222 protein-coding genes and 7 pseudogenes (2 of these 229 cut by a window edge) are annotated in these 226173 nt (G+C 70.3%); 108 read left to right on the top strand and 121 right to left on the bottom strand.

The window, feature by feature from the left end:
* The 4 genes from ACQEWB_RS31325 to ACQEWB_RS31310 all read right to left on the bottom strand — a co-directional run.
* On the bottom strand, positions 1 to 742 hold the 5' portion of the coding sequence (locus ACQEWB_RS31325) for a hypothetical protein (protein ID WP_432836858.1). 332 nt of this gene lie to the left of the window's left edge; only the first 742 of its 1074 coding nucleotides appear in the window; the start codon lies at positions 740 to 742; its stop codon lies off the left edge, out of view.
* Positions 743 to 918: 176 nt separating this feature from the next.
* Complete coding sequence (locus tag ACQEWB_RS31320; RefSeq protein WP_432844115.1) at positions 919 to 1638, bottom strand: DUF317 domain-containing protein; 720 nt, start codon at positions 1636 to 1638, stop codon at positions 919 to 921.
* A 45-nt stretch (positions 1639 to 1683) separates the two neighbouring features.
* The gene (locus tag ACQEWB_RS31315) at positions 1684 to 1965 is read right to left on the bottom strand and encodes a hypothetical protein (protein WP_383828478.1); all 282 of its coding nucleotides are present in this window, start codon (positions 1963 to 1965) and stop codon (positions 1684 to 1686) included.
* A gap of 107 nt (positions 1966 to 2072) precedes the next feature.
* Positions 2073 to 2444, bottom strand: coding sequence for a DUF317 domain-containing protein (locus ACQEWB_RS31310; protein ID WP_432836856.1), 372 nt, complete (start codon positions 2442 to 2444; stop codon positions 2073 to 2075).
* Between the two features lie 349 nt (positions 2445 to 2793).
* Between ACQEWB_RS31310 and ACQEWB_RS31305 the strand changes: the two genes are divergently transcribed.
* Positions 2794 to 3132: a hypothetical protein gene (locus ACQEWB_RS31305; RefSeq protein ID WP_432836854.1), complete on the top strand. Its 339-nt coding sequence runs from the start codon at positions 2794 to 2796 to the stop codon at positions 3130 to 3132.
* On the opposite strand, the gene ACQEWB_RS31300 is transcribed toward ACQEWB_RS31305, so the two are convergent.
* Positions 3127 to 3858: a hypothetical protein gene (locus tag ACQEWB_RS31300; RefSeq protein ID WP_432836852.1), complete on the bottom strand. Its 732-nt coding sequence runs from the start codon at positions 3856 to 3858 to the stop codon at positions 3127 to 3129. The two genes, ACQEWB_RS31305 and ACQEWB_RS31300, sit on opposite strands and share 6 nt — an antisense overlap.
* Positions 3859 to 3867: 9 nt before the next feature.
* Positions 3868 to 4398, bottom strand: a complete 531-nt coding sequence (locus ACQEWB_RS31295) for a hypothetical protein (RefSeq protein ID WP_432836850.1) — start codon at positions 4396 to 4398, stop codon at positions 3868 to 3870.
* A 198-nt stretch (positions 4399 to 4596) separates the two neighbouring features.
* Here ACQEWB_RS31295 and ACQEWB_RS31290 point away from each other — a divergent pair, with 198 nt between their 5' ends.
* Together ACQEWB_RS31290 and ACQEWB_RS31285 are read left to right on the top strand one after the other, a co-directional pair.
* Complete coding sequence (locus tag ACQEWB_RS31290) at positions 4597 to 4764, top strand: hypothetical protein (protein WP_432836848.1); 168 nt, start codon at positions 4597 to 4599, stop codon at positions 4762 to 4764.
* Positions 4765 to 4996: 232 nt separating this feature from the next.
* Positions 4997 to 5620, top strand: coding sequence for a hypothetical protein (locus ACQEWB_RS31285; RefSeq protein ID WP_432836846.1), 624 nt, complete (start codon positions 4997 to 4999; stop codon positions 5618 to 5620).
* Between the two features lie 70 nt (positions 5621 to 5690).
* Here the strand turns inward: ACQEWB_RS31285 and ACQEWB_RS31280 are convergent, their stop codons facing one another.
* The 21 genes from ACQEWB_RS31280 to ACQEWB_RS31180 form a co-directional block, all read right to left on the bottom strand.
* On the bottom strand, positions 5691 to 6701 hold the full coding sequence (locus tag ACQEWB_RS31280) for a SpaA isopeptide-forming pilin-related protein (protein ID WP_432836844.1): 1011 nt from the start codon (positions 6699 to 6701) through the stop codon (positions 5691 to 5693).
* 139 nt (positions 6702 to 6840) lie between these two features.
* Positions 6841 to 7317, bottom strand: coding sequence for a hypothetical protein (locus tag ACQEWB_RS31275; protein WP_432836842.1), 477 nt, complete (start codon positions 7315 to 7317; stop codon positions 6841 to 6843).
* Positions 7318 to 7346: 29 nt separating this feature from the next.
* On the bottom strand, positions 7347 to 8222 hold the full coding sequence (locus tag ACQEWB_RS31270; RefSeq protein WP_432836840.1) for a DUF317 domain-containing protein: 876 nt from the start codon (positions 8220 to 8222) through the stop codon (positions 7347 to 7349).
* Positions 8223 to 8271: 49 nt separating this feature from the next.
* Positions 8272 to 8925, bottom strand: a complete 654-nt coding sequence (locus ACQEWB_RS31265) for an HAD family hydrolase (RefSeq protein ID WP_432836838.1) — start codon at positions 8923 to 8925, stop codon at positions 8272 to 8274.
* A complete protein-coding gene (locus ACQEWB_RS31260) occupies positions 8922 to 10085 on the bottom strand; it encodes an MFS transporter (protein ID WP_432836836.1) in 1164 nt (387 codons plus the stop codon). Before ACQEWB_RS31260 ends, ACQEWB_RS31265 begins: the two co-directional genes overlap by 4 nt.
* Positions 10082 to 11302, bottom strand: a complete 1221-nt coding sequence (locus ACQEWB_RS31255) for an ATP-grasp domain-containing protein (protein WP_432844113.1) — start codon at positions 11300 to 11302, stop codon at positions 10082 to 10084. Before ACQEWB_RS31255 ends, ACQEWB_RS31260 begins: the two co-directional genes overlap by 4 nt.
* 94 nt (positions 11303 to 11396) lie before the next feature.
* The gene (locus ACQEWB_RS31250) at positions 11397 to 11735 is read right to left on the bottom strand and encodes a hypothetical protein (protein WP_393542031.1); all 339 of its coding nucleotides are present in this window, start codon (positions 11733 to 11735) and stop codon (positions 11397 to 11399) included.
* Positions 11736 to 11776: 41 nt separating this feature from the next.
* The gene (locus tag ACQEWB_RS31245; protein ID WP_432836834.1) at positions 11777 to 13018 is read right to left on the bottom strand and encodes an MFS transporter; all 1242 of its coding nucleotides are present in this window, start codon (positions 13016 to 13018) and stop codon (positions 11777 to 11779) included.
* A complete protein-coding gene (locus ACQEWB_RS31240; RefSeq protein ID WP_432836832.1) occupies positions 13015 to 13530 on the bottom strand; it encodes a hypothetical protein in 516 nt (171 codons plus the stop codon). Before ACQEWB_RS31240 ends, ACQEWB_RS31245 begins: the two co-directional genes overlap by 4 nt.
* Positions 13527 to 14417, bottom strand: coding sequence for a winged helix-turn-helix transcriptional regulator (locus tag ACQEWB_RS31235; protein WP_432836830.1), 891 nt, complete (start codon positions 14415 to 14417; stop codon positions 13527 to 13529). The genes ACQEWB_RS31240 and ACQEWB_RS31235 overlap by 4 nt, the downstream gene beginning before the upstream one ends.
* A gap of 30 nt (positions 14418 to 14447) precedes the next feature.
* Positions 14448 to 14870 (bottom strand): hypothetical protein, encoded by a 423-nt coding sequence (locus tag ACQEWB_RS31230; RefSeq protein WP_432836828.1) that lies wholly within the window; start codon positions 14868 to 14870, stop codon positions 14448 to 14450.
* A gap of 11 nt (positions 14871 to 14881) precedes the next feature.
* The gene (locus ACQEWB_RS31225; protein ID WP_432836826.1) at positions 14882 to 15322 is read right to left on the bottom strand and encodes a hypothetical protein; all 441 of its coding nucleotides are present in this window, start codon (positions 15320 to 15322) and stop codon (positions 14882 to 14884) included.
* Positions 15319 to 15777 carry a hypothetical protein gene (locus ACQEWB_RS31220; RefSeq protein ID WP_432836824.1) on the bottom strand — a complete coding sequence of 153 codons (459 nt, stop codon included), beginning with the start codon at positions 15775 to 15777 and terminating at the stop codon, positions 15319 to 15321. Before ACQEWB_RS31220 ends, ACQEWB_RS31225 begins: the two co-directional genes overlap by 4 nt.
* Positions 15778 to 15838: 61 nt before the next feature.
* Complete coding sequence (locus ACQEWB_RS31215; protein WP_432836822.1) at positions 15839 to 16183, bottom strand: SH3 domain-containing protein; 345 nt, start codon at positions 16181 to 16183, stop codon at positions 15839 to 15841.
* Between the two features lie 201 nt (positions 16184 to 16384).
* Positions 16385 to 17101: a hypothetical protein gene (locus ACQEWB_RS31210; protein WP_432836820.1), complete on the bottom strand. Its 717-nt coding sequence runs from the start codon at positions 17099 to 17101 to the stop codon at positions 16385 to 16387.
* 54 nt (positions 17102 to 17155) lie between these two features.
* The gene (locus ACQEWB_RS31205) at positions 17156 to 17836 is read right to left on the bottom strand and encodes a hypothetical protein (protein ID WP_432836818.1); all 681 of its coding nucleotides are present in this window, start codon (positions 17834 to 17836) and stop codon (positions 17156 to 17158) included.
* On the bottom strand, positions 17833 to 18294 hold the full coding sequence (locus tag ACQEWB_RS31200) for a GNAT family N-acetyltransferase (protein ID WP_432836816.1): 462 nt from the start codon (positions 18292 to 18294) through the stop codon (positions 17833 to 17835). The genes ACQEWB_RS31205 and ACQEWB_RS31200 overlap by 4 nt, the downstream gene beginning before the upstream one ends.
* Positions 18295 to 18323: 29 nt before the next feature.
* Complete coding sequence (locus tag ACQEWB_RS31195; protein ID WP_432836814.1) at positions 18324 to 19043, bottom strand: DUF3631 domain-containing protein; 720 nt, start codon at positions 19041 to 19043, stop codon at positions 18324 to 18326.
* Entirely contained in the window at positions 19040 to 19528 is a 489-nt protein-coding gene (locus tag ACQEWB_RS31190; RefSeq protein WP_432836812.1) for a hypothetical protein, read from the bottom strand. Before ACQEWB_RS31190 ends, ACQEWB_RS31195 begins: the two co-directional genes overlap by 4 nt.
* Entirely contained in the window at positions 19525 to 20139 is a 615-nt protein-coding gene (locus ACQEWB_RS31185; RefSeq protein ID WP_432844111.1) for a DUF4913 domain-containing protein, read from the bottom strand. Before ACQEWB_RS31185 ends, ACQEWB_RS31190 begins: the two co-directional genes overlap by 4 nt.
* A gap of 258 nt (positions 20140 to 20397) precedes the next feature.
* Positions 20398 to 21153, bottom strand: coding sequence for a DNA-methyltransferase (locus tag ACQEWB_RS31180; RefSeq protein WP_432836810.1), 756 nt, complete (start codon positions 21151 to 21153; stop codon positions 20398 to 20400).
* Between the two features lie 523 nt (positions 21154 to 21676).
* Between ACQEWB_RS31180 and ACQEWB_RS31175 the strand changes: the two genes are divergently transcribed.
* From ACQEWB_RS31175 to ACQEWB_RS31140, 8 genes are all read left to right on the top strand, one after another.
* Complete coding sequence (locus ACQEWB_RS31175; RefSeq protein ID WP_432836808.1) at positions 21677 to 22804, top strand: C40 family peptidase; 1128 nt, start codon at positions 21677 to 21679, stop codon at positions 22802 to 22804.
* 137 nt (positions 22805 to 22941) lie between these two features.
* Entirely contained in the window at positions 22942 to 23259 is a 318-nt protein-coding gene (locus tag ACQEWB_RS31170; RefSeq protein WP_432836806.1) for a DUF6112 family protein, read from the top strand.
* Positions 23259 to 23939, top strand: coding sequence for a hypothetical protein (locus tag ACQEWB_RS31165; RefSeq protein ID WP_432836804.1), 681 nt, complete (start codon positions 23259 to 23261; stop codon positions 23937 to 23939). The genes ACQEWB_RS31170 and ACQEWB_RS31165 overlap by 1 nt, the downstream gene beginning before the upstream one ends.
* Positions 23940 to 23974: 35 nt before the next feature.
* Positions 23975 to 25324, top strand: coding sequence for an SCO6881 family protein (locus tag ACQEWB_RS31160; protein ID WP_432836802.1), 1350 nt, complete (start codon positions 23975 to 23977; stop codon positions 25322 to 25324).
* A gap of 89 nt (positions 25325 to 25413) precedes the next feature.
* Positions 25414 to 26886 carry an SCO6880 family protein gene (locus tag ACQEWB_RS31155; protein WP_432836800.1) on the top strand — a complete coding sequence of 491 codons (1473 nt, stop codon included), beginning with the start codon at positions 25414 to 25416 and terminating at the stop codon, positions 26884 to 26886.
* Positions 26887 to 26947: 61 nt separating this feature from the next.
* Complete coding sequence (locus tag ACQEWB_RS31150; protein WP_432836798.1) at positions 26948 to 27412, top strand: DUF6238 family protein; 465 nt, start codon at positions 26948 to 26950, stop codon at positions 27410 to 27412.
* A 23-nt stretch (positions 27413 to 27435) separates the two neighbouring features.
* The gene (locus ACQEWB_RS31145) at positions 27436 to 27975 is read left to right on the top strand and encodes a hypothetical protein (protein ID WP_432836796.1); all 540 of its coding nucleotides are present in this window, start codon (positions 27436 to 27438) and stop codon (positions 27973 to 27975) included.
* A 45-nt stretch (positions 27976 to 28020) separates the two neighbouring features.
* On the top strand, positions 28021 to 29535 hold the full coding sequence (locus ACQEWB_RS31140; RefSeq protein ID WP_432836794.1) for an ATP-binding protein: 1515 nt from the start codon (positions 28021 to 28023) through the stop codon (positions 29533 to 29535).
* Here ACQEWB_RS31140 and ACQEWB_RS31135 read toward each other — a convergent pair.
* The gene (locus tag ACQEWB_RS31135) at positions 29464 to 29898 is read right to left on the bottom strand and encodes a hypothetical protein (protein ID WP_432836793.1); all 435 of its coding nucleotides are present in this window, start codon (positions 29896 to 29898) and stop codon (positions 29464 to 29466) included. The two genes, ACQEWB_RS31140 and ACQEWB_RS31135, sit on opposite strands and share 72 nt — an antisense overlap.
* 163 nt (positions 29899 to 30061) lie before the next feature.
* Between ACQEWB_RS31135 and ACQEWB_RS31130 the strand changes: the two genes are divergently transcribed.
* The 25 genes from ACQEWB_RS31130 (at position 30062) to ACQEWB_RS31010 (ending at position 48377) form a co-directional block, all read left to right on the top strand.
* On the top strand, positions 30062 to 30829 hold the full coding sequence (locus ACQEWB_RS31130) for a hypothetical protein (RefSeq protein ID WP_432836791.1): 768 nt from the start codon (positions 30062 to 30064) through the stop codon (positions 30827 to 30829).
* A 92-nt stretch (positions 30830 to 30921) separates the two neighbouring features.
* On the top strand, positions 30922 to 31695 hold the full coding sequence (locus ACQEWB_RS31125) for a hypothetical protein (RefSeq protein WP_432836789.1): 774 nt from the start codon (positions 30922 to 30924) through the stop codon (positions 31693 to 31695).
* Complete coding sequence (locus ACQEWB_RS31120; RefSeq protein ID WP_432836787.1) at positions 31598 to 32290, top strand: hypothetical protein; 693 nt, start codon at positions 31598 to 31600, stop codon at positions 32288 to 32290. Before ACQEWB_RS31125 ends, ACQEWB_RS31120 begins: the two co-directional genes overlap by 98 nt.
* Positions 32291 to 32455: 165 nt before the next feature.
* Entirely contained in the window at positions 32456 to 33379 is a 924-nt protein-coding gene (locus ACQEWB_RS31115) for a hypothetical protein (protein WP_432836785.1), read from the top strand.
* A gap of 14 nt (positions 33380 to 33393) precedes the next feature.
* A complete protein-coding gene (locus ACQEWB_RS31110; RefSeq protein WP_432836783.1) occupies positions 33394 to 33912 on the top strand; it encodes a hypothetical protein in 519 nt (172 codons plus the stop codon).
* A gap of 473 nt (positions 33913 to 34385) precedes the next feature.
* Positions 34386 to 35102 carry a hypothetical protein gene (locus tag ACQEWB_RS31105; RefSeq protein ID WP_432836781.1) on the top strand — a complete coding sequence of 239 codons (717 nt, stop codon included), beginning with the start codon at positions 34386 to 34388 and terminating at the stop codon, positions 35100 to 35102.
* Between the two features lie 79 nt (positions 35103 to 35181).
* On the top strand, positions 35182 to 35922 hold the full coding sequence (locus tag ACQEWB_RS31100) for a glycosyltransferase family 2 protein (RefSeq protein WP_432836779.1): 741 nt from the start codon (positions 35182 to 35184) through the stop codon (positions 35920 to 35922).
* Positions 35923 to 35968: 46 nt separating this feature from the next.
* Positions 35969 to 36775 (top strand): DUF317 domain-containing protein, encoded by an 807-nt coding sequence (locus tag ACQEWB_RS31095; RefSeq protein ID WP_432836777.1) that lies wholly within the window; start codon positions 35969 to 35971, stop codon positions 36773 to 36775.
* Between the two features lie 519 nt (positions 36776 to 37294).
* Positions 37295 to 37696 (top strand): hypothetical protein, encoded by a 402-nt coding sequence (locus ACQEWB_RS31090; protein ID WP_432836775.1) that lies wholly within the window; start codon positions 37295 to 37297, stop codon positions 37694 to 37696.
* Entirely contained in the window at positions 37693 to 38043 is a 351-nt protein-coding gene (locus tag ACQEWB_RS31085) for a hypothetical protein (RefSeq protein WP_432836773.1), read from the top strand. The genes ACQEWB_RS31090 and ACQEWB_RS31085 overlap by 4 nt, the downstream gene beginning before the upstream one ends.
* A 91-nt stretch (positions 38044 to 38134) precedes the next feature.
* On the top strand, positions 38135 to 38356 hold the full coding sequence (locus ACQEWB_RS31080) for a hypothetical protein (RefSeq protein WP_432844109.1): 222 nt from the start codon (positions 38135 to 38137) through the stop codon (positions 38354 to 38356).
* 206 nt (positions 38357 to 38562) lie between these two features.
* The gene (locus ACQEWB_RS31075) at positions 38563 to 39705 is read left to right on the top strand and encodes an AAA family ATPase (RefSeq protein WP_432844107.1); all 1143 of its coding nucleotides are present in this window, start codon (positions 38563 to 38565) and stop codon (positions 39703 to 39705) included.
* Positions 39702 to 41501 (top strand): hypothetical protein, encoded by a 1800-nt coding sequence (locus ACQEWB_RS31070; protein ID WP_432836771.1) that lies wholly within the window; start codon positions 39702 to 39704, stop codon positions 41499 to 41501. Before ACQEWB_RS31075 ends, ACQEWB_RS31070 begins: the two co-directional genes overlap by 4 nt.
* 34 nt (positions 41502 to 41535) lie before the next feature.
* The gene (locus tag ACQEWB_RS31065; RefSeq protein ID WP_432836769.1) at positions 41536 to 42033 is read left to right on the top strand and encodes a hypothetical protein; all 498 of its coding nucleotides are present in this window, start codon (positions 41536 to 41538) and stop codon (positions 42031 to 42033) included.
* Between the two features lie 107 nt (positions 42034 to 42140).
* Positions 42141 to 42557, top strand: a complete 417-nt coding sequence (locus ACQEWB_RS31060; RefSeq protein WP_432836767.1) for a hypothetical protein — start codon at positions 42141 to 42143, stop codon at positions 42555 to 42557.
* Positions 42554 to 43327, top strand: coding sequence for a hypothetical protein (locus ACQEWB_RS31055; RefSeq protein WP_432836765.1), 774 nt, complete (start codon positions 42554 to 42556; stop codon positions 43325 to 43327). Before ACQEWB_RS31060 ends, ACQEWB_RS31055 begins: the two co-directional genes overlap by 4 nt.
* Positions 43324 to 44235: a hypothetical protein gene (locus ACQEWB_RS31050; protein WP_432836763.1), complete on the top strand. Its 912-nt coding sequence runs from the start codon at positions 43324 to 43326 to the stop codon at positions 44233 to 44235. The genes ACQEWB_RS31055 and ACQEWB_RS31050 overlap by 4 nt, the downstream gene beginning before the upstream one ends.
* 20 nt (positions 44236 to 44255) lie before the next feature.
* The gene (locus ACQEWB_RS31045) at positions 44256 to 44957 is read left to right on the top strand and encodes a hypothetical protein (RefSeq protein ID WP_432836761.1); all 702 of its coding nucleotides are present in this window, start codon (positions 44256 to 44258) and stop codon (positions 44955 to 44957) included.
* 26 nt (positions 44958 to 44983) lie between these two features.
* Positions 44984 to 45739 (top strand): hypothetical protein, encoded by a 756-nt coding sequence (locus ACQEWB_RS31040; RefSeq protein WP_432836759.1) that lies wholly within the window; start codon positions 44984 to 44986, stop codon positions 45737 to 45739.
* Between the two features lie 27 nt (positions 45740 to 45766).
* Positions 45767 to 46162, top strand: a complete 396-nt coding sequence (locus tag ACQEWB_RS31035) for a hypothetical protein (RefSeq protein WP_432836757.1) — start codon at positions 45767 to 45769, stop codon at positions 46160 to 46162.
* A complete protein-coding gene (locus tag ACQEWB_RS31030; protein ID WP_432836755.1) occupies positions 46159 to 46521 on the top strand; it encodes a hypothetical protein in 363 nt (120 codons plus the stop codon). Before ACQEWB_RS31035 ends, ACQEWB_RS31030 begins: the two co-directional genes overlap by 4 nt.
* 155 nt (positions 46522 to 46676) lie before the next feature.
* Entirely contained in the window at positions 46677 to 46805 is a 129-nt protein-coding gene (locus tag ACQEWB_RS31025) for a hypothetical protein (RefSeq protein ID WP_432836753.1), read from the top strand.
* 29 nt (positions 46806 to 46834) lie between these two features.
* Positions 46835 to 47224, top strand: a complete 390-nt coding sequence (locus ACQEWB_RS31020) for a hypothetical protein (RefSeq protein WP_432836751.1) — start codon at positions 46835 to 46837, stop codon at positions 47222 to 47224.
* Positions 47221 to 48027 carry a DUF317 domain-containing protein gene (locus tag ACQEWB_RS31015; protein ID WP_432836749.1) on the top strand — a complete coding sequence of 269 codons (807 nt, stop codon included), beginning with the start codon at positions 47221 to 47223 and terminating at the stop codon, positions 48025 to 48027. The genes ACQEWB_RS31020 and ACQEWB_RS31015 overlap by 4 nt, the downstream gene beginning before the upstream one ends.
* The gene (locus ACQEWB_RS31010) at positions 48024 to 48377 is read left to right on the top strand and encodes a hypothetical protein (RefSeq protein WP_432836747.1); all 354 of its coding nucleotides are present in this window, start codon (positions 48024 to 48026) and stop codon (positions 48375 to 48377) included. Before ACQEWB_RS31015 ends, ACQEWB_RS31010 begins: the two co-directional genes overlap by 4 nt.
* Before the next feature lie 110 nt (positions 48378 to 48487).
* Here ACQEWB_RS31010 and ACQEWB_RS31005 read toward each other — a convergent pair whose 3' ends face one another.
* Positions 48488 to 48688 (bottom strand): hypothetical protein, encoded by a 201-nt coding sequence (locus ACQEWB_RS31005; protein ID WP_432836745.1) that lies wholly within the window; start codon positions 48686 to 48688, stop codon positions 48488 to 48490.
* A gap of 192 nt (positions 48689 to 48880) precedes the next feature.
* Here ACQEWB_RS31005 and ACQEWB_RS31000 point away from each other — a divergent pair, with 192 nt between their 5' ends.
* The 15 genes from ACQEWB_RS31000 (at position 48881) to ACQEWB_RS30930 (ending at position 60785) form a co-directional block, all read left to right on the top strand.
* Positions 48881 to 49228: a hypothetical protein gene (locus tag ACQEWB_RS31000; protein WP_432836743.1), complete on the top strand. Its 348-nt coding sequence runs from the start codon at positions 48881 to 48883 to the stop codon at positions 49226 to 49228.
* Positions 49225 to 50115, top strand: coding sequence for a DUF317 domain-containing protein (locus ACQEWB_RS30995; RefSeq protein WP_432836741.1), 891 nt, complete (start codon positions 49225 to 49227; stop codon positions 50113 to 50115). Before ACQEWB_RS31000 ends, ACQEWB_RS30995 begins: the two co-directional genes overlap by 4 nt.
* Positions 50112 to 50711, top strand: coding sequence for a hypothetical protein (locus tag ACQEWB_RS30990; protein WP_432836739.1), 600 nt, complete (start codon positions 50112 to 50114; stop codon positions 50709 to 50711). The genes ACQEWB_RS30995 and ACQEWB_RS30990 overlap by 4 nt, the downstream gene beginning before the upstream one ends.
* Positions 50708 to 51478 (top strand): DUF317 domain-containing protein, encoded by a 771-nt coding sequence (locus tag ACQEWB_RS30985; RefSeq protein ID WP_432836737.1) that lies wholly within the window; start codon positions 50708 to 50710, stop codon positions 51476 to 51478. The genes ACQEWB_RS30990 and ACQEWB_RS30985 overlap by 4 nt, the downstream gene beginning before the upstream one ends.
* A 48-nt stretch (positions 51479 to 51526) precedes the next feature.
* Entirely contained in the window at positions 51527 to 53317 is a 1791-nt protein-coding gene (locus ACQEWB_RS30980; RefSeq protein ID WP_432836735.1) for a TraM recognition domain-containing protein, read from the top strand.
* Positions 53318 to 53376: 59 nt separating this feature from the next.
* Positions 53377 to 53652, top strand: a complete 276-nt coding sequence (locus ACQEWB_RS30975) for a hypothetical protein (RefSeq protein WP_432836733.1) — start codon at positions 53377 to 53379, stop codon at positions 53650 to 53652.
* On the top strand, positions 53649 to 54413 hold the full coding sequence (locus ACQEWB_RS30970; RefSeq protein WP_432836731.1) for a hypothetical protein: 765 nt from the start codon (positions 53649 to 53651) through the stop codon (positions 54411 to 54413). Before ACQEWB_RS30975 ends, ACQEWB_RS30970 begins: the two co-directional genes overlap by 4 nt.
* 67 nt (positions 54414 to 54480) lie before the next feature.
* The gene (locus ACQEWB_RS30965; RefSeq protein WP_432836729.1) at positions 54481 to 55287 is read left to right on the top strand and encodes a hypothetical protein; all 807 of its coding nucleotides are present in this window, start codon (positions 54481 to 54483) and stop codon (positions 55285 to 55287) included.
* Positions 55284 to 55565 carry a hypothetical protein gene (locus tag ACQEWB_RS30960; protein WP_432836727.1) on the top strand — a complete coding sequence of 94 codons (282 nt, stop codon included), beginning with the start codon at positions 55284 to 55286 and terminating at the stop codon, positions 55563 to 55565. The genes ACQEWB_RS30965 and ACQEWB_RS30960 overlap by 4 nt, the downstream gene beginning before the upstream one ends.
* A complete protein-coding gene (locus ACQEWB_RS30955; protein ID WP_432836725.1) occupies positions 55562 to 55942 on the top strand; it encodes a hypothetical protein in 381 nt (126 codons plus the stop codon). The genes ACQEWB_RS30960 and ACQEWB_RS30955 overlap by 4 nt, the downstream gene beginning before the upstream one ends.
* Before the next feature lie 104 nt (positions 55943 to 56046).
* The gene (locus tag ACQEWB_RS30950; protein WP_432836723.1) at positions 56047 to 56916 is read left to right on the top strand and encodes a hypothetical protein; all 870 of its coding nucleotides are present in this window, start codon (positions 56047 to 56049) and stop codon (positions 56914 to 56916) included.
* Positions 56913 to 58187 (top strand): DNA cytosine methyltransferase, encoded by a 1275-nt coding sequence (locus ACQEWB_RS30945; RefSeq protein WP_432836721.1) that lies wholly within the window; start codon positions 56913 to 56915, stop codon positions 58185 to 58187. The genes ACQEWB_RS30950 and ACQEWB_RS30945 overlap by 4 nt, the downstream gene beginning before the upstream one ends.
* Complete coding sequence (locus tag ACQEWB_RS30940; protein ID WP_432836719.1) at positions 58187 to 59311, top strand: DnaB-like helicase N-terminal domain-containing protein; 1125 nt, start codon at positions 58187 to 58189, stop codon at positions 59309 to 59311. Before ACQEWB_RS30945 ends, ACQEWB_RS30940 begins: the two co-directional genes overlap by 1 nt.
* A 67-nt stretch (positions 59312 to 59378) precedes the next feature.
* On the top strand, positions 59379 to 59666 hold the full coding sequence (locus tag ACQEWB_RS30935) for a hypothetical protein (RefSeq protein WP_432836717.1): 288 nt from the start codon (positions 59379 to 59381) through the stop codon (positions 59664 to 59666).
* A gap of 258 nt (positions 59667 to 59924) precedes the next feature.
* On the top strand, positions 59925 to 60785 hold the full coding sequence (locus ACQEWB_RS30930; protein WP_432836715.1) for a nucleotidyltransferase domain-containing protein: 861 nt from the start codon (positions 59925 to 59927) through the stop codon (positions 60783 to 60785).
* Positions 60786 to 60901: 116 nt separating this feature from the next.
* Here the strand turns inward: ACQEWB_RS30930 and ACQEWB_RS30925 are convergent, their stop codons facing one another.
* The 5 genes from ACQEWB_RS30925 to ychF all read right to left on the bottom strand — a co-directional run bounded on the left by ACQEWB_RS30925 (position 60902) and on the right by ychF (position 69557).
* Entirely contained in the window at positions 60902 to 63979 is a 3078-nt protein-coding gene (locus tag ACQEWB_RS30925) for a type I restriction endonuclease subunit R (protein WP_432836713.1), read from the bottom strand.
* 3 nt (positions 63980 to 63982) lie between these two features.
* Positions 63983 to 65179, bottom strand: a complete 1197-nt coding sequence (locus ACQEWB_RS30920) for a restriction endonuclease subunit S (RefSeq protein WP_432836711.1) — start codon at positions 65177 to 65179, stop codon at positions 63983 to 63985.
* Positions 65172 to 66743, bottom strand: coding sequence for an N-6 DNA methylase (locus tag ACQEWB_RS30915; RefSeq protein ID WP_432836709.1), 1572 nt, complete (start codon positions 66741 to 66743; stop codon positions 65172 to 65174). The genes ACQEWB_RS30920 and ACQEWB_RS30915 overlap by 8 nt, the downstream gene beginning before the upstream one ends.
* Before the next feature lie 494 nt (positions 66744 to 67237).
* Positions 67238 to 68128, bottom strand: a complete 891-nt coding sequence (locus ACQEWB_RS30910; protein WP_432836707.1) for a transporter — start codon at positions 68126 to 68128, stop codon at positions 67238 to 67240.
* Positions 68129 to 68468: 340 nt separating this feature from the next.
* A complete protein-coding gene (gene ychF / locus ACQEWB_RS30905; RefSeq protein WP_432836705.1) occupies positions 68469 to 69557 on the bottom strand; it encodes a redox-regulated ATPase YchF in 1089 nt (362 codons plus the stop codon).
* A 197-nt stretch (positions 69558 to 69754) separates the two neighbouring features.
* Between ychF and ACQEWB_RS30900 the strand changes: the two genes are divergently transcribed.
* Positions 69755 to 70318: a DUF6542 domain-containing protein gene (locus ACQEWB_RS30900; RefSeq protein ID WP_432836703.1), complete on the top strand. Its 564-nt coding sequence runs from the start codon at positions 69755 to 69757 to the stop codon at positions 70316 to 70318.
* A 48-nt stretch (positions 70319 to 70366) separates the two neighbouring features.
* Here the strand turns inward: ACQEWB_RS30900 and ppgK are convergent, their stop codons facing one another.
* Together ppgK and ACQEWB_RS30890 are read right to left on the bottom strand one after the other, a co-directional pair.
* Positions 70367 to 71113 (bottom strand): polyphosphate--glucose phosphotransferase, encoded by a 747-nt coding sequence (ppgK, locus tag ACQEWB_RS30895; protein ID WP_432836701.1) that lies wholly within the window; start codon positions 71111 to 71113, stop codon positions 70367 to 70369.
* Between the two features lie 29 nt (positions 71114 to 71142).
* Entirely contained in the window at positions 71143 to 72144 is a 1002-nt protein-coding gene (locus ACQEWB_RS30890; RefSeq protein ID WP_432836699.1) for a 4-hydroxy-3-methylbut-2-enyl diphosphate reductase, read from the bottom strand.
* 114 nt (positions 72145 to 72258) lie between these two features.
* Between ACQEWB_RS30890 and ACQEWB_RS30885 the strand changes: the two genes are divergently transcribed.
* From ACQEWB_RS30885 to ACQEWB_RS30870, 4 genes are all read left to right on the top strand, one after another.
* Entirely contained in the window at positions 72259 to 73614 is a 1356-nt protein-coding gene (locus ACQEWB_RS30885) for an APC family permease (protein ID WP_432836697.1), read from the top strand.
* Positions 73615 to 73818: 204 nt separating this feature from the next.
* Complete coding sequence (gene xseA / locus ACQEWB_RS30880; protein ID WP_432836695.1) at positions 73819 to 75027, top strand: exodeoxyribonuclease VII large subunit; 1209 nt, start codon at positions 73819 to 73821, stop codon at positions 75025 to 75027.
* A 9-nt stretch (positions 75028 to 75036) separates the two neighbouring features.
* Positions 75037 to 75273 (top strand): exodeoxyribonuclease VII small subunit, encoded by a 237-nt coding sequence (locus ACQEWB_RS30875; RefSeq protein WP_432836693.1) that lies wholly within the window; start codon positions 75037 to 75039, stop codon positions 75271 to 75273.
* Between the two features lie 146 nt (positions 75274 to 75419).
* Entirely contained in the window at positions 75420 to 76010 is a 591-nt protein-coding gene (locus ACQEWB_RS30870; protein WP_432836691.1) for a malonic semialdehyde reductase, read from the top strand.
* Positions 76011 to 76077: 67 nt separating this feature from the next.
* Here the strand turns inward: ACQEWB_RS30870 and ACQEWB_RS30865 are convergent, their stop codons facing one another.
* On the bottom strand, positions 76078 to 76599 hold the full coding sequence (locus ACQEWB_RS30865) for a DUF4245 domain-containing protein (RefSeq protein ID WP_432836689.1): 522 nt from the start codon (positions 76597 to 76599) through the stop codon (positions 76078 to 76080).
* Between the two features lie 127 nt (positions 76600 to 76726).
* Between ACQEWB_RS30865 and glpX the strand changes: the two genes are divergently transcribed.
* Complete coding sequence (glpX, locus tag ACQEWB_RS30860) at positions 76727 to 77761, top strand: class II fructose-bisphosphatase (protein WP_432836687.1); 1035 nt, start codon at positions 76727 to 76729, stop codon at positions 77759 to 77761.
* 78 nt (positions 77762 to 77839) lie between these two features.
* Here glpX and ACQEWB_RS30855 read toward each other — a convergent pair whose 3' ends face one another.
* Together ACQEWB_RS30855 and ACQEWB_RS30850 are read right to left on the bottom strand one after the other, a co-directional pair.
* Positions 77840 to 78214, bottom strand: a complete 375-nt coding sequence (locus tag ACQEWB_RS30855) for a WhiB family transcriptional regulator (protein WP_432836685.1) — start codon at positions 78212 to 78214, stop codon at positions 77840 to 77842.
* A 106-nt stretch (positions 78215 to 78320) separates the two neighbouring features.
* Positions 78321 to 78992 carry a DUF1707 SHOCT-like domain-containing protein gene (locus tag ACQEWB_RS30850; RefSeq protein WP_432836683.1) on the bottom strand — a complete coding sequence of 224 codons (672 nt, stop codon included), beginning with the start codon at positions 78990 to 78992 and terminating at the stop codon, positions 78321 to 78323.
* 165 nt (positions 78993 to 79157) lie between these two features.
* On the opposite strand from ACQEWB_RS30850, the gene ACQEWB_RS30845 reads away from it, so the two are divergent.
* Positions 79158 to 80825 (top strand): fumarate hydratase, encoded by a 1668-nt coding sequence (locus ACQEWB_RS30845; protein WP_432836681.1) that lies wholly within the window; start codon positions 79158 to 79160, stop codon positions 80823 to 80825.
* A gap of 66 nt (positions 80826 to 80891) precedes the next feature.
* Here ACQEWB_RS30845 and ACQEWB_RS30840 read toward each other — a convergent pair whose 3' ends face one another.
* Entirely contained in the window at positions 80892 to 81170 is a 279-nt protein-coding gene (locus tag ACQEWB_RS30840; RefSeq protein WP_432836679.1) for a hypothetical protein, read from the bottom strand.
* 267 nt (positions 81171 to 81437) lie between these two features.
* On the opposite strand from ACQEWB_RS30840, the pseudogene ACQEWB_RS30835 reads away from it, so the two are divergent.
* The 3 genes and pseudogenes from ACQEWB_RS30835 (at position 81438) to ACQEWB_RS30825 (ending at position 85991) form a co-directional block, all read left to right on the top strand.
* Positions 81438 to 82822, top strand: a pseudogene (locus ACQEWB_RS30835) (class II fumarate hydratase).
* A gap of 72 nt (positions 82823 to 82894) precedes the next feature.
* Entirely contained in the window at positions 82895 to 83590 is a 696-nt protein-coding gene (gene fomD / locus ACQEWB_RS30830; RefSeq protein WP_432836677.1) for a cytidylyl-2-hydroxypropylphosphonate hydrolase, read from the top strand.
* 280 nt (positions 83591 to 83870) lie between these two features.
* Positions 83871 to 85991, top strand: a complete 2121-nt coding sequence (locus ACQEWB_RS30825; protein ID WP_432836675.1) for a SpoIIE family protein phosphatase — start codon at positions 83871 to 83873, stop codon at positions 85989 to 85991.
* Positions 85992 to 86072: 81 nt separating this feature from the next.
* Here ACQEWB_RS30825 and ACQEWB_RS30820 read toward each other — a convergent pair whose 3' ends face one another.
* A complete protein-coding gene (locus ACQEWB_RS30820; protein ID WP_432836673.1) occupies positions 86073 to 88460 on the bottom strand; it encodes a transglycosylase domain-containing protein in 2388 nt (795 codons plus the stop codon).
* A 236-nt stretch (positions 88461 to 88696) separates the two neighbouring features.
* On the opposite strand from ACQEWB_RS30820, the gene ACQEWB_RS30815 reads away from it, so the two are divergent.
* The 4 genes from ACQEWB_RS30815 (at position 88697) to ACQEWB_RS30800 (ending at position 93492) form a co-directional block, all read left to right on the top strand.
* Positions 88697 to 89614: an SPFH domain-containing protein gene (locus ACQEWB_RS30815; protein WP_432836671.1), complete on the top strand. Its 918-nt coding sequence runs from the start codon at positions 88697 to 88699 to the stop codon at positions 89612 to 89614.
* 340 nt (positions 89615 to 89954) lie between these two features.
* On the top strand, positions 89955 to 90479 hold the full coding sequence (locus ACQEWB_RS30810; RefSeq protein ID WP_133044406.1) for a PadR family transcriptional regulator: 525 nt from the start codon (positions 89955 to 89957) through the stop codon (positions 90477 to 90479).
* Positions 90476 to 91162, top strand: a complete 687-nt coding sequence (locus ACQEWB_RS30805; RefSeq protein WP_432836668.1) for an ABC transporter ATP-binding protein — start codon at positions 90476 to 90478, stop codon at positions 91160 to 91162. The genes ACQEWB_RS30810 and ACQEWB_RS30805 overlap by 4 nt, the downstream gene beginning before the upstream one ends.
* Complete coding sequence (locus tag ACQEWB_RS30800) at positions 91159 to 93492, top strand: ABC transporter permease (RefSeq protein ID WP_432836666.1); 2334 nt, start codon at positions 91159 to 91161, stop codon at positions 93490 to 93492. The genes ACQEWB_RS30805 and ACQEWB_RS30800 overlap by 4 nt, the downstream gene beginning before the upstream one ends.
* A gap of 57 nt (positions 93493 to 93549) precedes the next feature.
* Here ACQEWB_RS30800 and ACQEWB_RS30795 read toward each other — a convergent pair whose 3' ends face one another.
* The 7 genes from ACQEWB_RS30795 to ACQEWB_RS30765 form a co-directional block, all read right to left on the bottom strand.
* Positions 93550 to 93978, bottom strand: coding sequence for a hypothetical protein (locus ACQEWB_RS30795; protein ID WP_432836664.1), 429 nt, complete (start codon positions 93976 to 93978; stop codon positions 93550 to 93552).
* A gap of 4 nt (positions 93979 to 93982) precedes the next feature.
* On the bottom strand, positions 93983 to 94369 hold the full coding sequence (locus ACQEWB_RS30790; protein ID WP_242766020.1) for a roadblock/LC7 domain-containing protein: 387 nt from the start codon (positions 94367 to 94369) through the stop codon (positions 93983 to 93985).
* A 112-nt stretch (positions 94370 to 94481) separates the two neighbouring features.
* The gene (locus tag ACQEWB_RS30785) at positions 94482 to 95309 is read right to left on the bottom strand and encodes a MarR family transcriptional regulator (protein WP_432836662.1); all 828 of its coding nucleotides are present in this window, start codon (positions 95307 to 95309) and stop codon (positions 94482 to 94484) included.
* A gap of 190 nt (positions 95310 to 95499) precedes the next feature.
* On the bottom strand, positions 95500 to 96882 hold the full coding sequence (locus ACQEWB_RS30780; RefSeq protein ID WP_432836660.1) for an AI-2E family transporter: 1383 nt from the start codon (positions 96880 to 96882) through the stop codon (positions 95500 to 95502).
* A 151-nt stretch (positions 96883 to 97033) separates the two neighbouring features.
* Positions 97034 to 97717 carry a transglycosylase SLT domain-containing protein gene (locus ACQEWB_RS30775; protein ID WP_432836658.1) on the bottom strand — a complete coding sequence of 228 codons (684 nt, stop codon included), beginning with the start codon at positions 97715 to 97717 and terminating at the stop codon, positions 97034 to 97036.
* 415 nt (positions 97718 to 98132) lie between these two features.
* Complete coding sequence (locus ACQEWB_RS30770) at positions 98133 to 99458, bottom strand: PhoH family protein (protein WP_432836656.1); 1326 nt, start codon at positions 99456 to 99458, stop codon at positions 98133 to 98135.
* Between the two features lie 326 nt (positions 99459 to 99784).
* Complete coding sequence (locus tag ACQEWB_RS30765) at positions 99785 to 100558, bottom strand: isoprenyl transferase (RefSeq protein WP_432836654.1); 774 nt, start codon at positions 100556 to 100558, stop codon at positions 99785 to 99787.
* 571 nt (positions 100559 to 101129) lie between these two features.
* Here ACQEWB_RS30765 and ACQEWB_RS30760 point away from each other — a divergent pair.
* The gene (locus ACQEWB_RS30760) at positions 101130 to 102356 is read left to right on the top strand and encodes a winged helix DNA-binding domain-containing protein (RefSeq protein WP_432836652.1); all 1227 of its coding nucleotides are present in this window, start codon (positions 101130 to 101132) and stop codon (positions 102354 to 102356) included.
* Positions 102357 to 102373: 17 nt separating this feature from the next.
* Here ACQEWB_RS30760 and ACQEWB_RS30755 read toward each other — a convergent pair whose 3' ends face one another.
* The 3 genes from ACQEWB_RS30755 to ACQEWB_RS30745 all read right to left on the bottom strand — a co-directional run bounded on the left by ACQEWB_RS30755 (position 102374) and on the right by ACQEWB_RS30745 (position 105031).
* Complete coding sequence (locus ACQEWB_RS30755; RefSeq protein ID WP_432836650.1) at positions 102374 to 103141, bottom strand: class I SAM-dependent methyltransferase; 768 nt, start codon at positions 103139 to 103141, stop codon at positions 102374 to 102376.
* A gap of 385 nt (positions 103142 to 103526) precedes the next feature.
* The gene (locus ACQEWB_RS30750; protein WP_432836648.1) at positions 103527 to 104426 is read right to left on the bottom strand and encodes an LLM class flavin-dependent oxidoreductase; all 900 of its coding nucleotides are present in this window, start codon (positions 104424 to 104426) and stop codon (positions 103527 to 103529) included.
* Positions 104423 to 105031 carry a dihydrofolate reductase family protein gene (locus ACQEWB_RS30745; protein WP_432836646.1) on the bottom strand — a complete coding sequence of 203 codons (609 nt, stop codon included), beginning with the start codon at positions 105029 to 105031 and terminating at the stop codon, positions 104423 to 104425. Before ACQEWB_RS30745 ends, ACQEWB_RS30750 begins: the two co-directional genes overlap by 4 nt.
* Positions 105032 to 105147: 116 nt before the next feature.
* On the opposite strand from ACQEWB_RS30745, the gene ACQEWB_RS30740 reads away from it, so the two are divergent.
* Positions 105148 to 105546, top strand: coding sequence for a DUF192 domain-containing protein (locus tag ACQEWB_RS30740; RefSeq protein WP_432836644.1), 399 nt, complete (start codon positions 105148 to 105150; stop codon positions 105544 to 105546).
* On the opposite strand, the gene ACQEWB_RS30735 is transcribed toward ACQEWB_RS30740, so the two are convergent.
* The 14 genes from ACQEWB_RS30735 to ACQEWB_RS30670 all read right to left on the bottom strand — a co-directional run bounded on the left by ACQEWB_RS30735 (position 105521) and on the right by ACQEWB_RS30670 (position 117015).
* Complete coding sequence (locus ACQEWB_RS30735; protein ID WP_432836642.1) at positions 105521 to 106153, bottom strand: OmpA family protein; 633 nt, start codon at positions 106151 to 106153, stop codon at positions 105521 to 105523. The genes ACQEWB_RS30740 and ACQEWB_RS30735 overlap by 26 nt on opposite strands.
* An 8-nt stretch (positions 106154 to 106161) precedes the next feature.
* Positions 106162 to 106743 carry a hypothetical protein gene (locus tag ACQEWB_RS30730; protein WP_432836640.1) on the bottom strand — a complete coding sequence of 194 codons (582 nt, stop codon included), beginning with the start codon at positions 106741 to 106743 and terminating at the stop codon, positions 106162 to 106164.
* 34 nt (positions 106744 to 106777) lie between these two features.
* Entirely contained in the window at positions 106778 to 107368 is a 591-nt protein-coding gene (locus tag ACQEWB_RS30725) for a pilus assembly protein TadG-related protein (RefSeq protein ID WP_432844105.1), read from the bottom strand.
* Entirely contained in the window at positions 107365 to 107595 is a 231-nt protein-coding gene (locus ACQEWB_RS30720; protein ID WP_432844103.1) for a hypothetical protein, read from the bottom strand. Before ACQEWB_RS30720 ends, ACQEWB_RS30725 begins: the two co-directional genes overlap by 4 nt.
* A 118-nt stretch (positions 107596 to 107713) precedes the next feature.
* Positions 107714 to 108538: a response regulator gene (locus ACQEWB_RS30715; RefSeq protein WP_432836638.1), complete on the bottom strand. Its 825-nt coding sequence runs from the start codon at positions 108536 to 108538 to the stop codon at positions 107714 to 107716.
* Between the two features lie 59 nt (positions 108539 to 108597).
* Positions 108598 to 110136, bottom strand: coding sequence for a histidine kinase (locus ACQEWB_RS30710; protein ID WP_432836636.1), 1539 nt, complete (start codon positions 110134 to 110136; stop codon positions 108598 to 108600).
* Positions 110137 to 110181: 45 nt separating this feature from the next.
* Complete coding sequence (locus ACQEWB_RS30705) at positions 110182 to 111069, bottom strand: DUF5936 domain-containing protein (RefSeq protein ID WP_432836634.1); 888 nt, start codon at positions 111067 to 111069, stop codon at positions 110182 to 110184.
* A gap of 16 nt (positions 111070 to 111085) precedes the next feature.
* Positions 111086 to 112030 carry a type II secretion system F family protein gene (locus tag ACQEWB_RS30700; protein ID WP_432836632.1) on the bottom strand — a complete coding sequence of 315 codons (945 nt, stop codon included), beginning with the start codon at positions 112028 to 112030 and terminating at the stop codon, positions 111086 to 111088.
* A gap of 5 nt (positions 112031 to 112035) precedes the next feature.
* On the bottom strand, positions 112036 to 113373 hold the full coding sequence (locus ACQEWB_RS30695; RefSeq protein ID WP_432836630.1) for a CpaF family protein: 1338 nt from the start codon (positions 113371 to 113373) through the stop codon (positions 112036 to 112038).
* A gap of 17 nt (positions 113374 to 113390) precedes the next feature.
* A complete protein-coding gene (locus ACQEWB_RS30690) occupies positions 113391 to 113768 on the bottom strand; it encodes a TadE/TadG family type IV pilus assembly protein (RefSeq protein WP_432836628.1) in 378 nt (125 codons plus the stop codon).
* A 1-nt stretch (position 113769) separates the two neighbouring features.
* On the bottom strand, positions 113770 to 114093 hold the full coding sequence (locus ACQEWB_RS30685; RefSeq protein ID WP_432844101.1) for a pilus assembly protein: 324 nt from the start codon (positions 114091 to 114093) through the stop codon (positions 113770 to 113772).
* Positions 114094 to 114152: 59 nt separating this feature from the next.
* Entirely contained in the window at positions 114153 to 115412 is a 1260-nt protein-coding gene (locus ACQEWB_RS30680; protein ID WP_432836626.1) for an AAA family ATPase, read from the bottom strand.
* Between the two features lie 9 nt (positions 115413 to 115421).
* Positions 115422 to 116129 carry a Flp pilus assembly protein CpaB gene (gene cpaB / locus ACQEWB_RS30675; protein WP_432836624.1) on the bottom strand — a complete coding sequence of 236 codons (708 nt, stop codon included), beginning with the start codon at positions 116127 to 116129 and terminating at the stop codon, positions 115422 to 115424.
* A 67-nt stretch (positions 116130 to 116196) separates the two neighbouring features.
* Positions 116197 to 117015 (bottom strand): hypothetical protein, encoded by an 819-nt coding sequence (locus ACQEWB_RS30670; protein WP_432844099.1) that lies wholly within the window; start codon positions 117013 to 117015, stop codon positions 116197 to 116199.
* A 331-nt stretch (positions 117016 to 117346) separates the two neighbouring features.
* Between ACQEWB_RS30670 and ACQEWB_RS30665 the strand changes: the two genes are divergently transcribed.
* Entirely contained in the window at positions 117347 to 119038 is a 1692-nt protein-coding gene (locus tag ACQEWB_RS30665) for a chitinase (RefSeq protein WP_432836622.1), read from the top strand.
* Positions 119039 to 119050: 12 nt separating this feature from the next.
* On the opposite strand, the gene ACQEWB_RS30660 is transcribed toward ACQEWB_RS30665, so the two are convergent.
* Positions 119051 to 120943, bottom strand: coding sequence for a hypothetical protein (locus tag ACQEWB_RS30660; RefSeq protein WP_432836621.1), 1893 nt, complete (start codon positions 120941 to 120943; stop codon positions 119051 to 119053).
* 124 nt (positions 120944 to 121067) lie between these two features.
* On the opposite strand from ACQEWB_RS30660, the gene ACQEWB_RS30655 reads away from it, so the two are divergent.
* Both ACQEWB_RS30655 and ACQEWB_RS30650 read left to right on the top strand, forming a co-directional pair.
* Entirely contained in the window at positions 121068 to 121577 is a 510-nt protein-coding gene (locus ACQEWB_RS30655; RefSeq protein WP_432836619.1) for a SigE family RNA polymerase sigma factor, read from the top strand.
* 51 nt (positions 121578 to 121628) lie between these two features.
* Entirely contained in the window at positions 121629 to 122876 is a 1248-nt protein-coding gene (locus tag ACQEWB_RS30650) for a hypothetical protein (protein WP_432836617.1), read from the top strand.
* 60 nt (positions 122877 to 122936) lie between these two features.
* Here ACQEWB_RS30650 and ACQEWB_RS30645 read toward each other — a convergent pair whose 3' ends face one another.
* The 4 genes and pseudogenes from ACQEWB_RS30645 to ACQEWB_RS30630 form a co-directional block, all read right to left on the bottom strand.
* On the bottom strand, positions 122937 to 123419 hold the full coding sequence (locus ACQEWB_RS30645) for an ATP-binding protein (RefSeq protein ID WP_432836615.1): 483 nt from the start codon (positions 123417 to 123419) through the stop codon (positions 122937 to 122939).
* 78 nt (positions 123420 to 123497) lie between these two features.
* Complete coding sequence (locus ACQEWB_RS30640; RefSeq protein WP_432836613.1) at positions 123498 to 124406, bottom strand: anti-sigma factor RsbA family regulatory protein; 909 nt, start codon at positions 124404 to 124406, stop codon at positions 123498 to 123500.
* Positions 124407 to 124502: 96 nt separating this feature from the next.
* A complete protein-coding gene (locus ACQEWB_RS30635) occupies positions 124503 to 125918 on the bottom strand; it encodes a LuxR C-terminal-related transcriptional regulator (protein WP_432836611.1) in 1416 nt (471 codons plus the stop codon).
* Between the two features lie 638 nt (positions 125919 to 126556).
* A pseudogene (locus ACQEWB_RS30630) lies at positions 126557 to 126721 on the bottom strand (hypothetical protein); the annotation flags it as partial.
* 442 nt (positions 126722 to 127163) lie between these two features.
* On the opposite strand from ACQEWB_RS30630, the gene ACQEWB_RS30625 reads away from it, so the two are divergent.
* Positions 127164 to 128507 (top strand): M14 family metallopeptidase, encoded by a 1344-nt coding sequence (locus tag ACQEWB_RS30625; RefSeq protein WP_432836609.1) that lies wholly within the window; start codon positions 127164 to 127166, stop codon positions 128505 to 128507.
* A 1-nt stretch (position 128508) separates the two neighbouring features.
* On the opposite strand, the gene ACQEWB_RS30620 is transcribed toward ACQEWB_RS30625, so the two are convergent.
* The 5 genes from ACQEWB_RS30620 to ACQEWB_RS30600 form a co-directional block, all read right to left on the bottom strand.
* Complete coding sequence (locus tag ACQEWB_RS30620) at positions 128509 to 129126, bottom strand: hypothetical protein (RefSeq protein WP_432836607.1); 618 nt, start codon at positions 129124 to 129126, stop codon at positions 128509 to 128511.
* A gap of 181 nt (positions 129127 to 129307) precedes the next feature.
* Complete coding sequence (locus ACQEWB_RS30615; protein ID WP_432836605.1) at positions 129308 to 130789, bottom strand: GntP family permease; 1482 nt, start codon at positions 130787 to 130789, stop codon at positions 129308 to 129310.
* Positions 130790 to 130892: 103 nt separating this feature from the next.
* On the bottom strand, positions 130893 to 131303 hold the full coding sequence (locus ACQEWB_RS30610; RefSeq protein WP_432836603.1) for a RidA family protein: 411 nt from the start codon (positions 131301 to 131303) through the stop codon (positions 130893 to 130895).
* Positions 131304 to 131314: 11 nt separating this feature from the next.
* Positions 131315 to 132076, bottom strand: a complete 762-nt coding sequence (locus ACQEWB_RS30605) for an IclR family transcriptional regulator (RefSeq protein ID WP_432836601.1) — start codon at positions 132074 to 132076, stop codon at positions 131315 to 131317.
* On the bottom strand, positions 132073 to 133095 hold the full coding sequence (locus tag ACQEWB_RS30600; protein ID WP_432836599.1) for a sugar kinase: 1023 nt from the start codon (positions 133093 to 133095) through the stop codon (positions 132073 to 132075). Before ACQEWB_RS30600 ends, ACQEWB_RS30605 begins: the two co-directional genes overlap by 4 nt.
* A 111-nt stretch (positions 133096 to 133206) precedes the next feature.
* Here ACQEWB_RS30600 and ACQEWB_RS30595 point away from each other — a divergent pair, with 111 nt between their 5' ends.
* Positions 133207 to 134475 (top strand): amino acid deaminase, encoded by a 1269-nt coding sequence (locus ACQEWB_RS30595; RefSeq protein WP_432836597.1) that lies wholly within the window; start codon positions 133207 to 133209, stop codon positions 134473 to 134475.
* Between the two features lie 10 nt (positions 134476 to 134485).
* Entirely contained in the window at positions 134486 to 136117 is a 1632-nt protein-coding gene (locus ACQEWB_RS30590) for an N-acyl-D-amino-acid deacylase family protein (protein WP_432836595.1), read from the top strand.
* Position 136118: 1 nt separating this feature from the next.
* Here the strand turns inward: ACQEWB_RS30590 and ACQEWB_RS30585 are convergent, their stop codons facing one another.
* Together ACQEWB_RS30585 and ACQEWB_RS30580 are read right to left on the bottom strand one after the other, a co-directional pair.
* Positions 136119 to 136958 (bottom strand): trypsin-like serine peptidase, encoded by an 840-nt coding sequence (locus ACQEWB_RS30585; protein ID WP_432836593.1) that lies wholly within the window; start codon positions 136956 to 136958, stop codon positions 136119 to 136121.
* Positions 136959 to 137089: 131 nt separating this feature from the next.
* On the bottom strand, positions 137090 to 138880 hold the full coding sequence (locus ACQEWB_RS30580) for a P-loop NTPase fold protein (RefSeq protein WP_432836591.1): 1791 nt from the start codon (positions 138878 to 138880) through the stop codon (positions 137090 to 137092).
* 157 nt (positions 138881 to 139037) lie between these two features.
* Here ACQEWB_RS30580 and ACQEWB_RS30575 point away from each other — a divergent pair, with 157 nt between their 5' ends.
* From ACQEWB_RS30575 to ACQEWB_RS30545, 7 genes are all read left to right on the top strand, one after another.
* Complete coding sequence (locus ACQEWB_RS30575; protein ID WP_432836589.1) at positions 139038 to 139658, top strand: hypothetical protein; 621 nt, start codon at positions 139038 to 139040, stop codon at positions 139656 to 139658.
* Positions 139659 to 139927: 269 nt separating this feature from the next.
* Complete coding sequence (locus tag ACQEWB_RS30570) at positions 139928 to 141139, top strand: pyridoxal phosphate-dependent aminotransferase (RefSeq protein WP_432836587.1); 1212 nt, start codon at positions 139928 to 139930, stop codon at positions 141137 to 141139.
* 85 nt (positions 141140 to 141224) lie between these two features.
* Positions 141225 to 141641, top strand: coding sequence for a hypothetical protein (locus ACQEWB_RS30565; RefSeq protein WP_432836585.1), 417 nt, complete (start codon positions 141225 to 141227; stop codon positions 141639 to 141641).
* A 197-nt stretch (positions 141642 to 141838) separates the two neighbouring features.
* Positions 141839 to 142903 (top strand): hypothetical protein, encoded by a 1065-nt coding sequence (locus ACQEWB_RS30560; RefSeq protein ID WP_432836583.1) that lies wholly within the window; start codon positions 141839 to 141841, stop codon positions 142901 to 142903.
* 19 nt (positions 142904 to 142922) lie between these two features.
* Positions 142923 to 144134, top strand: coding sequence for a toxic anion resistance protein (locus tag ACQEWB_RS30555; protein ID WP_432836581.1), 1212 nt, complete (start codon positions 142923 to 142925; stop codon positions 144132 to 144134).
* Positions 144131 to 145684: a substrate-binding and vWA domain-containing protein gene (locus ACQEWB_RS30550; RefSeq protein WP_432836579.1), complete on the top strand. Its 1554-nt coding sequence runs from the start codon at positions 144131 to 144133 to the stop codon at positions 145682 to 145684. Before ACQEWB_RS30555 ends, ACQEWB_RS30550 begins: the two co-directional genes overlap by 4 nt.
* Complete coding sequence (locus ACQEWB_RS30545) at positions 145671 to 146264, top strand: hypothetical protein (protein WP_432836577.1); 594 nt, start codon at positions 145671 to 145673, stop codon at positions 146262 to 146264. Before ACQEWB_RS30550 ends, ACQEWB_RS30545 begins: the two co-directional genes overlap by 14 nt.
* A 6-nt stretch (positions 146265 to 146270) precedes the next feature.
* On the opposite strand, the gene ACQEWB_RS30540 is transcribed toward ACQEWB_RS30545, so the two are convergent.
* The 7 genes from ACQEWB_RS30540 to ACQEWB_RS30510 form a co-directional block, all read right to left on the bottom strand.
* Positions 146271 to 147437 (bottom strand): hypothetical protein, encoded by a 1167-nt coding sequence (locus ACQEWB_RS30540; RefSeq protein ID WP_432836575.1) that lies wholly within the window; start codon positions 147435 to 147437, stop codon positions 146271 to 146273.
* Positions 147434 to 148258, bottom strand: coding sequence for a PP2C family serine/threonine-protein phosphatase (locus ACQEWB_RS30535; protein WP_432836573.1), 825 nt, complete (start codon positions 148256 to 148258; stop codon positions 147434 to 147436). Before ACQEWB_RS30535 ends, ACQEWB_RS30540 begins: the two co-directional genes overlap by 4 nt.
* 11 nt (positions 148259 to 148269) lie before the next feature.
* The gene (locus ACQEWB_RS30530; RefSeq protein ID WP_432836571.1) at positions 148270 to 149031 is read right to left on the bottom strand and encodes a vWA domain-containing protein; all 762 of its coding nucleotides are present in this window, start codon (positions 149029 to 149031) and stop codon (positions 148270 to 148272) included.
* A gap of 24 nt (positions 149032 to 149055) precedes the next feature.
* Complete coding sequence (locus ACQEWB_RS30525; protein ID WP_432836569.1) at positions 149056 to 149961, bottom strand: hypothetical protein; 906 nt, start codon at positions 149959 to 149961, stop codon at positions 149056 to 149058.
* Positions 149962 to 150053: 92 nt separating this feature from the next.
* On the bottom strand, positions 150054 to 150338 hold the full coding sequence (locus ACQEWB_RS30520) for a hypothetical protein (protein WP_242765965.1): 285 nt from the start codon (positions 150336 to 150338) through the stop codon (positions 150054 to 150056).
* Between the two features lie 157 nt (positions 150339 to 150495).
* The gene (locus tag ACQEWB_RS30515) at positions 150496 to 151482 is read right to left on the bottom strand and encodes a serine/threonine-protein kinase (RefSeq protein WP_432836566.1); all 987 of its coding nucleotides are present in this window, start codon (positions 151480 to 151482) and stop codon (positions 150496 to 150498) included.
* 280 nt (positions 151483 to 151762) lie between these two features.
* Complete coding sequence (locus ACQEWB_RS30510; RefSeq protein ID WP_432836564.1) at positions 151763 to 153586, bottom strand: phosphoenolpyruvate carboxykinase (GTP); 1824 nt, start codon at positions 153584 to 153586, stop codon at positions 151763 to 151765.
* Between the two features lie 343 nt (positions 153587 to 153929).
* Here ACQEWB_RS30510 and trhA point away from each other — a divergent pair, with 343 nt between their 5' ends.
* The 4 genes from trhA to ACQEWB_RS30490 all read left to right on the top strand — a co-directional run bounded on the left by trhA (position 153930) and on the right by ACQEWB_RS30490 (position 157746).
* Positions 153930 to 154676 (top strand): PAQR family membrane homeostasis protein TrhA, encoded by a 747-nt coding sequence (gene trhA / locus ACQEWB_RS30505; RefSeq protein WP_432836562.1) that lies wholly within the window; start codon positions 153930 to 153932, stop codon positions 154674 to 154676.
* A gap of 113 nt (positions 154677 to 154789) precedes the next feature.
* Positions 154790 to 156349 carry an MFS transporter gene (locus ACQEWB_RS30500; RefSeq protein ID WP_432836560.1) on the top strand — a complete coding sequence of 520 codons (1560 nt, stop codon included), beginning with the start codon at positions 154790 to 154792 and terminating at the stop codon, positions 156347 to 156349.
* A gap of 2 nt (positions 156350 to 156351) precedes the next feature.
* Positions 156352 to 156996: a TetR/AcrR family transcriptional regulator gene (locus ACQEWB_RS30495; RefSeq protein WP_432836558.1), complete on the top strand. Its 645-nt coding sequence runs from the start codon at positions 156352 to 156354 to the stop codon at positions 156994 to 156996.
* A gap of 33 nt (positions 156997 to 157029) precedes the next feature.
* Entirely contained in the window at positions 157030 to 157746 is a 717-nt protein-coding gene (locus tag ACQEWB_RS30490) for a Mut7-C RNAse domain-containing protein (protein ID WP_432836556.1), read from the top strand.
* On the opposite strand, the gene ACQEWB_RS30485 is transcribed toward ACQEWB_RS30490, so the two are convergent.
* From ACQEWB_RS30485 to ACQEWB_RS30460, 6 genes are all read right to left on the bottom strand, one after another.
* Positions 157743 to 160145: a galactose oxidase-like domain-containing protein gene (locus ACQEWB_RS30485; protein WP_432836554.1), complete on the bottom strand. Its 2403-nt coding sequence runs from the start codon at positions 160143 to 160145 to the stop codon at positions 157743 to 157745. The two genes, ACQEWB_RS30490 and ACQEWB_RS30485, sit on opposite strands and share 4 nt — an antisense overlap.
* Positions 160142 to 161296 (bottom strand): glycosyltransferase, encoded by a 1155-nt coding sequence (locus ACQEWB_RS30480; RefSeq protein WP_432836552.1) that lies wholly within the window; start codon positions 161294 to 161296, stop codon positions 160142 to 160144. The genes ACQEWB_RS30485 and ACQEWB_RS30480 overlap by 4 nt, the downstream gene beginning before the upstream one ends.
* A complete protein-coding gene (locus tag ACQEWB_RS30475; RefSeq protein WP_432836550.1) occupies positions 161293 to 162933 on the bottom strand; it encodes an ArnT family glycosyltransferase in 1641 nt (546 codons plus the stop codon). The genes ACQEWB_RS30480 and ACQEWB_RS30475 overlap by 4 nt, the downstream gene beginning before the upstream one ends.
* Entirely contained in the window at positions 162930 to 164198 is a 1269-nt protein-coding gene (locus tag ACQEWB_RS30470) for a glycosyltransferase (RefSeq protein ID WP_432836548.1), read from the bottom strand. Before ACQEWB_RS30470 ends, ACQEWB_RS30475 begins: the two co-directional genes overlap by 4 nt.
* Positions 164199 to 164357: 159 nt before the next feature.
* Positions 164358 to 166412, bottom strand: coding sequence for a thioredoxin domain-containing protein (locus ACQEWB_RS30465; RefSeq protein ID WP_432836546.1), 2055 nt, complete (start codon positions 166410 to 166412; stop codon positions 164358 to 164360).
* On the bottom strand, positions 166393 to 166983 hold the full coding sequence (locus ACQEWB_RS30460; protein WP_432836544.1) for an ArsR/SmtB family transcription factor: 591 nt from the start codon (positions 166981 to 166983) through the stop codon (positions 166393 to 166395). The genes ACQEWB_RS30465 and ACQEWB_RS30460 overlap by 20 nt, the downstream gene beginning before the upstream one ends.
* A gap of 113 nt (positions 166984 to 167096) precedes the next feature.
* Here ACQEWB_RS30460 and ACQEWB_RS30455 point away from each other — a divergent pair, with 113 nt between their 5' ends.
* Together ACQEWB_RS30455 and ACQEWB_RS30450 are read left to right on the top strand one after the other, a co-directional pair.
* The gene (locus ACQEWB_RS30455; protein WP_432836542.1) at positions 167097 to 167552 is read left to right on the top strand and encodes a hypothetical protein; all 456 of its coding nucleotides are present in this window, start codon (positions 167097 to 167099) and stop codon (positions 167550 to 167552) included.
* 144 nt (positions 167553 to 167696) lie between these two features.
* Positions 167697 to 170909 (top strand): tetratricopeptide repeat protein, encoded by a 3213-nt coding sequence (locus ACQEWB_RS30450; RefSeq protein WP_432836540.1) that lies wholly within the window; start codon positions 167697 to 167699, stop codon positions 170907 to 170909.
* Positions 170910 to 170991: 82 nt separating this feature from the next.
* Here the strand turns inward: ACQEWB_RS30450 and ACQEWB_RS30445 are convergent, their stop codons facing one another.
* From ACQEWB_RS30445 to mca, 3 genes are read right to left on the bottom strand one after another with little or no spacing between them, the layout of a single operon-like run.
* Positions 170992 to 172131, bottom strand: a complete 1140-nt coding sequence (locus tag ACQEWB_RS30445; RefSeq protein ID WP_432836538.1) for a Fic family protein — start codon at positions 172129 to 172131, stop codon at positions 170992 to 170994.
* 59 nt (positions 172132 to 172190) lie between these two features.
* A complete protein-coding gene (locus ACQEWB_RS30440; RefSeq protein ID WP_432836536.1) occupies positions 172191 to 172433 on the bottom strand; it encodes a hypothetical protein in 243 nt (80 codons plus the stop codon).
* The gene (gene mca, locus ACQEWB_RS30435) at positions 172426 to 173286 is read right to left on the bottom strand and encodes a mycothiol conjugate amidase Mca (RefSeq protein ID WP_432844097.1); all 861 of its coding nucleotides are present in this window, start codon (positions 173284 to 173286) and stop codon (positions 172426 to 172428) included. Before mca ends, ACQEWB_RS30440 begins: the two co-directional genes overlap by 8 nt.
* A gap of 149 nt (positions 173287 to 173435) precedes the next feature.
* On the opposite strand from mca, the gene ACQEWB_RS30430 reads away from it, so the two are divergent.
* Positions 173436 to 173834 (top strand): DUF4307 domain-containing protein, encoded by a 399-nt coding sequence (locus tag ACQEWB_RS30430; protein ID WP_432836534.1) that lies wholly within the window; start codon positions 173436 to 173438, stop codon positions 173832 to 173834.
* 168 nt (positions 173835 to 174002) lie between these two features.
* Entirely contained in the window at positions 174003 to 174503 is a 501-nt protein-coding gene (greA, locus tag ACQEWB_RS30425) for a transcription elongation factor GreA (RefSeq protein WP_432836532.1), read from the top strand.
* A gap of 119 nt (positions 174504 to 174622) precedes the next feature.
* On the opposite strand, the gene ACQEWB_RS30420 is transcribed toward greA, so the two are convergent.
* The 3 genes from ACQEWB_RS30420 to ilvA all read right to left on the bottom strand — a co-directional run bounded on the left by ACQEWB_RS30420 (position 174623) and on the right by ilvA (position 177880).
* Entirely contained in the window at positions 174623 to 175480 is an 858-nt protein-coding gene (locus tag ACQEWB_RS30420; RefSeq protein ID WP_432836530.1) for an ABC transporter permease, read from the bottom strand.
* On the bottom strand, positions 175477 to 176493 hold the full coding sequence (locus ACQEWB_RS30415) for an ATP-binding cassette domain-containing protein (RefSeq protein WP_432836528.1): 1017 nt from the start codon (positions 176491 to 176493) through the stop codon (positions 175477 to 175479). Before ACQEWB_RS30415 ends, ACQEWB_RS30420 begins: the two co-directional genes overlap by 4 nt.
* A gap of 157 nt (positions 176494 to 176650) precedes the next feature.
* The gene (ilvA, locus tag ACQEWB_RS30410) at positions 176651 to 177880 is read right to left on the bottom strand and encodes a threonine ammonia-lyase (protein ID WP_432836526.1); all 1230 of its coding nucleotides are present in this window, start codon (positions 177878 to 177880) and stop codon (positions 176651 to 176653) included.
* Positions 177881 to 178042: 162 nt separating this feature from the next.
* Between ilvA and ACQEWB_RS30405 the strand changes: the two genes are divergently transcribed.
* The 3 genes from ACQEWB_RS30405 to ACQEWB_RS30395 all read left to right on the top strand — a co-directional run bounded on the left by ACQEWB_RS30405 (position 178043) and on the right by ACQEWB_RS30395 (position 179498).
* A complete protein-coding gene (locus ACQEWB_RS30405) occupies positions 178043 to 178549 on the top strand; it encodes a MarR family winged helix-turn-helix transcriptional regulator (protein ID WP_432844095.1) in 507 nt (168 codons plus the stop codon).
* Between the two features lie 126 nt (positions 178550 to 178675).
* Positions 178676 to 179179, top strand: a complete 504-nt coding sequence (locus ACQEWB_RS30400; protein ID WP_432836524.1) for a sigma factor-like helix-turn-helix DNA-binding protein — start codon at positions 178676 to 178678, stop codon at positions 179177 to 179179.
* A 70-nt stretch (positions 179180 to 179249) separates the two neighbouring features.
* Positions 179250 to 179498, top strand: coding sequence for a hypothetical protein (locus ACQEWB_RS30395; protein ID WP_432836522.1), 249 nt, complete (start codon positions 179250 to 179252; stop codon positions 179496 to 179498).
* A gap of 36 nt (positions 179499 to 179534) precedes the next feature.
* On the opposite strand, the gene ACQEWB_RS30390 is transcribed toward ACQEWB_RS30395, so the two are convergent.
* Complete coding sequence (locus ACQEWB_RS30390) at positions 179535 to 180689, bottom strand: cystathionine gamma-synthase (RefSeq protein ID WP_432836520.1); 1155 nt, start codon at positions 180687 to 180689, stop codon at positions 179535 to 179537.
* A 186-nt stretch (positions 180690 to 180875) separates the two neighbouring features.
* On the opposite strand from ACQEWB_RS30390, the gene ACQEWB_RS30385 reads away from it, so the two are divergent.
* Positions 180876 to 181994 carry a hypothetical protein gene (locus ACQEWB_RS30385; protein ID WP_432836518.1) on the top strand — a complete coding sequence of 373 codons (1119 nt, stop codon included), beginning with the start codon at positions 180876 to 180878 and terminating at the stop codon, positions 181992 to 181994.
* Between the two features lie 80 nt (positions 181995 to 182074).
* Here the strand turns inward: ACQEWB_RS30385 and ACQEWB_RS30380 are convergent, their stop codons facing one another.
* The 4 genes from ACQEWB_RS30380 to ACQEWB_RS30365 all read right to left on the bottom strand — a co-directional run bounded on the left by ACQEWB_RS30380 (position 182075) and on the right by ACQEWB_RS30365 (position 185915).
* Positions 182075 to 182893, bottom strand: a complete 819-nt coding sequence (locus ACQEWB_RS30380; RefSeq protein ID WP_432836516.1) for an SDR family NAD(P)-dependent oxidoreductase — start codon at positions 182891 to 182893, stop codon at positions 182075 to 182077.
* A 212-nt stretch (positions 182894 to 183105) separates the two neighbouring features.
* On the bottom strand, positions 183106 to 184338 hold the full coding sequence (locus tag ACQEWB_RS30375) for a hypothetical protein (protein WP_432836514.1): 1233 nt from the start codon (positions 184336 to 184338) through the stop codon (positions 183106 to 183108).
* A 144-nt stretch (positions 184339 to 184482) separates the two neighbouring features.
* Positions 184483 to 185178, bottom strand: coding sequence for a hypothetical protein (locus ACQEWB_RS30370; protein ID WP_432836512.1), 696 nt, complete (start codon positions 185176 to 185178; stop codon positions 184483 to 184485).
* Positions 185175 to 185915 (bottom strand): RNA polymerase sigma factor, encoded by a 741-nt coding sequence (locus ACQEWB_RS30365; RefSeq protein WP_432836510.1) that lies wholly within the window; start codon positions 185913 to 185915, stop codon positions 185175 to 185177. Before ACQEWB_RS30365 ends, ACQEWB_RS30370 begins: the two co-directional genes overlap by 4 nt.
* Before the next feature lie 177 nt (positions 185916 to 186092).
* On the opposite strand from ACQEWB_RS30365, the gene ACQEWB_RS30360 reads away from it, so the two are divergent.
* Positions 186093 to 187199 (top strand): serine hydrolase domain-containing protein, encoded by a 1107-nt coding sequence (locus ACQEWB_RS30360; RefSeq protein WP_432836508.1) that lies wholly within the window; start codon positions 186093 to 186095, stop codon positions 187197 to 187199.
* Positions 187200 to 187275: 76 nt separating this feature from the next.
* On the opposite strand, the gene ACQEWB_RS30355 is transcribed toward ACQEWB_RS30360, so the two are convergent.
* Positions 187276 to 187992, bottom strand: coding sequence for an SDR family NAD(P)-dependent oxidoreductase (locus ACQEWB_RS30355; protein WP_432836506.1), 717 nt, complete (start codon positions 187990 to 187992; stop codon positions 187276 to 187278).
* Between the two features lie 77 nt (positions 187993 to 188069).
* Between ACQEWB_RS30355 and ACQEWB_RS30350 the strand changes: the two are divergent.
* Positions 188070 to 188867, top strand: a pseudogene (locus ACQEWB_RS30350) (helix-turn-helix transcriptional regulator); the annotation flags it as partial.
* Between the two features lie 326 nt (positions 188868 to 189193).
* On the opposite strand, the pseudogene ACQEWB_RS30345 reads toward ACQEWB_RS30350, so the two are convergent.
* Positions 189194 to 189292, bottom strand: a pseudogene (locus tag ACQEWB_RS30345) (NAD-dependent epimerase/dehydratase family protein); the annotation flags it as partial.
* A 281-nt stretch (positions 189293 to 189573) separates the two neighbouring features.
* Positions 189574 to 189957, bottom strand: a complete 384-nt coding sequence (locus ACQEWB_RS30340; protein ID WP_432836504.1) for a VOC family protein — start codon at positions 189955 to 189957, stop codon at positions 189574 to 189576.
* A gap of 82 nt (positions 189958 to 190039) precedes the next feature.
* Here ACQEWB_RS30340 and ACQEWB_RS30335 point away from each other — a divergent pair, with 82 nt between their 5' ends.
* From ACQEWB_RS30335 to ACQEWB_RS30325, 3 genes and pseudogenes are all read left to right on the top strand, one after another.
* Positions 190040 to 191089: an ABC transporter substrate-binding protein gene (locus ACQEWB_RS30335; RefSeq protein ID WP_432836502.1), complete on the top strand. Its 1050-nt coding sequence runs from the start codon at positions 190040 to 190042 to the stop codon at positions 191087 to 191089.
* A 4-nt stretch (positions 191090 to 191093) separates the two neighbouring features.
* Positions 191094 to 192079: pseudogene (locus tag ACQEWB_RS30330) on the top strand (FecCD family ABC transporter permease).
* A 47-nt stretch (positions 192080 to 192126) separates the two neighbouring features.
* Complete coding sequence (locus ACQEWB_RS30325; protein ID WP_432836500.1) at positions 192127 to 193239, top strand: FecCD family ABC transporter permease; 1113 nt, start codon at positions 192127 to 192129, stop codon at positions 193237 to 193239.
* Between the two features lie 43 nt (positions 193240 to 193282).
* On the opposite strand, the gene ACQEWB_RS30320 is transcribed toward ACQEWB_RS30325, so the two are convergent.
* Positions 193283 to 194323 carry an NAD(P)-dependent alcohol dehydrogenase gene (locus tag ACQEWB_RS30320; RefSeq protein WP_432836498.1) on the bottom strand — a complete coding sequence of 347 codons (1041 nt, stop codon included), beginning with the start codon at positions 194321 to 194323 and terminating at the stop codon, positions 193283 to 193285.
* A gap of 170 nt (positions 194324 to 194493) precedes the next feature.
* Here ACQEWB_RS30320 and ACQEWB_RS30315 point away from each other — a divergent pair, with 170 nt between their 5' ends.
* Positions 194494 to 195429, top strand: a complete 936-nt coding sequence (locus tag ACQEWB_RS30315; protein WP_432836496.1) for a helix-turn-helix domain-containing protein — start codon at positions 194494 to 194496, stop codon at positions 195427 to 195429.
* Here ACQEWB_RS30315 and ACQEWB_RS30310 read toward each other — a convergent pair.
* The 7 genes from ACQEWB_RS30310 to ACQEWB_RS30280 all read right to left on the bottom strand — a co-directional run bounded on the left by ACQEWB_RS30310 (position 195407) and on the right by ACQEWB_RS30280 (position 207461).
* Positions 195407 to 196186: a group II truncated hemoglobin gene (locus ACQEWB_RS30310; protein ID WP_432836494.1), complete on the bottom strand. Its 780-nt coding sequence runs from the start codon at positions 196184 to 196186 to the stop codon at positions 195407 to 195409. The two genes, ACQEWB_RS30315 and ACQEWB_RS30310, sit on opposite strands and share 23 nt — an antisense overlap.
* 80 nt (positions 196187 to 196266) lie before the next feature.
* Positions 196267 to 199584, bottom strand: coding sequence for a S8 family peptidase (locus tag ACQEWB_RS30305; RefSeq protein WP_432836492.1), 3318 nt, complete (start codon positions 199582 to 199584; stop codon positions 196267 to 196269).
* Positions 199585 to 199827: 243 nt separating this feature from the next.
* Positions 199828 to 203064 carry a S8 family peptidase gene (locus ACQEWB_RS30300; protein WP_432844093.1) on the bottom strand — a complete coding sequence of 1079 codons (3237 nt, stop codon included), beginning with the start codon at positions 203062 to 203064 and terminating at the stop codon, positions 199828 to 199830.
* A 243-nt stretch (positions 203065 to 203307) separates the two neighbouring features.
* Positions 203308 to 203991 carry an ABC transporter ATP-binding protein gene (locus ACQEWB_RS30295; protein ID WP_432836490.1) on the bottom strand — a complete coding sequence of 228 codons (684 nt, stop codon included), beginning with the start codon at positions 203989 to 203991 and terminating at the stop codon, positions 203308 to 203310.
* 38 nt (positions 203992 to 204029) lie between these two features.
* On the bottom strand, positions 204030 to 205508 hold the full coding sequence (locus tag ACQEWB_RS30290; RefSeq protein WP_432836488.1) for an ABC transporter permease: 1479 nt from the start codon (positions 205506 to 205508) through the stop codon (positions 204030 to 204032).
* 135 nt (positions 205509 to 205643) lie between these two features.
* The gene (locus tag ACQEWB_RS30285; RefSeq protein ID WP_432836486.1) at positions 205644 to 206891 is read right to left on the bottom strand and encodes a L,D-transpeptidase; all 1248 of its coding nucleotides are present in this window, start codon (positions 206889 to 206891) and stop codon (positions 205644 to 205646) included.
* 213 nt (positions 206892 to 207104) lie between these two features.
* Complete coding sequence (locus ACQEWB_RS30280; RefSeq protein WP_432836484.1) at positions 207105 to 207461, bottom strand: hypothetical protein; 357 nt, start codon at positions 207459 to 207461, stop codon at positions 207105 to 207107.
* Between the two features lie 109 nt (positions 207462 to 207570).
* Here ACQEWB_RS30280 and ACQEWB_RS30275 point away from each other — a divergent pair, with 109 nt between their 5' ends.
* Positions 207571 to 207885, top strand: coding sequence for an LPXTG cell wall anchor domain-containing protein (locus ACQEWB_RS30275; RefSeq protein ID WP_432836482.1), 315 nt, complete (start codon positions 207571 to 207573; stop codon positions 207883 to 207885).
* A gap of 22 nt (positions 207886 to 207907) precedes the next feature.
* Here the strand turns inward: ACQEWB_RS30275 and hutH are convergent, their stop codons facing one another.
* The 3 genes and pseudogenes from hutH to ACQEWB_RS30260 all read right to left on the bottom strand — a co-directional run bounded on the left by hutH (position 207908) and on the right by ACQEWB_RS30260 (position 211540).
* Complete coding sequence (gene hutH / locus ACQEWB_RS30270; protein ID WP_432844091.1) at positions 207908 to 209446, bottom strand: histidine ammonia-lyase; 1539 nt, start codon at positions 209444 to 209446, stop codon at positions 207908 to 207910.
* A gap of 64 nt (positions 209447 to 209510) precedes the next feature.
* Positions 209511 to 210658, bottom strand: a pseudogene (locus ACQEWB_RS30265) (diguanylate cyclase domain-containing protein).
* An 81-nt stretch (positions 210659 to 210739) separates the two neighbouring features.
* Complete coding sequence (locus tag ACQEWB_RS30260; protein ID WP_432836480.1) at positions 210740 to 211540, bottom strand: enoyl-CoA hydratase/isomerase family protein; 801 nt, start codon at positions 211538 to 211540, stop codon at positions 210740 to 210742.
* Positions 211541 to 212068: 528 nt separating this feature from the next.
* Between ACQEWB_RS30260 and ACQEWB_RS30255 the strand changes: the two genes are divergently transcribed.
* Positions 212069 to 212557, top strand: a complete 489-nt coding sequence (locus ACQEWB_RS30255; protein WP_432836478.1) for a hypothetical protein — start codon at positions 212069 to 212071, stop codon at positions 212555 to 212557.
* A gap of 314 nt (positions 212558 to 212871) precedes the next feature.
* Here the strand turns inward: ACQEWB_RS30255 and ACQEWB_RS30250 are convergent, their stop codons facing one another.
* Positions 212872 to 213966, bottom strand: coding sequence for an adenylate/guanylate cyclase domain-containing protein (locus tag ACQEWB_RS30250; protein ID WP_432836476.1), 1095 nt, complete (start codon positions 213964 to 213966; stop codon positions 212872 to 212874).
* Between the two features lie 131 nt (positions 213967 to 214097).
* Positions 214098 to 214958: a biotin--[acetyl-CoA-carboxylase] ligase gene (locus tag ACQEWB_RS30245; protein ID WP_432836474.1), complete on the bottom strand. Its 861-nt coding sequence runs from the start codon at positions 214956 to 214958 to the stop codon at positions 214098 to 214100.
* A gap of 111 nt (positions 214959 to 215069) precedes the next feature.
* Here ACQEWB_RS30245 and ACQEWB_RS30240 point away from each other — a divergent pair, with 111 nt between their 5' ends.
* The 4 genes from ACQEWB_RS30240 to ACQEWB_RS30225 all read left to right on the top strand — a co-directional run bounded on the left by ACQEWB_RS30240 (position 215070) and on the right by ACQEWB_RS30225 (position 217705).
* Complete coding sequence (locus ACQEWB_RS30240) at positions 215070 to 216665, top strand: acyl-CoA carboxylase subunit beta (RefSeq protein ID WP_432836472.1); 1596 nt, start codon at positions 215070 to 215072, stop codon at positions 216663 to 216665.
* Positions 216666 to 216673: 8 nt separating this feature from the next.
* On the top strand, positions 216674 to 216883 hold the full coding sequence (locus ACQEWB_RS30235) for an acyl-CoA carboxylase epsilon subunit (protein WP_432836469.1): 210 nt from the start codon (positions 216674 to 216676) through the stop codon (positions 216881 to 216883).
* 68 nt (positions 216884 to 216951) lie between these two features.
* A complete protein-coding gene (gene mmpB, locus ACQEWB_RS30230) occupies positions 216952 to 217080 on the top strand; it encodes a morphogenic membrane protein MmpB (protein ID WP_432836467.1) in 129 nt (42 codons plus the stop codon).
* Positions 217081 to 217084: 4 nt separating this feature from the next.
* Entirely contained in the window at positions 217085 to 217705 is a 621-nt protein-coding gene (locus ACQEWB_RS30225; protein WP_432836465.1) for a Maf family protein, read from the top strand.
* Here ACQEWB_RS30225 and ACQEWB_RS30220 read toward each other — a convergent pair.
* Complete coding sequence (locus ACQEWB_RS30220) at positions 217674 to 218150, bottom strand: hypothetical protein (RefSeq protein WP_432836463.1); 477 nt, start codon at positions 218148 to 218150, stop codon at positions 217674 to 217676. The genes ACQEWB_RS30225 and ACQEWB_RS30220 overlap by 32 nt on opposite strands.
* Positions 218151 to 218515: 365 nt before the next feature.
* On the opposite strand from ACQEWB_RS30220, the gene ACQEWB_RS30215 reads away from it, so the two are divergent.
* Positions 218516 to 220288, top strand: coding sequence for an acetyl/propionyl/methylcrotonyl-CoA carboxylase subunit alpha (locus tag ACQEWB_RS30215; RefSeq protein WP_432836461.1), 1773 nt, complete (start codon positions 218516 to 218518; stop codon positions 220286 to 220288).
* 218 nt (positions 220289 to 220506) lie between these two features.
* Here the strand turns inward: ACQEWB_RS30215 and ACQEWB_RS30210 are convergent, their stop codons facing one another.
* Positions 220507 to 221496 (bottom strand): response regulator transcription factor, encoded by a 990-nt coding sequence (locus ACQEWB_RS30210; protein ID WP_432836459.1) that lies wholly within the window; start codon positions 221494 to 221496, stop codon positions 220507 to 220509.
* A 199-nt stretch (positions 221497 to 221695) separates the two neighbouring features.
* Here ACQEWB_RS30210 and ACQEWB_RS30205 point away from each other — a divergent pair, with 199 nt between their 5' ends.
* Entirely contained in the window at positions 221696 to 222250 is a 555-nt protein-coding gene (locus tag ACQEWB_RS30205) for a TetR/AcrR family transcriptional regulator (RefSeq protein WP_432844089.1), read from the top strand.
* 4 nt (positions 222251 to 222254) lie between these two features.
* Here ACQEWB_RS30205 and ACQEWB_RS30200 read toward each other — a convergent pair whose 3' ends face one another.
* On the bottom strand, positions 222255 to 223223 hold the full coding sequence (locus ACQEWB_RS30200) for a DeoR/GlpR family DNA-binding transcription regulator (protein WP_432836457.1): 969 nt from the start codon (positions 223221 to 223223) through the stop codon (positions 222255 to 222257).
* A gap of 166 nt (positions 223224 to 223389) precedes the next feature.
* Positions 223390 to 224837 (bottom strand): annotated as a pseudogene (locus ACQEWB_RS30195) (NAD(P)H-quinone dehydrogenase).
* A gap of 108 nt (positions 224838 to 224945) precedes the next feature.
* Here ACQEWB_RS30195 and ACQEWB_RS30190 point away from each other — a divergent pair.
* A complete protein-coding gene (locus tag ACQEWB_RS30190) occupies positions 224946 to 225383 on the top strand; it encodes a gamma-glutamylcyclotransferase (protein ID WP_432836455.1) in 438 nt (145 codons plus the stop codon).
* 157 nt (positions 225384 to 225540) lie between these two features.
* Positions 225541 to 226173, top strand: the 5' portion of a protein-coding gene (locus ACQEWB_RS30185) for a purine-nucleoside phosphorylase (protein WP_432836453.1). It continues 192 nt past the right edge of the window; 633 of the gene's 825 nt are visible here — the first part of the coding sequence; its start codon is at positions 225541 to 225543; its stop codon lies beyond the right edge, outside the window.

The raw sequence follows: 226173 nt of genomic DNA, 5'->3' as shown, positions 1-226173 counted from the left end.
GGACGAACGGCGCGGCAGGAAAGGCCAGAACAAGGCCCAACTGTGACCGGCTGTACAGGGCCTGAGCAAGGCCGTCGAGTGGGCCGCGAATCGCATCGGGCAGTTCCACGTCCCCCGGGTCCATTTCCAGCAGCGGGCCACGAAGGTACGTCCGTATCTCGCGCACCTTCGGCCGCTCGGCCGCCGGAGTCGCTTCAAGCACGGCGTGGATCGTGTCGGCCGTGTGCTTGACGAGATTCCGCAGCACGTCGAAGTCCGGTGCGGAGAGATCGATCAGGGATATCTGGTGAGCCAGCGCGTAATCCTGCGCCTCCGGGCTGAAGCCGGACGTGGAGAAGATCGCGTAGCTGTAGCGGTATCGCGTCCGAGGCCGGCCCGTTCCCGGAGCAGAGAGTGTGGTGGTCTCGCCCTCGTTTACGTCGTGGATCACACCGTGGCCATTGCGGACGGTGGGCAAACCGACAGGGGCTGTGGTCAGGTACTTTGCCTCGACGAACAAGCGGACCGGCAGGGAGAACGGCGGGACGTACCGGAACTGTCCGAGCGCGTCGACCTGGTGCCAGGCACCGCGTCCGCGAACCAGCAGACCGTTCTTGTCCTCCTTCAGGACCTTCCACGGCTCTTTGTCCTGGTCGTCGGCGGCCGTGAGGACCTCGAACCCACTGGAACGCAACAGCCAGGCCAGCACCTCCTCCAGGAGGTAGCCGCGCAAGGGTCCTTTGCCGATCACTTTGACAGCCACGCAGGCGATCCTACGTACGGCCTTGATCTTGGTTCCAGGGTGCCGTCCCGTGCTCGGATGCCGGTACGGCAAAGGCCCGGTGGTTCCGCTCCAGTAAAGAGCACGGAACCACCGGGCCTGGGAGAAGGGGCACCCTCCGTCGATCACCCGCCTCGGTCAGCGGCTACTCGCAGCCGTCAGCCACGACGGACGACGGTGAGACGGTCCTCCGCGCCCACGGGCAGCGTGCGACGCGGCACCGGGCCGGGTACGGCGAGCGAGGAGGCGAAGGCCGCTACCAGCTCGTGCGGTGCGCTCGCGCTGAAACTCGCACACCACAAGTACGGCGCCCCGAGCACGGGCTCCGCCCACGCCTGCCACCCCAGAAGGTCATCGCGGGGGTCGGCATCGTGGATGAGCGGCGGCAGCATCTCCAGCGAGACGTTCGTGGAGAATCCCGGGTCGGTGGCGGTCGTATGCGGGCGGTCCACGTCGCGCAGCCACCCGCGGGCGGTGAGCGCGGTGAGTACCGCCTCGGCGTTCTCGAGCCCGGCATCGGGGGTCTCGCTCGCGTCGAGCGCGAGCAGGAAATCAGTGAGCGCCTCGTGCGGTACGCCGGCGGTGAAGTACGCGTTCCACTCGGTGAGAGCCGAGTCCGGGTGCGGTCGGGCCGACATCTGCCAGGCGACCGGGAGGCCGCCCAGCTCGAACGGGTAGGAGGCGAGGATCCACTCGGCGCCACGCAGGCCGTCGGGGCTCACGTACAGCAGGGAGTTGCGGGACGTCGGCCACATGCGCCAGCCGAGGTCGGTCAGGGTATCGCCGATCCGCTCGGCGAGGACGCCGTCATCGCCGGCCAGGTGGCGCGGGACGACCCAATACCTCGGGTCGGGCGAGACGGGGTGAGAAGGATCGATGGGGTGGTGCGGGTGCAGGGGCGCCTCCGTCAGTTCGAGGGTGGGTCAGTGGCCGTCGTTCGGCCGGGTGGCGCCGCGCCGGCGGCGCGGGGGTGCCTCGACCGGCCCCTGCCAGGCCAGGGCGACGGCCACGGCGGGCGGCAAGGGGCCGAACTGCTCGGCCTCCGGCGACTCGGCGATGTAGACCATCGGCCGGCCGTGCTCGTCCACCGACTTCTCCACGCCGCCCAGGCGGTGGGCCATGGGGAAGAAGGGGTTGATGGCGAGGCGGGCGGGTGTGTCACGGTCGAAGGCGGACAGGGCATCGATGATGTCGCCGACGGTCATCTCGGGCGAGTGCGATTCCAAGGCGTTCTCCTAGCGGTAGCGGACGAATCCGCGCGAGCAGGGGCAGGGTACGCGGGGCGCATATATAGGGAGGGCGGACGTGCCCGTCACAGGGGTCGCGAGGTGGACAGGATCCGGGCCGCGGCATCGGCGACGATCTCCGCCGGAGTGTCCGTGGAGAAGGCGATTCGGTAGCCGGGGACGTTCGCGGTGCCGGTGACGGCGATGACCCAGCCCTCGCCGGTCACCCAGTCCTTGTCGGCGCCGCCTGGCCGGCCGTTCGGGAAGTAGCCGAGGTAGAACCGGCCGTCGCGTGAGCTGATGTGCACGTCGGCGCGGTCGTCAACGATGTGGGTGAAATCGGCCTGCGAGAACTGGTCGATCACGTCCATCGCCTGGCCGGCACCGAGCTTCCAGGAGCGGAGCCGCAAAGCGGCGACCGTGGTGGCGAATCCGGGTTGCGACGCATCCAATGCCACAGCATCACCTCTCTGACCTGGGATTTTCCGGAAGGTCGTTCAGGTTGGCATGCTGTTGCGACGTCCACCAGTCCTTTGGGGATCTTCCTCGTCTGCCACCGGCGAACTGTGTCCGTCGACAGCCAACCCAGTCGGGTCGAAGTCGCCGACCTGTGCGGACTGGGTTGGCTGTCAAAGCCGGTTGTGTCGACCGCAGCGGCGCAGACCCGGCTGATCTGGGACGACTCGGTTGGATGGCAAGGATCGACGTCGACTGGATTCGATGGCAGCGGACAAACTGCCACCCTGCGCGCCCGTCGGCCTCGGCGCGGGCTACTCGGTGAGACGGGCCCGCTACTCTCTGGCTGTTATGGAATTCCCGGAACCTGCCGGACCGCCGTACATCGATCCGGACCGCGAGGACCCGAGCCGCCCCGTCTGCGGGATCTGCCCAGCCACCCGGTACCCACGCGCGCAGTTCCTGGTCTACAACAGGCCGTCCTGGGAGTGCCCGTTCCATCCGGAGAACGGGCACCGCTACACCCACGACGAGACCGTGCCCGCCTGCGTCCACCCGGACAAGATCGGCCTGGAGCCCGACAGGATCGCCCCGCCGCCGAAGGCGCCGCCAGACCCGGGCGAGGCACCGACCGGCCGCCGGGGCTGGAGCTTTCCCTGGAGCGCCTCGCAGCGGCGCCGTTCCTCATGACGCCCCGGTCCGCCAGGAGGCACCGAGGTCCGCGAGCCGTCCTCGAAGCGTCCCGCGCTGCTCCTCCAGATCTGGCGAGGCCGGGGAGAGCAGATAGACATTGTCCCGATAGAGACGGAACCCGAGGCTCTCCCACCCCTGGGCGATCTTGGCGTTCACGCGGTCCCACTCGGCCTGGTCCGTCAGCCGTCGACTACTGAGGTCGGTAACGCCGGGCGAGCAGGCAACTGCCCGGCAGCCGAACATGAGCCGATGGATCGCCTCGCAGCCGAGTACCGCGGCGAGTCCGTGTCCACGCCACGCAGGGTCCAGTGTCACCCGGTCCATGACGAGCAGCGCGGAGCCGACGTACTCCAGCAGCTCGCTGACCTCGCTGGTGAATGAGCCCGTGTCGGGATCGAGGAGGACCTGAGCGGTCTCGTACAGCTCCTCCGACTCCTCCTCCATGGCCCAGTAGGCGTTCCGTCCGCGGTCGAGGTGCACCCGGTAGAACGTCATCGACCCCACAGCGGCGTCCTCGACCGTGCACGAGGAGCACTCCGCGCTGGCGCAGCTGCTTGTCGCCGCCGGCCCCTGGCCTCCGTCGTGCACACGCCGGCGGTGGAGGACAGCCACGTTCCATCGCTCCAGCGTGTCCGCCTGCGGGGTGTCCCAGAGTCCGTCGTCATAGGAGATGCGCAGGTGCAGGTCTGAGGGATCGCCTGGAAGCTGGGGCCGCGTGCTCACCCGGTCAACCTAGACGTTGAGGTCCTGCACGATGGCTTCCAGGACGGCAACCGAACCCTCGATCGACGCGGGCATGACGACGCCGACCACCGTCCGGTGCCCAGCCCCGCCCGTCAGCAGCGACGGCTCGGTCTTCTTGGTCACAATCCGCAGGAACCGGTGTCCGGGAGACCCCTCGATCCGATAGCCGGGCTGAAGCCGGGCGAGCCACTCGTGGTCCACGGCCACCGCGCCGCCGAGCAGCGCGCCGATCCGCAGACCGCGAGTCACCCAGGCCGACCAGGTGATCTCGCTCCAGTCCGCGCCGTCGGCTGCCGCCGGGATGACGTCGGAGAGGTCGGGGTGCTGTTCAGAGACCCAGCGTGAGGGCTGCGCCTTGCGGAGGACCCACTGCCCGTCCCGGGCAACCTCGCCGGGGTTGAGCCCCGGGGTGAGGCGCATGTCCAAAGCGACGTGGCCGTCGGTGATCCGGTCGCCGTGGACCCAGACCTTGTCCTTGTTGACGACCCAGTCGCAGAGCCGCTCCATTGACGCTGTCACTCGTTGTGCTCCCAGGAGAGATCGTTGCCCTTCCACAGTAAGCCGCTGTCCGGGGCACCTGACCGGCATGCGCCACGCCCGGCGTCCGAGGACTTGGCTCCGAAATCGAACAGGGTTTCTAATAGCGGGATGACTCGGCACCCCTTCCCCCCAGACCTCGTCGAAACGCAGACCGCCTGGTACGTCACATACGGACGGTTGGCGAACGAAGACAACGGCGGGGCGGCCGAACAGCGTCGTCGCCTGCTGCAGCTTTCGCAGCGGATCGCCGATCACGCCTTCTGGCGAAGTCCGGCGGGCACGCCCGCAGCCCGCGTCGCGCTCAAGGAGCTTGCCCGCGCCGAGGCCGCAGGAGAGCAGCCGTGAGCCGTCACGCCTCGGCCGGCCGGCCCTCTACCCGGAAGCCCATCGAGATCCGGCCATCTCCTTCGATCACCGAGGTGTAGCCGCATGGAGCCTGGATAGGCTCCGGCCAGATTCCTCGCAGGTTCCCCCCGTAGCCCGCGAGGATCGCCGGGCCCCCGTTCTGTCAGGTCAGGGCGGGGGTCGTGCCGGTGATCTCTAGGAGGCAAACGTGCCGGTGGACTTGGCTACTTGCGTGCGCGAGCACACGGAGCGGTACGCAGCCGCCCACGGCGGCGAGCACCCGCTGACCGAGTGCATGCCCTGGGCCAAGGCGATCGTGTCCTGGCTGGAGGCCCAGCCGGAGGACGACAGCCCGCTCCCGAAGCCTCCGATGTGGCACGGCCCGAACCGATTCGGCCCGCGGGTGGTCAGCACCGACGAGCTCACCCTCGCCATCGCCGAGGCGATGCGCCTGGCGACGGCCGTGTGGGGTGAGCCCCTTGGCGATCTCGGCCTTCACAGCGTCCAGAACGTGCTCCGCGACTGGCTCCGGTGGGACGTCGTCCCGGGCGCGGGACAGTGGCCGGCGCCGGACGGCACCCCGTACATCGCGAAGTGGGAGGCGCTGTTCACCGCCGACGCCGAGCGGGCCAAGGAGGTGGCCTCTTGTGCGTACTGGGCGATCGAGGAGCTGGAGGGACCCTGGCGCGACATCCAGATGTCGACGGCCTGGTTCCACCGACTGCACACCTACAAGATCGTCTACGCGCGGCTCGCGGACGTGGCACCACTGCTCGGGCTCACCATGCCGATCCGGGTACGCGAACCCGCCGACTACATCAACGTGCCGGATCTGATTGTCGAACAGGCCGCCTAGCCGGCACCGCACGCGCGCGAAGGCCCCCGGAATCGGATGATTCCGGGGGCCTTCGCGGTGTTGTGGGTGGTTAGTTCTCGTCGGTGGCGTCGCCCGTACGGCGTCGGCGGGCTACGGCCAGGGTGCCTCCGCCGGCGACGATCAGGAGGCCGGCGCCGCCGAGCAGCCAGGGAGTGGCGTCGGCGCCGGTGTGTGCGAGCGAGCCCTCGGGGGCGGGCGCCGCGGTGCTCGACGCGGTCTCGTCAGAGGTGGGGGTGGCCGATTCGGACGGGGGCGGGGTTTCCTCGTCCTTGCCGGGCTTGCCCGGGGTGGGCTTGTCGCTCGGCTTGTCCGTGGGCTTGTCGGTCGGCTTCTCCGTCGGTGGCGGGGTGGTCGCCGTCTTGGCGTTGGTCGTTGTGACCGTCACCGGATCGCCCGGCTTGGCCTTGAACTCCTTCGAGGGCTTGTAGAGGTCGTAGCCAGCGGGTGCCTTCACCTGCTTGACCCAGAAGTCTGTGCCGGTACGGGAGTTGATGGGGAGCTTGCCGGCGGCCGTGCCGTCGGAGCCGGTGGTCAGTGTGAGGAGGGTCTTGTCGCCGCTGCCGATGTTGACGGTGGATCCGGCCAGCAGCTTGCCGGTCTTGTCGTCCTTGGCCTTCAGCAACACTGAGGCGTCCTTGAAGAGGTCGACGATCGTGAGCGGTGTGTCCGTGTCGGGGGTGACGATGACGTCCTGGTCGTCGACCGTGTCATGCAGGTTGCTGCCGCTGGAGACCTCCTTGAGGCGGTAGACCCCCGGTGCGAGGTCCTGGAAGGCGAGCTTGCCCTGGGCGTCGGTCTTGCCGCTGGCGGCTTCCTTGCCCACGGAGTCGAAGAGGGCGAAGGACGCGCCGGCGAGCACATCGCCGCCGGGGTCCTTCTTCAGGATGGCCACGCCGCCGGTCTCCGGCTCGGCCGCGTTGCGAGGAGTCGAGGACGTGGATGCGGACGGGGCGGGATCGGCGCTCTGGGCTGAGGCGGTCGGCGCCCAGGACAGGGAACCGGTCACCGTGGCGGCGACGGCAACAGCGACCGGGAGGGTGCGAGCGGAACGGATGCGCAAGAAGGGTCTCTCCAAGGGATACAGGCGGGAACAGGCAAGGCGGGCGCGCGGGTCGTTGTTCAGCGGGAGCGGCACGGCACTGGGCGCGGGGGCAGCCAGCGAAGCGGGGACATCCAGAACTCCGTGGCGAGGTGGGCGGTCAACGGCTGCGGAGGGAAGCCCCGGCGGTGGGTGTGGGCTGGGCGACAGGGCGGCCGACGGGGCGGGACGCGGCAGGCGCCGGGATCCAGAAGTGGACGTACTGCTCGATCGCGGTACGCAGCCCTGCGCCGTCCGCGCCGTGCCATGGTGGCTGGCTGCTGTGGGGGTGCCAGTCGCGGATGACGGCGTAGCCGTCTCGGCCGGGCACGAGGTCGCGAGCCGTGTCGCGGCGGGTGAAGGTGCCGTGGTCTGCGAAGCGGAGGATCGCGGTGTCGAGGACGCCCTGCTCGGGGTGGACGACGCGCAGGCGAAGTCCGTCGTACTCGCCGTGGCGGATGGTGGGGGCGAAGTCGATCCGTAGCCGCAGCGGCGAGTTCGGCTGCGGGGATGCGTAAAGGGCGTCGCCGACAATGGCGTACTGGTGGAGAGGCAGTTCGATGACGTCGTCGAAGAACTGCTGGGCGTGCAGGGCCAAAGAGCCTCTCTCGGACGAAGGGGATCTGGTCAGCGGTGGGGGCCGGAGCGCCGGGCGGGCAGGACTGCGGACGGAGTTGTCGTGGTGCTCCAGCGCGGGATGCTGCGCGTGGTCAGCGCGGGCGCCCGGCGGGGGGCGATACGCCGGACGTCGAGGGGCGTGGGAACCAGAGGCGGCGGAGGGGTGACAGGAACGAGCTGGGCGCTCTCGCGCAGGCCGCGCAGCATCTCGTCCTTCCAGCGCGGCAGGGGCGCGGGGTCGGACACACTCTCGGTGATGGCCGTGACCAGTGGGATCGGGGTGTTCGTGGAAGCGGTGGCGTACCAGCGGGCGTATCCGCTCTTTGGGCCGCCCCACAGGTACCAGCGAGCCTGCAGCGTGGCGAGTTCCTTCTCGGCATCAAGCCTGCCCTGGGCGTATTCGAGGCCGGCCATGCCGTCCGGGGTCTGCATCTCCAGGACTCCCCATCGCGGGTGCTGGATGGTCCAGCCGCGGTTGATGAGCGGGACGACGGCGTGGAATGCGTCGAGTTCGGGGTCAGTTGGGTCAGGCTGAGCGAGGTAGTAGTCGGGCCCGGACTGGTACGCGGTCGCCAAGGCCGTGGTGAACGCGGTGACGAACTCGGTGGGGCAGGTGTCGTTGAAGCTGACGCCCCAGGCGGGCGAGCCGAAACGATCGGAGTAGGCGTTGATGCGCCACAGTCCGTCGTCGTCGCCTTCGGGCAGGTAGCCGAGGCGGATCTTGCGGTCGGGCGCGGTGACGTAGACGTTGGCGAGGTCGTCGTGGGTCAGCTCCCAGCCGAGTGCCATCAGAGGCTCAAGGGCCGGGTCGCCGGTGTAGGTGCTGCCGGCGAGATAGCGGGGGAAAACGTAGACGTCGCCGTCGATCTCTTCGGTGTCGGGCACGAAAGTCCAGAGGGTGTCGAGGCTGCGGGGTGAGCGGCGCGGTGCGGGATCACGAGTCGGTTCGCTCCGCGATGACGGGCAGCAACTGCGCGGCAAGTTCTGCGGGTTGGCCGGTGTAGTGCAGGGTGCGCAGGCCCAGCTCGGCGGCGGCCCGGCAGTTGTCCTCGCGGTCGTCGACGAACAGCACGCGCCCAGGGTCGTCGGCGCCGGTTACGGCCAGGGCGTGTTCGTACGCGGCCGGATCGGGCTTGCACAGGCCGAGGCGTGCGGAGTACAGGGCGTCGTCCATCAGTTCGCGCCGCCAGTCGGTGGCGTCCAGGACGTTGCTGAGGTGGGCCGGGGCGTTGGAGAGCAAAACCATGGGCAGCCTCGCGGCCCGGGCGCGGTACAGGATGTCGAGGACGCGCTGGTCGGTGCGGGTCCACAGGGCGGTGTCGGCATCGCGCAGGGTGCGCAGCCATCGCGGGCCGGGGTGGTGACCGAGCACCTTGGCCCAATAGGCGAGATCGCTCAGTTGCCCTGCGTCGTAGGCGTTGCGGGGAGCCCAGAAGGCGTCCTGGAACGAGGGGAGATGCCGGCCGGGCCACTCGGCGAGGTCGGCCAGGCGGGTCCACATGGCAGTCGGGGGTTGCAGGCCCGCAACCCCGTTGTAGTCGACGATCAGGGCTTCAACGCCGGTCCGGGGGTCGTGGGTGCGGGTCAAGGGGTCGTTCTCTCCAGGGCTTTGGGTGCGAGGGTGGCGACGGTCAGGGCGAGGAGGGCGGGCAGCAGCAGCGCGTGCGGGAGCGCAGTGACAGTGGCGAGGGCGCCGATGACGGCGGGGCCGGCGAGCAGGCCGACGTAGCCGGTGACCGCGACGGTGGCGACCGCGCGGGGTCCGCCAGTGCCCGCGGCGGTGATCAGGCTGGGGATGGTGACGGACAGGCCCAGGCCGAAGGCCGCCCAGCCGAACAGGGCGAAGGCGATGGTGGAGCCGGCCAGTCCGGTGGCAAGCCCGAGTGCGGCCAAAGCGGCGCCGGCGCGGACGACGGTGGACGCGCCGAAGCGGGCGGTGAGTCGGTCACCGGCGAGTCGGCCTGCGGCCATGGCGGCGCTGTAGGACCCGTATGCCGCGGCGCTGGTCGCGGCCGTCGCGCCGAGGCCGTGCAGGTGGACGGCGGCCCAGTCGGCAGCAGCGCCTTCGCCCAGCAATGTTGCTGCTGCCAGGACGCCCAGCAGCCGCACCCGGGGCCGCGCCTGGCCCCCGAGTTCGCACGAGCCCTGTGCAGCAAGATGGTGAACGGGCTTGAGTCCAGAGCTGGCGAGAGTCCGGGCCAGAGCCGTCGTGGCTCCGGCCGCCGCCGCGGCGCAGACGGCGACACCGGTGAACAGAACGGTGTGTGAGGTGTGGGCGGTGGCCGCGGCCAGCGCGGCGCCGAGGAGGGCGCCGAGGCTGTAACTCGCGTGCAGCCTCCCCATGATGGGGCGGCCGTGGGCGTCCTGGCAGCGGACCGCCGCGGCATTGGCCGCGACGTCGAGGACGCCGTGCGCGACGCCGAAGACGAACGCCGCCGCGAACAGGCTCTCCAGAGTGGAGCAGACCCCGAGGATGGCGAGACAGGCGGCGAGGGCCATGGCGCCGCCGGTCAGCAGCGCGGGCAGGCGGGCCGGGACGGCGAGGCGCCCACCCGCCTGGAGTCCGGCGACCATGCCGAGGGCGGCGGCCAGCAGGACCAGGGCAAGCCCGCCGGTGCTCACCTCGGCGGCGGACTGGACGGCGGGCATGCGGGCGCCGAAGACGGCCATGATCACCCCCAGGCCGGCGAAGTACCCGATCAGCAGGCGGCGGCTGCGCACCAGCTCGATCGCTGCGGTTTTCCTCACGCGGCGTGCTCCCCGGTGGCCGGAGCCGTCTGTGTGGCAGCGGCCACCTGGACGTCGAGGTTGCGGTACGCCTCCTGGGCACGGTCCTGGGCGGCCGTGGCGGTCGGCCCGGTGGTGATGACGAAGCCGACGCGGGCGGTGAACAGATGGCCGCCGTCCTCGGGGAGCAGGAGCTGGTCTCCGGGCTGTCGCTGGAAACGCACGCGCTCCACTCCCCCAGTGGGCTTCACGACACCGCAGGCGGTCAGGGTGCCGGAATAGGCGGGGTAGATGAAGCGGATCGCCGCAGCCTGGCGGCGGGTAGGCGTCAGGTCAGGCGTACGTCCGCACGCGATGTCGGCGGCGGCACGGGCGAGATCGACGCCGGTGGCCAGGTGGACGAGGTGGCCGATCATGTCGCCGGCGATGCGCGCGTTGACCTCGATCAGGCGGGGGCGGCCGTCGACGATGCGGATCTCGACGTGGCTGACGCCGTCGGTGATGCCGACGGCGTCGAGGGCCGCGACGGCGACCGGTGCCACGGCGGCGAGCAGCGGGTCGTTCGCGTCGACCACGTGCGCCAGTTCCTCGAAGAAGGGCGGCATCCCGACGGTCTTGCGGGTGACGGCGACCACGGTGGTCTGCCCCTTATAGGTGACGCACTCGACGCTCACCTCCGGGCCGTCGAGGTACTCCTCGACCAGGACCTGGGTGCTCTCCACACCGTGGTCGGCGGTGCGCGCGGCGAAGGCGTACGCACCCGGAAAGTCGTTGGCCGTGTCGACGCGGATGACGCCCATGCTCGCGGCGTGCGCGGCGGGCTTGAGGACGACGGGATAGCCGATCAGCGCGGCGGCATCGGCCGCCTCCCGCTCGGTACGCACGCTCACGGATACGGCGGAGGGCACCCCGTGGCGGGCGAACAGGCTCCGGCTGGTGTGCTTGTTGCGGCAGCCCTTAAGGGCTTCTGGAGCCGTGGTGGGCAGGCCGAGCTGGCGGGCGAGCCGGGCGACCGGGACGAGGTACCACTCGGTCCAGGTCATAACGCCGGCCAGCTCGTAGCGTTCGGCGAGCGCTCGCCCGGCCGCGACGAGTGCCGCCTGGTCGGTGGGGTCGGCGACGGCGTAGTCGAGGAGGAACTCCTTCTCCCAGGTCGGCTCGGCGCCGGAGATCAGGACGACGTCGTAGTGGGCGCGGACGTTCTCAAGGCAGTAGCCGCGATACGCGTGCGCCTCCATGTCGGCGGCTGCAACAACCAGGACGACGGGGCGAGAGGACAACAAGGCTCCAAACAGTGGCAGGACAAAGGAGGTTGACGGCAGACAGCCAGGGTCAGAGGGTGCGGCGACGTCGCAGCTCGAAGGCACTCGCCCAGTGGGGGTGGTCCTCGATCAGCTTTCGCGCATACAGGGCGGTGAAGTTGTTGTTCAGTCCGCGCACGCCCGCGGGCAGCTGCCAGCGCAGGTCCTCGAACAGCGCCTTCAGCCCAACCCGGGTGGCCCCCGTGGCGAGCCGGTCGGCAGTCAGGCGCTCCAACGCGCGGTAGACGTACGGGTGCTCGGCGTCGAAGGCCAGGAACCGGTCGGTCAGCGTAGGCCGCGATCCTGCTCGAAACGAGGGGCGGGATATCGGCAGGACCGACTGCTCGGCCGGGGCGTGGGACGTGGGCATAGCGGGTCTCCGTGAGGTGGGCAGGAAGGCGACCGGATCGGTCAGGCGAAGGAAGTGCGCAGGGCGGGCGTGGCGCGCAGCCGGGCGAAGGCGGTGAACAGGCCCGCAGCCTGGAGCACGGCGCAGAGCGTGATGACGTGGCCGAGCTCGGCGGGCGGCACGACGGCGACGAGGACGCCGGCCAGCGGGAAGGGCAGCAACAGCAGCAAAATCGTCAGGGAGAGGGTGGCGCCGAACACGTCCGCGGGGATGAGGCGGGAGCGCAGGGTGCGCAGCACGACGGTCATGCCGCCCTCGCCGGCCATGAGGACGGCGATCAGAGCGAGATAGGCGTGGTAGGTGCCGGCGAAGGAGACGGCCAGGCACGCGGTGGCGGCGATCGTTGCGGATACGACGCCGACCGGCCACAGGCCGAAGCGGTCGATCGCCTTGCGGCACAGGAGGACCGCGCCGAGTGAGGCGACCGCGGCCACCGACCAGATGTATCCGACGTCGGCCGTGGAGTGGCCGAGCTGCTTGACGATGATCACCGGGGCGGCGGCCTGCAGCAGGCCCACGGCCAGGTTGGACACGGTCAGTCCGGCCACCAGCCAGCCGAGTGCCGGCAGGGCGCGCAGGGTCGACCATCCGGTGCGCAGTCCCTTGCCGACGGGCTGCGTTGCGGCGGGCTCGGGGCGCAGGTGTTGGCGCGGAGCGAGGACGCTGGTGAGCAGGGAGAAGACGGCGATCACCAGCAGCATCCCGGTGGCGCCGGTCCGCTGGAGCAGGAGACCGGCCAGCGCGGGGCCGGACAGGGTGGCAACCTGGTCGATACCGAGGAGCACCGACTGCACCCGGTGGGCGCGGGCGCCGGCCTCACGGCTGGCGACCCCGCCCGCGGTCTCAACCGCGATGTACGAGCACTCGGTGAGGATCCCGGTGGACGCGGCGAGCACCATGACGGTGACCGTTGCCCCAAGCCCCGCTTCCTGCTGCGGCAGGAGGTACGCGGCCGCCAGGACGACCAGGGCGCGGGCAACGGAGGCGGAGCGGAGCACGGTGGTAGTGCCATGGCGGTCGACCAGGGCCCCGGCGAAGGCGAACGCGCCCAGTCGCGGGATCCATTCCAGCGCGAAGGCGAGGCCGGTCAGGGCTGCGGAGTTGGTACTGGCCAATACCAGCAGCGGGATGCCGTAGGTGGCCATGGCGTACGCGGCGGCGTCCGTGCTGCGCGGCAGGTAGATGCCGCGCAGCACTGTGGGGACCGGGCGGCGGGCATGGCGCGGTCCGACACGGGATATCACGCAGCGCGCCCCGCTTCCGCCCTCTCCTGCGCGGAGCGGGCGTCGGTGTGGTTGAGGACGCGGGGGTTCGCCTGCAAAAAATCGGTGAGGACCTGATGCGGCGCCGACGGCTCCAGACTCGAACCGAACGCGCGCGTGCTGCGGCTGTGCAGCTGGAGGGTGTGCTGGACGCGGGTGACGAAGTCGGTGCTGGTGTCGGGGAACTGACGGGCACGCGCCCAGCGGGCCGCGGTGTCGTACACCTCGGCCAGAGCCTCGCCGCTCACGGTGAGCCGGTAGCGGTCGGGGGCCTGTTCGTCGGCGTGGACCAGGCCGAGGTCGCGGGCGACGTCGATGGCGTGGCGCAGTTGCCCGGGGGTGAGGTCGCCGAAGGCGCCCTGAAGGCTGCCGCGCCGGTGGCTGATGGGGCCGTTGTCGTCGATCTCGGTGACCAGGCGGATCAGGCCCGGCAGGGTCAGGGTCCGGATCGCGCGGCGTTCGTGCAGGAGGTTCTCGGGCAGGGAGCGGGTCATCGGCGCGGGCCTCCTGCCGGGGAGATCGGGCGGGCGGGTATCTGGTGGGAGAAGAGGTCGCCGGGCTGCCACGCCGGGCCGCCCGGGGGCGTCGTGGCCAGCGCGGGACGAACTGCTGGCGCTGCCGGAACCGCCGGTGCGGGAAGGCGGGTCGGAGTGGTCGCCCACGGGCCGGAACGGTTCTGCGACGGGGCGGCGCCCGGCGCCCGAGTCCGACGGGCGTCGGGCTCGGGCGCCGGGGCGGTGGCCCAGGCGGAGATCGCCTGGAAAACGGGGGCGAGTGCCCGGCCGCTCGCGGTCAGCTGGTACCCGCCGGTTCCGGTGGCCGTGACGAGGCCGTCGTCGACCAGGCGTTCCAGGGGCTTGTAGACGGCGGTCAGCCCGTAGCCGGGCATCGCCTCACTCGCCAGCGTCTTGGCCGTCGCGGTGCCCCGGGCCTGCAGGGAGAACAGGATCGGGGTGGCGTGCCGTGGCGCGAGCAGCGCGACGGCGTCGTCGATGTTCTGGGCCGGTGCGATCCGCTCGGACTCCACCTCGCCGGTGTGCTTGTTGGCGACCAGCTCCTTCTCCAGATAGGTGTCGCCCCAGGATGCGATCACCGTGAGGACGCCCAGCAGCGCGGCACCGCGGCCGGTGAGGCCGTAGGTGACGTGGCGCGGGGCGTACTCCGTGCGCTCGATGACGCCGGCGTTCGTGAGGTGACGCAGCCGGGGGTGGAGCTGCCCGTCCGCCAGCCACGGAAGCCTCGGCTTGAACTCGGCGTAGCGCAGCGGCTGGGAGGAGACGGTCATCAGCACCCACGCGCTCCAGCGCGGGGCGAGCAGGTCCAGGGTCTTGGTGACGCCCACGAAATCGTTCGGTGTGGCGGGCGGCGCGGTGGTGGCCAAGAAGGGGGCTCCTCAAGCGGTACGGGTGGATCAGCGGGTGCGGGAGGTGGTCGCCGTCGGCGTGGCGGGGGCCGGTACAGCCGGCGGGTGGGTGTCCGGGGCGGACACGCGGCGCAGGCCGCCCAGGACCGCGCTGGTGCTCTTGGCGTAGGCGTCGCGGGTGGCGACGGACTCGGCGATGCGCCGGGCGCAGTCGAGGATGTGGCCGGCGGCGAAACGGCCGATCTCCTGGTCAGGGCCGGTGAGTTCGCGCAGTCGCTGTAGCTGGAAGGCGATGTTGCGTTCGGCGAGGGCCAGGTCGCCGTGGGTGCCGGTCAAGGCGGCGAGCAGCGTGGTCTCGGGGGTGGCGTCGGCGATGGCTTCGAGTTCGGCGAGCGGCTGCCCGTACAGCGCCTCGATGCGCTGGGCGACGAGCTGGGAAACGGCATGGGACGGGGTGTCGGGCTGGGGCAATCGGTGGACTTTCAGGGACGTCGGGTCCGCACCGCCCCGGCGCGGGGTGGGGCCGGGGCGGGCGGAGCGGTGGCGGCGATCTTGGGACTCAACCCGGCGCGTGGTGCTGCTACTTGGTTCGGCGCCGGCATGGTGCGCAGCACCTCGTCGAGTGCGGCGGTGTAGCCGTCGCGGCCGGCCAGAGCCGCCTCCAGCCACTGGGCGTCCCACCGCAGGTCCTCGGCGGACAGGTCGTCCATGTCCCCGTCGGGTTCCGTCGCGGAATGGACGCGGTCACGGACGCGGGCCACCTGCTCCTCGGCAATGGCGAGGAAGCTGCGCAGTTCCAGGGCCCGCTGGAGTGCAGCATTCGCCTCGCCGCGGGCTGCCTGTGCGTACAGTTCGGCTACTTCTGTGCCGAACGCTTCCTGCAGTGCCGCATCACGGCTGCTGGACCTTTTGATGACGTTCACCGCGTGGCCCCGCGCGCCGTGGTGTTCCGCGCACTGGGCAGCGTGGGCGGAGAGGTGGGCAGGGCCGGAGCGCGACGGGCGGCGGGAGACGCGCCGCGCCACACCTCGGGTCCGCGCTTGCCAGGAGCGTTGGGGTCGAGGAGGTACTTCACGACCATGGCGCGGCCGTCCCGGGCGGCGACAGCGGCGTTGACCTGGTGGGCCAACTCCATGACGGGGTCGTCGAGTACGTCCGGCGGCTGGGTGCCCAGCGCCTCGACGAGCGCGTCCTCGGCGGTGTCGAGGGCCTGCTGTGTTTCGGCGAGCAGGCCGTACCAGTGCACGACGGTGGTGGCCTCGGGATTGGCCTGCGGTGCCGCCTCAACAGCCCGGCGTAGGTCGCCGAGCGGCATCTGGAATCGGTCCTCGATTCGCTCGGTGATGACGCCCATCACGTCTTCGCTGGCGTCGAGCACTAAGAGCTTCCCTTCGTTTCGGAAATTCCGGTGTGGGAATGGAAAATGGGGTGACGGTGGGCTAGTCCAGGCACATGCCGGCCGGGCGGTAGACATACTTGGCGGAGACCCAGCCCTTGACGCCGGTCGTCCTGTCGGTGATGTAGCGCCACTTTCCGCTGGTCTTGTGCACGGTGAACTTGTGGCCCCGATACAGAATCCCGAGCGCCTTGGAGTTGGCGGACGTCTTGGCGCGGATGGTGACGGCCTTGGTGCTGAGCGTCCACGGTCCGGGCTTGCTGCAGGTCGGGTCGGTCATGGAGGTTGGCGGCTGCGCGGGTGCGGCGCTCGCGGTGGCGGTGGAGACCAGCGGCAGCGCGAGGGCACCGAGCAGGGCAGCGGAGACGGCTATGCGGGTTGAGCGCATGGGGGATTGAGCTCCATTTCGAGGAAAGGGCATACGGAAGAAGCAGCCCCAGGCGGGTGCCGTGCGGGCTGAGAACAAGAGTCCGGAGAATCCCCGGTTTCGGTAACCGGGGATTGCGTGCTATGTTCCGCGCCGCCTCGCACACGGCTGATGGCAATTCGCCGGGGCAGGAAGGCGAAATGCCGTCGGGTTAGCGGGAGTTCAGCGGCCCGGCCCGCGCGGCGGGGCGGGGCGTGCCGGCAGGGCAGGGACGGCGGTGACGGGCCGGGTTGCCGGCGAGGCCGTCGGCAGCGAGGGCTCGTCGCCGTTCCAGTGCGCTTCCCACCACTGAGTGGCGGCCTCGAAGGTCTGGAAGCCGCCCTCGCGCAGAGTGTGCGTCCACACGGTGGTGTCGACCTCTTCGAGCAGGACGCGGAAGGGCAGTGCCGCCTTCTCGTCGACGGCCCGCAGCATCACGGTCGTCTGGATCGGGTCGTCGTCGCGTGTGTAGCTGGTGAGCAGGGCGAAGTGGTCGCCGTCGCTGCGCAGACGCTGCTCCAGCACGCGGGTGGCGTCGTTCGCGGGGGTGGTGCCCATGCCGTCGGGCAGGAGGATCTTCTCCTCGGGGCAGCCGCGGGCGATCAGCCAGGACTGTGCCATGGACGGCAGTGGCAGCTCTGCGTGGTCAAACTGGTAGGTGCGCGCGGCCGGGTCGCGTTTGAGGTGCAGGGCGACGATCTGCGGTTCCCCGGGGATGCCCCAGGTGACGGCGCGGTTGTGCATCAAGTAGAAGCTGTGCTCGGCGTCGTCGCTGTGGTGCTCGGCGAGGACAGTCATCGCGTCCTGCTCGATGCCGATGTGCCCCCAGAACTGGTCGGCGACGTGGTCGTTGACGGCTTCGTATCCGTCGAGGCGGAAATCGGGTTCGTAGGTGGGCATCGGTGCTTTCGGTCGTGACCCCGGCGGCGCCGTGCGCGTAGCACGGAGCGCGGTTCAGCGGCGGGTACGGGAGACGGCAGGGAGGGCCGGCGGCAGGGGCGCGGGCGTGGTCCCGGGCGGGCCCGCGCGGCGGGGGGCGGTCAGTACGGCGCGACCGGCATCGGTGAGAGTGACGGGCTGCCCGGCGTGCACCGGGTGCGCGGTGTCGCGCGCCACCAGGCCCATCTCCTCCAGGTGCTGCAGCTGGGCGTAGGAGATGCGGGTGCGGGTGGGAGTCGCCACGGCGAGGCGATGGGTGACGAGGTGTTCATGCAGCTTGGCGCCCTGGGCGATGGCGAGCAGAGCCGCCACATCCTTCGTCGCGATCTGCGGTGGCGCCTGCCGAGGAGCGGCGGCCTCGATCGGCGCCAGCGCCGCGGCTGCCACGGATCTCTTCGCATCGCGGACGGCGGCGGCCGTCGCCAGCTGATCGAGGGTGCGCTCGATTCGAGCGAACAGCGCCTGGTCCACGGGCAGTTCACTGGAGGCGAGGCGAGCGAGACGGACACGGTAGAAGGTGACGTCCCGCTCAGCCGCCGCCAGCTCGCGGTACGTGTCGGCCAGGGCGGCGTGCGGTGCGTCGAGGAGTCCGCTGTCGCGGTGCCGGCGCAGCTCCTCGACGCCGTAGCCCACGGCGGCTTCGATCCGCTGATCGAGGGCGGTGGGCATCAGCCCGTCGGGCTGTGGTGCGGTCATGGCGGAGCGGTTTCTGGGTCCGGGGGGAGCGCGTCCAGGGCGAGTCGGACCTCGACGTACGGGCCGTCGCGGGTATGCGACGTCGGGCCGAGGCGGTCGAGGAGCCGGAGCATGGGCGCATTCGCCACCTGCGTGAACGCGGACAGGGTGTGGGCTCCGCGCGCGCGGGCGAGGCGGGCGGCTTCGCGGGCCAGGGCCGAGCCGATGCCCTGACGCTGACGGTGGTCGACGACCTGCAGCCCGAGATCGAAGACCCCCGGCTCCCGGCTGACCGGCCCGACGCAGACAAGGGCCACGGGCCGCTCGTCGGCGCCGAGCCCGATCCAGCACTGCGCGTGGGCAAGCAGCCGGGACAGGTCGCGGGGCGTCAGTCGCGTACGGCCCCAGCGGCGCAGCAGGTTCTGCTCGGAGCACTGCGCGTGGAAGGCGGCGACCCGGTCCCAGTCCGCCTCCGTCACCCGCCGACTCCGCGCGAGGGCGGGGTGCCTCAGCAGGAGCAGGTCGGGCGGGCGGCCAGCAGGTCGGCGCGCCGGTAGGCCCGGTAGCGGCTGCCGTCGGCCGCGCGCGGCTTGCAGGGCTGTACCCCGTAGCCGCGCAGGAGCAGACCCAGCCGCAGCGGGGTGAGGTCGGCGTAGCTCCAGCGCCCCTCAGCCTGGCCGGGCAGACCGCGCAGGCGCTGGACCAGCTCCGCGGTGCTTACGTAGTCCGGGGCGCCCTCGTCGTCGAAGACGGCGAGGCAGGCGTGCACGATCGTCTGCGGGCTGCTGGGGCAGGACAGGAACTCCTCGCACGCGTCCTCGTGGATGTCGTCGAAGTCGTCCAGGCCGTCCGGCTCTTCGAAGTCGTCGAACCCGTCGAAGTCGTCGAAGTCCGGGTCGAAGCCGGGCTCCTCGTCGTCCAGCGGTTCGTACTCGGACGGGGGCGCAGCTTCGTACGCGGCGGCGCAGCAGCAGGAGGTGGCCAGGAGCGCGCTCAGTTCCGCCCCGGCGGCCATCCGTTCGACCAGCAGGTCGGTCAGGGTGTTGAGCTGCTCGGTGGGGCTGACGCCGGGAAGCTCAGTGCCAGCGAACTCGGCGAGCTGCTGGTCGAGTTCCTGGATTTCGACGAACACGTCGAGGATGGCGCGGTGGTGCGGGTTCTCGGTGACCTGGGCCGGTGCGAGTACGGCGGTGGCGACCTGGTCGATCAGGGTGGGGAACTGCGTCAACGAACGGGGCCCTTCAGGGTCGGGGGCATTGCGGGTCGGGGAAGGCCGGGCATCACATAGGGCGGTGGTCCCGGCTTGGGGACGGGCGGGCGTGTGCCCAGCTGCGGCGAGCGGGTGCGGGCGGCGTGGGTGCGCTCGCCCAGGGGGCGCCGGCGGATGCCGAGGCGGGCGCGGGCGGTGTCGTACACGTCGTGCGCCTCGCGCGGGCGTACGGCCACGACGTGGATTTCGGTGGTGTGCGTGGAGTTCGCGGGCGCCGGCCGCTGGGCGTAGACGATGCGCCAGGCATTGCGGTGATCGACGTAGACCTTGCGGCAGCCGGCGAGGTCGCGGGTGAGTTTGGCGCCGAAGAGGCGGGCGTTGACGACGTCCTGGAGCCGGGCGAGTGCCAGGTCGCGGATGTCGCCGGGTGCTTGCAGGAGATCGGTCAGGGCGCGGGGGTCGAAGGACAGTCCGAACGCCGGCCGGTCCTCGCGGCCGGTCATCCGCCGGCCTGGCCCAGCTCGCCGGTCTCCTCGTGTTCCTCGGTGGCGGAGGTGGTCCGGTTCGAGGGACGAGGGCCGGGCAGCAAGCGGTGCGCGGGCCGGTCCGGATCGGTCATGCACGCGGACAGCGGCCCGCCGGGGGCTCGGACGGTGGCCATGGCGTGGGTGAGGAAGTCCCGGTGCCACACGAACAGGCCGGACAGGCCGGCTTCGGCGTCCTTGTGCTGCTGGTAGGCCAGCCACAGGGCGTGAAGCCAGGCGACGACGTCGGCGTGCTCCTGCCACTGCTCGCACCACGGGGCGGCGGTGGTGACCTCTGCTCCGTAGACCCGGAGGAGGAAGTCGTCGACCCAGTCGGACAGGGCGTCGAGTTCGTCCTCGTACTCCTCGTCCTCCAACTCGAGGATCGGACGCGGCTCGGGGGGCGCGGGGGCGGGCGGCAGGCCGGCGAACCCCGGCAGTCCGTAGGCGGCGAACGGCGAGTCCGGTAGCGGCGGTGCGGCGGAGAGGCTATCGATCTGGCGGCCGTGCTCTGCGGATCGATCCAGCAGCATGGCGACGTTCGCCTCGACTCTCGCCAGCTCGGCCTCCGGCAGCCGAACCGGCTCCATCTCTTCCTCTTCCGAGGGGAGATGAGGGTCGGATATCTGGACCGGATCCTTCTCCGCGTCGTCCGGGGGGTTTATGGATTCAGGCACGAAAAGGGGCCTCCTTGGGCCGCAGCCATAGGGCGTTGATTGCGGCTCCAACCATCCGGAGAATCCCCGGTTTCGGTAACCGGGGCTTCGCTGCTATAACGCTGCGCATGACGCGGCAGGAACCCCGCGCACGAGGGGCGCGGCTCGCCGCGCCGCGCGCGAGTTTCAGCCTCAGACGGTCAGCGTCAAGTCATCCTGGGAAAGGGTCTGTTGCAGCGTCTCGGTGAGACGGTCGGCGGCGATCTCGGCATAGTGCTTGGTCTTCTCGACGCCGATGAAATCGCGGCCCTCCAGCAGCGCTGCGACCCCGGTCGAGCCGGATCCGCAGGTGAAGTCGAGCACCGTGCCGCCCCGCGGAGTTATCTGCACCAGCTCCCGCATGACGGAGACGGGCTTCTGCGTGATGTGCTGGCGCGCCTTGCCGCTGGGCTGCGAAGCGCTGTAGAGGCCGGGCAGGTAGACCGGGTTGCGGGCGGCGTCAATCGGGCCGTTGGACGCCCAGACGATGAACTCGCAGTTCTGCGTGAACCTGCCCTTTTGCGGCCTGGCCTGCGGCTTGTGCCAGGCCAGGACGCCCCGCCACAGCCAGCCGGCGGCCTGGATGGCGTCCGTGGTGATCGGCAGCTGGCGCCAGTCGGTGAACAGCAGCGCGGTGCCGCCGACCTTGGTGAGCCGGTGCGCCTCGGTCATGATCTGGGTGAGCCAGAAGCCGTAACTGCGCTGGTCCATGTTCTCGCCGGTGAAGTCCGGCAGCTCGTGGCCGGCGTCGGCCGAGGTGTACTTCTGCTTCGCGGACCGCGAGGTGCGTTCCTTCGCCGTCCGCCCGCCCGAGTTGTACGGCGGGTCGGTGATGACGGAGTCGACGCAGTTGTCGGGCAGTCCGGCGAGGACGCCGAGCGCGTCGCCCTGGTGCAGGGAAAAAGGCAAAGAGATACCCCGATTCGGGTTGTGTGAGATGAGTGAGAGACGCTCCGGCTCGCCTGGATGACCCCCACAGGACCGAATGCGGGCGGACGGCTCCGCGGTCTGCGACGTGAGGGGGCGAGGGGAGGAGCCAAAACTGTAGGGCACGATCCCCGGTTGAGCGCTATCGCCGCCGAAAACCCCGCAATAGAGCCTTGATCACGAAGGATTTCGGCAACCGGGGATCCGCCCTTACTGTTTTGGAACTGCCCGGCGGACACCGCCGATGGCACATCCCCGCCCCTGCCTTTGTGGAGGTATCCCATGTCCTGGCACACCTGACCCGGCGCCCCGTGCCGGTGCGAGCGGCAACTCGCAATGGCACCCGGGCCACCCGAATTACCCACCACCCGGTCGTCGCGCCCTTTCCTCAACGACGCACGCGCCGCCGGGACTTCACCTAGGACCTCGCTGTGACATCGCTCTACCCTCCCCTGCCCGCGATCCGTCCGCCGGCCCGTGACCGCCTTCCGGGAGGCGGACCGGATTGAAGGGCATAGCCGCCGGCATCGGCGTCGTCGTCCTCTCCCCGCTTCTGCTCGCGGGCACCGCCATGATGATGGCGTCCTCCAGCGAAGCCTCCACCACCGCGTCCTTCAGCGGATGCCTGACCGGCATCGACACCGCCGAGGTGACCAAGGAAGTCACCAAGCTCCTCGACGGCGCGTCCGGCAAGGACGTCCACATCCAGGGCCTAGATCTTCCGGCCGAGCAGATCCCCAACGCGCAGACCATCGTGGCCACCGGCATCAGCCTTGACGTGCCCAAGAAGGGGCAGATCATCGCGATTGCCACCGCGATGCAGGAATCGCGGCTGCGCAACCTCAACTCCGGGGACCGGGACAGCCTCGGCTTGTTCCAGCAACGGCCCAGCCAGGGGTGGGGAACCGCGCAGCAGATCCGTGACCCGGTCTACGCCTCGGAGCGCTTCTACAAGGCGCTACTCAAGGTCGACGGCTGGCAGCAGATGAAGGTCACCCAAGCCGCCCAGGCCGTCCAGAAGTCCGGCTATCCGGACGCGTACGCGCAGTGGGAGGACCTGGCCACCGCGCTGCAGAAGGCCATCGCCGCCACGTTCCCGAACGCCGACAAGGACGAGTCCGCCAAGGACACGAAGGACAAGGACGCCGAGTCCGCCTCCGGCGGATGTGCGCCGGACAAGGACGGCACGTCCTTCGGGCGGATCCCCGAGGGGAGCGTCCCGAAGGGGTACAAGATCCCCAAGGATGCCGATCCGAAGGCCCGCAAGGCCATCGAGTGGGCCATGCACCAGCTCGGCACGCTCTACCAGTGGGGCGGCTCGTGCACCGACTCCCACGGGCCCGACCCGATGGGCCGCTGCGACTGCAGCTCGCTGATGCAGCAGGCGTACGCGCACGCCGGCATCAAGCTCACCCGCACCACGTACACGCAGGTCAACGAGGGCAAGGCCGTCTCGGCGAAGGACCTCAAGCCGGGTGACCTGATCTTCAGCCGCGGCACCGCGGCCCGGCCCGAACACGTCGGCATGTACATGGGCGAGGGCCTCGTCATCGAGGCGCCGCGCACCTCAAAACCGGTCCGGATCACGCCGATCAAGGACTGGGCCATTTTGGCCGTCCGCCGCGTCCTCTGACGCCGCGCGCCCCGGGCACCTCCTGGGCCACGCCCGCCGGGCCCCCTTCTCGCGCCGCGAGCGCACCTCTCCTCCCTCTTTCTTCCCTTCCGCCGGCCCCTGCACGGCCCGCGCACGCAAGGAGCCCCGCCACACCCATGCCCATACCTCTCGCAGACCGCGCCGCCGTCCTCCTCGCCTACGACCCAGGCATCTCGCCCAAGGGCGGCGGCCTTCCCGGTCTGTCCGTGCTGAAGAACGTCGTCAACTCGATCAACCTGTTCGGGATCATCGCCGTCGTCGGCGCCCTGGCCGTGTCCCTCGGTGTCTGGGCCTGGGGCCACCACACCGGTGGCCATCAGGCCGAGGCCAACGGCAAGAAGGGCGCGGTCGTCGCGGCCGGCGCAGCGCTCGGCCTCGGCGCCGCGAACGGAATCGTGGCGTTCTTCTCCGGCCTGGGGTCGCAGGTTCATTGATGCCGAATCGACTCCCCTCCCTGTCCGGGTACGGCGTGACCTGGTCCGTCAACAAGCGCGTCGCGATCGTCGCCCTGGTCGTCACCGCGCTGCTCGCCGTCGCCGCGACCGCCGCCTGGTTCACCGGCCGCGGCGAACACCACCAGGGCGCCGACACGCCTTCGCCAAACAGCAGTTCCTCGCCCTCCGAGGCCGCGCCGAAGCCCGCGGCCGGGTCGGGGGCGGTGCCCAAGCCCCCGCAGATCGCCGAGCCGGTCGCCTTCGCCAAGGCCGCGGCGGCGATGCTCTGGTCGTACGACACCCGCGACACCAGCCGTGACCAGCAACTCGCGGGCATGCGGGCGTGGATGACCAAGGAGACCAAGTACACCGACTGGGCCTCGGTGTCCGGTCAGGTCCCCGACCCGCTGCTGTGGTCGCGCATGGCCGACCAGGACCAGCACGCCACCGGCACGGTCACCGAAGGCCACTACCCCGGCGCGTTCAAGCAGGCCCTGGCCGAAGACCCGTCCGCGATCACCGAGGCGTACATCTACGTCGTCACCGTCAATGGCAAGCAGCAGATCGAGTGGAAGAAGGGCGGCGGCGGAGCCGAGGACCGCGCCGTGACCCTCGCCGTGCAGTGCCGGCCCAACCACGACTGCACCCTCGCCGCCATCGCCCCCAGCGTCACGCAGTGACCCACCTCACCAACAGATAAGGAGGCCAACTTCCCGTGGGTTTCTGCGACTTCCCCGTAGCGGACAAACTCTGCGCCGTCGGCGAGGCCGTCGACTTCGCCTCCGATCCCGGCAAGGCGATCGGCGACTGGATGGCCAAGAGCGCCGGTGAACTCGCCGCCGCCGCAGCCGACCTGGCCGCCAAGGCGGTCGACGCCACCACCAAGGTCGACCTGAACGCCGGCTGGTTCCGCGACAACTACGAGATGCTGCTGCCGATCGGCCTGGTGATCCTGGTCGGGACGTTCTGTGCGCAGCTCATCCGGGCCGCCGTCAAGCGCGACGGGCAGGCCCTCACCCAGGCGTTCACCGGCACCGCCTCGGGCGTGATCTTCGCGTTTGCCGCCATCGCCCTGACCACCGTCGCCATCGAAGTGGTCGACGCCCTGTCCGCCGGCCTGTTCAAGGCATCACACCTGTCCATCGAGACGGCCGTCCGCCGCATCGTGAAGGTCTCCCAGATCCCCTCCCTGGCGGGCCTGGGCTGGCTGGTCGCGGTGTTCGCCGGGCTCGGCGCCGCCGTCGGCGCGTTCCTCTACTGGTGCGTGATGATGGTCCGCAAGGTCGGCATCCTCGTCATGGTGACCTTGGCGGTCTTCGCCGGGGCTGGCGGAGGCTGGGAGGTCGCCCGCCGCTGGCGGCGCGGCTGGATCGAGGCCACCGCCACGTTGGTGGTCAGCAAACTGCTGATGACGATCATCTTCGTGCTCGGTATCGCCGCCATGGGCAAGACCGAGGCCAAGGACGGCCTGGGCGCGCTCGCCGACGTCATGTCAGGCATCGTGATCATGGTGTTGGTGCTGCTCTGCCCGTACGCCACCTTCAAGTTCGTCCACTGGGCGGCCGAGGGTACGGACGGAGAATCGATTCACCGCGCCGGTGGTGCCGGCGCCCAACTCGCCCGACAGCACGCCGAGAAGGCCGGCCGGAAGGCCGCCGCCGCAGCCGCCACCGCAGGAACCGGCGGCGCGGCAGCCGGAGCGGGCGCCGCCGGGCCCGAGGCCGCCGGCGGCGGGTTCCCTGGCGACATAGCAGCGAACCCCACCGGAGGCAGCGGCCAAGAGAGCCAAGGCTCTCCGAGTTCTGGCGGCGACGGCATCAAGAACGGCCTGGAAAAGGCGGTTCAGCCGCCCCCGACCAGCCCCAGTGACGACACCAGCGGCCAGGTAGGCGGCGCGCCCGGAGGCGGCGGCAGTGCCGCATCGGCACCCAGCGGCGGCAGCGGCTTCATGTCGCAGCCCGGCGCCGGTGCCTCCACGCCCCCGCCGCAGGGCGCCCCGTCGGCACCGAACTCGGCTGGCACCAGTGGGACTGGTGCACCGCCGCCCCCGCCCACCGGCCTGTAGCTCCTGCCCGACTCCGGGGCGGCACGCGCCGCGCACTCCTTCGCCGCGTGCCGCCCCGGCCACCGCCCCGCGCACACCCGGAACGGCCCTTGTCTGATCTCACCGTCCAACCGCTCACGGTCAAATTCCCCCACCGCTCCCGGCGCGGCATCCTGCTCGGCCTGTCTCTGCCGCAACTCGTCTTGGTGTCCTGCGCGTTGGCGCTCCTGTTGGGCACGGTGGTGTCCACCGGGCTGCTCGGCGCCATCGCCCTGACGCCGCTGTGGGCCGTGGTCGCCGCCCTGGTCGCCATCCGCCGGCACGGCCGCTCCCTGATCGACTGGGCGCCGATCGTCCTGCGCTTCGCGCGACGGCGCCGCACCGGACAGACCCTGTGGCTCGCCCGGCCCGTCACCCGCCCCCGCCGGGACGGCGTCCTGCACCTGCCCGGCACCGCCGCCTCGCTGCGGGTGGTCACCCCCGGCGACTCCGCTAACGGCGCCGCCGCCGTCCACGACCCGCACCAGCAGACCCTGACCGCCATTGCCCGCGTGTCCAGCCGAGCCTTCGCCCTGCTGGATCCCGCGACCCAGAACCACAACGTCGCCGGGTGGGGCCGGGCCCTGGCCGGCATCGCCCGGACCGGACACGTGGCCACCGTGCAGGTCCTGGAGCGCACCGTCCCCGACAGCGGCGACACCCTCGCCCGGCACTGGAGCCAGCAGGGCCATCCCGAGACGCCGGTAGCCGGGCAGGTCTACAGCGAACTGGTCGCCTCCGCCGGACCGGCCGCCGCACCGCACGAGGCATACCTGGCCATCAACCTCGACCTGAAGGCCGCCAAGCGCCTGATCAGCCAGGCCGGTGGCGGGCTGCCTGGCGCCTTCACCGTCATGGAGCAGACCACGTCCTCCATCGCGCAGGCCGCGCGCAGCGCCGGACTGATGGTGACCGGCTGGCTCTCGGCGCGCGAGATCGCCGCCGTCATCCGCACCGCCTACGATCCCAAGGCCCTCTCCGCACTCCAGCAGTGGTCGGAGTCCGGGCGCGCCGAGGCCGACCCGGCCGCCGCCGGCCCGGTGGTCCAGGTCGAGGAGTACGACCGGCTCGCCACCGACTCCGCCCGGCACGCCACCTACTGGGTCGAGGACTGGCCCCGCACCGAAACGAGCGCCGGCTTCCTGCACGGGCTGATGTTCACCGCCGGGGTCCGCCGCACCCTCTCCCTTATATACGTGCCCCAGGGGCTCGAGTCCGCGATGCGCGACGTGCAGCGCAAGAAGGCGGCGATCATCGCCGATGCGAACGAGCGGTCGCGGCGCGGGCAGGTCGACTCCGAGGCCGACAGCGTCGAGTACGCGGACGTCAAGACCCGCGAGCGGCAGCTGATCGCCGGGCACGCCGACGTCGCCCTGACCGGACTGCTCACCGTGTCCGCCGAGACGGACGCCCTCCTCGACGCCGCCTGCGCGCAGATCGAGACCGCCGCCGTCACCGCCCAGGTCGACCTGCGGCGCCTGAACTTCCAGCAGCCCGACGCATTCACGCTCGGCGCCCTCCCGCTCGCCCGCACCGCCCTGTAACCCCCCGCACCCGGCCGACCGACGACGTCCTGCCGCCGCGGCAGGAAGGAACCCTTCCCCTTTGACCTCTGCCATCCCCGTCGGTGACGCGTACCCGTACCTGCGGGCCGCCAGCGCCGGCATCCGCCACCACGCGCGCACCCTCGCCCCCCGCGCCGAGAAGCCCGCCGCTCCCGCGGACCGTGCACATCTCGACGTACTGCACGCCCACCTCACCGCCCTGCACCAGTTGCTCGACCAGCTCGCCGACACCACCCGGCCCCCGCATCCCGCCGCCGGCCGACAGCTCGCCACCGCCCACACCCGGCTGTGGCAGGCCACCGCCGCCGTCCACGACGCCTTCCACCTTCTCCCCGTTGCCGACGAGTCCGGCTCCGAATGCCACCCCGAGCGCCTCCCCGAGGGGCCGCCCGTCCTGACCATCTGCCAGCGCCATCTCGCCGCCGGCCACGTCGTACGGCGCAAGACCACCCCGGCCGACCTCAATACCCCGGCGCCCAGTCGCATCACTACCTGCGCCCAGTGACCCCCACCACCGAAAGGCCCTGCATGCGCAAGCTCAAGCGCTCCACCTCCGCCGCCGTCATCGTCGCCACGCTCGCCGGCACCGCCGCCCTGGCCACCGCCGCACCGGCCTCCGCCGCCAGCTATCACTGCACGACCAGCAGCTACACCGTTGACGACCCGTCGTACAACGGCCCCGACTCCGACAACTGGGACTTCGACGTCACGCTGTGCGCCATGCGATCCGGCGGTGCCATCTACACCACCGCCACCGTCTACTGGGACGGCCCGTACACGGCCAAGAACCGCAGCACCCTGACCTTCAACAAGGCCAAGTTCCAGCTCCAGACCAAGAAGAGCGTCAGCGGCACCGACCCGGTCGTGAAGTCCGCCGCCTACACCGGACTGGAGCACGCGCTCGAACACAGCAGCAGCAACGGCAACGGCTCCTACTCGACCGGAACCCTCAAGCACACGGCCAGCTCCGGCCACTACCTCGCCGACGGCTACATCCAGCTGGACTGGTCCGGCGACGGCAAGAGCTACCGGGCTCCGATTCTGTTCACCGCCTCACCGGTCGTCTGAACCCGCACCGCGTCCAGACCGCCACCCCGTGAAAGCCGCCCCGCCATGAGTCACCGGCCCGCGCGCCGCGCCCGCAGAGCCAGCGCCAGCCCCCTGTTCACCCCACACGGCACCGACCGCGCCTCGCGCAAGGCGGCCCGCCGACAGCTCGCCGAGGCCGCCGCGAAGGCCCGCACCGAAGCAGCCGCCCACACCAGCAGCTCCGGCGCAGCCGAGCACGAGATGCCGACGCCGCTCTTCCCACCGGCCGGACGCCCCGGTCCCGCGTCCTCGCGCAACAACAAGATCAAGCTGCCTGCCCACCGCATGACCACCGCCACCGCGAGTGGGGCGTACCCGTTTCTCGCCGAGGGCGGACTGGGCGCCGAGGGCATCTACATCGGCCGCGACGTCCACGCTGAGGCGTCCTTCTGCTTCGACCCGTTCGCGCTGTACGGCCGCATCGAAGGCTTCACCAACCCCAACGTCCTGCTGGCCGGGGTCATCGGGCAGGGCAAGTCGGCGCTCGCCAAGAGCTTCGCGCTGCGGTCCATCGCCTTCGGCTACCGGGTCTACGTCCCGTGTGACCCGAAAGGCGAATGGACCCCCGTGGCACAGGCGTTGAGCGGCACCTCCATCGCCCTCGGACCGGGCCTGCCCGGCAAACTCAACCCGCTGGACGCAGCGCCGCGCCCCAACAGCGTCTCCGAGACCGACTGGGCAGGCGAGATCCGCAAGCGCCGTCTGCTACTGCTCGGCTCCCTGGCCCGCACCGTCCTCGGACGGGACCTGCTGCCGATGGAACACACCGGACTCGACGTCGCCCTGGACGCCGTCGTCACCCGCGCCTCCGCGAACGGACGCACCCCGCTCCTCGGCGACATCGCCGCCACCCTCAACAACCCCGACGAACTCGACCGGGTCGGCGGCGTCATGTCCGGCCGCCTCGGCGACGCTTCCCGCGACCTGGCCCACGCCATGCGCCGCCTGGTCCACGGCGACCTCGCCGGCATGTTCGACGCCCCCAGCACCGTGGCCTTCGACCCCAACTCGCCCATGCTGACCATCGACCTGTCCCGCCTGGGCGGATCCGGCGACGACACCGCCCTCGTTCTCGCCATGACCTGCGCCTCCGCGTGGATGGAATCCGCGCTGTCCGACCCGAACGGCGGCCGGCGCTGGATCGTCTACGACGAGGCATGGCGTCTGATGCGCCACCCCGGCCTGCTCGCGAGAATGCAGTCCCAGTGGAAGCTCAGCCGCGGCCTGGGCATCGCCAACCTCATGGTCATCCACCGGCTCAGCGATCTGCTCACCGCCGGCGACGCCGGATCCCGCGGACGCGCCTTGGCCGAGGGCCTGCTCGCCGACTGCTCCACCCGCATCATCTACCGGCAGGAAACCGACCAACTCCACGCCGCAGCAGCATTGCTGGGACTCACGTCCGTGGAAACGGACGCCATCTCCCACCTCAACCGCGGACGGGGCCTGTGGAAGGTCGCCGGAAGATCATTCATCGTTCAACATCTTCTGCACGCACACGAATTGGCACTGTTCGACACGGATGCCCGTATGCATTGATCCGGTCGAGACGTGCCGACCGCCCCCGAACCCGTGGACGTCCCCATCGAGAATCCAGCCAGCCTTCCACCTTCCGCCGGTCCCGGCACCCGGATGGTGCACGAAACCCTCGGCGCCTCGCCTCAAGACCTCGGCCGCCTTCACGATGACGGTCCCGAACTGGTCCTCGCCGACCTGGTCCACACGGCCGCGCGCCATCTGGACCACGTGCACGAGCAGTTCGCCGGCGCCGCTCAGAGCGCGGCTTCCACTCTGACACGCGCCGCCTCCGGGAATACGTCGATCAATTCCCTCGGCGTCCTGCAGAACAGCGGCACACAGATCGACATTCTCGCCGCACGCCGGGCCGATGCCGTCGACCACCTCAGAGAAGTCATCCGCGCGTACCGGGAAGTGGCAGCCTCCCCGGCCCCTTCCCTGCGGGCACCCCGGACACGAGCCGTGCCCGCTCCGGCGCCCACGAGCGCGCCGCCCGCCCGCGTGGCGCGTGGCCGATAGGACCACCTCACCACTCCGTAGGGAGCCCATGCCCTCAGCACGCACCGACCTGGACACCTTCGCCACCGCCCTGGCCGACCGCCTGCCCGGCGTCTGGACCAGCGAATACCACCGTCACCTCGCCTACTCCGACCAGTTCACCGTGTCCGAACAGCTCTGGGACGCCGGCCACGTCGGCTACGTCGCCACCGAATTCGTACTCGGGCACGAGGCCGTCCTGCACGGTCCGGATCAGCAGCACCTCTACCTCTCCGACCGGCCGCGCTCCTCGCACCAGTTCGTCGTCGCCCCGCTCGAGCCAGACGACGACGCCCTCCAGGCGCATCACTTCGACGGCGTCGACGAGCCGCACGGCATCGTCATCCCCGATGATCCCGCGCGTGCCGCAGCCCTCATCGTCCGCAGGGCCCTACCTCGCTACGAGCAGGCTCTCCAGGCGGTACGCCGCAACGCCGCCGAGCAGCCGGAGCCCCCACACCGGCAGGCTCCGCCGCAGGTCGCACAGGTGGTCACGCTGACCTGGTATGACGACGGGGTACTGGGGGCGCCGTACACGAGCGTGCCGGAAGAGGCGCGGATGGCACTGTACGCCCACGGCTTCCAGTACCACCCGCACCAGGCAGCCTTCCTGCTGCCCACCGCATACGGCGAGGACGGCCGTGCCCTGCGGGTCCAGGCGGTGGCCCGCCATCTCGCACAGCGGGGAATCGGCGTGAACCTGCGCCACGCCGCACCGGCCACGCCCGCCGTGCTGCCGCCCGCGCTGCCCACGGCAGTCCGCAGCCATCACCGCTGACCGCGCCGTCGCCCGGACGGTCTGCGGCGGCGCCGGGGAGGTGCACCGTGCGCTACCTCGGTACTCCCTCGGGGCCTGACATACGGGCGGCCATGAGCGCGGGACGCATCGGCTGTATGACCACCCCGGCGCAAGGCAGCCGCATCCCCGAGGGCGCCCTGTACGCCTGCGACAATTCCAAGTTCGGCAGTGACGGCAAAGGCCGCTACTGGCCCGGCGCCGAGGCGTGGTTCGCCTGGCTGTCCCGGACCGTCGAGAGGTACGGGCCGGATCGCTGTCTGTGGGCTCTCGCCCCGGACCAGCCGTTCGACGCCGCCAGCACCCTCACCGAGTCGCTGCCGTGGCTGGCCCGCATTCGTGAGCTGGGCGTCCCCGCGGCCTTCGCGGCGCAGGACGGCTGTGATCAACCCGGGCTGCTGCCCTGGGAAAGCTTCGACGTCCTGTTCCTGGCCGGATCGACCGAATGGAAACTCGGCCCGGTCGCCGAACGGCTGGCCCGCGAGGCGAAGGTCCGCGGCAAGGGCGTGCACATGGGCCGCGTCAACTCCCGGTCCCGTCTGAAGATCGCCGAGTGGTTCGGCTGCGACAGCGCCGACGGCACCTACCTCGCGTACGGGCCCGACAAGAACCTGCCCAAGCTCCTCAAGTGGCTCGACGAACTCGACGGCACCCCCTCCCTCCTCGGCGGCACGCACACTATCGGCGCTCCCAACGCAGCGCCGAGAACCCAACTCCCGCGCGAAGCCCCCAACCGCCGCGCACCACAGCGTGGGGCGTCTACCGCGAGAGCACAGATGTCTCCGCCCGCAGGGACACCTGCTCCTGCCGTACCGATACCCGGACGTCCAGGCACCCGAACCCGCTGACCGCGCCGTCACCCGCCGCACACTTCCAGGAGCCCACCTGCCCTTCCCCTACGACCAGGTCAGTCAGCTGCACTCGCTGGCCGAGCGCATCCACAACGCGGCCGACGAGCTGCCGCTCACCGACTCGGTGCACTCCGCCGTCGACAACCTCGATGAACTCGACGACCGCGTCCGCGACGTCACCGGGCTGATCACCCACGTCACCACCGCAGCAGCCTTCGCCGCGCGCACCGTACGACGCGGACGCGCCCCCGAAACCGACATCATTCGCCGCACGGTCGCCCAACTCACGCTCACAGTCGGCGCCCTGGGGCACGCCATAGCCGACCTCGGCGACGCCGTCGCCCACGCCGGCGCCCTCCACCAGCTCGCCGCCGCGCCCCGCTCGACGCAGCGCACTACGGAGATCGAGTCCACCCGGGCCCTGCTGCACGCGCGGATCGACAGCACCCGCGATCGGCTGAACAAAGCCGGCGGCCGACTCCATCAGCAGGCCGACCGGCTCGCCGCTGCGCCGACACCGAACCGCAGCCCCAGCACGACCAGCGCCATCCCTCCCACCCCGGCCAGCCCCGCTACTTCCCGCAGCCGTTGATCCCTACCCCAACCAAGCCCCTGGAGCACACCCATCCGCACCGCCCGCCGCGCCCTTCCCCTGCTCGTCTCTGCCGCGCTGCTCACCGTCGCCGCCACCGCCTGCAGCAGCGACGACGCCCCGTCCACGAAGAAGAACGCCACCACACCCGCCGCGCCGAAGCCGGTGCCCGCGCTCAGTGACGCGCAGGCCCGCGCCGTCATCACCAACTACTCGAAGATCAACAACGAGGCCAACGCACAGCGCGACCGGACCCTGCTCGACACCGTCGAGGACGGCCCGCTCTACGCGATGTCCGTCTCCGACTACACCGAGACCGAGGGCCTGCCCAAGGCCGACCGCAAGCCGTACAAGCCCTGGTCGTACGACACCTCCACCGCCAAGCTGTACATCCCGCGCTTCGCCGCCAGCCAGGACCGCTGGTTCGCCGCCGCGCTCTCGGGCGAGAAGGGCAAGCAGCCGAGCCGCATCGCCGTCTTCGCCGAGCAGCCGAAGGACAAGCGGTGGGAGCTGGTCTCCGTCGTCGACCTCGACAGCACGACGCTGCCAGACGTCGCCCTCGACAAGGACGGCTACGCCACCGCGGTCGCCGCCACCGGCAACAAGCAGCTCGCGGCCGACGCCGACGTGCTGCGCACCGCGGTGATCGACAACTTCGCAACCGGCGGGACGAACACCGGCACCAAGGTCTTCGCCCCGACCAAGGCCAGCAAGCAGCAGATCAAGGTCCACGACGAAACCACCCGCAAGTTCGGGAAGCTGGGCACCACCGTCTTCGCCGGTGGCACCAACCGTTTCAAGGACGCCTACGCGCTGAAGACCAGCGACGGCGATGCACTGGTGCTGTTCGCCCACACCCACACACAGACCGACGCCGTCGCGCACTCCGGGCTGCAGATCAACCCCGACAAGGACGACAACGCCTGGCTCCACGGCATCCCGCGCACGTCGGTGACGTACACGTTCGTCTGCGCCGACGCCGCCACCGTGTCGACGAAGGCCGCCCCGTCCCGCCTGATCGGCTACACGTGCGCCCGCACCGACGCCTCCGGCCCGCCCGTCGGCTCCGCCTCGACGGACCGCGCGTAGCCGAGAGGAGTCCCTTGTCCCTGCCACACCCCGACTTCGAGCTGTACGACAACGTCGGCCGCACCACCGAGCAGATCACGGCCCATCGGGTCGACCGGCCGACCGCCGACGACCTGCATCGATGGGCCGCCCACGACGCACAGGAGCTCAGCGCATCACTCCCCGACGAAGAGGCTGGTCAGAGCATCACCGCCTGGACCCGTCAGCTCTACCGGGTACGCACAGCAGCCGAGTTGAACACCGTTGCACAGGCCGTCCTCGGCGACGGACACAGTGGCCTCGGTGAGCTGCACACGTTTCTGGAGACCGCGGCCGAATGGTGCGAGCACAACCAGGAACCAGGCATCGCAGCGCGCTACCGCCAGCACGCCGAGGACCTGTCCGCACTCGGTGACCGGCTCGCCTACTTGACCGAGGACCACCTGGCCAGCGTCTATCGGCGCCCGAACCTGTCGGCATCCGTGCAACCCCCGCGGGCCGTACCGGCGGCTCCTGTCGCACCGACTTCGCCCGCGCGCCGATCCGCCCGCTGACCCCGCCCACGACAGGAAGATCCTCTGTCCACTCGTTCTGTCATCGCCCGCCCCACCGCCGACGGTTACGCCGGCAGTTACGTCCACTGGGACGGCTACCCCAGCCATCACCTGCCCCTGCTTCTCGCCGCACACCAGCATCGCTTCGCCGGGGACACCGACGCCCTGACCGCGTACCTCATCGACGAGGCGCCGGAGGGCTGGTCCGTCCTGGGCACCGACCTCCTGGACGGTGCGCCCGATGCGCTGCGCGAGCATCTGGTCGGCGGGCGTAACGAACCCGGCCGCCGGTACCCGGCTCACCCGACGTTGCCCCCGTTCACCTGGACCGAGCGAACGGCGTCCCAGCTGAGCTGGGGCTACGTCCTCCACCCTCAAGGGATCGAAGTGATCAGCGCGCCCGGCGCGGCACGCGGCCCGGTCGTCGCGTGGGGCACCGACCCCCGCGCGCGGTTCCGCGACACCGCCAGCCTGTGGGCGCCCGACCGGCCGATCCCGGCCAGCATCCCGCCAAGGACCACCGCGCGCACGGCGACACCCGGCCCCACCCCGTCGCCCATCGCGTCAGCGCCAACGCGCCCCCGCGCGCACTGACCACCCCATTTCAGGAGACCGACCTGTCCACCCGCTCTGTCATCGCCCGCCCCACCGCCGACGGTTACGCCGGCATGTACGTCCACTTCGACGGCTACCCTGACAACAAGCTCCCGCTGCTCCTGGCCGCCTACCAGCACCGGTTCGCCGGCGACCTGGAAGCCATGGCCCGCCACTTGATCGACGACGTGGAACACGGCTGGGACGAGCTGGGCACCGACCTCCTCGAGGGCGCTCCCGCCACCCTGCGCCGCTCCCTGACCGGCGGCGACGAGTACCCGAGCCGTCAGATCACCGACGTGATCAATGCGGACGCCAGCCCCGCCAAGCGTGAGCTGATCACGCAGGACGGCACCGACGAACTGGAGTGGGCGTACGTCCTGCACCCGCACGGCATCGAGGTGATCGCCCTGCAGACGTACGACCGCGGTCCCGTCGTCGCGTGGGACACCGACCCGTGCAGCCAAGTCACGACGAATCCGAGCGCGTGGCACCCGGACACGTCGGCTCCGATCGTTGCGCCGCGCACCGCCCCGCGCCTGACCACGACCGCGTCCGCGCCGGCGCCGACGCCCCGAAAGACCGCCCGCCGCTAGCACCGGCTCCCCGCACCGTCCCCGACCGCCATCCCGCCCGGAGAACCCGCTGTCCCCGCACTCCCGCCCAAAGATCACCGTGGTCATCGCCACCCAGCTCCGCCCGGATCGCCTCGCGTTCCTTGCCGCCATGCACGCCAGCCTGTGCCGCCAGAGCGTGCCGTGGGAGGCCGTCGTCGCCCTCGACGGAGCCGACCCCGCCCGGCTGCCCAGCGCCCTCGCCGCCGACCCGCGCGTGCGCATCCTCGCCCTGCCGGGCCCGGTCGGCGCGGCCTGCGCCCGCAACTTCGCGCTCACCGAAGTCCGCACCGAGTACCTCAACTGGGCCGACGATGATGACGAGTTCACTGACCGGGCCATGGCGCTGCGGCTGCGCGCCCTGGAGGAAACCGGGGTGGGCTGGTGCGCCGGATACAGCCAGGACCTCCACCCCGACGGGACCACGACCCTGTGGCGGCCCCCGACTCCGCCGGGCCGGCACGAGGCCGGGGACGTGTGGCGGTACTGGAAGGACCCCGCCGACACCATCCCGCTCGGCCCGACCACCCTCCTCGCCCGCACCGACCTGGTGCGCGCGGCCCCCATGGGCGGGCTCATCCAGGGCGAGGACTACTGCACCCTCGCGGTCACCTGCCTCGCCCCGGGCATCGTGCTGCCCGTCCCGGTCTACCGGTACCGCAAGCACGCCGGGCAGATGACCGCGCAGGACTCATACGACCAGCTGGAGGCCAGGGCGCGGACCTTCGCCCACCGATTTGGTGTCAGCCTGCGCGCCGCGTCCTCGCCGCTACGCGAAGCCGCTTCCGCCGCGCGTAGTTGAGACGGCCCTCCCCCCCCCGCCCCACTCCTACCCACCAAAGGCACCTATGCCCGACACCCCCGCTCAGGACCACGCCCCGCAGAAGGTCCTCATCTCTCCCCGCTACCTGGCCGCCAGCCTGCCCACCACCCACCACGGCTTCCTGGACGTCTTCGCCGAAGAGACAGGGTGGAGTGCGCAGACGGACAACTCGTCATTGACCGTGACCAGTCCCTGCCGGCGCATCACCATCCGCCACGACCAGACGGCCGTGGGCCGAGGCCCCCACCTGGTGGTCTCGGGCCGTAGCGAGGAGGACGCGTCCGAGCGATGGCGCACGAGCGTCAGCGGCGCCGTGCCGGTCGAGTTCGTCTCCACGCTCCTCGGCACCCTGGCCGCCGAACTGGAAGCCGACCCGGATCACGTCGTCTACGGAATCGGCGCCGAGCCCGGCCAGTTCGAGCTGCTGGTCGACATCGACGCCTGGAACCACTTCGAGGCTTCCGGACTCTCCGGGTTTATCTCCCGCGACGGGCAGGCAGCCGTGATCGGTCGGCCGCCGGGCTCATCGGCGCCGCCCATCCACGGCGACGCCTCCATCGCCTGGCACGTGGCCGCCTCCCCGGACGACCTCGGTCACCTGTGGGACATCTCGTTCACGCAGATGGCGCCCGACTTCCTCATGCATGCCGTCGTCGCCAAGACCCTCGATCCCCGGCCCATCCTGCGCTCCACGTCGTTCCCGTTCCCCAAGGCCGTCGTGCCCCTGGTGACCATCACACCCGTTCCGTCGGCTCGGCCTCCCGCGGCGCGGCCGTCACCCGCCGGCCCGGCGCGCAGCCCCGAGCCCAAGCGCGCCCCGAAGACCCGCTGAGCCCCGTCCGCATGGACGACGTCGCCTGCGGGCTTGACCCACCAGGACCTTGACGCCCACCCCCTCCACTGCGATCACCCTCAGCACCAGTCGGACGCTCGGCCTCGTCGCCATCGCCTCCGGTGAAAACTACGAACAGGCCAACCCCTCGAAGCTGCCGGGTTCAGCCGCCTGTCCAACGGCGCGTACACCGCCTCGCTCGCCGACGCGGAGGCCGCCCGGCGCACCGCGAGCGCTCTGGTGCACCGCGCCCAGGAACGCTGCGCCACCCTCGGGGCCTCGCCGTCCTGCCGGCCGTCGAGACCTGGCTCGCCGAGAGCGAGGCGTTCGAGCGCCAGGTCCGCGCGGCCGTACCGGGCGGGCCGGCGGCTCTGTCCGCTCCCAGCCCACGGCTGCTCACCGCCCGCACCGTCCCGCCGCCTGCGCCCCGCACCGCGGCAGCGCACCGCTGACCGCTCCAGAAAGGATTCCTCTCTGTCCGACCACTTCCGGCTCGGCGCCCACCCCGACTACGGATTCGTGGCCGCCGCTACAGCCAACATCCCCGCACACCTCGCCAACTGGTTCCTCGTGCGCGAGCAGTTCGAGCCCGTACCCGACACCCCGGGCCTGTACCGGCTCACCAACCCCGAGCAGGATGGGATCCGCCGCGCACGCCAGGCCGTTCACGACCTTCGACGCCACGGCTACGAAGTCCACGCCGACTACAGCCTCGGCCCCGGCCGCAGCGCCTCCCCGCCTCGGCCGACCGTGCGCAACGGGCTGATGGAGCGCCGCAACCGCATCGCGCAGGCAGCCGCCACCCGCTCCCCGCAGCAACGCGGCGCCCCGACCACCGCGCTCCCCGAGTTTCTGCCCCAGCCCGGCGCCGTACCGGTGGGCGGGCGTGCCCAAGCAGCCGGGAAGGGACGGAGCCGATGAGCGACGAGCCGATCCGCATCACCCGCGGCCAGGGCGACGAAGTCGACGTCGAGGGCCCGGTCGACGGCTTCGCCGCGAGCGTCCTCAAGCGCGCCGGATTCGACACCTACCCCACCTTGCGCGGCGTCTGGATCCGGCTGCCGTTCGACCTGGGCCGCACCTGGGAGAACGAACACGCCACCTGGGCCGCGGAGATGCTCGCCGCCGCCCGCTACAGCGTCGACCTCGACCCCGATCTGCGCGCCGTCCCGCCCGCCGCGTCCGCGCCATCGGCGCCACGCCGCACGAAGACCGCCATGACCGCACAGTCAGCACCCGTTGGCACCCCGCGGCGGCAACGGCGCTAACCGCCGATTCGACACGAAGCCCTCCGCCCTGACTTCCTCCGCCGCCACCGATAGGAGACCCGCCTTGCCCGAAGCACCAGCAGAGCCGTTCATGACGATCCGGCACACCATCACCGGCGAGATCACCACCACCGGCTACAACGCCGCCGCCCGGCGGATCCTGCTCCAGGACGGCTTCGAAGAGACGCCAGGCTGCGCCTGCCGGGCGACGGAACCCGGTACGGAGCGGACGCACGGGCCTGCTCGGCCGCCGGCGAGCTGCTCGTCGCCGGCCATCCCGTGCCCCTGGACCGAGCCCTCGGTCGGCCGGTGAGCGCCGACGGTACGCCCCGGCCTGCCCGGTCGCTGATGTCGGCACAGTCCGTGATCCGCTCCGAGAGCGGATGGCCTCTCCAGCGCATCGATAACTCCGCCCGCACCCGCACCCGCACCCGCACGTGTTGAAGGATCCTCGTTTTGACCACACCCGGAACGCCTGCCAGTCCAGCGCGCACCAAGGGCGGCGAACTACGGGCCAAGGTGGCCCGACTGCTGGCCGACCGGCCGGCGGACACGCTCACCATCGGGGACATGGCCAGGCAGCTGGGCCACTCCCACGGCGCCGTCCGCAACGCCGCCCTCACCCTGGTGCGACGCGGCGAGGCCGACCAAGGCGGGACCGGACAACCGGAGTTCCGCGCGAACGCGAAAACTGCCGCCGCCGCGCAGAGGGCTGTGATCAGCCCACCGGGCACCCACGCTCCCCGCGCCCCGGCGGCCACGGCCCGCACGACCATTCCCGCAGCAGCCACGCCCCGGCAGACCGGCCCGATCCGCCGCGCGGGGGGCCAGCTCTATCACCCCCGGGAGCTGGCCGATCTGCCCGACGTCGAGGCGCTGAACCGTCTGCGCGACGCCGACGTGCCGGTGCTGCTCTACGGCCCTCCGGGCACCGGGAAGACGAGTCTGGTCGAGGCGGCGTTCGAGGACCTGCTCACCGTCGCCGGTGACGGTGACACCACGGTCGGCGACTTGATCGGCGAATACACACAGGACGACGCGGGAGCCTACGTCTTCCAGTACGGTCCGCTGGTCACCGCGATGACCGAGGGCCGCGCCCTGCTGATCGACGATGCCACCTTGATCTCACCGAAGGTGCTGGCGGCGCTGTATCCCGCGATGGACGGGCGCAGGCAGATCCAGGTCAAGGCCCACAAGGGCGAGACCATCAAGGCCGAGCCGGGCTTCTACGTGGTGGCGGGCCACAATCCCGGCGTCCACGGGGCGGTTTTGACGGAGGCGCTCGCGAGCCGGTTCAGCGTGCAAATCCAGATCGGCACGGACTATGACCTCGCCCTGGCGCTGAGGATCGATGCCCGAGTGGTCCGGGTCGCCCGACACCTCGCCCGCCAAGTCGAACTCGGCGAGCTGGGCTGGGCCCCCCAACTGCGGGAACTGCTCAGCTACCAGAAAACCGAGGCCGTCCTCGGCACCAAAGCCGCGCTCGCGAACCTGGTCGGCATCGCCCCTGTGGAGGATCGCGACGCCGTCGCCGCCGCCGTCATCAAGGCTGCGGGCGTCAAGAAGATCGCGCCCCTCACCCTCGGCAAGCAGCTCCCCGCCTCGGCCGCCCGACAGCCCCCGGGCAGCACCGGCTCCGCGCACCGGGGCCGCTCGCGATGAGCGCCCACCACCACGTCCAGTCCCCCGCCACCACACCGGACGACGACGCCGACCTCGCGCGATGGGACGACGACGGCGCCCCGCCCGCGCAACCCCGCTCCTCCCCGCACTTGTGGCTGCGCGTGGGAGCCGAACTCGGCGACCGGCTGGTCGCCCTCTCCGGCCGCCAGGACCTCCTCGTCACCTGCCGCCCCGGCACGCGCAGCGGCGCACCGGCCGCGTTCTTCCCCACGCTGGGCGAGGTCGAGTTCGACGCCGACCTGTTCGCCCCGCTTAAGCCCCACGAGATCCATCCGCGGATCGTGGGCGACGAGGAGCGGTATCCCGCCGCCTGGGGCGTGTTCGTCCACGAGGCCGCGCACGCGGCCCACTCCCTCTGGACGGCGCCAGCCGGAGCGAACCCCCGTGTCGTCGAGGCCGCGCTCCTGCTGGAGGAGAGCCGTGTCGAAGGCGCACACCTGATCACGCGGCCCACGGACCGCACGTACCTGCGCACCAGTGCCCGAACCCTGGTCATGCCCGACATCGCCCACCCCACCCTCCAGGGCATCGAGCACGCCGCCGCCGTGGCGGCCCTGGTCCTCGGCCGCCGTGACGTCGGCATCCTGGACGCCGGCGAGACCCGGGCCGTCGCCGATCTGTGCGAAAAGGTGCTGGGCGCCAACCTGCTGGCCACACTCACCCGCATCTGGACCGCAGCCCACCAGTGCGCCGACCACGACGCCACGACCATGCTCGACCACGCTCAACAATGGTGCGACGCTGTGGACACCGCGGCCCCCGCCCTGCCCGTGCCGGAGAACCTCACCGATCTGCTGTCCGGCGCCGTGGGGGTCGTCATGGACAGCACGGCAGCCACCGACGCCGCCGACCTCGCGGCACAGGCCGCAGCGACCAACGCCATGGCCGCGCAGTCCAAGGCGCAGGCTCAGGACCGCGCCCAGCGGGCCGGCCAGCGACGCAAAGCCGCCGCCACCGCCAAGGCGGTCTTCAACGCCCGTGGCACCACCGTCACCCCCGACGGCACACCGGCGCCCTACGGCAACCCGGTCACCGGCACCCGCAGGCCCACCGCCGCCGAGCACAGTGCCGCCGCGCGCCTGAGCCGCGCCCTGCGTGCCGCCGCCTACCGCGAGCGGACCGAGGAGCGGACCACCAGCCCCACCCCGCCCGGCCGCCTCAACATGCGCGCGGCCCTCGCCCGCGACGCTCAGCGCGCGGCCGGGTCGGTCCCCACCGCGGAACCGTTCACCCACACCCGCCGCCGCAACTCCCCCACCCCACCGCTGCGTGTGGGTATCGCCGTCGACGTCTCCGGCTCCATGCGGGCCGCCTGCGCGCCCGTCGCGTCCGCTGCCTGGATCGTGGCACGCGCAGCAGCCCTGACCGACCCCGACTCCCTTACCGCCACCATCGCCTATGACAGGCACCTGACCGCACTTATCCGGCCCACCCACCGAGCACCAGAGCGCGTGACGACGTTCGATGCCAACGGCGGCCACCACAACCTCGGCGACGCCATCGACGCACTCGACCACGGCCTCGAACTCAGCCGCCCCGGCGCCGGCCGCCTCCTCGTGATCGTCACCGACGCCCGGTACGGCAGCGACGAAACCGCTCAAGCCGTCACCCGCGTCAAGCAGCTCACGACCGCCGGCTGCGCCGTACTCCAACTCACCCTCACCGCGAAGTCCCACCACTTGCCGGGGACCACCTTGCTGCACCTGCCCCAGCCCTCCAGCGCTCCCGTCGCCATCGCCACGGCGGCCACAGACGCCATCCGCAGGACACGCTGAGACGACGCAGAAGACAGAAAGCAGGAACAACCACGTGGCAGTCCGTAAGACCTGGAACATCGTCCACAGCTGTGGACACGAAGTAGCGCATGACCTGTCCAACCGTCGCGCCGACCGGCGCGCCTCATTCGCCCGCTGGCTCAAAGGCCGCGACTGCACCGACTGCTGGAAGGCCGCCCGCGACTCCGACACGGAATCCAAGGAAGCCTGGCTCGCCGCCCAGCGCGCCAAGGAGCAGCAGGCCGCCCGCGAGTGGGCCGAGCAGTTCGACATGCCGCCGCTGGAAGGACCCGAGCGGGCCCTGGACTGGGGCGAGCGCTCCCGCCACCAGCTCGTCACCACCGCCTACAGCGCGCTGGTAAGTGAAGGCACCTGGGACGAGGCCGACTGGGCCGTCCTGGAGGACAAGATCCGCACCGTCTCCCGCGCAGGATGGTGGATCGACCAGCGTGACGCCAAGGGCTCTGACCTGCCCGAACTCCTAGACGCCGCGGCGTCCGACGACATCGGGACGGAGAACCCGTTCCGGTAGAACGCGGGACCGTATACCCGACGATCCCCGGTTACCGAAACCGGGGATCGTCCGGATCCTTGTTCCTCCCACCGCCTCCCCGCGCACCTCGTGGAAGGAACCCCACTGTGCCCGCATCCCGCCATCCGCATGCCCCCGGTGACATCGTCACCCCCGACCGGGACATCGCCCACGCCCACTTCCGGCCCGGTGACCGGGTCGTCATCCTCAAGGGCACCTCCGGCAGGCAACTGTGGGGCGACACCTACAAAGTCGTCACCCCCTCGTGGCACACCCCGACCGACGAGGACGGCTGGCGCCTGTACGACCCGGCCGGCGGCGCACGCACCTACGTCACCGCGCACCCGCGCTACCTCGTCCACCTCTCCAGCCGGTGTCCGGACTGCCTCATCTACCAGCAGGCGCTGCGCACTTACCTGGTCCCGCGCCTGGCCGAGGCCGACGAGGACGTCGACTGCGGCTGGTACTCGCTCACCCACCTCAACCAGGTGGTGCACGTCGCCGACGCCCGGGGCAGCCGGTGACACAGGCACTCAGCTCGGAGCGCGCCGTAGCCCTGACAGGTGCGGCTTCAGCGGCCATCGAGGCGATCACCGGGAACCAGTGGCCGACGCTGCTCGCCGAGGCTCTGCGCGAGATCGAGGCGACGTGGCAGGAGTCGGCCGAAGTGTGCGCCGACGTCGCCTGGCAGGCCCGCGCCGCCGGCAACAGCGCACTGGTCGCGCTCACCCCCGAGCACGTCACCGACGCCGGCCCGAACCCGGTGATTTGGCGGACGTACCGGCACCTCTACCTCAGCACGCTGCGCTACGACTTCCGCTGCCGCGACATCGAGAACCTCATGAACAAGGTGCCGGTGAGCGTGCTGAACGAGGACCCGTACAGCGAAGCCCTGTACGGCTTCTCACGGTTGGGGCAGTCCCGCTCCGACGGCCTCGCCGTCATGCACCGGGTTCTCGTGGCTGCACCCGGCCACCCCAAGACCCTGCACGTCCTGCTGCACGGCGTGTGGCTGGGCACCTTCCTTCCCGGCCGAGCACCCATGCTGCTCGCCCTGGTAGGGCTGCTCCCCGAGGGCGGGCTGAACGATCCGATCGCACTGTTCCGCATCGCCTCGGCCCGGCGCAGTCTGGGCCAGTACCCCGAGGCCCTCACCGCCATCGACCACGCCCTGGAGCTACTGCCGCCCGGCGAACTGGCAGTCCACGCCGACCTGGTACGCGAACGCGCCCTGATCACCACGGCGCACGACCTCGCCCTCCTCATCCCCAACCGCCCGGACCCCACCCCATGATCATCCGTATTGGACCGCGCGACCTCAGCGCCGGCGAGGCGCTCGCCGAAGCCCTCGGCCGCCCGGTCAGCGACCGTGAGGCCCTGACCGACCACACGGTGGTCGCCCACTGGAACAACCTCGACGTGTACACCCCCCTCGACGAAGGGCAGAGCTGGACGACCGCCGAGTTCGCCGAGCACTTGGACGACCCCAACTGGCGCCACCCCGCCCCAGTCAGTCCGCACGGCGACCGCTGCGCTATCTGGCACGCGGACGTGCGGCTGCACCCGGACGACCGGGACCTGACCCGCCCCGAGTGGACTGAGATCGCCCACCGGATCGCCCGCGCCGCCGGCATCCAACACCCCGGCGACGACCACGGCTGCCGCTGGATCGCCGTGCAGGCGCAGCCCGGCCGCCTCGATCTGATCGCCAACCTCATCCGGGCCGACGGCACGTGGACCGCACAGCCGCACCGGTTGTTCGCGCTCCTGGCGGCGGAGAGCCGACGCATCGAGGCAGAGCTGGGCCTCATCTCGCCCCGTAGTGGACCGGATCTGCAGCAGCCCGTCCAGCAAGCCCGGTTCACGGGGCGCCGACTGGAAGCCGGCACCGCCGATGCCGCTTCTCAATTCGGTGTGCTGCTGCGGCAGCTCGCCGCCGAACGCACCGGGCCGCTGTCCACGGTTCGTGGCCTCATCGAGCACGCGGCCCACCGCCTCGATGAACTGCCGGATGCGTACGGCCCCGACATCGCGCACCAGCTGGAGATGGTGGCCCGCCGCCTGTACGGCATCCAAGAGAGTCTCGAGTCTCTGGCTGCAGCCCTGCCAGCCCCCGCTCAAGCGCCCCTTGCCGGGCCAACACCCCGTGCATCCACGCGGATCGTCGCACCTGGCCTGTCCGGCGCCCGGCTCTCCCGCTGACCCGACTGAAAGCACCCTTCTTGGCCCTTACCGATCGCTTCCTGACCTTGAGGCGCGATGTGCACTCCGGGGAAGTCCTCGCCCGCGGCGGGGATCCCGAAGCCCACAGCATCCTTGAACGCAGCGGCTTCGTCCCCGTCGTCCGCCTCCACGAGACCTATCACCGCCTGCCCATCGGCCTCGACGAAGCCGAGGAGAAACGTCTCGCCACCCGCGCCGTCGCCCGCCTGCGTGCCACGAAGTACGGCGTCGACACCGACGACGCCTTCGACACCGAGATGCGCGAGCCGCACTACCTTCCGCTCGGCTCCTCCGTCGCGCACCTGGCCGAGCGGATCCGCGACGCCACCACCAGTGACGAGGTCGCCGACGCCCTGACCGAACTCACGGCCTCCCACGACGGCGTGCTCATCGCCCTCGGCGAGGTCCTCGCGGCCACCGCCGCCTTCTATCAAGACCTCGGCCAACCGCCGGATCCGCACACCGCAAAGCGGCTGCAGTACCTCGCAGAGCACCGGCTCGCCGTCCTGTGGTCCGACCTCGCGCACATGCGCAACGACCTCGCCGACCGACACCAGGACCACCCCCAGCGCCGCGCGTGCACCACCGAGGCCGGACCGGACGAGCGCGAAGCCTCCGCCGTCTGCGCCTGCCCGCCGCCCCCGCCGCGCCTGACCACCACTCCCATCGCCGCACCCGCGCCAGCACACCCGCGGCGCTGATCGCACCCTTCCCTCTCGAGGAGCCCATGCACGACCCCACCCCCGACACCACACTCGGCTCGTTCGCCGCCGTCCTCGCCGGCGAACTGCCGGGCACCTGGACCAGCGCGTACCACCGGGACCGCGGCAGCCTCAACGCCCACCACGTCCTCGCTGACGCGGTCTGGGACATGAACGAGGTCGCCGAAGCACTGGCCAAGCACCCCGTGGACCACTGCGCCGTGCTGCAACGGCACGACGGAACACGCCTGTTCGTCACGGAACAGCCCGGCCACGCCGAGGGATACCTCATCGCCGCACTGGCCCCCGACGACGTACCGGCCGAGGCATTCCGTGGCGTACGCGAGCCCGACGGAATCGCGGTCGACGCCGACCCGTTCAGCGCGGCCGAGAACATCACCTTCGACCTCCTTCCCCGCTACTACGTCGCGGCCCACCAGGTCTTCAAGAACGCCGAGCACCTCACGCGGGAATCGTCCGCTGAAGAACGCCTGGTCATGACCTGGTCGGACGGTGCACTCGTGGTCGACAAGCCCGACCGCGCCGACATCACCCGGGTACTGACAGACCACGGCTTCGTCCTCGACACATCGCGAGCCGTCCTTGTCCTGCCGGGCGACGACACCGCCCGCCAGGCTGCCACCGTACGAGCCACCGGAGAACGGCTGTCCGCGCTGGGCATCGACACCGTGCTGCGCCATCCCCAGACGCGGCCCGCCCTGGACACCACCCCCGTCGCGCCGCCCGCCACCTCGTCCGCGCCGTCCGCGCGACGGCGATAGCCCCGACCCGCACAGGAGAAACCGCACGTGGGATCCCGTGCCGACGTTGAAGGCACCGACGTCACGATCTACCTCAAGCCCCTCACCGACACCGTGCACGCCGACACCCCAACCGGCGCGCCCGAGCAGCTGCTCGCCCTCCTCGACCAGCTCGGCTTCGAGCGCCGGACCCTGCCCACCCCCGAGCCCGTCTACGTCTGGCACGAAGCACCCGCCCACCTCGACGAGGACGCGAAGAAGCAGCTCGCCACCCATGCGGTGCCCTGGCTGCACCAGGCCGGATATGTGGTCCGCATCAACGATGACGTCTGGGACGCCGCCGCCTACACCGACGCCGCAACGGCCGTGCGCGACCACGGCGCCCTGGCCCCGCCGCTCGCCGTGCCCGCCATGGGGCGTCCGGCAGGGGCACGCCGCCGGTGAGCCTCGCCGATGACTACGACGTCGACGTCACCTTCTGCCACCGCGACGGAGCGATCTACGCCGACACCCGCGCCGGCGCCGGTGAGCCCCTCCTGGCGCTGCTCGACGCCCTCGGCCTCTACCGGTACCAGGCCGAGGGTGACGTCTGGCATCAGATCCCGGACGAGATGGACGAGATCGCCATGAAGGCCCTGGCCGACCAGGCCGCGCCGCTGCTGGCCCGTGCCGGATACCGGGTCGACATCGACGCGGGCCTCTTCGGCGGCACTGCCTATCGCGCAGCGCTCGCCGAACAGGCAGCACACCGACCAGCACCGCCACCCACACCACCCGCCGCGCAAGCACGCCGTACGCGCTGACCGACCGACCCTCGCCGGCCCCGGTCTACCGGGGCCGGCCCCACCCTCGCCAGGAGCCCGCCGTCACTCACACTCCCGACCGCACACCCCCGCCCATCACCGCCGACCGCAAGCCCCGCCTGGTCACCGCCCTGTTCCGCCGCTACCTGCGCGCCGTGAGCGTCGGCAGCTGGGAGCGCACCATCCCGTTGGCGGGCGGACGCCCCGAGGCGGTCCTCGACGAAGCCCGCCGCCGCGACGCCGCCCTCCTCGTGGAGAGCTACCGCATCCGGCACCACAACTAGCAGCCCCGAACGGCCTGTTCAGGAGGCCCATGCCCGACTCGAATCTCCCCTCCATACAGCTGGCCAACGCCATCACCGCCCAGATCGGCCAGCTCCGCCGTCACCTCGCCCTGGCGCCGCCGGGCGAGGCAGCCCAGATCCTCGCCAACGTCCTGGACTACGACACCGGTCTCCTCGGTGAGGTCACCGAACTCGTCTCCACCGGCTCGCGTTTCGCGAAGGTCAACTCCGAGCGCGGCATCCTGCCGCCCGAGGTCTGGCTAGCGCTGGGCCGCGCCGCCAACGAACTCGACAGCGTGGGCGTCGGCCTCACTGAGCACACTGGCGCCATCAAGAAGGTCGCCGCGCGGGCCCTCAGCTCCAGCGGGCCCACCGCCGCGCCGGTCGCATCGGCGATGGTCGTCAGGCGGCGCCGGTGAAGAAGAACAAGCAGTGGTCCGGCTGGGGCCCCACCGGTCAGCAGGCCCAGCAGCACTACCTCGTCGAACCCCGGCACCTCGCCGGCGGCGGAGACCTGCGCTTCGTCACCGAGTACCTGCGCGCCTCGGGCTGGAAGGACAAGTCCAAGACCGGCGGTCCCGTCGTGTTCGACAGCCCCGACAAGTCCGTGCGCATCGGGTACGACCCGTTCACCCAGCCCGGCGGCTGGACGATCAGCGGGAAGCAGACCAGGACGGAGGAGGCGTGGCACGCCACTCTCGGCCGGCAGGTCCCCGTCGAGATCGTGGCCGGAATGACCGACGCGCTGACCCGGCCGCGCTCCGCACACGCCCCCAATGTGTGGGCGCCGCTTGAGGCACAGGGATGGGAAACCGAGCGCGGACAGCACTTCACCGCCCGTAGTCCGGACGGCGACGCCGTCGTCCGCTTCCACCAGTCCGCCCCCGGACAGGCGCACTGGTGGGCCGGCGCCCGCAACGAGCACGGGACGGTATGGGAGGCGACGTTCACGCCGACCACGCCGATGCATTTGGTGCAGGCGTTCAGCACCGCGCTCGCCGACCCGCAGCCGGTGATGCGGCCCCTCGGCCACGTCCCGCCCTCGCAGAGAATCCGCACGACCTCGGTGTCCGTGCTGCCCTCGCAGCTCAACGCATGGCAGCAGGCCCGGATCACCGCAGCCCGCGCCGCCACCTGGGCCAGCAACACCTTCGCCAGCAACCGGGCACGCCCTCAAGGCCCCGGGGCCCGCCCGTACGCCAAGGCCGGGCGGATGCGGTGAGCCACGAACGCTTCTACTCCAAGGTCAACGGCCCCACCCTGCACCGCGTCAACGCCGTCCGCTGGCTCGACGAGGTCACCCCGCGCCACCTGGCCGGCGGGGGCGACCCCCGCCACGTGACCGAGTACCTGCTCGCGTCCGGCTGGAGCAACCACTCGGTCCCGGGCTATCCGCATGTCCTGCTGGAAAGCCCCGACCGACGGTTGCACCTCACGCTGGAACCCAGCCCCGTCACACCGGAACAGCACCGCCTGCAGCATCTGCGGCGCCTCGAAGCCGCTCAACGCACCGGCACCGCCTCGCCCGCGCCGCCACCACCCGGACTAGGTCGCCACAAGAGACACCGCTGACCCCGGGGGCTTGTACGCCCCGGCCGTACGCCCAAGCCGGAGCACGCGTCCGCCGCTGACCGTCTCACCTCAGCCCGCCGCCCCATCGAAAGCGCATCACCCTGACTCAGTCACAAGACCTCCCGCCCGGTGGCGTTGAGGCCCTCACCGCCGAACTCCTGCGCCTCGGCCGGCAGCTTGATAGAGCCGAACGCCCCGAGGATCTCGCCAACGTCCTCACTCCGATCGTCGACCGGAGTCACGGTGCACTCCACCTCATCGCCCAGATCTTCGACGTGATCGCAACCACCTGTGCCGACTTCGCTGTCCAAGACCCCTACGCCAACGATCTGCAGGACCTCTGCTGCGACGCGTACAGCGACCTGACCGACCTCAGAGATCGCTTCAACGGACTCGACGAACAGTTCCGCACCTTCTCCCCGGACGTCACACGCATACCCAGAGGACAGCGCCCAGTCCGGCCATGGTGAGCGCGGCCCCGTCCCTTCCATCCAAGGAGAAAATTGCCCACCCCCTCCGCCCCCAGCGCCGACGACGTCGCGCAGGCGACCGCCACCCTGGCCCAGGTCCAGAACTACCTGCACACCAATCCGTCCGTAGCCGGCGTGCTGCCGCTGCTCGCCGTCCTCCTCGACGAGGACACCGGCGTCCCCATCCTGCTCGGCGACATCCTTCGCAACGCCGCACGCCTCATCGCCCAGGAGGCGAAGGCCGACAGCGACGAGATCCACCTGATCGTCACCGGGCTTCGGGAAGCCGCCCAGGAGGCCACCGACCTGCACGTCCTGCACTGGGACGTACAGCGCCTGAACGGCTACGCGCCTGAGCCCGCCGCTCCCTCGGCGCCGTGACACGTCCCTATATCGCCAGCGCAGCCGACGATCCCTGGTCGCGGATCTGGTGCGACACCACGCCCCGCCACCTCGCCGGAGCCGGTGACCCGCGCCACGTCACCCAGGCTCTGCGGGCCGGCGGGTGGAAGAACTTCGGCGACCCCGACTTCCCCCACGTTGTTCTGGCCAGCCCCGACTACCGGCACTCGCTCGTCCTCGAACCCACCCCGGATACTTACGGCTCCTGGTGGCGGATCTCGTCACAGCACTGGCACGCGTCCTTCGGCGCCAACACACCCGTGGAAATCATCGCCGGATTCACCGACGCGCTCCTACGCTCCCCGCCCGCGGCCGAGCCAGACATCTGGCCGACGCTGCAGGCAGCGGGCTGGACGTACGAGTGCGACGAACGGGGCAACGAGTACGCCCGCCATCCGGACGGCATCACCGCCATGGAGCGGTCGGCGACGCTGACCAGCGACTACTTCAGCTGGAAGGCCGAAGTCGCGCTGCCCACCGGCCTCGGCGGCCACCACCGGCTATGGCACGCGTACTTCGACGACCGCACCCCACGCCACCTGATCGCCGGATTCGCCACGGCCCTCATCGACGCCGAGCCCGTCTCCCGCGGCCGATACGACGTCCCGCATGACCACCTCGTCGCGCAGGTGGAACGCGGCGCCCAGGGCGAGCAGCTCGCCGCCGCCCACGAAGCTCGGCTGAAGGCCAGCCGGGCCGCCGCCCGCAAGGCCCGCCGCAGCGCCGCCCCAGCACCCGGCCGTCGACAGGCCCGGCCGCCGAGGCAGTCACGCCCGCGGCCCGCAGCCGCTGACCGTGCGGAGCGGCTCCGGCCGCTCCGCACCCCGCCCCTCCATCACAACTGCCCGCCCAAAGGCCCTCTTTGACCATCTCACTCGAACCCGGGAGCCCGGCCCACCGGCTCTATCTGAGCCAGCTCGCCATCTATCTGCGGCACAGCAGGCAGATCCTCACCGCCTGGGACCACTACTCCGACCGGCACTCCGACCCCGAGACGTTCCAGCCCCACGACGAGGACGCCTACGGCCGCCGGCAGCAGAAACGCGACGCCGACACCCTGTCCGCGTTCGGCCGGGTGTACTACCACGCCGACGAACTCGTGGACGTCGCCCAGCGGCAGCTCGCCCTGCTAGCGCCGTCCGACCGGACCCGCCGCTACGCATGGCAGGTCCGAGAACTTCGGGATGCCACGCAGCGCCTCTACGCGGTCCGCGACGACTGGCTCGCGGAACGCGCCGCGCTGCCCGCGAGCGCGCGGCCCGGTACGAAGGCGTACGAGGAACCGCTCGCCGAGAGCTACGCGGAAGCCTGGTCCTACCTCGACCAGTGGGCCATCCACGGCCAGGCACTCTTCACCGTCAACGCGCTGGCGCAGAGGCACTCGACGGCATCCGCGCGGACCCTGTCGACGGCGGCGCCCGTACACACGGCCACCGCCACACCGTCCATGGGCCGGCGGTGACGGGCGCGAGCGAGACCGTCGAGCAGGCGTTCATCTCCCCGCGGTACCTCGCGGGCATCGGCGACGCCGGCTGGATCACCCAGCCCCTGCATCGGGTCTCCGGCTGGAGCTACGGACATGACCCGCTCATCCCTCGCGTCCTGCTCACCAGCCCGGACCAGCTCACGCAACTGCGTCTGGCCCCCGGCGATCCGGATGATTCGGACTGGTGGACCATCCGGCAGGCGCGAACCGCGGATCATCCCGCCTGGGCGGCCACCTTCCAGGCCCGCACCCCCGTCGAGATCATCGCCGCCTTCACCGACGTGCTCACCGACCCATCCGGTGCGCCCACCGCTTCGCCCGACCCCTTCACGACGTTGCAGGACGCGGGATGGGAACCGCCCCGGCACTTCGGCGGGCTCGCAGCCCCCGACGGCATCACGCGCATCGAGCGGCTCGGCAACCCCGGCAGCGACCTGTGGCACATCGAGACGGCCGTCATCCGAGACCCGACGATCTGGCGAGCCGTGTTCACCGGCACCACGCCCCTGCACCTGATCGCCGCCGTGACACGGGCGCTCGCCGACCCCGCGCCCCTCATGCGCGACCCTCGCCGCATCCCGGGCTGGGCCCGCGACCGCATGACCGTGCACACCCGCCACATCCCCGCGACCGACGTCGCCTTCGCCCTGGAGCGACGCATCAGCGCCCTCACCGAGCGACACCACCACGTGGCCAACGTTGCCCCCACGCCGCCCGGACCGGCGCGAGGCCGCACACGCTGACCAGTCCGTCGTGACCGGCCCCCTCCTTCCCCGTACTTGGAACAGCCCTTGCCCCAGCCCAACTCCACGCCCACCGACGGCTACGACATAGCCTTCAAGGTCCTCCTCGGCGCCATCGCCGTCGCCGTGCCCCTGTCCAACCTCGCCTGGCTCGGCGGCAATCTCACCGCCTGGACCACCACCTCCAACACCGCCCCCTACCAGCCGGTTCAGGCCCTGCTGCACCCCGACCAGCTGTGGCCCAACCTGAGCGAAACGTCCCTCCTGATCGGCACACGCATCCTGCCCGGCGCCGTACTCGTCGCGCTAGGCATCACCGCCGCAGTGCTCTACAAGCGGTACCGAGGCGGCGGCAGCGGGCGTAAGAAGCGCGTCGCCGGCATGGCCAAGCAGAAGGACATCCAGCCGCTGATGGCCAAGGCCATCACCGACAAGGCGCGCTCGCTACGCCCAAGCCTGAAAGACGCCAAGCACATCGCCGCAGCCGACACCGGCATCCTCCTCGGCAATCTCCAGGGCACCAAGCATGAGGTGCGCATGGGGTACGAGGACGTCGCCGTCGCGATCATGGCACCCCGATCCGGCAAGACGACCAGCTTGGCGATCCCCTCGATCCTCAATGCGCCCGGCCCGGTCCTGCTCACCTCGAACAAGGCCGCCGGCGATGCCTACACCGCGACCCTTGACGCGCGGGCTGCCGTCGGCCGGACCTGGTCGATGGACCCGCAGCAGATCGCCCACGCGGAGCGGGCCATGTGGTGGAACCCTTTGGTCGATGCCAAGACCCTCGACGGCGCAGGGCGGTTGGCCGGGCACTTCCTCGCCGCGAGCGTGGACGCGTCCCAGCAGGGCGACTTCTGGTCGAAGGCCGGCAGCAACATCCTGAGTCAGCTGTTCCTGGCCGCGGCGCTCGACGAGCGGCCGATCACCGACGTGATGGCCTGGCTCGCCTTCCCCGCCGACCGCACCCCGCTCGACATCCTGCGCGACCACAAGTTCGCCGCGGTCGCCGCCCAGCTCAAGGGCACCGTGGAAGGGCCGCCGGAAACCCGAGACGGCATCTACGAGACGGCCCGCCAGTACGCCGCCGCCCTGCTGAACTCGGAGATCGCCGCCTGGGTGACACCCCAAAAAGACGTGCCCGAGTTCCGGCCCTCCGCGTTCGTCACCTCGACGGACACGCTCTACCTGCTGTCGAAGGACGGCGGAGGCGGAGCCTCGGCCCTCATCGCCGCGTGCGCGGACAGCGTGATGCGCGCCGCGACAGCCCAAGCCGAACGTTCCGGCGGGCGCCTGGACCCGCCGATGCTCGCGATCCTCGACGAGGCCGCCAACGTCTGCAAAATCAGCGACCTGCCCGACCTGTACTCCCACTTGGGATCGCGCGGCATCATCCCGATCACCATCCTGCAGAGCTATAGGCAGGGCCAGAAAGTGTGGGGCGACGCGGGCATGGACGCCATGTGGTCCGCCTCCACCATCAAGGTCATCGGCTCGGGTATCGACGACCCCGACTTCGCCGACAAGCTGTCCCGCCTGATCGGCGACCACGACGTCGAGACGACCTCCACCTCGACCTCGGAGTCCGGGAAGTCCACCTCCGTGTCCATGCGCCAGGAACGCATCCTGGCCGCCGACGCCATCCGCGCGCTGCCCAAGGGCACCGCGCTCGCGTTCGCCACCGGCATGCGCGCGGCCATGCTCGATCTTCGTCCCTGGTATCTCGAGCCCGGGGCCGACGCACTCTCCGCCGCCTCCGCCCGCGCCTCCAAGGGCATCACCGCCCGCGCCATCGCCAAGGCCGCACCGAAGCAGTCCGCCTTCGGCCCCGCCGCGTAAGACCGCCGGCCTCCTCACCCTCCCTCTGCATACCGCCCGCCTGCCCACCTGGACCGCCTATGCCACTGATCCACGGCGTCCCCGACGACTGGAACCCCGACCACCGCTGCTGCCTCGAATGCGGCAACAGTGACCCCGACGTCACCCTGCGGGCCATCAGCCACCGCGCGACCAACCAGCAGGCACTTGCCTGCATCCGGCACATCGCCGAAGTTGCCGCCGTCCTCGAATCCTTCGTACCGGCCTCGCACAGCCCGGCCGAACAGGTATCGAAGCCCGGCGCCACTTCGGCACCGTCCTCCGCGCCCGCGCTTTCTCACTGGTCTCGCGCATGACTGAATCGCCCGCCGACGCCCTGCTGTTCGAGGTGGCGCCACCGCCGACGCCCGTTGAGCGGCTGCTCCGACTGGCCGACCAGTACACCCAGCACAACGACGCGCTCGACCTGCTCCTGCACGCCGCAGGCGCACCGCTGCCGGATGCCTACGCCAACTCCGCGCACCGCCTGGCCTCCGCCACCGGTGCCGCCATCAAGGCCATCCAAGGCGAACGACTCTATGAGGGTGAGGAGTTGACCGAAGTGATCATGCGGCTGAGGCAGCTTGTCATCCTCGCCGACGCCTCGATCGACCTGAACACCCGCTCCGCCCGCGAACTGACCGCGCTGGCTCCGGAAGCCGCCGTCACCAGCGCCGTGACGCTGGCCTCCGAGACCAGGCGGCGGCGCTCAACCACTGCACCAGCACCCGACGGTCAGCTCGGTGCCGCCCACCGCACCGCCCTGGCCGAGATCGCCTGCGGACACGTAACGGCCAGCAGCTCCCTGGGGCGCGAGTTCACCCGCTCCCGCGAGCCCAAGGTGCTGATGAGCACCCTGCGCGCCCTGGAGTCGAAGGGGCTGGCTGAAAGGACGACGGGCTCGGCACGCGCGGCCTACGTCGGCGGCCCGCCCTTGGACCGCGTACGGCTCACCTTGGCCGGCGTCACCGCCCTTGCCTCGGTCATCGACGCGCCTCCCGCCGGGCCGCGCACTGCGCCCGGAACCACACCCCGCCCCCTGCCCGCCGCCGGGCAGGCCACCACGCGAAGCCGCTGAACCACAGGAGCCATCGATCCCCACGCCCCCACTCGACCTGAATGAACAAGTCGGTCAACTCAGGCAGTTGGCACACGACTTCGAAGCCCTCAAGGCGCGCGTGCGCGACATCTCCTACACACCCGGCACGGACGCGCTGCGCCACATCAGCCCCCTGCTCCTGCAGGCGCAGGACCTCACGGCCACCGCCCTGGTGCGCCTGAGCGCACTCGACAACAGCACGTACACCAGCGTCGCCGGCAGCCGGGCCAGCCTGGAGCTGATGGCCTCGGTCGTGTCCTCGTCATCGCTCGCTGGCACCGACCTGGCCCATGTGGTGCTCGCCAACCCGTACGAGGGCGCCCAGTTCGCCGGTTACCCGGCCGACGACGAGGCCGTGCGCACCGTCCGGCACGCCCAGGCCATCCCGAATATGAACGGCCACCTCAACGATGCCGTCCACCAGCTCGACCTGTGCGCCATCGGCTGCCACTACCTCGCCCACGGCATCACCGAGGACCTGACCACCGCGCACAAGAACAAGCCCGCGGCCGTACAGCAGACGACGGGCCCCGCGCTCACCGCGGCCCAGTACGACGCCCTCACCGCCCTCAACGGCGGGGGCTACCTGTACGAGAGCGCCACTCGCGGACTGGGCGTAACCCGCGTCGCCACCAACGACGGCACCCGCGTCTCCATCGCCACCTATCGGGCCCTGGAAAAGCGCGGACTCGTCACCCACGACACCAGCACCTCCCTGTGGGCGGGAGGGCAGAAGATCTCCGTCACCGAGCAGGGGCAGCAGGCCCTGGCCCAGCCGCGCCCGGCCGCTCGGCTTGCGACCCAAGTGGCCGCCGGACCCAAGACCGTGGTCACGCAGGGAGCCCACCGGTGACCGCGTACGGACCCGACGACCGGGTCCTGGTCTCCCCGCGATATATGGCGGGCGCGGGTGACCCGCTCACCGACGCAATCGGCCCGCTGATCCACCTCGTCGGCTGGACCCCGCAGCATGACGCCACCACCGGACACGTCAAGATCGACAGCCCCGACGGCGGCATGTTCGTCGACTGCGCCCCCGTCCACCCCCTCGGGCAGTGGTGGACGATCATGCACCACGAGCCGTACTGGGAGGTGCAGTTCAGCCGACAGACTCCTCTGGCGGCCTCGTGACCGGCATCGCCCGGCCCCTGCACGCCCGGCTCTACGGACTCCCCCACGACCCGGCCCCGGTGCCCGCCGCCCTCGACGAACTCCTGCAGACCCTGATGACCGCCCGCGACCCCAACCAGCAGCACGCCGTGCTGGCCCAGCTCGCCGAGCAGTTGCGCAACGCCGCCGAGATCCTCGAATGGGCACGCGACAACGCCCACTGGCGCCAACTCCCCGCCCCCACCTGGGAATGGCTGCGTACGGCCACGGATGCCGCCCGCGACCTCGCTGCCGGTCTCGACGAAGTACGCCCCGCCTTCGCCGCACCTCGCGCCCCCTCCACGACCCCGGCTCCGCCACCACCCGCCGGGCATCGCGCCTCCACTCTCCGCCGCTGACCACCCGCCATGGCCAGCACCCCATTCACCGCAAGGACGTCCTCATTTCCGACAACCCCGTATTCCGATCGATCTCGCTCGGCGCCGGAATTCAATCCAGCGCCATGCTCGCCCTGTCAGCCGAAGGAATTCTCCCCAAGGTCGATTACGCCATTTTCGCCGACACAGGGTGGGAACCGAATGCCGTTTATTCGCATCTTGACCGCCTGGAGCGGGAGGTAGCGAAACCGGCAGGTATACCCATTCTACGCGTGACGTCCGGGAACATTCGCAGCGATGCGCTAGACCCTGATCACAGATTCGCCTCCATGCCACTCTACATCCTCAATCAGGACGGCAAGGCGGGGATGACCAGGAGGCAATGCACCGGCGAATATAAGATAAAACCGATCAAGAAGAAGGTTCGCGAACTCCTCGGCTACCCCTACCCCGCCCGCATTCCACGCGACGTATTTGTGGAGCAGTGGGTTGGCATCTCGACGGATGAATTCCACCGCGCCAAGGACGCGGACGTGAAGTACATGCGCAACCGGCACCCGCTCATCGATATGGGCTGGTCACGCAGCGATTGCATCCGTTACCTTTCCTCGCTCGGATTGGCCGACACTCCGAAATCGAGCTGCCTTGGATGCCCATTTCACGGTAACGCCCAGTGGCGAAATATCCGCGACAACTCTCCTGCCGAGTGGGCAGACGTGGTGGAGTTCGATGCCGCTATCCGCAAGGGAAACGCCCGCGCCAACGCCACCGGGAACCTGCTTCTGGGCCAGGCATTCCTGCACCGCTCCCGTATTCCGCTGAGCGAAGCCCCGATCGACCACGTCACCGCCGCCGAATGGGCCGCACTCCAGCAGGAAATCGACACCGAAGAAGCCACGCAGCAACTGGAAGAGGGCGTAACCGACGGGTGCTCTCCTTGGGCCTGCCGAGGCGAAATCGCAGCCACACAGGACGACTTCGGGCTGGCCACATGATCGTGCTCGATCTATTTTCGGGGCCCGGTGGCTGGAGCCACGCACTAGCCATGCTCGGCGTGCTGGACATCGGCCTGGAATGGGACGAGTGGGCCTGCAAGACCCGGGCCGCGCAAGGGCAGTTGACGATCCGGACCGACGTGGCGATGTACCCAGTGGGGCCGTTTCTCGGGAAGACCACCGGGCTCATCGCCAGCCCGCCCTGCCAGGCATGGTCGATGGCCGGCAAGCGCCTCGGCCTCCTCGACCAGCCGCTCGTCCACCAGGCCGTCGCCGACCTCGCCGCCGGCCACGACACCCGCAAAGCGCTGCTGACGGCCTGCCGGGACGAGCGGTCGCTGCTCGCTGCCGAGCCCATGCGCTACCTGCACGCCCTGAACTCCTTCGGCCAGCCCGAGTGGGTGGCGATGGAAGAGGTGCCCGATGTCCTGCCCCTGTGGCGGCAGTACGCGTCCATCCTGCGCGCCTGGGGATTCTCGGTGTGGACCGGTGTCCTCAACGCGGCCGATTACGGCGTTCCGCAAACACGGCGACGGGCGATCCTGCTCGCCTCCCGTGTACGCACCGCCGAGCCCCCGCCGCCCACGCACGCCCAACATGCCGAGCCGGAGAGCCTGTTCGGGCCGGGCCGCGCCCGTTGGGTGTCCATGGCCGAGGCCCTCGGCTGGGGCGCCACCGACCGGCCCGTGCCCACCGTGTGTGCCGGCGGTGGACCAGGAGGCGGCCCCGAACCCTTCCCCTCCGGCTCCCGCAAGACCCTCTCCGACGCCCGCGCCCGCGGCACCTGGTCGCCGCGTAGCGACACCGACGCCGTCTCTGCCTCCCGCCGCGAAAGCTCCGGCGAGGCCGCGGGTCACGGCACCCGCGAGGACCAATCGTCCGAGGATGCGGCCCCCGCGTTCACCCCTGATGCCCGCCGCTGGGCGTGGTCGCTGCGCAGCAACAACCAGGCCAACGCCACCGTCCGACCGTTGTCCGAGCCTGCCGGAACTCTGTTCTTCGGTCACCGGGCCAACGAGTGCACCTGGGTCGCCGACACCACCGCCAGCAGTGTGGAGGACGAGGAGCAGCCGGTGCCGGATCCGATCAGGATCACCGCCCGCGAAGCGGGCATCCTGCAGAGTTTTCCCGCCGACTACCCCTGGCAGGGCAACAAGGGCCAGCAGTTCTCCCAGATCGGCAACGCCGTGCCTCCGCGTCTGGCAGCCCACCTGCTCGCCCCGCACCTCAACCAGCCTGTCAATCCCGAGGACTTCACTCTCGCCGCCTGATGCCTGACACCCCTGACACCACCGAGGACTATGACGATCTGTACCGCGTGCGGGCCCCCAAGCCGGTGTACTACGCCGAACAGGCCCTCCTCGGCGCCCTCCTCCTCGAACCCCGGCGCCTGGCCGACACCGGAACCCTGACCGCCGGCCACTTCGACAACCACAGCCACGCCACCCTCTTCACTGCGATCCGCACCCTCCCTGCGCCCGACCCCGCCGACCACGCCAAGGACACCGTCTGGCTCAACAAAGTGCTCGAACACGCCCGGCCCCACGCCCGCGGCCTGAGTGCCTCCTACATCCACGGCCTCATCCAGTTCTGCCCGCAGCCCAAGCACGCCGCCGCGTACGCCCGGATGATCCGCGCCGACCACGCCCGCCGCACCCTGCGCCTGCACGCCGAACGCCTCGCCCACACCGCCACCGACGCCACCGGACCGAACCCCGCCGCCGCGGCCCTCGTCCAGGCCGACGCCCTCGGCCGCGTCCTGGACGATCTCGTCGGCCAGTTCGCCCCGCACCCCGGCTCCCTCCCCCGCTCACAACCCGCCACCACCGTCGCACGGCACGGCAGCGCCGAAGACCTCGACGAGGAACGCCTCCTGCTCGCCACGGCCACCGCTTACCCGGCCGAGGTCCAGCAGATGCGGTGGCTGGCGGCGGAGGACTTCATCTCGCCACTGCACGCCGCGTTGTGGCAATGTGTGACCGCGCTGGTCCACCGCGGCGACATGGTCGACCCCGTCACCGTCCTTGGCGAGGCCCAGATCCGCGGACTGATCACCGACGCCCTCACCTCCCGCGACCTGATGGCCGTGGTGTCCACGCCCGCGGGCTCTCCCGAATACTGGGGCGAGAACGTCCTTAGGCGTGCTCTCCTCGCCCGCGCCCACACGGTCGCGACACGGATCACCGCCTACACCGACGACCTCGCCAACACCCCCCACCAGCTCATCACCGGCAGCCGCCGCGCCCTGGCCGACCTGAACACCCTGCGCACCCGCTGGCGCCACGCCACCTCCCCGGTGCCGGCGACCAGACCCGCGCGCGCCAGTGCCACGGCCGCGCCCCGGGCCGGCCCGCCGCCGGCCACGGCCCCGCCCGCCGCACGCCTGTCCCGCTGACCCCGAACCCGCCGGTGACCGGACCTCCCCACTCCGGCCCCCGGCACGAGAGAGCACCCCACTTTTCGTGACGCCACCCTCCACCGACGCGCACGTCCGCCTCGACGCCCACCCCACCCACACAAGCGCCGTGACCGCCATCCTCACCGGCACCCGGCAGGACCTGGCCCGCCCCGTGCTGACCGCACACGGCTTCGAAACCCTCGACGACCACACCCTGATCCTGGCCCGCATCGACCGCGAGGAAAAACTCGCGCACGGCACCGGCACCCGCCTCCACCGAAGTCCCGGCACGCCCCGGCAGCTGCCCCACCACACCACGGTGTGCCCCGCCACCACGGCGCCCGGCCCGTAACCCCAGGCTGGCCGACCGCGCTGACCGGCGAACACCGCCATGGTCATAGCGGGCACGGGCACGCCGCGGGGCCACCCGCACCGGGCCGCCCGTCTGCGACTCCGCACAGGTTTGCGCTGCACTGAACGCCGGTGCCCGGCCCCGCCCCGCCAGCCCGGAGGGCTGGAAGGCTCCTGGATTCCCTCTTCAGCGCACTCTCGCCAGAGCCCTTGACCCATAAGGTCGAACCAGCGGCCGTGCACAGCAGAGGGAGCCTCAATGAAGCGCGAGCGGGCAACGGAGCTGCTCCACGAGATGCTCGACCGGCTCGAGGCAGGCGCTCGCCCCCTCGACCTCGTGGACGAGGTCTACGTCTTCGGTTCGTACGCCCGAGGCGCGCTTGAGCCGGGCGACCTCGATGTGGCGGTGGTCCACCACACTGACACCGAGTTCACCGAAGACGTCGTCGGCGCCATCATCTACGGCCGGGATCCCATGGCGGGGATGAAGCGCGCGCTCAAAGGCAACAGGCGCGGGTTCCAGTTCCAGTTCAATCAGAACGACCGCCTCCCCGAAGGCTCCGCGCCACAACTGCTGTGGAAGCGCGGTGACACCCGCGCCACCGCAGAAGAGCGGTTGCAGGCGATGACGGCGGACCCGGACGCCGGCCGAGCGCCCCGCGACGCCATGATCGAGCAGTTCGACGGACTCGACCGGTGGATCCCCTTGCCCGTACGCGTCCGGCTGGTGGATCTGCTCGACGCCGGCGCGATCGAGATCAGCCGCATCCAACTCCCGGCCGACGACCCCACCCACCCGGCCGCCCTGGCCGCCCTGGGGCGCCGGTGGAAGCTGGACAGCCCACTGCGCCGCGCCGCCGCTGCCGCCGTGCGCTACGCGGAGGACACCGGCATGTCCCCGCCGTCCGTGTGGGTACAGGGACAGCCACTCGACCACCGCCGCGACCAGTACGGCGCCGGCGCTCTGTGGATCAACCTCGGCTGGTACCACTTCGACCAACTCGTCTTCCGGCTCCGTGAGGGCGCACAGAGTCTGGAGGTCGTCCGCCCCACACGGACACAGCCGCTGCACGCCCTCCACATCACCGTGCGTGACATCGCAGCGCTGCCCCCGATGTAGCACTCCCGCCACCCGAATGACGACGAAACAGCGTGGCTCAGGGGACAGATCAGGCCGCCGAGCAGCGCGACGGGGCCCGGCAACCGCCACAGGTTGCCGGGCCTTCCGTGCATTCGTCAGTCAACGAGGTAGTGGGCTTCGATGTAAGCGACGGTGGAGTCATACGGCTCCCCCACCGGCTTCAACGCATATCTGCGGAAGACCGCAGCAGTGGCACGACGGACGCCTCGGTTGCGAGCGTCAGCGTTGTCCCATGCCCGGCCGAGGGTGCGGGTGACTACCTGGTCGATCTCCTCGGCCAAGTTCCGCTCCGTGATGGTGACACCGGCCGGTGCGTGGTCGTGAATGATCCGGGACAGGACACCTACGTGGTCGTCGTCCAGGACCACGACGGCTTCGTCGGGGTGCTTCTCGGCGTCCACGATGGCGCGGGCAACCCGGAGGGCTTCAGACAGGAAGTCCAGTGCATCTTGGGAGTTCTGAATGATCCGGTCCCGCAGCTGCCTGATCCGCTCCGCCAGGGCGGTGTACTTCGCGGACCCTGGTTCGACGCCCTTTTCGAGGGCGGCCTTGATGTGGTCCAGGATCTCCGCCGCGGACGGCGGCCTCTTGTCCTCGTCGTCGTCCTTGCCGGGCTTGAGGCGGACAAGAGCCAGGAGTTCCTTGAGGATGGCGATGCCCTGGGCGTCCAGGACGAGGGCTTCTTCCTGAGAGGCAGCCACGGAGAAGGAGTGGACGTGGGCGTTGATTATCTCCAGGACCATCGGCCCTAGTTCGGCCAGCCGTTCCTTCCTCTCCTCGTCGGAGGACTTCTTGAACAGGGTCGTGTACACGGACCCGAACAGCCCGAAGCCGTCCTGGTACTTGGTGATCCGCTTGTCGGTGTTGATGAGCGGGTACAGGCGGGCCAGGAGCCGGTAGTCCTTGCTGAACGCCTCGGCGGCAGCCGGGTTGCCGTCCAGGAAGAGGTTGATGGTTCGCACGGACTCGTATCCGTGGACGGTGAGGTCCAGGCCGTCAACGTCTGCGAGGAGGTCTTCGATGCGGGCGAAGGTAGTACGGAACTCGGCGACCAGTTCGGTCAGGTCAGTGACGAACCCGCCACCCTTGCCGGCCCCCTTCGCGGTGGGGTCGACCACGGCCCGCTGGACCTCCTCGGCCAGGCCGATGTAGTCCACGACCACGCCGTCGGTCTTCACGAACCCGGTCGGGGACACCCAGGTGCGGTTCGGGCGGGTGATCGTCTGGAACAGCGTGTGGGCCTTGAGCGGCTTATCCAGGTAGAGGACACCCTCGTTGGGAGCGTCGAACCCAGTCATCAGCTTCGCCGTCACCACCAGAAAACACAGCGGGTCGTCCGGGGTGAGGAACCGCCGCTTCTGCTTCTCCTCATCGACCTCCGAGAGCTGGAACGCCTTCATGGCACGGTCTTCGTCCTTGGAGTCCTTGACGTGGATGTTCACCTCGGCGGTGATCCGCTCGTGCTTCCCGACCTCGGCAAGTACCTGGGATGCCTCATAGCCAGCCAGCAACTCGTTGATCTTGTCCGTGTACGCCACGGCCAGCTCACGGTTGTATGCAACGACCTGGGCCTTGAGGCCGTTGCGGTAGGCGCTGGCCAGGTAATGGTCCACGATGTCCTGGCAGACCGCATGGATGCGGTTGGGATTGGCGAACACAGAGGTGAGGCGCCCGAACTTGCGGGACAGGGCCTCGCGGTCCGGGTCGTCGAGGTCGAATTCGTCGGCGAACTGGTCGAACTCGGCCTGCAACGCCTGATCGTCTATCTCGAAGGTGACCGGACGCGGGTCCAGCATGACCGGGACGGTCGCCTCGTCCAGCAGAGACCGAGACACCGAGTACCGGTGCAACACCCTGTCCGGGTCACTCTCTTCACCGAAGAGAGCGAAGGTATCGGTGGCAAGGTTCCTGACGGGGGTGCCGGTCATGCCGAAGAACTTCGCATTCGGCAACGCCGCGCGCATCTGCCCGGCGAGGGACTTCTCCTTGGCGGACTGGGTGCGGTGTGCCTCATCGACCAGCACGATGATGTTGTCCCGGGTCGACAGGCCCGTGCCGGCGTCGGCGAACTTGTGGACGGTGGTAGAGATGACGCCGCGCACGTCATCGGCCAGCAGGGAGCGCAACTGCTGGCTGGTGGCGGGCTTATGGAAGTAGGCGTGCCCCATCGCGGAAGTGAACACGCCAGAGGTCTGCCGGACAAGATCGGTCCGGTCCGAGAGCAGGATGATCGTGGGCGACTCGGTGCGAGTGTCGGTCAGCAGCAGCGAGGCGGCGAACACCATCAGCAGCGTCTTCCCAGACCCCTGGTGATGCCAGATCAGGCCCTTCGACCCGCCCTCCAGAACCCGCTCATGGATCAGGTGCGCGGCCTCCATCTGCGGGTAGCGGGGCAGGTACTTCATGTCCGCCCCATCCCCGGAGGTGTCGAAGAGGGCGAAGTTGGCGAGCATGTCCAGGATCGTGGACGGGGTGAGCAGCAACTCGACGGAGCGCCGCACGTCGGCCTGCCCGGACAGGTTCTCGTCGTCGGCGGTGGACCTGAACGGCTGCCACAGGTTCACGGGCGCGCCGGCGGCACCGAACCGCAGCTTCAGTCCGTCGGAAGCGACGGAGAAGACATTGGGGGTGAAGAACCACGGGTACTCGGTGGCGTACACGTCGTTGATCTCGCGGGCCGCGTCCGCCCAACCGGACTTCGCAGTGGGAGACTTCACCTCGACCACGACGAGAGGCAGCCCGTTGACCCAGTACACGAGGTCGAACCGGCGGGAGGTCTTGCCGGGGATGGTTATGGTCACCTCGTCCGACACGACCAGTGTGTTGGCCGTCGGGTGCTCGAAGTCGATGACCTTCAGGGCGTGCCAGACGCCGTCGGCGTCCCGGAACTCCTTGTGTCCGCGCAGCAGGTTCAGCACCAGCTCGTTGGCCCGCACCAGGCCACCGTCGACGGCGTTGACCGTAGCAACGATCTCCTCGACAACCACGTCCACGTCGAACCCGGCGATCAACCCGGGGTTTAACCGGACGATGGCGTCCCGCAGCTGGTCGACGATAACCGTCTGCGTCATCTCACGCGGCAACGATCTGCCCGCGGTGAAGCCCCAGCCCATCGGGAGAGACCACTGGATCATCAGGTTCTGGAACTCCCGCTCGCGAATGCCCTTCGCCACGGTTCAGACCTCCAACTCGGCGGACTCAATGTCGATAGTGCGGTCCAGTAGCCCCGACAGCAGCCTCGCCCGGACTTCACGGAGACGGGCGGCCTCTGCACGGATCGCAGCGGCCTGCCCTTCGATTGCGTCTAGGGCCTCCGCTGCCTCCTCCTGCTCAGGTCGGGACGGGATAGGAAGTGTCAACGACAGAAGCTGGTCGGGATTGAGGCGCTTACGGCGCTGCACGGTCCCGACGACCCGGCTCTGCATTTCAGCCCATAGTCGAGGTGTCCGGCAGACGTGCCTCATCCACGCTGGGGCGACGTCAGCGGAGAGAGTGAAGGTCGGGAACTCGTTGCTGGCCACGAAGCCGTCGAACTCGGCAGGAACCACGGAAATCGGCCCCTCCCAAGCAGTTAGCTTCCGCATCACCACCTGGTTCTCCCGAAGGACGTTCATCGCGGTGTACTCAGTATCAGCCCCGTCGAACGCATCTTTGTCAACAAGCCCCTTGCCAGCATTGAGCACTCCAGCGAGGCGATATGTCGTCCCTGATTCCATCGGGGTCCGCACAACGTCGAGGTGCATCACGTCTCCGAGAGACCGGGGCTCCGCCTCGTCCCCCGCGGCGGTGCGCCAGAGCAGAGGGGCAGCCGCCCGATACACACCCTCCAGAGCCCCTGCTTCGTCGTCGAGTGCGGCAATCTGGTCGTCGACCGCGCCGACAACTTCAACGATCCGCTCCTGCACCCGCTGAGGGGGCACTGGAATCTCGATCAGGCTCAGGCTCGCACCCGAGATCCGCACGACCTTCGTCTCGGATACGTACTTGATTTTCTGCGAATGGAAAAGGGATGAAGCGAAGAAATACGAGACGTACGCAGGATCGAATCCGTGGCGGAAGATGTAGCAGTCATCGTGAACCGCAACGTCGTCGTCGCCCAGCCATGCAACCGCCTTTCCGACGTCTTCAACGTTCTCGCTGGTCGCGGCGATGACTAGATCTCCGGGGTGGGCAAGGCGCATTCGCGCACGGAAATCCTCGGCCAGGAACGTGAGTGAATCCCTCGCGATAGCCCCAAAATCAGTGTGAATCTGCGCGTAGTGGATACAGCCAAGCCCGGATTCCAGGTAGTCGTTCTTCGTGAAACGACGACCGCGGACCAATTCTCCAACTTCGGCGAGCGCCTTCCGGTCCCACTCCGACTGCTCACTCATCAAAGCCCTCGATTCCGGCGGACGCGAGAACCGCGAGCATGCGCTGCTCGGCCTTCTGACGTTCGGCGCGAGCAATGTTGTAGGCGTCGATGAGGGTACCGAGGTCTTCCTGCTCGGCAGCGACATGTTTGATGTACCTGCCGATGTTCAGGTCGTACCCGTTCGCCGCGATCTCTGACAGTGGAGCGAATCGTGCGGCCAGGCCACCAGCACCATCGGGGTCTACTGGATTGCCGTCGGTATCGAAGGTGGAGTGGTAGGCGGCCAACACGTTGGCAATGTCAGACTCAGTGAGGATGTTTCGGTTAGTGGCCTTTGCGAAGCGCGTGGAGGCGTCGACGAACAACACGCCACCCTGCCGCTCTGGAGCCTTGGTACCGGGAGCACGGAAGACCAGGACGCAGGTCGGGATAGTGGTGTTGTAGAAGAGGTTGGACGGCAGCCCGATGACGGCTTCGAGGAGGTCGCCATCGAGGACACCTCGCCGGATGGCTCCTTCTTCGCCGCCGCGGAAGAGGACCCCGTGGGGTAGCACGACACCGGCGCGGCCCTTCTTCGGGGCCATGCTGGCGATCATGTGCTGCACGAACGCCCAGTCGGCTGACTTCGATGGCGCGGTGCCGCCGATGGCTCGGGGATCGCTGGTCCAGGGCTTCCACTTCAGGCTGTAGGGCGGGTTGGCAAGGATCACATCGAACTGCGCGACAGACCCGTCCAGCTTCTTGAAGCGCGGGTCCCTCAAGGTGTCGCCAACCTCGACCTTGAACTGGGTGAGGTTGTGCATGAAGAGGTTCATGCGGGCCACACCCGCGGTGTCCTGTACGGCCTCCTGCCCGTGCAGTTTGAGCGTGTAGCCACGCCCGCCGTGGGCCTTCAGGAGGTTCGCGGAGGCGATAAGCATGCCGCCCGACCCGCAGGTCGGGTCGTACACCGACTCGTGGCTCTTGGGGTCCAGGATCTCGACGATCAGCTCGACGACCTCGCGCGGGGTGAAGAACTGGCCGGCGCGGGTGCCGGACCCGTCGGAGAACCGCTTCAGCAGGTACTCGTACGCCCCACCGAGCACGTCGTGGGACATGTTGCCCTCGTGCATCTTCGGGGTGCGGTCCATCGCCTGCATGACCGCCGCCAACACCTCCCCCGGCAGTACCTCTTCGGAAGTCCAGGTCATAGACCCGAACAGGCGGGAGAACTTGTCAGGGTTGGCCGTCTCGATGGCCTGCAGGGAGGCGCGCACCCGCTGTCCGAGGCCGGGCTGAGTGATGGTGGCGAGGATGGACGACCATGAGGCACGGCGCTCATGGACGGTGCCGGGGTGGATGGACGGGATCTCGAACGACTGGTGGTCGCGGTACTCGATCTCGCGCGCTTCCTCGGCGGAGAGGTCGTCCCCCTCGTACTCCGCCAGGAACTCCTGGTGATGGTGCTCCCAGGTGTCCGAGAGGTACTTCCAGAACATCAGCGGGAAGACGACCGAGGCGTATTGCGCTTCGGGCATCGCCACGCGCAGTTCGTCGGCCGCATCCCACAACCGGCTCTCGATCTCCTGCTGGGTCACTGCCATCAGTCGGTGGTGTCCTTGCTCGTCAGTGGGTGGCGGCCCGAGGGCCGCCATGATCGTGTTGGCCGACCTATTCTCGCTCAGTCCCCCGCAGCAGAAGGGACTTGTGCGAACAACCTGCAGTCCGCCAACTTACGCGCCGCCACTGACAACGACGCGATGCACGTCGGACGTGGCACCCACGTCATGACCGCCTCGGCGGTGAATCGCAGCGCCATCCCGGCAGCAGCTGCGCGAAGCACGCCTGGTCGTCTCTACCGTCTACGCCGCAGGAACGCTGTGGGCTGGTGCTCCGTGGGCTGTCTCAGACAGGTGACCTAGCACCGCTCCGCCATCGTGAACGCGGCAATATAGCGGCGGATCTCCGGTTACCGAAACCGGGGATCCGCCGAATACTTGTAGCTCCACCGCCACCTCCTGACCGCCCGTCGAAAGGCAGCACTGCGACGATCCATAACGTCATCGCCACACGGCATCCGCCGCCGGTTCCTGCTCCATCACGCCGCGGTGAAGCTGAGTCGGAACAGCTCCTGGGCGCGCTCCAGGTCTCGCTCGGTGCGCAGCTGAACCTCCAAGTCTCCCGTGCCATGGTGGCCGAGTCCGGTCACGTCCCGGGTGAAGCCCGACACCAGGTCCACTGCTGTCGGATCCGCTTTCAGGTAGACCAGCACCTTGGCCTGCTGGGGCGGGATGAGACAGGCGAAGTTCCGCAGCCGCTGATAGGCGCGGTACTGCTTACGCTGCACCCGGGTGACGCCGTCGCCCAAGCCGACGAGCACCTCGTCGACCGCTGCTGCCAGCTCGGCCATCGCACCGCCCTGTTGCCGAGCTGGCCGTGTCCCGGGCGCGCTGCGGCGTACCCGCTTGGCCTCTGCCGAGTGCCCGGTGACCGAAGCCACGGTCTCAAGGCCGAAGTGGTCGCTGCCGAAGTACCGGTAGCGGACCAGGTCGATCGAGCGCCGGTGCTCGCGTACGGCGTGCGCGTCGTAGCGGGTGAAGTCGCCGGCCACGCAGATCAGCCGCGGTGCGCTCCACAGGATCTGGGACGCGGCCGTCGCCCCGAGCCGGTCGCGGACCAGACTCCGGAAGGATTCCTTGTGGCTCATCAGCCAGGCCATGTAGAAGAGGCCCTGGTTGATGACCCCGGCGTCCGTGCCGCGCTTGTACTCCACGATCACGGGCGCCCCGTTCTCGTCCAGCCCGAGCGAATCGATACGCCCGCCGTCAACGCAGTCGATCACGTACTCGCTCGCGAGGAACGCGACGCCCAGCATCGCCTCCATGTGCGCCTCGACGAGATCCTGCACATCCGCCTCGACAGCAGCAAGACGCGGCGTGACCTCAGTCACGCCGCTATTCGTCGTGTGGAACAGCTTCAGCCCCGACACCTTCCCCTCCTCGGCTAGGAGATCGACAACGTCGGGCGGGTGCAGATTTGTTTCCGAACGGGGGCCACGGAGCCGTGAAGAAACCGTGCAGACGGAGCATCTTCCTGCCCACCCGTCGCACCGGTCGCCGCGCTGTCCGAAACCCAGCACGGGCTTTCTCATCCCATCCCAGCACGATCCCAGCACGGTAGGGATGAGCAGGGGTGATGACAGGTGACGAGGGGTCAGCTATCCCAGCACCATCCCAGCACGGGAAAAAACTAAGGGCCCGACCCCGAAGAGCCGGACCCTCTCTGACCTGCATGTTTGCCAGATCAGCGACGTGGTGATATGTCAGCCGCTACACGTTGAAGCGGAACTCCACCACGTCCCCGTCCTGCATCACATACTCCTTGCCCTCCATCCGCGCCTTCCCCTTCGCGCGGGCCTCCGCCACCGATCCCGTCTCCACCAGGTCCTCGAAGGAGATGACCTCCGCCTTGATGAAGCCCTTCTGGAAGTCGGTGTGGATGACGCCGGCCGCCTCGGGGGCCGTGGCGCCCTTCTTGATGGTCCAGGCGCGGGATTCCTTGGGGCCGGCCGTGAGGTAGGTCTGGAGGCCGAGGGTGTTGAAGCCGACTCGGGCGAGCGTGGTGAGGCCGGGCTCCTCCGCGCCGACGGACTCCAGGAGTTCCATCGCGTCCTCCTCGTCGAGCTCGGCGAGGTCCGCCTCCAGCTTGGCGTTGAGGAAGATCGCCTCGGCCGGGGCGACCAGGGCGCGCTGCTCGGCCTTGAAGTCGTCGTCGACCAGTTCGTCCTCGTCGACGTTGAAGACGTAGAGGAAGGGCTTGGTGGTCAGGAGGTGCAGGTCGTGCAGGAGTTCCTCGTTGCCGGAGCCCTGGACGATGCCCGCGGAGAAGAGGGTGTCGCCCTTCTCCAGGATCTCCTTCGCCGCCTCGACCGCCGCGACCTTCGGGACGACGTCCTTCTTGATCCGCGACTCCTTCTGGAGGCGCGGCAGGACCTTCTCGATGGTCTGGAGGTCGGCGAGGATCAGCTCGGTGTTGATCGTCTCGATGTCGTCCTTCGGCGAGACCTTGCCGTCGACGTGCACGACGTTCTCGTCCTTGAAGGCGCGGATGACCTGGCAGATCGCGTCGGACTCACGGATGTTCGCCAGGAACTTGTTGCCCAGGCCCTCGCCCTCGGACGCGCCCTTCACGATGCCCGCGATGTCGACGAAGTCGACGGTCGCCGGGAGGATCCGCTGGGAGGAGAAGATCTCGGCCAACTTGGTCAGGCGCGCGTCCGGGACGCCCACCACCCCGACGTTCGGCTCGATCGTGGCGAACGGGTAGTTGGCCGCGAGCACGTCGTTCTTGGTCAGGGCGTTGAACAGGGTCGACTTGCCGACATTCGGCAGACCGACGATTCCGATCGTGAGCGACACGTTGCGACTTCCCGTAGTGAGAGGGCCAGGGGCCGGTGCCCGTACCGGGCGGGCCAGGGGGCCGGCGGGCCGACCGATCCCCCAGTTTACGGGCTGCCCGGCCCCGCCCCGCCGGACCTCTCGAACGCACGGCCAAGGTCTGCCCTCCGGCGTGTCTGAGGGCCGATTCGGCACATAAACCGACCTAAGTTGGTCGCGTGGAGCAACACAGGACGCGCCCCCCGCACAACGGCACGAGACGCAACCCCCCTCCGCTGCCCCCGCAGGCGGCCCGCGGCGGCGCACGCCCGGCGGCCAAACGCCCCGCGGCTCGTCCCGCGGGGGTACGGCAGCCGGGCCCGCCGCTGGTCGAGACGGTACGGCGGCTGCCGAACCCCCGGCTGACCGGTCTGGGCGGCGGCCTGTTCTGCGGGGCCGTGATGTTCGTCCTCGGCGGCCTGGACCAGCTGCTGTTCGGGGCCTCGCCGACGGTGTACGGCGTGCTGTTCCTGCCGGTGTGCGTGCTGACCGCGCTGTGGGTGCGCAAGGGCGACCTGGTGACCGCCCCCGTGGTCGTGCCGATCGCCTTCGCGGTGGGCCTGCTCCCCGTCGCCGACAGCGGCGGCGGGTTGGCGGGCCGCCTGATGGGCCTGGTGACGGCGCTGGCCACCCAGGCCGGCTGGCTCTACGGCGGCACCCTCGTCGCGGGTGTGATCGTGACCGTCCGGAAGATCGCCCTGATGCGCAAGCAGGTCGCGAGGCGCCGCCCACCGAGGGCCTGAACCGCCGGCCGGGGTGGCCCTTAGGCCGGCCCACCCTGGCCGGCGCTCCTAGCCGTCCTTCGCCGCCCGCATCGCCGCCCCCACGATCCCCGCGTTGTTCTGCAGCTGCGCCGGGACGATCTCCGCCTGGATGCCCTCGATGAAGTGCAGGAACTTCTCGGACTTACGGCTGACACCGCCGCCGATGATGAACAGCTCGGGCGAGAAGAGCATCTCGACGTGGGCGAGGTACTTCGTGACACGGCGGGCCCAGTGCTCCCAGGTCAGCTCGCCGTCGTCCTTGGCCTTGCTGGAGGCCCGCTTCTCCGCGTCGTGGCCCTGCAGCTCCAGGTGGCCCAGCTCGGTGTTGGGCACGAGCTCGCCGTCGGTGAAGAGCGCGCTGCCGATGCCGGTGCCGAAGGTCAGCAGGATGACCGTGCCCCGGCGGCCCCGGCCCGCGCCGAAGTTCATCTCGGCGACGCCCGCCGCGTCCGCGTCGTTGACCACCGTCGTCGGCAGGCCGCCCAGCCGCTCGGTGAACAACGCGCGCGCGTCCACGTCGACCCAGCCCTTGTCGACGTTGGCCGCCGTACGGATCGTGGATCCGCCGGTGACCACGCCCGGGAAGGTGAGCCCGACCGGGCCGGTCCAGCCGAAGTGCTCGACGACCTGTTTCACCCCGTCGGCCACGCCGTCGGGCGTCGCCGGGTGCGGAGTGAGCACCTTCAAGCGCTCCTCCGCGAGGTCGCCCCTGTCCAGGTCCACAGGGGCGCCCTTGATCCCGGACCCACCGATGTCCACACCGAAGATCTGCATGGCCCTACGTTACGACGGACGACTGACAGTCACTCGGCCGAGGCGGCCGTACGACCGGCGATCAGCGCGGCGGCCTCGTCGCGCAGATCGCGGCGGAGCTCCTTGGGCAGCGAGAAGGTGATGGACTCCTCGGCCGCCTTGACGATCTCCACGTCCTCGAAGCCGCGCTGCGACAGCCACTCCAGGACCTGCTCGACCAGGATCTCCGGCACGGAGGCACCGGAGGTGACGCCGACCGTGCTCACGCCCTCCAGCCAGGCCTCGTCGATCTCGTCGGCGAAGTCCACCAGGTAGGCGGCGCGCGCGCCGGCGAGCTTGGCGACCTCCACCAGGCGCACGGAGTTGGAGGAGTTCTTCGAGCCGACCACGACGACCAGGTCCGCCTCCTCACCCATCTGCTTCACGGCGAGCTGACGGTTCTGCGTGGCGTAGCAGATGTCGTCGCTGGGCGGGGAGATGAGCTGCGGGAACTTCTCCTTGAGGGCGTCGACGGTCTCCATGGTCTCGTCGACGGAGAGGGTGGTCTGCGAGAGCCAGACGATCTTCGACTCGTCGCGGACCTCGACCTTGGCGACGTCTTCCGGACCGTCGACGATCGTGATGTGGTCGGGAGCCTCACCGGAGGTGCCGATGACCTCCTCGTGGCCCTCGTGCCCGATCAGGAGGATGTCGTAGTCCTCCTTGGCGAAGCGGACGGCTTCCTTGTGGACCTTGGTGACCAGCGGGCAGGTGGCGTCGATGGTGGCGAGCTTCCCGCGCTCGGCCTCCTCGTGCACGACCGGGGCCACACCGTGGGCGGAGAACATCACGATGTTCCCCTCGGGGACCTCCTCCGTCCGCTCGACGAAGATGGCGCCCTTCTTCTCGAGGGTCTGCACGACGTACTTGTTGTGCACGATCTCGTGCCGGACATAGATCGGAGCCCCGTACTGCTCCAGGGCTTTCTCGACGGCGATCACGGCGCGGTCCACACCCGCGCAGTAGCCACGGGGAGCGGCGAGCAGGACACGGCGGCCAGGCGAAGCAGTCATGGATCCATCGTAGGGCCACGTTCGGCGGGTCAAAGATCGCGTCCATGGGGAGACATGCCCTGGAGTGGGAGGGGTGGGGAAGGACGCGACGGGCGAGGCACTGGCGGAGGCACGATGTCCGACACCGGCACGGCGACGCGGAGCACCGAAGAGAGCCACGACCTGCGGCGCAGCCTCGGCTTCCGGGATCTGGTGGTCTACGGGCTGCTTTTCGTCGCCCCTATGGCGCCGGTCGGCGTGTTCGGCACCCTGGACGCCAAGTCGCACGGGGCCGTAGCGCTCGTCTACGTCGTCGCCACGGTCGCGATGGCGTTCACCGCTTTCAGTTACGCCCAGATGGTGCGGGTGGTCCCCCAGGCGGGCTCGGTCTTCGCGTACGCGCGCGTGGCGCTCGGGAAGGAGGCGGGGTTCGTCGCCGGCTGGATGGCGATGCTGGACTACCTCCTCATCCCCGCGGTGGCGTACCTGTTCTCCGGCATCGCGATGAACTCCCTGGTCCCCGAGGTCTCGCGCTGGGTGTGGACGGCGCTCGCCGTGGTCGTCACGACGCTCCTGAACCTCTGGGGCGTACGGGCCGCGGCCCGCGTCGGCTTCCTGGTGCTGGCGATGGAGATCGTGGTGCTACTGGTCTTCGTCGTGTCGGCGGTGGTGGTGCTGGCCCGGGACGGGGCGACACGGGGCTGGCTGTCGCCCCTGTCGGGAGACGGCACCCAGGGCTCCTTCGCCCTCTCCGCGGTGATCGGCGCGGTGTCGGTCGCTGTCCTCTCCTACCTCGGCTTCGACGCGATCGCCACTTTCGCCGAGGAGGTCACCGGCGGGTCGGAGAAGGTCGCGCGGGCGGTGCTGTTCTGTCTCGCGCTGGCGGGTGTGCTGTTCGTGGCGCAGTCGTATCTGGTGGCGCTGCTGGAGCCGACGACGTCGGCGCGGCTGGCCGCGGATCCGGGAAAGCAGGGCTCGGCCTTCTACGACGCCGTGGAGACGTCCGTCGGTGGCTGGCTGCACGATCTGGTGGCCGTGAGCAAGGCGATCGGGGCGGCGTTCGCGGCGCTGGCCGGGCAGGCGGCTGCGGGGCGGCTGCTGTTCGCCATGGGGCGGGAGCGGCGGTTGCCTCGGGCGCTGGCGAAGACGGATGCCGGGGTGCCGCGGGTCGCGCTGCTGTGTGCGGCCGTGATCACGCTGGTGGCGGCGGTGTGGGCGGCCCGGCGGGACGACGGGATGGATCACCTGGTGTCGGTGGTCGACATCGGGGCGTTGACGGCGTTCACGCTGCTGCACGCGAGCGTGGTGGGCTGGTTCGCGGTGCGGCGGGCCGGGGGGCCGGTGGTGTGGTGGCGGCATGTGCTGGTGCCGGTGGTGGGGGCGGCGATCACGATCGCGGTGATCGTGGAGGCGTCGGGGGCGGCGCAGGTGGTGGGAGCGGTCTGGTTCGTGGTCGGGCTCGGGGTGTTGGTGGCGCAGCGCGGGCGTTGATCGCCCCCGCCGCCCTTACCCGTCCCATCCCTGGGGGCTGCGCCCCCAGACCCCCCGCTTCGGCCCTGAACGGGCCTCGTCCTCAAACGCCGGACGGGCTGGGATGCCGGCGTCTGCCCAAACCGCCGGACAGGCTGGGATGCCGGTGTCGGCCCAAGCCGCCGGACAGGCTGGATTGTCGGTGTCGGCCTATACGCTCGCGGCATGGCTCTCAACACCAGTGCCGAAACCGCCATCCCCGTCGGTGAGGTCTCGCGGCTCATCGGGGGGTGGATCGACCGGCTCGGGGCCGTGTGGGTCGAGGGGCAGATCACGCAGCTGTCGCGGCGGCCCGGTGCCGGGGTCGTTTTCCTCACCCTGCGCGACCCGTCGTACGACATCTCCGTCAGCGTCACCTGCTACCGCCAGGTCTTCGACTCCGTCGCCGATGTGGTGAGCGAGGGCGCCCGGGTCGTCGTACTCGCGAAGCCGGAGTGGTACGCGCCGCGGGGCCAGCTGTCGTTGCGGGCCGCCGAGATAAGGCCCGTGGGGGTGGGTGAACTGCTCGCCCGCCTTGAGCAGTTGAAGAAGTCGCTCGCCGCCGAGGGGCTGTTCGCGGCCGAGCGGAAGAAGCCGCTGCCCTTCCTGCCGCAGCTCATCGGGCTGGTCTGCGGCCGGGCCTCCGCCGCCGAGCGGGACGTCCTGGAGAACGCCCGGCACCGCTGGCCCGCCGTCCGTTTCGAGGTGCGCAACGTCGCAGTGCAGGGCGTGCACGCCGTCCCGCAGGTCGTGCAGGCCGTGAAGGAGCTCGACGAGCGGGGCGAGGTGGACGTGATCATCGTCGCCCGTGGGGGTGGCAGCGTGGAGGATCTGCTGCCCTTCTCCGACGAGCAGTTGGTGCGCGCTGTCGCCGAGTGTCGTACGCCCGTTGTCTCCGCCATTGGGCACGAACCCGACAACCCGCTCCTCGACTACGTCGCCGACCTGCGGGCCTCCACTCCGACCGACGCCGCCAAGAAGGTCGTACCGGATGTCGGTGAGGAGTACGAGCGGGTACGGCTGCTGCGCGACCGGGCGCGGCGGTGTGTGGAGGCGTTCGTGGAGCGGGAGGAGCGGGGGCTGGCGCATGCCCTCGCGCGGCCGTCGATAGAGGATCCGCACCGGATGATCGACGAGCGGGCGGACCATGTCGCCTCGCTGGTCGACCGTTCGCGGCGCACGCTGGGGCATCTCCTGGACCGGGCCGACTCCGAGCTGACGCACACGCACGCGCGCGTGGTGGCCCTCTCCCCCGCCGCAACCCTCAAGCGCGGGTACGCGGTGCTTCAGAAGGCGGACGGGCATGTGGTCCGGGATCCCGGCGAGGTGAGCGCCGAGGAGACGCTGCGGGCGCGGGTCTCCGAGGGCGAGTTCTCCGTACGAGTCGACGCATAGGGTGGGCGGATGACCAGCAAGGTGGCCGAAGAAGCGCTCGGGTACGAGCAGGCGCGGGACGAGTTGATCGAGGTCGTACGACGTCTCGAGGCGGGCGGTACGACGCTGGAGGAGTCCCTCGCGCTGTGGGAGCGCGGCGAGGAGCTGGCCAAGGTGTGCCGGCGCCGGCTGGACGGGGCGCGGGCGCGGCTGGACGCGGCGCTGGCGGAGGAGGAAGAGGCCGGGGAGCAGGAAGCCGGCGAGTAGTCGACCGACCGTTTGCTGTGAAGCGGATCACTACGCCCCGCTTTTTGTTGAACCTTGAACTTCTCTGGCGTACGGTCATGCCTGCAAGCCGAAACGGACCGCGGTCCGGTAATCCGGGCCAGGCTACACCCGAGGAAGTCCCCCGCATGTCTCTCGTTCTCGACCCCGCCGCCCAGGACCTGCTGTTCCGTGAGGCCCGCACCGCGAACACCTTCACCGACGAGCCGGTGACCGACGAGCAGGTACAGGCCATCTACGACCTGGTCAAGTACGGCCCGACCTCGATGAACCAGTCGCCGCTGCGCGTCACGCTGGTCCGCTCCGAGGAGGCCCGCGAGCGGCTCGTCGGCCTGATGTCCGAGGGCAACCAGAAGAAGACCGCCGCCGCCCCGCTGGTCGCGATCCTCTCCGCGGACAACGAGTTCCACGCCGAACTTCCGGCGCTCTTCCCGCACTTCCCGCAGGCCAAGGACCTCTTCTTCGGCGAGCGCTCGACCCGTGAGGGCAGCGCCGGCCTGAACGCCACGCTCCAGGCCGCCTACTTCATCATCGGCGTCCGCGCCGCCGGTCTCGCCGCCGGCCCGATGACCGGCCTCGACTTCGCGGGCGTCCAGAAGGAGTTCCTGGACGACGACCACACCCCGCTGATGGTCATCAACATCGGCAAGCCGGGCGAGGACGCCTGGTTCCCGCGCTCCCCGCGCCTGGAGTACGACCAGGTCGTCACCACGGTCTGAGCAGACCCCATGCGAGAGAGGCCCCCGGCAGCGCTGCCGGGGGCCTCTCTCGTACGCGGATGCGGTTCTACGACGTCTTCAGCGCCTGCGCCATCTCCGTCAGCTGCTTGAACGAGCCCGTCCCCGCGACGACGGTGGTCGAGCCCTTGGCGGGGAGCACGAGGGCGTCGTAGCGGCCGCCCGTGTAGTGCGTCCAGGTCTTGCCGTTGATCTCCTGGGTGGTCTTCGTCGCCGAAGCGCCCTGGCTGGCGTCGTCGATGAACTCCGCCGCCTTCTGAGTCGACTGCTCGATCTGCACGTACTGGTCGTCGGGGGTGTGGAAGCCCAGATGCCAGGCGTCGAAGTTCGCCCCGTCGAAGCGCACGGACGTCGCCTTCCAGGACTTGGCCAGCCCCTCGGGGGCGGCCACCGGGTACGCCGCGGCGCGGCGCGCCGTGAGGAGCTCCACCCGGTAGTCGACCCGCTTGATGTCCGGAGCGGAGTCGTCGTGCGGGATGAACACGTAGATGAGCGCCGCCGCGATCCCGATGATGCCCAGGGAGAGGATCATGTCCCGGGCCGTCTTCTGCCTGCCGTTCGAACCTGCCACGCCCTCTATCGTCGCAGGTGCCCGGTCCGCTCATCCGTGGGGTCCCCTGCTCATTTTGTCGGACTGACGATAGAGTCGAGGGTCGAACCCTCATCCGGCCGTCGTCGTATCAGAAAGGTGCGCCTCGATGACCGAGCATCATCACTTGCCGTCCGAACTCGAAGTCCCCAGCGAAGCCCCCGACCGTAACCTCGCCCTGGAACTCGTCCGGGTGACCGAAGCCGCCGCGATGGCCGCGGGCCGCTGGGTCGGGCGCGGCGACAAGAACGGCGCCGACGGTGTCGCGGTGCGCGCCATGCGGACCCTCGTCTCCACCGTGTCGATGAACGGCGTGGTCGTCATCGGCGAGGGCGAGAAGGACGAGGCCCCGATGCTCTTCAACGGGGAGCGGGTGGGTGACGGGACCGGGCCGGAGTGCGACATCGCCGTCGACCCGATCGACGGGACCACGCTGACGGCCAAGGGCATGCCGAACGCGATCTCCGTGCTGGCGGCCGCGGACCGGGGGTCGATGTTCGACCCGTCCGCCGTCTTCTACATGGACAAGCTGGTCACCGGGCCCGAGGCGGCGGACTTCGTCGACATCGACGCGCCGGTCTCGGTGAACATCCGGCGGGTCGCGAAGGCGAAGCGGTCCACGCCGGAGGACGTGACCGTGGTGATCCTCGACCGGCCGCGGCACGACGGCATCATCAAGGAGATCCGGGAGGCCGGGGCGCGGATCAAGCTGATCTCCGACGGTGACGTGGCGGGTTCCATCTACGCGCTGCGCGAGGGCACCGGTGTCGACATGCTGCTGGGCATCGGCGGTACGCCGGAGGGGATCATCTCGGCCTGTGCGGTGAAGTGCCTCGGTGGCACCATCCAGGGCAAGCTGTGGCCGAAGGACGACGAGGAGCGGGCGCGGGCGATCGACGCCGGGCACGACCTCGACCGGGTGCTGATGACCGACGACCTGGTCTCCGGGGAGAACGTCTTCTTCGTCGCGACCGGGATCACCGACGGTGAGCTGCTGCGGGGTGTGCGGTACCGGTCGGAGACGGCGACGACCGACTCGATCGTGATGCGGTCGAAGTCGGGGACGGTGCGGCGGATCGACTCGGAGCACCGGCTGAGCAAGCTGCGGGCCTACAGCGCGATCGACTTCGACCGGGCCAAGTAGCCCCGGACAGGTCTCCGCAGGAAGACAAGGGCGCCCCCGGTGCGGTGGGGGCGCCCTTTGCTGTTCACAGGGCCCTGCTCAGCCCGCCTGCGCTATGCGGTTCGGCCGGGCCGCCTTCTTGAGTTCCATGTCGCGGCGGCGCCTGCGGGCCAGGACCACTCGGCGTTCCGCGGCCGTCAGGCCGCCCCAGACGCCGTAGGGCTCCGGTTGCAGGAGCGCGTGCTCGCGGCACTCGACCATCACCGGGCAGCGGGCACAGACGCGCTTGGCCGCCTCCTCCCGGGAGAGGCGCGCGGCGGTGGGTTCCTTGGACGGTGCGAAGAACAGGCCGGCCTCGTCGCGCCGGCACACCGCCTCGGTGTGCCAGGGTGCGTCTTGGTCCCTGTCCCGCACTGGCACCCGCTGGGCCGGAACGGCAGCGACCTGCAGGGACGAATGCGGCGGTTGCAGCACGGTCTACTCCTGACGACGGCTTCGCGAGCGAGCGACGATGCAGCAAGCCCTACCCGCTGTGCGCGGGCCTATGCACTGAGTGCAGGACCGGCCCGATTCACAACCGTCAACGATCCAGGTGCTTGCGCAAACTCTTGTCGACCTTGCGCTGAACCCGATCGAGAATGTCCGCGACGAGCTTGCCGCGCTTCGGCTTCGCTTCCACATTGCCCAGTACCGCCCAGCCGTCGATGTAAACGACCGGGGCGTCCGGGTCGGTCGAGTCGAGCGGCGCCACCTCGAAGTTGCCCAGCACACCGCCGCCGGTGCCGCGCAGCGACACGTTCTCCGGGACGCGTATCTCGATGTTGCCGAAGACCGAGACCGTCTTGATCACGACCTGCTGGTACTCGAAGAGCGCCTCGCTGAGGTCTATCTCGACGGAACCGAAGATCGCGTACGCGTGGATACGGCGGCCCGCGCGCCAGCGCCCCTTGCGGACCGCGCTGCTGAACACCGCCACCACGTTGTCGTCGGGGTCGGCCGGGATCGCGCCCATGGTGGGCCGGTTCGGGGCCGCGGCGAAGGCGGGGGCGGCGCGGTCGCGGTGGGCGGCGGGCAGGTCCCGTATGAAGCCCTCCAGCTCGCCGACCGTCTTGGCGGCGAGCACGCCCTCCACCCGCTCGGCATGCTCGTCGGCGGTCAGCCGGCCCTCGGCCAGGGCTTCGCGCAGGATGTCGGCGATACGGTCACGGTCGGCATCGGAGGCGCGGAGTTCCGTCTGCTTCTGAAGGTCCACGGCAACAGCGTACCGAAACGCGATAGATCGCGACTAGGCCTGTGGATAAGTCTTGTACAAGCAACTGAGCCTTACCTCACAAGCTTCCGGTCTTGGACAGGTTCTACGCTGGTGAGACCCGCCAACGGAGGCGGGCGCCGTCTGCCGAGTGAGGAATGGGCTGAGATGCCTGAGTTCGCGTACACCGATCTGCTCCCCATGGGAGAGGACACCACCCCGTACCGGCTGGTGACCTCCGAGGGTGTCTCCACCTTCGAGGCCGACGGGCGGACGTTCCTCAAGGTGGAGCCGGAGGCGCTGCGCAAGCTCGCCGCGGAGGCCATCCACGACATCCAGCACTACCTGCGCCCGGCCCACCTGGCCCAGCTGCGCCGCATCATCGACGACCCGGAGGCGTCCGGCAACGACAAGTTCGTCGCCCTGGACCTCCTGAAGAACGCGAACATCGCGGCCGCCGGCGTGCTCCCCATGTGCCAGGACACCGGCACCGCGATCGTCATGGGCAAGCGCGGGCAGAACGTGCTCACCGAGGGCGGCGACGAGGCCGCGCTGAGCCGCGGCATCTACGACGCCTACCTCAACCTCAACCTGCGCTACTCGCAGATGGCTCCGCTCACCATGTGGGAGGAGAAGAACACCGGCTCCAACCTCCCGGCCCAGGTCGAGCTGTACGCCACCGACGGCGGCGCCTACAAGTTCCTGTTCATGGCGAAGGGCGGCGGTTCCGCCAACAAGTCCTTCCTCTACCAGGAGACGAAGGCCGTCCTGAACGAGTCCTCCATGATGAAGTTCCTGGAGGAGAAGATCCGTTCGCTCGGTACGGCCGCCTGCCCGCCGTACCACCTGGCGATCGTCGTCGGCGGTACGAGCGCCGAGTACGCCCTGAAGACCGCCAAGTACGCCTCCGCGCACTACCTGGACGAGATCCCCGCCGAGGGCTCCGAGCTGGGCCACGGCTTCCGGGACAAGGAGCTGGAGCAGAAGGTCTTCGAGCTGACCCAGAGGATCGGGATCGGCGCGCAGTTCGGCGGCAAGTACTTCTGCCACGACGTACGCGTGGTCCGCCTGCCGCGGCACGGCGCCTCCTGCCCCGTCGCCATCGCGGTCTCGTGCTCCGCCGACCGTCAGGCCCTGGCGAAGATCACCCCCGAGGGCGTCTTCCTGGAGCAGCTGGAGACGGACCCGGCGCGCTTCCTGCCGGAGACGACGGACGAGCACCTCGACGAGGCGTCCGACGTGGTGAAGATCGACCTGAACCAGCCGATGGAGACGATCCTCGCCGAGCTCACCAAGTACCCGGTGAAGACCCGGCTCTCGCTTACCGGCCCGCTGGTCGTGGCCCGTGACATCGCGCACGCCAAGATCAAGGAGCGCCTGGACGCGGGCGAGGAGATGCCGCAGTACCTGAAGGACCACCCGGTCTACTACGCCGGTCCCGCGAAGACTCCCGAGGGCTACGCGTCCGGCTCCTTCGGCCCGACGACGGCCGGCCGTATGGACTCGTACGTCGAGCAGTTCCAGGCCGCGGGCGGCTCCAAGGTGATGCTCGCCAAGGGCAACCGGAGCAAGCAGGTCACGGACGCCTGCGACGCGCACGGCGGCTTCTACCTCGGCTCCATCGGCGGCCCGGCCGCCCGCCTGGCCCAGGACTGCATCAAGAAGGTCGAGGTCGTCGAGTACGAGGAGCTCGGCATGGAGGCGGTCTGGAAGATCGAGGTCGAGGACTTCCCGGCGTTCATCGTGGTGGACGACAAGGGCAACGACTTCTTCCAGGACCCGGCACCGGCACCGACGTTCACGACGATTCCGGTACGGGGCCCCGGGCTGGCCTGACCCTGTGCCGGACGCCCCCCCTGATGGACGCAGGGGCGGGCGTCTTGCATCACTTCGCGTCCCGCGTCACTTCGCGCAGAGGGTCACGTCGACCGTGCCGCCGGGGTTGGTCACCTGCGGGGCGTCCGACATCGTGGCCAGGGCCGTCCCGCCGCCCGCCGCGATCAGCGCGGTGGCTACGGCGGCGATGCCCACCGTCCGCCGCCGACGGGTGCGCCGTAGGATCCCGGGCGCGATGTCGAACGCGGAGGCGTCGGCCGAGCCGGCGTAGTCGTTCATGGCGTTCACCAGTTCCTCCTCGAAGGGTGTGCAGCCGGAGGGCCGTGCGTCGTCGTACGAGGTCATCGGGTTCCTCCCTGGGGCTGCCGTGGTGAAGGGCCGGAGAGTGCGGGGAACTGGCCTCTGAGCTTCGCGATGCCCCGGGCCAGCTGCGAGCACCGTGCTCGGCGAGATGTCCAGGTCGGCCGCTGTCTCGGCGTCGGAGAGGTCGTCGACCTGCCCGTACTCGTCCCCGGGGGCGCTGCGGTCGCCGCGCGGCGATGAGACCTGAGTCACAGCCCCCGGGTGGCCCAAGGTCCGGAACATCCCCACCCTCCCGATCGCTATACGGACATGAGCGAATACCGCATCGAGCACGACTCCATGGGCGAGGTCCGCGTCCCCCTGGACGCCAAGTGGCGGGCCCAGACGCAGCGGGCCGTGGAGAACTTCCCGGTCTCCGGGCAGCGGATCGAGCGGGCGCACATCGAGGCGCTCGCGCGGATCAAGGGGGCCGCGGCGAAGGTGAACGCGCGGCTGGGGGTGCTCGACAAGGATGTCGCCGAGGCGATCCAGGAGGCGGCCGCGGAGGTCGCCCGGGGGACTGGGACGACCAGTTCCCGATCGACGTGTTCCAGACGGGGTCCGGGACCTCGTCCAACATGAACACCAACGAGGTCGTCGCCACGCTGGCGAGCGAGCGGCTCGGCAGGGACGTACACCCGAATGATCATGTCAATGCGTCCCAGTCGTCCAATGACGTGTTTCCGTCCTCCATTCACGTCGCCGCCACCGCCGCCGTCACGCGTGATCTGATCCCGGCCCTGGAGCACCTCGCCGCCTCGCTGGAGCGGAAGGCGGCGGAGTTCGGGGATGTCGTGAAGTCCGGGCGGACGCATCTGATGGATGCCACTCCGGTGACCCTGGGGCAGGAGTTCGGGGGGTACGCGGCGCAGGTGCGGTACGGGGTCGAGCGGCTGTACTCCTCGCTGCCGCGGCTCGCCGAGCTGCCCCTCGGCGGGACGGCGGTCGGGACCGGCATCAACACCCCGCCCGGCTTCTCCGCCGCCGTCATCGAGGAGGTCGCCCGCGTCACCGGGCTGCCGCTCACCGAGGCCCGCGACCACTTCGAGGCGCAGGGCGCGCGGGACGGGATCGTCGAGACCAGTGGGCAGTTGAGGACCATCGGGGTGGGGCTTACCAAGATTGCGAATGACCTGAGGTGGATGGCCTCCGGGCCGCGGACCGGGCTCGCCGAGATCAACCTGCCCGATCTGCAACCCGGTTCGTCGATCATGCCCGGCAAGGTCAACCCGGTGATCCCGGAGGCCGTGCTCATGGTCGCCGCCCAGGTCACCGGGAACGACACCACCGTCGCCACCGCGGGCGCCGCCGGCAACTTCGAGCTCAATGTCATGCTGCCGGTCATCGCCAAGAACGTGCTGGAGTCGATCCGGCTGCTCGCCAACGTCTCCCGGCTGCTCGCCGACCGGACCGTCGACGGCATCACCGCCAACCGCGAACGGGCCCGCGAGTACGCCGAGTCCTCGCCGTCGGTGGTCACCCCGCTCAACAAGTACATCGGCTACGAGGAGGCGGCCAAGGTCGCCAAGAAGGCGCTCGCGGAGCGCAAGACGATCCGCCAAGTCGTCCTGGAGAACGGGTACGTGGAGCGCGGCGACCTCACCGAGGAGCAGCTGGACCAGGCCTTGGATGTCCTGAGTATGACGCGCCCGTAACCAATCATGGCCGGTGGGAGAACCGTGACGCGGACCGCAGCGTCGTATGCCCTGGGCACCTAATATCTGTTCATGGCAGACGGTGGAGCGGTGAGAGCGGACGAGGCGGCGGGTACTGCGACGGGTTTCTGGGCGCCCGGGACACAGGTCCTGTGGCGGTACCGGGAGAACGCCGGCGAGCACTTCCACATCGTGCGGCCCGTCACCGTCGTCCGCGACGACGCCGAACAGCTCGCCGTGTGGCTCGCGCCCGGCACCGAGTGCGTGAAGCCGGTGCTCGCCGACGGCACGGCCGTACACCAGGAGCCGCTGCACTCGCGCTACACCAAGCCGCGGACCGTCCAGCGCGACCGGTGGTTCGGCACGGGCGTGCTCAAGCTGGCGCGGCCCGGTGAGCCGTGGTCGGTGTGGCTGTTCTGGGAGCCGGGCTGGCAGTTCAAGAACTGGTACGTGAATCTTGAGACACCGCTGGTCCGTTGGGCCGGCGGGGTCGACTCCCAGGACCACTTCCTCGACATCTCCGTGCACCCGGACCGCAGTTGGCGGCTGCTCGACGAGGACGAGTTCGCGCAGGCCCAGCGGGACGGACTGATGGACGCCACGGTCGCCGAGCGGGTGCGGGAGGCGGGGCGTTCGGCGGTGGAGGTGATCCGCGCCTGGGGCCCGCCGTTCGACGACGACTGGCAGCACTGGCGCCCGGATCCGTCCTGGGCTGTACCTTCGTTGCCGGAGGACTGGGACCGTACGCCCGCGCACGTGTCCACATGAGACCCTTGATGCGCCCCCGGTCCACAACCGTAGGATCGTCCTCCGCAAGGGCGCAGGGCGGCAACTCCCGGAACATGCGCTGGGCTTGACCGAACGTCACCGAGGGGCGGCAGGACGTGAGCGAGTGGTACGAGGGCAACACCTCTGCGAGCCCGAGATGGTTCGCCGGTGGCACAGGAACCGCCTCTGACCACGCGGGAATTCCGTTCCGGGTGCACGCATTCCGGGTATCGGAGTTTCGGCGGGCCGAACCGCGCGTATGGCGCGCAGCCCCGGACGGATGGATTCGACACGCGTGACGGAGCACCCGACCTCCTTCGAGCGCCGACAGCCGGGCGCCGACCCCGCGGACCCCCGCGGGGCGCTCCTGCACACCCCGACGCAGGCGCCTCCCGCCCCCGCGGCCGCCTTACCGGCACAGGCCCGCACCGGAGAGACACCGTCGACGCCGGGTACGGCCACGCCGTGCGCCAAAGGAAAGGATCCGGCCTCGCCCCCCGACACCACCGGCCCCGAGCACTCCCAGCCGGCCGCCGTAGAACCAGACACGCATCGCCCGCGGCCCGTGCCCGAGGGCATCCCGGCCCAGCCCGCGGCCGAGCCCGAGAAGGCCTCCGGCGGGGGCCAGGAGCGCCGCAAGGGGGCCGGGGTGACTCCCGGGCAGCCGACGCCCATGCGGCGGGACGGGGACCGGCTGCGCTTCGTCGGGGCCGCCACCCGGCGGATCGCCCGCGGTATCGACCTCGACGAGATCGTGATGGGGCTGTGCCGGGCGACCGTGCCGACCTTCTCCGACGCGATCCTCGTCTATCTGCGCGACCCGCTGCCGGTCGGCGACGAGCGGCCCACCGGCCCGCTGCTGCTGCGCCTGCGCCGCACCGACCGCATCCCGGCCGAGCGGGACACCGAGGGCGGCGGCTTCTCGCCCGCGCTCCAGCCGGAGCCGGCCGAGCTGACCGGCCTCGACACCCTCGGCGCCGAGCTGTGCGAGGTGCGCCCCGGCAGCGCGCTCGCCGAGGTGCTGCGCGGGGTGCGCCCGGTCTTCACGGACGCGCCCGCGGCCCATGCCGCCCTGCCGGAACTGCTCGGCGAGGGCGGCGAGTTGGCCGTACCCGGCGGACAGCGCTCGATCCTCGCCCCGCTGCGGGGCCGACGGCGCGTGATCGGCGCGGCGCTGTTCCTGCGCCGGCCGGAGCGGATCCCCTTCGAGCCGGACGACCTCCTGGTCGCCGCCCAGCTGGCCACGCACAGCGCGCTGGGCATCGACAAGGCGGTGCTGTACGGCCGTGAGGCGTACATCGCCGACGAGTTGCAGCGGACCATGCTCCCGGAGACGCTGCCGCGGCCCACGGGCGTGCGGCTGGCCTCCCGTTATCTGCCCGCCGCCGAGACCGCGCGCGTCGGCGGCGACTGGTACGACGCGATCCCGCTGCCGGGCAGCCGGGTCGCGCTGGTGGTGGGTGACGTCATGGGCCACTCCATGACCTCGGCCGCGATCATGGGCCAGCTGCGGACCACCGCCCAGACACTCGCCGGGCTGGACCTGCCTCCGCAGGAGGTCCTGCACCACCTCGACGAGCAGGCCCAGCGGCTCGGCACCGACCGCATGGCGACCTGTCTGTACGCCGTCTACGACCCGGTCTCGCACCGGATCACCATCGCCAACGCGGGCCATCCGCCGCCGGTGCTGCTGCATCTGGGCGGGCGGGCCGAGGTGTTGCGGGTGCCGCCGGGTGCGCCGATCGGGGTCGGCGGGGTCGACTTCGAGGCCGTCGAGCTGGACGCGCCGGCCGGGGCGACGCTGCTGCTGTACACCGACGGGTTGGTCGAGTCGCGGCTGCGGGACGTGTGGACCGGGATAGAGCAGCTGCGGGAGAAGCTCGCCGCGACCGCCCAGCTGACCGGGCCGGATCATCCGCCGCCGCTGGAGGCACTGTGCGACGAGGTGCTCGACATGCTCGGGCCGGGCGACCGGGACGACGACATCGCGCTGCTCGCCGCACGCTTCGACGGGATCGCGCCCAGTGACGTCGCGTACTGGTTCCTGGAACCGGAGGACGCGGCGCCGGGGCGGGCCCGGCGGCTGGCCCGGCGGGCGCTGGACCGGTGGGGACTGGAGGAGCTGAGCGACTCCGTCGAGCTGCTGGTGAGCGAGGTCGTCACCAACGCGGTCCGGTACGCCACTCGGCCGGTGACCCTGCGGCTGCTGCGGACCGACGTACTGCGGTGCGAAGTGGGCGACGACGTGCCCCAGTTGCCGCGGCTTCGGCAGGCCCGGGCGACGGATGAAGGCGGACGCGGGCTGTACCTCGTCAACCGCCTGGCCCGGCGCTGGGGCGCCACCCGGCTGAGCACCGGAAAGGTCGTCTGGTTCGAACTGAGCAAGACGGCCGTGCAGTAAAGGCCAGTAAGGACCAGTAAGGGCCAGTAAGGAAACGCAAAGGGCGCCCGGTGATCACCGGGCGCCCTTCCTTCTGCGTGCCTACTGGTCGTCGTTCGGGTTCAGCGGGTCGTCCACTGCGCCCGTCGGGGTCTGGGTCGGGGTCTGGGTGGGCGTCTGGGTCGGCGTCTGCGTAGGCGTCTGGGTGGGCGTCTGCGTAGGCGTCTGGGTCGGGGTCTGCGTAGGCGTCTGGGACGGCGACTGGGACGGCGACTGCGTCGCGCTCTGGCTCGGGGTCTGGGACGGGGTGTACGAGGGCTGGACGGCCGCGCCCTGCGTGGTGTCCAGGTCGAACTTGACGCCCGTGGCCGAGACTCCGAAGGTGTACGCCGCCCAGATCTGGGCCGGGAAGCCACCGCCGTTGACGCGCGGGAAGCCGCCTGCCTTGTACATCGAGACCTGCGCGCCGTTCTTCTTGGACTCGCCGAACAGGCCGACCGAGGTGACCAGGTCGGGCGTGTAGCCGGTGAACCAGGCCGAGCGGTTCTCGTCCGACGTACCCGTCTTGCCGGCGACCTTACGGCCGTCACGGTTGGAGTTGTCGGCCACCGACACCTTGGCCGTACCGTCGTCGACCACGCCCGTCAGCACCGAGGTGACCGAGTCGGCGGCCTCGCGGCTGACGACCTGGTCGCCGATCGGATCCGGCAGCTTCACCTCGTGCTGGCTGCTCTCCACCGACTTGATGATCGTCGGCGTGACCTGCTTGCCGTGGTTGTCGAGGGTCGCGTACACGCCGGCCATCTGCCACGGGCTCGCGCCCATCGTGCCGAGGGTCTGCGCGGGTACGGACTTGAGGTCGGCGGTGTCCATGCCCAGCTGGCTGGCGACCTTGAGCACCTTGTCCATGCCGACGTCCACGCCCATCTGCGCGAAGACGGAGTTGACCGACTTGTTCATCGCCGTCTGGACGGTGATGTTGCCGTAGTTCTGGTCGTCCTCGTTCTCCGGGGCGAAGCCGACCTTGGTGCCGTCGTCCACGACCTGGCGCTTGCTCGTGCCGTCGTACATCGTGTTCGCGGTGATCGCCTTGCCGGTCTGCGTCTGGGCGTCCTCGTCCAGGGCCGCCGCGAGGATGACCGGCTTGAAGGTCGAGGCCGGCTGGTAGTCGACGCGGGTCGCGTTCGAGCGGTAGTGCTTGTAGTAGTCCACGCCGCCGTAGAGGGCGACGACCGCGCCCGTCTTCGGGTTCACCGAGACCGCGCCGGCCTGCACGTCCGCGTCGACCGAGCGCTTCTTCGCGTCGAGCTTGCTGGTCAGCTGGGACTTGGCGGCCGCCTCCAGCGCCTTCTGCTTCTTCTTCTCGATGTTGAGCGTGATGGTCCAGCCACCCGCCTTGACCATCGTCAGCGCGTCGTTGACGTTGTCCGCGGTGCCCTGCGCGACCAGCTGCTTGGCCAGCTGGTTGTTGGCCGCGTCCACCAGGTAACCGGTCTGGCCGCCCATGCCGGGCGCGGCCTTAGGGGCCTTCGGGATCGGGAACTTCAGTCCCTCGCGCTTGGTCTTGTCCAGCCAGCCCTCCTCGACCATGTTGTCGAGGACGTAGTTCCAGCGGGCCTTCACCAGCTCCTTGCCGGTGTCGGACGCGACCGCCCAGTCGTACTGGCTCGGCGCCTGGAGCAGCGCGGCGAGGTAGGCGCCCTGCTCGACCGAGAGCTTGTCGGCGTCGACGCGGTAGTAGGCCTGCGCGGCGGCCTGGATGCCGTAGGCGCCACGGCCGTAGTAGCTGGTGTTGATGTAGCCCGCGAGGATGTAGTCCTTGGACTTCTCGCGGTCCAGCTTCAGGGAGATGACCAGTTCCTTCAGCTTGCGCGTGACGGTCTGGTTCTGGGTCAGGTAGAAGTTCTTGACGTACTGCTGGGTGATCGTCGAACCACCCTGGGCGCCCTTGCCGGACAGCGTGTTGAGCAGACCGCGCGCGGTGCCCTTGAGGTCGACGCCGGCGTCCTTGTAGAAGGTCTTGTTCTCGGCGGCGACGAAGGTCAGCTGGACCTTCTTGGGCACCTTCGCCAGGTCGACGATCTCGCGGTTGCGCTCACCGTCGCGGGTCAGCAGCGAGCCGTCGCTGTACTTGTAGACATTGCTTTGCAATGTCGCGTCGGCGTTGCCCGCGGGAATGTCGATCATCATGTACAGCGCGATGAAGGCACCCATGCCGAGCAGGCACATGCCGAAGAAGGCGCCGACGATCTTCTTCCAGGTGAACATCCGGCGTATGAAGCTCTTGCCGTCCTTGCCCGCGCCCTTGCCCGCCTTGCCCCGGCCCGGGTTCTTGCCCTGGGCTGCCCTGCGGGCGGCCGCCCGGCCACCTATGACGGTCGGCTCGGCCTCCGCCGGGCCCGGGGGCGCCGTCGCCACGGACGAGCGCGTAGGGGGCGCTGCGCGGCGGCCACCGCGCTGTCGCGCTCGTCTCTCGTCCGCTCGTCCCATTGGTCCGATCCGCTCCGCTTCGTTCATGTGTGCTCATGAGTCACACAGGTTCGCCGCTCAGGTCAGCTCAGAAAGCTAACACCGGGAGATGTGGCAAAGGTCCGCCGTTCCGGCCTTTTGCGGACGTGACAATCAGCACCCGCCGCCAAAGGAACCGACGGACGAGAGGGGTAGAGGGTTGCCCTGCGGGGTAAAGTGATATCACTTAGATAGAATTACGAGAACGGGGGAACACCATGTCCGCGCACGACTCCACACCGGCCGCCGACGTACCGGAGATGCCGACACCGCACGTCCGCGAGTTCACCGCGCACAGCATCGGCGGCGCGCTCGCGCTGCTGCTCGGGCTGCTTGGCCTGCTGATCGCAGTCGTCCTGTTCGCGGCCTCGTCCGCGAGCCCCGGCTTCGCCGTCGGCGGGGTCTTCGTCCTCATCGCCGCGCTCATCTCACTGCGCGGACTCAACACCGTCGCGCCGGGCGAGGCGCGGGTCGTGCAGCTCTTCGGGCGCTACCGGGGGACGATCCGGCAGGACGGCCTCCGCTGGGTGAACCCCTTCACCTCGCGCACGAAGATTTCCACCCGCGTACGCAACCACGAGACCGCCGTCCTCAAGGTGAACGACGCCTACGGCAACCCGATCGAACTGGCCGCGGTGGTGGTCTGGAAGGTTCGGGACACCGCGCAGGCGACCTTCGAGGTGGACAACTACCTGGAGTTCGTCGCGACCCAGACCGAGGCGGCCGTGCGGCACATCGCCATCGAGTACCCGTACGACGCCCACGACGAGGGCGGGCTGTCGCTGCGCGGGAACGCGGAGGAGATCACCGAGAAGCTCGCGGCCGAGCTGCACGCGCGCGTGGAGGCGGCCGGGGTGCAGATCGTCGAGTCGCGGTTCACGCACCTCGCGTACGCTCCGGAGATCGCCTCCGCGATGCTCCAGCGGCAGCAGGCCGGGGCGGTCGTCGCGGCGCGGCGGCAGATCGTGGACGGAGCGGTGGGGATGGTCGAGGCAGCGCTCGCGAGGATCACCAAGCAGGACATCGTGGAACTCGACAACGAGCGCAAGGCGGCGATGGTGTCCAACCTGATGGTGGTCCTGTGCGGCGACCGGGCACCCCAGCCGGTCCTCAACACCGGGACCCTCTACCAGTGACGGCTCCTTCAGGGGGTTCCTCCCCCAGCGTCGGCCGCAGCAGCGCAAGCAGGTGCTGCTGCGGCTGGACCCGTCGGTGTACGAGGCGCTGGCGCGGTGGGCCGGGGACGAGCTGCGTTCGGCCAACGCGCAGATCGAGTTCGTACTGCGGAGGGCCTTGAAGGAGGCGGGGAGGCTGCCCGGGGAGGCCGGGCCGATTCCGCGAAGGGGTCGACCGCCCGCGCCACCCCAGTAGCAGAACCGTGACAATCACCCCCCACCTGCGCATCCCCACACCCCGCCATGATCTACACACTCCGCGTATACACGAGGCGTATACACCCCGTGTAGAGTCCTCGGCATGTCCATCGGTCACACCCTTCTGGGGCTCCTGGAGTCCGGGCCGCGTCACGGTTACGACCTGAAGCGGGCCTTCGACGAGAAGTTCGGTCATGATCGGCCGCTGCACTACGGCCAGGTCTACTCGACGATGTCGCGGCTGCTGAAGAACGGCCTCGTCGAGGTCGACGGCATCGAGGCCGGCGGCGGGCCCGAGCGGAAGCGGTACGCCATCACCGACGCCGGGATCACCGACGTCGAGCGATGGCTCGCGACGCCCGAGGCGCCGGAGCCGTATCTCCAGTCGACGCTCTACACCAAGGTCGTCCTCGCGCTGCTGACGCACCGCAACGCCGCCGACATCCTCGACACGCAGCGTGCCGAGCACCTGCGGATGATGCGGATCCTGACGGATCGGAAGCGGAAGGGTGATCTCGCGGATCAGCTCATCTGCGATCACGCCCTGTTCCATCTGGAGGCCGACCTGCGGTGGCTGGAACTCACCGCCGCGCGTCTCGACAAGCTCGCCGAGGTGGTGGCCAAGTGACTCCCGCCGGTTCCCTGCTCGTCGCCGACGAGCTGCGCAAGTCGTACGGACCCACCACCGCGCTGGACGGTGCCGAGTTCTCCATCCACCCCGGTGAGGTCGTCGCCGTGATGGGCCCGTCGGGGTCGGGGAAGTCGACGCTGCTGCACTGTCTCGCCGGGATCGTGACGCCCGACTCCGGGTCGATCATGTACAACGGGCGCGAGATGGCGACCATGAGCGACGCCGAGCGCAGTCAGCTGCGGCGGTCGGAGTTCGGGTTCGTGTTCCAGTTCGGGCAGCTCGTGCCCGAGTTGACCTGCGTGGAGAACGTCGCACTGCCGCTGCGGCTGAACGGCACCTCCCGCAAGGAGGCCGAGCGGGCCGCGTTGACGTGGATGGAGCGCCTCGAAGTCGACGACCTCGGGAAGAAGCGGCCAGGTGAGGTGTCCGGCGGGCAGGGGCAGCGGGTCGCGGTGGCTCGATCGCTGGTCACCGATCCGCGGGTGCTGTTCGCCGACGAGCCGACCGGCGCGCTCGACTCCCTCAACGGCGAGCGCGTGATGGAGCTGCTGACGGACGCGGCCCGGACCGCCAACGCGGCCGTCGTGCTCGTCACGCACGAGGCCCGGGTGGCCGCGTACTCCGACCGCGAGATCGTCGTACGGGACGGGAAGTCCCGGGACATGGAGCGCGTCGTATGAGTGCTCGTCAGTCGGCCAGGGATCTGGCCATGGGGGTGCGGTTCGCCTTCGCGGGCGGGCGAGAGGGCTGGACCCGGGCCGTACTGACGGCCGTCGGTGTCGGGCTGGGCGTGGCGCTGCTGCTGATCACCACGGCGATCCCGAGCGCGCTGTCCGCCCGCGACAAGCGCGGCACCGACCGGGACGACTTCACGTACAGCGCGAAGACGCTGCCGAAGTCGGACCGCACGCTGATCATCGCCAACGCGGAGTCGACCTTCCGCTCCAAGGACATCCGCGGCCGGCTCGTGGAGCCCGAGGGCGTGAAGGCGCCGCTGCCGCCGGGCGTGGCGAGGTTCCCGGGGAAGGGCGAGATGGTCGCCTCGCCCGCGCTGAAGAAGCTGCTGGAGTCCGGCTCGGGCAAGCTGCTGCGCGAGCGCTACCCCTACCGGATCGTCGGGACGATCGGGAACTCCGGGCTGATCGGGCCTGCCGAACTCGCCTTCTACGCCGGCGCCACCGGCCTGGAGAACCACCTCTCCAACGGCTCCGTCGAGCGCATCGACTACTTCGGGCCCTCCGCCAACCGCACGCCGGACGAGCTGGACCCGGTGCTGATCCTGCTCATCATGATCATCTTCGTGGTGCTGCTGCTGCCGGTCGGCGTGTTCATCGCGGCGGCCGTCCGCTTCGGCGGCGAGCGCCGGGACCGGCGGCTCGCGGCGCTCCGGCTGGTCGGCGCGGACGGGCGGATGGCCCGCCGGATCGCGGGCGGGGAGGCCCTCGCGGGGGCGCTGCTCGGGCTGGTGCTCGGCACCGTCTTCTTCGTGGCGGCCCGGCAGTCGGCGAGCGTACTGGTGGTACGGAACGTCAGCGTCTTCCCCAGCGACCTCAACCCCTCCCCCGCGCTGGTCGCGCTGGTCGCCGTCGCCGTACCGGCCGCCGCCGTCCTGGTGACGCTGTTCGCGCTGCGCGGGGTCGTCATCGAACCGCTCGGCGTGGTCCGTACGTCGAAGCCGCCGCGCCGCCGGCTGTGGTGGCGGCTGCTGCTGCCGCTCGGCGGCCTGGCGATGCTGTACCCGATGATGGGGCAGGGCAACGACAACGGCAGCTTCAACGAGTGGATGGTCATCGGCGGCACCGTGCTGCTGCTGATCGGCGTCACCGCGCTGCTGCCCTGGGTCGTCGAGGCCGTGGTGGCCCGGCTGAACTCGGGCTCGGTCTCCTGGCAACTGGCCGTGCGCAGGCTCCAGTTGAGCAGCGGTACGGCGGCCCGGATGGTCAACGGCATCGCGGTCGCGGTGGCCGGGGCGATCGCGCTGCAGATGCTGTTCGCCGGGGTCGAGAACGACTACACCAAGCAGACGAACAACGACCTGAACCGCGCCCAGATGCAGGTCTCCCTGCACAGTGACGTCCCGTTGGCCCAGGTGGGCCGGGCGCTCTCCGAAACCGAGGGCGTGCGCCGCGCGTCGGCCCTCTCGCTGGGCTCGGCCGCGGACCGGGCGAAGAACCCGGACACCTCGCTGGAGGTCGCCGTCGGCAGTTGCGCGGAACTGCGCGAGGTGGCACGGCTGGCGACCTGCCGGGACGGTGACGTCTTCCGGATCACCGGGGGCGAGTACGGCGACAAGGCGAAGGAGTTCACCGCCCCGGGCCGGACCCTGTACTTCGACCCCCGGTACGACGACCACCCGAGCCACACGGCCGCCTGGAAGGTGACCTCCGGCGTGCTGACGGCGGAGGGGCGCGAGGACCCGACCGGTTACGAGCGCGGCGGCCTGCTCTTCACCCCGGGCGCGCTGCCGGCCTCCGCGGAGGCCGGCCTGAGCCCCATGGTGTACGTGTCGCTGAACCAGTCCGTACCGGACGCCCGTGACCACGTGCGCAACACCGCGGCCCGCCTCGATCCGCTGTCGGACACGTTCAACCTGGCGGCCAGCGAGCAGTCGCTGCAGTTCAAGCCCATCCGCAACGGCCTCTTCGTCGGCGCCACCTGCGTCCTGATGCTGATCGGCGCGAGCCTGCTGGTCTCCCAGCTGGAGCAGTTGCGCGAGCGCAAGAAGCTGCTGTCCGCGCTGGTCGCCTTCGGCACCCGGCGCCGCACGCTGAGCCTGTCGGTGCTGTGGCAGACGGCGATCCCGATCGCGCTGGGTCTGGCGCTGGCCTCGGTGGTCGGGCTGACGCTGGGCGCGGTGCTGCTGCGGATGACCGGCGACTCGGTGACGGTGGACTGGGCCGGCGTGCTGGCGATGACCGGCATCGGAGCCGGTGTCGTCCTCGCGGTGACGCTGCTCAGCCTGCCGCCGCTGCTGCGGCTGATGCGCCCGGACGGCCTGCGCACCGAGTAGCTGCCGTACCGGCCGCGCCCAGGCCCCTCCCCCGCGACGGGGAGGGGCCTGACGCGTTCACAGGCCGTACTCCCGCACCACCCGCCGCACCTGGGCGAAGAGCATGCCCACGTTGACCGACTTACGGCAGACGACGACCGCCACGACGTCCTGCTGCTCGCTCATCCGCACGAACAGATGAGTGAGATTCTCGCTGTTGACGAGGATCTCCTGGAAGAAGTGGTTCTCGCTCTGCATTCCACGGCGTTCCTTGAAGACGTCCTCGATCATCACGACCGTGCGGCCCTGGAACAGGTCGAGGGTGGCGCCCGCCAGCAGGTCCAGGACCTCCGGCGGGTGGTTGTCGACCGTCTCGTACGACAGCAGCATGCCGGTGGACATGTCGACGACGCCCGAGGCCACACAGTCGGGGGCGTCGGTACGGAGGGACTTGACCAGGCCCATCACCTGGTCGGAGAAACCGGGGGTCATACGCTTCGTCGCCATCCCTTCAGACTCCTTCTGCTGTCTTGTTCATGAGGATCGAGCCGATCCGGTCGAGCGCGGGCTGGGTGGCCCGGTGCAGTCGGTCGACGTCCAGGCCCTCGTCGCCGAGGACGACCATCAGGGCCGTGTCGCCGACCGCGTAGAAGGCCGCACAGCCGTGACTGCCGTACGTCACGGTCTGGCGCAGCGCGCCGCGGGCGGTCGCCTGGGCGGTACGGCGGGCCAGGCCGAGGCCGGCCGCGGCGAGCGCGGCGAGTCCCTCCGGGTCGATCGAGTCGGCGGTGTCGGCCGCGATGAGCAGTCCGTCGGCGGCCGCGACCGCGGTGTCGGTGATGCCGGTCACCTGCTCCCGCAGGCCGCGCATCTCGTGCGTCAGGGCTTCGTGGTCCATGTATTCAACTCCCGCAATTTTCTTGGGATCCGTGCGTCTCGGGGTTTCGGTGATCGGAAGGGGTGCGGTGATCGGTGGGGTTGCGGTGATCGGTGGGAATGCGGTGATCGGCTCATCTCGGGGTTCCGTTCCGGAGACGGAAGAAGCCGCCGGGCCTGCGGCGGGGCAGGTCGGCGGGTAGGGACGGTTCGGGCGGGGGCGGGGCGGGCGGCGGCGGGGTGCGGTGCTGGATGCCCTCGGGAGGCGTACGGACCGGGATCGGTGAGGGCGGCGGGGCGCACTCCAGCTGGCCCTCGGCGAGCATGCGGCCGATCTCGACGGTCACCGTGTAGACGCCGCGGCCGGTGCGGAAGGCGAGGTCGCGGGCGCTGCGGCGGCCGTCGGCGTGGGCGAGCAGGTCGCGGCGCAGCTCGCCGAGCTCGCCGTCGGCGAAGTGCCGGGCGGGGACCGGCCGTTCGCGGTCCGGGTGGACGGGGTACGGCAGCGCGGCGAGAGCGGCGATCTTGCGGGCCGCGTCCTCGATGAGGCGGGCGGGCGGCTCGCCGACGGGGACCGGGGCGGGCGGGTCGAAGCCGGGGGCGCCGCGCTCACAGCCGTCGACGCGGCCGGCGACCACCGCGAACGCCGCGTCCTGCAAGGCCATCACGCACACGACCCGCAACTGGGCGGCTCCGGCGTACCCGTGGGCGATCAGCCCGGTGGCCGGCCAGCGTGTCCCGCCCGACTCCCGCACCAGCGCGGCCCACTGCTCGCCGGTCACCCGGCCGGAGCGCAGCAGCAGCGCCTCGGCGCCCGGTGCGCCGGGGGACTCCACGGAGACGACCAGGCCGCCGCGGAAGTGGAAGGTGCCACCGGGTGAACCGGACACCCGCAGCTCTCCGGTGAGCCCCTCGCGCCCGCAGGATTCCAGGGACCGCGCCAGCAGGTCGTAGCCCGACATCACGCCCCTCGCCCGCCGCAGCCGAGTCGCACATACGCCTGACGCGTAGCGCTGAGGGGTGAAGGTCTATCAGCCGCGAGGGGTGTTCCGGCCGGAGATTTCCGACCTGTCCCGAGGTGACGGAAGTTGCCCTTGGGTTCCTTCCAATTCTCTTTGTTCGGTGCTCATTTGGCCGATTCGGCGACGGTTTTCACTCGGGTGCGGCGGCGGTGCTGGGGGCTGCGCCCCCAGACCCCCCTTCGGCCTGGAGAGCCTCGTCCTCAAACGCCGGACGGGCTGGATTTTGATCACCGGAGTTCGCCAGTTGCCGTTCCTCGTCGTAGGCCCTCAGGTAGCCGACCACCGTGTTCGAGACCGCCACCAGGGGTACGGCGACCACCGCGCCGCCGATGCCCGCCACCATGCCGCCCGCCGCCACCGACAGGACCACGGCGAGCGGGTGGACGCGGACCGCCCGGCCGAGGATGAAGGGCTGGAGGATGTGGCCCTCGATCTGCTGGACCAGGAGGACCACGGCCAGGGTCATCACCGCGGTGAAGACGCCCTGGGTGACCAGGGCGACGACCACGGCGAGGGCGCCGGAGGCCACCGCGCCGACCAGCGGGATGAAGGAGAACAGGAAGATGAAGACGGCCAGCGGGACCGCCATCGGGACGTCCAGGAAGTAGATGCCCAGGCCGATGAAGGTGGCGTCGATCAGGGCGACTATCACCGTGCCGCGGACGTAGGCGGTGAGGGTGCGCCAGGCGCGCGGGCCGGCGCCGGCGACGCCCGGGCGGGCGGCGGCGGGGACCAGCTTCAGGGTCCACTGCCAGATGCGCTCGCCGTCGTAGAGCAGGAAGAGGGTGGAGAAGAAGGTCAGCAGGATGCCGGTCAGGGCCTCCACGACGACCTGGACGCCCTCCAGGCCCGCCGAGGTGATCTGGTCCGTGTTGGCGCCGACCGCGTCCCGCAGGTTCTTCGCGATCTGGTTGATCTGCTTGTCGGTGACGTGGAACGGGCTCTTCAGGAGCCAGTCGCGCAGGTCGTCGATGCCGTTCTGGATCTGGTCGGAGAGCGTGTCGATGTTCTCCATGACCTGCCAGGTCACGAACCAGCCGATCAGGCCCAGGATGACGAAACCGAGGATCGCGGTGAGCGCGGTCGCGGGCCCGCGCGGGACGCCGTAACCCTTGAGGCGGGCCACTGTGGGCTGGAGCAGGGCCGTGATGAGCAGGGCCACCACGAAGGCGAAGACGACGAGTTGGACGCTGCTGATGACCCGCATCAGGACCCAGACCGTGCCCGCGAGGACGAGCAGGCGCCAGCCGGCCTCGGCGGCGACGCGCACCCCCCAGGGGACCGCCTGGGAGGGGTCTGGGCGGGGGCCGGCGGGGGCGGGAGCCCGGGCGGGGGGTGCTTCGGGAGTGCGGTCCGTGGGCAGCGGGGGCGAGGCGGCCGGGCGGGGGGCGCGGGGCGGGGGGCCGGTCTCGGCGTCCTCCCGGGCCACCTCGGCGCGGCGCTCGTCCAACCGCTCACTCACCTCGGTGAGCCCGGCACCGAGCCGGCCGAGCCACCCTGGCACTCGCGACATGATCCGTCCTCTTCCCCCGCGTCCCCGGGTGCTGGCCACCACTCCCTCCCCCTGGAGCCGTCCGCGTCCGACCGTACAGGGCAACAGCCCCTCCCCTAGGACGGGGAGGGGCTGTTGAAGGTTGAGAGGTGGGCCCGTGGGCCTCGCCGGCTCAGTACCAGCTGTTGGCCTGCCAGAAGGACCAGGCCTCGCACGGGCTGCCGTACCGGCTGTTCATGTAGTTGAGGCCCCACTTGATCTGGGTCGCCGGGTTCGTCTGCCAGTCGGAGCCGACCGACGAGTACTTGCTGGCGGGGAGGGCCTGGAAGAGACCGTAGGCGCCGGAGGAGGCGTTCACCGCGTGGTAGTTCCAGCTGGACTCGTGGTCCACGATGTTGCTGAAGCACTGGAACTGGGAGCTCGGCACCATCTGCCGTGCCATCGACTGGATCTCGGCGACGGTGTAGGAGCTCTGCACCGGGAAGTCCGCGGAGCTGCGGCTCGCGGCGGCCTTGGCCTCGGCGCGCTCCTTCGCCTCCTTGGCCGCCTTCTCGGCCGCGGCCTTCTTGGCGACGGCGGTGTCGGCGGCGGCCTTGCGGGCCGTCTCCTCGGCGTCCTTCTTGGCGCTCGCGTCGGCCTGGATGGCCTGGGCGTCGGCCTGCTGCGTCAGGGACGCGGTCTGCACCTGGGCCTGCTGGCCCGTGGGTATGTCCGCGAGCAGCGTGGTGTCGGCTGCCGTCGCCTCGGCGTCGTTGTTCTGCGCGACGCTGCCCGAGGCAACTCCGACGACGCTTCCGACGGCGGTGACCGCGGTGGCCGAGGCCACTGCGAATCCCCGGACCGAAATCCGGCTCACACGGTTTCCTTCCAGCATCGCCCGCTTCGGTGACCCTGGCGGACGCAATCGTGCCCCTGGCGCTGGTCTCCGAACTGCGGGGTCACGGGAGACGCGGGCCCGGTGGGCAACTCCCTTGCGAGGAGAGCCGTGTGATGCTCGGGCGGCATACGACGTCGACTATGGAATTGGCGGTGCTGCTGTTGTTCCGTACCGCTGGGGTACAGGTGTGTCGTATGCGGGGCCTGACAGGAGTGAGACTCTGCCGCACGTGGACGCCGGGTGGCAATTCTGAGTTGCGTGTGAAAGCTCACATCTCGTTTGACCCAGGGGATTTCGGCAAACCGCACCACGCGAAAGCGCCGCCCCGCTAGGCTCTCAGGCTTTGCGGGACGGCGCCAACTGGTGCCGAATCGGGCAGATTTGACTGGATCCGCTAGATCTGGCCGTCTTCCAGCATTTCGGTCACCAAGGCCGCGATCTGGGACCGTTCGGACCTGGTGAGGGTCACATGCGCGAAGAGCGGATGCCCCTTCAGCTTCTCCACGACGGCGACCACACCGTCGTAGCGGCCTACGCGCAGATTGTCCCGCTGGGCCACGTCATGGGTCAGAATGACCCGCGAATTCGCGCCGATCCGGGACAGAACGGTCAGCAGTACGTTCCGTTCCAGCGACTGCGCCTCGTCCACGATCACGAACGCGTCGTGCAGCGAGCGTCCGCGGATGTGGGTGAGCGGCAGGACCTCCAGCATCCCGCGTGCGGTGATCTCCTCGATGACCTCGCGGCTGGTGACCGCGGACAGCGTGTCGAAGACCGCCTGTGCCCAGGGGCTCATCTTCTCGGCCTCGGAGCCCGGCAGATAGCCGAGTTCCTGCCCGCCCACCGCATAGAGGGGACGGAAGACCATCACCTTCTGGTGCTGGCGGCGCTCCAGGACCGCCTCCAGACCCGCGCACAGCGCGAGCGCCGACTTGCCGGTGCCGGCCCGGCCGCCCATCGACACGATCCCGACGTCCGGGTCGAGGAGCAGATCGAGCGCGATCCGCTGCTCGGCGCTGCGGCCCTTGATGCCGAACGCCTCACGGTCGCCGCGCACCAGACGGATGTTGCCCTCCGCCGTGACCCGGCCGAGCGCCTTGCCGCGCTCGGAGTGGATCGTCAGACCGGTGTGCACGGGCAGGTCCGACGCCTCGGGGACGTGGATGTGGCCTTCCTCGAAGAGGATGTCCACCTGCTCGGCGCCCAGGGTCAGTTCGGACATTCCGGTCCAGCCGGAGGAGTCCGTGATGGCGAGTTCGGCGCGGTACTCCTCGGCGAGGAGACCGACCGAAGAGGCCTTGATCCTGAGCGGCAGGTCCTTCGACACGACGGTGACGTCGAACCCCTCGGCCTGCAGATTGCGGGCGACCGCGAGGATGCGGGAGTCGTTGTCCCCCAAGCGGTAGCCGGAAGGCAGAACGCTGGGGTCCGAGTGGTTGAGCTCGACACGGACGGTGCCGCCCAGTTCGCCGATCGGGATGGGGGCGTCGAGACGGCCGTGCCGTACCCGGAACTCGTCGAGCAGGCGCAGCGCCTGCCGGGCGAAGTAGCCGAGTTCGGGATGGTGCCTCTTGGCCTCCAGCTCCGTGACCACGACGATGGGGAGCACTACCTCGTGCTCGTCGAAGCGGCTCAGGGCGTTCGGGTCGGCCAGCAGGACGCTGGTGTCGAGAACATAGGTGCGCCGGTCAGGCATACGACGCTTTGTGCTGGTCACCACGGAAGGACGTACCCCCTCGGAAGAGGTCGGGGAGCGACGGAGTGGAGCTGGGCCGGTCGACGGCCCGTTTGCACGGGCCGGGAACCGGCCCTCCGCCTTTTCGTCCGTGCTGCGACCGCACGTTCGGGCTGGTGCAAAGGGCCTCCCGGGCGGACGGCCCCGTGCCGCCCGCTGAGATCCGACACCCGTGGTTCGGGCATCGACCTGACTGGCTTATGCCCTCGAACATGCGGTGCCATGCCGACGCATATGACGGCGCCCTGGTGAACTCCTTGTTACATGCGTCCCATATCGGGGTAGTCGCGGTCCCTCGGGGGTGCGGAGTGTCAGCCGCCGTAACGCCGGTGTCGCGCCGCGTAGTCGCGCAGGGCGCGGAGGAAGTCGACCTTGCGGAAGGCCGGCCAGAAGACCTCGCAGAAGTAGTACTCCGAGTGAGCCGTCTGCCACAGCATGAATCCGGACAGCCGCTGTTCGCCGCTGGTGCGGATGACCAGGTCGGGGTCGGGCTGGTCGCCGGTGTAGAGGTGGCTGCCGATCAGGTCGACGCTGACCGAGTCGGCCAGGTCATCCATCGAGGTGCCCTTGTCATGGGCGTCGACGATCATCGACCGCACGGCGTCGGCGATCTCCTGGCGGCCGCCGTAGCCGATGGCGACGTTGACGAGTATTCCGTCGATGGCCGCGGTGGACTCCTCGGCCTCCTTCAGCGCGTTGCGCATCTGCGAGGGCAGGAGGTCGGGGGTGCCGACGTGGTGGACGCGCCAGCGGCCGTCCGCGGCGAGGGTGCGGACGACGTCCTCGATGATGCCGAGCAGGGGGCCGAGTTCGTCCTGGGGGCGGTCGAAGTTGTCCGTCGACAGCAGCCAGAGGGTGACGACCTCCACGTCCGTCTCGCTGCACCAGCCGAGGAACTCCTCGATCTTCTCGGCGCCGGCGCGGTGGCCGTGCACGGTGGTGGAGCCCGCGGCCTTCGCCCAGCGTCGGTTGCCGTCCATGATGACGCCGATGTGCTTGGGCACCTGAGCGTGGTCCAGGTGGCCTTCCACCCGGCGTGCGTACAGCCTGACCAGCAGGCCGCGCAGCTTGTCGCGCAGGTTCACTTGAATGTCCGCCCCTCCGTGTGTCTGCGGTCCCCGTGCGGGGAGCGTACCGGGGTCGTCCCGGGCACAAAAAACGGGCCGGTCCGTGGGGGGGATACGGACCGGCCCGAGGGGGGTTTCCACCATAACCCTTCGTAAGTGATGCTGCGTGCATCGGCGTGCCACAACTACTCTCCGGAATCGAATGGCGACGCGGCGGTGGTCGTCCAGGGGGCATTTCATGGCGGATCCTTGGCCGGATCACGGCAGATTCCCAGGGGAAACGGGCGGGATGCGGGGCGATCCGGAGGGTATGACGCTTCTGAGGCCTTGATTGGCGAGTTGTCCACGGGTCCCCCGGGCGGGTGACGGGAGTGGCGAACGTCCGCTTGACGTCGTCGTGAGCCATGGACACGTAAAAACGGCACCGCGCAGCCCCCTCCACTGCGCGGTGCCGCCGCGCAGCTTTGCTTACGCGAATTACCTTGGTCTGAACTTACGTGACGTGTGGGGCTGGAAGCGACCCCTGGGGATAACAATGTGGAAACCGATGCGGCCAGAGTCTGGCCTACTTCGGTTCTAGGGTCGCGCCATGACCCTGAGGATCACTTGGAACCAGGCGAGCGCGCGGCGGCTGGAACGGCAGTTCCTGGCCAATCCCGCAAAGAAGGACACTCCCGTCGCCGAAATCGTCGGCGCGATGCTCGGTGCGCATGCGCAGGTGCTGTCCGCGGCCGAGTTGTCGGTGGGGGTGCGCGCGGTGGGGGTGACGCGGGCCGGGGTGCGGGAAGCGCTCTGGAAGGGGCCCGGGGAGAGGCTCCGGGAGGGGCCCGGGGGGAGGCTCCCGGAGGGGCCCGGGGGGAGGCTCCCGGAGGGGCGGAGTCTGGTCAAGATGCATGGGCCGCGGGGGACCGTGCATCTGCTGCCGGCCGGTGAGCTTCCGATGTGGTGTTCCGCGTTGCCGGCCGTGCGGTCGGGGGCGAGCCCGTTCGCGGTGGGGGTTCGGGTGAGTGAGGAGCAGGCTCGGGAGATCGTGGCGGCGATCGGGGATGCGCTGGAGGGGGCGACTCTGACCATCGACGAGTTGAGCGAGGAGGTTGTCGCACGGGTGGGCGCCTGGGCCGGGGATCCGGTGATGCCCGCGTTTCAGGGGATGTGGCCGCGGTGGCGGCAGGTGATGCATCGGGCGGGGCAGTCGGGGGCGCTGTGCTTCGGGCCGGATCGGGGGCGCAAGGTGACGTACACGCGGCCGCCGGAGTTCACGCCGCTGGGGGCGGAGGAGGCGGTGCGGGAGCTGGTGCGGCGGTATCTGCGTGCCTATGGGCCCGCCACTCCGCAGAACTTCGCCAAATGGCTGGCGGGTGGTGCGAGGTGGGCGGTGGAGCTGTTCGGGCGGCTGGCCGAGGCGGGGGAGATCGAAGAGGTCGTCTTCGAGGGGGATGGGGGGTGGTGGGTGGTTGCGGGGGACGTGGAGTTCCCTGAGGGGGCGGTGTCCGGGGTGCGGTTGCTTCCTTATTTCGATGCGTACGGCATTGCCGCGCAGCCCCGGGAGACGCTGTTCCCGGGGGACGCGTATCGGCGGGCGCTGGCGCGGGGGCAGGCCGGGAACTATCCGGTGCTGCTGGTTGACGGAGTGGTGGCGGGGGTGTGGCATCAGCGGCGGCGGGGGCGGCGTACGACGGTGACGGTGGAGCCGTTGGGGCAGCTGACTGCGCGGCAGGAAAGGGAGTTGGGCGAGCAGGTGGGGCGGATCGGTGAAGTGCTGGAGGCGGAGCCGGAGTTGGTGGTCGGGCCGGTGACGGCGGGGCCGCACGCCTGACCGGTGCGGCTGTGCCGCTATCGCTTGCGGGTCTCGAAGAGGTGCCGGGTGCTGTGGGCGATGAAGGGGCCCGTCGTCTCGATCTGGTTGTGCAGGGTGCGGAGTTGGGGCTCGTACGACTCCGGTGTGAAGTCCGGGACCATCCAGATCACCTTGCGGAGGAAGTGGACTACGGCCGCGATGTCGTGGAACTCGATGCGGAGGCGTTCCGCGCGGAGGTCGGTGATCTCCAGGCCGGCGGCTTCGGCGGCGGTGCGTTCGCGGTCGGGGTGGCGGGCGTTGCGGGAGGCTTCCGGCTGGGGGCCCAGGAAGTACTCGACGAGTTCGTAGACGCTGCTCGGGCCTACGTGCTGGGCGAAGTACGTGCCGCCGGGCTGGAGGACTCGGGTGATCTCCGGCCAGTGCGGGGCCACGGGGTGGCGGCTGGCGACCAGGTCGAAGGTGGCGTCCGCGAAGGGGAGGGGGGCGTCTTCGGGGGCGGCTACGACCACCGTGCCGCGGGGGCGGAGGAGGGTGGTGGCCTTGGTGACGTTCGGGGGCCAGCCCTCGGTGGCGGCGGTGAGGGTGGGGGTCTTGGGAGCGCGGGCCAGTGCGAAGTCCAGGACCTCTCCGCCGCCCGTCTGGATGTCCAACGCGGCGGTGGCCTGGGCCAGGCGGTCGGCCAGGGAGACGGCGTAGCCCCAGGACGGGCGCTGCTCGGTGGCTCGGCCCTCGAACCAGGAGAAGTCCCAGCCGTCGGTGGGGACGGCTGCGCCCTCTGCGACGAGGGATTCGTAGGTTCGCATCGGTGGTCCTCGCGGGTGGTCGTGGGTGGGGTCGGGGTCGGGGCCGTACGGCGAACCCGCCGCCGACGGTACTGCTGTGGGTCGGGAGGGGAACGAGCCCAATTAGCCACGTAAGCGGCGGGTTGCGCCGTACCGCCCCGACCCGCTCCGGTGCGAGAGCGGCTGCGGGTGCGTGGGGCGGCCCGACCCGCTCCCGTGCGAGAGCGGCTGCGGGTGCATGGTGGCGGCCCGACCCGCTCCGGCGCGAGAGCGGCTGCGGGTGCATGGTGGCGGCACCGACTCGCTCCCGTGCGTTCGCGGCTGCGGGACGGTGGGGCGGCACTGACTCGCTCCCGTGCGTTCGCGGCTGCAGGTGCGTGGGGCTTTGCTTCCTCTTCCCTTTCCTCTACGGCACCAAGGGGCGGACTTGCTGGGCTGTGAAGCGTACGAAGGCCTCGGGGTCGGGGTCGTCTCCCGTTGGCTGGAGGATCACGCGGTCTGCGCCTGCCTCGGCCAGGCGTTGGACTGCCTTGGCGACGGTGGCTGCGTCTCCGGCTACGCCCAGGTCGGGGACGTCTGCCAGGCCCTCGTCGGCGAGTTCGGCGCGGAGGCGGGCGGGGCCGTCGGGGCCGGTGGCCGTGAGGAGGTAGACGACGATGGGGTGCGGGTCGGTGGACCGGCCTGCTGACTCGCGGCCCTCGTCGATGAGTTGGCGTGCTCGGCGTACGCCGTCGGGCGTGGTGGATGCGGTGAGGATGGTGCCGTCGGCTGCTGCGCCGGAGAGGCGGAGGGTGCGGGGGCCCGTGGCGCCGGCGAGGACGGGGACGGGGTTGGGGTTGGGGTTGGGGTTGGGAGCTGTGGGGGGCCAGTCGAGGGCGACGTCTCGGAGGTGGACGTAACGGCCCTCGGTGGTGAGGCGCTCACCGCGGAGTAGGGCGCGGAGGGCGTCCAGGTGTTCTCGGAGGAGGGTGAGGGGGGATTCGGCCCGTGCCCCTACCTGGGCCATCCAGTCCTGTACGCCGTGGCCGACGGCGATGATCGCGCGGTCGGGGAACAGGCGGTGCAGTGCGGCCGTCTCCATCGCGGTGATGGCCACGTTACGGAGGGGGACGGGTAGCAGGCCCACGCCGATGCGGACCCGTTCGGTCCAGGCCAGGGCCGCGGCGGCGGTGGAGATGCCGCCCTCCCGGAAGCAGTCCTCCCAGAGCCAGAGTTCCTCCAGACCGCTCTCGTCGGCGAGGCGGGCGACCTCGCGGAGCCGCTCGGGAGGGAGTTGGGGGCGGAACACTGCGCCGAGTCCGGTCATGGCTCCTTCCTAGCCTGGCGGACGCGGCCGTTCAACGGCTTTTGGGCGGCCGGCTCGTAGCGCATGAGTACGACGCCGTTGGAGAAGGTGTGGCTCTCGATGAGGCGGAGGGATGCCGCGATGTCGGCCTCCGGGAAGAGACGGGTGCCGTGGCCGACGAGGGCGGGGTGGACGTAGATCCGGAACTCGTCGACCAGGCCGAGGCGGAGGAACTCGCCCGCCACCTCCGCCCCGCCGAGGCCGAGGTCGCCGGTGTCCTGTTCCTTGAGGGCGTGGACCTCCTCAGGAAGGATTTGGCGTACGACTGTTGTGTTCCAGTCGGCCTTCTCCAAGGTGCGTGAGTAGACGACCTTGGGGATGTCCCGCCAGATCCCCGCGAATTCGATGGTGGTGGGCGAGGCGTCGGGGGCGGTGTCGGCGGTGGGCCAGTAGGCGGCCATGAGTTCGTGGACGCGACGGCCGCTGAGCAGGGCGCCGAACTGTCGGATCGTGTCGTTCATGTGCTGGTGGAGTTCTTCGTCGACCCGGTGCCAGCTGATGTCGTGGTCGGGGCCTTCGATATAGCCGTCGAGGGAGATGGACATCATCAGGACGATGTTCGGCATCGGCGGCCTCGTTTCGGGCGGCTGTTCTTGTGCGGGCGGCGCCCACGCTACGCGTGCGGATACGTTCTGTTGAGGTGGTGGGCGGGTGTGGCGGATGTGGGAGGCGAGGCGGCGGTATGGGGCGGAGATGGCGGGACGGGTGGGGGACGTTGGTCGTGTGTGCGGGGGACGGTGGAGCCGGCTCCCCTTCGGTCTCCGTTCCGCTGGAGATCGCCGTTTCCTATCGCGCCCGGACCAAGGGGTTGTTGGGGCGGGACTCGGTGGAGGGAGCCTTGCTCCTCTCCCCCGCCAACAGCGTGCACACCTTTCGGATGCGCATTCCCATCGACGTCGCCTATCTCGACCGTGGCTTCAAGGTCATCGCCGTGCGGACGATGAAGCCCGGGCGGTTGGGGCTGCCCCGGCTGCGGGCCCGGCATGTGGTCGAGGCGGCGGCCGGGGCGATGGCGGGGTGGGGGTTGGGGGTCGGAGCTCTGGCGCGGGTGGAGGTCAGCTCTCCGTACGAGGGAAGGTGACCTCGACCCGGCGGTTCTTCTTGCGGCCTGCTTCCGTGGAGTTGTCGGAGATCGGGTACTGCTCGCCGTAGCCCCGGACCTCGAAGGTGATGTTGGGGTCGTTCAGGTCCTGGTCGAGTACGCCCTGTACGGCGTCGGCGCGTTGCTTGGACAGGACGTCGCCGTGGGCGGAGGAGCCGAGGTTGTCGGTGAAGCCGAAGACTCGGACCTGGGTCGCGTTCTGTTTCTTGATTTCGTCGGCGATCGTGGCGATGCGGGCCTTCGCCTCGGCGCTCAGCTTCGCGCTGTCCTTGCTGAAGAGGACCTCGGCCTGGAGGGCGAAGGTGACGGTGGTGTTGGTGTCCTCGCGGCGTTCGTCGCCGGACTGGTCCTCGACGACCGACTTGATGTCCAGGACCTTGGGGTCGGCGAGGGTGGCGCCCTCGGGGAGTTTGAGGTCCGGGTCGTTGGGGTCGACCTTCACGGGCGCCGAGGCGGAGGCCTCCGTGTCCGGGGCGAGGGAGGGGGTCGGGGTCTCGTCGGCTTGGGCGGTCGCGGCGCCGAACAGGTTCGTGGCGATCACGAGGGTCGCGGCCGTGAGGATCGCGGGGAGGCGTGGAGTGGTCACGGTGGGCCTCAACCGGAGATCTGGATAGTGGCGGTGGCGAAGCCCGGCAGCTGGAAGTCGACCTCTGTGGTGCTGGCCGGCGGTGAGGGGAACTGCATGAACACCGGGATGGACTCTCCGGACTTCAGCGCCGGCAGCCCTGTTGTGGTGAGGGGGCGGCCGTCCGTGTCGCGCAGGACGTAGTAGCGCTTCTTCCCCTTGGAGTCCACGAGCGTGGCACCCCCGAGCGAGCTTCCGTTCTTGATGATCTCCGTCTCGTTGCCGCTCAGGTTGGAGGGGATGACGGCAGTGCCGGCACCGTCGTTCTTGATGGTCCCGTTCACCGTGACGAACCCGCCGGAGTCACGCTTGGCGGAGGTGATCTGGAGCAGCAGGCTCTGCGGGCCCTTGAGTTCGGCCAACGGCTCGTCCGACTGCCCCTCCTGCGTGCTCGGCTTGGATCCGCTCTCCTTGGAAGCGGAGGCCGTGGTGTCCGGCTTCTTGTCGTCGCCGCCGCTTCCGCCGCAGCCGGTCACCCCGAGGGCCAGACCAGCCGCAACGGTCAGCACGACCATCCCCCTGCGGGCCTTCGCAGTGAACCGAATGCTCATCTCTCTGTTTCCTTCTCCACTCGTCGTTCGCTTCTCAGTCGGCCAGATGGACGTCGAAGAGGTCCTGCGGCTCCGGAAGATCGGTGAGGTCGTCCGGGTTGAGGTCCCAGGTCTTGTCCTTGCAGGCGAGTTGCGGCAGCGTGCCGTCTTCGGCGCCCTCGCCGGGCAGCTCGAAGGTACAGAGCGACTCGATCACCGCGACGGCCGAAGCGGTCGACCTGGTGTTCTCCGTACCGGGGACGATGGACTCGCCGACCGTTTTGTTGGTCGTGACGTCGACGTCGTAGCGCAGAACACCCGCCGTGCAGGCGTCCAGATGGGCGTCGTTCTGCTCGGCGAGCTGACCGGCACGGTCACACCCGTCGACCGCTCCGACCCCGTCGAAGATGTCCTGCCACTTGGTCGGGTCGAGTACGTCGTCGACCCAGTCGCCTGCCAGTTGGTCCCGGGTCTTCTGGGCCGCCGCCAGCGCCGCCGCGTCGGCGGCCGTCTGCGCGCCGTTCCGGTTGACCGCGGCCTGGCCGACCGCGAAGTAGGCGAACGCGAGAAAGAGCAGGCCCGCCACCACCGTGATGTAGATGGGGAAAGCCTGCCCTGCGTCGCCGTACCTGCGCGCCCGCCTCAGGTGATTTCGGCGATCTTCGCCTTGATCTTGTCCAGGATCGTCTGCCCGATGTCCGTACCCGTAATCGCCAGCACGATCGCCACCACCACCGCGATGATCCCCAGATACTCGACCGCGGTCTGCCCCTTGTCGCCCGCGCGCCTGCGCATCGCCTCGGCCGTCGTGTTCTTCCAGCCGTTCACGCGCACCTTGGCCGCGACGGCCTTCCTCAGCATCAGGTCGCTCATGGTGCTTCCCTCCGGGTTTGCTTCCGACCTCGGCACCGTACGGTGCCGTCCCCCGGTCCCCGAAGGGTCCCTGGGCCCAATTGTGGGCCCAGTCCAAGGCCCGCCCCCTCACCGCGGCTCACCCCAGCCCTCGGTCCGGGCCCGGCGCGGTGCCGAGCCATTTGGCGGTGGCCTCGGAGCGGGTGGTGCTGTGGAGCTTGGCGAAGATGCGGTTGATGTGGTTCTTGACCGTCTTCTCGCTGATGAAACAAGTGGCGGCGATCTGTTGGTTGTTCATGCCGGACGCGATGAGGTCCATGATCTCCGCCTCCCTTGCGCTGAGTTGAGAGTTCGACTTTCTTGAGAACTGTCCCACATCTGGTTGCAATCGCGAAAGCCCTTTCGCGAAAATGGCTTCTGACAAGGGTGTTGTGAGGTTCTCGTTGTGTGCAGTCGCACTTGTCTCCCGTAGTTGGGCCAGCAGTGCGTCCGCCGCCGTGGACGTGAAGTGTGCCCGGCCCTCCTTGATGTCCCGTACCGCCGACACCAGTTGGTCCGCCGTGAACTCGCCGTGGACCAGGTAGCCGCCCGCGCCTCGGCGCAGCGCCTCCTGGACGATCTCCGACTCGCGGCTGTACGTCAGCATCACCACCGGTGCGAGCGGCACCAGGTGAGGGAGGGCGGAGATGCCGTCCACGCCGGGCATGCGGACGTCCAGGAGGACCACGTCCGGGCGGAGTCGGTTCGTCGCCTCGTAGGCCTCGCGGCCGTCGGTCGCTTCGGCCACTACCTCGATGTCCGCACGGCCGGATAGGAGCGCGGTGAGGCCGGCGCGGACCACCGGGTTGTCGTCGGCCACCACTACCCGGAGGGGCGTTGCCGGTTGGGGTGGCGGGAAGTGCTCGAAGGGGTTCGGTGGCGGCGGGTGCGGGGAGTCGGGGTGGGGAGTGGTCGGGTCCGGCATCGGCTGCCTCCTCTCGTCGGCGTGGGGGGAGTCGGGCGTCGTAATCAGCGAAGTCGTGTTCATGCGGTGTCCGAAGGGAGAGCCGCCAGGGGGAGTTCCAGGTGGACCTCCGTGCCGTGGGGGTGGGCTCCGCGGCCTATGCGGATGCGGGCGCCCACGGAAGCCGCGCGCTCGACCATGCCGACCAGACCGAAGTGGCCTGCCTGGCGGAGTTGTTCGAGGGTCGTGCCGGTGGGCAGGCCGCGGCCGTCGTCGTGGACGGTGAGGGTGAGGAGGCCGTTCCGGACACCTGTCGTCACCTCGACCCGGGTGGCCTGGGCGTGGCGGTGGGCGTTCTCCAGGGCCTCGGCGGCGATCGTGAGGAGCTGGCGGGCCACGGCAGGGGGGAGGAGCTGCGGGGCGGAATCCGGTGTGGTGGGGCGGTAGGTGGTGGGCAGGCCGGTGCGGGTGGTGAAGTCGGCGGTGTGGGCCGCCAAGTCGGCCAGGATGTCCGTGCCGTGGTCGGGGTCGTGTTCGCGGCGGAGGTCGGTGAGGAGTTCGCGGGACTCGGCGGCGGCCCGGCGGGCGGATCGGGAGACCAGGTCGGCTTGTTGTCTGATCAGGGGCGCGTCGATGCGGTCGGCGTCCGCGGAGGCGGCCAGGCCGTCCGCGGCCAGGGCGACGCCGTGCAGGGTCTTGGCCACCGAGTCGTGCATCTCGCGGGCCAGGCGGGCGCGTTCGGCACTGACGGCCTCGGTGACCGCCAGGCGGGCCTGGACCTGGGTGAGGGCCTGGGTCGCGGTGCCGAAGCGGAGCATGAGGTTGCGGAGGGACGAGCCCACGGCGCCGGCTATCACGCAGAGGCCGGGGAGGAGCAGGGACTCGGCGAGGTTCGCGTGCAGGTCCCTGGTGGTCGCGGAGACCAGGAGGAGGATCAGGGACTGGAGGGAGGCGAAGCAGGCCGCTCCTCGCCAGCTGTAGACGATGCCGGCCAGGAGGGGGGTGCAGACGCTGACGTACGCGAGGGTGGTGTCCGGGCCCGCCGAGATGAGGAGCAGGGAGCCGAGGAGGGTGTCCGCGGCGAGGAGGGTGGGGTGGCGGAGGAGGAGGGGGCCGAAACGCTCCCAGTCGCGGTAGAGGACGTACGAGCCCATGAACGTGACGACCACGGCGGCGCCCACCAGGCGGGTGGGTATGCCCGGTGCGGCGTTGAGGAGGGCGGCGGGGGCGGCCAGCGCGATCATCGCCAGGCGGAAGGCGAAGACCTGACGGCACATGGCCTGGAGGGCGTTGATCTGGAGGGGGATGGTGGGGGCCTTGGGGGTACGCCTCTTCGGCGATTCCTTCGGGGTCTCCAGGACGGTCGCCCGGTCGGCCGGCATCGGTTCGAGCGGCCGATCCGCTCGCGTCGCCTGTCGTGGGACTCCCGGCAGCGGACGGGGCGCGTCCGCCGCCGGTACCCAGCCGGGCGGGAGCGCCGGTGTCACCGACGTCACGGGGACGTCGGGGGCGCCCGTGCGGGCGTGGGCCGGGAGGACCGTGCCCGTTGGTGGGGTGGTGATCTCCGGGGTTTTGGGGCGGCGCCACAGCAGGCCGCTCGCTTCCCTCGTCGTCGCCATGTCCGTCGCCCTCCTCGTCTGCTTGCCCGTGATCGTGCCGGATGCCTACTTGCCCGTGATCGTGCCGAAGTCGGTGCCCGAGCCGAGCAGCAGGCCCGCGCCGAGCAGGAGCAGGGTGGCCGGGACCATGAACGTGGTGATCATGAGGGTGGCCCGGGGTACGGCTCGCGCGGCCTTGCGGCGGGCGTTCTGGGCGTCCGTGCGGCGCATGTCCTTGGCGAGGGAGACGAGGGTGTCGACGATGGGGGCGCCGAGTTCCTCGCCCTGTTGGAGGGCGGTGACGAACATGGCCACCTGTTCGGAGTCGTTGCGCCGGCGCAGTTCCGCGAAGGCCTGGCGGCGGCTCATGCCGAGGTCCATCTGGCGCAGGGTGATGCGGAGTTCGTCGGCCCAGGGGCCCTCGTAGCGGTGCGCCACGCGGTCCAGGGCCTGGCGGAAGCCGAGGCCCGCGCTGACCACGACCGCGAGTACGTCCAGGAAGTCGGGGAGCGTCCGCTCGATCACGTCCTTGCGGATGCGGATCGCCGCCCAGATGCCGACCTCGGTCCAGAACGCGCCGAAGGCGAGGAGGAGAAGGGCGACGAGGTACTGGCCGCGCATCAGGAAGACCAGGAAGCCGACCGCGCCGAGGAAGCCGTAGACCGCTCGGCGGGCCGCGTAGCGGTCGATGGTCAGGCCGCCGGGGTTGCCCGCCAGGTCGATCCTGCGGCGGTACTTGGCCACCAGTTTGGGGCCCATGAGGCGGAGGACTGCGGGGGCGTAGCGCATGCCCATGCGGTCGATGAGGGAGTCGACGGCGCCGGTGCGGGTGGCGCCGACCTCCAGGGCCAGCACCAGGTCGCTGGGGAGTTTGGCGTCCGCGCGGTACATGCGGATGCCGGCGAAGACGCCCCAGACGCTGAGGCCCATGGCGAGGGCGAGGAGCAGGGCCATGTCGGATCCTCCTTCCTCAGACGTCGATTCGGGACATACGGCGGATGAGGACGAAGCCGACCGCGTAGAGCCCGAACGCGATGAGCACGCAGGCCTGGCCGATCGGGGAGCCGGTCATGCGGTCCAGGGCCCCCTCCTTGACGCCGTCCATCAGGAACAGGGCGCCCACTCCCATGACGGGCACGGCGTACGCCGTCATGTTGACCTGGGCCAGCTGGGTGCGGATCTCGCGGCGGGTCTCCTTGCGCTCCTCCAGCGTCTCGGTGAGGTTGCGCAGCGCGCCGACGACCTGGCCGCCCGCCCGGTTGGACAGGACCAACGTGGTCACGAGCACGACCAGTTCGCGTGAGGGCAGCCGGTCGGCGAGGTCGCCCAGGGCGTCGTCCATGGACTGGCCGATCGCCAGCTGGTCGGCGACCTTCTCCAGCTCCTCGCCGGCCGGCGCCTCCATCTCCTCGGCCGCCATGCTGATCGCGGTACGCAGGGCGAGGCCGGCCTGGGTGGCGTTGGCCAGGATGCGGGCCAGTTCGGGGAGTTGGTTGATGAACTTCTCGATGCGCTTCTGGCGCTGCCAGTTGAGGAACTGGAGCGCCGCGAAGACGCCCAGCAGGCCGGCGATCGGGCCGAAGAAGGGGGCGAGGGAGGCGTCGCCGACGATCCAGAGGGCGGCGACCGCGCCGAGCATGTAGACGAAGAACTCGCCCGGGGTGACGTCGAGTCCGGTCGCGACGAGCCGCAGCTCCAGCTTGCGGCCCGCCTTGGTGCGGCGCAGCCGCCGGTCCAGCTTGCGGAAGCGGCGGCCGCGGCCCTCGGCCGTTATCTGGCCGGAGTGCGACAGCCGCTCGATCAGTGCCGCCCGCTCGGCCCGGCCCGCGGCGTAGGCGCGCAGGCCGGCGACGGCGAGGACGCAGGTCAGCAGCGTTATGCCGGTGGTGAGTTGGACGAGGGTGTGCAGCTCCATGGGGACTACCTGGCTTCTCGGATGGCGAGCTGGTGGGAGGACTGGGCGACGCCGAAGGCCTGCGGGACGGGCTGGTTGGCCATGAAGAGGCGGTCGGCGGTGCGGCGGGTGAGCGGGAAGTGCTGGAAGGTGCCGTGGATCCGGCCGTCGGGGGTCATCGGCTGAGCGTTGAAACGGGCGACGGTCGCGAGACGGTACGGCTCTCCGCCGTGGCTGTCGAGCAGGGCGATCTCGGTGATGCGGCGCATGCCGTCGGCGAACCGGGTGAGCTGGATGATGACGTCCACCGCGCTGTTGATCTGGTCGTGCAGCGCCACGAAGGGGACCTCGACGTCGGACATGGAGGCCAGGGTCTGGAGCCTCATGAGCGCGTCCTCCGCGCTGTTGGCGTGGACCGTGGCGAGCGAGCCGTCGTGGCCGGTGGACATGGCCTGGAGCATGTCGAGGGACTCGCCGCCGCGGACCTCGCCGACCACGATGCGGTCGGGGCGCATCCGGAGCGAGTTGCGGACCAGGTCGCGGATGGTGATGCGGCCCTGCCCCTCGACGTTCGGGGGGCGTGCCTCCAGCCGTATGACGTGGGACTGCTGGAGCTGGAGTTCCGCCGAGTCCTCGATGGTGATGATCCGCTCGCCCTCGGGGATCAGGCCGGAGAGGGCGTTGAGGAGGGTCGTCTTCCCGGTGCCGGTGGCGCCCGACACGATCACGTTGAACCGGGCCTGCACCAGGCCCGCGAGCAGGTACAGGGTGGGCTCGTCGAGGGAGCCGAGGCCGATCATCTCCTGGAGAGTGAAGGAGCGCGGGAAGCGGCGGATGGTGAGGGTCGCGCCGGTGAGGGACAGCGGCGGGATGATGACGTTGACGCGCTCGCCGGACGGAAGGCGGGCGTCGACCATCGGGTTCGACTCGTCCACGCGGCGGTTGACCGTGGAGACGATGCGCTCGATGGTCTGCATCAGCTGGTCGTGGGAGGCGAAGCGGAGGGGGAGCTGTTCGACGCGGCCGGCCCGCTCGACGAAGATCGCGTCGGGGCCGTTGACCATGATCTCGGTGATCGACGCGTCTTCGAGGAGGGGTTCGAGGATGCCGAGGCCGAGCGCCTCGTCGACCACCCTGCGGATGAGCTGCGAGCGTTCGACCGTCGAGAGGACCGGGCCCTCTCGGCTGATGATGTGGCCGAGGACGCGCTCCAGGCGGGCCCGGCGTTCGGCGGCGGCCAGCGAGGACATCTCCGCGAGGTCGATCTCCTCCAGGAGCTTGGCCCGGTAGGAGGCGACCAGGTGGCCGTCCTCGCCCCGGTGGCCGTTCTCCTCCGGGGAGTTGATGCGTGCCCGCAGGCTCATGGTGCTCCTCGCTGTGCTCAGTGGTCGAGCGGCATGACCGCGGTCTTGCTGGCCTGGTAGTCGTCGCCGAGTCCGGGGAACAGGACCGGGATGTGGACGTGCGAGGTGACCTGCACCTCGGTGCCCAGGTCGGCCCGGTCACAGGTGGCCTTGAGGCTGACCGCGTCGGCGCAGTCCGCCTGGTAGTCCCGCTCCAGCGAGGCGCTCCGGGCCCCGGCCCGCGCCGCCGTGCCGGCCTGCTGGGCGGCGTAGGCGATCAGCCCCAGCTGCACGCCGGCCAGCGCGACCAGGAGCAGCACCGGGATGAACCCGAGGTACTCGATGGCGACCTGGCCACGGTCGCGTTGCCTGCGGCGGTCCGGCGTCCCGGGGCGCCCTTCGACGTCGTACGACATCTCACTTCGCCTCCTCTACGGCGCCCGCGTGGCCGTTGACCGTGAACGGGAAGCCGATCGCGCCCGGGAAGAGGACGGGCACCTTGAGGTGCACGTCGGCGGTGACATAGCCGCTCCCCCCACAGGTCACGGTGGCATCGTCCCTCCACGCGGCCGACAGCTCCTTCAGCGCGGCCTGTTCGCAGGCGGCCGCGCGCTCCCCCGGCTTCGCCGCCGTGCCCGCCCGTACCGCCTCGTCGGCAGCATTCCCCGCGAGCGTGTACGTGTATCCCACCAGCACGAACTGCCACATCAGCACCAGCGTCAGGATGATCAGCGGGGTCATGCCGAGGAACTCGATGGTGACCTGGCCGTCGTCGCGGTTCCGGATGGCCCGGGGCGCCCTCACGGTCCCAGCTCCCGTCGGCGCCGGAAGCTCACCGCGCCGCGGTCCCCGCGGAACCGGCCGGTGCGCGGCACCCCTTCCGCGGCCTTGACCAGGCCCAGCTCCCCCGCCAGTCCCCACAGGGCCTGTTTCACCACGCCCTTGTTGTCCAGTTCGTGGATGCGGCCCGCGTCGACCGCGGCCTGCAACTCCTTGAAGTTCGCGGGGATCGCGGTCGCCGCCACCGCCGTGCCGGTGATCTTCTGGATCAGCGGGGGCTGGATCTCGGAGCCGCGCGAGAAGCGGTTGACGACCACTGTCGTCTCCTCCGCCTTGCGGATCTGCAGGCGGTCCCACATGCGTACCGTGCGCTTGGCGCCGCGGACGGCGAGCACGTCCGGGGTGGTGACCAGGAGGGCCAGGTCCGCCATCTCCACGGCCGCCGCGCCCGCGCCGCTCAACTGCGCGCCGCAGTCGACGATCACGACCTCGTAGCGGGAGCGCAGGGCGCTGACGATCTGCCGGGCCGCCCGGTCGGTGACCTCCTCGCCCCGCTCCCCCTCGCCCGGCGCGAGCAGCAGGGCGACGCCGGTGTCGTGCCGGTAGACCGCGTCGGCCAGCACCCGCGGGGAGATGTCCGTGATGGCGGCCAGGTCGACCACCGAGCGGCGGAACTGGACGTCCAGGTACGAGGCCACGTCGCCGGTCTGGAGGTCCATGTCGACCAGGGCGGCGCTGCGTCCGGAGGCCTGCGCGGCGAGGGCCAGCTGGATCGCGGTGAGGGTCGCGCCGACCCCGCCCTTCGCCCCGCTCACCGTGACGACCGTGCCGCCGACGCCGGTGAACACGTCGAGGCCCGCGCCCGCGCCGAGATGCCGTCGTACGCCCACCGACCACTGGGCGACCGCCTGGACGCGGCTCGCGAGCTCCTCGTAACTCAGCGGGAGGGCGACCAGGCCGCGGGCGCCGTAGTCCATGGCCGCCTGGAAGAGGCCGGGGCCGGCGTCGGAGGTGACGAGGATGACGCCCACGGCGGGGAAGCGCAGGGCGACTTCGCGGATCAGTTCCAGGGCGGGGACCGGGCCGATGCGTTCGTGGACGACGACGACCTCGGGCAGTTCGTCGACCGACTCGGCGGCCAGGCGCGCGAGGGTGTCGACGAGCTGGGTGGAGTCCACGACCGGGGTCACCGGCTCGGCGTCGGGGAGCTGGCTGAGCAGGGTCGTGATGGACCGTACGGCGTCCGCGTCGCCGACTGCCGGGAGGATCCTCGTGGGCATGGCGGCCTCTCACTTGTCCTTGGAGAGTTCGTACGTGCGGTCCTGCTCGGGGATGCTGCCGGTCTCCCCCGGCGCGACCAGTGCGAGCCGGACCCGCTTGGCGAAGGACTCGGCGTAGGTGAGGCGCTGGGCGTCGAGCGCGGAGAGCGCGAAGGTGATCGGGACGACCTCGGTGGCCTGGTTGGTGCGGTCGCTCGAGTCGGGCTGGAGGGACCTGAGGTCGCCGACGTCCAGGACCCGGGCGTTCGTTACGATGATCTTGGACAGGTCGGGATCACCCTCCTTCTGTCCCTCGAAGGTGGCGTAGACGTTGACGCGCGAGTCCGGCGATATCTTGCCGGCGACGCCGGTCGCCGCATCGATCATGATGGCGACCTCCTGCTGCCCGGGCTGCAGAGCGGGCTGATCGGCGATCATGTCGCTCTGCAGCAGGGAGCCCTTCTTGAGGGTCGTGACGGCGACCTTGCCCCGGATCGAGTTCAGATCGGTGACCGCGGTCGACGACAGCCACCGCTTCGGCATCCTCGTCTTCTCGAACTGGCCCGAGTCGAGGCTCGTGTACGGCTTGATGTCGCTCTTTATCTCGTACGCCGTCACCTCCGGTCCGACCTTGGACTTCACGTCGCTGATGACGGACAGGACGCCGGCGAAGGCGCCGATGGCGCAGATCACCGACACGATCAGCAGGAGCACGCCGCGGCGCTGACGGGAGTTCATGAACCGTACGACCTCATTGGGGGATGGGGGGTGGTGACGTACCTCTGCGAGCGGACGGGGTCAGGGGTCAGGAGCCCCGCCCAGCCGGGAGTTCGTTGTTGACCAGCGGTGCGGTGGCGGAGCAGAAGACGCAGCGGTCGCCGATGACGTCGATGCCGCACCAGTGGCAGCTGCTCTGCCGGACCGAGGTCACCAGCTGGTAGAGGACCGAGAGGTCGGGCAGGAAGGCGGCGAACTCGACGAGTTTGTTCGTGCCCCACCAGGCGGCGGACTCGGCGGGCGGCGCGATCTCCCTGAGCCCCTGCGCGCTCCACTGCTTGGCCAGTGTGGCGGTCACCCAGTCCGACTGGAGCTGGCCCTTGGCGACCAGCATCCAGGTGCCGAACTCCGGGCCGGCCAGGGACGCTCCGGGGGCGAGCTTCACCAGCTGCGGCTCGGGGTGGGCAAGGACCGCGAACTGGCTGCCCGGCACCCACGACTTGGCGTGCGACCTGAGCCCGACCGGGATGCGGTCGAGGCGGGCGACCGAGCCGAGCAGGGCGCCCGCGTGGATGTAGTGGGTGAGCAGCCGCCCGGCGGAGGCCAGCACGCCCGGACTGAGGTCGCAGGAGGCGAGCTGCCTCAGCTGGCGGGCCAGGACGGCGAGCCCGAGCGGGGGGAGATTCGGGCGGAACAGGGCTATCCGGTCGCTCTCCAGGAGGGAGCGGATGGTGTGCAGCCGCTGCTCCACGCCGGGCGGCACGGCCTGCGAGCACACGACGACGACATGGCCGTACTGGTCGATGAGGGCCTGGACGGCGGACAGCGCCTGGTCGAGCGGCTGCCGGTCCAGGTCCGGCAGGACGACGGCGGGCAGGGTCCGCTCGTCCAGCGGCGGCAGCGCCATGTCGGCACTGGTCACGGCAATGGCAGTTGGCACGCGCAGCTCCCCGTGTTACGCCGTCGGTCCACCGTTACTCCGGTACACCGGGATGACTTCACTCCGTGACTACCTCAGCACTGTAACCACGCCTCTATGACCGGAGAACAGCGTTTCTGTAGCTGATGGGGAACTGTCCCTTCACAAGATGCGCCAAATCGGGGCAGGTTGAGCATCTCGCCGGTCTCAATTCGAGCGCGGGACGGACCTGGCCACCGGGATATTCATCTTCCGTATCCGGCCCGTTATTTGGTCTGGACCTATTGACAGAAGAATTGGTCTGGACCAACTTATTGTCATGTCCCCACAGAGACGATCCACCCGGCTCTGGTCCGGAGCCGTCACCGCCGCCCTCGCCCTGTCCTTCCTGGGTGCGGGCCAGGCGTCCGCAGCGGACGTCAACAACGCCAAGAACGCCGGCTTCGAGTCCGGCCTGAGCAACTGGACCTGTTCCGCGAGCAGCGGTACGACGGTCTCCTCCCCCGTGCACGGCGGCGCGGCCGCGCTGAAGGCCACCCCGGCCGGGCAGGACAGCGCCCAGTGCAGCCAGACGGTCGCCGTGAAGCCCGGCTCGACGTACTCGCTGAGCGCCTGGGTCCAGGGCGGCTACGCCTTCCTCGGCGTCACCGGCACGGGCACCACGGACGTGTCCACGTGGACGCCCGACTCCTCCTCCTGGAAACAGCTGACGACCAGCTTCACCACCGGGTCCGCGACGACCTCGGTGACGGTGTACACGCACGGCTGGTACGGACAGGCGGCCTACTACGCCGACGACGTCTCGGTGTACGGCCCCGACGGGGGCGGCGGCACCGACCCGCTGCCGACGGTCCCGGCCACGCCCGGCGGCCTGGCCGTCTCCGGTACGACGTCCTCCTCGGTGTCCCTTGCCTGGAGCGCGGTCTCCGGCGCGACCGGCTACAACGTCTACCGCGACGGTACGAAGGTGACGGCGGTGACCGGGACTTCGGCGACCGTGACCGGTCTCTCGGCCGCCACCTCCTACTCCTTCCAGGTCACGGCGACCAACTCGGCCGGTGAGTCGGCCAGGTCGACGGCCGTGACGGGGACGACGACCACCGGGAGCTCCGGCGGCGGGGGTTCGGTGCCGAAGCACGCGGTGACCGGCTACTGGCAGAACTTCAACAACGGGGCCACCGTCCAGAAGATCTCGGACGTCTCCTCCCAGTACGACATCATCGCCGTGGCCTTCGCGGACGCGACGACGACGCCGGGCGCGGTGACCTTCAACCTGGACTCGGCGGGGCTCGGCGGGTACACGGTCGACCAGTTCAAGGCGGACATCAAGGCGAAGCAGGCGGCCGGCAAGAAGGTCATCGTCTCGGTGGGCGGCCAGAACGGCACGATCTCGGTGACCGACTCGACGTCCGCGACGAACTTCGCCAACTCCGTGTACACGCTGATGCAGACGTACGGCTTCGACGGCGTCGACATCGACCTGGAGAACGGCATCAACGCGACCTACATGAGCCAGGCGCTCAGGTCGCTGTCCGCGAAGGCGGGCTCGTCCCTCGTCATCACCATGGCCCCGCAGACGATCGACATGCAGTCCACGTCCAACGCCTACTTCCAGACGGCCCTGAACATCAAGGACATCCTCACGGTCGTCAACATGCAGTACTACAACAGCGGTTCGATGCTGGGCTGCGACGGCAAGGTGTACTCGCAGGGCTCGGTCGACTTCCTGACCGCCCTCGCCTGCATCCAGCTGGAGGGCGGCCTCTCCCCGTCCCAGGTGGGCCTCGGTCTGCCGGCCTCGACGAGCGGCGCGGGCAGCGGGTACGTGTCGCCGACCGTGGTGAACAACGCCCTGGACTGCCTCGCGAAGGGCACCAACTGCGGTTCCTTCAAGCCGTCGAAGACCTATCCCGACCTGCGCGGCGCGATGACCTGGTCGACGAACTGGGACGCGGCGGCGGGCAGCGCCTGGTCCAACTCGGTGGGGCCGCACGTGCACGCGCTGCCCTAGCCGGATCCCTGGTCATTTCCTGCGCAGCACGCGGCCCGCGCCGGCCGCGACGGTCGTGGCCAGCAGCCAGCCGGTCCCGATGAGCACGATCCCGGCCCACTGCATGGCCCCGGACGGCTCGTACGCCCGCTCCTGGCCGAGGTCGACCAGCGGCAACAGCAGGTCGAGCGTGTAGATGACCGGCTGGAAGCGGGGGTACGGGCCGCCGCCCACGGGTTCGGGATGCCAGGTCCCGAAGAGCGCGGAGCCGGCGGCCAGCAGGCACAGCAGCAGCCCGATGGCCCGCCGCGGACGGTACCCGTACCCGACCGTCACGTCCTGCAGCAGGCTCCACAGCCGGGCGGGAAGCGGCAGGACCGGCCGCAGGTTGCGGTGCCTGGCGACCAGGACGGTCCTGGCGTCGGCGTCCCGGCCGTGGCTCTGGTAGACGGTCGCGAGCTGCTCGTACGGCTGGGGCGTGAACCCTTCCGGGTCGCGCGCCAGCCAGGGGAGGCGGTCCGCGGCGCGCAGGGCGGGGCGCAGGATGCCGTAGACCGTGCCGTCGACGATGAGGGAGTCGGGCCAGGTGGCGGGGTCGTCATGGATCAGTGCCGCCCTGGTGCGGCTGAGGTCGACGACGCCCTTGGGTATCTCGCCGAACTGCAGGGCCAGTTGGGCCGCCTGCGTACCGCGGCAGACGAGGGCCTCGTCGGCTTCACCCGCGTCCAGAACGGCCCCGTAGAAGGACAGGTAGCTGCGGACAACGGCGTTGCTCATGGCGATCCTGCCATGGGCGGTGAGGCCGCGGCCGAAGTGCGCCAGCCCGCCGACGTCGATGCCGTTGGCGCTCAGGGCGTTCGGGCCGCCGTCGGGGGCCGTCAGTTCGGCCCCGTCCAGCAGGAGCGAGCCGCCGATCCGGGCGTCGCAGAGGTCCAGGGTGCCCTCCGCTGACAGGCCGCCCCGGCCGTCGAAGTCGCCCCCGATGTGTACGCGGGCCGCCATCAGCGCCGTACCCGAAGGATGGTTCAGGCGGGCGCCCCTGAGGACCACGCTGCCGCGTACCGAAGTGTCCGCGAGGGTGATCGGACCGTCGACGACGAGGCCCCGCTCGGCCTGGATGTCGCCGCCGACCTGGGCGCAGCCGAGATGGAGGGCGTAGTCGCCCGCATCCAGGCCCGGGCCGGTGAGGGTGGCGTCGAGCAGTTCCACCGTCGCCCCGATCGTGGCCCCGCAGAGGTTGACGGTTCCGGTGCACGAGAAGCCGCGTCCCAGATACAGGCCGCCGCCGACCGTGAGTTCGGACATCTGCAGGTTGCCCCTGGGGCCGCTGATCGTCGCTCCCCTGAGCAGGAGGACGTCCTGGACACGGGCGTTGGTCAGGTAGAACGTGCCCGCGCAGTCCAGGCCGGCCGCCTCAAGGGACTCGTCCACGGCGACGGAGTGGGCGTCGATCCCCGCCTCCCCCGGCGCCGGCCGGACCTTCGTGCCGCCGAGGGACAGATGGGTGCCGACCGTCGACGAGCGCAGGTCCAGGGTCCCGTCGACCGTGCACCGGGTGACCTTGAACTCCCGGGCGAACCGCGCGCTGTGCGCACGCAGCCCCGGAAGCCGGCACTCGTCGAGTTCGAGCGCCTCCAACTGGGCCCCCTCCAGCCGGGGTTCCTCGTCGAAAAGGCACTCCCGCAGCCGTACGGCCCCGCGTACGACGGCCTCGGACAGGTCCAGCTCCCCGCGTATCCGCACGCCCCGCAGCCGGAGCCGGGCGAGGTGGCCGGGGTGCGGTGGGGGCGCGACCAGCAGCAGCCGGCGTACGGCCGCCCCGCGCACCTCCGGCGGCCCCTCGCACCACTCACCGCGCCGGTAGGCCTCCCACATCCGGCACTCGCCCTCGTCCCACCCGGCCGGTGGGCCGTCGTCGTCCGCCACCCGATCCCCCTTTTCCCGACACCCGGAGCGGCGATCTCCGCCCCGCATGAAACATTTCCCCATGCCCACCGCATCAATGAAGTGAGAACGGCGTCGGCGGACGCCGGCGGGACAGGGGGACGGTATGAGACGGCAGGCACGCGCGGACGAGTACGCGGAGTTCGCGACGGTGCGCGCAGGTCATCTCTACCGTTCCGCCTGTCTGTTGACCGCCGGGGACACGCATCTCGCCGAGGATCTGGTGCAGGAGACGCTGGGGCGGCTGTACGTGAGCTGGGGACGGGTGTCGCGGGTCGAGAACCCCGCCGGGTACGCGCAGACCGTGCTGACCCGGACGTTCCTCGCCCATCAGCGACGGCGCTCCAGCACCGAGCGCGCCACCGACGTGCTGCCCGACCGGCCGACCGACGGCTCCGACACACCGCTTCGGCTGACCCTGCTCCAGGCCCTGTCCCGGCTGCCCGCCAAGGACCGGGCCGTGGTCGTCCTGCGCTACTGGGAGGACCGCTCCATCGAGGAGACCGCGGACGTCATGCACGTCAGCTCGGCCGCGGTGCGGACGCGGTGCGTCCGTGCGCTGGGCCGGCTGCGGGAGCTGCTCGGCGAGAGCCTCGACGAGTACGCGCGCCCCTGAACACCCGATACCCCAGACCTGTAAACCCCCTTCGCGAAACGGTGGTCCGTCATGCCCGTCGACCAGCACAGTGACCCCTTCGAGGAGCGGCTCGCCGCCGGCCTGCGCGACACCGGCGCCGTCTTCGAGACCGACCGGGCGGCGCTGGTCGACGCCGGTGCGCTCAAGGGCCGTCGGCGGCTGCTGCGGCGCCGGGCCGCCGTAGTGGGCGGGGCCGCCTCCCTCGCGCTCGTCGGCCTGGGCGGCGCGCTGCTGCTGCCCGGCAACGGCTCCCCGGACGACGACATGGCCTCGGTGGGCACGAGCAAGCCCTCCGCCACCACGCCCGCCCCCACCCCCGTCTCCGGCGCCGAACTGATCCGCACGCTCGAAAAGCTGCTCCCCGAGGGCAAGTTCAGCCAGGCGGAGGCGCGCGGCACGAGCGAGGAGCCCGGGCCGTACGTACATCTCGTGTACGACGACGGGAAGGGCGCCGCGGCGATCGGCGTGAGCCTCGACCGGGTGGAGCCGGGGAGCGACCAGGCCCGGGAGACCACCCAGTGCCCGGGGAAGGTGTTCGTGCACTACGACGCGTGCAGCACGACCCGGCTGCCGGACAGTTCGGTGGTCATGGTGCTGCAGGGGTACGAGTATCCGGACCGGCGGGTGGACACCAAGTGGTGGACCGCCGAGCTGGTCACGCCGGAGGGGCAGCACGTCAGCGTGAGCGAGTGGAACGCGGCGGCCGAGAAGGACTCGCCGACCACCCGGCCCGAACCTCCGCTCTCCGCCGCGCAGTTGAGGAAGCTGGCCGCTGCCGGCGCCTGGCGGGACGCCGTCGACGCGATTCCCGAGGCCATCACCAAGCCGAGCGCGAGGCCCAGCGACACCGCCACCGTCGGTGACGTGGCGATCGCCCCGACGCTCAGGAGCCTGCTGCCGAAGGGGAAGTTCACGGTGTCCGAGGACAGCGGGGACGACTCCGGCTTCGGTTACCTCGTGATCGACGACGGCAAGGGCAAGAACTTCGTCCAGGTCAACGTCCAGGCCGACATGTCGGACGTCGAGGGCGACCTGTTCGACTCCGGTTCCGAGACCCTGTCGGACGGGACGAAGGTCGCCACGCACCAGGGGGCCAGCGAGAAGGGCGGTACGGGTGCCGTGACGTGGACCGTGGACACCATGCGGCCCGACGGCCGCCGGGTCGTGATCACGGAGCTCAACTCCGGCGCCTGGCACGACGCGGCAACCCGAGACACACCGGCCCTGACCGTGAAGCAACTCCGGGAGATCGCCCTGAGCCCCGTCTGGTGGTCCTAGGGCGGGAACGGCGCCCCGGAGGCAGGGGCGAACCCCCGAGGCTGCCGACCCCGCGGAACGTCACGGCTGTCGCCGACCGCAGCCGTCCAGCCCGCAGGTACCGAGCTCGAACCACACCGTCTTGCCTGGCCCGTCCTGGTGGCAGCCCCAGCGCCACGCGAGCGCGTCCACCAGGAACATCCCCCGCCCGTTCTCCGAGGCCCCCGCGTCCACCACCCGCGGGACCCGGCTCCCCCCGTCGCTCACCTCGCACCGCAGCACCCCGTGCGCGGCCGACAGGGTGAGCCGGAAGCGGCTCCCGGAGTGCAGCAGCGCGTTGGTGACCAGCTCGCTGACCAGCAGTTCGGCCACGTCGGCGAGTTCGTCCCGCTCCGTCAGCCCCCACCGCTCCAGCTGTCTGCGAACCTCCGCACGGGCCTCCCGGACCGCGGTGGGACGGGGGTCGTACTCGACGCTCAAGTCGCCTGCGCCCAGGGGTGGTTCGGGATAGCCGGCGTGCTGAGGATCGTGGTCCGGGCGGGGGGTCCCGGAAAGTTGCAGCATGGGTTCAGGGTCGCCTCCCCGCGGGCGCGGTGCACGGGGAGGACTACCCGATTCCATACCTGCGTAGCCGCCCACGGCCTACCCGTACTGGAGTCGTACGGTCGCGCCGTGCGCGTCGTCGCGGACGTCGACGTACGCGCACACCTGCCGGCTGAACCACAGCCCCTGGTCGGGTTCGAGGTCGGGCACGGGAGGCGGGACGAAGCCGGCCAGCGGGTCGTCGACGCGGCGCGGCGCGTGCAGTTCGACGACGCAGGCCGGCGCCTCGCCCCACAGCAGCGCGCCGGTGACCGGGCCGAGCGCGGCGGCCGCGGCGGTGACGGCCTCGGTGAACAGCTCGGCGTCCACCCGGGACAGCCCGCGCCCGGCGGCCCGGGACCGCACGGCCTCGGTGTACGGCTCGTCGAGCCGCTCCACGTCGGGCGGGGGCGACGGCAGCGGTACGGCGTCCAGCTCGGCGGTGAGCCGGACCGGGTCCTCGTACACACCGCTGTCGGGGTGGGCGCGGCGGGCGGCCTCGACGATGGCGGTGCCGGCGGTGCGGGTGTCGTAGGCGCACAGGACGGTCGTCGCCAGGGGCGCGAAGAGGAGGTTGGCGAGGGCCTCGTAGCGGAGCCACTCGGTGGTCTCGCGGGTGGAGCGGCCGGCCCGGCCGTCCCATTCGGGTTCCATGAGGAGGTGGATACGGCCGCCGGGGCCGGCGTGCGCGGCGAGGTAACCGGCGCCCTGGGCCACGGCGTTGGCGGCGGAGCCGGTGTACCACTCGGTGTGCGGCAGGAGGCCGACCTCCTTGACGTCGGCGCCGAGGGCGTCGCGCAGGAGGTCCAGCTTGTCGGGGGCGGCGATGGCGACGGGCGGGGGTTCGCCGGGCGCGCCGAGGCCTTCGGTGAGGAAGGGCAGGGCGGCGGCGACGAACTCGTCGTCGGCGCCGAAGACGGCCATGCGGTGGTCGAACGGGTGGGCGTGGGGAGCGGGTTGAGTGGTCATGGACTCCTCCTGGTCCTGGCTCTCCGGTGGGAGGGCGTGGGTGATCTCGTCCGCGGGGGCGTCGGTGTGGTCCGCCGCGGGGAGCGTGGCTCCGGTTCAGCGCTGGGCCGTCACCCAGGAGGCGATCTGGCTGCGGTTGCTGAAGCCGAGTTTGCTGAGGATGCGTTCCACATGGCCTTCGGCGGTTCGGCGGGCGATGACGAGTCGGTCGGCGATCTGCTGGTTGGCGAGTCCCTCGGCGACGAGCTGGGCGACCTCGCTCTCCCGGCGGGTGAGCCGGACGCCGGCGGCGGTTTTCCCCGCGGCGGCCGACTCGGGCTCCCGGAGCGGCTGTTGGCCTGTCTCGGCCTCGACGGCGTATCCGACGACCCCTTCGAGCCCGAGCGCGGCACCGCACTCGTACGCCTTCTCGAAGACGGTCGGTTCCATGGCCTCGCGGGCGCGGGCCTCGCTGTCGTGGCGGGTGGCGCCGAGGGCCTGGGAGCCCCAGCGGAAGCGGTCGACGTCGGACCAGACCCGGTCGGCGCCGCCGAGCAGCACGGCGGCCCGTTCGAAGGCGCCGCGGCGGGCGGCGATCTGGGCGAGCAGGTCGAGGGTGAGGCCGATGCCGATGACGTCGGACACGGCGAGTTTGAGGCGCAGGGCGTCGCGGGCGTGCAGTTCGGCCTGCTCCCAGTCCTCCTTGACGGTGTGGGCGAGGGCGAGCATGCGCAGCACGTACGACAGCACCCATTCCTCGCCGTGCTCCTCGCACATCCGCCGGGTCCCGGCGCACACGGCGATGGCCTGGTCGGCCTCGCCCAGGAAGCCGAGGGCGCAGGCGAGTTCGACCCGGTCGAGGCCGACGAGGCTGAGGTGCTGGCCGGGGACGCGGCCGCGGGCGACGGTGGCCCGGTAGTGCTCCAGGGCGCCGTGGACGTCGTTGTTGAACAGGCGTAATACGCCGATGACGTACTCGGCGTGCGCGGCCTCGGCCTCGTCACCCAGGGAACGGGCGAGGTCGCGGGCCTCCTCGGCGCGGCCGAGGCCCAGGGTGAGGTCCTCGGCGGAGCCGGCGAGCAGCCCGCCGATCCACAGGGCGCGGGCCCGTTCCCGGGTCGGCCCGGGGCTGGCGTCCAGCGCCCGGTCGAGCCAGTAGCGGCCCTCGCGGGGCGCGCCGCAGGCATGCCAGTAGAACCACAGCGTGCCCGCGAGGCGCAGTCCGGCGAGGGCCTCGCCGGGGGCGGCGAGGCTGAAGTCGAGGGCGGCCCGGAGGTTGTCCTGGTCGGCCCGGAGCCGGGCGACGATCTCCCGCTGTCCCGGCCCGAACCAGGCGGATTCGAAACCGGCCGCCCGCCGCTGCATCCACTCCCGCTGACGGCGCCGGGCCGCGGCCTCCTCGCCGTCCCACTGCCGCAGCCGGTCCAGCCCGTACTGGCGCAGGGTGTCGAGGAGCCGGAACCGCACCCCGTCCGGCCCCTGCTCCCGCCCCAGCACGGACTTGTCGACGAGCCCGGCGACGGCTTCCAGCACCTCGTACGACTCGACCCTCCCCCGGCCTCCGGTCGGGGGACCCCCATCTCGCTTCGCTCGCTGTCCGCGCACACCGCCTCGGCGGTCTCCGCGTCGAAGCTGCCGGCCAGCACGGATGCCCGCGCCCACACCAACTGCTCCTGTTCGGTGCAGAGTTCGTGGCTCCAGTCGACGGCGGCGCGCAGGGTCTGGTGGCGGGGCAGGGCGGTGGTGGAGCCGGCGGTGAGGAGGCGGTAGCGGTCGTCGAGGCGCTCCAGGAGCTGTTCGACGCCGAGGACGCGCATACGGACGGCGGCGAGTTCGATGGCGAGCGGGAGGCCGTCGAGGCGGCGGCAGAGGCGGGCGACGGCGGCGCGGTTGGCGGCGGTCAGCGCGAAGCCGGGGACGACGGCGGCGGCGCGGTCGGCGAAGAGGGCGAGGGCCGGGTAGCCGTCGGCCGCGCTGAGGTCGCCGTCCGGGTCGGGGACCGGCAACGGCCGTACCTCCAGCAGGTGTTCCTCGGTCAGGCCCAGGCGGTGGCGGCTGGTGGCGAGCACGCGGACGCCGGTGGTGCCGCGCAGGAGGGCGGCGGCCAGGTCGGCGCAGGGCTGGAGCAGGTGTTCGCAGTTGTCGAGCACGAGGAGCAGCTTGCGGTCCCGTACCTGCTCGACCAGGGCGTCCAGCGGTGGCTGGCGGGAGTGGTCGTGCAGGCCCAGCGCGTCGGCGGCGGCGACCGGGACGAGCGCGGGGTCGTGCAGCCCGGCCAGCTGCACGAAGCGCACGCCGTCCGGGAAGGTGCGCTCGACGCGTGCCGCGATACGCATGGCGAGCCGCGTCTTGCCGACGCCGCCCGGTCCGGTCAGCGTGACCAGGCGTGCCCTGGCCAGCAGTTCCCGGCCTTCGCTCTGTTCGCCGCGCCGGTCGACGAAGCTGGTCGTCTCGACCGGCAGCCGGCGGTCCCGTCGCGGCGCTGATCCGCCCATGATCAGCCTCCCCTGGCAACGGAATCCAACTCTCCTCCGGGCCCGGCATATATGCACGTGCCGCTCACACGGGCGAGTGCACTTTGCCGGAGCTCGATGCGGGGGTTACCGGCGCGCGTACACTGCGCGGCCGGTTTGCGCGGCCGATTTACCTTCTTGACCTGTTCATGCCATTCCCTGACGATGGCGTCACCCGCACAGCACGTCGCACGGACGAACCACCCCCCGGCTCCACTCCCCACTTCCGGAGACCCCGGAATCCCTGGAGAAACAAGGAGACTTCATGCGACTTCGCATACGAGGTTCAGGCGCCCGAGGCGGCAGACGCACCGCCGCCCTCGCCGCCGTGGTGGCCCTCGCACTCGCGGCACCCTTCACCATGGACGCGAACGCCGACAGCACCACCAAGGCGTCCCCGTCCACGGACGACATCCGGCAGTACGAGATCCACCAGGGCACCAACCGGGTGACCCGTACGGCCATCCAGCAGACCGGCGTGACGGTCGACGAGGCCGACGAAGAGACCGTGGTGGTCTCCGGCCGGGCGGACCAGATCAGGAAGCTCCGCCAACTCGGCTACGAGGTAACGGCGTTGGGCGCGGCCCCGAACCGGCTGGCCGAGGACGAGGTGAGCCTCTACGACTTCCCGTCGGCCGACTCGCAGTACCACAACTACGCGGAGATGACGTCGGCGATCAACTCGGTCGTGGCCGCCTACCCGTCCATCGTGAGCCAGCAGGTCATCGGCACCTCGTACCAGGGCCGGAACATCGTCGCCCTCAAGATCAGCGACAACGTCGGGACCGACGAGGCCGAGCCCGAGGTGCTGTTCACCGCCCACCAGCACGCCCGCGAGCATCTCACCATCGAGATGGCGCTGTATCTGCTGAACCAGCTGACCTCGGGCTACGGCAGCGACTCACGGGTCACCAACATGGTGAACAGCCGGGAGATCTGGATCGTCCCGGACCTCAACCCCGACGGCGGCGAGTACGACATCGCGACCGGCTCCTACCGGTCATGGCGCAAGAACCGGCAGCCCAACTCCGGTTCCTCGTACGTCGGTACGGACCTCAACCGCAACTGGAACTACCGCTGGGGCTGCTGTGGCGGCTCCTCCGGTTCGACGTCCTCCGAGACCTACCGGGGCACGGCCGCCGAGTCGGCACCCGAGGTCAAGGTCGTCGCCAACTTCGTGCGCAGCCGTGTGGTCGGCGGGGTGCAGCAGATCAAGTCCGGCATCGACTTCCACACCTACAGCGAGCTGGTGCTGTGGCCGTACGGGTACACCTACTCCGACACGGCGACCGGGATGACGGCCGACGACAACGCCGCGTTCAAGGCGGTCGGGCAGAAGATGGCCGCGAGCAACGGCTACACCGCCGAGCAGTCGAGCGACCTGTACATCACCGACGGGACGATCGACGACTATCTCTGGGGTGTGTACAAGATCTTCTCGTACACCTTCGAGATGTACCCGACGTCCAGTTCCGGAGGAGGGTTCTACCCGCCCGACGAGGTGATCGCGGCGCAGACCTCACGGAACCGGGACGCCGTGCTGCAACTGCTGGAGAACTCCGACTGCATGTACCGCTCGATCGGTAAAGAGGCGCAGTACTGCAGTTAGTTCAGTCGTCGGTGCCTTCGACGTCCGCCTCGGTGTCGGCCGGCGGTTCTTCGGCGTCGTCCTCGAAGTAGGCGTCCAGCACCGCGTCCAGCTGGTCCTCCCACTCCTTGAAGCGGTCCCTGGCCGTCGCCTCGATCTCGATCGGGTACCAGCGGCGGTCAGGGGTGTGGACCGTGATGGTGAAACGCTTGCCGAAGCGGGGGGACTCCGTCTCCACCGCGCCGATCTCGTCCCAGCGGAACTCGCAGGCCTGGTCGTCGAGGGTGAGGCGGACGCCGTCGCGGTCGGCGACGATCTTGGCGCGACGGTCGGAGGCCTCGAAGACGGGGCCTTCGGGGGCCGCGTCCGAGACCTCGGGGTCGGAGTCCTCGGGGTCCTCGACATCATCGTCGGAGGCCTCCGGCTCGGCGGCCTCGGTCTCCTCCGCCTCCGGCTCCGTCTCCTCGACGGCCTCCGTCTCCTCGACGTCGTCCTCGGTGACCTCGTCCTCCGGCTTGGTGTCCTCCGGGTCCTCGGACGCGGGTGAGGTGAGCCCGGGGATGAAGGCCGGGTCGAATCCGGCGCCCGTCACGGGCTCGCCCTTCAGGGGCTGGCTGCTCGAACCTATGCGCTGCTCCACAGCGGGCAGTATGGCCGACGACCCTGTGCCAGTCATAGCCAGCCCCTACTTCGTTTGGCTTCCTGCACTTCGCATCAGCGCGAGCGGATTCCGACCAGCGGCTGGCAGTCGCGAGTGAGGCTTCCGTTTTCAACGGGGAACGAGATGTACCAGTGGCCGGCCCGGTCGAGCGCATGAGCGCCTACACGAACAAGCTCAGCACCGCCGCCACCACGAACCCCACCACCGACAGCACCGTCTCCAGCACGGTCCACGTCCTGAGGGTGTCGCGTTCGCTGATGCCGAAGTACTTGGCGACCATCCAGAAGCCCCCGTCGTTCACGTGTGACGCGAAGATCGAACCCGCCGAGATCGCCATGATGACCAGGGCCACGAAGGCCTGGGAGTGGTGGCCCTCGGAGAGGAGGGGGGCGACTATGCCGGCCGTGGTGACGATCGCGACCGTGGCCGAGCCCTGGGCGACCCGGAGGACCACCGAGATCAGGTAGGAGAGGACGATCACCGGGAGGCCCACGTCGTGGAAGGTGTCCGAGAGGGCCTGGGCCACTCCGCTCGCCTTGAGGATCGCGCCGAAGATGCCGCCCGCGCCGACCACCAGGAGGATGTTGCCGACCGGCTTCAGGGAGGCCGTCGAGACCGTCTCCAGGGACTTGCGGGACCAGCCCCGGCGGATGCCCAGCAGGTAGTACGCCAGGAGCAGCGCGATCGTCAGGGCCACGAAGGGGTGGCCGAAGAACTCGATCACCGAGCGGCCCGTGGACGGGTCCAGGGCGATGGAGGAGAAGGTCGCCGCGAGGATGAGGATCAGCGGGGTGCCGATGATGCCGAGGACCGTGCCGAGCGGCACCGGGCTCTCCCGGGGCTCGACTCCCGACTCGCGCTGCTCCTCGATGACGGCGAGCTTCGCTTCCGCCGCCGCCTCCACCATGTCCTGCGGTACGGCGACGAAGATGCGGTTGCCGATCCACGCCGAGTAGGCCCACGCGGCCAGCACCGCCGGGATGCCGCAGATGATGCCCATCAGGATGACCCAGCCGAGGTCCACGTGGAGGAGACCGGCCGCGGCCACCGGCCCCGGGTGCGGGGGCAGGAACGCGTGGGTCATCGACAGACCCGCGAGCAGCGGCAGGCAGTACAGCAGGATCGACTTGCCGCCCCGCTTCGCCGCCGCGTACACGATCGGTGCCAGGACGAAGATGCCGACGTCGAAGAAGACCGGGATGCCGAAGATGAGGCCGGTGAGACCCATCGCGAGCGGTGCTCGCTTCTCGCCGAACAGGTTCAGCAGCCGCGACGCCAACACCTCCGCCCCGCCGCTGACTTCGAGGATCGCGCCCAGCATCGTGCCGAGCCCGATGATGATCGCGACATGGCCGAGGATGCCGCCCATGCCGGACTCGATGGTGGAGACGGCGTCCGATCGCTGGACCGTGCCGAAGAGTTCGGTGACCGAGAGACCCGCCATCAGGCCGACGGCTATGGAGACCGCGAGCAGCGCGACGAACGGCTGGAGTCTGACCTTGATGATCAGGAAGAGCAGCAGGGCGATACCGATGGCGGCGACGGTCAGCAGACCGGCCGTACCGTCGATCAGGAGGAGCAGACCGCCGGTGTGGGGTGGGGTCACGGCGGCGGGGGCTGTTGCGGCGAGCGGATGGGACATGGGGGTCCTCGGGGGGAGTACATACTGCTTTCGGGCAGGGGAGATCGCGGCATGACCCGGCGCGGGGCCATGCCGGTTACGGCGTGCGGGAGTTGAGGGTCCGTCAGCTCAGGACGGCGAGGGCGTCGATCTCGATGAGGAGGCCGGCCGGCAGGCCGACGTACACCGTCGTGCGCGCTGCGGGCGGGGCGGTGAGGCCCTGCTCCTCGAAGTAGGTGTTGTAGATGCCGTTCATCTCGGCGAAGTGGTCGACGTCGGTCAGGTAGACGCGGATCATCATCACGTCGTCCCAGCCCGCACCACCCTCCTCCAGGATCGCCTTGACGTTGGCGAGGGTCTGGAGGGTCTGCTCGCGCAGGCTCGGACCGGCCGGCGTGGGCGGCTTGCCCTCCTCGGCGGGCAGGAAGCCGACCTGCCCGGCGACCTGGAGGATGTTCCCCTTCTTCACGCCGTGCGAGAACTTCGCGGGCGGGGTGGTGTGCGTCTTCGGCGTGAGCGCGATCTTCTCGGTCATGAGGGGGTTCCTTAGGGGGCTTCCTTGATGGGGGTTCTGCCGGAGTACTCGCCACTGATCACGTCGGCCGTGCGCCGTACCAGCGGGAGGAGGGTGAGGAGTTCGTCGGCGGTGACGACGACGTTCGGCGCGGATACCGACATCGCGGCGACGACCCGGCCGTCGGCGCCGCGGATCGGCGCGGCGACGCAGTTGATGGACTCCTCGTGGCCACCGAGGTCGGTGGCCCAGCCCTGCTCACGCACCTTCTCCAACTCCCGCAGGAAAGCGGGGGCGTTGGGGGTGGAACGGGCCGTGTACATGGGGTATTCGAGCTTGTCGGCGAGCACCCGCCGCTCGCCCTCGGCCAGATCGGCGAGGAGCAGTTTCGCCACCGCCGCGACGGTGATGGCGACGGGCTTCCCGATCCGCGAGTACATCCGCACCGGGTACCGGCTCTCCACCTTGTCGATGTAGAGCACCTCGTCCTCCTCGTACACGGCGAGGTGCACGGTGTGTCCGCACTGCTCGTTGAGGCGTACGAGGTGGGAGTGGGCGATCTCGCGGATGTCGAGGTTCTCCATCGCCTCCTGGGCGAGGGCGATGAGGCGGGCGCCGAGGCGGTAGCGCTGGTCGGACTGGCGGTAGACCATGCCGTGTTCGTGCAGTGTGCGAAGGAGGCGGAGGGCCGTGGACTTGTGCACACCGAGGCGGTCGGCCACCTGGCCGAGGTCGGCGGGCCCCTCGGCGAGCAGCGGCAGGATGCTGAGCGCTCGGTCGACGGTCTGGCTCATGGGGTACGTACCTCCTCCGGGGCCTGCTCGGCTTGCGTCCAGCCGGGGCCGAGTCGAAGTTTCCCCCACACCTGGTCGTCGAGGGCCGCCAGGTGGTCGGCGTGGTCCCGGGACGGCGGCGCGGCGAGATCGCCGGGCACGGTGAGAGCGGCGGCGGCCATGAGGTGCCCGTGCCGGAGGCGGGCGGTCATGGGCAGCCCGCGGAGGGTCGCGGAGAGGAAGCCGGCGGCGAAGGCGTCACCGGCGCCCACGGCGGCCACGACGTCCACGTGGGGGGCGGGCACGAAGGTGGCCTCGCCCCGGTCGAAGACGGTGGCCCCTTGCGCACCCTGTTTGACGACGAGCACCTCGGGGTCGGGGAAGGCGGTGCGGATGGCGTCGACGCCGACCAGCCCCCAGACCTCCTCGGCCTCGTCCTCGCCGACGAACACCAGGTCCGCGCCGCGCGCCAGCTCCAGCAGGACCTGCGCCCCGCCGCCGTCCGGCCACAGACCGGGCCGGTGGTTGACGTCGAAGGAGACCAGCGGACGCCGGGCCCGCAGCGCGGTCAGCTCACGCAGCAGCCCCAGGCACTCGCCGGACAGCGCGGCGGTGATCCCCGAGAGATGCAGCACCCGCCCCGCCCGTACGGCGTCCAGGTCCACGTCGGCCACGGACATCGCGGAGGCGGCCGACCCGGCCCGGTAGTACGCCACCTCGTGCGCGTCCGTCGCCCGGTCGCCGGCGGTGCGGAAGTAGACGCCGGTGGGACGGGCGGGATCGCGGCGCACGGCCGACACGTCCACCCCGTACGCCCCGATCGTCTCCACCAGATGGTCCCCGAACCCGTCGGCCCCCACCCGGCTCACCCACCGCACGGAGTGCCCCGCCGCGGCCAGCACGCAGGCGACGTTCGACTCCGCGCCCCCGATCCCCCGCTCGAACGACGGAACGTCGGCGAGGCGCCCCGGCCGGGACGGCAGGAACGTGACCATGGACTCGCCGAGCGCGACGACGTCCACGGCGTCGAGGGCATTCACGATGGTCGTAGCTCCTTCATTGACCCGGCGTTGGCGTGGATGTTAGACAGCAGTCAGCGACATACGCAATGGACGTTGCACATACTGCAACGAACACCTCAGGGAGGCCTCGTGTCCGGTACCGAAGCGCTCGCCCGCCTCGCGGCGGAACCGGTCGACCACCGCTTCAAGGGCCTCCCCCCGGACGCCGACGGCCACACCGTCGCCGAGCTGGCCGCGCAGCGCCGCAACCTCTTCACCGGCGGCTTCGCCACCCCCGTGCTCGCCCTGTCCGCCGAGCGCCTGGAGCACAACCTCGCGCTGATGGAGACGTACGCGACCCGCCACGGTCTCGCCTTCGCCCCGCACGGCAAGACGACCATGGCACCCCAGCTCTTCCACCGGCAGATCGAGCGCGGCGCCTGGGGCATCACCCTCGCCGTCCCCCACCAGGTGCGCGTGGCAAGGCAGTTCGGCATCGGGCGGGTCTTCCTGGCGAACGAACTCGTCGACCCGGCCGCCCTGCGCTGGATCTCGCGCGAGCTCGACGGCGACCCCGGCTTCCGCTTCATCTGTTACGTCGACTCGGTGCGCGGAGTCGAGCTGATGGACGCGGCGCTGGACGGGACCTCGCGCCCGCTGGACGTCGTCGTCGAGCTCGGCGCCGGCGAGGGTGCCCGGACCGGCGTCCGTACGGAGGCGGAGTGCACCGCGGTCGCCGACGCCGTGGCCGCCACCCGCACCCTGCGGCTGGCCGGTGTCGCCGGCTACGAGGGCGAGGTCCCGCAGGCCGACCCGGAGCGCGTGCACGCCTGGCTGCGCCGGCTGGTCGCCCTCGCCGTCGACTTCGACAAGGCGGGGCGTTTCGCGGGGTTGGACGAGATCGTGGTCAGCGCGGGTGGCAGCGCCTGGTTCGACGCGGTGGCCGACGTGTTCGCGGAGATCCCCGAACTCTCGGCGCCCGTACTGAAGTTGCTGCGCTCCGGCGCCTACGTCTCGCACGACGACGGCCACTACCGGAAGGTCACCCCCTTCAACCGGGTCCCCGAGGAGGGCGCCCTGGAGCCGGCCTTCCGACTCTGGGCGCAGGTCGTCTCCCGCCCCTCCCCCGAGCAGGCCTTCGCCAACGCGGGCAAGCGGGACGCGGCGTACGACCTCGACCTCCCGTTCGCCCAGGTGGTCCGCCGGGACGGCGCCGAGCGCCCGGCGACCGGCGTCTCGGTGACCGGCCTGTCCGACCAGCACGCCTGGCTGCGCACCACCGAGGAGGCGGACCTGGAGGTCGGGGACTGGCTCGGCCTGGGCCTGTCCCACCCGTGCACGTCCTTCGACAAGTGGCAGCTGATCCCGCTGGTCGAGGCGGACGGCACGGTCGTCGACTACATCCGCACGTTCTTCTAGGAGGCAGGCCGTGGAGGAACTCGTCATCCGGGACGCGGACGTGGTGGACGGCAGCGGTGCGCCGTCGTACCGCGCGGACGTGGTGGTCGACGGCGGGCGGATCGTCTCGATCGTGCGGGAGGCCGCGGCGGCCGGCTGCCAACGGCCCAAGGCGCGCCGCGAGTTGGACGCGGAGGGGCTGGTCCTCTCCCCCGGCTTCATCGACATGCACGCGCACAGCGACCTCGCCCTGCTCCGGGACCCGGACCACAGCGCGAAGGCCGCACAGGGGGTCACCCTCGAAGTCCTGGGCCAGGACGGGCTGTCGTACGCCCCCGTCGACGACCGCACGCTCGCCGAGGTCCGCCGTGCGATCACCGGCTGGAACGGGTACGGCGACGACATCGACTTCGACTGGCGGTCGGTCGGCGAGTACCTGGACCGCCTCGACCGGGGCATGGCCGTCAACGCGGCCTATCTGATCCCCCAGGGCACGGTCCGGATGCTCGCCGTCGGCTGGGAGGACCGCGAGGCGACGCCACAAGAGCTGGACCGGATGCGGCAGTTGGTGGCCGAGGGCATGGAGCAGGGCGCGGTCGGTATGTCGTCCGGGCTGACCTACACGCCGGGCATGTACGCCAAGGACGCCGAACTCACCGAACTGTGCCGGGTGGTGGCGGAGTACGACGGCTACTACTGCCCGCACCACCGCTCGTACGGCGCGGGCGCCCTGGAGGCGTACGAGGAGATGGTGGCCCTCACCCGGGAGGCGGGCTGCTCCCTTCACCTGGCCCACGCGACCATGAACTTCGGCGTGAACGAGGGCCGCGCACCGGAGTTGCTGTCGCTCCTGGACGAGGCGCTCGCCTCCGGGGCGGACATCAGCCTCGACACGTACCCCTACACCCCCGGCTGCACGACTCTCGTGGCGATGCTGCCCAGTTGGGCGAGCGAGGGCGGCCCCGAGGCGATCCTGGAGCGCCTCGCGGACCCCGGCACCTCCGAACGCATCCGCCACCACATGGAGGTGATCGGGGCCGACGGCTGCCACGGCGTGCCGATCGAGTGGGACACGATCGAGATCTCGGGGGTGACGGATCCGGCGCTGGACGAGTTCGTCGGCCGCAGCGTGCGGGAGTCGGCGGAGCTGCGGGGCGAGACCCCGTGGACGACCGCCCGCCACCTGCTCCGCACCGACCGGCTGGGCTCGACGATCCTCCAGCACGTGGGCCACGAGGAGAACGTGCGGCAGATCATGCGGCACCCGGTCCACACCGGCGGCTCGGACGGCATCCTCCGGGGGAGCAAGCCGCATCCGCGGGCGTACGGCACCTTCCCGCAGTATCTGGGCCGGTACGTAAGGGAGTTGGGCGTCCTGTCGCTGGAGGAGTGCGTCGCGCATCTGACCTCGCGCCCGGCGGCGCGCCTGCGCCTTCCCGACCGGGGCCTGGTCCGCGAGGGCCACCGGGCCGACCTGGTCCTGTTCGATCCGGAGACGGTGGCGGCCGGAGCGACGTACGAGAACCCGCGAACGCTCCCGACGGGCATCCCGCACGTCCTGGTCGACGGCCGTTTCGTCATCGAGGACGGGCGCCGGACGGACGTACTGGCAGGCAGGGCGGTCCGTCGCAGTCCCGTGCGACGGAGCGCCACCCGTCCCTGAGTTACGGCTTGGGCAGGGTGCAGCCGCTCGCGCTGAGGTTCAGTACGTTGCCGGTGGTGAAGCAGGCCGGGATGTTGTACGTCTCCTGGGCGTAGTTGATGCCCTCGCGGACGGTGACGTTGCCGCTCGCGTCGACCTCGCAGGGGTTGTTCTCGGTGCAGCGCTCGCCGTCCTCGTTGCCGGTGTTGTTGACGGCGACGACCTTGCCGGTGGCGTTGTCGATCACGGGCGAGCCCGAGGTGCCGCCGATGGTCTGGCAGGCGGAGGTGTAGCGGACCGAGTCCTTCCAGGTCCAGTCGCCCTCCTTGAGGCGGTAGACGAAGCCGTCGATGTTGCAGGCGTACGTCCGCTTCCAATACCCGGAGACGACCGTGATCGCCGTCCCGGCGGTCGGGTGGGTGTCCTGGACCGTGAGCGCGCTGATGCCGTAGGAGCTCTTGATGGCGGAGTACGTGGTCGTCAGCCGGTAGATGGTGACGTCCGTGTCGGTCATCGTCGAGTAGACGACCTGGTTGGCGCGGAGCGTGGCGACCCTGGTCGCCGAGGCGTTGAGCAGGCCGAAGGTACGGCTGGAGGACTGGCCGGTGATGACCTCGCCGGGCTCCGGGAAGCCGGTCTCCAGGCAGTGGCCGTTGGTCATGACGAGCGCCGGGTCGGTGTCCGCGGAGTTGGGGAAACGGATGACCGAGCCGGAACAGTTGCTGAGCGAGACGGTGCCGGCGAAGTTGACGGCCTTGATGGTCGGAGCGGCGGTGTCCTGCACGGGAGCCGCGACCGCTGGTGCCGCGCCGGCCCCGGCGAGTACCAGGGCGGTGACGACGGCGCCGAGAGGCTTCTTCATGTGGGGGTCCCCTCTTACGAGTCGAGCGACCGGAGATCTTCCGGCCGCCCACTTTTTTGACATGTGCATTGTGAGGGGAAGGGGGTGGTTGGGCAAGGAGTTGTTTCCGGCCGCGGGTCGGGAGCAGGGCGTCACACGGCACCCGGCATGGCCGCGGCCAGGCGGTCCTGGGCGACCCGCAGCACCCACTGCATCAGCTGGCTGGGACTCGACGTCGGCCCCTGCGCGTCCAGCGCACGGGCGCGCGTGTGCCGGTTGGGGGTGCACTTGGAGGCGAAGAAGATCACCGGCCCCCGGTAGGCACCGCCGTCCCGCCACTCCTGGAGCGCGTCCAGCCCCGCCTCCGGACCCGTACCCCGCCCGATGTCGGAGATCACCAGGTCCACCGCGCCGTCGCCCAGGGCGAGTTCGGCCTCCTGCTGGTCGACGGCCTCCACCACGGTGGCACCCCGGACCGTCAGATACTCCACCAGACGCCGGTTGTTGACCGGATAGTCGTCCACCCACAGCACCCGCAGCCCGGTGAAGTCCTCCCGGACCCGGGTCGGCGCGGGCTCCGTCACCCGCTGGGCGGCGACCGGCACCACAGCGGCGTTCAACGGCAACTGCCGCAGATACTCCAGCAGACCCTCCGCGTCCGGGAGCTTCATCAGTCCGTCGAGCAGGGCGTTGAAGTCGCCGTCGCGGGCGAGTTCGCGGAACTCGTTGGGCAGTTTCCCCTCCAGTTCCGCCAGGCTGCCGGCCCAGGTGTCGCGGACGGTCGGCTCGGGCGGCTTCACCTCGTACTCCAGGAAGTACGAGGTCACCCATCCCCAGCCCGCCTCGGACGCCTCCTCGGTGGTGGCCGGCCCCAGCACCCGGCGCGCCCGCCGGTAGTCGACGAACTCGCTCACCGCACCCCGGCGGCCCGTCTCGTGCTGGTCGGCGAGCTGCCGGTAGAACTCGGGATAGCAGTACTGGAGCAGCAGGACCCGGAAGACGGCCTCGGGCACATGGCCGGTCCACACCGGGTTGAGCCGGCAGGCCAGCACGAACCCGTTGATCAGCCGCTTGATACGGCGCGGATTGCGCCCGCAGCCGTTCGCGACGAGCTCCGTGAGCCCCGGGTCGAGCAGCCCGGCGATCCCCGCGTCGGCCGCGGACCGCTCGATGTACTTCCTTATCTCCTCCTCCCGGGCCATCGGCAGCCGGTAGCTCGTCTGGAAGATCTTCTCCATGAACTCGACGGCCTCGGGCGACACGTCCCGGAGCATGCCGCCCGGTCCCAGGGCGGCACGGTCACAGCTGACGACGAAGGCGATGCCGCGCACCCCCAGATAGAGCTTGACCGCCTCGCACACGGCCACCACACCCTGGTCGGTACAGCGGTCCAGGTCGTCGATGAAGACGACGAGCAACCTCGGCCGCCCCCGCTTCGCGCGCCGCTCGGTCCAGGCCGCCGCCAGCCTCTGCACCGACTCCTGGGTGTCGACGCGCCGCCTGGGATCGACGGTCAGCGAGTTCCACACCACGTTCACCAGCGCGGCCGGCCCCAGGAAGGCGGCCAGTGCGGCCAGCGCCAGGCGGAGCAGCCCGAACAGCGTCCGGCGCCCGTCCGGCACGGCGAAGAAGCGGATCAGGGCACGCCGTCCGAACCCGGCCAGCACCGCCTTCAGCAACCGCTCCAGCTGATCGTCGTCGCGCCCGGACCAGGCGTTGTACCAGACGGTCTCGACGCCCCGCTCCGCCAGCCGGGCCCGCACCAGCCGCATCAGCGTGCTCTTGCCCATGCCCCGGCGGGCGTCCACCGCGACGGCCATCGGCGTCGACCCGCACGAGGTCACCAGCAGCCGGCTCAACGCGTCGGCGGTGTCGTGCGCCTTCAGCAGATCATGGTCCGCGCACTCCACCGGCTCGTCACTGAGCAACTTGAACTCGGCCATGTCCGCCCCCCGTTCACGGCAAGGACCGTGCGCCGAGTGTCGCACCGCCCCCATCACCGGGCGCCGCTCGCGCGGACATCTCCGTACGACTACGTAGCCTCCCGGCGCGGCTGCGTGAGGCGCCCTACGTCAGGCCGCCACGCCTCACCGGGGGTGCTTGGTCCGGCCCTGGCCGCGGCCGGGGTGGTCGGCCGACCCGCTCGTCCCGGACGGGCCGGCGGAGGGGCTCGTGGTCGGTGTGGCGGTCGCCGTACCGGACGCGGAGGCGGTCGCGGACTCCCGGACGGCCGACGGGCTCGACCCGGCGCTCGGTCCCGTGGACGTCGTACCCGAAGAGGCACCGGTGTCCGACGACCGCGCCCCCGCCGTACCCCCGGGTGCCTCCGAACCGGTGGCCGCGGCCGGCGACCCCGTCCGACCCTGTCCGCCCTCCGTGCCCTCCGGGGACGACGATCCGGAGAGCGACAACCCGGAGATCACCGCCGCCAGCGACACCGCGCCCACCGCACCGGCGATCACCACGGGCCGCCGCGAGCGCCGGGCGGCACGGCGGCGCCGGGCCCGCCCGCCCGGGGCAGTGCGCTCACCCGTGGCCGTAGGTCCCCACCTCGCGTCGGCCGCCGATTCGCGCGCATCCCCGCCGCCCTCGGCCCCCTGGCCGCCGCCCGGGGCGGCCCCTTCTCCGCCCCCGTCCACCACCACCGGCAGCCGAGCCGTCGCGTCGAACGCGTTCCCCTCCCACCCGTGCGCCGCCGCCGGATCCGCGTACTCCTCATAAGCGGGCGCCGTGTCGACCCGTGGGTGGTACACGTTCGGCGGCCCCTGTGGCTCGTCGCCCTCCGGGCCCGCGCGCCGCACACCGTCCGAGCCGGCCGCATTCGCGCCATACGCCCCGTTTTCAAGCTCAGCTCGCCTCGACATGGCCGCGCATTGTAGGGACGGGTGGGGTGGCTGAGACAGCTACCGGCGATAACGGCCCAAACCGCCGCGTCTCGCGTGGTGGAAAACACGGTCCGGGAGGCGTTACCGGGCCGTAAGCTCCCAGACATGCAGGTGATCCAGTCGACCAAGCTCGCCAACGTCTGTTACGAGATCCGGGGCCCGGTGCTCGAGGAGGCGATGCGGCTCGAGGCGGCCGGGCATCGGATCCTCAAGCTGAACACCGGGAACCCGGCGGCGTTCGGCTTCGAGTGCCCGCCCGAGATCCTGGAGGACATCCTCCGGAACGTGTCGACGGCCCACGGGTACGGCGACGCGAAGGGGCTGCTGGCCGCCCGCCGCGCGGTCGTCATGCACAACCAGACCCTCGGCATCGAGACGGACGTCGAGCACGTCTTCGTGGGCAACGGCGTCTCCGAACTGATCGTCATGGCCATGCAGGGGCTGCTCGACGACGGGGACGAGGTGCTGGTGCCCTCGCCCGACTATCCGCTGTGGACCGCCGCCGTGTCGCTGTCCGGCGGCACCGCCGTGCACTACCGCTGCGACGAGCAGGCCGACTGGATGCCCGACCTCGCCGACATCGAGCGCAAGGTCACCGACCGCACCAAGGCCATCGTCGTCATCAACCCCAACAACCCGACGGGGGCCGTCTACGACGAGGCGATGGTCAAGGGCCTGACGGACATCGCGCGCCGGCACAACCTGCTCGTCTGCTCCGACGAGATCTACGACAAGATCCTCTACGACGGTGCCACCCACACCCCGACCGCGAAGATCGCCCCGGACCTGCTGACCCTCACCTTCAACGGCATGTCGAAGGCGTACCGGGTGGCCGGCTACCGGGTGGGGTGGATGTCGATCTCCGGGCCGCGCGCGCACGCCGACTCGTACATCGAGGGGCTCACCATCCTGGCGAACATGCGGCTGTGCGCGAACATGCCGGGGCAGCACGGGGTGGTCGCCGCGCTCAGCGGACGGCAGACCATCAACGACCTGGTGCTGCCGGGCGGGCGGCTGAAGGAGCAGCGGGACGTCGCCTACGAGCTGCTCACCCAGATCCCGGGCGTGACCTGCGTAAAGCCCAAGGGCGCGCTGTATCTCTTCCCGCGGCTCGACCCCAAGGTGTTCAAGATCAAGGACGACCGGCGAATGGTCCTGGACCTGCTGCGGCGCGAGAAGATCATGGTCGTGCAGGGCACCGGGTTCAACTGGACCGAGCCGGACCACTTCCGGGTCGTGACGCTGCCGACGGTCGGGGACCTGCGGGACGCGGTCACCCGGATCGGGAACTTCCTGGACGGATACAGCCAGCCGTAGATCATTCGGTCCACAATTTCGACTCGCTCAACTTTAGACGGAATCTAAGCTAGGATGGTTTCCTGACAGCACAGGAGGCCATCCCATGTACGAGCCGATCCGCACCAAGTCGGTCCACAGCACGATGGCCGGCACCACCTCCGACTTCCCCCACCGGTCGCGCGAGGAGGAGCTGGACATCCAGCTCGCGGGTCATCTCGCCGCACTGCTCGCGGTGACGGACGAGCTGCGGGCGCTGGCCCCGGAAGCGGAACTGGACACCGCGGCCGAGCGGCTCGCCGGACAGGTGGCCCGGCTGCGGGGTGGTACGACGCCGGTCCGGATGTCCGTGGCACCGGCCGAGGACGACCCGATGACCCTGCACGAGCGGGCCCACGCCCTGGCCGGCCGCGCGCTGGTGGTGGCCGCGTCCCGCGCCGACACGGCGGTGGCGATCCTCGCCGCCGAGCGGATGGACGTACACGCGGCGGCCCTGGAGCCCCGCGAACTCGCGTCCCACTGAGCCCCGCCGAGGGCTCCCCCTGACGGCCCCGGTCCGCGTGCACCCGCAGCGACGCGCGGACCGGGCGCCATTTTTTGTCCGCCCGTTTTTCCGTGTGTACGGCGTGGCTGGTTCCGTTGCGTTCCGGGACCGCCACTTCACCCCCCGTTCACCGGGTCAACCCTGGAACATGGGGTTCCGCGAGCACGCTCCCCGGCGTGAGACGAATCGCAGGAATCGTCCTCGCGGTGTTGCTGATCGGCGGAGTGGTGGCAGCCGTCGTCGCGGGCCGCAACGAGGATGACAAGGGCACGGCAACGAAGACCGTGCGTATGGTGATCGGGTCGGAGAAGGCCGAGTACTTCTCGGATCCGGCTGTGGTGAAGGCCCTCGCCGCCAAGGGCTACACCGTGAAGGCCGAGACCTCCGGGTCCTGGGCGATGGAGGGGCTCGACCTCGAGGGGTACGACCTCGCGTTCCCGTCCAGCCAGGCCCCGGCCGTCGAACTGGCCTCCCGCTACAAGGTGCACGGCACCCTCCCTCGGCCCTTCTACTCACCGCTCGTCGTGGTGGCCCACCGCAGCGCCGCCCAGGTGCTCGCGGCGAACGGCCTCGCCACGCTGGACACCGCACATCGCGGGGTCCTGAAGATGAGCGCGTACGTGGCGGCCGCGGAGCAGGACCGCACCTGGCAGCAGCTCAAGGGGGCGGACAAGTACGGGGAGTTGGGCGGGACCCTCTTCATCTCCAGCACCGATCCCGAGTCCTCCAACTCCGGCGCCCTCTATCTCGCCGCCGCCTCCTACGTGGCCAATGGCGGCCGGGTGGTCGCGAGCAAGGGTGAACTCGACAAGACGGAACCGCTGTTGAAGAAGCTGGTCAGTGTCCAGGGGGCCCAGCAGTCCAGTTCGGACGCGGTGTTCCGGGACTTCGTCAGCGGGGCCGGCAATCCGCTGGTCTGGGTCTACGAGTCGCAGGTCGCCTCGCTGCTGACGGGCGGGCAGAAGCCCGACGACCTGGTGGTGCTCTACCCGGACACCACGGTCAACAGCGACCACACCGTCGTACCACTGACGGACAACGGCAAGGCGCTCGCCGAACTCCTGTCCACCGACCCGCAGTTGCGGAAGCTGGCGGTGCGGCACGGGTTCCGGCCGCAGGGGGCCGCGTCCGAGTTCGCCTCGGACACCACCTATCTCAAGCAGGAACTGACCGGTGTCCGGCAGGCGCCCGTGCCCACCTCCGCGGTGCTGCACGAGATGGCGCGCCGGGCGCGCGGCTGAAAACGGGGGGATCCACATCATGACCAGCAGCTTCAACACCAGTCAGAACAGTCATCAGAACACGCTCAGCGGGGACGACGTCTTCACGCTCACCCCGCCGGAGGCCGTCGCGCCGGTGCCGCGGGAGAAGGCCGGCGGGCTCGTGCCCGTCGACGACAGTGTGCGTGACGACATGGCCGAGAAGGCTTCGGCCTACGTAGCCGATCTCGCCGCACTGGACGCCCGCTCGCCCGAGTTCGCGGGCAAGGTCGGGGAGATCACCGGTCTCGGCGCCGGCGAGATGCGGACCGCTGCCGCGCAGTCCAACCGGATGCTGGAGCGGACCGTCAACTCGCTGCCCGGCAAGGGCGGGGACGCGCAGTCGAAGGTGGCCGGGTCACTCGTCGAACTCCGCCGCGTCGTCGAGGACCTGGACCCGCGTGACCTGCCGGCCAGCAAGGGGCGGAAGTTCCTGTCCCGGCTGCCGGGCGGCAACAAGCTGCGCGACCACGTCGCCAAGTACGCCTCCGCGCAGGGCACTCTGAACAAGATCGTGGGCTCGCTGCGGGGCGGGCAGGACGAACTCCGGCGCGACAACGCGGCGTTGCAGACCGAGCGGGTCCGCCTGTGGGAGACCATGGGCAAGCTCCAGGAGTACGTCGTGCTGACCGAGGCACTGGACGCGGCCGTCGAGCAGCACGTCGGCGGGGTCCCGGACCCCCAGGCGGCCGACTCGCTCCGGGCCGACGTGCTCTTCCCGGTCCGGCAGAAGCACCAGGACCTGCTCACCCAGCTCGCGGTGTGCGCGCAGGGCTACCTCGCCATGGACGTCGTACGCCGCAACAACGACGAGCTGATCAAGGGCGTCGACCGGGCCGCCACGACGACCGTGTCCGCCCTGCGGATCTCCGTGATGCTGGCTTCCGCGCTGGACAACCAGAAGAAGGTCGTCGAGCAGGTCAACGCCCTGCGCGGGACGACCGAGGAGCTCATCCGGGGCAACGCCGAGATGCTCTCCTCCCAGAGCGGGGAGATCCAGCGGATCGCGGCGGACCCGGCCGTGGGGGCCGAGACCCTGCGCTCCGCGTTCCAGCAGATCTACCGGACGCTGGACGCGATCGACTCGTACAAGGTGCAGGCGACCGAGGCGATGGCGAACACCGTCGAGTCACTCACGGTCGAACTCCAGTCCGCCAGCGCCTACTTGGAGCGCAGCCGGTCCCGCGGCGCCCTGGAAGGGGGCCTCGGATGAGACGCGCACTGGCCGTCTGCGTGGCGGCGCTCGGTCTGCTCACCGCCTGCACGACGCAGAAGGATCCGGGCCTCGACCTCTCGACACCCGGCGTCCCCGGCCCCGCGAAGCCGGGCACCCTCCGCGTCCTCGCCTCCAGCGAGCTCAGCGACATGGCCCCGGTCCTCGCCCAGGTCGAGAAGGACACCGGCATCAAGGTCCGGCCGACGTACATGGGCACCCTGGACGCCGTGGACATGCTGGCGAAGGGGCAGGTGGACGGGGAGTACGACGCCCTGTGGCTGTCGTCGAACGACTACCTCCGCCTGAACTCCACCGCGGCGGCGAAGGTGGTCTCCGAGACGCCGATCATGTCGAGCCCGGTCGCCATCGGGGTCAAGTCCGCGAAGGTGAAGGCGCTCGGCTGGAAGCCCGAGAGCGTCACCTGGTCCCAGCTGGAGCAGGCCGTCCAGGACGGCAAGCTGACGTACGGCATGACCGACCCGGCCCGCTCCAACTCCGGCTTCTCCACGCTGGTTTCGGTCGCCTCGGCCCTCTCCGGCGCGCAGTCCGCCCTCACGGACGCGGACGTCGACAAGGCCACGCCCCGGCTGAAGGAGTTCTTCCGGGGCCAGAAGCTGACCTCGGGCTCCTCGGGCTGGCTCGCCACGGCCTACGAACGGCGCGGCAACGTCGACGCGCTGCTCAACTACGAGTCCGTCCTCAAGGGCATCCCGGGCCTCACCGTGATCCGCCCCAGCGACGGCGTGATCACCGCCGACTACCCCGTCACCTCGCTCAGGTCGACGAGCACGGACACCCGCGAGGACGTCCGCCGGCTCACCGATGACCTGCGCACCGCGAAGATCCAGCGGCTGATCACCGAGCGCACCCACCGCCGCCCGGTCGTCACCTCCGTCAAGCCCGCCGCCGGCCTCGACACGACCCGCCGCCGCGAACTCCCCTTCCCCGGCAGCCGTTCCGTCGCCGACGGCCTCCTCGACTCGTACGAGAACGAGCTGCGCCGCCCGTCCCGCACGGTCTACGTCCTGGACACCTCGGGCTCGATGGAGGGCGACCGCCTCAGCCGCCTGAAGAAGGCGCTCACCGACCTCACCGGCGACTTCCGCGACCGCGAGGAGGTGACCCTCATGCCGTTCGGCTCGGCGGTGAAGAGCGTGCGCACGCACGTCGTGGAACCGGCGGACCCGAAGGCCGGACTGGCCGCCATCCGCAAGGACACCAACGCGCTCTCCGCCGACGGCAACACGGCGATCTACACCTCGCTGGAGAAGGCGTACGACCATCTCGGCGCCGACAGCGACACGTTCACGTCGATCGTGCTGATGACGGACGGCGAGAACACGGCCGGCGCGAAGGCGAAGGACTTCGACTCCTTCTACGCCGGACTCGGGAAGGACCGCCAGGAGATCCCGGTCTTCCCCATCCTCTTCGGCGACTCCGACCGCTCGGAGCTGTCCCACATCGCCGACCTGACCGGCGGCCGCCTCTTCGACGCCCAACAGGGCTCGCTGGACGGCGCCTTCGAGGAGATCCGTGGCTATCAGTAAGTACCTCGAGTCACGCAAGAACATCGCGGGCAGCGCCTGCGGGCTGCTCGGGCTCGTACTCACCTTCACCGGTGTGGCGGGACCGTACTGGCCCGTCGTGGTGGCCGGCCTGTACGGCGCGGGCGCCCTGATCGCCCCGCCGGAACGCCCGCCGCTGCCCGACTTCCCGACCCCGTCGGCCCAACTCGACGAACTGCGCGAGGACTTCGGGAAACTGGGCGCGTACTTGGCGGAGGTCGAGCTGCCGCCCGCCGCCGCGGGCCGGCTCACCGAACTGACCGGCCTGCTGAGCACGTTGCTGGAACCCGGCTGGGTGGCGGAGGTCCTCGCCCAGGACCCGGAGGGCGTGCACACGCTGTCGCGGGTGGTACGGCAGGACCTTCCCGAGGCCGTCGACACCTTCGTACGAACGCGGTGGTGGACCCGTATGACACCGGGCACCGAGCCGCCGGAACGGCACCTGGAGCGGCAGTTGACCCTCCTCCAGGAGGAGGCGGAACGGCTGACCGCCGCGCTGCGGGAGACGGAGGCGCGGCGGCAGGAGTCCCACACGCGGTATCTGGAGGACCGGTCGAAGTGAGCGGACCTAGTGCGCGAGCTTGGCCACGATCAGGATGATCAGCAGCAGTGCGACCAGCAGCGCCACGCCCTTCAGCGGCCCGAACCGGCGTGTGTCGGGCGGTGGTTGGGGTGCCGGGGGCGTCGGTACGGGTACCGGTCGTTGGCCGTTGAAGACGTCGTGGCCGGTCGTCGCCGTGCGGGTGCACCAGGGGCAGGTCGGCAGGTGGGAGCCGTACGTGTGCAGCGGGCGCGTCGGACACACCCGTACCTGGGCGCGTTCCTTGTCGAGGGCGCGCAGCCAGGCCTCCGCCGAGGGGCGGGCCGCGGGGGCGTGGACGCCGGGGCCGAAGGCGGAGCGGGCCAGGGTGAGGAGTTCGGGCGGGAGGACGGAGGGGTCGACGGTGCCACGGGGGACGACGACCAGCTCGGGACGGACCACGTAGGAGACGCTGGCGGCGATGTTGTCCTTGACCGTCGACTCGGAGGTGCTCTCGTGCGGGACGCCACCGAAGGGGTGGTTTCCGGCCGTCAGGAGTTGGTAGACGAGGACGGCGAGGGCGAAGTCGTCGCTGGCCCGGGTCGCCGGGGCACCCTGCTGCCGCTCGGGCGAGGAGTAGTCGGTGGTGTGCATCAGACAGGGGAAGGACTCCCCGGTCACCGGGTCGGTGAAGGCGATGGAGTCGCAGTCGAGGAAGGTGACGAAGCCGTTGGCGTCCACGACCACGTTGCTGCTGGAGAAGTCGCCGATGACGAGGTGGTCGTGGTGCATGCGGGCGGTCATGAAGGCGAGGTTCCAGGAGACGCCGAGCAGGAACCGCCAGTCCGCGCGGTCCGGGAAGAGGCGCAGCCGCTGGGCGCGGGTGAACAGGCCGACCAGCTGGACGTGTCCGGGCTCGCCGAAGCGGTGCATGGCGTAGCCGAGGAACTCGCCCTCAAGACCGCGGGCGATCGCGGTGGGCCAGGCCAGTTCGGGCGGCTGGGAGCGGTCGGTGGGGCGGGCGGCGAGCGGGGACATGGCGAGCATCCGGGTCAGCCGGCGTTCCTGGTCGGGGCCCGGGCGGTCGCGGTACAGCTTGACGACGGTGTGGTCGTCCCCCTCGACCGGGAAGACGGCGGCCTGTCCGCCGCCCTTGAGCGGCTGCTCGGCGAGGGTGACCCGCTTGCCGTCGAGGAACACCGTGCGGCCGCTCATGGCCGCACCTTGCGCACGGCCCGCAGCAGCGTCTTGTCGTCGGCGTTCAGTGCGGTGAGCCGGTCCGACCTGAGCAGCGCGGCGAGGCTCTCGTGGGCGCTCTCGGAGACGGGGCCGGGGGCGTCGAGGGAGCGGAAGACGGCGTCGGTGAAGGAGGCGTTGGGGATCGGCGGCCCTGCGGCGGAACGGGACAGTGCGGCCTGTGCCAGGCCGTCGGTGGACAGCAGTACGCCGTCGATCCCGGGGTCGGAGACACAGTCGGTGTGCACCCAGCGGGCCGCGTCCGGTGAGGTGAGGAAGACGGTCTCGTTGCTGTACTCGCCGGCCGCGGCGGGCTGTGGCAGCAGATGGAACTGCCGCTCGCCGTCCTCCGTGCCCGCTCTGAGTACGACGAAGCCGTCGCCGACACTGAGGTGGCCGAGCCAGTCCGGGGCCAGGACCACGACGGTGAGGGTGGTGGCGAAGTCGTCGGCCTCGGGCCCGGTCCGGTCCAGGAACACCTTGCTGACGTCGCGGTAGGCCTCGGTGAGCAGTTCGTGGACGCCCTCGCCCGGCACGCACTCGACGGCGGCGACGGCGCGGCGCCCGAAGTGCTCGACGGCCAGCTCCACCGCGAGCCGCGCCCCCTGCCCCGACCGTGCCCTGCTGCCCGCGCCGTCGGCGACCGCGAGCACCGCCACGGACGCCGACGAGCCGTACGTACACGCGTCCTGGCCCGGCATGCCCGCCCGGTGGTGCCGGTAGCCGGTGACGCTGACACCGTGGATCCGCCACGGGGAGTCCCGGTCGTCGTTGCCCCGCAGGGCAGTCCCGTCGCCCATCGCTGCCCGCCTCAGGATTCCCAGGCCGGTCGCTGCGTCTTGAACTGGCTGAAGATCTTCTCGAAGACCTCGTCGCCCGCGCCCTTCTGCTCGGCGTTCGCGCTGGCGGACATCATCTGGAGCAGCTCGCGGAACGGGAAGCCGTGGATCCGCGCGTTGAACATCGGCGCGAAGGCCTGCAACACCTGCTCGCCGAGGTCGGTGATGCCGCCTACACCGATCGCGTACAGCCGGAACCGCCGGGCGCGCTGCTCCTCTTCCAGGACCGGTACGAGCCGCTGCCAGGAATCCGTCCGGTGTCCGGTGCCGTCGGTGGGCAGGCCGTCGGTGACCAGGCAGATCTGCGGGCGGTAGTACTGGAGCCCGGAGGCGCGCAGTTCGGCCTTCCGCGCGGCGACGATGTGCATCGACAGCTCCAGGGCCTCCGTCATCAGCGTCACCCCGGCGGCACCGAGCTGCGGCGGGCTGAACATGTGCGCCGGCACGAAGGGGCTCACCGGGGCGCCGGGCGCGAGCGGTTGCGGGCCGCGCCAGGCGGCTACGCCCTGACCGCCGAAGGTGACGACGGCGACCTCGACGCTGTAGCTGAGGGCGACGTCGTCGTGCAGCTCGCGGGTCCACTCCACGAGGGCGTTGTTGAGGGTCTGTATCGGCGCCCCGGCCATGGAACTGGAGGTGTCGAGACACAGCACCAGGGGCAGCCGCTGGGCGTTGTTCTCGAACTCGATGTCGGCGTACTCCGCCGGCAGGGTGGGCGGGTATTCGCTGGACATGGCTTCTCCTGATGAACCGGTGCGTCAGTGGGCTCGGGCGTGCCGGGCCGGGGCGGGCGGATAGGCGTACAGAACGTCGGAGCCGGCGTCGGGCGGGTCGGCGACGTCGACGCGGGAGCCGGGGGCGGGCGGCGGCTCGGCGGGCTCGGCCCAGACGGCGCGGTAGAGGACGCGGTCGAGTTCCACGTAGCCCTGGGGATGGAGCGGGGTGCGGACGGTGGCGGGGTGGGTGGGACCGACGCGGCGGGCGGGGGCGGGGGTCGGGCGGAGGGCGCGGGTGGGTTCGTCGGCGGTACGGGTCGCTGCCGGCGCGGATACGGCGGGGGCGGTACGGGTGCGACGTACGACGAGGACGAAGGCGGCGAGGAGGAGGACGAGGGCGGTGGCGGTGGCGAAGAGGAGCCACTTGTCGCGGTCGCTGTTGTCGCCGGTCGAGTTCGCGACGTATGTGGACTGGGGGGTGGCGAGCTTCGCGTGGATCAGCTTCTCGCCGGTCACGTTCGGCTTGCCGACCAGCTTGCAGAGGTCGCCGTCCCGCCCTGCGCAGAGGTCGTGGTCCGTCAGTACCTGGATCAGCTTCGGCGAGAGCCGGTCGATCCTGGCGTCCGGGTCGACGAGCCGGTGCCCGGCCAGCACGAGCAGCATGGTGCCGCCCTCGCCCGTGGAGACACCGGCCGGTACCTGGACCTCCAGATTCCCGCGATGATCCTTGGCAAGCTCGATGGCCTCGTCACGATCGCCCTGGGAACCGTCCAGCTTCAGCTGATGGTCGAGGAGGACCGCGGTGCTCCTCTTGTCGAGCTGGTCGGCCCAGCAATTCAACTTCGCCGGAAAGTCCCCGCCGCACTTCTCATCCGCACTCGCCGGCGCCGCCGCCCCCAACCCGGCAACCACCCCGAGCAGCACCGCGCAACAGACCCAACGCCTCATGGGCAACCCCCCGTGGCCCGAAAACCCCCGCCCATAATGGCGGCAACGAGCCCGAACCCGAAAGGGGTTGAAGGCCCTCACACAATTCACTTCTACAGCTTGAAAACCTCATGGCAGCGCAGGAACATCTGCCGCGCCCGTTCCACCCAGTCACTGGCCAGCGCATCGAAGTCCGCCTGCGTGACACGGCAGGTCAGCGGCAGATCGCACACCCCCGCGAGACACGGACGCGGCCCCCGTACGTCCCACACGGAAAGCATGGGGTTCAACTGTTCGGTATTCCACGCGTTCGACGCCGCCGCGGCAACCGCCAGCTGATCGTGCCGCAGAGAATGACCGTCCGTGACGAATGCGACGAGCAGCCGCTTGGTGGTCATGAATCTGACCGTGAGCATGCGCCCGGTTTCCTCCAGATCGAATTGCAGGGAAACCGAATCCGTGTCCGCAACGGTGCGGTAATTCCGCCCGTCCCCCCATTTCCGTACCAACTGCCGCCAGTGCGTACCGATTTCGAGGACCGCACCGGGAAGAGACTCAGACGCTGCCACGGCCCACCGCCCGGACGACCATCCCGTCGGTGAGCCCGGCGTCGAGCAGTGCCTGGGCGTGCAGCAGCAGACAGGACGGCACGGACACGCTCGTACCGGCCTTGCGGCGGGCGGCGAGTTCGTCGACCCGTATCTCGATGGTCCGTCTCACCTTCGGCGGCGGCCAGGACGGCGCCTGCGGGGCCTCTCCAAGGAGCGCGCCCAGCAGTTCGTCGAGCCGCGGCCGGTCCTCGGGCCGCTTGGCGAGGCAGTGCGAGACGAGGGGGCGCATCGCGGGCGGTACGGCGTCGAGGTCGGGCTCGCCGAGTACGACCTGGTAGCGCACCGCCTCGCCCGTGCCGTGCGGCGGCTTGCCCGAGAGCGCGTACACCAGCACCCCGCCGAGCGAGAACACGTCGCTCGGCGGGCCGACGGCCGCGCCCTTCATCTGTTCCGGCGACATGAACGGCGGTGTGCCGACGACGATTCCGGCCTGGGTGAGCCCGGGCGCCCCGTCGACATGGGAGATCCCGAAGTCGATGACGCGCGGACCGTCGGCGGCGAGCAGCACGTTGGCCGGCTTGAGGTCGCGGTGCACCACCTTGGCGCGGTGGATGGCCTGCAACGCCTCGACGAGGAACGCGCCCAGCCGGCGCACCTGGGGTTCGGGCAGCGGGCCGTCCGTGCGGACCGCCTCCGCGAGGGACGGTCCGGGCACGTACATGGTGGCCAGCCAGGGCAGTTCGGCCTCCGGGTCGGCGTCGACCACGGCCGCGGTGTAGGCACCGCTCACCAGTTGGGCGGCGGCGACCTCGCGGGCGAACCGCTCCCGGAACTCCTGCTCCGCGGCCAGTTCGGGCCGTACCACCTTCACCGCGACCTCGCGCCCGGCGGGCGAGCGGCCTAGGTACACCCAGCCCATGCCGCCGGAGCCCAGGCGTCCGACGACGCGGTACGGCCCCACCTTCAGGGGGTCGCTGACCGGTGTGCGCACCCCGCTCACCTCATTTCGGGGGTTCGTTGCAGGATGTCCCGAGTGTCCCGCGAAATCCCGGTCCGCACAGAGGTGATGGCGGAAAAACAGGGGTGATCCGGAAAAAGACGAAGGCCTGTCGTCGCCCCTCCCGTCGGGGCGGACGGGAGGGAGGACGACAGGCCTACAGCCCCGTACGCCGTTGTACGGAACCTCGTCGGCTGAACACCGCGGCCGGCCGTGACGATCACTGGTCAGGGCGCATCCCAACCGGCCGCGGAGTCTTTCGGTGTGCGGGCCCTCAGCCCAGGCGCTGCACCAGCGCCCGGTACTCGTCCCACAGTTCCTTCGGGGTGTGCTCGCCGAAGGTGTTGAGGTGCTCGGGGACCAGGGCGGCCTCCTCGCGCCAGATCTCCTTGTCGACCGTGAGCAGGAAGTCCAGGTCGGACTCGGAGAGTTCGAGGCCGTTGGTGTCGAGGGCGCCCTTGGCCGGCAGGATGCCGATCGGCGTCTCGACGCCCTCGGCCTTGCCGTCGAGGCGGTCCACGATCCACTTCAGGACGCGGCTGTTCTCACCGAAGCCGGGCCACACGAACTTGCCCGCGTCGTTCTTGCGGAACCAGTTGACGTAGTAGATCTTCGGGAGCTTCGCCTGGTCCCTGCCCTTGGCGACGTCGACCCAGTGGCCCATGTAGTCGCCCATGTTGTAGCCGCAGAACGGCAGCATGGCGAAGGGGTCGCGGCGCAGCTCGCCGACCTTGCCCTCGGCGGCGGCGGTCTTCTCGGAGGCCACGTTGGCGCCGAGGAAGACGCCGTGGTTCCAGTCGAAGGACTCGGTCACCAGCGGTACGGCGCTGGCGCGGCGGCCACCGAAGAGGATCGCCGAGATCGGCACGCCCTTGGGGTTCTCCCACTCCGGCGCGATGATCGGGCACTGCGCGGCGGGGGTGGTGAAGCGGGCGTTGGGGTGGGCGGCCGGGGTCTCCGAGGCCGGAGTCCAGTCGTTGCCCTTCCAGTCGGTGAGGTGGGCCGGAGTCTCCTCCGTCATGCCCTCCCACCACACGTCGTTGTCGTCGGTCAGCGCCACGTTGGTGAAGACCGAGTTGCCCCACAGCGTCTTCATCGCGTTGGCGTTGGTGTGCTCACCGGTGCCGGGTGCGACGCCGAAGAAGCCGGCCTCGGGGTTGATGGCGTACAGCCGCCCGTCCTCACCGAAGCGCATCCAGGCGATGTCGTCGCCGATCGTCTCGACGGTCCAGCCGGAGATCGTGGGCTCCAGCATGGCGAGGTTGGTCTTGCCGCAGGCCGAGGGGAAGGCCGCCGCCACGTACTTGGACTCGCCCTGCGGGGGCGTGAGTTTGAGGATCAGCATGTGCTCGGCGAGCCAGCCCTCGTCCCGCGCCATGACGGAGGCGATGCGCAGGGCGTAGCACTTCTTGCCGAGCAGCGCGTTGCCGCCGTAGCCCGAGCCGTAGGACCAGATCTCTCGGGACTCCGGGAAGTGCGAGATGTACTTGGTGGAGTTGCACGGCCACGGAACGTCCGCCTCGCCCTCCGCGAGGGGGGCGCCGAGGGTGTGGACGGCCTTGACGAAGAAGCCGTCGGAGCCGAGCTCGTCGAGGACCGGCTGCCCCATGCGGGTCATGGTGCGCATGGAGACCGCGACGTAGGCGGAGTCGGTGATCTCGACGCCGATCGCGGAGAGGTCCGAGCCGAGGGGGCCCATGCAGAACGGGACGACGTACATCGTCCGGCCCTTCATCGAGCCGCGGAAGACACCCTTCTCACCGGCGAAGATCTCCCGCATCTCGGCGGGGGCCTTCCAGTGGTTGGTCGGGCCGGCGTCCTCCTCCTGCTCGGAGCAGATGAAGGTGCGGTCCTCGACGCGCGCGACGTCGGTCGGGTCGGAGGCCGCGTAGTAGGAGTTGGGGCGCTTGATCGGGTCGAGCTTCTTGAAGGTGCCCTTCGCGACGAGCTCCTCGCACAGGTGCTCGTACTCGGCCTCGGATCCGTCACACCAGACCACGCTGTCCGGCTGCGTCAGTTCTGCGATCTCGTTCACCCACGAGACCAGTTCCTTGTGGTTGGTGGGAACGACGGAGGGAGCCGCGTTGTCGCGCGCCACGATTGCTCCTAAGTGAGGGATTTTTTTGTTGGAGGCCCCGTGGGGGCTGCGGCCCGGACGCTTCGTGGCTGGATCTTCAGCGCTCATCCGGTACCGACCGCACTCATTTGATCATCCGACGCGCCTGCGCATATGTCCAGAGGGCCGCACAGGTGAGCGGAGTGGGGATCGTCACGTGCCTTTTGTGCACGACGCGTTTATTTGCGTGCACGTAGGGTTCAAGTGACCGTTTCTTTGCGCGGCAATCCTGGGTGGTCAACTCCCGTGAGATGATGGCCACTCTTGGCCGGTTCTCAGACCGCACTCATCCGTAACTTACGGTTCCGTAGGTACGATTCGAGTCATGACTGCGCCCGTCCCCGACGCGCCAACGGACACGCCGGCCGCCGGCGGCGGCTCCGACGCGCCCTCGATTCCGCACCAGATAAGGCAGCACGCCCAGCAGCTCGCCGAGCCGATCAAACCGAAGCTCCGCGGCTGGCTGCACCTGGGCATGTTCCCCGCCGCACTCATCTCCGGCCTGGTGCTCACCGCCCTCGCGGACTCGACCAGAGGGCGCATCGCCTGCGGGATCTTCGCCCTGACGGCCTGCCTGCTGTTCGGTGTCAGCGCGCTGTACCACCGGGGCAACTGGAGCCCGCGCATGGACGGCGTCCTGCGCAGGCTGGATCACGCCAACATCTTCCTGATCATCGCCGGCACCTACACCCCGCTGACGATGCTGCTGCTGCCCGGCGCGAAGGGACAGTGGCTGCTCTGGGGCATCTGGGGGGCCGCGGCGGCAGGCATCGTCTTCCGCGTCTTCTGGGTCGGCGCCCCGCGCTGGCTGTACACCCCCTGCTACATCGCGATGGGCTGGGCGGCGGTCTTCTTCCTGCCCGACTTCATGCGCACCGGCGGCATCGCGGTCCTGGTCCTGGTCATCGTGGGCGGCCTCCTCTACAGCGCGGGCGGCGTGATCTACGGCATCAAGCGGCCGAACCCGTCACCGCGCTGGTTCGGCTTCCACGAGGTGTTCCACTCCTTCACGCTGGCCGCGTTCGTCGTGCACTACGTGGGGATCTCGCTGGTCGCGTACCAGCACGGGTAACCGCTCCACCGCTCCCCTTCATGGCCACGGCTCCCCAGCCGTGGCCATTTTTTCATGTCCAGAAAGCAGCTCCCGATTGACAGCTCCTACATTTTGAGAGCTACTCTCATTTCATGGTTACTGTCACTCAGACCGAAGAGACACGGCCCGACCCCCGCCGCTGGTGGGCCCTCGGCGCCCTGGTCGCGAGCATGCTCACGCTCGGCTTCGACACGACGATCCTCAATGTGGCGCTGCCGACGATGGCCGCCGACCTCGGCGCCGGCACCGGCCAGCAGCAGTGGATGGCGGACTCGTACGTCATCGTCTTCGCGGCGCTGATGCTCCCCGCCGGCCTGCTCGGCGACCGCTTCGGACGCCGCCGGATGCTCATCGCCGGACTCGGCGTCTTCCTCGCCGGCTCACTGCTCGGCGCCCTGGCCGGGGACGTGAACTGGGTCATCGCGGCCCGCGCGCTGATGGGCGTCGGCGCCGCCCTGATCACCCCGCTGGCGCTCTCCGTACTGCCCACGATGTTCGCGCCCGACGAGCAGCCCAAGGCCAACGCCATCGTCTCCGCCGCCTCCGCGCTCGGCCTGCCGCTCGGCCCGATCATCGGCGGCTGGCTGCTGAACCACTTCTGGTGGGGCTCGGTCTTCCTGGTCAACGTCCCGATGGCCGCGATCGGCATCGCCGCCTGCGTCTTCCTGCTCCCGGAGACCCGCGACCCGGCCTCCCCCAAGGTCGACACCGTCTCCACCGCGCTCACCGCGACCGGCCTCGGCGCCCTCATCTACGCGATCATCGAGGCGCCCACCCGCGGTTGGGGCGACCCGCTGGTCCTGGCCATGCTCGCGGCGGCCGTCGTACTCATCGCCGCCCTGGTGCTGCGCGAGCGCCGGGTCGAGCGCCCCATGCTCGACCTGACCCTGCTCGCCCACCGCGGCTTCCTCTTCAACACCATCGCCGCGACCCTGGTGATGTTCGTCCTGTCCGGCCTGCTGTTCGTGCTGCCGCCCTACCTCCAGGCCGTCCTCGGCAACGACGCCCTCGGCACCGGTGTCCGGCTGCTGCCGATGATGGGCGGGATCCTGATCGCCGCCCGCTCGGCGCCGCAGGCGGTCACCCGCTTCGGAGCCCGCGCCACGGTCAGCGCCGGTCTGGTGGTGCTGGCCTTCGCCGCACTCCTCGCCAGCCGTACGACGACCGACTCCGGCTACGGCTTCACCGCGCTGTGGCTCTCCATCACCGGCCTCGGCTTCGGCTTCTCGCTCATGCCGGCCATGGCCGCCTCCCTCGGCGCCCTGCCCCGCGACCGCGCCGGCAGCGGCTCGGGCCTGCTGATGACACTCCGCCAGGTCGGCGGCGCGATCGGCATCGCGCTGCTCGGCAGCCTGCTCGCCAGTACCTTCCAGGACCGGCTCGACGTCACCGGACTGCCCGCCCAGGTGGCCGACACTGCCGACAAGTCGGTGGTCGCCGCGCACATCGTCGCCGAGCAGACCGGTTCGGCCGACCTGCTGGCCTCCGCGAACAGCGCCTACGTCCACGGCATGAGCGTGGTCATGCTGGTGTGCGGGATCGCGGCGCTGCTCTCGGCGCTCCTCGCGGCGGCCTTCCTGCCGAAGGCGACCCAGGGGCAGCCGGCCCGGAGCCCCGAGCCCGACATGGTCGCCGCCACGGAGGATGCCTGACAATGAACCCCATGACGGCCGCACGCTCCCCTTTCGCCTCCCCCGCCGACCGGCCCCAGCTGGGCCTGCGCGAACGCAAGAAGATCAAGACCCGCGAGACGATCCGCGCCGCCACGTACGCGCTGATCAAGGAGCAGGGGTACGACGCCACGACGATCGAGCAGATCGCCGACCGCGCCGAGGTGTCGCCGTCGACCGTCTTCCGGTACTTCCCCACCAAGGAGGACATCGTCCTCACGGACGAGTACGACCCGCTGATGGCAGAGGAGTTGCGCGGCCGGCCGGCCGGCGAGCCGTGGATGGAATCGGTGCGGCACGTGATGCACCTGGCCATCGAGGCGAACAACCGGGAGGACCCCGAGGTGGCCCGGCTGCGGGCCCACCTCGCGGTCCAGGTCCCCGCGGTCCGCTCCCGGATGGTCGAGAGCATGTCCGCGACCGGCCGCCTGCTCCGCGAGGCCATCGGCGAGCGGCACGGCCTCGACCCGGACAGCCTCGCGGTCCGGGTGTACGCGATGGCCTTCGTCGGCGGCCTCATGGAGGCCTCCATGTACTGGGCGGAGAACGGCTTCGAGGGCGAGCTGCGGGACCTCGTGGACCAGGCCCTGGACGTCCTGGAACACGGCCTCCCCACCCAGAACCCCTGAACCCCGGGCTCCCTCCCGTGACATCCTGACCGGGTGAACGGTCCCGAGATCCACGTCGAGTTCGCCCCCGAGCTGACCCTCTTCGTCCAGCGCGCCCCGCGCCGGACCCTGGTCACGGACGGCGTCTCCACCCTCGGCCACGTCGTCGAGTCCACCGGCGTCCCGCTCACCGAGGTCGGGACGCTGTGGGTCGACGGCCGCGAGGTCCCCACCTCGTACGTCCCCGCGGCCGGCGACTCGGTGGAGGTGCGGACCGTCGAGCGCCCCCAGCGGGTGCCCGGCGCTCCCCTGCGCTTCCTGCTCGACGTCCACCTCGGCACGCTCGCCCGCCGGCTGCGCCTGCTCGGCGTGGACACGTCGTACGAGTCGACGGACATCGGCGACCCGGCGCTCGCCTCGCTCTCCGCCGCCGAGAAGCGGGTCATGCTCAGCCGCGACCGGGGTCTGCTGCGCCGCCGCGAACTGTGGGCCGGCGCCTATGTCTACAGCACCCGCCCCGAGGACCAACTCCGCGACATCCTCGACCGGTTCCGCCCCGAACTGCGGCCCTGGACCCGCTGCACCGCCTGCAACGGCCTGCTGAAGGAGGCGACGCTGGAGGAGGTCGCGGACCAGCTGCACGGCGGGACGCAGCGGTCGTACGACGTCTTCGCGCAGTGCCAGGAGTGCGGGCGCGCCTACTGGAAGGGCGCGCACCACGAGCAGCTGGTCGCCATCGTGGAACGCGCCCTTGAGGACTTCGCGAGCTAGCTCCTGCGGAGGTCCGCCTTTCCGCAGGCGATGCCGTCCCGGCTCGGGTCGAGGCCGAGCGGGTCGTCCTTGCCGTTGACCTCGAGCCGGCCGTAGTCGTTCTTCTTCAGCCAGGCGCAGCGCGCGGCCGTGGTCTTCTTCACGCCCTTCGGGAAGGCCGTCGGCACGCAGACGTTGATGGTGCCGTAGTGCCGGTCGCAGCCGGAGATGGTGACGGACACCTTCTGCGAGGTGCGCTTCTTGCCGGGCTTGACGACCTTGCCGGACAGGGAGTCGGCGAAGGAGTGGACGTGCGCGGTGGCGGTGTCGGCGCTGAGGGCCTGCGGACCGGCCAGGTGCACCCACTTGGCGACCGAGGGCACGCCGTTGGCGTCGACCGCGAAGAGCATGTACCAGCCGGGGGGAGCGATGTCGGGGTTGTTGGTCACGTTCAGGTCGACGTTGTTGCCGTCCACGGACAGCGGCAGGTCCACGAACCGCTGGTTCGGGTCCGAGGAGTGCGTGACCGCGGCCGGGCGGATCAACTCGGCCTTGGCGATGGGCCGGTCGACGGTGATCCGCTGGGTGTCGCCGTAGTTCCACTCGCTGTCGATCACCGAGGTGATCGTCGGCCGCGTGCCCTTGAGGAGGTACGGCGGGGTGTAGATCGACACGTTGTGGTTCCAGGTGCCGTTGCCCGGGTTGTCACCGGTGGCCATCACCCGGCCGTCGGGCAGCAGGAACGCCGAGGAGTGGTAGCCGCGGGCCTCGGGATCCGCGGCCACCTGGTCGAAGGTGTTGGAGTCCGGGTCGTAGATCGAGGACTCGAAGACCGGGTTGGCCCGGTTGTGCAGACCGCCGCCGGTCTCCAGCACCTTGCCGTCGGGCAGCAGTACGGCCGAGACGTACATCTTGCCCTGGCTACCGGTCTCGGGGACCTTTCCGTTGCCCAGGTCGACCGTCCCCTGCGGGATCTGCGGCCCGGCGACATAGGTGGGGTTGGCCTGCTTGAGGTCGATGACGTCGGTGAGGCGGTTGCCCTCCGGGTTGGAGTCGATGTTGCCGCCGCCGAGGGTGAGGACCTTCTGGTCCTGCGCCGGCGGGAGCAGCACGCTCGCCGACTGGTCGCGCTGGTCCTTGTTCTGGAGCCCCGGGACCTGCGTGATCGTGTTGGCGCCGTAGTCGTAGATCGCCGCACCGGTCCCCGGGATGTTGTTGCCGAAGACATGGCTGCCCGAGTAGAAGAGGCGGCCGTCCTGCATCAGGATCATCGACGGGTACAGACCCCAGTACGACCAGGTCTGGTTGACCTTCCACAGCGGCAGCCACTGCTGTTCCGCGTCCGACCAGTACTCGGCGGTCACCGAGCCGGTCGAGTCCTCGCGCAGCCCGCCGAAGGAGATGACGTCACCGTTGCCGAGCTCGGTCGCCGACGGGTACCAGTGGCCGTCGTTGAGGTCGTTGGTCTTGCTGTAGGTCTCGGTGACCGGGTCGAAGATGTACGAGTCCTTGTAGCCCTCGTAACCGTGCGAACCGTCCGCCGCCGGGAACGCCTTGTTGCCGCTCAGCACCAGCACCCGGCCGTCCTGGAGCTGGATGTGCCCGGAGCAGAACATGTCCTTCGGCGTCGGGATGACCTTGTAGGTGCCGTCGGCCGGGTTGTAGACGGCGGAGGTGAAGGTGCCCGCGTTGAAGTTCTCCTCGCTGTTGCCGGAGCCGGCGATCAGCAGCACCTTGCCGTTGTTGAGGACGACCGAGTGCATGGAGCGAACCGGGTTCTGCGTGGGCAGCACGTCCCAGCGGCCGTTGGCGCACTCGTCCGCCGTACCGGTGCAGGTGGCGGGCGGGGTGACGTCCGGGACCTGGTCCATCGTGTAGTCGTCGGTGGTCGCCGAGCCGGTGCCGTAGACCGAGACGCCCCAGGTGATGCGGTCGGTACCGGCCGGCACCTCGGGCGTACGGACCGTGGCCTGGGTCCAACTGCCCTGCATCTCCAGGGTCTTGAGGTCGGTCCAGTACTGCCAGCCGGCGGTGGCGTCGTGCCGGAACAGGGTGACGTTCGCGTCCGGTGTGGTCGTCTTGTACCAGAGCGAGAGGTCGTACTGCTTGCCCGCCGTCACCACCGGCGCGCACTCCGTCGACTCGGTGATCAGCGCCTTGCGGTCGCCCTCGACCCGGCGGGTCAGCGACACCTTCATCGCCGCGGAACCGCTGTGGGCGTCGCTCGTCGTCTCGAAGGTGAAGTCGTTGTCGCCCCAGCCGGACTTCTCCCAGCAGTACGGCATCCCGTCCGTCCCGGCGGTCTCGAAGCCGGGGTTCTTGACGAGGTTGGCGGCCTCGGCGGACTGGGGTACGGCCATGAGGAGCGAGGCGGCCAAGGCCGTCACCCCCACGAGGGCCGTCTTGCGAGTGGTTCTCATGCTGCGGCTCTCCTTGCATAGACCAGCGCTTCGGTTCCCACGAAGCGCAGGACGAACGTCGTCACCAGCGCGAGCGCGGTGGCGGACAGGGCCCCCATCCCCAACCGGTCCACGAACAGCGCGATCAGCGGGATGCGCAGCACCAGGTCGGCGTTGGCGAGCAGCGCGAACCGGCCGAGGCGGTCCCACCGGTTGCGGTACTGACGGCGGTCGCGGAAGAGCAGGTGCTCGATGAGGACGAAGTTCCAGGCCACACCGAGCTGGTTGGCGAGGATCTCGGCCGGTACGTAGTGCATGCCGAGCACGGTCAGCGCCCACAGGCCGACCAGGTTCGGGACGAACCCGCTCGCGCCGATCAGGCCGAAGCCCACCATGCGGGCGATGGGCGAGGCCGTGCGCAGGCCGACCAGATGGCGCAGAAAGCGGAAGCCCTCCTGCGCGGTCGACTTGGATTCCCCCGCGAACCGGTCCTGGAAGACGAAGGGCACCTCGGCGACTCCGCGCGGCCGGCTCCGTACGGCCAGCTCAAGGAGGATCTTGTAGCCCAGCGGCTTGAGCACGTCCGCCGTCACCGCACTGCGCCGAATCGCGAAGAAACCGCTCATCGGGTCGCTGATGCCGTGCAGCCTGCGCGGGAAGAGGGACTTGGTGAGCCAGGTCGCGCCGCGCGAGACGGCGACCCGGTAGCTTCCGGCGAGTCCGGCCCGACTGCCGCCCTTGATGTAGCGGGAGGCGACCACGAGCCCGGCATTGGACCGCTCCCCCGTGGCCACCAACTCCGGTACCAGGGACGGCGGATGCTGACAGTCGCCGTCCATGACGACGATCCACTCCGAGGTGGCCGCCTTCAGCCCCTCCACGACCGCGCCGCCGAGCCCGCCCACGGGCTCCTCGCGGTGCAGCACGGTCACCGGGAACGGACAGTCCTGCGCGGCCGCTTCGACGGCCTCCGGGGTGTCGTCGGTCGAGTCGTCGACGAAGACGACCTCACAGGGCAACCGGGCGGGCACCGATTCGGTGATCTGACGCAGCAACTGCCTTACGTTCGCCGACTCGTTGAAGGTCGGCACGACGATGGTGACGGCCCCGGGCTCGGCGACTTCCGTGGCTTCCAGCCCCGCGGCCGGGACCGTGTATTCGTGGCTGCTCAACGGGCACCCCCTGCGATCTGCCGGATCTCGATCCGGTCCGCACCGGTGCCGAACGTGGCGACCGGGCTCGAATGCTCGATGGCCGCCTTCACGTTGGGCAGGTCCACCGCGTCGCGCCGCACGGTCGGGGAGGCGACGACGTAGTCGATGTCCCGCCAGCCGTCGGGCATGGTCTTGGTGACGGCCGGGTCGAGGTCGGCCTTGTAGAACCAGATGACGCCGAGCCCGGGCCGGTACCCGTGGTGCACCAGGTCCAGCCAGAGCGCGTCGTCGACCAGGACGCGGGTGTCCTCGGGGTCGGCGACCTCGGTGGTGAGCCACTTGGAGGCGGCCCGGTAGGGGGCGTTGGCATCAGCGGTGACGGCGGTGCGGTCGCCGTCGTACCACTTCGGGACGACGTACGCGCCGGCGGCGACGGCGAGGACCGCCGCGAGGGTGTAGCGGCCGTACGTCCGCCACTTCTGTTCGTCGGGGCGGCGCCACCTGCGCAGCACTCCGTGGGCGACGGAGGCGGTGCCCGCGGCGAGGACCAGGGCGAGGAAGGGCAGCGCCTGGATGACGTACATCGCCGGAAGGTAGCCGTTGGGGCGCATGGCGAGGGCGGTGAGGATCGCGATCGTGACGGCGGGGCCGGCGAGTGCGCGGGCGGTGACCGACCAGCGCCAGGTGACGATCAGCAGCAGGGCGCCCGCCAGGCCGCCGAGGGGCAGGACACGGTCGTAGTAGAGCCACGAGTGGAGGACGCCGTACGAACCGGAGGACTGGTCCAGGATGAAGCCCGAACCCGGCCTGGTCATCTGGTACTTGACGCCGTCCCAGAGGGAGACGTGTCCGCCGCCGGGGAACAGCTCGCCCTTGAGGAGGGCGAAGAGCGGGTAGCTGAAGCCGATCAGGACGCAGGCGGTGACGGCTCCGGTGACCGCGAACTTGCGGGTGTCGCGGTGGCTGTGGCGCCACATGGTGACGAACAGGGCCGGCAGGACGACCAGCATGGTCTCCTTGGTGAGCACGGCCGTCGCGGCCGCGAGGCCCGCGCCGAAGTGGTGCCACAGGTGCCGGCTCGGGGAGGCGGCGAGGGTGAACGCCACGAGCGTCCACATCACCGCGATGTTGTCGAGGAAGATCTCCCGCTGCAGCACGACGGAGAGCGGCGAGAGGCCGAACAGGGCCATCGCGAGGCCGGCCGCCCAGCGGGGCAGCGAGAGGCGGCGGGCGAGGACGTAGACGAGGACCGCGCTGACCGCGGAGACCAGCAGCATCACCACCCGCATCGAGCCGACGGTCATCGAGTCGGGGCTCAGCCAGGACGGTACCCAGGTGAGCAGTGCCAACTGGATCCAGCCGAGCGGCGGATGGTCGTACCAGTAGGTGTAGTGGGCCAGGCCTCTGCCCTGCTGGACCGCCCAGGCCTGGGCGAGGTAGGTGCCCTCGTCGTCGCTGAGCGTCGGGTAGTCGGCGATGTTCCAGCCCTGGACGACGAGGATCGCCACCAGGAGCGCGCCGCACAGGAGGAGGTCGGGGCGGGAGGAGCGGAGCCTTTTCGGCGGGGTCGTTCGACTGGTCGAACGGGCCTCAGGCACAGGCTGGCGCTGCGCGGGGACCTTCGAAGTGGTCACCGCGGGAAGGGTGGAGGTCACGCAGGGACGTCCTCTCGGATTGCCGCTGTGTCGTTCAGATGCGCGCCGACGTGGCTGGTCAACTCCCAGTCGTTGCGGCCGCGTTGCTCACGCCAGACGGCGCGGATCGCGGCCCCGGCGAGAAGGACCTGGTAGAAGGGGCCGCCCACGACCAGCTTGAGGTAGTGGACCGCGCGGACCCGGAGCCCGTACTGCTTGCCGAAGTCGTGCAGTCCGACGACCTCGAAGACGAAGGTGACGGCCGCCGTGACCAGCGGCAGGAAGGTGAGGAAGGCGATCCCGACGGGCACGTCGAGGAAGAGCGCCACCGCCGCGTTCAGCGGGATGATCACGCCGGAGAAGGCCTGGAGGAACGGCGTCATCAGGGTGTAGCGGGCGAGCAACCGCTGCCCGAAGCCCGGGAGTTGCTTCCAGTCCTTCTTCCGGTAGACCTGAAGGAAGCCCTGGTTCCAGCGGGTTCGCTGCTTCAGCAGCGACATGAGCGAGCCCGGGGTCTCCTCCCGGGTCACCATGTCGGAGTCGTAGGCGACGACGACCTTCTTGCCGACGGACGACAGCCGCACCCCCAGGTCGCAGTCCTCGGCGAGGCAGTCGGGGTCCCAGCCGTCGGCCTCCCGCAGCACGTCGGTCCGTACGAAGACGGTGTTGCCGCCGAGCGGGATGAACCCCTTCTGCGCGTGCAGGTGAAGTCGCGACCGGAACCAGAAGAAGTACTCCAGGCAGTTGCGCAGCGAGTACCAGCTGGAGTGGAAGTTGATGAGCTGGACACCGCCCTGCACGACGTCCGCCTTCGTCGTCCGGAAGGCGTGGTCGACGTGCGCGAGGAGTTCCGGGTGCACCTGGTCCTCGGCGTCGAAGACCCCGACGACGTCACCGCGGCAGTGCGGCAGCGCCGTGTTCATGGCCTTCGGCTTGTTCTTCTTCTCGTGGGTGTCGACGACGACCCGCACCCGCGGGTCGCGCGCGGCGGCCGCCTCGGCCACCGCGGTGGTCTCGGGATCGTCGTGCCCCACGATCACGATGATCTCGAAGTCGGTGTGCGTGGACTCCAGCAGCCGCTGGATGGTGTGGTCGAGCACGGCCTGTTCGTGCCGCGCCGGCAGCAACAGCGAGAACGAGACGTGCTCGTCCCCGTCCGGTCTGCTGAACCGGGTGGAGGCCAGCACTTCGGGCGTACGCCACGCGTGCATCTGCCACCACAGGGTGAACGCCGCCATCCAGAACAGGGCCAGTGAAACGGCAGCGACAAAGACAGACGTAAGCAACAGATCCCCCCAGATCCCAATGCCCCCTGACGCGACAATGAGTCACATCTGTCGCGTTACTGTGTAGACACTAGGGAAGATCTGTGAAGCGTGCAGTCCGTTTGGATGAAGAGCACGTTTCTTGGATGAAGGGCCCGTTTCCGCGGGAAACGCGAGGCATCAGCCGCCCAACGCGCCCCGCAACCGCTCCTGGTCGGTGGTCGGCGCGTCACAGGTGAAGTTGCGGCAGACATACGCGGCGGGCTCGCCGCCGACGAGCGGCCGGTCGGCCAGCAGCGGGAACTCCTCACTCCCCGGCACCCCCACGGCGACGACCGCCCCCGGGGCGATGCCCAGAAGTGCCGTACGGTGCAGGGCTTTTGTCGCCTCGTCATCGAGTGCGGGACCGACGACGGCGACCTCCCGCGGCCCGTCGAGCAGCGCCTCGGCGACCGCGAGCCCCCACCCGATGAACCGGGGCACCCGCGGCCCCAGCGCCTTCACGACCCCCAACGCCCGCTCGGCGGCGGCGCGATGCGGCTCCGCACCGGTCTGCGCCGCATAGCTGAGCAGGGCGCCCGCGGCGGCGGTCCACCCGGAGGGCGTCGCGTTGTCGGTCGGGTCCTGCGGCCGGCGGATCAACTGCTCGGCGTCGGCCGCGGTGTCGTACAGCGACCCCGACTCGGCATCGACGAACCGCGCGAGCACATGGTCGAGCAGGAACCCCGCGAATTCCAGCCACACCCCCTCCCCGGTGACGGACCCGAGCGCGAGGAACCCCTCGGCCACGTCGGCGTAGTCCTCCAACACCCCGGCATTCGCGCCGACTTGCCCGTCCTTGCTGGTGCGCGAGAGGCGGGCCTGCTCGTCCAGATGCAGTCGTACGAGGAGGTCGGCGGCGCCGGTCGCGGCCTCGACCAGATCGGGGCGGTCGAAGTACGCGCCGGTCTCGGCGAGCGCGGCGACGGCGAGGCCGTTCCAGGCGGCGACGACCTTGTCGTCCCGGCCGGGGGCGGGGCGCTCGGCGCGCGCCCGCAGCAGCCGCTCGCGGACGGACGCGATCTTGTCCGCGTCGAACACGCCCTCGTGCTGCGGGAGTTGGAGGACGGACTGCCCGTGCTCGAAGGTGCCTTCCTCGGTCACGCCGAAGTAGTGGGCGGCAAGCGCCGCGTCCTCGGCGCCGAGGACCTCGGCGAGTTGCTGCGGGGTCCACACGTAATAGGCGCCCTCGACGTGCTTCCCGCTCCCGTCGTCACTGTCGGCGTCGAGCGCGGAGGCGAACCCGCCCTCGTTCGTACGGAGTTCGCGCACCATGAAGTCGGCGGTCTCCAACGCGACCCGGCGGGCGAGCTCGCTGAGTCCATTGGCGACTCCGTCGCGGGCGGTGGCCCGCCACAGGTGGGCGTAGACGCGGCACAGCAGGGCGTTGTCGTACAGCATCTTCTCGAAGTGCGGGACGACCCACTCGCGGTCGACGGAGTAGCGGGCGAAGCCGCCACCGAGCTGATCGTAGATGCCGCCGCGGGCCATCCGCTCGCAGGTGTCGGCGGCCATCTGGAGGGCACCCTCGGCGCCGGTGCGGGCGTGATGCCTCAGCAGGAACTCGACGACCATGGACGGCGGGAACTTGGGGGCGCCGCCGAAGCCGCCGCGCTGGGCGTCGTACTCACGGGTGAGCCCGAGCAGGGCCCGCGCCTGCTCCTCGTCGCCGGGGACCTGCGCGTCGCCGTAGGAGATCTCCCGCTGCGCGAGGTCGCGCACGATCTTCCCGGCGACCTCGGCGACCTCGTCCCGCCGATCGGTCCAGGCGGCGCGGACACCCTCCAGGACCTGCCGGAAGGAGGGCGAGCCGTGGCGCGGGGCGGGCGGGAAGTAGGTGCCGAAGTAGAAGGGTTCGGCGTCCGGGGTGAGGAACACGGTCATGGGCCAGCCGCCCTGCCCGGTGGCGGCCTGCACGGCCTCCATGTAGACGGCGTCGACGTCCGGGCGCTCCTCGCGGTCGACCTTGACGCTGACGAAGTGCTCGTTGAGGAAGTCGGCGGTCTCCTGGTCCTCGAAGGACTCGTGGGCCATGACGTGACACCAGTGGCAGCTGGAGTACCCGACGCTCAGAAGGACCGGTCTGTTCGTCTTGCGGGCTTCCTCGAAGGCCTCGGTCGACCAGGGCCACCAGTCGACGGGGTTGTCGGCGTGCTGGAGCAGGTACGGGGACGTCTCATGGGCCAGTCGGTTCACTGTCCCACTCTCCCACGGGCTCGGGAGCGGCGTAGAAACGCAGGTTCATGTGGCGTGCCCCTTCGGGGGCTTCCTCCGGGAGGTGGCTGTAGCGGTCGAGCAGTTCCTGGTAGGCGCGGACGAACCCGATCAGGTCCTCCTGGGTCATCCAGGTGCCGGTCCGCCGGACCTGGGCCCAGCCCTCCGGGCCCCGGTACTCCCGGTGGGCGCGGCGGAACAGCCGGGTGTCCATCTCGATCTTCAGCAGGGCGAGTTGCTCGGCCGCCGCGTACTCCTCGGGGCCCATCGTGGCGGGGTCGGGTGTGGTGTGGCTGAAGGGCAGCGTCCGCCACCAGCGCTCCCGGCCGCCGGACTTCTCCGGGATCTCCTCGATGAGCTTCTGCTCGGCGAGTTTGCGCAGGTGGTAGCTGGTGGTGCCGGAGCTCTCGCCGAGTTCGCGGGCGAGCACGGTGGAGTTGGCCTCGCCGTGCCGGCCGAGGTAGTCGAGGATCCGGCGGCGCAGTGGGTTGCCCAGCGACTTGTAGAGCGCGGTGCGTTCGAGGCCGGTCATCTCGGGCGTGCCGTCGGTCATGCGGTCACGGTAACCCTGAGAACCCTGACTCGTCCCTGATGTCTGCCGAATTTTCTTTGCAGAGATTTCTCTGCGGTCTAGCGTTGAGGCGTGGGATCGAAAGGGGGAGCTCGATGAGGAAACAGTCGTGCGCGGGGCAGCTGCTGGGATGGACGCTGCTTCTGCTCGGCCTGGCGGTGGGTGCGGTGGTCGTCCTGCTGAGGAGATGGTCGCTGGTGCTGCTGGGCGCGGCGGCGGTGCTGCTGGTGCCGTGGATGGTGGTGCTGGGCCTGACCCTCCCGGCCGACACCGAGGTACGGCACTGGTCGGTGGCCTGGATCGGCCTCGACGTCCTGATGGCGGCGGGCTGCGCGGCGACGGCCCTGCTCGGGCTGCGCGGCGACCCGCGGGCCCGGCTCACGGCCTCGGCGACGGCGGCCGTCGCGGTGCTGGACGCCTGGTTCGACATGACGACGGCACAGCCCGGCACCGAGCTCACCCAGGCGGTGGCCTGCGCGCTGGCGGAGGCGGTGCTCGCCGCCGTGTGCATCCGCCTCGCCGTCGTGGAGCGCCGGGTGCCGCGCGAGTGATCGCCGGCCTCCCGCCTTACGGCCCGCGGGTGGTCGCCGCCGTCCCGCGCTCAGCGCCCCCGCGTGATCGCCGCCCTCTGTCGCTCAGGGCTCCCCCGAAGGACACTCATAGGCAAAGGAGTTGACGCCGGAGGGGGACGTGACATGCGGGACAGCCACCGGGCGGACGCCGAACGGCTGTTGGCCCGGGCCGTGGAGGAAGAGGTGCGGCGCTCCGGCGGCCGCACCGACGGAGGCGTGCTGCTGTCGAGGTCGCGCGCCGCGCTGGACGCGATGGCGGAGACGGCCGCCGAGGAGTACGAGGCCTACGCACGGGCGCTGGACGAGTCGGAGGCCGGCCGCCTCACCTTCGGACAGCGCTACGCCAAGGAGGGCGCCGGAACTCCCCTGCTGGTGGCGGTCGTCGCCGCGGTCGCGGCCGTGGTGGCCGACCTCGCCTTCGGCACCGACACGGGCACCGCACTCGGCGTGGGTGCGACGGTGGCCGTCGTCGGCGCCGCCGCGACGGTGGTGAAGGTGGCCGGCTCGCATCTGCCCGCCGCGCACCACCGCGCCGGCGCCGCGAGCCAGCCCGGCGGCCCCGAGCAGCTGCGGCTGCAGTGGCTGACGGCCTTGGAGGTACGTGGCATCCGCCCGTTCCTCGACCAGCAGCGGGTGCTCACCGCCGCCGCCACCAGGACCCCGAAGAAGCCGGGCGGCCCGCAGCTGAAGGGCGCGGACAAGAGCGCGGCGGCCCGCGGGCGCAGCGTGCTGGCCCAGTCCTTCGGCCAACTCCCCGATCCGGAGGGCGCGTTCGCGGGCCGGCGGCAGGAGATGGCGCGGATCCGGCAGTGGGTGCAGGCCTCGCGGGCGAGCACCGAGACCCGGCCGACGGTCGTCGTACTGCACGGGGCGCCCGGCAGCGGCCGTACGACCCTGGCCGTGCGCGCGACCCACGACCTGAAGGACTACTTCCGTGGCGCCTGCGTCGTCGACCTGCGCGGCGCCAGCCCGGAGGAACAGCCGCTGTCCACCCGGGACGCCCTGCTGCACCTCCTGAACCGGCTCGGCGCACCCCGCGAACAGCTGCTGTTCCGTGAGCGCTCCTCCCCCGACCAGCAGGTCAAGCGGCTCAGCGAGCTGTACCACCAGCATCTGACGGGGCTGCCGGTCACGATCGTCCTGGACGACGCCTGGGACCCCGAGCAGGTGCGCACCCTGGTCCCCGAGCGCTCCGACAGCCTGGTCCTGGTGACCGCCCGGGAGCGGCTGGAGCTGCCGTCGGATCTCCCGGCGCAGGTGCACCAGTTGGCGGTGGAGGCGCTGGACGCGGCGGGCGCGGAGGAACTCCTCGACGCGGCGGCGCAGGAGAACTCGGGGCCCTACGACGCGGATTCCGCGGATCTGATCAGGGAGCTGTGCGGCGGGCTGCCGCTGGCGCTGAGCATCGCCGGCTCCTCGCTGGGCCCGCGCTCCCCGCGCCAACTGGCCACGGATCTGGCGGCGTACGGCCCGGTCGAGCCGACCGAGCGGGTGCTGTGGCTGCGCTACACCGACCAGTCGGACACGGCCCGCCGACTGCTGCGCCGGCTCGCCCTCGCGGGCCGCGCCTCGCTCGGGGCCGCCGCGGCCGCCTCGCTGCTGGCGACCGACGAGACGGAGGCGACCCGGCAGCTGGCCGCCCTCTCCCGCGCGGGGCTGATCGACCAGGTCCGCGGCGACCGCTACCGGCTGCACGACCTGGTGCGGGCCTTCGCCCAGGCCCGGCTGCTCGACGAGGAGGAACCGGCCGAGCGTACGGCCGCGCAGGAGCGGCTGATCGTCAACTACGCCGACCTCGCGGACTCGGTGCTGCGCCTGGTCGACGGCAACATGTCGACGCGCTCGGACCGGTTCAGCCCGCACGGCTTCACCTCGCTGGACGAGGCGCTGCGCTGGCTGGACGACGAGTCGAGCTTCATCACCTCGACGCTCCGGCACGCGGAGGGCGTGAACCAGGCGGCGGTCCTCAACCTCCTCGGCGCGCTGTGCGACTACTGCCTGCTGCGCGGCGACCTCTACCGCCTCGGCGAGATCAGCGAACTGGCGCAGGCCGTCGACCAGGGCCTCCTGGTCCGCTCGGTGCAGTGGCGCACGGGTATCGCGGCCCGGCAGCTGGGCGAGCTGGACAAGGCCCGCACCACCCTCTCCTCGGTCGTGGACCTGTACATGGAGGCGCATCACGACGCGGGCGCCGCCCGCGCCCTCTGCTCGCTCGGCATCACCCTGCACCACCAGGGCAACCTCACCGAGGCGGCGGCGAAGCTCCGGGAGGCCCTGGACCTCCAGGCCGCGCCCGAGCTGGCGACGGACCGCGCCTGGACGATGCACGCCCTCGCGGCGGTGGAGCGGGACCGCGCGCACCTCTCGGAGGCGATGCGGCTGCTCACCCAGTCACTGGTGCTGCACCGGGCCGGCGAGTCCGTGCACGGCGAGGCCTGGGCGCACTTCCAGCTCGGCCAGCTGGGCCTGCGGATGGGCGACGTACCGCGCGCGGAGGACGAGCTGAACGCGGCCCTCGACCGGTACGGCCGTACCCGCGACGCCCGCGGCGAGGCCTGGGCGCTGACCCAGCTGGCCCGCGCCCGCCTGGTCGCCGGCGACCCGTCCCCGGCGGTGGACGGCCTGCGCCAGGCAGCGGCCCGGCACCGGGAGAACGAGGACGCGCGCGGCGAGGCCTGGACCCTCTACTACCTGGGCCAGGCCCTGGAGGAGACGGGCAACCTCGACCACGCGGTCCGCGAACTGGAGCGCTCCCGCACGATGTTCTCCCGGATGCGCGACGTGTACGGCCTGGCCTGCGCCCGCCACCACTCGGCCAGAGTCACCCGCGACCAACGGGCGGCCCAGACGGGCTCGTTGCGCAACTCCGGCTTCGCCCGCCAGCTCCTGGTCGACGCCCGCGCCGACTTCCAGCGCATCGGCGTAGCCCACGGCGAGGCCTGGACCTGCCTGGAACTCGCGGTCGTCGACGCGGGCAACACCCGCACCCAGCAGGCCCTCGCCCTCTGCGACGACGCGACCACCCTGTTCACGTCCTACGGCGACCGCCGCGGCGAGGACTGGTCCCGCTTCCTCCGCTGCACCCTCCTGCCGTACGCGGCTCCGGGCGGCGTGGACATAGGCAGCGCGGTGGCCCAGGAGGAACTGAGCCAGCTCTCCCGGACGGGCCATTCTCTCCGGGACGAGAAGCTGGACGAGTACGTCGGCGCGTACGCACTGTTGCTGGAACGGGGCGTGAACCTGGAGGCGGGCTGGCAGGCTTGGCGGCTCGGAATGGTGCCGAACCGTCATGCGCGGGAAGTCATGGGAGTGGCGGTGACGGCTTCGTCCCGGTGACGGGAGGCGGGAGGACCGACATGAGCGGGCCCGACACGGCCGCGCCCCGCGGCGTCGCCCGGCTGCTCATGAACCGAGGCCTTCAGTCCTCGTACGGATCCACGAGCCGGATCGGCTGCCGGACGGCTGCCAGCACCTCTGCGGGGAAGTCCGGGCCCGGTACGTAGAAACGGGACTTCGTGTTGCCGACGGCTTCCAGCAGCCCCGCCTCGGTCAGGGCGCGGACGTCCCGTACCGCCTGCTGATTGCTCAGGTTCTCGGCCCGCTGGTAACGCGCGCGGCGGACCCGGCCGGCGAGCGCGGCGTCGTGCAGGGCCGTGATCTGGCGTTCGTCGATGCCGTGGCGCTCCGCGTAAGCGGTCAGGTCGATCCAGCAGCGGTTGGAACGGTCGATGCGGTGCTGCACCGACTGGGACTGCTGGTGGTAGGCGAGGAGGTTGAAGCGGAGCCAGGGGGCGGTGTCGCGCCGAGGGCTCCACTCACGTCCGCCCACCTGGTTGAGGACCCTGTAGTACTCCCACGTGTTCTTCGGCTTGCCCAGCCATGACTCGATGGACGAGAACTCGGGTGCGAGCGTGCCGCCACGAGCGATGACCAGGGTCTGGAGCGAGCGCGACATACGGCCGTTGCCGTCCGGCCACGGGTGGATGTTGACCAGGTTGAGGTGCACCATCGCCGCTCGGACCAGCATGGGGGCGTCCAGATCTCCCTCATTGGCCCACTCGACCAGTTCACCCATGAGCTTGGGCAACAGATCGTGATCCGGCGCTACGTAAGCGACTTCTTCCGGAGCCCCTGGCTCGTTGATCCACACCCCTCGCCTGCGGAACTGGCCTGCGAGCTTCCTCGGGTAGTGGTGCCCTTGAAGCATCCAGTGCAGAGCGTTCAGCAGCCACACCGAGTAAGTGAAGCCGGGAGCGTCGTGGAGGGACTGGATGTAGGTCATGGCGTGCTGATACGCCAGCGTCTCCGCCTTGTTCTCCTCCGACGTGGCCACTTCCTGTTCGCCGTCGATCAGATCCTCGACGTCGACGGAATCGACTTTGTAGCCCTCGATCGTGTTGGAGCCCGCGATGGCATTCGCCGTCAGCGTCCTGCGCAGCCCCGCCGTCCACTTGGTCGGCGTCTGAAGGACCTGGTGCTGAAGTTCACGGCGCATCGCCTCGACGTCCTCCAGCACCTCTCGGTCCTTCGAGGTGAGGGCAGGAATCTGGTGCAGCATGACTCCATGATACCCACAGGGTGTCACGGAATCATGCCGTCAGACCATCGGCGCGAGACTCAGCCCTTGGAGTCCGCGGGTTCCTCGGCGGAGGGCTCCACCTTCGGGTCCGGGACCTCCGTGAACTCGACCTTGTTCATGTGTCGGCTCATCGACTTCATCAGCCCCCACACGGCCAGGGCCATCGCCGCGAAGACGATGAAGCCGAGGACGCCGGGGGTGACCTTGTTCTCGTCCACCTCCTTGGCGAGGGGGACGAGGTTCGTCAGTGCCAGGCTCACGCTTGCGCTCATGTCAGGCATTCTCGCGGATGCCCGCGAAGAGGTCGTCCTCGGGGAGGGAGGTGTCCACGAGCGACTTCGCGAGCTCGTACTCCTCCGTCGGCCAGACCTCCTTCTGGATCTCCATCGGGACCTTGAACCAGCCTCCGTCGGGGTCGATCTGCGTGGCGTGGGCGATCAGCGCCTTGTCCCGGATCTCGAAGAACTCGGCACACGGGATGTGCGTGGTCAGCGTGCGCTCGGTGCGCTCGAACTCGGCCCAGCGCTTGAGCCAGTCCCCGTACGGTGACTCCAGACCGCGCTCCAGGAGCGCGTTGTGCAGCGCCTCGGTGCGCGGGCGGTTGAAGCCCTGGTTGTAGTACAGCTTCTGCGGCTGGTACGCGGCACCGAACTCGGACTCCGGGAACTTCTCGGTGTCCGCCGCGCCCTCGAAGGCCACCATCGAGATCTTGTGGGTCATGATGTGGTCGGGGTGCGGGTAACCGCCGTTCTCGTCATAGGTGGTGATCACCTGAGGGCGGAAGGCGCGGATCTGCTTCACCAGCTCGCCGGCCGCCTTGTCGACGTCCTCCAGCGCGAAGCAGCCCTCGGGGAGCGGGGGCAGCGGGTCGCCCTCGGGCAGGCCGGAGTCGACGAAGCCGAGCCACTCCTGCCTGACGCCGAGGATCTCGCGGGCCTCGTCCATCTCCTTCTTGCGTACTTCGTGGATGTGCTCCTCGATGTACTTGTCGCCCTGCAGCTTCGGATTGAGGATGGAGCCGCGCTCCCCGCCCGTGCAGGTCACGACCAGCACGTCCACCCCCTCGGACACGTACTTCGCCATGGTGGCCGCGCCCTTGCTCGACTCGTCGTCGGGGTGGGCGTGCACGGCCATCAGTCGCAGCTGGTCAGTCAAGACTCAATCCTTGGTCAGTCGGCGCCCCCGGTGACTCGGGGGGCGATCGGCGGCTTCTATAGTGACCGAATCGGAGGGCGAATAATTCCTGGGTCCGGCCCCGGGAGCCTTTTGCCGAGAGGACGATCATGAGTACGGCGAGCACGAAGCTGCCCGAGGGCCGCTACGGCCGCTCCTCGGACGAGCGCGCCGACCACCGGCTCAAGATCGCCGGCGCCGTGCTCGGGACCCTGCTGCTCGCCCTGATCGGCTACTTCGCCTACCACTACGTCGGCCAGAACAAGATCAGCGGCGAGGTGATCACGTTCGAGCCGCACAAGGACTCGGTCTCGATCCACCTCGAGGTCCGCAAGGACGCCGGCACCTCCGGCTACTGCACCGTGCGCTCCCAGGCCGCGGACCAGTCCGAGGTGGGCCGGGCGGACTTCCGCTTCGGCGGCAGCGCGACCCGCATCGACAAGGTCGTCACGCTCCGTACGACGGCCCCCGGCACCACGGCCGAGCTGCTCGGCTGCCACGCTGACTGACTTCACCCCCGATCCTTCCGGGCTGACCTGCGGCGACGTATTTCTGATGGCTTATGTCCTCCCCCTTGGGCCGCTGAATTGTTAGGCTCGTGGTTTCGCCCTTCCGTGAAGGAACATTCTTCTGGGTAGGGCGATGCTTTGTATTCCCAGTACCTACGAGGAGCATCTGTGACCCAGACCAGCGAAGACGTCACCTGGCTTACGCAGGAGGCGTACACCAAGCTCAAGGAAGAGCTGGCGTACCTGTCTGGTCCCGCGCGCGAGGAAGTCACCGCGAAGATCGCGGCCGCGCGCGAGGAGGGCGACCTGCGCGAGAACGGCGGGTACCACGCGGCCAAGGAGGAGCAGGGCAAGCAGGAGCTCCGCATCCGCCAGCTCACCCAGCTCCTGGAGAAGGCCAAGGTCGGCGAGACCCCGGCGTCCGCGGACGGCGCGGTGGCGCCCGGCATGGTCGTGACGATCGCCTTCGACGGCGACGAGGACGACACGACGACCTTCCTGCTCGCCTCGCGCGAGTACGCGAGCGCCGACATCGAGACCTACTCGCCGCAGTCCCCGCTGGGCTCCGGCGTGATCGGCCACAAGGTCGGCGAGGACGCGGAGTACGAACTGCCGAACGGCAGGAAGGCCTCCGTGACGATCCTCAAGGCCGAGCCCTACAACGGCTGACCCCGCCCCGGTCCGGCCGCCCCGGCCGACGCGCCCTTGACGAGCCCCCGGTGTCCTGGTGATGCCGGGGGCTTCGTCATGTCCCCGTCGGTATTTCCTCGTCGGTATTTCCCCGTCGGTCAGGCCGTGGCCGAGCGGTATTTACGCACCGCCAGCGTCCTGAATATGACGATGATCAGCGCCGAGTAGATCAGCGAGGCCCAGACCGGGTGCACCATCGGCCAGGCGTCGGACTGCGACTGGCCCGGGTTCGCGAACAGCACGCGGGCCGCCTGGACGGTGGCGCTGAAGGGGTTCCACTCGGCGATGTGCCGCAGCCACGGGGTCATGTGGCTGGTGTCCACGAAGGCGTTCGAGATGAACGTGACCGGGAAGAGCCAGATCAGTCCGCTGGAGGTGGCCGCCTCGGGGGTCCGTACGGACATGCCGATCAGGGCGCCGATCCAGGTGAACGCGTACCCGAGCAGGAGCAGGAGCCCGAAGGCGGCGAGGACCTTCGCGGCGTTGGTGTCGCCGTCCGTCCCGACCCGCCAGCCGACCAGCAGGGCGACGAGGGCGAGGACCACCAGGGTCAGCGCCGTCTGCACCAGGTCCGCGAGGGTGCGCCCGGTGAGCACCGCGCCGCGTGCCATGGGCAGCGAGCGGAAGCGGTCGATGAGCCCCTTGTGCATGTCGTCGGCGATACCCGCGCCGGAGCTGGCGGTGGCGAACGTGACGGTCTGCGCGAAGATGCCGGCCATCAGGAAGTTCTTGTAGTCGACGGCGCTGGTGCTGCCGCCGATCTGCATGGAACCGCCGAAGACGTAGGTGAAGAGCACCACGAACATGATGGGCTGGATGAGCCCGTAGATGATCATTTCTGGAATCCGGCTCATGCGGATCAGATTGCGTTTCGCGACGACCATCGAGTCCCGGAAGGACTGGCTGACGGGGTTCCCGGTCGGCGCGACCCGCACCGCGTCGGTGACGGCGCTCACTGGGCGGCCTCCTTCTTGTGCTTGCGGTCCTTGGCGGGGGCGTCCGCCGCTTTGCCGTTCTCCTCCGGCTTCTCCTCGGCCACGTGTCCGGTCAGGGACAGGAACACGTCGTCGAGGGTGGGGCGGCGCAGGCCGATGTCGTCGATCTCGATGCCGCGGACGTCCAGCTCCCGGATGACCTCGGCCAGCAGCTTGGCGCCGCCGGTGACGGGCACGGTGAGCTTGCGGGTGTGCTCCTCGACCGTGAGCTCGCCCTTGCCGAAGCCGGCGAGGACCTCGCGGGCGGTCGGGATGTGCTCGCGCTCGTGCACGACGGCCTCGACGCGCTCGCCGCCGGTGCGGGCCTTGAGCTGGTCGGAGGTGCCGCGGGCGATGACCTTGCCGTGGTCGACGACCGCGATGTCGTGCGCGAGGTGGTCGGCCTCTTCCAGGTACTGGGTGGTCAGCAGCAGGGTCGTACCGCCGGAGACGAGCTGTTTGATGACCTCCCACAGCAGTTGGCGGTTGCGCGGGTCGAGGCCGGTCGTCGGCTCGTCCATGAACATCACGGGCGGCGAGACGACCAGGGCGGCCGCGAGGTCGAGCCGGCGGCGCATGCCTCCGGAGTAGGTCTTCGCGGTGCGGTCGGCGGCGTCCGTGAGGTCGAACTGGGCCAGCAGCTCCTCGGCCCGGGCCTTCGCGGCCTTGGCCTTCATCTGGTAGAGCTGGCCGACCATCTGGAGGTTCTCGCGGCCGGTCAGGTATTCGTCGACCGCGGCGAACTGGCCGGACAGGCCGATCGAGCGGCGCACCTCGTTCGGTTGCCTGAGCACGTCGAGTCCGGCGACGACCGCCTTGCCACTATCCGGTTGCAGCAGGGTCGTCAGACAGCGGACAGTGGTCGTCTTGCCCGCGCCGTTCGGCCCGAGCAGGCCCAGCACGGTGCCCTCGGGGACATCGAGGTCGACGCCGTCCAGAGCCTTTACGTCGCCGAAGGTCTTCACGAGACCTTCGGCATAGATGGCGCCTGGCATGTGAGTCTCCACGTCGTCGGGGATTCTTCGGAAAGCCTAGGTTTGTGCGTTTTGTTCCGCCTGATGGATGACGGTGGCGGGGACATGCGACACACCATAACGCGATGTATCGCGTCTCTCAACGGATTTCCCCGAACGAGTGACACCGGGTCCCGCCTCAGTCGATGACCGTGTAGCCCGCCTCGCGCAGGGCGCGGCCGACCTCGGCGCAGTGCTCCGGCCCCTTCGTCTCCAGGTGCAGCTCGACCTCCGCCTCCGTGAGCCCGAGCCGTGGATCGGTCCGTACATGGCTCACGTCGAGGACGTTAGCGTCCACCACTGACAACGCCCCGAGCAGCGAGGCGAGCGCTCCCGGCCGGTCCGTCAGCCGCAGCCGTACGGCCAGGTAGCGGCCCTGCGCGGCCATGCCGTGGCGCAGGACGCGCTGCATCAGCAGCGGGTCGACGTTGCCGCCGGACAGCACCGCGACGACCGGACCCTCGAAGCTGCCGGGATCGCCGAGGAGCGCCGCGACCGGGCTCGCGCCGGCCGGTTCGACGACCAGCTTGGCCCGCTCCAGACACAGCAGCAGGGCGGTGGAGAGCTGGTCCTCGGTGACCGTGCGGACCTCGTCCACCAGCTCGCTGATGATCTCGAACGGCACGTCTCCGGGCCGTCCGACCTTGATGCCGTCGGCCATCGTCGCCGGGTTGTCGATCGACATCGGCCGCCCGGCCCTGAGCGAGGGCGGGTACGCGGCCGCGCCCTCCGCCTGTACGCCCACGATCCGCACGTCGGGCCGCAGCGCCTTCACCGCGACCGCGATACCGGCCGCGACGCCTCCGCCACCGATACCGACGACGATCGTGCGCACCTCGGGGCACTGCTCCAGGATCTCCAGGCCGACCGTGCCCTGGCCCGCGATGATGTCCGGGTGGTCGAAGGGGTGGATGAACACCGCGCCCGTCTCGGCCGCGTACTCCTGCGCGGCGGCCAGCGTCTCGTCGACCACCTGGCCGTGCAGGCGCACCTCGGCGCCGTATTCACGGGTGGCGCTGATCTTCGGCAGCGGGGCGCCCTTCGGCATGAACACCGTCGCGCGCACGCCGAGCAGGGAGGACGCGAGGGCGACGCCCTGCGCGTGGTTGCCGGCGCTCGCCGCGACGACTCCGGCGGCACGCTCCTCGGGCAGCAGTCCGGCGATACGGACGTACGCGCCGCGCAGTTTGAAGGAGCCCGTGCGCTGGAGGTTCTCGCACTTGAAGTGGACCGGCGCGCCGACCAGCTGGGACAGATGCCTGCTGCCCTCCATCGCCGTCACCCGTGCCACGCCCGAGAGCATCTTCTGGGCGCCCCGAACATCGTCGAGGGTCACGGGCCGAAAGGAGTCAGCCGTGCTGTAGCTCATGACTCAAGCATCGCAGTTCACAGGCGGGAAGCTCGGCTGTGACCAACCTCCGAGACTGGTTTGCGCAGCCCCGGTACGGCCCGCCTTCCAGCCGCGTACTCTGTCCCCCATTCCAGACCACCCTCATGAAGCGAGCCTCCGGCCATGCCCACAACACCTGAAATGTCGATGGACATGACGACCGTCGGTGACACCGGTCTCCTCGACACGCTGCAGCACGAGGTGGCGGTCTTCGCCCGCCGTGCCGAACAGACCCGGCTCGGCGGAGTCGGCCAGGTGCGCAACTCCATGGACCGCGCCGCATACCTGCTGCTCAACCGCCTCGACAAGGAAGGCCCGATGGGCGTCAAGGCGCTCGCGGCCAGCATGGGCATCGACTCCTCGACGGTGACCCGGCAGGTGGCTCCACTGGTCGACACCGGGCTCGTCAAGCGCACCTCGCACCCCGAGGACGGGCGTGCCGTGGTGCTTCAGCTGTCCCCGCGCGGGATGTCGCGGCTGGAGGAAGTGCGCTCCTCAAGGCGTCAGTTGATGGCCGAGCTGACACACGACTGGGCGCCGGAGGAGCGCGAGGCGTTCTGCACGCTCCTCACGCGCTTCAACACCGCCCTGTCCACGCGGATGGCGGCCCAGGGCGTTCCCGGCCCCGAGGCGTCCTCGCCGGCGTAGCCGGTCCGGCACGCGCGTGTACGTGCCGGTCCGGCACGCGCGTGTGCCCGCCTGCCGCGCGACTCTTGACCGAAAGGCCACCCCTGCCCTCATATGAGATCGGGACCGCGTCAGGCGGGAGGCTCGGTGCGATCACGGCAGGCGTCACAGGGCGTCCGCCGGGCCCGTGAGTTCGAGGCGTTCGTCGCGGGCGCGGCAGGACGGCTGCTGCATGCCGCCACGCTGCTCACCGCGGAGGCACCGGACGCCAACCCTCGCGCGCAGCGGCTGCTGACGCTGGCCCTCGCGCACACGTACGCGTGCTGGGACCGACTGCGCGGCGAGGACCCGTACAACCGCACCCGCCAGTTCCTGGCCACCCGTTTCGCGCGCACCGCCTGGCACCAGTACGGCGGTCTCGGCCGCGGCCGCCCGCACCCCGCCGCCGCGCTGGCCGGCCTCAGCCCGCAGGAACGGCTGATCCTGGTGCTCCGGTTGTACGAGGGGGTCGCCGAGGAGCAGACGGCGGCGCTGCTCGGCCTGCCGCCCGACCGCGTCCGCGCTATCTGCGACCGTGCGACGACGAACCTGCTGCACCCGCCGCCGGACCGGCCGCGGAGGGTGGTCGGCGCGAAGGTGGCGCACCCGTGAGGGCCCGGACGAGCCCCGTCCGCGCGGACGCCGACGGCCACGCGCGCGTGGGCGCAGGGAGGTGGCGTCGGTGAACCGGCCCGAGCGTGAGGCCTCGGCGCGGCGGATCATGGAGTCCGTGCCGCCGCCGGTGCCGCCCGAGCTGTACGCGGAGGTGATGCGCCGCGGGGCCCGCATGCTGAAGCGCAGGATGATCGCCCGGCGGCTGATGTGGCTGCTGTTGTGTGCCGCGGCCGTGGCGTTCGTGGTCTGGGCCCTGATGGCCCGCCCGTGGGTGGAGCCGCCCTCGCAGACGACTCCCCCGTACACGGGCTGGTGAGAGCCCCTCTTCGGGCTCTCCCTCGCTCCCGCTCGGCTAGCCGAGCGCCTGCTGGAGGTCCTCCAGGAGGTCCTCGACGTTCTCGATGCCCACGGAGAGGCGCACCAGGTCGGCCGGCACCTCCAGGGCGGAGCCGGCGGCGGACGCGTGCGTCATCCGGCCGGGGTGCTCGATCAGCGACTCGACGCCGCCCAGGGACTCGCCGAGCGTGAACACCTTGGCGCGGTTGCAGACCTCGACGGCCGCCTCCTCACCGCCCGCGACCTGGAACGACACCATGCCGCCGAAGGACCGCATCTGCTTGGCGGCGACCTCGTGACCCGGGTGGTCCTCCAGGCCCGGGTACAGGACGCGCGTCACGCGCGCGTGCCGGGTCAGCATGTCGGCGACCTTGGTGGCGTTCTCGCTGTGCCGGTCCATGCGCACCGACAGGGTCTTGCTGCCGCGCAGCACCAGCCAGGAGTCGAAGGGCCCGGCGACCGCGCCCATCGCGTTCTGGTGGTACGCCAGTTCCTCGCCGAGGGCCTCGTCGGCGACGACCAGCGCACCGCCGACGACGTCGGAGTGGCCGCCCATGTACTTCGTGAGGGAGTGCACGACGACGTCCGCGCCGAGCGCCAGCGGCTGCTGGAGGTACGGCGTGGCGAAGGTGTTGTCGACGACCAGCTTCGCGCCGGCGTCCCGGGCGATCTGCGCGACGACGGCGATGTCGGTGATGCCGAGCAGCGGGTTGGAGGGGGTCTCCACCCACACGGCCTTGGTCTTCGAGGTGAGGGCGGCCCGTACGGCGGACGGATCGCTGGTGTCGGCGACCGACCACTCCACCCCCCACCGGGAGACGACCTTGGCGAACAGCCGGAAGGTGCCGCCGTACGCGTCGTTGGGGATGACCACGTGGTCGCCGGGGCTGAGCAGCGTACGCAACAGGCAGTCCTCGGCCGCCAGTCCGGACGCGAACGCGAGCCCGCGGCGGCCGCCCTCGAGGGCCGCGAGGTTCTCCTCCAGGGCGGTCCTGGTGGGGTTGGCGCTACGGCTGTACTCGTAGCCCCCGCGCAGGCCGCCGACGCCGTCCTGCTTGTAGGTCGAGACCTGGTAGATCGGCGGGACGACCGCGCCGGTGAGGGGATCGGCGGTGTTGCCCGCGTGGATCGCGAGGGTCTCGAAGTGCTGACTGATGTGCCTGTCGCTCATGGGCACCGAGGGTAGTGCGCTCCGGGTCCCGGTGTCGGACGGCGAGACCCGGGGGCCTGTACTTCCGGGTTTTCCCTCGGTTCCGGAGAGGTGTCACCCGTGGTTGTCCACAGGTGCGGCCGACGGTTTTCCACAGGCCGCCGACCTGGTTCGCCAATTGTCGGTGGCGTCTGGAACGCTTGAGGCATGGAAATCCTCTGGGTCCTGATGGCTGCGGTCCTGATCGGCTTCGTGCTGCTCCCGTTCCTGCGGCGCAGGCGCGGCATGATCGAGCAGGTCCCGGCCGGCCACCCGGACGCCGCCGACCCCGCGAACTACGGCTTCGCACGCGAGGAGGAGCTGGACGTCCGCATGCCCGGCCCCGACAAGGACCTGCTGGACGTCCTCGACCTGGTGCAGCGCACACAGGACTACCGGGCAGCCTCCCAACTGCTGGCCGGCACGGAGGCGGCGGGCGAGTCGCGCTGGCAGCGCGTGCAGGCCTTCGCGGGTGCCGCGTCGCTGGAGCTCCAGCAGCGGCCGGGCGGGGTCGGTGAGACGCCGGGCGGGCAGTGGCTGCGGGTGTGGCGGGCCGAGCAGCCCAAGGACGCGGGCGGTGCGGCGGTGCACGCGGAGTTCCTGGTGCAGCAGGCGTGGCGGACGTCGACGCCGGGCACGGACGAGTTCCGGATCATCATGGAGGAGGCGAAGGCCGCCTGCGGCGACGCGGCGCTGCTCGCACCCGGCGACCCGGTCCCGTACATCGTCGAGCTGTCGGTGGCGCGTGGACTCGCCTACTCCCAGGCGGAGTTCGAGCAGCTGTGGCTGAAGATCCTGGACCGCGCCCCGTCCCACATGGGCGCGCATCTGGCGGCCCTGCACTACTGGTGCGAGAAGTGGCACGGCTCGCGCGAGCTGGCGTATTCCTTCGCGGAGGCGGCGGCCGCCCGCGCGCCCCAGGGCTCACTGCTCGCCGCCATGCCCCTGTTCGCGGTCTTCGAGCACCTCCCCGAGGTGAACCTGGTCAGCGGCTTCTACCAGAGCGAGGTCGTGACCAAGGCGATCCACGGTGCCCTCCACGCGGTCCACTCGGCCCGCCCGGACGACCCGATGCTCGCGCATGTACGTCACCTCCTGGTCCTCTTCCTGGTCCGCGCCGAGCGCTGGTCGGAAGCGATGAACCAGCTCATACACATCGACGGCCATGTCGGGGCCCTGCCCTGGACCCTGTCCGAGGACCCGGCGGCGGCGTTCGCGGTCTACCGCGCGCTGGCGGTGGCGGGCTACGAGGCGAACGGCGGCAGCCCGGCGACGCTGCCGCACTAGGCGGGGCGGGGTTCAAGTGTGAGCAGGGCGCCTCTGCGGGAGGCAGAGGGCCCGGTGTTCAAGGTGCGGGAAGGTGCCGGTCACGCGTCTCCGGTCCGGTCCGCTCCCGGGCGGTCGCTCACCTGCTTCACCGAGTTCGCCATCGCGGTGAGGGCATCGGGTCGTGGCATCGACAGGAGGGTGTCGAAGAGCTTGCTGTAGTGGGCGCTGGGGATGTGTGTGGGGCCGCTTCCCAGGTGTTCCAGGGCCGAGCGGGCGACGTCGTCCGGCGACATCAGGTCCTGAAGGGTGGAGGGGTCGACGCCCTGGAGGCGGGGTGCCTCGGTGTCCGTTGCTCCCGGGCAGAGGGTCAGTACGTCGACTCCGCTTGGGCCCAGTTCTGCCCAGAGGGCCTCGCCCAGCGCGTTCACGTAGGCCTTGGTGGCCGAATAGCCGGCCGAGTAGGGGCATCCCATGAGGCCTTCGACGGAGCTGGTGAAAATCACGCCGCCTTGTCCGCGTTGCGTCAGCCGCGGCGCGAGGCCGTGTGCGAGTTGCGTCGGCGCGTGGCAGTTGACGGCAAGCATCGACGCGAGGACCGCGGCGTCCTCCTGTCCGAATGCGCCCTTCACGCCGAATCCGGCGTTGCTCACCAGCAGGCCGACGTCCAGCTGTGCCACTGCCTCCAGGATCTCTCTGCCCGCCGCCGGATCAGCGAGGTCGACCGGCAGCACCGTGGGGTTGACGCCGTGGGTGTCCCGCAGTGTGCCGGAGAGTTCTTCGAGTCGATCGCGGCGACGGGCGACGAGCACCACGTCGAGTCCGCGGGCGGCCAGTTGGCCGGCGAAGGCCCGGCCTATTCCTGAAGAGGCGCCGGTGACCAGTGCCACCGGGCCGTAACGCTGCACGAAATCGTTCATGCGACATGACTCCGTTTCCCTGCCCGAGTTGAGGCGCTCGGCTCGTGGTCGAGCCTGTGGGCAGTATCGGATATCACGTTATCGGTGTGCTGACGAGGGACAGAACTCGGCTTTGGTTAAAGGTAGTTGGCCACTTCAATTTCAATGGAGCGATCGGTCCATTGAAGTGGCCAGGGCGCCCAAGAGCAGCGGCCACTCGCGTCGGGCGTTCGTCAGCCCGGACTCTGGGCCCGGCGGCGGCGCACGACGGCGAGCGTGCCCGCACCCGTCACCACTGCCACCGCGGCGGCCGCGCTCGTGATCGGCATCGTCGAGGAGCCGGTGTCCGCCAGGGTGTCTCCGTTCGTCGTCGTGCCGTCGCCGCCGGTCGACGACGATCCGCCGGCCGAGCCGTTCGATCCGGCCGATCCGCCCGAGCCGTTCGTCGAGCCGGTCGGCCCTCCGCCCGTGACGTCCAGCGTGATGTCGGCCTTGTCGTTGGCCTTGTCGGGGTCGAACGGCCGCGCTTCGGTGCTCAGCGCCACCGAGCCCTTGGCGTCCGCCACCCGCTTGTCGATCTTCAGCTTGAAGGTGTAGGTCTCTCGGCCGCCCTCGTTGGTGGCCGGCTGTCTCATGCCGCAGTGGTACGCCCCATCCTGGGCCCTGCAGAATGCGGCGGTCTTGACGACCGATGTTCCAGCGGGCGGCGTGATCACGACGCTCACGGACCGATCCCAGTACTCGGTCATGACCCAGGCGGGCCCGGCGTTGGTGAACTCCACCGTCATCGGCACCGTTTCACCGACGCTCCCCTTCAACGCCGCACCGGTCACCTGGTAGTCGGCCGTGTTGACGGTGGTGACGGGCACGTCGACGACTCGCGCGGTCCCCACGTCGCCCGCCGGCGCCTCGACCAGTTTCACCGCCGGCGCGGTTCCCGCCACCGGTGGAGTGCCGTTGTCGTCGACCCAGGGATCGCCGTCCCAGACACGCACACGCAGCTGGTCGTTGAGCGCGCGGTCCAGTGCCTTGACGCGGAGAGGCGTCTCGGTCGTGTAGACGGCGCCCGGCTCCGCCACCTGGTCGAACGCGCACGCCGCCGTCCACCGCTCGGGCATCTCGTCGTAGGGCCGGACGTGTTGCACCTGACAGTTGGAGGGCACCTCCGCGAAGTCGAGCCCCCGGGTGACGGAGTAGGAGACCCACACCTTCTCGGCCGGTACGGAGCTCTTGTTCGCGACGGTGACCGGCACGTCGAAGGTGCTCCCCGGTTTCAACCCGTCGACCGGTTCGACTCCTCCGACGACCAGTTCGGGTGCGGGGTCGTCGGCGGAGGCGGCGAAGGCGGCGGGAGCCGCGGCCAGCGCGATCAGGCCGGCAGCGACGGCGGCAGCGGCAGCGCCGAGGGCGGCACGGGAGACGCGACGGTTGTGCGGGGGCAACGGCATCAGCAGCGGCATCGGCATCGGGAGAACCTCTGTTGGAGCGTGGGCGAACAGACGGTGTTTTCCAGGAGAACGGATCTGCGCTCCCTAGACTCCTGCCGGTCCTGAACAGTTGCACGTCCGTCACGTCGAAGCCTGCTCAGCTGGTCGGGCCGTGGCGTCGCGTCACTCCCGGGAGCTCCCGGGCATCGCCGGTACGCAGGACGGCGGGGTGCCGGCGATCTTGCCGGCCTGGATGACGCCGCCCGCGTGGGCGGGGTCCGTGCGGGCCAACGGGAAGGCGACCAGCAGGTGTTGGCCGGCGGGGATTCTGTCGGGGCGGACGGAGAGGACCGGCTTGCCGCCCTTGGCCAGTTCGATGTGCCAGGTTTCGCGGGGGGCGTCGTCGGCGGTGGCGGTCGGGGGCTCGGTGCAGTCCGGGTCCCCGGCGTAGACGAGGGCCGGGACGCCCAGGCGGTTGAGGTCGCGTTGGAGGCGGGCCGTGTCGAGCAACTTGCCCGCCGCGTCGGTGATCGCGAGCCTGACGCGGCCGTCCTCTTCGCGTTGCAGGGTGTAGGCGGCCGTGGCGATCCTCGTGATCTTCTGCGGGTGCGATCCGGTGTCCGGTGCGGTGGCCTGGGCGGGCGTGGCGGGTTGGTGGGTGGCCACGATGGTGAGGATGACGCCGGCTGCGGCTGCAGCGGCGATGGCCAGGGACAGCCGGGGGCGCCTGGCCCAGCGCCGCCGACGCGATGCCGGGATGGGCGCGAGGTCGGTCGCGGCCGCAGCGACCGTGGTGCTGGTCCGCTCCGCCGCGAGGGCGGAGAGCTCGTCGCCGAGGCGTTCCCGGAAACCGGCGGGCGAGAGGGGGGTCGTGGTCATGATGCGTTCTCCAGGGCGGTGTCGGGGAGCTGGGCACGGTCGTCGTCCTGCTGGTGGCCACCGGTTACGGGGTGGTCGCCGGAGCCGTCGGCCGCCGCGCGCGACGCGCCCGGGCCCTCCGCCACCGCCCGCAGCGCACGCCGCGCCCGGTGCAGCCGCACCCGTACCGTCGCCTGGCTGAGGCCCAGGACCTGGGCGGCTTCCCGAGGTGTCAGGCCGTCCACCGCCACCAGGTCCAGCACCGCCCGCAGCGGCTCGCTCAGCGCGCTGTGCTGTTCGGCGAGTTCACGGACCGCCCGTTCGGCGTCGATCCGTTCCTCCAGGGCCGCCATGTCCTCCGTGTCGAGCAGTCGGCGCCCTTTCAGGCGGGCCACCGCGCCGAGTTCGCGGACCGTGCCCCGGCCGTGGGAGGCCACGACGTTGCGTGCGATGCCGTACAGCCAGGCGATCGGTGTTCCCCGCCCCGCGTCGTAGCGGTCGGCGGCCTCCAGGGCGGCGACGAAGACGTCGGCCGTGAGGTCGGCCGCCACGTGGGGGTCGGCGGTGCGGCGCGTCACGAATGTCAGCACGGCCTCGAAGTTCTCCTCGTAGAACGCCGAGAATCCGGCCGGGTCGCTTCCGGGCGGCGCGGGGCGTCGTCGGCCGCCGACGCCGGAACCCGAGGCGGAATCCGAGGCGCGATCGAGGTCGCGATCGGAATCGGGATCGGGATCGGGGATGGGATCGGGGATGGGCACCCGTTCCTCCAAAGGGGTCGGTCATCCTTGCACCCGTACTTGGCCGCAGCACGGCGGAGCGTTACATCGTGGCCCGCCGCGGATCCGGTCCCGCCGCCGGGGCACAAATTCGGTTGCTCCCCGGCACGGCGATGCGGGCTAATGCGAGGCATGGCTGACAAGGCTGAGGTGGCCGGCATGGCTGACATTCGGGGCTCGTACGACGAACTCTTCACCGCCGTGCCCAGTGCACTGGCCGAGCTGCTGGACGGCGGGGACGTCGGCGGGTCGGTGGCGGTGTTCGTGGACGGGGAACCCGTCGTCGACGTCTGGGGCGGGTTCGCCGACGCGGAGCGGACCGTGCCGTGGGAGCGGGACACGGTCGTGGGGGTCTACTCCGTGACCAAGACGATGACCGCGCTGTGCGCGCTGGTGCTGGCCGACCGTGGGGAGCTGGATCCGGACGCGCCGGTCGTGCGGTACTGGCCGGAGTTCGGGGCGGCGGGCAAGGAGAAGGTGCTGGTACGGCATCTGCTGTCGCACACCGCGGGGCTGCCCGACTGGGAGTGGCCGGTGGACGAGCTGTACGACTGGGCGACCGCCACGGGGCGGCTGGCCGGGGCGGCGGCGCAGTGGGAGCCGGGGAGCGCGGCCGGGTACCACTCGGCGACGCAGGGGTTCCTGGTCGGCGAGGTGGTGCGGCGGATCAGCGGGCGGAGCGTGGGTGAGTTCTTCGCCGAGGAGGTGGCGGGGCCGCTGGGCGCCGACTTCCACATCGGGCTGGGCGCCGAGCACGACCACCGGGTGGCGCTCACCGTCCCGCCGCCCGGCAAGGACGAGGACTACCTGGCGAGCGCACCCGGCGGCGGGGCGCGCGCGTCCGCCGCCACGGGACTGCGGGTGCGCGACGGCAACAGCCTCCGCTGGCGCCGCGCCCAGATCCCCGCCGCGAGCGGCTACGGCAACGCCCGTTCGGTCGCCCTCGTGCAGTCGGTGATGGCCTGCGGCGGAACGGTCCGCGGCACCCGCCTCCTCTCCCAGGCCGGCTGCGACCGCGCATGGGAGGAACAGTTCAACGGCGACGACCTGGTCCTGGGCATGCCGATCCGCTGGGGCCTGGGCTACGGCCTCTTCGGCACCACCTACGGCTGGGGCGGCTGGGGCGGCTCCCTCGTCATGATCGAACCCGAGTCCCGCATGGTGGTCGCCTACGTCACCAACCAGATGCGCGAACCCGCACAGGACCAACGCGGCCTGAACATCGTCATGTCCGCGTACGACGGACTCACGGGACTGCGGGCGTGACGACGGGTCGGAGGGCCTGGAATCTCACCACAGCGCCCTGACCCGTCCCCTCACCACGGCCCCCTGACCCGTCCCCTCACCACGGCACCCCCGTCCCGTCCCACGAGAAGAACTCCCCCGTCGGGCCGTCGTCCGGGAGGAGGGCCAGGCGTACGGCGCCCTGGGCCGCCTCCGCCGGGTCGCCGCCCGATGGCCTCGCGCCCGGGAGCAGGTCCGTGGCCCGGCGGCCCGGGGCCAGGGTGTTGATCTTGAAGCCTTCCTCGGTGAGGGTCTGGGCGTAGAGGAGGGTGAGGGCGTTCAGGGCCGCCTTCGAGGCTCGGTAGGCGGCGGAGCCCGGGGTGCCGGGGGTGAACTGGGGGTTGGGGCGGGTGCTCCAGGTCAGGGACGCCGTACCGCTGGAGATGTTGACGATCCGGGGGTGCGGGGAGCGGCGCAGGGCCGGGAGGAAGGCGTTGGTGACTTCCAGGACGGCGATCACGTTCGTGTCGTACGCGCGTCGGAACTCGCCCGCGTCGGACTCCGTCGGTGTGGCCAGGGACGGGTTGATGCCCGCGTTGTTGACCAGGACGTCCAGGCGGTCCACCCGTGCCGCGGCCGCCGCGATGCTGTCCGCGTCCGTCACGTCCAGGTGCAGCAGACGGGCGGCAGGGCCGATCTCCGCCACCGCCCGTTGCCCGCGCTCCGCGTCCCGTGAGCCCACGTGGACCGCGAAGCCCTCGGCCGCCAGCAGGCTCGCAATATGCAGGCCGATTCCCTTGTTGGCACCGGTGACGAGTGCAGTTCGATCGTTCATGACTGCAACGGTCCCCGGGGATGCACACACCCTGCCAGGGACAGCCTGTACCAGGCAGTGCAGTGAGGAGGTGGCGGATGGCCCGGCAGGAGTTGGCGCGCTTTCTGCGGGAGCGCCGGGCGGGGCTGCGTCCGGACGACGTCGGGCTGCCGGACTGCGAACCGCGGCGCACTCCCGGGCTGCGGCGCGAGGAGCTGGCCGAGCTGGCCCACATGTCGGTCGACTACTACGTACGACTGGAACAGGCCCGCGGGCCGAGACCGTCCGCCCGGATCCTGGACGGGCTGGCGGCGGCCCTGCGGCTCGGTCCCGCCGAACGCGACCACCTCTTCCGGCTCTCCGGGTCCGCCACGCCGCCCGGCGCCGGGCCGGTACGGCAGGTGCGGCCGCATGTCGTGCGGATGCTGGAACGGCTGCCGGAGACTGCGGCGATCGTCACCGACGCGGCGTACGGTCTCGTCGCCTGGAACCCGCTCGCGCAGAGCGTGTTCGGCGGCGACCTCGGCCTCGGCACCACCAACCTGGCCCGGCGCCGTTTCCTCGACGAGGGGCGGATGTACGGCAGTTCCAGCGTCGAGGAGTTCGGGCGGATCGTCGTCGCCCGACTGCGACGCGCCGCCGACCGCTATCCGCACGACCCCGCACTCGCCGCCCAGCTGGCCGAACTGCACGCCGGCAGCGCGGAGTTCCGGCGCCTGTGGGAGAGCCGCCCGGTGCACGCGCCCGGCCACCGCACCAAGACCGTCGACCACCCCACGGCGGGCCTCCTCCGCCTGAACTGCGACGTCCTCCTCGTCCCCGAGGACGACCAGGAGGTTGTCCTGATCACCGCTGACCCCGGCACCTCGTCGGCCCGGGCCCTGCGTGAACTCGCCGAGTGCGCAGCCGAGTTCGCCACCGCAGCCGCAGCCGCAGCCGGAGCCGGAGCCAAGTCCGAAGCTGAAGCCGTTGCCGCGGTCGGGGTCGCCCCCATCCCGGTCAGCCCGGCCGCCGCTCCGCCAGGAACTCCTCCCACGTCCGCTTCCCCACCTCCGCGCCCTCCAGCGTGAGGTTCTCCCCCGCCCGGTACACCCGACCCGCCTTCCCCGGCCCCCGGCGGGACGGGGAGCCCGGCCATCTTCTCCACCATCGTCAGGGTGAGGTCGTGGAACTGGGCCGCCCGCAGGGTCGTCCACGGAATGCCCGACTCGGCGATCGCCCGCTCCGAGTCCAGCTTGGTGCGCAGCCACGCCAGCGGGACCCGGTCCGCGCCGATGACCGAGATGTGGACCAGGTGCCGTACGCCCGAGGCCCGTGCCACCCGTACCAGGTTGCGGATCGCCTCGTCGTCGCCTTCCGGCCGCCCGCGAGGTGCAGGACGGTCTCCGGGACGGCTGTCACGACGCTGACGGCTCAGCACACGCACTTCGTGACCGGCCGCCCGCAGCAGCGGGAGGACATGGCCGCCCGGTGTTGGATCTCGCGTGGCGTCGCCGGCTCTCGCTCTTCGCCGGTCTGACGCCGCGCGCCGCGGTGATGTGACGGGCCCGCCGCCACGGCAACGCGAAAGACCCCGCCGGAAGACCCCGTCGGAAGACCCCGTCAGCCGCCGCTGCCGTAAGGCCTGGTGAGGATCTCCAGGTTGTGGCCGTTCGGGTCGTCGAAGTAGGTGCCGCGGCCGCCGTCGTTGTGGTTGATCTCGCCGGTGCGGTGGTGGTACGGGTCCGCCCAGTAGGTCAGTCCGGCTTCCCGGATGCGGCCGAAGATGGTGTCGAAGTCGTCCTCGGAGACCAGGAACGCGTAGTGCTGCGGTGTGATGTCGCCGGACGTGTCCATGTAGTCGAGCGTCACGCCGTTGGGGATCTCCACGGGGACGAAGGGGCCGTACTGCGGGCTCACTTCCAGTCCCAGGATGTCGGCGAGGAACTGGGCCGACGCCTTCTTGTCGTACGCAGCGACGATGGTGTGGTTCAGCTGCACGGTCATCGTGTGGGCCTCCTCACGACCAACATACTCCGAGAAGCAGTTAAGGTAAGGCTTGCCTTAGCTAATGATCGGAGCATTTGCCGTGCGTGCAGTGGGAATGAAGGCCGTGCTGGCCGCGACCGTCGTCGGAGGGCTGCTCGCCGGCTGCTCGTCATCCGGTAGCGGCGGGGACGGCGACAAGAAGGCGGACGGCTCCCGCAACCAGGTCATCGGCGCGAGCGAGGGCCCCTCCGCCGCACCCAGCACCCTCGCCGACGGCATGGGCACCGACCAGGACGAGGACGGGGCCTTCCCCCGTACCGTCACCCACTTCGAGGGCAGAACCACCATCAAGGCCGAGCCCAAGAAGATCGCCGTGCTCAGCACCGGCCAGCTCGACGACCTGCTCTCCCTCGGGATCACACCGACGGCCACCACCCGCGCCGACAACGCCGGCCTCGTCCCCGACTACCTCGCGGACGCCTTCCCGGCCTACAGGTCGAAGCTCGCCGCCATGACCGACGCGGGCACCCGGCAGGCCCCCAACCTGGAGTCTTTGGCCGCCGCCGAGCCCGACCTGATCCTCGCCAACGACTCCCTCGGCGACCTCTACCCCAAGCTCTCGAAGATCGCGCCCACCGTGATCACCGCGGGCAACGGCGTCAACTGGAAGCGCGACCTGCTGCTGGTCGGCGACGCCGTCGGCAAGGGGCAGGCGGCCCAGGACCTGCTCGATGACATCGTTGCCGACGCCGGGAAGAAGGGGGCGGCGGTCGAGGGCTCCCCGACCGTCTCCATGATCCGCTTCACGCCCGACCGCACCCGCATGTTCGGCGTCTCCTCGTTCACCGGTTCCATCGCCGTGGACATGGGCCTTGACCGGCCCAAGTCCCAGCAGTTCAAGGCCATTTCGGAGGACATCGGCGCGGAGAGCATCGACACCGCCGACGGGGACTGGATCTTCTACTCCGTACAGGGCGACGCGGACAGGACGGACGCGGTGAGCGTCGTCGCCGGGCCGCTGTGGAAGTCCACGAAGGCGGTCAAGGCCGGCCACGCCGTGAAGGTCGACGACGACCCCTGGTACCTCAACGCGGGTCCCACCGCCGCGCGTCTCGTGATCACGGAACTCGGCGAGAACCTCGGCAAGTAACCCCGTGATACGTCGTCTCGCCTGGCCGGCGGCCATCCTCGCGGTGGTCGCCGCCGGGCTGCTCAGCCTCGCTGTCGGCACCCGTCCGGTGCCGCTGTCCGCCGTCGTCGACGCCCTGCTGCACGGCGGTTCGTCGCCGGACGCGCTCGTCGTACGGTCCCTGCGCATGCCCCGGACCGAGGTCGGGCTGGTCGCGGGCGCCGCGCTGGGCGTCGCCGGCGCCGCGCTCCAGGCGGTCACCCGCAATCCCCTCGCCGACCCCGGCATCCTCGGCCTCAGCCAGGGCGCGGCGGCGGGGGTCGTCCTCGCCATCGCCTTCGGTCTCGCGAACGGCTTCGGGGGTTACGTCTGGTACGGCTTCGGCGGTGCCGTCCTCGCCGCGTGTCTCGTGTACGGGGTCGCCTCACGGGGGCGGGGCGGGGCCTCGCCGGTGAAGCTGGCGCTCGCGGGGACGGCGTTGTCCGCGATGACCGCCGGTGGGACGACCGTTGTTCTGACGTCCAGTTCGGCGACCCTGGATCAGTTTCGGTTCTGGCAGGTCGGGGCGCTGAGCGGGCGGGACGCGGGGGTCGTCGTATCGATGCTGCCGTTTCTGGTGGTGGGGGCGGGACTGGTGTTCGCGTGTGCCCGTGGGCTGGACGCGTTGGCCCTCGGGGACGAGACGGCTCGGGGCCTGGGGCATCGGGTGGGGGTGGTGCGGGGGTGTGCGGCGCTGGGGGCGACGCTGCTGGTCGCTGCCGCTGTGGCCGCGGCGGGGCCGATCGCGTTCGTGGGACTTGCGGTGCCACATCTGGCTCGGCGGGTGGGGGGCGGGGGTATCGGGGGGTGCTGCCTCTTTCGGGGGTGCTGGGGGCTGCGTTGCTGGTGGGGGCGGATGTGGTGGGGCGGGTGGTGCGGGCTCCTGCGGAGGTGCCGGCGGGGGTCATGACTGCGCTGGTGGGGGTGCCGGTGTTGGTTGTGCTGGTACGGCGGAAGGGTGCGGTTTCGTGATGCGTCGGGGGTGGTGGGTTCGGTTGTGGGGCGTGTGCGGGTTCGTTGTGGCTGGTCGCGCCCCGCGGCGGAGCCGCTGGTTGACACCGTCCCGCGCCCCTGGGTGGGTGGCCGCGAAGTCGCCCACGAACGAGCCGTACCTGCTCTTCCGGCCTTCTCCTGGTACCTCCCTCCTTCTTCATCGTCGTTCCGCACTCGTCGCCTTCGGCCTTCTCCTGATGCTCTGCACTGTCATGGTCGCCTCCGCTTGTCTCGGCCAGACGTACGTCTCCCCCGGCGAGGTCTGGCACACCCTCCGTACCGGAACCGGCCCCCATGAGCTGGTCGTCGGCGAGCTCCGTATGCCCCGCATCGTCGTCGGCGCCCTCGTCGGGGCCGCGCTGGGGCTTTCCGGGGCCCTCGTGCAGAGCGTGACCCGGAACCCGCTCGCCAGTCCTGATGTCATCGGGGTCGGGCACGGGGCCGCTGCTGCCACCGTGCTGGCGCTCGCCACCGGGGCCGTCGCCTCGCCCGGGGCCCTGCCTCTCGTCTCCGTGTCAGGTGGACTCGCAGCCGCGGCCCTCGTCTACCTGCTCGCCTGGCGGCACGGTATGCAGCCGAGTCGCTTCGTGCTCACGGGAGTCGGGATCGGAGTCGCGCTGTCCGCTGTCGTGCAGCTGTATCTCACCGACAGCGAGCTGGAGGCCGCCGAGCAGATCAAGCTGTGGCTCACGGGGAGTCTCAACGGGCGGGGTTACGAGCAGGCGGAGCCGTTGGCCGTCGTGCTCCTCGTCTCCGTTCCCGCGCTGGTGTGGGCGAGTCGGGCGCTCGGGCCCCTCGGGCTCGATCCCGACACCGCCGCCGGGCTCGGGGTGCCGGTGGACCGGGTGCGGCTCGGGCTCACCGGGCTCGGGGTCGTGCTCGCCGCCGTCGCGACCGGGGCCGCCGGGCCGATCGGGTTCGTGGCGCTCACGTCGCCGCAGTTGGCCCGGCGGCTGACCAGGACGGCGCAACTGCCGCTGTTCAACGCCGCGTTGACCGGTGCCGTACTCCTCGTCGCGGCCGATCTCGCCGCCCGTACGCTGCTGCCCCCGCTGGAGGTTCCCGTCGGCGCGCTCACCTCGCTCGTCGGTGGGCCGTATCTGCTGTGGCTGCTGGGGCGGCGGACGGCGACGCGCTGAAAGGCCCCGGCGGCACCTTCCGCCGGGGCCCCTCGGCCGCTGGTCAGATCGTCGCGTTGTCGATGACGAAGCGGTAGCGGACGTCGCTGGTGAGGACCCGCTCGTACGCCTCGTTGATCTCCTGCGCGTCGATCAGCTCGATCTCGGCGCCGATGCCGTGCTCGGCGCAGAAGTCCAGCATCTCCTGGGTCTCCGGGATGCCGCCGATGCCGGAGCCGGCCAGGGTCTTGCGGCCGCTGATCACCGAGAAGAGGTTGAGCTTGACGGGCTCCTCGGGGGCGCCGACGTTCACGAAGGCGCCGTCCGTCTTCAGCAGGGACAGGAACGCGTCCAGGTTCAGCGGGGCCGAGACCGTGGAGAGGATCAGGTCGAAGGTGCCCTTGAGGTCCTTGAAGGTGTTCTCGTCGCTGGTCGCGTAGTAGTGGTCGGCGCCCAGCTTCAGGCCGTCCTCCTTCTTGCGCAGGGACTGCGAGAGGACCGTGACCTCCGCGCCGAGCGCGTGCGCGATCTTGACGCCCATGTGGCCGAGGCCGCCCATGCCGAGGATGGCGACCTTCTTGCCGGGGCCGGCGTTCCAGTGGTTGAGCGGGGAGTACGTGGTGATGCCGGCGCAGAGGAGCGGGGCGGCCACGTCCAGGGAGAGGCCGTCGGGGATGCGCAGGACGTAGTTCTCGTCGACGACGATCTTCTCGGAGTAGCCGCCGTAGGTGGGCTCGCCGTCCTTGCCGACCGCGTTGTACGTGCCGACACCGCCGCCGGTGCAGTACTGCTGCAGACCGGCCTTGCAGTTGTCGCACTCACGGCAGGAGTCGACGAGACAGCCGACGCCCACGCGGTCGCCGACGGCGTACTTGGTGACGCCGGGGCCGACCTCGGAGACGATGCCCGCGATCTCGTGGCCCGGGACCATGGGGAAGATCGCCTCGCCCCAGCCCTCGCGGGCCTGGTGGATGTCGGAGTGACAGATGCCGGCGAACTTGATGTCGATCAGGACGTCGAACTCGCCGACCGGGCGGCGCTCGATGGTGGTGCGCTCCAGCGGAGCCTTGGCGGCGGGTGCTGCGTATGCGGCGACGGTCGTCATGCCGGGGTTCTCCTAGCGAAAGTTCCGTGCCCGGCTGCCTTCCGACCGGGTACGACGTCCAGCTTGCCGGTTGGTTCACCGTTCACCCAGCACTCGGTTCTGCGTATGTCCGGTGTTCCTACTACTGGCGGGGGCAGGCTGGTGTTCGTACGACCGTGAATACTGGACACATGGACGAACAGCCCGATCCCGTACAGGACGCGGCGGAGGGGACCGGCGGGGCCCTGGACCGGCGTGCCGAGCTCAGCGAGTTCCTGCGCACCCGGCGGGCGCGGCTGAAGCCGGAGGACGTGGGGCTGCCGGACTTCGGGCGGCACCGGCGGGTGCCGGGGCTGCGGCGCGAGGAGCTGGCGCAGCTGGCGGGCGTCTCGGTGGCGTACTACACGCGGCTCGAGCAGGGCAACGGGCGGAACGTGTCGGCGGAGGTGCTGGACGCGATCGCGCGGGCGCTGCGGCTGACGGACACCGAGCACGACCACCTCACGCATCTCGCGAAGCCGAAGCAGAACAAGAAGAAGGCGGCGGGTCGGCCGGAGCAGGTGCGGGTGTCTCTACGGCAGCTGCTGGACACGCTGGACACGGTGCCGGCGTACATCTCGGGGCGGTACTGCGACATCCTCGCCTGGAACGGGATGGCGGCGGCGGTCTTCGGCGACTGGGCGCGCATGCCGGTGCAGGAGCGGAACTGGGCGCGGCTGGTGTTCCTGAACCCGGAGTACCGGGAGCTTTTCGTGGAGTGGGACCAGAAGGCCAGCGACATGGTGAGCTACCTGCGCATGGCCGCCGGCGTCTACCCGGACGACCCGCGGCTGTCCGCGCTGGTCGGCGAACTCTCCGTGAAGAGCGAGGAGTTCCGCCGCCTGTGGGCGACGCACGACGTCAAGGAGAAGGGCCACGGCGTCAAGCACCTGCGCCACCCGCTGGTGGGCGAACTGACCCTCAACTTCGAGTCCTTCCGCCCCCCGGACAACTGCGACCAGGGCCTGGTCATCTACCACGCCGAACCGGGCTCCGCGTCGGCGGACGCCCTGCGCCTGCTGGCCAGTTGGGGTGCGGACGCGACGCGCTCGGGGAAGGCCTCCGTCAGCCCCGATACGGCGGCATAGCCCCCCAGTTCCAGTGCGGCACCGGCTGCTCGGCGGGCGGCTTGGCGTCCGGGCCGGAGAAGTAGACCGCCAGGCGCGTGCCCCACTCGATGTACGCCAGGAACGCCGAACGGAACTCGGCGTCGGTCGGCAGGCCCGCCTCGTCCGCCGCGTCCTGGATGAGATTGACCCAGCGGCGGCGCTGGGGCTCGGTGATGTGCTTGCCGAAGTGCTTGGCGACCATGTGGCCGTGGCCGCCCTGGGTGAGGGAGTAGGCGGGCGGGCCGCCGAAGACCTCGGAGAGCCAGAGGGCTACGTGCTCGGCGTGGTCGGGGGCCAGGTCGGCGAAGAGGGGGGCCAGCAGGTCGTCCTTGAGCACCTTGTCGTAGAACGCCGAGGTCAGGCGGGAGAAGGCGTCCGCGCCGCCCGCCCAGGTGTACAGCGACGGCACCGAGGAGCCCGTCCCCCGCACCGCCGTCGGCTTGTAGTGCCGCATCTCCTCGATGTTCTCGACGTACGGCCGGATCTCCGCGAAGAAGGCCGGGAACAGCTCCGACTTGCGGAAGCCCTCGAGGTGGTCCTCGGTGGAGGTCCAGGTGATGCGCAGAACGTAGTGCTCGGAGCCTTCGGTGGACTCCTCGCAGCGCGCCAGTTCGTAGTCGACGCACTGCGGGGCCGCCGCCAGCTCGCCTGCGGCGCGGGTGTAGGCGGCCAGGAACTCCGCCGAGCGGTCTTCCGGGACGCGGTACCGGATGTATTCGACGGTCTCTGTGGTCATACGCCCACACAAACACGGACGGCCCACCGGAGGCTGTACCTCCGGTGGGCCGTTCGCTCAGCGCTCAACGCGCCCGCGGGCTACTTGCCGTAGTACGCGTTGTAGATCGTCACCGACGACTTGTTGTTCTTCTTGTCGGTGATCTTGGCGCGGAAGGAGATGGACTTGCCCTTCCCCGGGTTCTTCACCTTGATCTTGCCGCCGACCACGCTGACCTTGGTCCAGGTCTTGTTGTCGTACGACACGTACACCGCGAGGGACTTGAGGTTGCTGCCCTTGGCGGCACCCTCGACGACGACCGGGATGCTCTTGGTCTGACCGGCCGTGACCTTGCTGCCCAGGTCCGTGTACGCGTTGAAGCGGGCCGTGGACGCGGGGAGCTTGGCGAGGTCGGCCTTCTTGGAGCGGAACTCCCAGGTGGCGTCGATGCGGGTGGAGGCCGCGGCGACCTTGACGCTGCGCTTGACCGAGGTGGTCAGCTTGTAGGCGGCGTCCGCGGACGGCACCTTGAACGCCTTCTCACCGAACAGCGGGTCGTCGTTGGAGCCGACCTTGGTGCCGTTGCGGTAGAGGGTCGTGTTGACCGACGTGAAGACCGAGGAGCCCGAGTGGGTCTTGCCGTCGGCGAACAGCGGGACGACACCGTAGATGTTGTTGCCGTCGCGGTAGAGGCCGAACTCGGAGTTCAGGTGCGGTCCGAAGACGGCCGTGTTGAACGTCTTCGAGTAGGACTGGCCGGCCTTGAAGGACTGCGCCGCGCCGATGGTGTAGTACGCCTCGGTGACCGGGAAGCCATCCGCGTCGACGCCGCCGTCCTGCTCGAAGTCCAAGTTCCACTTCACCCCGCCGGTGGCGGACAGGTGCAGCTTGCGGACGCCGGGCAGGGTCTGCGGGATGGCGATCCCGGAGGCGCTGTTGGTGCCGGGCAGCCAGCCCATCGCGGTGACGGAGCCCTTCTTGCCGCTCGCCGAGGCGCCCAGGCCGACCTTCACCGTGGCCAGGTCGCCGGTCTTCCAGTGCTTGGTGTAGCCGGTGGCGAGCTGCTTGACGACACCGCCGGTGGTGACGTCGTACTCCTCGCCGGCGCCCTTGGACCAGTGACCGTCCCACGACTGGGTCAGCGAACCGTCGGTGATCTGCGGGCCGAGGCCCTTGGAGCGGAAGCCCTCGTACGTGTTCAGGAACCAGCCGAAGCCGTAGCCGGAGTCGCCGACCTCGACGTCGTAACCCGGCGAGGCGAACTCGGACTTGGCGGCCGCGTCCGGCACGGTGATGTCGACCGGCTTCGCGGTGCGCGCGTCCATCGTGACCGTCGTCTTCTTGGTGACGTCCAGCTTCGGCTGGGCGATCCAGTCGAGGCCCTTGGTGGCGTCCTCCGGGTCCACGGAGACGCTGCCGTCGAGCACGTAACGGCCCTTGGGCAGCCGCACGGTGACGGTGCCGGACTCGTCGTACGGGGCGTAGAACCTGTCCTTGCCGAGGCCGGAGACGCCGACCAGGGTGGCGCCGTAGTTCTTCGTCGGCTGCCCGTCACGGCCGATGGCCTTGACGGTGACGTCGTACGACTCCACCTCGCGCTGCACGGCCGCGGCCGTCCGCACGGTCTGACCGTCGCCCGTCGCGGTCACGTACGCGGAGTACGCGCCGTCGACCGTGCCACCGAGCTTGGTGTTCGCGGTGAAGTCCACGGAGGCCTTGCCGCCCGCCGGGACGGTGACCGTGGTCGCGCCCAGCGTGAAGAAGCCGGCCGGAGCCGCCTGGCCCTTGGGGTTGGTGGCGGTCGACGTCAGCTTCAGCGTGACGTCCTTGGTACCGAGGTTGCGGTACGTCAGCTGCTTGGTGACCGGGGCGTCGTCCGTGTGCGGCCACTGGGCGACACCGAAGCTCACCGACACCGGGTCGGCGATCACCGTCTGCTTGATGGCCTTGTCGACCGCGATACGGCCCGAACCCTGCTCGAACGGCGTGTACTTGCCGCCCTTCGCGGAACCCGTCAGCGCACCCTTGAGCTCGCTGAACTTCCAGTCCGGGTGCTGCTGCTTCAGCAGCGCGGCGGCGCCCGCGACGTGCGGGGTCGCCATCGACGTACCCGAAATGGTCAGGTAGCCGGGCGGGTTCTCGCCGACTTCCTTGTCGATGACGCTGCCGGGCGCGGCGGCCGCCGTGATGTCGACGCCGGGGGCGGTGACATCGGGCTTGATCTGGCCGTCGAGGCCGGGGCCGCGGCTGGAGAAGGAGGCCAGCTTGTCGTTGTCGTCGACCGCGCCGACGGTCAGCGCGTCGGCCGCGCTGCCCGGGGAGCCGATGGTCTGGTCACCGAAGTCGCCCTCGTTGCCGGCGGCGATGGCGAAGAGGATGCCCTTCTCCTCCGACAGCTTGTTGACCTCGGCCTCGAGCGGGTCGATCTCCGGGGTGTCGCCGCCGCCCAGGCTCAGGTTGACGACGTCGGCGCCCTGCTCGGCCGCCCACTCCATGCCCGCGAGGATCTGGGAGTCGTCGCCGTAGCCGCTGTCGTCCAGCACCTTGCCGTTGAGCAGCTTGGCGTCCGGGGCCACACCCTTGTACTTGCCGCCGGACTTGGCGCCCGTACCGGCCGCGATGGACGCGACGTGGGTGCCGTGACCGAAGTGGTCGGTGGCGTCGGCGGCCGTGGAGAAGTTCTTGGACTCCAGGACCTGGCCCTGGAGGTCCGGGTGGGTGGCGTCGATGCCGGTGTCCAGGACGGCGATCTTGACGCCCTTGCCGGTGTAGCCGGCGGCCCACGCGGTCGGGGCGCCGATCTGCGGCACGGACTTGTCGAGGCTGGCCTTGCGGACGCCGTCGAGCCAGACGTGCGCGATGCCGGAGGCCGTCCTGTCGCCGTTGGTCACCGCGTCCCACAGCTCGGGCGCGTCCTGCTTGGGCGTCTGTACGGCGTCCGCGTTGAGCGACTTGAGGTTCTCGCGGAGCTTGCCCGCCTCACGGACCTCGGACTTCGCCGCCGCGGCGGTGCCCTTGTAGCCGACGATGACCTTCAGGCCCTTGGCCTGCGACTTGAGGGTCGTCGCCTTGCCGAGTTCGGTGACGTCGAACAGCCGCTGGTCGACCTTGCCGGTCGCGATCATGCGGGCGACGTCGGACGGTACGACCAGGGTGTGGCCGTCCGCCTTGCGGATCTGGACGGGTATGTTCTCGCGGCCCTTGGCGGGCTCGATACCGACGACGCGGCCCTTGGCGTCGACCGCGACGCGGTCACCCGTGATCAGCGTGATGCGGTGCTTGACGGTGAGCTTCGAGGACGCGGCCTTGGAGACAGCGGCGCTCGTCTTCTCGGCCGTCGCCTGCGCCGGGCTGGTCATGCCCGCCGCGAGGGCCACGGCGGCTGCCGCGGCGATCGTGCCCGCGCACGCTCTTTTCACTTGTCTGCGCAAAACTCCCCCTAGCTGAAGTTCCGGGTGAAATATCCCCGTTCACCCGGCCGGGGGTGGTCTCGCACACGTGAACGTGCGCACCCCCCGGTATACGCAGTATGCCGGGGGGTGATCACGTGCCTCAAGAGATGAGAGAAGGGTAAGAGACCGACTTCGCGTCTGTTACGTACCTAGTAGAAAGCCGTTACAGACCTGTCGAACCGAATGCCCCCAATTCCCTTGACAGCCTTGCTACTTGCCGTAGTACGCGTTGTAGATGGAGAGCGCCGACTTGTTGTTCTTCTTGTCGGTGATCGTGGCGTGGAAGGAGATGGACTTCCCCTTCGCCGGGTTCTTCACCTTGATCTTGCCGCCGACGACGGAGACCTTCTTCCAGGTCTTGCCGTTGTCGTAGGACACGGTCACCGCAAGGGACTTGAGGTTGCTGCCCTTGGCGGCACCCTCGACGACGACCGGGATGCTGACCGTCTTGCCGGCCTCGGCCTTGTTGTCCAGGCCCACGGCCGCCTTGAAGCGGGCGATGGACGCGGGCAGCGTGGCCACGGTGCCGGTGGCCGGCTTCTTGGAGCTGAACTCCCAGCTCGCGTTGATCCGGGTGGACGCCCCGGCGATGTTCGCACTGCGCTTGACCGAGGTCGTCAGCTTGTACTTGGCGTTCGCGGTCGGGACCTTGAACTCCTTGTTGCCGAACAGCGGGTCGTCGTTGGAGCCGACCTTGGTGCCGTTGCGGTAGAGCGTGGTGACGACCTTGGTGAAGTCCGAGGAACCGGCGTGCCCGGCCCCGTCGGAGAACAGCGGGAGGACACCGTAGATGCTGTTCCCGTCCCGGAAGAGCCCGTAGTACGTGCTCAGGTGCGGGCCGAAGACCGCGGTGTTGAAGGTCTTCTTGTAGCTCTGGCCCGCCTTGAAGAACTGCGGGTCGCCGAGCGTGTAGAACGCGTCCGCGATCGGGAAGCCGTCCGCGTCGACGCCCTTGTGCTGCTCGAAGTCCCAGGTCCACTGGATCTTGTCGGAGGTCGAGAGGTACAGGGTGCGGCTGCCCGGCAGCTTCTGCTCGATGCCGGTGCCGAAGACCGCGTCCTCGGGGAAGAGGCCCACCGGGTACAGCGCGCCGGTCTTGCCCGCGGCGCCGGAGCCGATGTTGTTCTTCACCGTGGCGAGCTCGCCCGCCTTGAAGTGCCGGACCTTGTCGCCCTGCACCTTCTTGACGGTCGCGGTGGTGGCCACGTCGTACTCGGCCTTGTCGCCCTTGGTCCACTGCCCGTTCCAGGTCTGGTGCAGGCCGGAGACCTCGCCGCCGAGCGGCGCCATCCGGATGTCGGCGAAGGACTGCGCGCCGAAGCCGATGCCGATGAAGGCCGGGTCGTAGGTGTAACCGACCATGCCCAGCTGCTGCTTGGCCGCCGCGTCCGGCACCGTGATGTCGGCCGCCTTGGTCTTACGGGCGTCGATCGTCACCGAGGTGTTCTTGGTGACGTTCAGACTCGGCTGGACCAGCCAGTCGAGACCGCCCTCGAAGTTCACCATGTCCTTGGCGATCCAGGCGTCCAGCAGGTACTTGCCCTTGGGCACGCGCACGGTCGTCGTACCCGACTCCGCGACCGGCACCTGGAGTCCGCGGTTCTCGGCGAGACCCGAGTAGCCGAGCAGGATGGTGTTGTAGTCGGAGGTCGGCTGCCCGTCCTTGCCGATGTGCTTGACGGTGACGTCGTACGACTCCACCTCACGCTGCACGGCCGCGGCCGTCCGCACGGTCTGACCGTCACCGGTCGCCGTCACGTACGCGGAGTACGCGCCGTCGACCGTGCCGCCCAGCTTGGTGTTCGCACTGAAGTCGACCGAGGCCTTGCCGCCGGCCGGCACGGTCACCTTGGTCGCGCCGAGCTTGAAGAAGCCCGCCGGAGCCGCCTGCCCCTTGGGGTTGGTGGCGGTGACGGCCAGGCTCAGCGTGACGTCCTTCGTACCGAGGTTGCGGTACGTCAGCTGCTTGGTGACCGGGGCGTCGTCCGTGTGCGGCCACTGCGCGATGCCGAAGCCCACCGAGACCGGGTCGGCGATCACCGTCTGCTTGATCGCCTTGTCCACCGCGATACGGCCCGAACCCTGCTCGAACGGCGTGTACTTGCCGCCCTTCGCGGAACCCGTCAGCGCACCCTTCAGCTCGCTGAACTTCCAGTCCGGGTGCTCCTGCTTCAGGATCGCCGCCGCGCCCGCGACGTGCGGCGTCGCCATCGACGTACCCGAAATGGTCAGGTAACCCGGCGGGTTCTCGCCGACCTCCTGGTCAATGACGCTGCCCGGAGCGGCGGCCGCCGTGATGTCGACGCCGGGGGCGGTGACATCGGGCTTGATGGCGCCGTCGACGGTCGGGCCGGTCGAGGAGAAGTCGGCCAGCACGTCCTTGTCGTCGACCGCGCCGACGGTGATCGCGTCCTCGGCGCTGCCGGGCGAACCGACCGACTCCGGGCCGGAGTTGCCCGCCGCGATCGCGAAGAGGATGCCCTTCTCCTCGGACAGCTTGTTGACCTCGGCCTCGAGCGGGTCGATGCCGGGCGAGTCCTGGCCGCCGAGGCTCAGGTTGACGACGTCGGCGCCCTGCTCGGCCGCCCACTCCATGCCGGCGAGGATGCCGGAGTCGTCACCGGAGCCGGTGTCGTCGAGGACCTTGCCGTTGAGGATCTTGGCGCCGGGAGCGACGCCCTTGTACTTGCCGCCGGACTTGGCGCCCGTACCGGCCGCGATGGACGCGACGTGCGTGCCGTGCCCGAAGTGGTCGGTGGCGTCGGCGGCGGTCGAGAAGTTCTTGGACTCCAGGACCTGGGTCTTCAGGTCCGGGTGGTCCGCGTCGACACCGGTGTCGAGTACGGCGATCTTGACGCCCTTGCCGTCGTAGCCGGCCGCCCACGCGGTCGGGGCGCCGATCTGCGGCACGGACTTGTCGAGGCTGGCCTTGCGGACGCCGTCGAGCCAGACGTGCGCGATGCCGGAGGCCGTCCTGCCGCCGTTGGTGACGGCGTCCCACAGCTCGGGCGTTTCCTTCTGCGGGGTCTGGACGGCGTCCGCGTTCAGGGACTTGAGGGTGCGCCGCAGGGTGCCCGCGTCCCGGACGTCGGCCTTGGTGGCCGTCGCCGCGCCGGTGTAACCGACGATCACCTTCAGGCCCTTGGCCTGCGACTTGCGGGTCGCCGCCTTGCCCAGCTCGGTGATGTCGAACAGGCGCTGGTCGAGCTTGCCGGTGGCGACCAGCCGGGCCGCGTCGGCCGGTACCACGAGGGTGTGCCCGTCGGCCTTGCGGACCTGAACGGGTATGTGCTCGCGCCCCTTGCCCCGCTCCAGGCCGACGACCCGGCCCTTCGTGTCGACGAGCACCCGGTCGCCGGTGATCAGGGTGATGCGGTGCTTGGACGAGAGCTGAGCTTGCGAAGCAGCCGCCGACTGCTCCGTCTTGGCCGACGCCGGGCCGGTCATGCCCGCCGCCAGGGCCACGGCCGCCGCGGTCGCGACGGACGCGGCGCAGGCCCTTTTCGCTTGTCTGCGCAAGTCTCCCCCTGGAGATGAAGCCGGGGGCGGTCTCGCACGCAAACGCGTACACCCCCGGTATACGCAGTATGCCGAGGGGTGATCAGACGCCTCAAGAGATGAGAAGAAGGTAAGAGCGCGGGCCTCCAGACTGTGACAGACCCATCAGAAAGCCGTTACCGATCCGCGCTGTTACGCCCCCGCGTTCTCCTTGACGGTGAGCTTGCCCTTCCGGATCGTCGCGACCCGGGGGGCCTTCTTCGCGATCGCGGAGTCGTGGGTGACCATGATGAAGGTCAGGCCCAGCTCCTTCCACATCCGCTCCAGCACCTCCATGATCTCGTCGCGCATGGACTCGTCGAGGTTTCCGGTGGGTTCGTCGGCGAGCAGCACCTTCGGCTGCTTCACCAGCGCCCGCGCGATGGCGACGCGCTGCTGCTGGCCGCCGGACATCTCGGACGGCAGATGCGCCAACCGCTCGCCCAGACCGACGGACTTGAGCGCCTCGGCGGCCCGCTCGCGCCGCTCCTTCACCTTCACACCCAGGGGTACGAGGGCGGTCTCGACGTTCTCCTGCGCGGTGAGCGTCGGGATGAGGTTGAAGGACTGGAAGACGAAGCCGATGTTCTCGGAGCGGACCTTGGTGAGCTTGGCCTCGGAGAGCTTGGCCAGGTCGGTGCCGTCGAGGACGACCTCGCCGTCCGAGGGCCGGTCGAGCCCACCGAGCATCTGCAGCAGCGTGGACTTGCCGCCGCCGGTGGGGCCCTGGATGACGAGCCGGTCGCCGTCGGCGATGGCCAGGTCGACGCCGTCGAGGGCGTGGACGGTGTCCTTGCCGCGGGTGTAGCGCTTGGTGACGCCTCTGAGTTCGTACATGGGGTGACTCCTGGGGTGCGTAAGGGAGATGGGGTCGACTACTCGACGCGGCGCAGCGCGTCCGCCGGACGCAGCCGGGACGCCCGCCAGCCGCCGAACGCACCCGCGATCAGGCCACCGGCCACCGCCAGGCCCACCGCCAGGACGATCGTCGTCACGCTCACCGGTGCGGTGAGGGCGACCTCCAGGGTCTTGGCCGCCTGCCGGCCGGGGCCGCCGAAGCCGCCGCCACCACCGGGGCCGCCGCCCGTGTTACCGCCGCCGCCTCCGCCCAACTGGGCCTGCAGATTGGGGCTGATGCTGGTCACGACGTACGCGCCCGCGAGCCCGAGCGCGATACCCAGCGCACCGCCGAGCAGACCGTTCACCATGGCCTCGCCGACGACCTGCCGGGTCACCCGGCCCGACTTCCAGCCCAGCGCCTTCAGCGTGCCGAACTCGCGCACCCGGCGGGAGACCGCGGAGGAGGTGAGCAGACCGGCGACCAGGAAGGCGGCCACCAGCACCGCGATGGACAGCCACTTGCCGACGTTCGTGGCGAGCGAGGACGCGGTGGAGAGGGAGCCGGAGACGGTGTCCGCGAGGTCGGCGGAGGTCGTCACCGTCGTACCCGAGACGTTCTTCTGGATGGTCGACTTGACGTCCGAGATCTGCTTGGAGTCGGTCGCCTTGACGTAGATCGTGGTGACCTTGTTCTTCTCGCTGGCCAGCGTCTGGGCCTGCTTCAGCGGGATGTACAGGTTGGCCGCCGAGTCACCGCTGTCCGCGGTCGCGATGCCGATCACCTTGAACTTGACGCTCTTGATGGTGACGGTCGAACCGACCTTGTACTTCTTCTCCTTGGCGTACGCGGAGTCGGCGACCACGACCTTGGCGTCCGTCTCGGTGGACTTGAAGGTACGGCCGCTGGTGATCTTCGAGGAGGTCAGCGGGCCGAGGGCGCTCTTGGTGACGTCGGTGCCGTAGACCGTGTACTGGTTGAGGCTGAAGTCGGCGCCACCGCCCTGCACTTCGCCCTGCGGCTGCCCGTTGCCGCCACCGTTCTGACCGCCGCCGTTCTGGCCGCCGCCCTGGCTCCCGCTGTTCTGGTTCTGCTGGAACTGCCCGCGGGTGAACTGGCCGCTGACCTTCACCACGTTGAGGCTCAGCCCGCCCACCGCGGACGAGACGCCCTTCTGGCCCCCGACCTTGGTGACGGTCGAGGAGGCCAGGGTGCTGAAGCCCTGCACCATGACGCGGTCGCTGCTCTGCGTCGTCGACGAACCGTTGTTCTGCGCGTCGAAGTTGAAGCGCGGCCGCTGCGAGTTGCTCGCCGTCGGAGTGGCCGCCTTGGTGACCGTCATGTCCGTACCCAGACCGTAGAGCGACTGGAGGACCTTGTCCTGGGCCTTCCCCATGCCGGACGACACGGAGCTGACCACGATGACCAGCGCGATACCCAGCGCCAGACCGGAGGCGACGACGAGGGCCGCCTTTCTGCGGCGGCGCAGTTCGCGCCTCAGGTAGGTGAAGAACATGGCCGCAAGGTAGGTACGGCGCGTGATGACTGGATAAGGCCGAAATAAGAGAAGCATGAGAAGGCTGTGGCGAGGCCAGGAAACACCGATGCCGCCCCTGGGGGCGGCATCGGAAAGCTGTGGACTGCCGGTGGGTCAGACCGCCGAACCGGCCTTCCAGTCGGCCCAGCTGAGGTTCCAGCCGTTGAGCCCGTTGTCCGGCTGGACCGTCTTGTCGCCGGTGTTGGAGACGACCACGACGTCACCGATGATCGAGTTGGTGTACATCCAGTAGGCGGGCGTACCGGTGTCGTTGGCACCCTTGGTGTCCGACAGGCCCACACAGCCGTGGCTGGTGTTCACGGAGCCGAAGACGGACTTCGCGCCCCAGTAGTTGCCGTGCAGGAAGGTGCCGGAGTTGGTGAGCCGGATGGCGTGCGGCACGTCCTTGATGTCGTACTCGCCCTTGCCGTCGTCGTCGGTGAAGCCCACGGTCGCGCCGTTCATGCGCGTCTCCTTGAACTTCTCGGACATCACCATGATGCCGTTGTACGTCTTGTTCTCCGGCGAACCGGCGGAGATCGGGATGGTCTTGATGGTCTTGCCGTCCTGCGTGACCTTCATCTGCTTGGTCTTCGCGTCGACGTAGGAGACCTGGTTGCGGCCGATGTGGAAGGTGACCGTCTTCTGCTGCACGCCGTAGACACCGGAGGCGCCCTCGACGCCGTCGAGCGCGAGCTTCAGCGTGATGGTCGAGTTCTCCTTCCAGTAGTCCTCGGGGCGGAAGTCGATGCGGTTGGCGCTGAACCAGTGGCCGACGACCTCCTGGCCGCTGCTGGAGGAGACCGTGATGCCCTTCTGGACCGCGGCCTTGTTGGTGATCGCCTTGTCGAAGTTGATCGACACCGGCATGCCCACGCCGACCGTGGAGCCGTCCTCCGGCGTGAAGTTGCCTATGAAGCTGTTGGTCGGCGAGACCGTGGTGAACGAGGCGTTCTCGTGCGCGACCAGGCCTGCGGAGTCCTTGGCCTCGGCGGCGACCTTGTAGGTGGTCGAGCGCTCCAGCTGGGCGCTGGGCTTCCAGCTGGTCTTGTCGGCGGAGAGGGCGCCGGCGACCGCCGTGCCGTCGGCCGTCGTCATCTTCACGCTCGTGAGCGAGCCCTTGCTGACGGTGACCGCGGCGGAGTTGTTGATCGACGCGTTGTCCGTGCCGTCCTTGGGCGTGATCTTGATGTCGGCCTCGGAGGACTTCTTGGCCGCCGCCTCGTCGGCCTTGGCCTGTGAGGTGTCGTTCCCGCTGCCGGAGGACTTGTCGTCGCCGCCGGAACAGGCCGAGAGCACCAGAACCCCGCCGAGCAGTGCGGACGCGACCCTCAGGCCCCTGCGCCGCTTACTGTCCGTCATCACAGATTTCTCCATCGTTGCCACAACTACAGCCGTCAACGAACTCAACGCTACGACCGGTCCCGCCCGTTCCACATTCCTGGGATGTGTGGGACACACCACGTCCGCCGGAGCGGATGGTGCGGATGGCACGGAGGTCGGTCAGTGCGCGCCTTGAGACGACGAAACCCCGGACGGCGGTTGCCACCCGGGGTCACGATTTCCCCAAGCCGCTCAGCCGACGCGGTCCCCCTCGTCGTCGTCCGCGTCATCTTCCTCGACATCATCCTCGTCCAGGTCCCAGTCAGGCGAATCGGGGTCGTAGTCGATCGGCTCGCTCGACCAGGAGGCCTGCGCGAGCTCCACCCCCGGCACCTCGTTGACCAGGTCGAACGGGTCGACGAGATAGGCGAGCGCCTCCGCGGTGTCTTCCGTCACAGCGTTCTCGGCGTGTACCCGCTCATCGGCCGGCATATCGGCGTCGTCGGCGATCCGCCGCAGCGCGGCCTTGGTGACGGCGTCGGCGTCCTCGACCTCGACGACGAGCTCCACCCGAAGGCGGACAAAACGGGATGTCTCTTCAGTAGTCATGGCGCGAGCGTACGGCTCATACCTCCCGTGACTTTCCCGTGACCCGCGCCTTTCACTAACATCGCTCCACACGGCCAATTCGCCAGCGCCACAAGGGGATCGATATTCCGTGTCATCCGTTCGCCGTCCACTGCTGACCGCCACCGCCGCGGGTACCCTGCTGGGCGCCCTGTGGTTCGTCCCGTCCGCCAACGCGACCCAGGACACCCCGGCGAGAGACCAGCCCTCGGCGACCGCGACGACGCAGGCCAGGCCGACGACGGAGGAGTCCTCGTCGTCGGCCCGGGAAGACGGGGCCGGCACCGAACTCGCGGACACGGGAAGCATCGACACGACTCCGTACGTCGTCGGCGGCACCGTGTTCCTCACGCTGGGCGCGGGCTTCGTCGTCTATTCGGTACGCCGCGAACGCCTCGGCTTCTGACGGCGGTTGACGCTCCTCGCGGCTACCGCAGCGGCCCGGTGACCGTCTCCACGGCGGCCACGACCTGTCCGTCCCGCACGAACGCGTCCGCCGCGGCGAGGTCGGGCGCCAGGAACCGGTCAGGACCGGGACCCTCGACACCCGCGGCCCGTACGGCCTCGATGACGGCCTGCGAGGCGGGCGCCGGGGTGAGGCCCTCGCGCAACTGGACGGCCCGGGTGGCCGCGTACAGCTCGATCGCGACCACGCGCGAGAGGTTGTCGACGGCGGTACGCAGCTTGCGCGCGGCCGACCACCCCATGGAGACGTGGTCCTCCTGCATCGCGGAGGAGGGGATGGAATCGGCCGAAGCCGGTACGGCCAGCCGCTTCATCTCGCTCACCAGCGCGGCCTGCGTGTACTGGGCGATCATGAGCCCGGAGTCCACACCGGCGTCGTCGGCGAGGAACGGCGGCAGCCCGTGGCTCCGGTTCTTGTCGAGCAGCCGGTCCGTCCGCCGCTCGGCGATGGACGCCAGGTCGGCGACCGCGATGGCGAGGAAGTCAAGAACGTAGGCGACCGGCGCGCCATGGAAGTTGCCGTTGGACTCGACCCGCCCGTCATGCAGCACCACGGGATTGTCGACCGCGGAGGCCAACTCGCGCTCGGCGACCAGCCGGGCGTGCGCGATGGTGTCCCGTCCCGCACCGGCGACCTGCGGAGCGCAACGCACCGAGTACGCGTCCTGAACCCTCGGCGCATCGTCCTGATGATGCCCGGTCAGCTCCGAACCCTTCAGCACGGCAAGCATGTTGGCGGCGCTGGCGCCCTGCCCCGGATGCGGCCGGATGGCGTGCAACTCGGGCGCGAGCACCTTGTCCGTCCCCAGCAGCGCCTCGAGACTCAGCGCGGCGGTGACGTCGGCCGACTTGTAGAGCATGTCCAGGTCGGCGAGGGCCATGACCAGCATGCCGAGCATGCCGTCGGTGCCGTTGAGAAGGGCGAGCCCCTCCTTCTCCTTCAGCTCGACGGGCTTGATCCCGGCCTCGGCGAGCAGCTCACCGGCGCCCCGCACGACGCCGTCCGGCCCCTCGGCCTCCCCCTCGCCCATGAGCGTGAGAGCACAGTGCGACAGCGGAGCGAGATCCCCGGAACACCCCAGCGACCCGTACTCGTGGACGACGGGCGTGATCCCGGCGTTGAGCACGTCGGCCATGGTCTGCGCGACCTCGGGCCGCACCCCCGTATGCCCGGAACAGACGGTCTTGAGCCGCAGGAACATCAGGGCCCGTACGACTTCCCGCTCCACCCGCGGGCCCAGCCCGGCGGCGTGCGAGCGCACGATGTTGCGCTGTAGCTGCGCGCGCAGCTCCTGGCCGATGTGCCGGGTCGCCAGGGCGCCGAAGCCGGTGCTGACGCCGTAGACGGGCTCGGGCTTGGCGGCCAGCGCGTCCACGATCCCGCGGGCGGCGGCCAGGGCCGCGACCGCCTCCCCCGACAACTCGATCCGGGCCCCGCCGCGCGCCACGGCGAGCACGTCGGACGCGGTCACCCCCGACGTCCCCACCACCACAGTGTGCATATCCATATTCAGGAGCGTACGCAGTGAAGACGAAGATGTCACTAGTGGGTGGCCGGTACGCCCCTTACACGCGTCGCCCCCGGAAACGCCGGCGTTCCACGGCCTCCCCGGCGGGCGCGGCGTCGGCCAGCCGCACCACCGGGTCGTCCGGCCCCTCCCGGCCGGCCACGACAGGCCTGGCAGCACGCTCGGCCTTGGCCCGGTACTGCGCGGCGTCCGCCAACCGGAACAGCCGCCGCGCCGAGCGGACCGGCCCGATCGGATCCTCGGTGGACGCGACCCCGCACGCCACCCCTCCCCCAGCTCCAACTCCCCGGCCCTGCGGCAGAGTTCGTCGGCCGCCTTCACCACCTCGTCGGCGCCCGGCCCCACCGCCAGCAGACAGAACTCGTCACCCCCGAGCCGCGCCGCGAGCGCGCCGGGCAACATCGCGCCGCACAGCGAGAGAACGGAGCCGAAGCGTTCGAGCAGCCGGTCACCGACGGCGTGCCCTTGGGTGTCGTTCACCCGCTTCAACCCATTCAGATCACAGACGACAAGACTGACGACCGTGCCCTCGGCCCGGTGCCGTTCGATGGCCTCGTCGAGCTTCACGTCCACGGCACGGCGGTTGGCGAGCCCGGTGAGCGCGTCGGTGTACGCCAGCCGTCTCGCCTCCTCCAGCCGCTCGGCCTGCGCGATCCCGGCGGCGACGACGGAGGCCAGTACGGTGGCGAAGTCGGCGTCGGCCCGGTCGAAGACGGGCGTTCCGGCCGGGCGGGCGACGTACAGCTCACCCCACGCCCGCCCATGCAGCACGATCGGCGCGACGACACAACAACCCCGCCCCCGGCGGCGCAACGCGGCCACACGCTGATGGACGTACCCGGGCCGACGCCCGGCAGCCGGCCCCTCGGCCGTCTCGACCCAGGCATTGGGCTCACCCCCACCGGCCCACCGCTCGTGCAGGAACTCGGTGATCTCCGGAAACTGGTGCACGGGATAGGACTCGTCGTCCGGGAACTCGTCCTCCCCCTCGGCCCGCTCCCCCACGTTGACAAGCACCCTGAGCCGCCCCAGCTCCCGCTCCCACACCGACAGCGCGGCGAAACTCCCCCCGAGCGCCCGGCACGCCCCGGCCGCCGCCGCCCGCCACGCCCCACGCGAACCGTGCGCCGCGGCCATGCCCTGAGCCAACGCGACGACAGCCGCGAGCCGCTTGTCCTCACCCATTACTCCAGGTTAGGGAGGTTTGCGGTGATTAGGCGGTGTTGATACGACGCAGGGGTGACCGGCCCGGAGACTCCAGGGGATTCACTCACCCGGCCACTGAGGCGGCCGCTTCTCATTGAAGGCCGCCACCCCCTCGGCCCGGTCCCCCGAGAACGCCACCGACCGCCACGCCGCGTCCTCCACCTCCAACCCGGCCCGCAGATCCAGCCCCTGCCCCAGCCGCAGCGCCCGCTTCGCCGCCCGCAGCCCCACCGGCGAGTTCGCCGCGATCCGCGCCCCGAGGGCCAACGCCGCCTCCCGGTCCTGCCCATCCCCCACCAGCTCGTCCACCAGCCCCAACTCCCGCGCCTCGGCCGCCGCCAGCCGCCGCGCCGTGAAGATCAGCTCGGCCGCCCGCGCCGCCCCCACCCGCCGCGGCAGCAGCTGCGTACCGCCACCGCCCGGAATGACCCCCACCGACACCTCGGGCAGCCCCACCACCGCCGTGCCGTCGGCCACGATCAGATCGCACGACAACGCGAGCTCGAACCCCCCGCCCAGCGCGAACCCGTGCACCGCCGCGATCGTCGGCACCGGCAGCTCCAGCACCCCGGTGTACGCGCCCCGCGCGACCGGCCGCTGCCGCACCAGATCCGCGTCGCTGAAGGAGTTCCGCTCCTTCAGATCCGCCCCGACACAGAACGCCCGCTCATGCGTAGAGCTCAGCACCACGACCCGCACCTCCCGATCCGCCCCCAGCGCCGCACACGCCCCCGCGATGGACCGGGCCATCTCCGTCGACACGGCGTTCATGGCCTTGGGCCGGTCGAGGGCGAGCTCCGCGACATGGCCGTCCGCATGCCTCCGTACCAGCACGAACTCCCCGAACCGCTCCTCGCTCATGACACCCTCCGGTTAACGCGGGTTAACATCCGACGCCCCGATCATCGCAGCCCCGCCCCGCCGGGGAAAGGCCGTCCACCGGTTCCCATCCCCTGCCCCGTCACCCCGTTCGAGTGACATCCCGCCCAACTCACGACCGACCGCCCACAGGAGCGCATAACGTGCGTCCGCCACGGCGCACCGGGGGCGCGAGGGCATCGGGGAGGGATCACGATGACGACGAACACGGCGACGAAGCCACGAACCGCGGAGACGGCGGGCACACGGCCGACGTCCGCGACACAGACGGCACCCTCGTCCGGGCCAACTCCGGGCCGGCCGACGCCGTCGCCGCACCCGACGACACCCCCGGGCCCCCGCACACCGTCCGCTCAGGCAGCCACCTCCCCCCGGCCGGCCGCGCCAACTCGACCCGTTGCCGCAGCCGCCACCGCCCCCACCACCGCCTTCGAGCCCCCCACCACCGGCCCCCGCCTCTTCGGCCCCCGGATCCGCGGTCGGCACCGCAGGCCCCGGCCCCGCAAGCTGATGCTGGCCGCAGGGGGCGTCGCGCTGGCGGCCGGTGTGCTCAGCCTGGTCCGGATGGCGCCCGACTCCGGGACCGGCGGCTACGGCACCGCCGAGGCCGAGCCCCGACAGGACCCCGGCGCCGGACCCGAGCGATCCACCAACGCCGCCGCCACCATCGGGACCGTCCCCCACGTGAGCCCGTCGGCGACCTCGGCGATGGGCGGGGTGAGCGCAACGCCGACCGCGGGCTCAACCCTCGTCCCCCTGCCGACCGCCTCCTCGTCCCCGACGCCCCTGGCCCCGGCCAACACCGTGACAACGATCCCGGAGGCCCCGAACCCCCCGGCCCGCACGACCACCTCGCCCCCACCCACGCCCCCGGCCCCGCGCAAGCCCCCACCGTCCGACCGCACCACACCCCCACCCAGCCCCCAGCCGACCCCCTCGTCCAACCCGGGCCTGTGCGTCCCGGTAGTCGGCCTGTGCGTGGGCCCACTGACCCGCTGAACCCGCCGGCCCCCACACGGCAGCGGCCCGGTGCCGGCCCCACCGCCCCACAGCCGCGAACACACCGGGAGCAAGTCAGTGCCGCCCCACCGTCCCGCAGCCGCGAACACACCGGGAGCGGATCGAGCCGTCCCACGCACCCGCAGCCGCTCTCGCACGGGAGCGGGTCGGGGCGGTACGGCGCAACCCGCCGCTTACGTGGCTAGTCGGGCTCGTTCCCCTCCCGACCCACAGCAGTACCGTCGGCGGCGGGTTCGCCGTACCGCCCCGACCCCGACCCACCCACGACCACCCGGCCAACGGCCAGACGTCGCCTACTGCTCCTGCGCCCGCCGAGTGAGCAGCCAAGGCTCCACCACGCCCAGACCTCGCACCGGCCGCTGCCACATCGGCTGCAGCGCGAAGCGGTACGTCGGGGGCTCCTCGCCCTCCTTCTCCGCCGTCGCCGCCGCCTCGGCAGCCTCCGCCTCGGACGCCGGCGCCTCGCCGCTGCGGATCAGTTCCTCCGCGAAGGCCGTGTCGACCAGGACCGCGTCACGAGGAGCTATCGACGTGAGCCGCGAAGCGAGGTTCACCGTCGTACCGAAGACGTCGCCCATCCGCGTCGTCACCGTGCCGAACGCGATGCCCACCCGCAGCTCCGGCATCGTCTCGTCGTTCGCCATCGTCTCGATGAGCCGCAGCGCGATCTCCGCGGCGACACCCGCGTCGTCCGCCGCGTACAGCACCTCGTCGCCGAGCGTCTTGATCAGCCGCCCGCCGTGCGCGGCCACCAGATCCGCGGCGGTCGTCTCGAAGGCCTCGACGAGCTCGCCGAGTTCCTCCTCCTCCATACGGCGGGTCAGCCGGGTGAAGCCGACCAGGTCCGCGAAGCCCACCGCGAGCCGCCGGTCCACCATCTCCTCGTCGTCGGCCGCCTGCACGACCCGCCCCGCGGACGCGGCCAGCTGCCGCCGCCACACGTAGACGAGGAACTCCTCCAGCTCGGGCAGGAGCAGCTCGACGATCGGGTACGTCACCTCGGTGCGCGTCATGCCCGGCTCGGGCGGCTCGGTCAGCCCCTCCAGGAAGGAGTCGATCTGCCACTCGGCGAGCCGGGCCGTGGTCTGCCCGGTCGAACGGGCCACCTGCACCGCCATGGCCTCGCTCAGCAGCCCCGCCTCCACGAGGCCGGACAGCCGGCGCAGGGCGAGTACGTCGGCCTCCGTGAGCGCCTTGGCCTGTCCGATGTCGGCGAAGCCCATCGCCCGCCAGAAACGCGTCGCCAGCTCCACCGAGACGCCCGCGCTGCGGGCCGCCTGAAAGGGCGTGTAGCGCCGCTCGGCGCCGAGGATCAGATGCTCCAGGCGCAGGGCGAGCGGGTCCTCGCCGTCCGCGTCCGCGCCGGAGCCCGTGTCGTCGACGGTCACGCCTGCTGCCCTTCCGATCTGCCGCGGTCAGGTATCGACCGGCCTTAACTCTACGGCAGGTGTGCGCTAGCTCACTCCCGTGGAGCCGACGGTAAGTCACCGGCGTCGGTGCTTCTGGGGGCTGCCTTTACTCAAGCCGGCCGCAAGTGCACGACATCCCCCGCCCCCACCGGCTCCTGCACCCCCTCCCCCGTAGCGATCACAAGCCGCCCGTCTCCATCGATGGCCACCGCCTCCCCCGTGACCGCCCGATCCCCCGGCAGCTCAGCCCGCACCGCCCTCCCCAAGGTCGCGCACCCCGCCGCATACGCCTCCTGGAGCCCGCTCACGCCCGGATCGCCCCCGGCCTCCCGCCACCGCCCGTACCACTCCTCCAGCGACCGCAGGACGGCCCGCAGCAGCGGATCCCGGTCCGTGCTCACCGCCCCCGCCAGCGCCAGCGACCCCGCCGCGGGCACCGGCAGCTCGTCCTCCCGCAGGGTGACGTTGATGCCCGCGCCGATCACCACCCCGTCCTCCCCGGCCCGCTCGGCCAGGATCCCGCCTGTCTTCCGCTCCTCCCCGGCGATGGAGACCAGCACGTCGTTGGGCCACTTGAGTGCCGTGTCGACGCCCGCCGAGCGGGACAGCCCCGTCGCCACGGCAACGCCCGTGAGCAGCGGCAGCCAGCCCCAGCGGGCCACCGGCACCTCGGCAGGCTTCAGCAGTACGGAGAAGAAGAGCCCCGACCGGGCAGGCGCGGTCCACTGCCGATCCAGTCGTCCCCGCCCGGCCGTCTGCTCCTCGGCGACCAGGACCGCCCCCTCCCCGGCCTTCCCCGCCCCCGCCAGGGCGGCCAGGTCGGAGTTGGTGGAGCCGGTGCGCTGCACGACCTCCACGTCACGCCACAGCCCGCCCTCGCGCACCAGCCCGCGGCGCAGCGCGGTGGCGTTGAGCGGCGGACGGTCCAGGTCGGACCAGCGGCTGTCGTCTGATGCATCTCGCGGCGTCATGCAAGCCACCCTAGGTGTGTGAAACGCCGCACTGCTGATTCGTAAGCCCCCCACTACTCTACGGATGAGTAACCGTCCCCCCTTTTGAGCAGGCAGGGAGCCGCGATCCCGATGTCCGAGCCGGAAGCGATCGACATTCACACCACCGCGGGCAAGCTCGCGGATCTCCATCGTCGTATCGAGGAAGCAACGCACGCCGGCTCCGCACGCGCCGTCGAAAAGCAGCATTCCAAGGGCAAGTTGACGGCGCGTGAGCGGATCGAGCTCCTCCTCGACGAGGACTCCTTCGTCGAGCTCGACGAGTTCGCCCGCCACCGCTCCACCAACTTCGGCCTGGAGAACAACCGCCCGTACGGCGACGGAGTCGTCACCGGGTACGGCACGGTCGACGGCCGCCCGGTGGCCGTCTTCTCGCAGGACTTCACCGTCTTCGGCGGGGCCCTCGGCGAGGTCTACGGCCAGAAGATCGTCAAGGTCATGGACTTCGCCCTGAAGACCGGCTGCCCGGTCATCGGCATCAACGACTCCGGCGGCGCCCGTATCCAGGAAGGCGTGGCCTCCCTCGGGGCCTACGGCGAGATCTTCCGCCGCAACACCCACGCCTCCGGCGTGATCCCGCAGATCAGCCTGGTCGTCGGCCCCTGCGCCGGCGGCGCGGTGTACTCCCCCGCGATCACCGACTTCACCGTCATGGTCGACCAGACGTCCCACATGTTCATCACCGGCCCGGACGTCATCAAGACGGTCACCGGCGAGGACGTCGGCTTCGAGGAGCTGGGCGGCGCCCGCACCCACAACTCGACCTCCGGCGTGGCGCACCACATGGCCGGGGACGAGAAGGACGCGATCGAGTACATCAAGCAGCTGCTGTCCTACCTCCCGTCCAACAACCTCTCCGAGGCCCCGGTCTACCCGGAGGAGGCGGACCTCGCGGTCACCGCCGAGGACCTGGAGCTGGACACCCTCGTGCCGGACAGCGCGAACCAGCCGTACGACATGCGCACGGTGATCGAACACATCCTGGACGACGCCGAGTTCTTCGAGACGCAGGCACTGTTCGCCCCGAACATCCTCACCGGCTACGGCCGCGTCGAGGGCCACCCGGTCGGCATCGTCGCCAACCAGCCGATGCAGTACGCCGGTTGCCTCGACATCAAGGCCAGCGAGAAGGCCGCGCGCTTCGTCCGCACCTGCGACGCCTTCAACATCCCGGTACTGACCTTCGTCGACGTCCCCGGCTTCCTCCCGGGCGTCGACCAGGAGCACGACGGCATCATCCGCCGCGGCGCCAAGCTGATCTACGCCTACGCCGAGGCCACCGTCCCGCTCATCACGGTCATCACCCGCAAGGCCTTCGGCGGCGCCTACGACGTCATGGGCTCCAAGCACCTCGGCGCCGACATCAACCTCGCCTGGCCCACCGCCCAGATCGCCGTCATGGGCGCCCAGGGCGCGGTCAACATCCTGCACCGCCGCACCATCGCCGAGGCCGAGGCGAACGGCGAGGACCTCGAGACGGTCCGCGCCCGCCTGATCCAGGAGTACGAGGACACCCTCCTCAACCCCTACATCGCGGCCGAGCGCGGCTACGTCGACTCGGTGATCATCCCGTCCGACACCCGCCGCCACGTCGTACGCGGCCTGCGCCAGCTCCGCACCAAGCGAGAGTCCCTGCCGCCCAAGAAGCACGGCAACATCCCCCTCTAGGAGCCGCTGTGAACATCAAGGTCGTACGGGGCAACCCCACCCCCGAGGAGCTGGCCGCCGCCCTGGCGGTGGTCAGGGCCCGCGCGGCAGCGGCATCAGCGACAACGCCGGAAGCCGCGCGAGCAAGGGACTCCTGGTCCGACCCGGCGAGGATCGCGAGCCACCGCATCCCCCAGCCGAGCCCGACATCATGGACCCGCACCTACTGGCCGGGCTGACAACCGAGGGCGCCGATTTGAGTACGGCTACTCAGGCGCCCTCAAAGCCCAACCCGCACCCTGGAAGCATGCTGTGGTCGGACCCTGAGAACGAACCTCCGGAGGAACTGCGCAACATGCAGGACATGTTGCGCAGACTCGGCGTTCTCATGGCCCTGGCAATGGTCCTGGCGATGATTGTCATCGGACTACGCTGACCACATGACCGATCACCCCCGCCGCCGCCTCATCCTCGCCTCTCAGTCACCTGCCCGACTGAACCTCCTGCGCCAGGCCGGCCTCGCACCGGAGGTCATCGTCAGCGGCGTGGACGAGGACGCCGTGACGGCCCCCACCCCCGCCGACCTGGCCCTCGCCCTGGCAGAGGCGAAGGCCTCGGTCGTGGCGGCGCGCCCGGAAGCCCGTGGAGCGATCGTCATCGGCTGCGACTCGGTCCTCGACCTCGACGGCGAACCCCTCGGCAAGCCCGCGGACGCCGAGGAGGCCACCGCCCGCTGGAAGGCGATGCGCGGCCGCGCGGGCACGCTCCAGACCGGCCACTGCGTCTACGACACCACCACCGGCCGCTACACCTCCGCCACGGCCTCCACCGTCGTCCGCTTCGGCGAGCCCACGGACGAGGAGATCGCCGCGTACGTGGCCTCGGGCGAACCCCTCTACGTGGCGGGCGCGTTCACGCTGGACGGCCGCAGCGCACCCTTCATCGAGGGCATCGACGGCGACCACGGCAACGTGATCGGCATCAGCCTCCCCCTCGTCCGCAAGCTGCTCGCCCGACTGGGCGTCGGCATCACGGAGTTGTGGGCGCCGGCGGAGGGGTGACCGGCGAGCCGTCGTCGCCCTTGGTGTCCTCGGGTTCCTCGGCGGCCGGCGCCGGCGGGCGGTCGTAGGTCATCAGGAGCAGCACGATGAGCCCCAGCACCACGACCATGAAGAGGAACGCGGACCAGCCCACCAGGCCCCACGCGAACGCGCCGAGCAGCCCGTGCACGACGGCGGCGCTGATGAGCAGGATCCGGCCGAGGCCGGCCGGCGGCCGGTTGCGCAGGGCCACGAAGAGCGCGGCCACGCCGCACAGGGCGAAGTAGGCACCGAAGAGGAGCCCGCCGATCTTCGAGGACATCGACATCATGTCGGGGTCGAGCCCGGCCAGGGACATGTCCTGGCGGTCGACGACGATCCCGAGGAACCAGTTCAGCGCCGCGACACCGAACGCCTCGGCGAACAGAACGACCGCCACCACCCACGCCACCGGTCTGCGCACCACCGGTCCCCACCCACTCTCGAGCCGAGCTGTTGTTACCTCAAGTACGTTTCGATACCTCGCGAACGCTACTAACGGGTAAACCCCGGGACAAGGGTTCTGCCGACCGCAAAGAATCGTTGGGCCATTCGTAGGGACTCCACAAAGAAACGGAGTGGCCCGCAGCACGCTCTCACAGAGACCTTGACCACACGGGCGGGCTAGGGTTGCCCGAAGGAGTCCTGCATACCTAGGTGCGACAAGGGATTTCACGGGTCGAGCAAGCCTCGAATCACGCTCCGTGTGGGCAAGCTCACCATTGGGGATGGGTCGAAGTGCCTCGTCGGCAGTCCCTAAACTCGGCTTGTTTCAAGGAGGGAGCCTCAATCGTGCGCAAGGTGCTCATCGCCAACCGTGGCGAAATCGCTGTCCGCGTGGCCCGTGCCTGTCGGGACGCCGGCATCGCGAGCGTGGCCGTCTACGCCGACCCGGACCGGGACGCTCTGCATGTCCGCGCCGCGGATGAGGCGTTCGCCCTGGGCGGTGACACCCCGGCGAGCAGTTACCTGGACATCGAGAAGGTCCTGAACGCGGCGCGCGAGGCGGGCGCGGACGCCATCCACCCCGGCTACGGCTTCCTGTCGGAGAACGCCGAGTTCGCCCAGGCGGTCCTGGACGCCGGCCTGGTCTGGATCGGCCCGCCCCCGCAGGCCATCCGCGACCTCGGCGACAAGGTCGCCGCCCGCCACATCGCCCAGCGCGCCGGCGCCCCCCTCGTCGCGGGCACGCCCGACCCGGTGAGCGGCGCGGACGAGGTCGTCGCCTTCGCCGAGCAGCACGGCCTGCCGATCGCGATCAAGGCGGCGTTCGGTGGTGGCGGCCGCGGCCTGAAGGTCGCCCGCACCCTCGACGAGGTCCCCGAGCTGTATGAGTCCGCGGTCCGCGAGGCCATCGCCGCGTTCGGGCGCGGTGAGTGCTTCGTGGAGCGCTACCTCGACAAGCCCCGGCACGTGGAGACCCAGTGCCTGGCCGACAGCCACGGCAACGTCGTCGTCGTCTCCACCCGGGACTGCTCGCTGCAGCGCCGCCACCAGAAACTCGTCGAGGAGGCCCCCGCGCCGTTCCTGTCCGACGCGCAGGTCGAGCAGCTGTACACGTCCTCCAAGGCGATCCTGCGCGAGGCCGGCTACGTCGGCGCGGGCACCGTGGAGTTCCTGGTCGGCGCGGACGGCACGATCTCCTTCCTGGAGGTCAACACCCGCCTCCAGGTGGAGCACCCGGTCACCGAGGAGGTCGCCGGCCTCGACCTGGTCCGGGAGATGTTCCGCATCGCCGACGGCGAAGCCCTGGGCTACGGGGATCCCGAACTGCGCGGCCACTCCTTCGAGTTCCGCATCAACGGCGAGGACCCGGGCCGCGGCTTCCTGCCCGCCCCCGGCACCGTCACCCTCTTCGCCCCGCCCACCGGCCCGGGCGTCCGCCTGGACGCGGGCGTCGAGTCCGGCAGCGTGATCGGCCCGGCCTGGGACTCCCTGCTCGCCAAACTGATCGTCACCGGCGCCACCCGCGAACAGGCCCTGCAGCGCGCCGCCCGTGCCCTGGCCGAATTCACCGTCGAGGGCATGGCCACCGCCATCCCCTTCCACCGCGCGGTCGTCACCGACCCGGCCTTCGCACCGGAGTTGACGGGCAGCGAGGAGCCGTTCACGGTCCACACCCGGTGGATCGAGACCGAGTTCGTCAACGACATCAAACCCTTCGCCGCCCCCGCCGACACCGAGTCGGACGAGGAACCGGGCCGCGAGACGGTCGTCGTCGAGGTCGGCGGCAAACGCCTGGAAGTGTCCCTGCCGTCCTCGCTGGGCATGTCCCTGGCCCGCACCGGCCTCGCCGCCGGCGCCCGCCCCAAACGCCGCGCCGCCAAGAAGTCCGGCCCCCTCGCCTCCGGCGACACCCTCGCCTCCCCGATGCAGGGCACCATCGTCAAGGTCGCCGTCGAGGAAGGCCAGCCCGTCAACGAAGGCGACCTCATCGTCGTCCTCGAAGCCATGAAAATGGAACAACCCCTCAACGCCCACAAGTCCGGCACCATCAAGGGCCTGACCGCCGACATCGGCGCCTCCATCAGCTCCGGCGCCGCCATCTGCGAAATCAAGGACTGACACCACCCGCACCCGCACCCGCACGCATGTCACGAGGCGCCCGCCGGACCGGAGCAGTCGGTCCAACGGGCGCCTCGTCCTTCTCCCCGTCCCCCGTGACGGTGGCCGAAGGCGGGGGCGCCGACGACAGCGAGCCCCCGCACTTCTCAGTGAACCGGCGTCCGCCCAGGACCACCAGCCGTCAAATCTGAGGTGTCGCGACATAGCGCCACGCCGGCTCAGTCGCCGATGAGCCCCAGATCCCGTCCCCGGCGCAGCAGCGCGGCCGTGTGTCCCGCCTCCAGCTTGCGGTGCAGGGCGGCGATGTAGCCCCGCACGGTGGCGGGCGCCAGTCCCATCCGCCGGGCCGCCTCGGTCGCCGTACGCCCCTGATGGAGATGGAGCAGCGTCCGGTGCTCCTGCTCGGTGACCCCCAGCACCCGTGCGACCGCCCGGGCCCGCGCCAGATCCCGCAACAGCAGCATGGCGGGCACACCGGGCGAGGCCGCCGGCACGTACCGCACCTCGATGTCCCGCGCGGTGAACGACTCCCCGCGCCCCAACCGGGGATCGTCCTGTACGACGGCCAACAGCCCGGCGGCGACGGCGTTCAGCGCATACGGCCGCCCCTTCCCGTCGAACGAGGCGATCCCCTTCTCCTCCCCGCCCGCCAGTTCCAGCGCGACGGCGGACAGCAGACGCAGCTGCTCGCGCTCGCGCAAGGTCCGTTCCGCGACCGTCAGTTGGAGCTGGGCGAACCCGAGGAGATCCCGGTCCCGTTCGCTGAACTCGGTCCCCGAGCGGGTGAGGGCGTAGCCGTGCACGACCATCGCGTCCGAACCGGCCGAGGCGACGAGATGCCGCTGCATACCGAAGGGCCGGAAGTCCAGGTTGTAGCAGTGCGTCCGCTGCCACTGCCGGTCCCCGGCGACGTCGCTCACCCGCCATGCCTCCGAGGTCGGGGTCTCCAGCATCACCTCGGTCAGCGGGTGGTCGAGCGGATGGTCGTAGATGACCATCGGATCCTCGTGGAAGGACTCCCGGGGCAGGGACAGGGTCTGCAACCCCACCCCGTCCACCGGAAGCCGGTAGCACTGGGCGGCGTCGGCCGCGATCAACTCCAGTAACCCGGGCAGCGCCCGTTCCTGCAACTCGCGGACGGAGTCCGCCTCTTCGAGCTCTCGTACGAGCGTCAACACGCGACGCGCGTCCGTACCACTGATGTCCATCGCATCCCCCGGCGCTGCTCCCGCCTGAGAAGAAGGTACGGCTTCGAGCCCGCGCGGGAAGCCCGCGTGCGCATCCTCGATGGCATCCTGGAAGCACGACGGCGCACAGAGGGAGCAGGTGGGAGGCATGGTGGGCGCAAGCTCGTCCGAGGTCCCGGAGGACCGGGGCACGACGGTGACCCAGGAGCCCCCGCGCGCCATGCGTGCCGACGCGCGCCGCAACTACGAGCGGCTGCTCGCCGAGGCCCGCGCGGCCTTCGCGGCGCACGGCACGGACGCTTCCCTCGAGGACGTGGCCCGCCGGGCCGGCGTGGGCATCGGCACCCTGTACCGCCACTTCCCGAACCGGCACGCGCTGCTCAGCGCGGTCTTCGAGGACGCGGTGAACGACCTGCTGACCCGCGCCCACGAGCTCCGGCGGTCCCCCGAGCCCTGCACGGCCCTGGTGACCTGGCTGGGCGAGATCGTCTCCCAGGCCGGCGAGTACCGGGGCCTGTCCCGGGCCCTGATGGCGGTGACGACGGACCGCACCTCACCGCTGTCGCGGTGCAGCGCCCCCATCCGGGAGGCGGGCGAGGCCCTGCTCAGGCGGGCCCAGGAGGCGGGCAAGGTGCGGGAGGACGTGGCGATCACGGACCTCCTGCAACTGACCCACGCGATCGCCCTGGCCGCGGAGGAGTCCCCGGCCGACCCCCAACTGGCCGACCGTCTGCTCCACTTGACCCTGCGGGGCCTGGCGACCGGACGCGCCTGACGCCCTAACGCCGCCGCAGGTCGGCGACGCGCGCCGCCCGCTCGGCGGCCTGCGGGGTCTCACCGAGCACCGTCGCGGCGCGCAGCCCCGGTCCCGCCCCGGGAACCTGTCCGCGTCGAGGCCCCGGCAGAGCCACGTCCCGGCGCGGTTGACGCGGGGGGACGGAATCAGCGCCCGCACCCGAGCCCCCCGACCCTCCGGCGACGGCGATCTGCACACCCTGGTCGGCGAGCGCCTGGAGCTCGGTGGCCGCGCGGTCGTCGTGGGCCGGCGGCTCGTCGGTCACCAGCCGCGTGATCACGTCGGTGGGCACGGTCTGGAACATGGTGTCCGTCCCGAGCTTGGTGTGATCGGCGAGCACGACGACCTCCGCCGCAGCCTGCACCAGCGCCCGATCGACGGAAGCCGACAGCATGTTGGACGTGGACAGCCCGCGCTCGGCGGTGAGCCCGCTCCCGGACAGAAAGGCCCGGGACACCCGCAATCCCTGTAGGGACTGCTCGGCCCCACTGCCCACCAGCGCGTAGTTGGAGCCACGCAGGGTCCCGCCGGTCATCACGACTTCGACCCGGTTGGCATGGGCCAACGCCTGGGCCACCAGCAGGGAGTTGGTGACGACGGTCAGCCCGGGCACCCGCGCGAGCCGGCGGGCCAGCTCCTGCGTCGTGGTCCCCGCCCCGACCACGATGGCCTCGCCCTCTTCGACGAAGCCCGCGGCGAGGTCGGCGATGGCCGTCTTCTCGGCGGTCGCGAGATGTGACTTCTGCGGAAAGCCGGACTCCCGCGTGAACCCGCCCGGCAGTACCGCACCGCCGTGCCGGCGGTCGAGGAGTCCTTCTGCCTCCAGTGCGCGCACGTCCCGCCGTACGGTCACTTCGGAGGTCTGGACGACGCGGGCGAGCTCACGGAGCGACACGGCCCCATTGGCTCGCACCATTTCGAGGATCAATTGGCGACGTTCTGCAGCGAACACGAAACTGACAGTAACCCCAACGACCGTCTGCTTTCAGCAGTATGCGCCGAATAAACGAAGTTGTTCGCACACAAGGACGGGAAGTGGTATAGGGCCTACTCGCCCCGCCTATGCCGTACGCATGCTCGACAACTCCCCGTGACCAGCGAGGAATCGCTTTCGGCCGTCAGGCGTCCCCGCCCGACTTACGGGTGTGCAACTGCCGGGCGACCTCCGCGATCGACCCCGAAAGGGACGGATACACGGTGAACGCGTTCGCGATCTGTTCGACCGTCAGATTGTTGTCGACGGCGATCGAGATCGGATGGATCAGTTCCGAGGCGCGCGGCGAGACAACCACGCCACCCACCACGATCCCCGTCCCCGGCCGGCAGAAGAGCTTCACGAACCCGTCCCGGATGCCCTGCATCTTGGCCCGCGGATTACGCAGCAAGGGCAGCTTCACCACACGGGCATCGATCTTGCCGGCGTCCACGTCGGCCTGCGTGTATCCGACCGTGGCGATCTCAGGATCGGTGAACACATTCGACGACACGGTCTTCAGGTTCAGCGGAGCCACGGCATCACCGAGGAAGTGGTACATGGCGATACGCCCCTGCATGGCGGCGACCGAGGCCAGAGCGAAGACACCCGTCACGTCACCGGCCGCATAGACACCCGGAGCCGTGGTCCTGCTGACCTTGTCGGTCCAGATATGCCCGGACTCCCTCAGCCGCACCCCGGCCTCCTCCAGCCCCATCCCGGCGCTGTTGGGAATGGCACCGACGGCCATCAGACAGTGCGACCCGCTGATGACCCGCCCGTCGGACAGCGTGACCTCGACCCGGTCGCCGACCCGCTTGGCAGCGGCGGCCCGGGACCGAGCCATGACGTTCATTCCCCTGCGCCGGAAGACATCCTCAAGAACCGCAGCCGCGTCCGGGTCCTCCCCCGGCAGCACCCGATCCCGGGACGAAACCAGCGTGACCTTCGACCCGAGCGCCTGATAGGCACCCGCGAACTCGGCACCGGTGACACCGGACCCGACCACGATCAGCTCTTCGGGCAACTCGGTCAGGTCGTACACCTGGGTCCAGTTCAGAATCCGCTCACCATCCGGCTGAGCGTCAGGCACCTCCCGAGGGTGCCCCCGGTGGCGATGAGCACGGCATCGGCGGTGAGCGTCTCCTCGCTCCCGTCCGCAGCACTGACGACAACCTTCCGGGACCCGTCCAGCCCCTGCATGCCTTCGAGTCGCCCGCGCCCGCGCATGACACGAGCACCCGCACGAGTCACCGACGCGGTGATGTCATGCGACTGGGCAAGCGCAAGCCGCTTCACACGCCGGTTGACCTTCCCCAGGTCGACCCCCACCACCCTCGCGGCCTGCTCCAGGGGCGGGGTGTCATCGGCGACGATGATCCCCAACTCCTCATAGGACGAATCAAAGGTCGTCATGACCTCAGCCGTAGCGATAAGGGTCTTCGACGGCACGCAGTCGGTCAGCACCGACGCTCCGCCCAGACCGTCGCAGTCGACGACGGTCACCTCCGCGCCGAGCTGGGCGGCCACCAGGGCCGCCTCGTATCCGCCGGGTCCGCCACCGATGATCACGATCCGAGTCACGTACCCCATTGTCCCGCACGCTTCAAGGTGCTACCGCCCCGGGGCCGGGGCAATGGGTTGGCAAGGGGCGCCTGATCCCTGTGAGCCCCCTGTTCCCGCTGCCGTACCCTCGACCCCATGTCGCTCTACACCGCGTACGCCGGCAACCTCGACGCGCGGCTGATGACCCGCCGCGCCCCCCACTCGCCGATGCGTGCCACGGGCTGGCTGAACGGCTGGCGGCTGACGTTCGGCGGCGAGCACATGGGCTGGGAGGGCGCGCTGGCGACGATCGTCGAGGACCCGCTCTCCCAGGTCTTCGTCGCGCTGTACGACATCGCCCCGCTCGACGAGGAGTCGATGGACCGCTGGGAGGGCGTGGGCCTGGGCGTCTACCGCCGGATGCGGGTTCGCGTACACACCCTGGAGGGCGAGGAGTCGGCGTGGACGTACGTCCTGGACGGCTACGAGGGCGGTCTCCCGTCGGCCCGCTATCTGGGCGAGATCGCCGACGCGGCCGAGTCCGCAGGAGCCCCCCACGACTACGTGATGGAGCTACGAAAGCGCCCCTGCTGACGCCACCCACCCCCACACCCGGCCCCACAGCCAGCCCACAGTAAGCACATAGATCCCCTTCCGTCCCGACCTTCGTTGGAAACGACAAGACAACGATCGACATCCCGTTAGCTCTGTCATCTACGCGCGTAGGCCCTGACCGGCTACCCTCGACCGCGTGAACGCATCTCTTCTTCCGGACGACATCCAGGGCGACCCCCACGCCGCCGCCGACGCCGCCGCCTCGCGCCTGCGCGAACTGACCGGCGCCGAGACCCACGACGTCGCCCTCGTGATGGGCTCCGGCTGGGCACCGGCCGTCGACGCCCTCGGCGCACCCGAGGCCGAGTTCCAGGTCACCGAGCTGCCCGGCTTCCCGCCGCCGGCGGTGGAAGGGCACGGCGGCAAGATCCGCTCGTACAGCATCGGCGAGAAGCGCGCCCTCGTCTTCCTGGGCCGCACCCACTACTACGAGGGCCGCGGCGTGGCAGCCGTCTCCCACGGCGTCCGCACCGCCGTCGCGGCCGGTTGCAAGACGATCGTCCTCACCAACGGCTGCGGCGGCCTCCGCGAGGGCATGCGCCCCGGCCAGCCGGTCCTGATCAGCGACCACATCAATCTCACCGCCGCCTCCCCCATCATCGGCGCGAACTTCGTCGACCTCACCGACCTCTACTCCCCTCGCCTGCGCGCCCTGTGCAAGGAGATCGACCCCACCCTCGAAGAGGGCGTGTACGCCCAGTTCCCCGGCCCGCACTACGAGACGCCGGCCGAGATCCGCATGGCCCGCGTGATCGGCGCGGACCTGGTG

Origin of the sequence: Streptomyces sp. CA-249302, from assembly GCF_050936785.1 — a bacterium.
Lineage (GTDB): Bacteria > Actinomycetota > Actinomycetes > Streptomycetales > Streptomycetaceae > Streptomyces.
Note: the sequence above shows the minus strand (reverse complement) of the source record. Positions and strands in the feature narration are given on the sequence as shown.

Coding starts and splice junctions, on each gene's coding strand:
- ACQEWB_RS31315 (WP_383828478.1), bottom strand. CDS start 1,965: ATGACCGTCGGCGACATCATCGATGCCCTGTCCGCCTTCGACCGTGAC.
- ACQEWB_RS31305 (WP_432836854.1), top strand. CDS start 2,794: ATGGAATTCCCGGAACCTGCCGGACCGCCGTACATCGATCCGGACCGC.
- ACQEWB_RS31255 (WP_432844113.1), bottom strand. CDS start 11,302: ATGGAGGCGCACGCGTATCGCGGCTACTGCCTTGAGAACGTCCGCGCC.
- ACQEWB_RS31250 (WP_393542031.1), bottom strand. CDS start 11,735: ATGCCCACGTCCCACGCCCCGGCCGAGCAGTCGGTCCTGCCGATATCC.
- ACQEWB_RS31240 (WP_432836832.1), bottom strand. CDS start 13,530: ATGACCCGCTCCCTGCCCGAGAACCTCCTGCACGAACGCCGCGCGATC.
- ACQEWB_RS31215 (WP_432836822.1), bottom strand. CDS start 16,183: ATGCGCTCAACCCGCATAGCCGTCTCCGCTGCCCTGCTCGGTGCCCTC.
- ACQEWB_RS31210 (WP_432836820.1), bottom strand. CDS start 17,101: ATGCCCACCTACGAACCCGATTTCCGCCTCGACGGATACGAAGCCGTC.
- ACQEWB_RS31205 (WP_432836818.1), bottom strand. CDS start 17,836: ATGACCGCACCACAGCCCGACGGGCTGATGCCCACCGCCCTCGATCAG.
- ACQEWB_RS31190 (WP_432836812.1), bottom strand. CDS start 19,528: ATGACCGGCCGCGAGGACCGGCCGGCGTTCGGACTGTCCTTCGACCCC.
- ACQEWB_RS31185 (WP_432844111.1), bottom strand. CDS start 20,139: ATGGAGCCGGTTCGGCTGCCGGAGGCCGAGCTGGCGAGAGTCGAGGCG.
- ACQEWB_RS31170 (WP_432836806.1), top strand. CDS start 22,942: ATGCCCATACCTCTCGCAGACCGCGCCGCCGTCCTCCTCGCCTACGAC.
- ACQEWB_RS31165 (WP_432836804.1), top strand. CDS start 23,259: ATGCCGAATCGACTCCCCTCCCTGTCCGGGTACGGCGTGACCTGGTCC.
- ACQEWB_RS31145 (WP_432836796.1), top strand. CDS start 27,436: ATGCGCAAGCTCAAGCGCTCCACCTCCGCCGCCGTCATCGTCGCCACG.
- ACQEWB_RS31140 (WP_432836794.1), top strand. CDS start 28,021: ATGAGTCACCGGCCCGCGCGCCGCGCCCGCAGAGCCAGCGCCAGCCCC.
- ACQEWB_RS31130 (WP_432836791.1), top strand. CDS start 30,062: ATGCCCTCAGCACGCACCGACCTGGACACCTTCGCCACCGCCCTGGCC.
- ACQEWB_RS31125 (WP_432836789.1), top strand. CDS start 30,922: ATGAGCGCGGGACGCATCGGCTGTATGACCACCCCGGCGCAAGGCAGC.
- ACQEWB_RS31095 (WP_432836777.1), top strand. CDS start 35,969: ATGCCCGACACCCCCGCTCAGGACCACGCCCCGCAGAAGGTCCTCATC.
- ACQEWB_RS31085 (WP_432836773.1), top strand. CDS start 37,693: ATGAGCGACGAGCCGATCCGCATCACCCGCGGCCAGGGCGACGAAGTC.
- ACQEWB_RS31080 (WP_432844109.1), top strand. CDS start 38,135: ATGACGATCCGGCACACCATCACCGGCGAGATCACCACCACCGGCTAC.
- ACQEWB_RS31070 (WP_432836771.1), top strand. CDS start 39,702: ATGAGCGCCCACCACCACGTCCAGTCCCCCGCCACCACACCGGACGAC.
- ACQEWB_RS31050 (WP_432836763.1), top strand. CDS start 43,324: ATGATCATCCGTATTGGACCGCGCGACCTCAGCGCCGGCGAGGCGCTC.
- ACQEWB_RS31040 (WP_432836759.1), top strand. CDS start 44,984: ATGCACGACCCCACCCCCGACACCACACTCGGCTCGTTCGCCGCCGTC.
- ACQEWB_RS31020 (WP_432836751.1), top strand. CDS start 46,835: ATGCCCGACTCGAATCTCCCCTCCATACAGCTGGCCAACGCCATCACC.
- ACQEWB_RS30975 (WP_432836733.1), top strand. CDS start 53,377: ATGCCACTGATCCACGGCGTCCCCGACGACTGGAACCCCGACCACCGC.
- ACQEWB_RS30970 (WP_432836731.1), top strand. CDS start 53,649: ATGACTGAATCGCCCGCCGACGCCCTGCTGTTCGAGGTGGCGCCACCG.
- ACQEWB_RS30950 (WP_432836723.1), top strand. CDS start 56,047: ATGCTCGCCCTGTCAGCCGAAGGAATTCTCCCCAAGGTCGATTACGCC.
- ACQEWB_RS30945 (WP_432836721.1), top strand. CDS start 56,913: ATGATCGTGCTCGATCTATTTTCGGGGCCCGGTGGCTGGAGCCACGCA.
- ACQEWB_RS30940 (WP_432836719.1), top strand. CDS start 58,187: ATGCCTGACACCCCTGACACCACCGAGGACTATGACGATCTGTACCGC.
- ACQEWB_RS30930 (WP_432836715.1), top strand. CDS start 59,925: ATGAAGCGCGAGCGGGCAACGGAGCTGCTCCACGAGATGCTCGACCGG.
- ACQEWB_RS30920 (WP_432836711.1), bottom strand. CDS start 65,179: ATGAGTGAGCAGTCGGAGTGGGACCGGAAGGCGCTCGCCGAAGTTGGA.
- ACQEWB_RS30915 (WP_432836709.1), bottom strand. CDS start 66,743: ATGGCAGTGACCCAGCAGGAGATCGAGAGCCGGTTGTGGGATGCGGCC.
- ppgK (WP_432836701.1), bottom strand. CDS start 71,113: ATGCAGATCTTCGGTGTGGACATCGGTGGGTCCGGGATCAAGGGCGCC.
- ACQEWB_RS30890 (WP_432836699.1), bottom strand. CDS start 72,144: ATGACTGCTTCGCCTGGCCGCCGTGTCCTGCTCGCCGCTCCCCGTGGC.
- ACQEWB_RS30885 (WP_432836697.1), top strand. CDS start 72,259: ATGTCCGACACCGGCACGGCGACGCGGAGCACCGAAGAGAGCCACGAC.
- xseA (WP_432836695.1), top strand. CDS start 73,819: ATGGCTCTCAACACCAGTGCCGAAACCGCCATCCCCGTCGGTGAGGTC.
- ACQEWB_RS30875 (WP_432836693.1), top strand. CDS start 75,037: ATGACCAGCAAGGTGGCCGAAGAAGCGCTCGGGTACGAGCAGGCGCGG.
- ACQEWB_RS30870 (WP_432836691.1), top strand. CDS start 75,420: ATGTCTCTCGTTCTCGACCCCGCCGCCCAGGACCTGCTGTTCCGTGAG.
- glpX (WP_432836687.1), top strand. CDS start 76,727: ATGACCGAGCATCATCACTTGCCGTCCGAACTCGAAGTCCCCAGCGAA.
- ACQEWB_RS30845 (WP_432836681.1), top strand. CDS start 79,158: ATGCCTGAGTTCGCGTACACCGATCTGCTCCCCATGGGAGAGGACACC.
- ACQEWB_RS30840 (WP_432836679.1), bottom strand. CDS start 81,170: ATGACCTCGTACGACGACGCACGGCCCTCCGGCTGCACACCCTTCGAG.
- fomD (WP_432836677.1), top strand. CDS start 82,895: ATGGCAGACGGTGGAGCGGTGAGAGCGGACGAGGCGGCGGGTACTGCG.
- ACQEWB_RS30825 (WP_432836675.1), top strand. CDS start 83,871: ATGGATTCGACACGCGTGACGGAGCACCCGACCTCCTTCGAGCGCCGA.
- ACQEWB_RS30820 (WP_432836673.1), bottom strand. CDS start 88,460: ATGGGACGAGCGGACGAGAGACGAGCGCGACAGCGCGGTGGCCGCCGC.
- ACQEWB_RS30815 (WP_432836671.1), top strand. CDS start 88,697: ATGTCCGCGCACGACTCCACACCGGCCGCCGACGTACCGGAGATGCCG.
- ACQEWB_RS30810 (WP_133044406.1), top strand. CDS start 89,955: ATGTCCATCGGTCACACCCTTCTGGGGCTCCTGGAGTCCGGGCCGCGT.
- ACQEWB_RS30800 (WP_432836666.1), top strand. CDS start 91,159: ATGAGTGCTCGTCAGTCGGCCAGGGATCTGGCCATGGGGGTGCGGTTC.
- ACQEWB_RS30795 (WP_432836664.1), bottom strand. CDS start 93,978: ATGGCGACGAAGCGTATGACCCCCGGTTTCTCCGACCAGGTGATGGGC.
- ACQEWB_RS30790 (WP_242766020.1), bottom strand. CDS start 94,369: ATGGACCACGAAGCCCTGACGCACGAGATGCGCGGCCTGCGGGAGCAG.
- ACQEWB_RS30785 (WP_432836662.1), bottom strand. CDS start 95,309: ATGTCGGGCTACGACCTGCTGGCGCGGTCCCTGGAATCCTGCGGGCGC.
- ACQEWB_RS30780 (WP_432836660.1), bottom strand. CDS start 96,882: ATGTCGCGAGTGCCAGGGTGGCTCGGCCGGCTCGGTGCCGGGCTCACC.
- ACQEWB_RS30760 (WP_432836652.1), top strand. CDS start 101,130: ATGACCCTGAGGATCACTTGGAACCAGGCGAGCGCGCGGCGGCTGGAA.
- ACQEWB_RS30755 (WP_432836650.1), bottom strand. CDS start 103,141: ATGCGAACCTACGAATCCCTCGTCGCAGAGGGCGCAGCCGTCCCCACC.
- ACQEWB_RS30750 (WP_432836648.1), bottom strand. CDS start 104,426: ATGACCGGACTCGGCGCAGTGTTCCGCCCCCAACTCCCTCCCGAGCGG.
- ACQEWB_RS30745 (WP_432836646.1), bottom strand. CDS start 105,031: ATGCCGAACATCGTCCTGATGATGTCCATCTCCCTCGACGGCTATATC.
- ACQEWB_RS30740 (WP_432836644.1), top strand. CDS start 105,148: ATGGGGCGGAGATGGCGGGACGGGTGGGGGACGTTGGTCGTGTGTGCG.
- ACQEWB_RS30730 (WP_432836640.1), bottom strand. CDS start 106,743: ATGAGCATTCGGTTCACTGCGAAGGCCCGCAGGGGGATGGTCGTGCTG.
- ACQEWB_RS30720 (WP_432844103.1), bottom strand. CDS start 107,595: ATGAGCGACCTGATGCTGAGGAAGGCCGTCGCGGCCAAGGTGCGCGTG.
- ACQEWB_RS30715 (WP_432836638.1), bottom strand. CDS start 108,538: ATGCCGGACCCGACCACTCCCCACCCCGACTCCCCGCACCCGCCGCCA.
- ACQEWB_RS30710 (WP_432836636.1), bottom strand. CDS start 110,136: ATGGCGACGACGAGGGAAGCGAGCGGCCTGCTGTGGCGCCGCCCCAAA.
- ACQEWB_RS30705 (WP_432836634.1), bottom strand. CDS start 111,069: ATGGCCCTGCTCCTCGCCCTCGCCATGGGCCTCAGCGTCTGGGGCGTC.
- ACQEWB_RS30700 (WP_432836632.1), bottom strand. CDS start 112,030: ATGGAGCTGCACACCCTCGTCCAACTCACCACCGGCATAACGCTGCTG.
- ACQEWB_RS30695 (WP_432836630.1), bottom strand. CDS start 113,373: ATGAGCCTGCGGGCACGCATCAACTCCCCGGAGGAGAACGGCCACCGG.
- ACQEWB_RS30690 (WP_432836628.1), bottom strand. CDS start 113,768: ATGTCGTACGACGTCGAAGGGCGCCCCGGGACGCCGGACCGCCGCAGG.
- ACQEWB_RS30685 (WP_432844101.1), bottom strand. CDS start 114,093: ATGACCCCGCTGATCATCCTGACGCTGGTGCTGATGTGGCAGTTCGTG.
- ACQEWB_RS30680 (WP_432836626.1), bottom strand. CDS start 115,412: ATGCCCACGAGGATCCTCCCGGCAGTCGGCGACGCGGACGCCGTACGG.
- cpaB (WP_432836624.1), bottom strand. CDS start 116,129: ATGAACTCCCGTCAGCGCCGCGGCGTGCTCCTGCTGATCGTGTCGGTG.
- ACQEWB_RS30670 (WP_432844099.1), bottom strand. CDS start 117,015: ATGGCGCTGCCGCCGCTGGACGAGCGGACCCTGCCCGCCGTCGTCCTG.
- ACQEWB_RS30665 (WP_432836622.1), top strand. CDS start 117,347: ATGTCCCCACAGAGACGATCCACCCGGCTCTGGTCCGGAGCCGTCACC.
- ACQEWB_RS30655 (WP_432836619.1), top strand. CDS start 121,068: ATGAGACGGCAGGCACGCGCGGACGAGTACGCGGAGTTCGCGACGGTG.
- ACQEWB_RS30650 (WP_432836617.1), top strand. CDS start 121,629: ATGCCCGTCGACCAGCACAGTGACCCCTTCGAGGAGCGGCTCGCCGCC.
- ACQEWB_RS30645 (WP_432836615.1), bottom strand. CDS start 123,419: ATGCTGCAACTTTCCGGGACCCCCCGCCCGGACCACGATCCTCAGCAC.
- ACQEWB_RS30640 (WP_432836613.1), bottom strand. CDS start 124,406: ATGACCACTCAACCCGCTCCCCACGCCCACCCGTTCGACCACCGCATG.
- ACQEWB_RS30625 (WP_432836609.1), top strand. CDS start 127,164: ATGCGACTTCGCATACGAGGTTCAGGCGCCCGAGGCGGCAGACGCACC.
- ACQEWB_RS30615 (WP_432836605.1), bottom strand. CDS start 130,789: ATGTCCCATCCGCTCGCCGCAACAGCCCCCGCCGCCGTGACCCCACCC.
- ACQEWB_RS30610 (WP_432836603.1), bottom strand. CDS start 131,303: ATGACCGAGAAGATCGCGCTCACGCCGAAGACGCACACCACCCCGCCC.
- ACQEWB_RS30605 (WP_432836601.1), bottom strand. CDS start 132,076: ATGAGCCAGACCGTCGACCGAGCGCTCAGCATCCTGCCGCTGCTCGCC.
- ACQEWB_RS30585 (WP_432836593.1), bottom strand. CDS start 136,958: ATGAAGAAGCCTCTCGGCGCCGTCGTCACCGCCCTGGTACTCGCCGGG.
- ACQEWB_RS30580 (WP_432836591.1), bottom strand. CDS start 138,880: ATGGCCGAGTTCAAGTTGCTCAGTGACGAGCCGGTGGAGTGCGCGGAC.
- ACQEWB_RS30570 (WP_432836587.1), top strand. CDS start 139,928: ATGCAGGTGATCCAGTCGACCAAGCTCGCCAACGTCTGTTACGAGATC.
- ACQEWB_RS30565 (WP_432836585.1), top strand. CDS start 141,225: ATGTACGAGCCGATCCGCACCAAGTCGGTCCACAGCACGATGGCCGGC.
- ACQEWB_RS30555 (WP_432836581.1), top strand. CDS start 142,923: ATGACCAGCAGCTTCAACACCAGTCAGAACAGTCATCAGAACACGCTC.
- ACQEWB_RS30550 (WP_432836579.1), top strand. CDS start 144,131: ATGAGACGCGCACTGGCCGTCTGCGTGGCGGCGCTCGGTCTGCTCACC.
- ACQEWB_RS30540 (WP_432836575.1), bottom strand. CDS start 147,437: ATGAGCGGCCGCACGGTGTTCCTCGACGGCAAGCGGGTCACCCTCGCC.
- ACQEWB_RS30535 (WP_432836573.1), bottom strand. CDS start 148,258: ATGGGCGACGGGACTGCCCTGCGGGGCAACGACGACCGGGACTCCCCG.
- ACQEWB_RS30530 (WP_432836571.1), bottom strand. CDS start 149,031: ATGTCCAGCGAATACCCGCCCACCCTGCCGGCGGAGTACGCCGACATC.
- ACQEWB_RS30525 (WP_432836569.1), bottom strand. CDS start 149,961: ATGAGGCGTTGGGTCTGTTGCGCGGTGCTGCTCGGGGTGGTTGCCGGG.
- ACQEWB_RS30520 (WP_242765965.1), bottom strand. CDS start 150,338: ATGACCACCAAGCGGCTGCTCGTCGCATTCGTCACGGACGGTCATTCT.
- trhA (WP_432836562.1), top strand. CDS start 153,930: ATGACTGCGCCCGTCCCCGACGCGCCAACGGACACGCCGGCCGCCGGC.
- ACQEWB_RS30500 (WP_432836560.1), top strand. CDS start 154,790: ATGGTTACTGTCACTCAGACCGAAGAGACACGGCCCGACCCCCGCCGC.
- ACQEWB_RS30495 (WP_432836558.1), top strand. CDS start 156,352: ATGAACCCCATGACGGCCGCACGCTCCCCTTTCGCCTCCCCCGCCGAC.
- ACQEWB_RS30485 (WP_432836554.1), bottom strand. CDS start 160,145: ATGAGAACCACTCGCAAGACGGCCCTCGTGGGGGTGACGGCCTTGGCC.
- ACQEWB_RS30460 (WP_432836544.1), bottom strand. CDS start 166,983: ATGACCGACGGCACGCCCGAGATGACCGGCCTCGAACGCACCGCGCTC.
- ACQEWB_RS30455 (WP_432836542.1), top strand. CDS start 167,097: ATGAGGAAACAGTCGTGCGCGGGGCAGCTGCTGGGATGGACGCTGCTT.
- ACQEWB_RS30450 (WP_432836540.1), top strand. CDS start 167,697: ATGCGGGACAGCCACCGGGCGGACGCCGAACGGCTGTTGGCCCGGGCC.
- ACQEWB_RS30445 (WP_432836538.1), bottom strand. CDS start 172,131: ATGCTGCACCAGATTCCTGCCCTCACCTCGAAGGACCGAGAGGTGCTG.
- ACQEWB_RS30440 (WP_432836536.1), bottom strand. CDS start 172,433: ATGCCTGACATGAGCGCAAGCGTGAGCCTGGCACTGACGAACCTCGTC.
- mca (WP_432844097.1), bottom strand. CDS start 173,286: ATGGCCGTGCACGCCCACCCCGACGACGAGTCGAGCAAGGGCGCGGCC.
- ACQEWB_RS30430 (WP_432836534.1), top strand. CDS start 173,436: ATGAGTACGGCGAGCACGAAGCTGCCCGAGGGCCGCTACGGCCGCTCC.
- ACQEWB_RS30415 (WP_432836528.1), bottom strand. CDS start 176,493: ATGCCAGGCGCCATCTATGCCGAAGGTCTCGTGAAGACCTTCGGCGAC.
- ilvA (WP_432836526.1), bottom strand. CDS start 177,880: ATGAGCTACAGCACGGCTGACTCCTTTCGGCCCGTGACCCTCGACGAT.
- ACQEWB_RS30405 (WP_432844095.1), top strand. CDS start 178,043: ATGTCGATGGACATGACGACCGTCGGTGACACCGGTCTCCTCGACACG.
- ACQEWB_RS30390 (WP_432836520.1), bottom strand. CDS start 180,689: ATGAGCGACAGGCACATCAGTCAGCACTTCGAGACCCTCGCGATCCAC.
- ACQEWB_RS30385 (WP_432836518.1), top strand. CDS start 180,876: ATGGAAATCCTCTGGGTCCTGATGGCTGCGGTCCTGATCGGCTTCGTG.
- ACQEWB_RS30380 (WP_432836516.1), bottom strand. CDS start 182,893: ATGAACGATTTCGTGCAGCGTTACGGCCCGGTGGCACTGGTCACCGGC.
- ACQEWB_RS30375 (WP_432836514.1), bottom strand. CDS start 184,338: ATGCCGATGCCGCTGCTGATGCCGTTGCCCCCGCACAACCGTCGCGTC.
- ACQEWB_RS30370 (WP_432836512.1), bottom strand. CDS start 185,178: ATGACCACGACCCCCCTCTCGCCCGCCGGTTTCCGGGAACGCCTCGGC.
- ACQEWB_RS30360 (WP_432836508.1), top strand. CDS start 186,093: ATGGCTGACATTCGGGGCTCGTACGACGAACTCTTCACCGCCGTGCCC.
- ACQEWB_RS30355 (WP_432836506.1), bottom strand. CDS start 187,992: ATGAACGATCGAACTGCACTCGTCACCGGTGCCAACAAGGGAATCGGC.
- ACQEWB_RS30340 (WP_432836504.1), bottom strand. CDS start 189,957: ATGACCGTGCAGCTGAACCACACCATCGTCGCTGCGTACGACAAGAAG.
- ACQEWB_RS30320 (WP_432836498.1), bottom strand. CDS start 194,323: ATGACGACCGTCGCCGCATACGCAGCACCCGCCGCCAAGGCTCCGCTG.
- ACQEWB_RS30315 (WP_432836496.1), top strand. CDS start 194,494: ATGGACGAACAGCCCGATCCCGTACAGGACGCGGCGGAGGGGACCGGC.
- ACQEWB_RS30310 (WP_432836494.1), bottom strand. CDS start 196,186: ATGACCACAGAGACCGTCGAATACATCCGGTACCGCGTCCCGGAAGAC.
- ACQEWB_RS30300 (WP_432844093.1), bottom strand. CDS start 203,064: ATGACCGGCCCGGCGTCGGCCAAGACGGAGCAGTCGGCGGCTGCTTCG.
- ACQEWB_RS30295 (WP_432836490.1), bottom strand. CDS start 203,991: ATGTACGAACTCAGAGGCGTCACCAAGCGCTACACCCGCGGCAAGGAC.
- ACQEWB_RS30290 (WP_432836488.1), bottom strand. CDS start 205,508: ATGTTCTTCACCTACCTGAGGCGCGAACTGCGCCGCCGCAGAAAGGCG.
- ACQEWB_RS30285 (WP_432836486.1), bottom strand. CDS start 206,891: ATGACGGACAGTAAGCGGCGCAGGGGCCTGAGGGTCGCGTCCGCACTG.
- ACQEWB_RS30280 (WP_432836484.1), bottom strand. CDS start 207,461: ATGACTACTGAAGAGACATCCCGTTTTGTCCGCCTTCGGGTGGAGCTC.
- hutH (WP_432844091.1), bottom strand. CDS start 209,446: ATGCACACTGTGGTGGTGGGGACGTCGGGGGTGACCGCGTCCGACGTG.
- ACQEWB_RS30260 (WP_432836480.1), bottom strand. CDS start 211,540: ATGAGCGAGGAGCGGTTCGGGGAGTTCGTGCTGGTACGGAGGCATGCG.
- ACQEWB_RS30255 (WP_432836478.1), top strand. CDS start 212,069: ATGCTGGCCGCAGGGGGCGTCGCGCTGGCGGCCGGTGTGCTCAGCCTG.
- ACQEWB_RS30245 (WP_432836474.1), bottom strand. CDS start 214,958: ATGACGCCGCGAGATGCATCAGACGACAGCCGCTGGTCCGACCTGGAC.
- ACQEWB_RS30240 (WP_432836472.1), top strand. CDS start 215,070: ATGTCCGAGCCGGAAGCGATCGACATTCACACCACCGCGGGCAAGCTC.
- mmpB (WP_432836467.1), top strand. CDS start 216,952: ATGCTGTGGTCGGACCCTGAGAACGAACCTCCGGAGGAACTGCGCAAC.
- ACQEWB_RS30225 (WP_432836465.1), top strand. CDS start 217,085: ATGACCGATCACCCCCGCCGCCGCCTCATCCTCGCCTCTCAGTCACCT.
- ACQEWB_RS30210 (WP_432836459.1), bottom strand. CDS start 221,496: ATGGACATCAGTGGTACGGACGCGCGTCGCGTGTTGACGCTCGTACGA.
- ACQEWB_RS30205 (WP_432844089.1), top strand. CDS start 221,696: ATGCGTGCCGACGCGCGCCGCAACTACGAGCGGCTGCTCGCCGAGGCC.
- ACQEWB_RS30190 (WP_432836455.1), top strand. CDS start 224,946: ATGTCGCTCTACACCGCGTACGCCGGCAACCTCGACGCGCGGCTGATG.